General features: G+C 59.9%; 226 protein-coding genes, 1 tRNA gene and 1 pseudogene (2 of these 228 running past the window's edge). 111 read left to right on the forward strand and 117 right to left on the reverse strand.

The annotated features are described in order from the left end of the window. The 3 genes from FHT78_RS04225 to FHT78_RS04235 form a co-directional block, all read left to right on the forward strand. A tRNA-Ile gene (locus FHT78_RS04225) sits at nt 1–63 on the forward strand; it begins 13 nt to the left of the window's first position. 417 nt (nt 64–480) lie between these two features. Beyond that, nucleotides 481–1,071, forward strand: coding sequence for an ankyrin repeat domain-containing protein (locus FHT78_RS04230; protein WP_183740957.1), 591 nt, complete (start codon nt 481–483; stop codon nt 1,069–1,071). 66 nt (nt 1,072–1,137) lie between these two features. Next, a complete protein-coding gene (locus FHT78_RS04235) occupies nt 1,138–1,614 on the forward strand; it encodes a YHS domain-containing (seleno)protein (RefSeq protein WP_183741842.1) in 477 nt (158 codons plus the stop codon). A gap of 15 nt (nt 1,615–1,629) precedes the next feature. Here FHT78_RS04235 and FHT78_RS04240 read toward each other — a convergent pair whose 3' ends face one another. The 3 genes from FHT78_RS04240 to FHT78_RS04250 form a co-directional block, all read right to left on the reverse strand. After that, complete coding sequence (locus FHT78_RS04240) at nt 1,630–3,846, reverse strand: adenylate/guanylate cyclase domain-containing protein (RefSeq protein ID WP_183740960.1); 2,217 nt, start codon at nt 3,844–3,846, stop codon at nt 1,630–1,632. A gap of 419 nt (nt 3,847–4,265) precedes the next feature. Next, the gene (locus FHT78_RS04245; RefSeq protein WP_183740963.1) at nt 4,266–5,609 is read right to left on the reverse strand and encodes an O-antigen ligase family protein; all 1,344 of its coding nucleotides are present in this window, start codon (nt 5,607–5,609) and stop codon (nt 4,266–4,268) included. After that, a complete protein-coding gene (locus FHT78_RS04250) occupies nt 5,603–6,340 on the reverse strand; it encodes a glycosyltransferase family 25 protein (protein WP_183740966.1) in 738 nt (245 codons plus the stop codon). The genes FHT78_RS04245 and FHT78_RS04250 overlap by 7 nt, the downstream gene beginning before the upstream one ends. Before the next feature lie 229 nt (nt 6,341–6,569). Here FHT78_RS04250 and FHT78_RS04255 point away from each other — a divergent pair, with 229 nt between their 5' ends. Continuing rightward, nucleotides 6,570–7,313: an SIMPL domain-containing protein gene (locus FHT78_RS04255; protein ID WP_183740969.1), complete on the forward strand. Its 744-nt coding sequence runs from the start codon at nt 6,570–6,572 to the stop codon at nt 7,311–7,313. A gap of 113 nt (nt 7,314–7,426) precedes the next feature. Here the strand turns inward: FHT78_RS04255 and FHT78_RS04260 are convergent, their stop codons facing one another. The 6 genes from FHT78_RS04260 to FHT78_RS04285 all read right to left on the reverse strand — a co-directional run bounded on the left by FHT78_RS04260 (nt 7,427) and on the right by FHT78_RS04285 (nt 11,006). Continuing rightward, complete coding sequence (locus tag FHT78_RS04260; RefSeq protein ID WP_183740971.1) at nt 7,427–7,807, reverse strand: hypothetical protein; 381 nt, start codon at nt 7,805–7,807, stop codon at nt 7,427–7,429. A 148-nt stretch (nt 7,808–7,955) separates the two neighbouring features. Beyond that, a complete protein-coding gene (locus FHT78_RS04265; protein WP_183740974.1) occupies nt 7,956–8,264 on the reverse strand; it encodes a hypothetical protein in 309 nt (102 codons plus the stop codon). A 122-nt stretch (nt 8,265–8,386) separates the two neighbouring features. Next, nucleotides 8,387–8,809: a secondary thiamine-phosphate synthase enzyme YjbQ gene (locus FHT78_RS04270; protein ID WP_183740976.1), complete on the reverse strand. Its 423-nt coding sequence runs from the start codon at nt 8,807–8,809 to the stop codon at nt 8,387–8,389. Between the two features lie 72 nt (nt 8,810–8,881). Further along, nucleotides 8,882–9,235, reverse strand: a complete 354-nt coding sequence (locus tag FHT78_RS04275) for a DUF1428 family protein (protein ID WP_183740979.1) — start codon at nt 9,233–9,235, stop codon at nt 8,882–8,884. A 246-nt stretch (nt 9,236–9,481) separates the two neighbouring features. After that, the gene (locus FHT78_RS04280) at nt 9,482–9,880 is read right to left on the reverse strand and encodes a DUF427 domain-containing protein (protein WP_183740982.1); all 399 of its coding nucleotides are present in this window, start codon (nt 9,878–9,880) and stop codon (nt 9,482–9,484) included. A 190-nt stretch (nt 9,881–10,070) separates the two neighbouring features. Continuing rightward, nucleotides 10,071–11,006 carry a phytanoyl-CoA dioxygenase family protein gene (locus FHT78_RS04285; protein WP_183740985.1) on the reverse strand — a complete coding sequence of 312 codons (936 nt, stop codon included), beginning with the start codon at nt 11,004–11,006 and terminating at the stop codon, nt 10,071–10,073. A gap of 134 nt (nt 11,007–11,140) precedes the next feature. Here FHT78_RS04285 and FHT78_RS04290 point away from each other — a divergent pair, with 134 nt between their 5' ends. Beyond that, nucleotides 11,141–12,004 carry an AraC family transcriptional regulator gene (locus FHT78_RS04290; RefSeq protein ID WP_183740988.1) on the forward strand — a complete coding sequence of 288 codons (864 nt, stop codon included), beginning with the start codon at nt 11,141–11,143 and terminating at the stop codon, nt 12,002–12,004. Here the strand turns inward: FHT78_RS04290 and FHT78_RS04295 are convergent. The 13 genes from FHT78_RS04295 to dnaG all read right to left on the reverse strand — a co-directional run bounded on the left by FHT78_RS04295 (nt 12,001) and on the right by dnaG (nt 26,630). Next, nucleotides 12,001–12,888, reverse strand: coding sequence for a DMT family transporter (locus tag FHT78_RS04295; protein WP_183740991.1), 888 nt, complete (start codon nt 12,886–12,888; stop codon nt 12,001–12,003). The genes FHT78_RS04290 and FHT78_RS04295 overlap by 4 nt on opposite strands. Nucleotides 12,889–12,972: 84 nt before the next feature. Continuing rightward, nucleotides 12,973–13,773, reverse strand: a complete 801-nt coding sequence (locus tag FHT78_RS04300) for an AraC family transcriptional regulator (protein ID WP_183740993.1) — start codon at nt 13,771–13,773, stop codon at nt 12,973–12,975. A 56-nt stretch (nt 13,774–13,829) separates the two neighbouring features. Continuing rightward, the gene (locus FHT78_RS04305; protein ID WP_183740996.1) at nt 13,830–14,627 is read right to left on the reverse strand and encodes an APH(3')-II family aminoglycoside O-phosphotransferase; all 798 of its coding nucleotides are present in this window, start codon (nt 14,625–14,627) and stop codon (nt 13,830–13,832) included. 48 nt (nt 14,628–14,675) lie between these two features. Then, complete coding sequence (locus tag FHT78_RS04310) at nt 14,676–14,837, reverse strand: hypothetical protein (RefSeq protein WP_183740999.1); 162 nt, start codon at nt 14,835–14,837, stop codon at nt 14,676–14,678. A 102-nt stretch (nt 14,838–14,939) separates the two neighbouring features. Continuing rightward, nucleotides 14,940–16,085, reverse strand: a complete 1,146-nt coding sequence (locus FHT78_RS04315) for a DUF930 domain-containing protein (protein WP_183741002.1) — start codon at nt 16,083–16,085, stop codon at nt 14,940–14,942. After that, nucleotides 16,066–16,809, reverse strand: coding sequence for a DUF930 domain-containing protein (locus FHT78_RS04320; protein WP_183741004.1), 744 nt, complete (start codon nt 16,807–16,809; stop codon nt 16,066–16,068). Before FHT78_RS04320 ends, FHT78_RS04315 begins: the two co-directional genes overlap by 20 nt. Nucleotides 16,810–16,916: 107 nt before the next feature. Next, nucleotides 16,917–17,210, reverse strand: a complete 294-nt coding sequence (locus tag FHT78_RS04325) for a GYD domain-containing protein (protein ID WP_183741007.1) — start codon at nt 17,208–17,210, stop codon at nt 16,917–16,919. 236 nt (nt 17,211–17,446) lie between these two features. Continuing rightward, nucleotides 17,447–19,501 carry an RNA polymerase sigma factor RpoD gene (rpoD, locus tag FHT78_RS04330; protein WP_183741010.1) on the reverse strand — a complete coding sequence of 685 codons (2,055 nt, stop codon included), beginning with the start codon at nt 19,499–19,501 and terminating at the stop codon, nt 17,447–17,449. Nucleotides 19,502–19,950: 449 nt separating this feature from the next. Further along, nucleotides 19,951–20,298, reverse strand: a complete 348-nt coding sequence (locus FHT78_RS04335; RefSeq protein ID WP_183741012.1) for a GFA family protein — start codon at nt 20,296–20,298, stop codon at nt 19,951–19,953. Nucleotides 20,299–20,311: 13 nt separating this feature from the next. Then, nucleotides 20,312–21,349, reverse strand: a complete 1,038-nt coding sequence (tdh, locus tag FHT78_RS04340; protein ID WP_113016541.1) for an L-threonine 3-dehydrogenase — start codon at nt 21,347–21,349, stop codon at nt 20,312–20,314. Nucleotides 21,350–21,372: 23 nt separating this feature from the next. Next, complete coding sequence (locus tag FHT78_RS04345; protein WP_183741015.1) at nt 21,373–22,560, reverse strand: glycine C-acetyltransferase; 1,188 nt, start codon at nt 22,558–22,560, stop codon at nt 21,373–21,375. 219 nt (nt 22,561–22,779) lie between these two features. Beyond that, a complete protein-coding gene (gene recQ, locus FHT78_RS04350) occupies nt 22,780–24,642 on the reverse strand; it encodes a DNA helicase RecQ (RefSeq protein ID WP_183741017.1) in 1,863 nt (620 codons plus the stop codon). Next, nucleotides 24,642–26,630 carry a DNA primase gene (gene dnaG, locus FHT78_RS04355; protein ID WP_183741019.1) on the reverse strand — a complete coding sequence of 663 codons (1,989 nt, stop codon included), beginning with the start codon at nt 26,628–26,630 and terminating at the stop codon, nt 24,642–24,644. Before dnaG ends, recQ begins: the two co-directional genes overlap by 1 nt. Before the next feature lie 653 nt (nt 26,631–27,283). On the opposite strand from dnaG, the gene FHT78_RS04360 reads away from it, so the two are divergent. Then, complete coding sequence (locus FHT78_RS04360) at nt 27,284–28,180, forward strand: hypothetical protein (RefSeq protein WP_183741021.1); 897 nt, start codon at nt 27,284–27,286, stop codon at nt 28,178–28,180. Here the strand turns inward: FHT78_RS04360 and FHT78_RS04365 are convergent. After that, nucleotides 28,161–28,613: a GatB/YqeY domain-containing protein gene (locus FHT78_RS04365; RefSeq protein ID WP_183741023.1), complete on the reverse strand. Its 453-nt coding sequence runs from the start codon at nt 28,611–28,613 to the stop codon at nt 28,161–28,163. The genes FHT78_RS04360 and FHT78_RS04365 overlap by 20 nt on opposite strands. Before the next feature lie 270 nt (nt 28,614–28,883). Here FHT78_RS04365 and carA point away from each other — a divergent pair, with 270 nt between their 5' ends. Together carA and FHT78_RS04375 are read left to right on the forward strand one after the other, a co-directional pair. Further along, nucleotides 28,884–30,089 (forward strand): glutamine-hydrolyzing carbamoyl-phosphate synthase small subunit, encoded by a 1,206-nt coding sequence (carA, locus tag FHT78_RS04370; protein WP_183741844.1) that lies wholly within the window; start codon nt 28,884–28,886, stop codon nt 30,087–30,089. 113 nt (nt 30,090–30,202) lie between these two features. Continuing rightward, complete coding sequence (locus FHT78_RS04375) at nt 30,203–30,523, forward strand: antibiotic biosynthesis monooxygenase (RefSeq protein WP_183741025.1); 321 nt, start codon at nt 30,203–30,205, stop codon at nt 30,521–30,523. A gap of 22 nt (nt 30,524–30,545) precedes the next feature. Here the strand turns inward: FHT78_RS04375 and FHT78_RS04380 are convergent, their stop codons facing one another. The 3 genes from FHT78_RS04380 to FHT78_RS04390 form a co-directional block, all read right to left on the reverse strand. Further along, complete coding sequence (locus FHT78_RS04380; protein ID WP_183741027.1) at nt 30,546–31,949, reverse strand: MATE family efflux transporter; 1,404 nt, start codon at nt 31,947–31,949, stop codon at nt 30,546–30,548. 140 nt (nt 31,950–32,089) lie between these two features. Further along, entirely contained in the window at nt 32,090–33,337 is a 1,248-nt protein-coding gene (locus FHT78_RS04385) for a TCR/Tet family MFS transporter (RefSeq protein WP_183741028.1), read from the reverse strand. 134 nt (nt 33,338–33,471) lie between these two features. After that, on the reverse strand, nt 33,472–34,377 hold the full coding sequence (locus FHT78_RS04390) for a LysR family transcriptional regulator (protein ID WP_183741030.1): 906 nt from the start codon (nt 34,375–34,377) through the stop codon (nt 33,472–33,474). A 109-nt stretch (nt 34,378–34,486) separates the two neighbouring features. On the opposite strand from FHT78_RS04390, the gene FHT78_RS04395 reads away from it, so the two are divergent. Further along, complete coding sequence (locus FHT78_RS04395) at nt 34,487–35,479, forward strand: aldo/keto reductase (protein ID WP_183741031.1); 993 nt, start codon at nt 34,487–34,489, stop codon at nt 35,477–35,479. Nucleotides 35,480–35,531: 52 nt separating this feature from the next. On the opposite strand, the gene FHT78_RS04400 is transcribed toward FHT78_RS04395, so the two are convergent. Together FHT78_RS04400 and FHT78_RS04405 are read right to left on the reverse strand one after the other, a co-directional pair. Further along, the gene (locus FHT78_RS04400) at nt 35,532–36,473 is read right to left on the reverse strand and encodes a neutral zinc metallopeptidase (protein ID WP_183741033.1); all 942 of its coding nucleotides are present in this window, start codon (nt 36,471–36,473) and stop codon (nt 35,532–35,534) included. Nucleotides 36,474–36,557: 84 nt separating this feature from the next. Then, complete coding sequence (locus FHT78_RS04405; protein ID WP_183741035.1) at nt 36,558–37,046, reverse strand: DUF2306 domain-containing protein; 489 nt, start codon at nt 37,044–37,046, stop codon at nt 36,558–36,560. Between the two features lie 85 nt (nt 37,047–37,131). On the opposite strand from FHT78_RS04405, the gene FHT78_RS04410 reads away from it, so the two are divergent. From FHT78_RS04410 to FHT78_RS04425, 4 genes are all read left to right on the forward strand, one after another. Continuing rightward, nucleotides 37,132–37,902: a LytTR family DNA-binding domain-containing protein gene (locus FHT78_RS04410; RefSeq protein WP_183741037.1), complete on the forward strand. Its 771-nt coding sequence runs from the start codon at nt 37,132–37,134 to the stop codon at nt 37,900–37,902. A gap of 77 nt (nt 37,903–37,979) precedes the next feature. Then, on the forward strand, nt 37,980–39,008 hold the full coding sequence (locus FHT78_RS04415) for a zinc-dependent alcohol dehydrogenase family protein (protein WP_183741039.1): 1,029 nt from the start codon (nt 37,980–37,982) through the stop codon (nt 39,006–39,008). Nucleotides 39,009–39,181: 173 nt separating this feature from the next. Then, complete coding sequence (carB, locus tag FHT78_RS04420) at nt 39,182–42,667, forward strand: carbamoyl-phosphate synthase large subunit (protein WP_183741040.1); 3,486 nt, start codon at nt 39,182–39,184, stop codon at nt 42,665–42,667. Between the two features lie 120 nt (nt 42,668–42,787). Continuing rightward, complete coding sequence (locus tag FHT78_RS04425) at nt 42,788–43,978, forward strand: DUF2235 domain-containing protein (protein ID WP_183741042.1); 1,191 nt, start codon at nt 42,788–42,790, stop codon at nt 43,976–43,978. A gap of 22 nt (nt 43,979–44,000) precedes the next feature. Here the strand turns inward: FHT78_RS04425 and FHT78_RS04430 are convergent, their stop codons facing one another. Both FHT78_RS04430 and FHT78_RS04435 read right to left on the reverse strand, forming a co-directional pair. Continuing rightward, nucleotides 44,001–45,446, reverse strand: coding sequence for a UdgX family uracil-DNA binding protein (locus FHT78_RS04430; protein ID WP_183741043.1), 1,446 nt, complete (start codon nt 45,444–45,446; stop codon nt 44,001–44,003). Further along, the gene (locus FHT78_RS04435; protein WP_183741045.1) at nt 45,446–46,678 is read right to left on the reverse strand and encodes a putative DNA modification/repair radical SAM protein; all 1,233 of its coding nucleotides are present in this window, start codon (nt 46,676–46,678) and stop codon (nt 45,446–45,448) included. Before FHT78_RS04435 ends, FHT78_RS04430 begins: the two co-directional genes overlap by 1 nt. Nucleotides 46,679–46,928: 250 nt before the next feature. Between FHT78_RS04435 and greA (FHT78_RS04440) the strand changes: the two genes are divergently transcribed. The 3 genes from greA (FHT78_RS04440) to FHT78_RS04450 are packed head-to-tail and all read left to right on the forward strand — an operon-like array spanning nt 46,929 to nt 49,333. Further along, complete coding sequence (gene greA / locus FHT78_RS04440) at nt 46,929–47,405, forward strand: transcription elongation factor GreA (protein ID WP_183731439.1); 477 nt, start codon at nt 46,929–46,931, stop codon at nt 47,403–47,405. Between the two features lie 31 nt (nt 47,406–47,436). After that, nucleotides 47,437–48,486, forward strand: a complete 1,050-nt coding sequence (locus FHT78_RS04445) for a glycosyltransferase family 4 protein (RefSeq protein ID WP_183741047.1) — start codon at nt 47,437–47,439, stop codon at nt 48,484–48,486. Nucleotides 48,487–48,538: 52 nt separating this feature from the next. Beyond that, the gene (locus FHT78_RS04450) at nt 48,539–49,333 is read left to right on the forward strand and encodes a hypothetical protein (protein ID WP_183741049.1); all 795 of its coding nucleotides are present in this window, start codon (nt 48,539–48,541) and stop codon (nt 49,331–49,333) included. 58 nt (nt 49,334–49,391) lie between these two features. On the opposite strand, the gene FHT78_RS04455 is transcribed toward FHT78_RS04450, so the two are convergent. Continuing rightward, nucleotides 49,392–49,859, reverse strand: a complete 468-nt coding sequence (locus FHT78_RS04455; RefSeq protein WP_183741051.1) for an Lrp/AsnC family transcriptional regulator — start codon at nt 49,857–49,859, stop codon at nt 49,392–49,394. 230 nt (nt 49,860–50,089) lie between these two features. On the opposite strand from FHT78_RS04455, the gene trxB reads away from it, so the two are divergent. The 6 genes from trxB (at nt 50,090) to FHT78_RS04485 (ending at nt 56,043) form a co-directional block, all read left to right on the forward strand. Continuing rightward, nucleotides 50,090–51,064 (forward strand): thioredoxin-disulfide reductase, encoded by a 975-nt coding sequence (trxB, locus tag FHT78_RS04460; protein WP_183741053.1) that lies wholly within the window; start codon nt 50,090–50,092, stop codon nt 51,062–51,064. 22 nt (nt 51,065–51,086) lie between these two features. Then, nucleotides 51,087–51,983 carry a LysR family transcriptional regulator VtlR gene (locus tag FHT78_RS04465; protein WP_183731448.1) on the forward strand — a complete coding sequence of 299 codons (897 nt, stop codon included), beginning with the start codon at nt 51,087–51,089 and terminating at the stop codon, nt 51,981–51,983. Between the two features lie 576 nt (nt 51,984–52,559). Beyond that, nucleotides 52,560–52,853 (forward strand): metalloregulator ArsR/SmtB family transcription factor, encoded by a 294-nt coding sequence (locus FHT78_RS04470; RefSeq protein ID WP_007824305.1) that lies wholly within the window; start codon nt 52,560–52,562, stop codon nt 52,851–52,853. 2 nt (nt 52,854–52,855) lie between these two features. Further along, nucleotides 52,856–54,022, forward strand: coding sequence for an MFS transporter (locus FHT78_RS04475; RefSeq protein WP_183741055.1), 1,167 nt, complete (start codon nt 52,856–52,858; stop codon nt 54,020–54,022). A gap of 25 nt (nt 54,023–54,047) precedes the next feature. Next, nucleotides 54,048–55,172 (forward strand): alkene reductase, encoded by a 1,125-nt coding sequence (locus FHT78_RS04480; RefSeq protein ID WP_183741057.1) that lies wholly within the window; start codon nt 54,048–54,050, stop codon nt 55,170–55,172. Between the two features lie 73 nt (nt 55,173–55,245). Further along, nucleotides 55,246–56,043 carry an aminoglycoside phosphotransferase family protein gene (locus FHT78_RS04485; protein ID WP_183741059.1) on the forward strand — a complete coding sequence of 266 codons (798 nt, stop codon included), beginning with the start codon at nt 55,246–55,248 and terminating at the stop codon, nt 56,041–56,043. On the opposite strand, the gene FHT78_RS04490 is transcribed toward FHT78_RS04485, so the two are convergent. Further along, nucleotides 56,040–57,059 carry an NAD(P)H-binding protein gene (locus FHT78_RS04490; RefSeq protein WP_183741061.1) on the reverse strand — a complete coding sequence of 340 codons (1,020 nt, stop codon included), beginning with the start codon at nt 57,057–57,059 and terminating at the stop codon, nt 56,040–56,042. The genes FHT78_RS04485 and FHT78_RS04490 overlap by 4 nt on opposite strands. A gap of 89 nt (nt 57,060–57,148) precedes the next feature. Here FHT78_RS04490 and FHT78_RS04495 point away from each other — a divergent pair, with 89 nt between their 5' ends. Then, complete coding sequence (locus FHT78_RS04495; protein ID WP_183741063.1) at nt 57,149–58,057, forward strand: LysR family transcriptional regulator; 909 nt, start codon at nt 57,149–57,151, stop codon at nt 58,055–58,057. Between the two features lie 36 nt (nt 58,058–58,093). Here FHT78_RS04495 and FHT78_RS04500 read toward each other — a convergent pair whose 3' ends face one another. Beyond that, the gene (locus tag FHT78_RS04500) at nt 58,094–58,375 is read right to left on the reverse strand and encodes a DUF2188 domain-containing protein (protein ID WP_183741065.1); all 282 of its coding nucleotides are present in this window, start codon (nt 58,373–58,375) and stop codon (nt 58,094–58,096) included. Between the two features lie 237 nt (nt 58,376–58,612). On the opposite strand from FHT78_RS04500, the gene FHT78_RS04505 reads away from it, so the two are divergent. After that, nucleotides 58,613–59,707 (forward strand): calcium:proton antiporter, encoded by a 1,095-nt coding sequence (locus tag FHT78_RS04505; protein ID WP_183741067.1) that lies wholly within the window; start codon nt 58,613–58,615, stop codon nt 59,705–59,707. 122 nt (nt 59,708–59,829) lie between these two features. On the opposite strand, the gene FHT78_RS04510 is transcribed toward FHT78_RS04505, so the two are convergent. Further along, nucleotides 59,830–61,032: a pyridoxal phosphate-dependent aminotransferase gene (locus FHT78_RS04510; protein ID WP_183741069.1), complete on the reverse strand. Its 1,203-nt coding sequence runs from the start codon at nt 61,030–61,032 to the stop codon at nt 59,830–59,832. Between the two features lie 386 nt (nt 61,033–61,418). On the opposite strand from FHT78_RS04510, the gene FHT78_RS04515 reads away from it, so the two are divergent. The 3 genes from FHT78_RS04515 (at nt 61,419) to FHT78_RS04525 (ending at nt 63,305) form a co-directional block, all read left to right on the forward strand. After that, the gene (locus FHT78_RS04515; protein ID WP_183741071.1) at nt 61,419–61,718 is read left to right on the forward strand and encodes a hypothetical protein; all 300 of its coding nucleotides are present in this window, start codon (nt 61,419–61,421) and stop codon (nt 61,716–61,718) included. After that, nucleotides 61,708–62,040: a sortase gene (locus FHT78_RS04520; RefSeq protein WP_183741073.1), complete on the forward strand. Its 333-nt coding sequence runs from the start codon at nt 61,708–61,710 to the stop codon at nt 62,038–62,040. Before FHT78_RS04515 ends, FHT78_RS04520 begins: the two co-directional genes overlap by 11 nt. 110 nt (nt 62,041–62,150) lie before the next feature. Next, on the forward strand, nt 62,151–63,305 hold the full coding sequence (locus FHT78_RS04525) for a PQQ-dependent sugar dehydrogenase (RefSeq protein ID WP_183741846.1): 1,155 nt from the start codon (nt 62,151–62,153) through the stop codon (nt 63,303–63,305). Here the strand turns inward: FHT78_RS04525 and FHT78_RS04530 are convergent. Both FHT78_RS04530 and FHT78_RS04535 read right to left on the reverse strand, forming a co-directional pair. Next, the gene (locus tag FHT78_RS04530; protein ID WP_183741075.1) at nt 63,302–63,751 is read right to left on the reverse strand and encodes a hypothetical protein; all 450 of its coding nucleotides are present in this window, start codon (nt 63,749–63,751) and stop codon (nt 63,302–63,304) included. The two genes, FHT78_RS04525 and FHT78_RS04530, sit on opposite strands and share 4 nt — an antisense overlap. Then, nucleotides 63,724–64,287, reverse strand: a complete 564-nt coding sequence (locus FHT78_RS04535) for a DUF1176 domain-containing protein (RefSeq protein WP_183741077.1) — start codon at nt 64,285–64,287, stop codon at nt 63,724–63,726. The genes FHT78_RS04530 and FHT78_RS04535 overlap by 28 nt, the downstream gene beginning before the upstream one ends. A 104-nt stretch (nt 64,288–64,391) precedes the next feature. Between FHT78_RS04535 and FHT78_RS04540 the strand changes: the two genes are divergently transcribed. The 3 genes from FHT78_RS04540 (at nt 64,392) to FHT78_RS04550 (ending at nt 66,601) form a co-directional block, all read left to right on the forward strand. Further along, a complete protein-coding gene (locus FHT78_RS04540; protein WP_183741079.1) occupies nt 64,392–65,282 on the forward strand; it encodes a DMT family transporter in 891 nt (296 codons plus the stop codon). A gap of 489 nt (nt 65,283–65,771) precedes the next feature. Continuing rightward, nucleotides 65,772–65,987, forward strand: coding sequence for a cold-shock protein (locus FHT78_RS04545; RefSeq protein WP_007824341.1), 216 nt, complete (start codon nt 65,772–65,774; stop codon nt 65,985–65,987). Nucleotides 65,988–66,130: 143 nt separating this feature from the next. After that, nucleotides 66,131–66,601, forward strand: a complete 471-nt coding sequence (locus FHT78_RS04550) for a BA14K family protein (protein WP_113147160.1) — start codon at nt 66,131–66,133, stop codon at nt 66,599–66,601. A 63-nt stretch (nt 66,602–66,664) separates the two neighbouring features. Here FHT78_RS04550 and FHT78_RS04555 read toward each other — a convergent pair whose 3' ends face one another. Further along, complete coding sequence (locus FHT78_RS04555) at nt 66,665–67,537, reverse strand: oxidoreductase (RefSeq protein WP_183741081.1); 873 nt, start codon at nt 67,535–67,537, stop codon at nt 66,665–66,667. A 71-nt stretch (nt 67,538–67,608) separates the two neighbouring features. On the opposite strand from FHT78_RS04555, the gene FHT78_RS04560 reads away from it, so the two are divergent. Beyond that, on the forward strand, nt 67,609–68,016 hold the full coding sequence (locus tag FHT78_RS04560; RefSeq protein ID WP_348644717.1) for a helix-turn-helix domain-containing protein: 408 nt from the start codon (nt 67,609–67,611) through the stop codon (nt 68,014–68,016). Here the strand turns inward: FHT78_RS04560 and FHT78_RS04565 are convergent. The 4 genes from FHT78_RS04565 to FHT78_RS04580 form a co-directional block, all read right to left on the reverse strand. Further along, nucleotides 68,013–69,389: an ATP-binding protein gene (locus tag FHT78_RS04565; protein WP_183741083.1), complete on the reverse strand. Its 1,377-nt coding sequence runs from the start codon at nt 69,387–69,389 to the stop codon at nt 68,013–68,015. The genes FHT78_RS04560 and FHT78_RS04565 overlap by 4 nt on opposite strands. Nucleotides 69,390–69,413: 24 nt before the next feature. Then, nucleotides 69,414–70,115: a response regulator transcription factor gene (locus FHT78_RS04570; RefSeq protein ID WP_183741085.1), complete on the reverse strand. Its 702-nt coding sequence runs from the start codon at nt 70,113–70,115 to the stop codon at nt 69,414–69,416. Next, the gene (locus FHT78_RS04575; protein WP_183741086.1) at nt 70,116–70,607 is read right to left on the reverse strand and encodes a MarR family transcriptional regulator; all 492 of its coding nucleotides are present in this window, start codon (nt 70,605–70,607) and stop codon (nt 70,116–70,118) included. Between the two features lie 550 nt (nt 70,608–71,157). Further along, nucleotides 71,158–71,775 carry a DUF1236 domain-containing protein gene (locus FHT78_RS04580; RefSeq protein ID WP_183741087.1) on the reverse strand — a complete coding sequence of 206 codons (618 nt, stop codon included), beginning with the start codon at nt 71,773–71,775 and terminating at the stop codon, nt 71,158–71,160. A 279-nt stretch (nt 71,776–72,054) separates the two neighbouring features. Here FHT78_RS04580 and FHT78_RS04585 point away from each other — a divergent pair, with 279 nt between their 5' ends. Both FHT78_RS04585 and FHT78_RS04590 read left to right on the forward strand, forming a co-directional pair. Further along, the gene (locus tag FHT78_RS04585; RefSeq protein ID WP_183741088.1) at nt 72,055–72,699 is read left to right on the forward strand and encodes an MBL fold metallo-hydrolase; all 645 of its coding nucleotides are present in this window, start codon (nt 72,055–72,057) and stop codon (nt 72,697–72,699) included. A gap of 2 nt (nt 72,700–72,701) precedes the next feature. Further along, nucleotides 72,702–73,271 (forward strand): DUF1349 domain-containing protein, encoded by a 570-nt coding sequence (locus tag FHT78_RS04590; RefSeq protein ID WP_183741089.1) that lies wholly within the window; start codon nt 72,702–72,704, stop codon nt 73,269–73,271. A gap of 95 nt (nt 73,272–73,366) precedes the next feature. Here FHT78_RS04590 and FHT78_RS04595 read toward each other — a convergent pair whose 3' ends face one another. From FHT78_RS04595 to FHT78_RS04610, 4 genes are all read right to left on the reverse strand, one after another. After that, nucleotides 73,367–73,708 (reverse strand): tRNA-binding protein, encoded by a 342-nt coding sequence (locus FHT78_RS04595; protein ID WP_183741090.1) that lies wholly within the window; start codon nt 73,706–73,708, stop codon nt 73,367–73,369. Between the two features lie 11 nt (nt 73,709–73,719). Continuing rightward, a complete protein-coding gene (proC, locus tag FHT78_RS04600) occupies nt 73,720–74,547 on the reverse strand; it encodes a pyrroline-5-carboxylate reductase (protein WP_183741091.1) in 828 nt (275 codons plus the stop codon). A 1-nt stretch (nt 74,548) separates the two neighbouring features. Continuing rightward, nucleotides 74,549–75,049: a YbjN domain-containing protein gene (locus FHT78_RS04605; RefSeq protein ID WP_007824374.1), complete on the reverse strand. Its 501-nt coding sequence runs from the start codon at nt 75,047–75,049 to the stop codon at nt 74,549–74,551. Nucleotides 75,050–75,450: 401 nt separating this feature from the next. Then, the gene (locus tag FHT78_RS04610; protein WP_183741092.1) at nt 75,451–75,711 is read right to left on the reverse strand and encodes an accessory factor UbiK family protein; all 261 of its coding nucleotides are present in this window, start codon (nt 75,709–75,711) and stop codon (nt 75,451–75,453) included. Between the two features lie 191 nt (nt 75,712–75,902). Between FHT78_RS04610 and lgt the strand changes: the two genes are divergently transcribed. From lgt to FHT78_RS04640, 6 genes are all read left to right on the forward strand, one after another. Beyond that, nucleotides 75,903–76,754 (forward strand): prolipoprotein diacylglyceryl transferase, encoded by an 852-nt coding sequence (gene lgt / locus FHT78_RS04615; RefSeq protein WP_183741094.1) that lies wholly within the window; start codon nt 75,903–75,905, stop codon nt 76,752–76,754. Between the two features lie 19 nt (nt 76,755–76,773). After that, complete coding sequence (locus FHT78_RS04620; protein WP_183741096.1) at nt 76,774–77,874, forward strand: class I SAM-dependent methyltransferase; 1,101 nt, start codon at nt 76,774–76,776, stop codon at nt 77,872–77,874. A gap of 104 nt (nt 77,875–77,978) precedes the next feature. Continuing rightward, nucleotides 77,979–78,773, forward strand: coding sequence for a peptidoglycan editing factor PgeF (gene pgeF / locus FHT78_RS04625; RefSeq protein ID WP_183741098.1), 795 nt, complete (start codon nt 77,979–77,981; stop codon nt 78,771–78,773). A gap of 5 nt (nt 78,774–78,778) precedes the next feature. Next, nucleotides 78,779–79,930: a Xaa-Pro peptidase family protein gene (locus FHT78_RS04630; protein WP_183741100.1), complete on the forward strand. Its 1,152-nt coding sequence runs from the start codon at nt 78,779–78,781 to the stop codon at nt 79,928–79,930. A gap of 103 nt (nt 79,931–80,033) precedes the next feature. Continuing rightward, on the forward strand, nt 80,034–80,879 hold the full coding sequence (locus tag FHT78_RS04635) for a hypothetical protein (RefSeq protein WP_183741102.1): 846 nt from the start codon (nt 80,034–80,036) through the stop codon (nt 80,877–80,879). Between the two features lie 105 nt (nt 80,880–80,984). Then, nucleotides 80,985–81,917, forward strand: coding sequence for a ribose-phosphate pyrophosphokinase (locus tag FHT78_RS04640; protein WP_183731561.1), 933 nt, complete (start codon nt 80,985–80,987; stop codon nt 81,915–81,917). Between the two features lie 239 nt (nt 81,918–82,156). Here FHT78_RS04640 and FHT78_RS04645 read toward each other — a convergent pair whose 3' ends face one another. Further along, nucleotides 82,157–83,698: a hypothetical protein gene (locus tag FHT78_RS04645; RefSeq protein WP_183741104.1), complete on the reverse strand. Its 1,542-nt coding sequence runs from the start codon at nt 83,696–83,698 to the stop codon at nt 82,157–82,159. 520 nt (nt 83,699–84,218) lie between these two features. Between FHT78_RS04645 and FHT78_RS04650 the strand changes: the two genes are divergently transcribed. After that, nucleotides 84,219–84,830 (forward strand): 50S ribosomal protein L25/general stress protein Ctc, encoded by a 612-nt coding sequence (locus tag FHT78_RS04650; protein WP_183741106.1) that lies wholly within the window; start codon nt 84,219–84,221, stop codon nt 84,828–84,830. A 98-nt stretch (nt 84,831–84,928) separates the two neighbouring features. Here the strand turns inward: FHT78_RS04650 and FHT78_RS29230 are convergent, their stop codons facing one another. Continuing rightward, the gene (locus FHT78_RS29230; protein WP_246715167.1) at nt 84,929–85,144 is read right to left on the reverse strand and encodes a hypothetical protein; all 216 of its coding nucleotides are present in this window, start codon (nt 85,142–85,144) and stop codon (nt 84,929–84,931) included. On the opposite strand from FHT78_RS29230, the gene FHT78_RS04655 reads away from it, so the two are divergent. The 3 genes from FHT78_RS04655 (at nt 85,133) to pth (ending at nt 88,933) form a co-directional block, all read left to right on the forward strand. Then, on the forward strand, nt 85,133–87,373 hold the full coding sequence (locus FHT78_RS04655; RefSeq protein WP_348644718.1) for an EAL domain-containing protein: 2,241 nt from the start codon (nt 85,133–85,135) through the stop codon (nt 87,371–87,373). The genes FHT78_RS29230 and FHT78_RS04655 overlap by 12 nt on opposite strands. A gap of 26 nt (nt 87,374–87,399) precedes the next feature. Then, a complete protein-coding gene (locus FHT78_RS04660; protein ID WP_183741110.1) occupies nt 87,400–88,122 on the forward strand; it encodes a transporter substrate-binding domain-containing protein in 723 nt (240 codons plus the stop codon). A 94-nt stretch (nt 88,123–88,216) separates the two neighbouring features. Continuing rightward, the gene (gene pth / locus FHT78_RS04665; RefSeq protein ID WP_183741111.1) at nt 88,217–88,933 is read left to right on the forward strand and encodes an aminoacyl-tRNA hydrolase; all 717 of its coding nucleotides are present in this window, start codon (nt 88,217–88,219) and stop codon (nt 88,931–88,933) included. A 57-nt stretch (nt 88,934–88,990) separates the two neighbouring features. Here the strand turns inward: pth and clpS are convergent, their stop codons facing one another. Continuing rightward, nucleotides 88,991–89,302 (reverse strand): ATP-dependent Clp protease adapter ClpS, encoded by a 312-nt coding sequence (clpS, locus tag FHT78_RS04670; protein ID WP_183741113.1) that lies wholly within the window; start codon nt 89,300–89,302, stop codon nt 88,991–88,993. Nucleotides 89,303–89,528: 226 nt separating this feature from the next. Here clpS and ychF point away from each other — a divergent pair, with 226 nt between their 5' ends. Continuing rightward, entirely contained in the window at nt 89,529–90,632 is a 1,104-nt protein-coding gene (gene ychF / locus FHT78_RS04675; protein WP_183741115.1) for a redox-regulated ATPase YchF, read from the forward strand. Between the two features lie 78 nt (nt 90,633–90,710). Here the strand turns inward: ychF and FHT78_RS04680 are convergent. Beyond that, a pseudogene (locus tag FHT78_RS04680) lies at nt 90,711–91,782 on the reverse strand (hypothetical protein). A gap of 82 nt (nt 91,783–91,864) precedes the next feature. Here FHT78_RS04680 and FHT78_RS04685 point away from each other — a divergent pair. Both FHT78_RS04685 and FHT78_RS04690 read left to right on the forward strand, forming a co-directional pair. Continuing rightward, on the forward strand, nt 91,865–92,335 hold the full coding sequence (locus tag FHT78_RS04685) for a MaoC family dehydratase (RefSeq protein ID WP_183741117.1): 471 nt from the start codon (nt 91,865–91,867) through the stop codon (nt 92,333–92,335). Next, entirely contained in the window at nt 92,332–92,799 is a 468-nt protein-coding gene (locus tag FHT78_RS04690) for a MaoC family dehydratase (RefSeq protein ID WP_183741119.1), read from the forward strand. The genes FHT78_RS04685 and FHT78_RS04690 overlap by 4 nt, the downstream gene beginning before the upstream one ends. Before the next feature lie 56 nt (nt 92,800–92,855). Here FHT78_RS04690 and FHT78_RS04695 read toward each other — a convergent pair whose 3' ends face one another. From FHT78_RS04695 to petA, 4 genes are all read right to left on the reverse strand, one after another. Next, entirely contained in the window at nt 92,856–93,398 is a 543-nt protein-coding gene (locus tag FHT78_RS04695; RefSeq protein WP_007824424.1) for an adenine phosphoribosyltransferase, read from the reverse strand. Between the two features lie 115 nt (nt 93,399–93,513). Further along, nucleotides 93,514–94,386 carry a cytochrome c1 gene (locus tag FHT78_RS04700; protein WP_183741121.1) on the reverse strand — a complete coding sequence of 291 codons (873 nt, stop codon included), beginning with the start codon at nt 94,384–94,386 and terminating at the stop codon, nt 93,514–93,516. 25 nt (nt 94,387–94,411) lie between these two features. Then, nucleotides 94,412–95,680: a cytochrome b N-terminal domain-containing protein gene (locus tag FHT78_RS04705; RefSeq protein WP_183741123.1), complete on the reverse strand. Its 1,269-nt coding sequence runs from the start codon at nt 95,678–95,680 to the stop codon at nt 94,412–94,414. Nucleotides 95,681–95,694: 14 nt separating this feature from the next. Continuing rightward, nucleotides 95,695–96,270, reverse strand: coding sequence for a ubiquinol-cytochrome c reductase iron-sulfur subunit (gene petA, locus FHT78_RS04710; RefSeq protein ID WP_183741125.1), 576 nt, complete (start codon nt 96,268–96,270; stop codon nt 95,695–95,697). 287 nt (nt 96,271–96,557) lie between these two features. Here petA and FHT78_RS04715 point away from each other — a divergent pair, with 287 nt between their 5' ends. Next, nucleotides 96,558–97,487: an endonuclease/exonuclease/phosphatase family protein gene (locus tag FHT78_RS04715; protein WP_183741127.1), complete on the forward strand. Its 930-nt coding sequence runs from the start codon at nt 96,558–96,560 to the stop codon at nt 97,485–97,487. Here FHT78_RS04715 and FHT78_RS04720 read toward each other — a convergent pair. Continuing rightward, nucleotides 97,458–99,356, reverse strand: coding sequence for an ABC transporter ATP-binding protein (locus FHT78_RS04720; protein ID WP_183741847.1), 1,899 nt, complete (start codon nt 99,354–99,356; stop codon nt 97,458–97,460). The two genes, FHT78_RS04715 and FHT78_RS04720, sit on opposite strands and share 30 nt — an antisense overlap. A gap of 161 nt (nt 99,357–99,517) precedes the next feature. Between FHT78_RS04720 and FHT78_RS04725 the strand changes: the two genes are divergently transcribed. Further along, nucleotides 99,518–99,769, forward strand: coding sequence for a ribbon-helix-helix domain-containing protein (locus tag FHT78_RS04725; RefSeq protein ID WP_183741129.1), 252 nt, complete (start codon nt 99,518–99,520; stop codon nt 99,767–99,769). A gap of 63 nt (nt 99,770–99,832) precedes the next feature. On the opposite strand, the gene FHT78_RS04730 is transcribed toward FHT78_RS04725, so the two are convergent. Further along, the gene (locus FHT78_RS04730; RefSeq protein ID WP_183741131.1) at nt 99,833–101,689 is read right to left on the reverse strand and encodes an ABC transporter ATP-binding protein; all 1,857 of its coding nucleotides are present in this window, start codon (nt 101,687–101,689) and stop codon (nt 99,833–99,835) included. A 384-nt stretch (nt 101,690–102,073) separates the two neighbouring features. On the opposite strand from FHT78_RS04730, the gene FHT78_RS04735 reads away from it, so the two are divergent. Then, nucleotides 102,074–102,535, forward strand: a complete 462-nt coding sequence (locus FHT78_RS04735; protein ID WP_183741133.1) for a tRNA (cytidine(34)-2'-O)-methyltransferase — start codon at nt 102,074–102,076, stop codon at nt 102,533–102,535. 189 nt (nt 102,536–102,724) lie between these two features. Next, the gene (locus tag FHT78_RS04740; protein ID WP_183741135.1) at nt 102,725–104,371 is read left to right on the forward strand and encodes a Na/Pi cotransporter family protein; all 1,647 of its coding nucleotides are present in this window, start codon (nt 102,725–102,727) and stop codon (nt 104,369–104,371) included. A 2-nt stretch (nt 104,372–104,373) separates the two neighbouring features. On the opposite strand, the gene FHT78_RS04745 is transcribed toward FHT78_RS04740, so the two are convergent. Beyond that, nucleotides 104,374–104,634, reverse strand: coding sequence for a hypothetical protein (locus FHT78_RS04745; RefSeq protein WP_183741137.1), 261 nt, complete (start codon nt 104,632–104,634; stop codon nt 104,374–104,376). A gap of 124 nt (nt 104,635–104,758) precedes the next feature. On the opposite strand from FHT78_RS04745, the gene hemF reads away from it, so the two are divergent. The 3 genes from hemF to FHT78_RS04760 all read left to right on the forward strand — a co-directional run bounded on the left by hemF (nt 104,759) and on the right by FHT78_RS04760 (nt 106,377). Further along, nucleotides 104,759–105,670: an oxygen-dependent coproporphyrinogen oxidase gene (gene hemF / locus FHT78_RS04750; protein WP_183741138.1), complete on the forward strand. Its 912-nt coding sequence runs from the start codon at nt 104,759–104,761 to the stop codon at nt 105,668–105,670. A gap of 121 nt (nt 105,671–105,791) precedes the next feature. After that, complete coding sequence (locus tag FHT78_RS04755; protein WP_183741140.1) at nt 105,792–106,067, forward strand: hypothetical protein; 276 nt, start codon at nt 105,792–105,794, stop codon at nt 106,065–106,067. Between the two features lie 124 nt (nt 106,068–106,191). Further along, a complete protein-coding gene (locus tag FHT78_RS04760; RefSeq protein ID WP_183741142.1) occupies nt 106,192–106,377 on the forward strand; it encodes a DUF1059 domain-containing protein in 186 nt (61 codons plus the stop codon). 2 nt (nt 106,378–106,379) lie between these two features. Here FHT78_RS04760 and FHT78_RS04765 read toward each other — a convergent pair whose 3' ends face one another. Genes FHT78_RS04765 through FHT78_RS04775 form a run of 3 tightly spaced genes read right to left on the reverse strand, consistent with a single transcriptional unit; the run spans nt 106,380 to nt 108,903 of the window. Continuing rightward, nucleotides 106,380–107,636, reverse strand: coding sequence for a CCA tRNA nucleotidyltransferase (locus FHT78_RS04765; RefSeq protein WP_183741144.1), 1,257 nt, complete (start codon nt 107,634–107,636; stop codon nt 106,380–106,382). After that, nucleotides 107,633–108,283, reverse strand: coding sequence for a CoA pyrophosphatase (locus tag FHT78_RS04770; RefSeq protein WP_183741146.1), 651 nt, complete (start codon nt 108,281–108,283; stop codon nt 107,633–107,635). Before FHT78_RS04770 ends, FHT78_RS04765 begins: the two co-directional genes overlap by 4 nt. Further along, on the reverse strand, nt 108,280–108,903 hold the full coding sequence (locus tag FHT78_RS04775) for a DUF1285 domain-containing protein (protein WP_183741147.1): 624 nt from the start codon (nt 108,901–108,903) through the stop codon (nt 108,280–108,282). Before FHT78_RS04775 ends, FHT78_RS04770 begins: the two co-directional genes overlap by 4 nt. A 160-nt stretch (nt 108,904–109,063) precedes the next feature. Between FHT78_RS04775 and FHT78_RS04780 the strand changes: the two genes are divergently transcribed. From FHT78_RS04780 to FHT78_RS04800, 5 genes are read left to right on the forward strand one after another with little or no spacing between them, the layout of a single operon-like run. Then, nucleotides 109,064–110,074: a MoxR family ATPase gene (locus tag FHT78_RS04780; protein WP_183741149.1), complete on the forward strand. Its 1,011-nt coding sequence runs from the start codon at nt 109,064–109,066 to the stop codon at nt 110,072–110,074. A 13-nt stretch (nt 110,075–110,087) separates the two neighbouring features. Next, nucleotides 110,088–111,008 carry a DUF58 domain-containing protein gene (locus FHT78_RS04785; RefSeq protein WP_183741151.1) on the forward strand — a complete coding sequence of 307 codons (921 nt, stop codon included), beginning with the start codon at nt 110,088–110,090 and terminating at the stop codon, nt 111,006–111,008. Next, nucleotides 111,005–113,824: a DUF4159 domain-containing protein gene (locus FHT78_RS04790; RefSeq protein WP_183741153.1), complete on the forward strand. Its 2,820-nt coding sequence runs from the start codon at nt 111,005–111,007 to the stop codon at nt 113,822–113,824. The genes FHT78_RS04785 and FHT78_RS04790 overlap by 4 nt, the downstream gene beginning before the upstream one ends. Nucleotides 113,825–113,826: 2 nt before the next feature. Next, a complete protein-coding gene (locus FHT78_RS04795) occupies nt 113,827–115,899 on the forward strand; it encodes a hypothetical protein (RefSeq protein ID WP_183741155.1) in 2,073 nt (690 codons plus the stop codon). Nucleotides 115,900–115,901: 2 nt separating this feature from the next. Continuing rightward, on the forward strand, nt 115,902–116,318 hold the full coding sequence (locus FHT78_RS04800; protein WP_183741157.1) for a GNAT family N-acetyltransferase: 417 nt from the start codon (nt 115,902–115,904) through the stop codon (nt 116,316–116,318). Between the two features lie 101 nt (nt 116,319–116,419). Here the strand turns inward: FHT78_RS04800 and FHT78_RS04805 are convergent, their stop codons facing one another. Further along, nucleotides 116,420–116,971: an N-acetyltransferase gene (locus FHT78_RS04805; RefSeq protein WP_348644706.1), complete on the reverse strand. Its 552-nt coding sequence runs from the start codon at nt 116,969–116,971 to the stop codon at nt 116,420–116,422. A 231-nt stretch (nt 116,972–117,202) separates the two neighbouring features. Between FHT78_RS04805 and FHT78_RS04810 the strand changes: the two genes are divergently transcribed. After that, nucleotides 117,203–118,204, forward strand: a complete 1,002-nt coding sequence (locus FHT78_RS04810; protein ID WP_183741159.1) for a glutathione S-transferase family protein — start codon at nt 117,203–117,205, stop codon at nt 118,202–118,204. On the opposite strand, the gene FHT78_RS04815 is transcribed toward FHT78_RS04810, so the two are convergent. Then, the gene (locus tag FHT78_RS04815) at nt 118,195–118,674 is read right to left on the reverse strand and encodes an NUDIX domain-containing protein (RefSeq protein ID WP_183741161.1); all 480 of its coding nucleotides are present in this window, start codon (nt 118,672–118,674) and stop codon (nt 118,195–118,197) included. The two genes, FHT78_RS04810 and FHT78_RS04815, sit on opposite strands and share 10 nt — an antisense overlap. 68 nt (nt 118,675–118,742) lie before the next feature. On the opposite strand from FHT78_RS04815, the gene FHT78_RS04820 reads away from it, so the two are divergent. From FHT78_RS04820 to FHT78_RS04835, 4 genes are all read left to right on the forward strand, one after another. Continuing rightward, a complete protein-coding gene (locus FHT78_RS04820) occupies nt 118,743–119,651 on the forward strand; it encodes a metallophosphoesterase (RefSeq protein WP_183741163.1) in 909 nt (302 codons plus the stop codon). A 159-nt stretch (nt 119,652–119,810) separates the two neighbouring features. Further along, nucleotides 119,811–120,371 (forward strand): hypothetical protein, encoded by a 561-nt coding sequence (locus tag FHT78_RS04825; protein ID WP_183741165.1) that lies wholly within the window; start codon nt 119,811–119,813, stop codon nt 120,369–120,371. A 208-nt stretch (nt 120,372–120,579) separates the two neighbouring features. Then, nucleotides 120,580–121,092 carry a sigma-70 family RNA polymerase sigma factor gene (locus FHT78_RS04830; RefSeq protein ID WP_183741167.1) on the forward strand — a complete coding sequence of 171 codons (513 nt, stop codon included), beginning with the start codon at nt 120,580–120,582 and terminating at the stop codon, nt 121,090–121,092. 5 nt (nt 121,093–121,097) lie between these two features. Next, nucleotides 121,098–121,934: an anti-sigma factor gene (locus tag FHT78_RS04835; RefSeq protein ID WP_183741169.1), complete on the forward strand. Its 837-nt coding sequence runs from the start codon at nt 121,098–121,100 to the stop codon at nt 121,932–121,934. A gap of 101 nt (nt 121,935–122,035) precedes the next feature. Here the strand turns inward: FHT78_RS04835 and leuA are convergent, their stop codons facing one another. From leuA to FHT78_RS04850, 4 genes are all read right to left on the reverse strand, one after another. Beyond that, entirely contained in the window at nt 122,036–123,760 is a 1,725-nt protein-coding gene (leuA, locus tag FHT78_RS04840) for a 2-isopropylmalate synthase (RefSeq protein ID WP_183741171.1), read from the reverse strand. A 157-nt stretch (nt 123,761–123,917) separates the two neighbouring features. Beyond that, nucleotides 123,918–124,043 (reverse strand): hypothetical protein, encoded by a 126-nt coding sequence (locus FHT78_RS29600; protein ID WP_281412829.1) that lies wholly within the window; start codon nt 124,041–124,043, stop codon nt 123,918–123,920. A gap of 44 nt (nt 124,044–124,087) precedes the next feature. Next, nucleotides 124,088–125,302: a benzoate/H(+) symporter BenE family transporter gene (locus FHT78_RS04845; protein ID WP_183741173.1), complete on the reverse strand. Its 1,215-nt coding sequence runs from the start codon at nt 125,300–125,302 to the stop codon at nt 124,088–124,090. Nucleotides 125,303–125,464: 162 nt separating this feature from the next. Next, on the reverse strand, nt 125,465–126,052 hold the full coding sequence (locus tag FHT78_RS04850) for an ATP-dependent Clp protease proteolytic subunit (RefSeq protein ID WP_112543526.1): 588 nt from the start codon (nt 126,050–126,052) through the stop codon (nt 125,465–125,467). A 155-nt stretch (nt 126,053–126,207) separates the two neighbouring features. Here FHT78_RS04850 and FHT78_RS04855 point away from each other — a divergent pair, with 155 nt between their 5' ends. Both FHT78_RS04855 and FHT78_RS04860 read left to right on the forward strand, forming a co-directional pair. Further along, nucleotides 126,208–126,918, forward strand: coding sequence for a hypothetical protein (locus FHT78_RS04855; RefSeq protein ID WP_183741175.1), 711 nt, complete (start codon nt 126,208–126,210; stop codon nt 126,916–126,918). A 113-nt stretch (nt 126,919–127,031) separates the two neighbouring features. Then, a complete protein-coding gene (locus FHT78_RS04860; protein WP_183741177.1) occupies nt 127,032–127,784 on the forward strand; it encodes a DUF2076 domain-containing protein in 753 nt (250 codons plus the stop codon). Between the two features lie 134 nt (nt 127,785–127,918). Here FHT78_RS04860 and queF read toward each other — a convergent pair whose 3' ends face one another. From queF to lepB, 3 genes are all read right to left on the reverse strand, one after another. Continuing rightward, complete coding sequence (queF, locus tag FHT78_RS04865; protein WP_183741178.1) at nt 127,919–128,383, reverse strand: preQ(1) synthase; 465 nt, start codon at nt 128,381–128,383, stop codon at nt 127,919–127,921. Further along, nucleotides 128,383–129,297 carry a CDF family cation efflux transporter EmfA gene (gene emfA, locus FHT78_RS04870; protein WP_183741180.1) on the reverse strand — a complete coding sequence of 305 codons (915 nt, stop codon included), beginning with the start codon at nt 129,295–129,297 and terminating at the stop codon, nt 128,383–128,385. Before emfA ends, queF begins: the two co-directional genes overlap by 1 nt. Nucleotides 129,298–129,442: 145 nt before the next feature. Further along, the gene (lepB, locus tag FHT78_RS04875) at nt 129,443–130,264 is read right to left on the reverse strand and encodes a signal peptidase I (RefSeq protein WP_183741181.1); all 822 of its coding nucleotides are present in this window, start codon (nt 130,262–130,264) and stop codon (nt 129,443–129,445) included. 173 nt (nt 130,265–130,437) lie between these two features. On the opposite strand from lepB, the gene FHT78_RS04880 reads away from it, so the two are divergent. From FHT78_RS04880 to FHT78_RS04895, 4 genes are all read left to right on the forward strand, one after another. Beyond that, a complete protein-coding gene (locus FHT78_RS04880) occupies nt 130,438–130,932 on the forward strand; it encodes a MarR family transcriptional regulator (RefSeq protein ID WP_183741182.1) in 495 nt (164 codons plus the stop codon). After that, nucleotides 130,929–131,609: a GNAT family N-acetyltransferase gene (locus FHT78_RS04885; RefSeq protein ID WP_183741183.1), complete on the forward strand. Its 681-nt coding sequence runs from the start codon at nt 130,929–130,931 to the stop codon at nt 131,607–131,609. The genes FHT78_RS04880 and FHT78_RS04885 overlap by 4 nt, the downstream gene beginning before the upstream one ends. Nucleotides 131,610–131,713: 104 nt before the next feature. Next, a complete protein-coding gene (locus tag FHT78_RS04890; protein WP_183741184.1) occupies nt 131,714–132,235 on the forward strand; it encodes a hypothetical protein in 522 nt (173 codons plus the stop codon). Nucleotides 132,236–132,335: 100 nt separating this feature from the next. After that, nucleotides 132,336–132,500: a DUF1328 domain-containing protein gene (locus FHT78_RS04895; protein WP_007824505.1), complete on the forward strand. Its 165-nt coding sequence runs from the start codon at nt 132,336–132,338 to the stop codon at nt 132,498–132,500. Nucleotides 132,501–132,575: 75 nt separating this feature from the next. Here the strand turns inward: FHT78_RS04895 and FHT78_RS04900 are convergent, their stop codons facing one another. Further along, on the reverse strand, nt 132,576–134,765 hold the full coding sequence (locus FHT78_RS04900) for an anthranilate synthase (RefSeq protein WP_183741185.1): 2,190 nt from the start codon (nt 134,763–134,765) through the stop codon (nt 132,576–132,578). A 266-nt stretch (nt 134,766–135,031) separates the two neighbouring features. Next, the gene (locus FHT78_RS04905; RefSeq protein ID WP_183741186.1) at nt 135,032–137,266 is read right to left on the reverse strand and encodes a TonB-dependent hemoglobin/transferrin/lactoferrin family receptor; all 2,235 of its coding nucleotides are present in this window, start codon (nt 137,264–137,266) and stop codon (nt 135,032–135,034) included. A 573-nt stretch (nt 137,267–137,839) separates the two neighbouring features. Here FHT78_RS04905 and FHT78_RS29605 point away from each other — a divergent pair. After that, nucleotides 137,840–138,460: an extensin family protein gene (locus FHT78_RS29605; RefSeq protein ID WP_348644707.1), complete on the forward strand. Its 621-nt coding sequence runs from the start codon at nt 137,840–137,842 to the stop codon at nt 138,458–138,460. Nucleotides 138,461–138,544: 84 nt separating this feature from the next. On the opposite strand, the gene FHT78_RS04915 is transcribed toward FHT78_RS29605, so the two are convergent. Continuing rightward, nucleotides 138,545–140,224 carry a formate--tetrahydrofolate ligase gene (locus tag FHT78_RS04915; protein WP_183741188.1) on the reverse strand — a complete coding sequence of 560 codons (1,680 nt, stop codon included), beginning with the start codon at nt 140,222–140,224 and terminating at the stop codon, nt 138,545–138,547. 174 nt (nt 140,225–140,398) lie between these two features. Between FHT78_RS04915 and FHT78_RS04920 the strand changes: the two genes are divergently transcribed. Next, nucleotides 140,399–140,926 (forward strand): TIGR00645 family protein, encoded by a 528-nt coding sequence (locus FHT78_RS04920; protein WP_183741189.1) that lies wholly within the window; start codon nt 140,399–140,401, stop codon nt 140,924–140,926. 75 nt (nt 140,927–141,001) lie between these two features. Here FHT78_RS04920 and FHT78_RS04925 read toward each other — a convergent pair whose 3' ends face one another. Both FHT78_RS04925 and putA read right to left on the reverse strand, forming a co-directional pair. Further along, the gene (locus FHT78_RS04925) at nt 141,002–142,684 is read right to left on the reverse strand and encodes a hypothetical protein (RefSeq protein ID WP_183741191.1); all 1,683 of its coding nucleotides are present in this window, start codon (nt 142,682–142,684) and stop codon (nt 141,002–141,004) included. A 96-nt stretch (nt 142,685–142,780) separates the two neighbouring features. Further along, nucleotides 142,781–145,897, reverse strand: a complete 3,117-nt coding sequence (gene putA / locus FHT78_RS04930) for a bifunctional proline dehydrogenase/L-glutamate gamma-semialdehyde dehydrogenase PutA (protein ID WP_183741193.1) — start codon at nt 145,895–145,897, stop codon at nt 142,781–142,783. Between the two features lie 112 nt (nt 145,898–146,009). Between putA and FHT78_RS04935 the strand changes: the two genes are divergently transcribed. From FHT78_RS04935 to FHT78_RS04945, 3 genes are all read left to right on the forward strand, one after another. Continuing rightward, the gene (locus FHT78_RS04935; protein WP_113428410.1) at nt 146,010–146,471 is read left to right on the forward strand and encodes an Lrp/AsnC ligand binding domain-containing protein; all 462 of its coding nucleotides are present in this window, start codon (nt 146,010–146,012) and stop codon (nt 146,469–146,471) included. 145 nt (nt 146,472–146,616) lie between these two features. Then, the gene (locus FHT78_RS04940; protein ID WP_183741195.1) at nt 146,617–147,342 is read left to right on the forward strand and encodes a LuxR family transcriptional regulator; all 726 of its coding nucleotides are present in this window, start codon (nt 146,617–146,619) and stop codon (nt 147,340–147,342) included. A 46-nt stretch (nt 147,343–147,388) separates the two neighbouring features. Further along, a complete protein-coding gene (locus tag FHT78_RS04945) occupies nt 147,389–147,850 on the forward strand; it encodes a PAS domain-containing protein (RefSeq protein WP_183741196.1) in 462 nt (153 codons plus the stop codon). Nucleotides 147,851–147,912: 62 nt separating this feature from the next. Here FHT78_RS04945 and FHT78_RS04950 read toward each other — a convergent pair whose 3' ends face one another. The 3 genes from FHT78_RS04950 to FHT78_RS04960 all read right to left on the reverse strand — a co-directional run bounded on the left by FHT78_RS04950 (nt 147,913) and on the right by FHT78_RS04960 (nt 150,930). Next, nucleotides 147,913–149,034 carry a DUF2333 family protein gene (locus tag FHT78_RS04950; RefSeq protein ID WP_183741197.1) on the reverse strand — a complete coding sequence of 374 codons (1,122 nt, stop codon included), beginning with the start codon at nt 149,032–149,034 and terminating at the stop codon, nt 147,913–147,915. Nucleotides 149,035–149,186: 152 nt separating this feature from the next. Further along, nucleotides 149,187–150,260 carry a hypothetical protein gene (locus tag FHT78_RS04955; protein WP_183741198.1) on the reverse strand — a complete coding sequence of 358 codons (1,074 nt, stop codon included), beginning with the start codon at nt 150,258–150,260 and terminating at the stop codon, nt 149,187–149,189. A 67-nt stretch (nt 150,261–150,327) separates the two neighbouring features. Further along, on the reverse strand, nt 150,328–150,930 hold the full coding sequence (locus tag FHT78_RS04960; protein ID WP_183741199.1) for a thymidine kinase: 603 nt from the start codon (nt 150,928–150,930) through the stop codon (nt 150,328–150,330). 232 nt (nt 150,931–151,162) lie between these two features. Between FHT78_RS04960 and FHT78_RS04965 the strand changes: the two genes are divergently transcribed. From FHT78_RS04965 to FHT78_RS04985, 5 genes are all read left to right on the forward strand, one after another. Then, a complete protein-coding gene (locus FHT78_RS04965) occupies nt 151,163–152,119 on the forward strand; it encodes a choline ABC transporter substrate-binding protein (protein WP_183741200.1) in 957 nt (318 codons plus the stop codon). A gap of 78 nt (nt 152,120–152,197) precedes the next feature. Then, nucleotides 152,198–153,043, forward strand: a complete 846-nt coding sequence (gene choW / locus FHT78_RS04970; protein ID WP_183741201.1) for a choline ABC transporter permease subunit — start codon at nt 152,198–152,200, stop codon at nt 153,041–153,043. Continuing rightward, nucleotides 153,040–154,086, forward strand: a complete 1,047-nt coding sequence (gene choV / locus FHT78_RS04975; protein WP_183741202.1) for a choline ABC transporter ATP-binding protein — start codon at nt 153,040–153,042, stop codon at nt 154,084–154,086. The genes choW and choV overlap by 4 nt, the downstream gene beginning before the upstream one ends. A 140-nt stretch (nt 154,087–154,226) precedes the next feature. Then, entirely contained in the window at nt 154,227–154,976 is a 750-nt protein-coding gene (locus FHT78_RS04980; RefSeq protein WP_183741849.1) for a pyridoxamine 5'-phosphate oxidase family protein, read from the forward strand. 115 nt (nt 154,977–155,091) lie between these two features. Continuing rightward, nucleotides 155,092–155,409 (forward strand): metalloregulator ArsR/SmtB family transcription factor, encoded by a 318-nt coding sequence (locus FHT78_RS04985; RefSeq protein ID WP_183741204.1) that lies wholly within the window; start codon nt 155,092–155,094, stop codon nt 155,407–155,409. Between the two features lie 68 nt (nt 155,410–155,477). On the opposite strand, the gene FHT78_RS29245 is transcribed toward FHT78_RS04985, so the two are convergent. After that, nucleotides 155,478–155,750 (reverse strand): hypothetical protein, encoded by a 273-nt coding sequence (locus tag FHT78_RS29245; protein ID WP_246715084.1) that lies wholly within the window; start codon nt 155,748–155,750, stop codon nt 155,478–155,480. A 461-nt stretch (nt 155,751–156,211) separates the two neighbouring features. Between FHT78_RS29245 and FHT78_RS04995 the strand changes: the two genes are divergently transcribed. Next, nucleotides 156,212–157,540, forward strand: coding sequence for an aspartate aminotransferase family protein (locus FHT78_RS04995; RefSeq protein ID WP_183741206.1), 1,329 nt, complete (start codon nt 156,212–156,214; stop codon nt 157,538–157,540). Nucleotides 157,541–157,676: 136 nt separating this feature from the next. Next, complete coding sequence (locus FHT78_RS05000; protein WP_183741208.1) at nt 157,677–158,735, forward strand: alpha/beta hydrolase; 1,059 nt, start codon at nt 157,677–157,679, stop codon at nt 158,733–158,735. Nucleotides 158,736–158,806: 71 nt separating this feature from the next. On the opposite strand, the gene FHT78_RS05005 is transcribed toward FHT78_RS05000, so the two are convergent. Then, complete coding sequence (locus FHT78_RS05005; RefSeq protein WP_183741210.1) at nt 158,807–159,718, reverse strand: HD-GYP domain-containing protein; 912 nt, start codon at nt 159,716–159,718, stop codon at nt 158,807–158,809. Between the two features lie 471 nt (nt 159,719–160,189). Between FHT78_RS05005 and FHT78_RS05010 the strand changes: the two genes are divergently transcribed. Together FHT78_RS05010 and ade are read left to right on the forward strand one after the other, a co-directional pair. Further along, nucleotides 160,190–161,293: a branched-chain amino acid ABC transporter substrate-binding protein gene (locus FHT78_RS05010; protein WP_183741212.1), complete on the forward strand. Its 1,104-nt coding sequence runs from the start codon at nt 160,190–160,192 to the stop codon at nt 161,291–161,293. 116 nt (nt 161,294–161,409) lie between these two features. Further along, nucleotides 161,410–163,107, forward strand: a complete 1,698-nt coding sequence (ade, locus tag FHT78_RS05015; protein WP_183741214.1) for an adenine deaminase — start codon at nt 161,410–161,412, stop codon at nt 163,105–163,107. Here the strand turns inward: ade and FHT78_RS05020 are convergent. Further along, nucleotides 163,100–164,749, reverse strand: a complete 1,650-nt coding sequence (locus FHT78_RS05020) for an alpha-glucosidase family protein (protein WP_183741216.1) — start codon at nt 164,747–164,749, stop codon at nt 163,100–163,102. The genes ade and FHT78_RS05020 overlap by 8 nt on opposite strands. Before the next feature lie 276 nt (nt 164,750–165,025). On the opposite strand from FHT78_RS05020, the gene FHT78_RS05025 reads away from it, so the two are divergent. The 6 genes from FHT78_RS05025 (at nt 165,026) to FHT78_RS05050 (ending at nt 171,504) form a co-directional block, all read left to right on the forward strand. Next, nucleotides 165,026–166,606 carry a peptide ABC transporter substrate-binding protein gene (locus tag FHT78_RS05025; RefSeq protein ID WP_183741218.1) on the forward strand — a complete coding sequence of 527 codons (1,581 nt, stop codon included), beginning with the start codon at nt 165,026–165,028 and terminating at the stop codon, nt 166,604–166,606. A gap of 48 nt (nt 166,607–166,654) precedes the next feature. Next, complete coding sequence (locus FHT78_RS05030; protein WP_183741220.1) at nt 166,655–167,578, forward strand: ABC transporter permease subunit; 924 nt, start codon at nt 166,655–166,657, stop codon at nt 167,576–167,578. Next, a complete protein-coding gene (locus FHT78_RS05035) occupies nt 167,575–168,492 on the forward strand; it encodes an ABC transporter permease subunit (protein WP_183741222.1) in 918 nt (305 codons plus the stop codon). Before FHT78_RS05030 ends, FHT78_RS05035 begins: the two co-directional genes overlap by 4 nt. A 1-nt stretch (nt 168,493) precedes the next feature. Then, nucleotides 168,494–169,501, forward strand: a complete 1,008-nt coding sequence (locus tag FHT78_RS05040) for an ABC transporter ATP-binding protein (protein ID WP_183741224.1) — start codon at nt 168,494–168,496, stop codon at nt 169,499–169,501. Beyond that, nucleotides 169,494–170,480: an oligopeptide/dipeptide ABC transporter ATP-binding protein gene (locus FHT78_RS05045; RefSeq protein WP_183741226.1), complete on the forward strand. Its 987-nt coding sequence runs from the start codon at nt 169,494–169,496 to the stop codon at nt 170,478–170,480. The genes FHT78_RS05040 and FHT78_RS05045 overlap by 8 nt, the downstream gene beginning before the upstream one ends. Before the next feature lie 112 nt (nt 170,481–170,592). Then, nucleotides 170,593–171,504, forward strand: coding sequence for a sugar kinase (locus FHT78_RS05050; RefSeq protein ID WP_183741228.1), 912 nt, complete (start codon nt 170,593–170,595; stop codon nt 171,502–171,504). Nucleotides 171,505–171,596: 92 nt separating this feature from the next. On the opposite strand, the gene FHT78_RS05055 is transcribed toward FHT78_RS05050, so the two are convergent. Continuing rightward, the gene (locus FHT78_RS05055) at nt 171,597–171,788 is read right to left on the reverse strand and encodes a DUF2735 domain-containing protein (protein WP_183741230.1); all 192 of its coding nucleotides are present in this window, start codon (nt 171,786–171,788) and stop codon (nt 171,597–171,599) included. A 427-nt stretch (nt 171,789–172,215) separates the two neighbouring features. On the opposite strand from FHT78_RS05055, the gene FHT78_RS05060 reads away from it, so the two are divergent. Next, a complete protein-coding gene (locus tag FHT78_RS05060) occupies nt 172,216–173,256 on the forward strand; it encodes a glutamine synthetase beta-grasp domain-containing protein (RefSeq protein WP_183741232.1) in 1,041 nt (346 codons plus the stop codon). Between the two features lie 245 nt (nt 173,257–173,501). Continuing rightward, nucleotides 173,502–174,680 carry a glycosyltransferase family 1 protein gene (locus FHT78_RS05065; RefSeq protein WP_183741234.1) on the forward strand — a complete coding sequence of 393 codons (1,179 nt, stop codon included), beginning with the start codon at nt 173,502–173,504 and terminating at the stop codon, nt 174,678–174,680. Between the two features lie 3 nt (nt 174,681–174,683). On the opposite strand, the gene FHT78_RS05070 is transcribed toward FHT78_RS05065, so the two are convergent. Beyond that, nucleotides 174,684–175,697 (reverse strand): alpha/beta hydrolase, encoded by a 1,014-nt coding sequence (locus FHT78_RS05070; RefSeq protein WP_183741236.1) that lies wholly within the window; start codon nt 175,695–175,697, stop codon nt 174,684–174,686. A 165-nt stretch (nt 175,698–175,862) separates the two neighbouring features. Here FHT78_RS05070 and FHT78_RS05075 point away from each other — a divergent pair, with 165 nt between their 5' ends. Further along, nucleotides 175,863–176,300, forward strand: a complete 438-nt coding sequence (locus FHT78_RS05075; RefSeq protein ID WP_183741238.1) for a MarR family transcriptional regulator — start codon at nt 175,863–175,865, stop codon at nt 176,298–176,300. 64 nt (nt 176,301–176,364) lie between these two features. Here the strand turns inward: FHT78_RS05075 and der are convergent, their stop codons facing one another. The 3 genes from der to FHT78_RS05090 form a co-directional block, all read right to left on the reverse strand. Further along, nucleotides 176,365–177,789: a ribosome biogenesis GTPase Der gene (gene der / locus FHT78_RS05080; protein WP_183741240.1), complete on the reverse strand. Its 1,425-nt coding sequence runs from the start codon at nt 177,787–177,789 to the stop codon at nt 176,365–176,367. 15 nt (nt 177,790–177,804) lie between these two features. Further along, entirely contained in the window at nt 177,805–178,488 is a 684-nt protein-coding gene (locus FHT78_RS05085) for a tetratricopeptide repeat protein (protein ID WP_183741242.1), read from the reverse strand. Between the two features lie 101 nt (nt 178,489–178,589). Beyond that, nucleotides 178,590–179,186, reverse strand: a complete 597-nt coding sequence (locus tag FHT78_RS05090; RefSeq protein WP_183741244.1) for an NnrU family protein — start codon at nt 179,184–179,186, stop codon at nt 178,590–178,592. Between the two features lie 129 nt (nt 179,187–179,315). Between FHT78_RS05090 and FHT78_RS05095 the strand changes: the two genes are divergently transcribed. Then, nucleotides 179,316–180,305: a polysaccharide deacetylase gene (locus FHT78_RS05095; RefSeq protein WP_183741850.1), complete on the forward strand. Its 990-nt coding sequence runs from the start codon at nt 179,316–179,318 to the stop codon at nt 180,303–180,305. 114 nt (nt 180,306–180,419) lie between these two features. On the opposite strand, the gene sbmA is transcribed toward FHT78_RS05095, so the two are convergent. Then, nucleotides 180,420–181,679, reverse strand: a complete 1,260-nt coding sequence (sbmA, locus tag FHT78_RS05100; RefSeq protein WP_183741246.1) for a peptide antibiotic transporter SbmA — start codon at nt 181,677–181,679, stop codon at nt 180,420–180,422. Nucleotides 181,680–181,801: 122 nt separating this feature from the next. Further along, nucleotides 181,802–182,983 (reverse strand): MFS transporter, encoded by a 1,182-nt coding sequence (locus FHT78_RS05105; RefSeq protein WP_183741248.1) that lies wholly within the window; start codon nt 182,981–182,983, stop codon nt 181,802–181,804. Between the two features lie 162 nt (nt 182,984–183,145). Between FHT78_RS05105 and FHT78_RS05110 the strand changes: the two genes are divergently transcribed. Beyond that, nucleotides 183,146–183,769, forward strand: coding sequence for a PadR family transcriptional regulator (locus FHT78_RS05110; RefSeq protein WP_183741250.1), 624 nt, complete (start codon nt 183,146–183,148; stop codon nt 183,767–183,769). A 35-nt stretch (nt 183,770–183,804) separates the two neighbouring features. Here FHT78_RS05110 and FHT78_RS05115 read toward each other — a convergent pair whose 3' ends face one another. Continuing rightward, entirely contained in the window at nt 183,805–184,401 is a 597-nt protein-coding gene (locus FHT78_RS05115; protein WP_183741851.1) for a TetR/AcrR family transcriptional regulator, read from the reverse strand. Between the two features lie 194 nt (nt 184,402–184,595). On the opposite strand from FHT78_RS05115, the gene FHT78_RS05120 reads away from it, so the two are divergent. Continuing rightward, on the forward strand, nt 184,596–184,994 hold the full coding sequence (locus FHT78_RS05120) for a RidA family protein (protein ID WP_183741252.1): 399 nt from the start codon (nt 184,596–184,598) through the stop codon (nt 184,992–184,994). 38 nt (nt 184,995–185,032) lie between these two features. On the opposite strand, the gene greA (FHT78_RS05125) is transcribed toward FHT78_RS05120, so the two are convergent. The 6 genes from greA (FHT78_RS05125) to glpK form a co-directional block, all read right to left on the reverse strand. Next, on the reverse strand, nt 185,033–185,515 hold the full coding sequence (gene greA, locus FHT78_RS05125; RefSeq protein WP_183741254.1) for a transcription elongation factor GreA: 483 nt from the start codon (nt 185,513–185,515) through the stop codon (nt 185,033–185,035). Between the two features lie 31 nt (nt 185,516–185,546). Then, nucleotides 185,547–186,296 carry a type I methionyl aminopeptidase gene (gene map / locus FHT78_RS05130; protein WP_183741256.1) on the reverse strand — a complete coding sequence of 250 codons (750 nt, stop codon included), beginning with the start codon at nt 186,294–186,296 and terminating at the stop codon, nt 185,547–185,549. A gap of 40 nt (nt 186,297–186,336) precedes the next feature. Continuing rightward, nucleotides 186,337–187,398, reverse strand: coding sequence for an LLM class flavin-dependent oxidoreductase (locus tag FHT78_RS05135; protein ID WP_183741258.1), 1,062 nt, complete (start codon nt 187,396–187,398; stop codon nt 186,337–186,339). Nucleotides 187,399–187,582: 184 nt separating this feature from the next. Then, nucleotides 187,583–188,842 (reverse strand): RNA polymerase sigma factor, encoded by a 1,260-nt coding sequence (locus FHT78_RS05140; RefSeq protein WP_183741260.1) that lies wholly within the window; start codon nt 188,840–188,842, stop codon nt 187,583–187,585. Next, on the reverse strand, nt 188,839–189,213 hold the full coding sequence (locus FHT78_RS05145) for a YciI family protein (RefSeq protein WP_183741262.1): 375 nt from the start codon (nt 189,211–189,213) through the stop codon (nt 188,839–188,841). Before FHT78_RS05145 ends, FHT78_RS05140 begins: the two co-directional genes overlap by 4 nt. A 245-nt stretch (nt 189,214–189,458) precedes the next feature. Continuing rightward, nucleotides 189,459–190,952: a glycerol kinase GlpK gene (glpK, locus tag FHT78_RS05150; RefSeq protein WP_183741264.1), complete on the reverse strand. Its 1,494-nt coding sequence runs from the start codon at nt 190,950–190,952 to the stop codon at nt 189,459–189,461. 174 nt (nt 190,953–191,126) lie between these two features. Between glpK and FHT78_RS05155 the strand changes: the two genes are divergently transcribed. The 4 genes from FHT78_RS05155 to xdhC all read left to right on the forward strand — a co-directional run bounded on the left by FHT78_RS05155 (nt 191,127) and on the right by xdhC (nt 196,769). Next, a complete protein-coding gene (locus tag FHT78_RS05155) occupies nt 191,127–191,903 on the forward strand; it encodes a 3-hydroxybutyrate dehydrogenase (protein ID WP_183741266.1) in 777 nt (258 codons plus the stop codon). A 27-nt stretch (nt 191,904–191,930) separates the two neighbouring features. Then, on the forward strand, nt 191,931–193,397 hold the full coding sequence (gene xdhA, locus FHT78_RS05160; RefSeq protein ID WP_183741268.1) for a xanthine dehydrogenase small subunit: 1,467 nt from the start codon (nt 191,931–191,933) through the stop codon (nt 193,395–193,397). Between the two features lie 181 nt (nt 193,398–193,578). Continuing rightward, nucleotides 193,579–195,915 carry a xanthine dehydrogenase molybdopterin binding subunit gene (gene xdhB / locus FHT78_RS05165; RefSeq protein WP_183741270.1) on the forward strand — a complete coding sequence of 779 codons (2,337 nt, stop codon included), beginning with the start codon at nt 193,579–193,581 and terminating at the stop codon, nt 195,913–195,915. Nucleotides 195,916–195,917: 2 nt separating this feature from the next. Next, nucleotides 195,918–196,769 carry a xanthine dehydrogenase accessory protein XdhC gene (xdhC, locus tag FHT78_RS05170; RefSeq protein WP_183741272.1) on the forward strand — a complete coding sequence of 284 codons (852 nt, stop codon included), beginning with the start codon at nt 195,918–195,920 and terminating at the stop codon, nt 196,767–196,769. Here the strand turns inward: xdhC and FHT78_RS05175 are convergent. Beyond that, complete coding sequence (locus tag FHT78_RS05175; protein WP_183741852.1) at nt 196,745–196,942, reverse strand: hypothetical protein; 198 nt, start codon at nt 196,940–196,942, stop codon at nt 196,745–196,747. The genes xdhC and FHT78_RS05175 overlap by 25 nt on opposite strands. A gap of 100 nt (nt 196,943–197,042) precedes the next feature. Between FHT78_RS05175 and FHT78_RS05180 the strand changes: the two genes are divergently transcribed. Next, complete coding sequence (locus FHT78_RS05180; RefSeq protein WP_183741274.1) at nt 197,043–197,939, forward strand: LysR substrate-binding domain-containing protein; 897 nt, start codon at nt 197,043–197,045, stop codon at nt 197,937–197,939. Nucleotides 197,940–197,973: 34 nt separating this feature from the next. On the opposite strand, the gene FHT78_RS05185 is transcribed toward FHT78_RS05180, so the two are convergent. After that, a complete protein-coding gene (locus FHT78_RS05185; protein WP_183741276.1) occupies nt 197,974–198,306 on the reverse strand; it encodes a hypothetical protein in 333 nt (110 codons plus the stop codon). 329 nt (nt 198,307–198,635) lie between these two features. Then, complete coding sequence (locus FHT78_RS05190) at nt 198,636–198,827, reverse strand: hypothetical protein (RefSeq protein WP_183741278.1); 192 nt, start codon at nt 198,825–198,827, stop codon at nt 198,636–198,638. Between the two features lie 167 nt (nt 198,828–198,994). Here FHT78_RS05190 and FHT78_RS05195 point away from each other — a divergent pair, with 167 nt between their 5' ends. The 3 genes from FHT78_RS05195 to FHT78_RS05205 all read left to right on the forward strand — a co-directional run bounded on the left by FHT78_RS05195 (nt 198,995) and on the right by FHT78_RS05205 (nt 202,777). Then, complete coding sequence (locus FHT78_RS05195; protein ID WP_183741280.1) at nt 198,995–200,233, forward strand: urate hydroxylase PuuD; 1,239 nt, start codon at nt 198,995–198,997, stop codon at nt 200,231–200,233. Next, nucleotides 200,230–201,537 (forward strand): guanine deaminase, encoded by a 1,308-nt coding sequence (gene guaD, locus FHT78_RS05200; RefSeq protein WP_183741282.1) that lies wholly within the window; start codon nt 200,230–200,232, stop codon nt 201,535–201,537. Before FHT78_RS05195 ends, guaD begins: the two co-directional genes overlap by 4 nt. 97 nt (nt 201,538–201,634) lie before the next feature. Next, on the forward strand, nt 201,635–202,777 hold the full coding sequence (locus tag FHT78_RS05205; RefSeq protein WP_183741284.1) for an alpha-hydroxy acid oxidase: 1,143 nt from the start codon (nt 201,635–201,637) through the stop codon (nt 202,775–202,777). Nucleotides 202,778–202,914: 137 nt separating this feature from the next. Here FHT78_RS05205 and FHT78_RS05210 read toward each other — a convergent pair whose 3' ends face one another. The 3 genes from FHT78_RS05210 to FHT78_RS05220 all read right to left on the reverse strand — a co-directional run bounded on the left by FHT78_RS05210 (nt 202,915) and on the right by FHT78_RS05220 (nt 204,336). Next, nucleotides 202,915–203,469, reverse strand: coding sequence for a cytochrome c (locus FHT78_RS05210; protein WP_183741286.1), 555 nt, complete (start codon nt 203,467–203,469; stop codon nt 202,915–202,917). Nucleotides 203,470–203,557: 88 nt separating this feature from the next. Then, the gene (locus FHT78_RS05215; RefSeq protein WP_183741288.1) at nt 203,558–203,890 is read right to left on the reverse strand and encodes a four-helix bundle copper-binding protein; all 333 of its coding nucleotides are present in this window, start codon (nt 203,888–203,890) and stop codon (nt 203,558–203,560) included. A gap of 11 nt (nt 203,891–203,901) precedes the next feature. Then, nucleotides 203,902–204,336 (reverse strand): DUF305 domain-containing protein, encoded by a 435-nt coding sequence (locus tag FHT78_RS05220; RefSeq protein ID WP_183741290.1) that lies wholly within the window; start codon nt 204,334–204,336, stop codon nt 203,902–203,904. 506 nt (nt 204,337–204,842) lie between these two features. Between FHT78_RS05220 and FHT78_RS05225 the strand changes: the two genes are divergently transcribed. Then, nucleotides 204,843–205,361: a cytochrome b/b6 domain-containing protein gene (locus FHT78_RS05225; protein ID WP_183741292.1), complete on the forward strand. Its 519-nt coding sequence runs from the start codon at nt 204,843–204,845 to the stop codon at nt 205,359–205,361. On the opposite strand, the gene FHT78_RS05230 is transcribed toward FHT78_RS05225, so the two are convergent. Beyond that, a complete protein-coding gene (locus FHT78_RS05230) occupies nt 205,329–205,769 on the reverse strand; it encodes a YqaA family protein (protein ID WP_183741854.1) in 441 nt (146 codons plus the stop codon). The genes FHT78_RS05225 and FHT78_RS05230 overlap by 33 nt on opposite strands. 159 nt (nt 205,770–205,928) lie before the next feature. On the opposite strand from FHT78_RS05230, the gene FHT78_RS05235 reads away from it, so the two are divergent. The 7 genes from FHT78_RS05235 (at nt 205,929) to FHT78_RS05265 (ending at nt 211,754) form a co-directional block, all read left to right on the forward strand. Further along, complete coding sequence (locus tag FHT78_RS05235) at nt 205,929–206,327, forward strand: hypothetical protein (protein WP_246715086.1); 399 nt, start codon at nt 205,929–205,931, stop codon at nt 206,325–206,327. A 93-nt stretch (nt 206,328–206,420) separates the two neighbouring features. Further along, nucleotides 206,421–206,648, forward strand: coding sequence for a hypothetical protein (locus FHT78_RS05240; protein ID WP_183741296.1), 228 nt, complete (start codon nt 206,421–206,423; stop codon nt 206,646–206,648). Continuing rightward, nucleotides 206,645–208,111: a TolC family protein gene (locus FHT78_RS05245; protein ID WP_183741298.1), complete on the forward strand. Its 1,467-nt coding sequence runs from the start codon at nt 206,645–206,647 to the stop codon at nt 208,109–208,111. Before FHT78_RS05240 ends, FHT78_RS05245 begins: the two co-directional genes overlap by 4 nt. Before the next feature lie 14 nt (nt 208,112–208,125). After that, complete coding sequence (locus FHT78_RS05250; RefSeq protein ID WP_183741300.1) at nt 208,126–209,472, forward strand: copper oxidase; 1,347 nt, start codon at nt 208,126–208,128, stop codon at nt 209,470–209,472. Between the two features lie 33 nt (nt 209,473–209,505). Beyond that, nucleotides 209,506–209,985: a plastocyanin/azurin family copper-binding protein gene (locus FHT78_RS05255; protein WP_183741301.1), complete on the forward strand. Its 480-nt coding sequence runs from the start codon at nt 209,506–209,508 to the stop codon at nt 209,983–209,985. Between the two features lie 22 nt (nt 209,986–210,007). Then, nucleotides 210,008–210,292, forward strand: a complete 285-nt coding sequence (locus FHT78_RS05260) for a copper-binding protein (RefSeq protein ID WP_183741303.1) — start codon at nt 210,008–210,010, stop codon at nt 210,290–210,292. 73 nt (nt 210,293–210,365) lie between these two features. Further along, entirely contained in the window at nt 210,366–211,754 is a 1,389-nt protein-coding gene (locus FHT78_RS05265) for an adenylate/guanylate cyclase domain-containing protein (protein WP_183741305.1), read from the forward strand. A 37-nt stretch (nt 211,755–211,791) separates the two neighbouring features. On the opposite strand, the gene FHT78_RS05270 is transcribed toward FHT78_RS05265, so the two are convergent. The 17 genes from FHT78_RS05270 to alc all read right to left on the reverse strand — a co-directional run. Beyond that, the gene (locus FHT78_RS05270) at nt 211,792–212,160 is read right to left on the reverse strand and encodes a hypothetical protein (protein WP_183741307.1); all 369 of its coding nucleotides are present in this window, start codon (nt 212,158–212,160) and stop codon (nt 211,792–211,794) included. A 196-nt stretch (nt 212,161–212,356) separates the two neighbouring features. After that, nucleotides 212,357–213,742 carry a DUF882 domain-containing protein gene (locus FHT78_RS05275; RefSeq protein WP_246715088.1) on the reverse strand — a complete coding sequence of 462 codons (1,386 nt, stop codon included), beginning with the start codon at nt 213,740–213,742 and terminating at the stop codon, nt 212,357–212,359. A 96-nt stretch (nt 213,743–213,838) separates the two neighbouring features. Further along, entirely contained in the window at nt 213,839–215,560 is a 1,722-nt protein-coding gene (locus FHT78_RS05280) for an ABC transporter ATP-binding protein/permease (RefSeq protein ID WP_183741308.1), read from the reverse strand. Nucleotides 215,561–215,666: 106 nt separating this feature from the next. After that, the gene (locus FHT78_RS05285; RefSeq protein ID WP_246715090.1) at nt 215,667–216,974 is read right to left on the reverse strand and encodes an MFS transporter; all 1,308 of its coding nucleotides are present in this window, start codon (nt 216,972–216,974) and stop codon (nt 215,667–215,669) included. A gap of 12 nt (nt 216,975–216,986) precedes the next feature. Continuing rightward, nucleotides 216,987–217,415, reverse strand: a complete 429-nt coding sequence (locus FHT78_RS05290) for an EF-hand domain-containing protein (protein ID WP_183741309.1) — start codon at nt 217,413–217,415, stop codon at nt 216,987–216,989. A 96-nt stretch (nt 217,416–217,511) separates the two neighbouring features. Next, nucleotides 217,512–219,734, reverse strand: coding sequence for a copper-translocating P-type ATPase (locus FHT78_RS05295; protein WP_183741311.1), 2,223 nt, complete (start codon nt 219,732–219,734; stop codon nt 217,512–217,514). After that, complete coding sequence (locus FHT78_RS05300) at nt 219,727–220,404, reverse strand: isoprenylcysteine carboxylmethyltransferase family protein (RefSeq protein WP_183741312.1); 678 nt, start codon at nt 220,402–220,404, stop codon at nt 219,727–219,729. Before FHT78_RS05300 ends, FHT78_RS05295 begins: the two co-directional genes overlap by 8 nt. Beyond that, nucleotides 220,397–220,648, reverse strand: a complete 252-nt coding sequence (locus FHT78_RS05305) for a DUF2933 domain-containing protein (RefSeq protein WP_183741314.1) — start codon at nt 220,646–220,648, stop codon at nt 220,397–220,399. The genes FHT78_RS05300 and FHT78_RS05305 overlap by 8 nt, the downstream gene beginning before the upstream one ends. A gap of 55 nt (nt 220,649–220,703) precedes the next feature. After that, a complete protein-coding gene (locus tag FHT78_RS05310) occupies nt 220,704–222,191 on the reverse strand; it encodes a multicopper oxidase domain-containing protein (RefSeq protein WP_183741316.1) in 1,488 nt (495 codons plus the stop codon). Nucleotides 222,192–222,296: 105 nt separating this feature from the next. Continuing rightward, the gene (locus FHT78_RS05315; RefSeq protein WP_183741318.1) at nt 222,297–222,671 is read right to left on the reverse strand and encodes a hypothetical protein; all 375 of its coding nucleotides are present in this window, start codon (nt 222,669–222,671) and stop codon (nt 222,297–222,299) included. Nucleotides 222,672–222,693: 22 nt separating this feature from the next. Beyond that, complete coding sequence (locus tag FHT78_RS05320; protein WP_183741319.1) at nt 222,694–222,999, reverse strand: hypothetical protein; 306 nt, start codon at nt 222,997–222,999, stop codon at nt 222,694–222,696. A gap of 237 nt (nt 223,000–223,236) precedes the next feature. Beyond that, nucleotides 223,237–224,007 (reverse strand): metallophosphoesterase family protein, encoded by a 771-nt coding sequence (locus tag FHT78_RS05325; RefSeq protein WP_183741321.1) that lies wholly within the window; start codon nt 224,005–224,007, stop codon nt 223,237–223,239. 1 nt (nt 224,008) lies between these two features. Continuing rightward, nucleotides 224,009–224,365: a hydroxyisourate hydrolase gene (gene uraH / locus FHT78_RS05330; RefSeq protein ID WP_183741323.1), complete on the reverse strand. Its 357-nt coding sequence runs from the start codon at nt 224,363–224,365 to the stop codon at nt 224,009–224,011. Continuing rightward, nucleotides 224,362–224,862, reverse strand: coding sequence for an ureidoglycolate lyase (locus FHT78_RS05335; protein ID WP_183741325.1), 501 nt, complete (start codon nt 224,860–224,862; stop codon nt 224,362–224,364). The genes uraH and FHT78_RS05335 overlap by 4 nt, the downstream gene beginning before the upstream one ends. A gap of 4 nt (nt 224,863–224,866) precedes the next feature. Further along, nucleotides 224,867–225,193, reverse strand: coding sequence for a HepT-like ribonuclease domain-containing protein (locus FHT78_RS05340; protein ID WP_246715092.1), 327 nt, complete (start codon nt 225,191–225,193; stop codon nt 224,867–224,869). A gap of 32 nt (nt 225,194–225,225) precedes the next feature. Then, nucleotides 225,226–225,516 (reverse strand): nucleotidyltransferase family protein, encoded by a 291-nt coding sequence (locus tag FHT78_RS05345; protein WP_183741329.1) that lies wholly within the window; start codon nt 225,514–225,516, stop codon nt 225,226–225,228. 57 nt (nt 225,517–225,573) lie between these two features. Next, nucleotides 225,574–225,917, reverse strand: the final stretch of a protein-coding gene (gene alc, locus FHT78_RS05350) for an allantoicase (protein ID WP_183741331.1). It continues 679 nt past the right edge of the window; only the last 344 of its 1,023 coding nucleotides appear in the window; the start codon falls outside the window, past its right edge; it ends in the stop codon at nt 225,574–225,576.

The following is a 225,917-nucleotide window of genomic DNA, read 5'->3' on the forward strand; positions in this document are numbered from 1 at the left end:
AATGGTTAGAGCCGGCGGCTCATAACCGCTTGGTTGGGGGTTCGAGTCCCTCCGGGCCCACCATTTTTTATTTTATTTCAATAGCTTACGACTGTAGCCGGTGTAGACGGACGCGAAAATTCAGAATTTTGACACGGGGTTCCGGAATTTTAGAATTGGCGCCAATCGTTCGAAGGGACGTTAAACCGCCTTTGACGAAGTGGGGCCTCAAGCGCCTTTTTCCGCAAAAGGAGCGCCCTCATGATCTTAAAGAAATCGTTGATCAGCTGAATGTAGGTCCAGTGGTTTGGATATTCGTCATATGAACCTCCCAAGGTGGCATACGCGGATCTCTTTTCTTGCGCCTAACACCCCTGGACATCTGCCGTGTTTCCGAGCCTGCCGATAGCACCGCCATTTCATTGCCGCCCCCTCATATTCATGATAGCTTCACTACGCTTTCGCGCTTGTAAGCCAGGGATGGCAAGACGGGGGTGCGCGATGAATGGCTTTTGGATCAGCTTCATCTGTTTCGGCCTTGGGATTTCCGCTGCGTCCGCCGGCCCACTGCACGATGCCGCGCGCGCGGGCGATGTCGAGCGCGTCAAGCAGCTTGCGGATCAGGGCGCAAACCTCGCTGAACTGGATGATACCGGCGAGCCGGCACTGCTGATTGCGGCCCTGTCGGGCAAGGCAGATGTCGTCACTCTTCTTCTTGACCGCGGCGGCGATATCGAAATCCGCAACAAGGGCGGGCTGACGGCTCTGCATGCGGCGGCCTATGGCGGGCATCTCGATATAGTGGAGTTGCTGGTGGCGCGAGGCGCCTCGGTCAACGATCACGAGAACTTCTACAATATGACGCCGCTCCATGCGGCGGCGGAGGAAGGCCATGCCGATGTCATCGCTTTCCTGCTCGCGCAGAAGGCCGATATCGAGCCGAAGGAAAGAAACGGCTACACGCCGGTGACCCAGGCAGGATGGCGATCGCACTGGGACGCCGTCACTCTTTTGTTGAAAGCAGGCGCCGCCTGTCAGGGAGCCGACCTTACGGGTCAGTGGCTCTATGACGAATGCACGAAGCGAAAATGAGCGTGCGCGCCTGAAAACGGGAGCATTGAAATGTCTCACTGGAATGGATTTGTGAAGGCCGCAGCTATGGGCGGCCTTGCCGTCTTGCTGTTGGCAAACGAGGCCACGGCGGAAGACTTCGTCAATACGGGCTATTTCGGGGATGTGGCGATCAAGGGCTATGACCCGGTCGCCTATTTTACGGATGATAAAGCGGTGGAAGGATCGCCGCAATATTCCCATCACTGGCTGGGCGCCACCTGGTATTTCGCCAGTGCCGAGCATCGTGACATGTTCGTCAAGGACCCCGGAAAATATGCCCCGCAATATGGCGGCTACTGCGCCGATGGCGTGTCGTTCGGAACGGTGACCACCAATATCGACCCGAATGCCTGGCGCATCATCGATGGCAAGCTCTATATCAGCTATGATCCGGGTGCGGCCGAAGGGCTGGTGAAGAACCCGACGAAGGTGGTCGATTCCAAAAAGCACTGGTCGGAAGTGCAGAACATCCTGATCTCGGAGAAGGCGCAGAAAGACTGGCAGCATCCCTCAGCCCAATAGCTGGCCAGTCGGTCGTCAGCCCCCGATCGAGAAGAATTTCAGCGCCTGCGGCGTGACATGCACATATGTCGCGCCGGGCTCGTCCGTAGCGCGATTGCGATAGACGTTGCCGCAGACCATCCTGTCGAGGAAATAGCCCGGGAATTTCTCGCAGAGCCAGTCTCCCTTGATCTCGACGGTGCCGGTAATATTCGTGTTGGCGCTGCGATAGGCGGTATTGCCGGCTTTGTCGAAGAACTGGACGAATTGCGTGCCGTTGCGATGCTTGCCGGTCCAGGTCTTGTCGCTGATGAGATCGCGCAACTGCTCGCCGGAGATCTGATCGGCCTTCTCGCCCTGAAATCCAAAGGGCCATTCGGGAATTCCCGCTTTCTGCAGCCTGCTCAAATGCAGGTTCAGATCGTCCTTGCGCCAGTAGTCGTAGAGATAGCTGTAATAGGTCAGATTGCTTTCGGGAAAGAGCGTCAGCAGCTTCGTCTTCTCCTGCAGGCTGCGTTTCTTGTCGCCGTCCTCGATATAGGCTGCGGTCAGGAATTCGCGCGCAGCCTCCGCATTGGGAAGCGCGTCGCGGGCCGCCTCCATCAGCGAAATCGACCGGTCGTCATCGCCGATGATGTAGAAGACGATACCCGCCAGCAATTGGAAGCCGGGAGATGGCGAAGGATCGAAGCGCAGCGCCTTTTCCATTTCGGTGGTCGCCTGGTCATGATTGCCGATATGAGCGAGCACGAGGGCCAGATTGCCATTGGCTTCAGCGTCGCTCGGCTGCGCCTGCACGGCACGGTTTGCCGATATCAGCGCCTCCGTCTGGCGCCCGTCGACCAGTTGCAGGAGGGCAAGGACCGTATGCGCCCGCGCATTGTTCGGATCGATCTTCAATGCCTGCCCTGCCGCGTCATAGGCGATCTTGCGGGCCACTGCCGCCGACCAGAGGATATTGTAGTCGTTGCGCCAGACATCGACGGCGATGCGCGCGATCCCCGCATGCGCATCGGCAAAGTTCGGATCGAGGTCGATCGCCTTCTGATAATAGGACAGCGCCTCGCGGTAGGTCCCCACGTCCCCATAGGTGAGGCCCGCCTGCTCGGCGCGCATGTAATAGTCGTAGGCCTCGAGATTCTCCGTCGGAATCTGCGCCAGTTGCGTGCGCTCGCCCTCGCTGAGCCTGATGGCAAGTGCTGCGATGATCTTGCTGATGACATCATCCTGGACCGCGAAGAGATCGGCATATTCGCGGTCGTAGCGCTCGGCCCAGAGGGAAAGGCCGCTCAGCGCATCGATCAGTTTGACATTGATGCGCAATCGCGAGCCTGCGCGCTGCAGCGTCCCTTCAAGGACGTAGTGAACACCGAGCTCGGCCGCCACATCCTGTATCTTGCCGCCATCATCGCGCACCGCAAAGACGGAATGGCGCGCGATGACGAAGAGGCCGGAGACTTTCGACAGTTCCGTAATCAGATCATCGGTCAGGCCTTCTGCAAGATGATCGTGCTGCACGTCGCCGCTGACATTGATGAATGGCAATACGGCGACGGAAGGTTTATCAGGCAAAGGATAGGCAAAGCGTTGGGTCAACGACGGGTTTTCGAGCAGCGCCCACGGCTGCCACCACAGCGCCGCCCCGGCCAGAATGAGCAGGATGGCAGCCGCAGCCAGTGCCGCGACGCGCCGGCGGCTGAAATACTTTCGCAAATTGCTGAACTTCCTTGCTGCCGCCGGATCGAACACGACGCGGTAGACGCGCACGGGCTCAGCGATGCTTTTGACCCTTTGCTCGCCGAGCGAAACGAAACCGACATCGAGCTTCAATTTCACCTGGTCGTAGGCTGGCCCGGAGATCGCGATCCCGCCGGGCTCGGCGAGCGCCTGCATACGGTCGGCAAGATTAACGCCATCACCGTGGATGTCTGTCCCCTCGACGATAATGTCACCCAGATTGATGCCGATGCGGAAAGCCAGACGAAAATCGGCCGGTATCTCCGCATTGTGCTTCGCCTTCAGCTTCTGCACGTCCACCGCGCAGCGCATGGCCTCGACCACACTGTGAAATTCGACCAGCAGACCGTCGCCCATGGTTTTGACCAGCCGCCCGCTATGCTCGGCTATCAGGGGCTCGACGATTTCCCTCATGTCTGCCTGGAACCGTAGACGCGTTCCCTCTTCATCGACCTGGCTTAACCGGCCATAGCCCACGACATCGGCAATCAGCACGGCTGCAAGGCGGCGCTCCATGTCAGTCTCTTCCCCCGAAAGGACGACAGCAGCATCTTACAGCACCGCTATGGCCGATACCATCGACGACGAAAGGCTGTGAATCTGCGCCTTTGTCATGTCACTGTCATATTCTGCATAGGTGGCATGCCAAAATGCCCATTGTTGCAGCGCCGCGCACAAATTATATGCTCGCCGGCTAACAAAAATAACAAAAGTGAACTTTGCTATGCACTTGATTTTCAAACGCCGCAAAAGCGGCCTCATGCGACGGATCGTCAACAGCTTCGATTCTGCCCAGCAGCGCTATCGTGATGCGCGCGAGGCAAGGAAGACCGCGGTCCACCCCTCGTTTCTGGACGATTTCGGCATCTGACAACGCGAGTGCTCCAGCTTAAGGAGCGCTCGGCAACCCCTTGGGCCGGGTCTCATCGCCCCCCTCAGGCAGCTTTCTGATCCCCAGATACCATGCCGGTATCCTGCCTGATCTCTCCCTTCTTCAACATGATCCCACAGGCAAACGCGACGGCGGAAAACACGAAGAAGAACGATTCGCCGATTGCCAGCCGGTTGTTGGAGTTGGACAGGATCGTTCCAAGGAAGAATAGCGTCACCATGCTATAGGCCAGCAGGACGCTGAGGCTAATCAGCCTGGCTCTCCACGCGGCAAAAACTCGGCTGTACATGCCTGTTGCCAATATGGCGAAAACGATGATGCCGAACAGGCCGTGACGGACGAGCATCTCGAAATAGCCATTATGGAGCAGCGTATAGGGCACGCTGGCATAGGTGGTCGAGTTCCAAAGTGTGAGCCAGTGGTTGCCCGCACCGAAGAGCGGCGCCTGAGCAATTACTTCCGAAGCATTCGCCCAGAGCTGCAGCCGTTCGCTCATCGATTCCGGCGTATCTTTTGATGCGATCGCAGCAACGACAGCATTCCACATGCCATGCGCAGAGATGTCGGTTTCGATCCGCGCGGTGGCCTCGTAGGTGGGGCCAGCAAACCTCCAGATATCATCGCCGCCGACAAAAAGCGCTGCTGCGAGGAGAGCGACGACGACAGCCCCTACCAGCGCGGCCCGGCGTCTGTTTGCGTAAAGCAGCAGCGAGGCCAGCATGAGAGGTCCGACGAGGACGAGGCTCAGCCAGACCCCTTTCGCCTTGGAGCCGTAAATGTTGAAAAGGCAGAGCGCGATGATGAGCGTCGCGACGGCAATGATCCAGCTGCCGGAACGGCGCTCGAGCTTGCCGGTCTCCCAGGCATGCAACAGCCAGTAGAAGGCACCGATCATCAGGAAGCCGCAGCCGATCGCACCATGGATCAGGTTGTTATGGAAGAGCGGCGAAATACGGTCGTCGCCTGCAAGAATCAGCCGGTAGTCGGTGGAGATCAGCAAGGCGGCAAGGGCGATCGAGAAATAGATCGCAAACACCGTTTCGATATGTTTCCGGCTGGAATAAAGTGCGATGCCGACAGCGGGGAAAAACAGCGGAAAGGCGTAGAGCCAGTCGGACGCACCCTTCTCACCGTCGACAATAAGTCCAAAGAGGAAGCGCAGCAGCGCGTAGGCGCCCCAGGCAAGGCAGGCATTGGCGAGCCAGTCTCGCCTCAGCAGCCAAAGATTTGGCTTGAACCAGACAAAGGTCGCCCCGATCAGCAACAGCGCCGCATAGCGATAGCTGTCGCTCTCCAGAATGGGAGCCGAAATCAGCAGCAGCCACAGGATGACGAAGACGGGCTTGAGACGGGAGGGCGTGGCAATCGGCTCTTCGCTCGCTACCATAGAGAATACTGCACCCTTCTAGCATAGTCGGCGGCGCGAAGCAGATGCGTGACGGAGCGGCGTATTCCCTTGAATTTCTGCCGCCTGTAGTCGAGCTTCGTCGCAATCGCCGTTTCGTGGCTGTTCGGCCCTAGCTCTATCAGATTGTTCTTGACCGTAAAGGTATTAACCTCGGTCGACCACCCGCGCTCTAATGCCACATCGAAGGGATAGACCATGACGTTCATGGTCCTCAGAAGCTTCTTGGCGCCGGATCGGGTGACCAGATAGCAGGCGGCCGAACCTTGCGGCCCATGGATGCAGCGGCCGATGGCATCGCCGAATTTCGTCGTCGCCTTCTGCATGAAGCCCTTGGACCGGTGGTTGAGCAACTTGACCAGTTCGGCTTTCGGAATCGCGGCAAGTACAGCCTCTGCACGTTCTATCAGATCGGCCTTTAGTTCAACGTCATCTTCCATGATGATCGCCGCATCGTTGCTGCTGTCGAGAAACTCGGTGAGCGCCTTGACGTGACTGCGATAGCAGCCGTGCTCGCCCGGCAAATAGTTCCTGCCATTGCGAAGAAGAAATTGCCGCTTGTTGATGTCAGCCTTGTCGTGCGGCTGGATCTGCGAGCCATCCACCCCGGATATCCTGACGACGTCGAGCGCCAGTGAATTGGCTTTCCGCGAAAGCCCTTCCCAGCGAGCGATGGAGCGATTCAGGTTGATGACATAGGCACCGATTTTCATAAAAGCGAAACTTCAGCATGAGACAGGAATGCGGTTCTTTATAAGTCGAGGCTTAACCGCGGGCAACATCCGCACGCCCAGATTACCTACCATGCGTTGATTACCCCCTACACCCTTTAGTCGAAAGCAATCATCGTGATAAAGCAATTCTCATATCGATTCCTGCCGCAATAGCTTCACAATCCGCAGACACAAAGCTCTCAGGGACGCAAACAGCCGAGGAATAAACATGGTGCCGAACTACACCAAGACTGCCCTTCTGACAGCCTTTCTGAGCGTACCGCTTGCGGCTTTCGCTCCGCTTCTGGCGCAGGAGAATCGGCCGCGCGAAGCGGTCATCACCGTATCAGGAGAGGGCGAATCGGCATTGGCTCCCGATATGGCCGTCGTCAATCTCGCAGTGGTCAAACAGGCAAAGACCGCCCGCGAAGCGCTCGACGAAAACAACAAGGCGATGAGCGAAGTGCTGGCCGCACTGAAGAAGAGCGGCATTGCCGACCGCGACCTGCAGACCTCGGGCTTTTCGATCCAGCCGCAGTACAACTACCCGCAGCCGGTCGATAACCAGCCGCAGCCGCCGCAGCTGATCGGCTATCAGACCAGCAATTCGGTCACCGTTCGCGTCCGCGACCTGTCCAAACTAGGCGAGATCATGGACCAGTCCGTCACGCTCGGCATCAACCAGGGCGGCGATATCCAGTTCACCAACGACAAGCCGGAAGCAGCCTTGGAGGCAGCCCGCAAGAACGCTGTCGCCAATGCGATCAAGAAGGCGAAGACATTGAGCGAAGCCGCCGGCGTGAAGGTCGGCCGCGTCGTCGAGATCAGCGAGAATGTCGTGCGCCCGATGCCGCAGCCGGTCTACCGCGCCGCAATGATGAAGGAAGCCTCCGATGTCGCCGCCGTTCCCGTTCAGGGCGGCGAGAACAGCTATAATGTCACCGTCAGCGTGACTTTCGCAATCGAGCAGTAAACCTTCGCAGGGCGCTTCGGCGCCCTGCCCCGACGGGAAGGCCGCTCAAAAGAAAACCGCCCTGCTGTCTGCAAGGGCGGTTTTTTATGCGATGGACGATCGTGCGCCTGGTATCAGCGGCGCAGGAGCGGGCAACCGCGAACGTTGCCGAAGGTCATCTCGCTCGGGCCGCGGCGGCTCCAGCCCTGCACGATAACGCGGCGCGGGGTGATATCGACGACGCGCGTGCGGCGCAGGCCGTAATCCTCGGCGATGTTTTCCGCCATGCGCGGATCGCAGCCGCGCACCGGACGCCCGTAGCCCGGTGGGGGTAGAGGCGGACGGCCATAACCCGGCGGCGGTGGTGGCGGACGGCGCCAGTCCGGCGGAGGCGGACCACGGTCCGGTTCGCCGATAATGATATTCACCTGGGCTGCAGCCGGCGCAATGGTGCCGGCCAGCGCAGCAGCGGAAAGAAGGGCGGCAAGCCCCGCCTTCGCCAGAAACTGCATCATGAAAAGATCCTCGTGGTTGGTAGCCGCGGGCAACTGCCGGAGCTGTTCCGGAATCACTTACACACAGTTACGAGAGAACACAGGCGAAAGCGTCGCGGTCAAGGCAAAACGGCCGGAGCGCGAGTTTTCCGGGCTCCGGCTGAACGAATTAGCGATACATGAGCGGGCAGCCGCGCACATTGGCGAAGGTCATGCGGTCCCAGCCACGGCGGTCGCGGCCGGCAACGACGACACGGCGGGGCGTGATCCTGGAAATGCGCACGTCTCGCAGGCCGGAATAGCGGGCCTTGCGAATGGCCTGCATTGGCGAGCAGCCACGAACCGGCGGGCGGTGATAATACTGCGCCTTGACAACGAGATCCGTCTGGGGCGCAGCGAAAGCGGCGGAGCCGGCAAGCGGAATGGAACTCAAAGCGAGCAGTGCGGCAAGCGAAGCCTTGGCAAGGAAATGCGACATTGGGTTTGTCTCCTCGTAATGTTTCCTCGATCTCCCGTCTGGGATTGTCGCAAGACTAAACGCACGAAGCTGAATGCCGTTCGAACCATCCATTCAGTTGGCATTCACAAGGCGTAACGATCTCACGGACTCAAATGCAGCACCACGTCGCGCCGGTGCGGACGGTCACGGTGCTCGAAGAGATAGATGCCTTGCCAGGTGCCAAGTACCAATCGACCGCGACTGATGGGAATGCTGATCGAAACCTGGGTAAGTGCCGCCTTGATATGAGCAGGCATATCGTCCGGTCCCTCTGTCGTATGCACGACCCACTGCATTGATGGATCGGATGATGGCGGCACGAGGCGACGGAAAAAGCTGTTGAGATCCGTCTTCACATCGGGATCCGCATTTTCCTGAATGAGCAGCGAACAGGAGGTATGGCGCACGAAAACTGTCAGCAGCCCCTCCTCCATGCCGGATTGTCGCACGAAGGCTCGGGCTTGATCGGTGAATTCGTAGAGGCCCTGACCACGGGTGGAAAGCGTTACTATTGTCTGGGGCAAGGCGGTCTCCGTCGCGGATTGTCTCTCGCGAGGTGGCGCGCCTTGCCCTTGAAGTCAATGGCGGGTCCAATGCTAAAGCCGCAGCAACTCCTCAAAGCCGCCATAGATCATGCGCTTGCCGTCGAAAGGCATCTGCCACTTGTCGCTGGAAAGGCGCGGATCAGCCATCACCTTGGCATTGATCTCGTCGCGCTGCTGTTTCGATTTGTAGAGGATCCAGGAAAAGACCACCACCTCATCATCCTTGGCCATGACGGCACGCGGAAACGAGGTCAATTCGCCGTAGGGCACTTCATTGCCGAGGCACTCGACATATTCGAGCGCGCCATATTCCTTCCAGATCGACCCGGCATAGGCGGAGAATTCTTTGTAGGCAGCGACATTTCCGCGGGGAACGGCGACGATGAAACCATCAACGTAGGACATTGCACTTCTCCTCTCGTGTTAACGTCCGAAGGACGTTCGACGCTGGCCACATCCGACATTGCCGCGTCAATTAACGCCTGCGACCAATGTGGCAAGGAGATGAGAGCCCCCGGCTGTGCCCGTTTTTGTCCAATCAACCCTGCAATGTCTTCATCATGAGACGATCGGGGAAAAGCCGCGCCACCTCACCCAGTTTCTTTCCCGGCCTGCATAGTGTCAGCATGAAGATGGAAGTCACGTTATCCCTTAAAACTGCCCTGCTTCGGGCGACGACAGCTCTTCGATGGAGTCGACCCTGTCAGGATAAAAGGCCAGATGGTCCTTGATGTTGGCAACGGCAGGATGGGGTTTCTCATAGGTCCAGATCGCATTCTTCGACCGCTCGCCGCCGTCGGGAATGCTGTAGTAGGAGGCATCCCCCTTGTAGGGGCAATGGCTCGTGTGGTCGGCTCGCTCCAGCAGCGACATGTCCACATCCTTGCGTGGAATATACTGCACCGGCGGGTAGGAAGCCTCGCGAAGCGTCAGCGCATCATGCGTATCGGCAATCACGCGGCCGCCGAGCTTGACGACGACACGGGAGGGATTGTGTTCGACGGTGATCGGATGATCCGGCCCGGGAATCTTGATCGGCTTGCCTGACATGGATGTCATCTCCGGATTGAGTTCGCTCCGAAAGAGATAGGGTACGCAGGCGAGCAACCCAAGGGGCGGCCCCTTCTCGTTCCCGGCATATTTGATGAGCCCGCAGATGCGCGCGGATGAGTAACAGCATCGGCACTTTGGAAAGAGCCGCAGAGGCGTTCACCTCCGCGGCTTGTGATCTGCTATCCGCTTACCAGCGATCGAGGCCGAGCAGCTTGCGGCCGAGCGGCGTCAGCTCGGCAGTCTTGGCATTGTGCTTTTCCCATTCGCGCGGATCGCCCGGGAAGGCGTCGCGCTTCGGATGGTCGAGCTCCCGCCATAGGCGGATGCGCTCTTCGCGCTCTTCGGCATTGTCGTATTCGGCCGGGTGCATGGAGATATATTGCGCCATGCGCACACGGTTCTCCGCATGGTTCGGGCGAACCCCATGGGCAAGCAGCGAATTGAAGATCATCAAATCGCCCGGCTCCATGTCAATATTGACGACGGAAAGCCCGGTCATATCGGGATGCATCGGATCACGATCCTCGGGCTGCGTCTTCACCCATTCCTCGAAATGTTCGAAAAGATAGGGCACGCACTGGAAGCCGCCGACATCGCCGTCCTGCTTCTTGAGGCTCAGCACGCCCTGCACGCCGATCGGCAGCGGCCGGATGGACGTATCGACATCCCAGTGGATGAAGCCGTTCGGATTGCCCTTGACCTTCTTCGGCGGGTTGAGATTGGCGCGGTCGATCGTCACCCACAGGTCTTCGCGGTCCCAGATATCGACGAAGACGTCGTAGACGCGCTTCTCCATCCGGTTATCCCAGAGCGCCTGGTGGTTATAGATCTCCAGCATGCCGGTATTGTTAAGCTCCTTCATCTTGTGCTCACGGCGCTGCGGCGCATACCAAGTTGAAGCGTCGTTCGGATCCTTCTCGTCAAAACGCCAGAGCACCTCCACAAGCCGCTCGACATTCGCTGCAGGAACGGCCTGGCGAACGATGACATAGCCCTTCGTCGTCCAGTGCTGCCAGTCCGCTTCCGAGAGCACCCGCAGCGGCAGTCTCTTCTTGATGTCCTTGAGCTGGGTGGTAACCGACGAAGCCGTCGGATGAGCGTCGCGTTTCACTGCCAGTTCCATGAGATCCTCCCGTCATTGATGCATTCCTGTTGTTTCAGGCAATGGAGACAGTGTAGCGGCCCATCGCAGCTCATGTTGTGCCAGCTTGGCAAATTATGATACTATTCTAGCGTCAATTATCTGAAAGGCGCTTGATGAGGCCGTATCTCGAAATCCTGCCACGTCACGCCGACAGCTCCTGGAGCATGCTGAACCGGCGGCTGGATGACGCGATCCCCTTCCAGTGGCACCACCATCCCGAATTCGAGCTGACACTCACGTTGAACTCCATCGGCCAGCGTTTCATCGGCGACCATACCGGAGAGTATGAGGACGGCGACCTCGTCCTCGTCGGCCCAAACCTGCCGCACACCTGGGTATCGCGTGCGAAATATAACGAGGCAAACCCGCATGTCGCCCTCGTGCTCTGGTTCCACCCGGACTGGATACAGAAGATGACATCAGGGGCCGTCGAGCTTCGCCCGGTCGAGGCGATGCTTGCTCGCGCCGATCGCGGCCTTCATTTCTCAAAGGAAGCCGCCGCAGCCGTCCGCAACAATATCGAAGCGATCTTTACAAAGCCGCCCGCCGAACGGCTGCTCTCGCTCTTCGGCATCCTCGGCGCCCTCGCCGGCGACCGGCAGGCATCGGCTTTGGCCAGCACACCCGGCCAGAGCCGGGAATTGCAGGAGAGCCGTGAGCGCATCGACCGTGTCCTCACCCATCTGCATCTGCATTATGCCCGCACGGTCGCACTGGAAGAACTCGCCGATATAGCCGCGCTCAGCGTCTCCGGCCTGCACCGGCTCTTCCGCCGCCATACCGGCACCACCGTATCGGACTATCTGATCCGCATGCGCATCGGTGATGCCTGCGCCCGCCTTTCGGCCACGGCCCAGCCGATCGGCCATATCGCCGATGCCGTCGGCTATGCTTCGCTTGCCAATTTCAACAGGCAATTCAGGACGCAGACCGGAATGACGCCACGGGAATATCGCAACGTCTTCCGCCCCGCTTAAACCTTGGCCGTTCGCCGCAGGCTGGTGAGGCCAAGGCCTATGACCGCCGCCAGAACGCAGGCGATCCCGAAAATCTGGTTGGAACCGACCGCTTCTCCAAGGACCAGGAAGGCAAAAATGACGGCTGTTGCCGGCGCAACAGCCGTAAAGAGAGAGGCCTCCGCACCGCTGACGCGCTCCGCTCCCGCATACCAGAGAATGAAACCGCCGACAGTCGGCACCAACGCGTAATAGACGACCGCAACCAGTGCGGGTTGCGAAGCGATGCCGATATCATGATGCTCAAACAAGGCGGGCACACCCGCAACGACGAAGCCGATGGCCGTCATCAGCGCCGACTGCGTCAATGGCAGGATCGAGGTGCCAAGCCGCTTGTTGAGCAGGATGAACAGCCCCTCGCAAACGACCGCGCCGAAAATCAGCATGTCACCGACAAGAGACCCGCTGCCGGCAGCCGGCGAAAAAGCAATAGAAAAGACGCCGGCCGCCGCCAGTCCGATTGCCAGAAGCAGGAAGCGTTGCGGCCGCTCGCCGAGCACGAGGATGGAGATCGCCGCTGACACGACCGGCAGCGTGCCGATGATGACGCCGGCATTGGCCGCCGATGTCAGCGACAGGCCCGAAATTAACAGCGTCGTATAGCCGACGCTTCCGGCACCAGCCTGCGTGACAAGGATCATCCAGTCCCGCCCGGAAAGCCGCGGCAGCCGCGACCCTGTCAAGTGCATCAGAAAGAGGAAAAAGGGAAAAGCCGCCGCAAAACGCAGGGCCGTCGCCGTAAAAGGCGGCAATCCGGAAGCAATGACCTTGCTGGCGACAACGGTACTGCCGACCGTCGTCATGGCCAATGTGAGATAGATATAACCTTGAAATTCCCTGCTCATCTGCCGCTCCTTTCGAGACAGGGCAAGCAAACAGGCTGAGAGGCCAAGGGTCTTGAACGAAATTGCAAGTGAACAGGCAAGCGATCAGGAATGCCCGCGTGCATAGGTGCCGGGCGTCAGGCCATAACGCGAAACGAAGGCGCGCGTCATATGGCTCTGGTCGGCGAAGCCGCTTTCGGCTGCAGCCTCCGCCAGTGCCGCACCACCAGCAATCAGCCGTCGGGCAAGATGAACGCGGGCCTGAACGAGATAGGCATGAGGCGTGAAACCCGTTGCCCGCGCAAAGGCTCGCAGCACTTGAAACCGGCTGAGACCGCTCTCCCGTGCCAGATCGGAAAGCGAGATCTCGGCGGCCGGATCATCATCGATCATGTTGCGGGCATGAACAATGGAATGCGGTGCCATAGCCTGCCCCTCCCGCATCGCGGTTTCCCGCAGGGCATCGGCAATGACCGACAGAAGCAGCTCTTCGCAGCGCATCCTTTCCTCATCGCCGGTCACAGCGGAAAACAGCACGCGAAATCGATCGGCGAGCAGGCCGTCATGAATGACAGGGCGCGGAATTTCCGAGCGATTGGCCTCGCCTCCTCCAACCTCTCGCGTAAGACCCTCCATCACAGCAGGATCGAAATAGAGAATGCTCCATGAGCGCGCCTCGCCGATCGGCGCCCCGTCATGGACCTCGTTCGGATTGACGGTGATAAGATCGCCGGCCTCCGCCTCTACCAGGCCGCGCCCGCTCAGCGATCTTTGAGCCCCGGAAAAGATGAGACCGATGCCGAACTGCTCATGCGTGTGGCGCGCGAAACGATGGCCTGATGTCGCCACCACAGCTTCCACGCCGGGCACGGACGAGCGCAGCATTCTGAACTGGCTGGCGGCCATGGCAAACTCCTTCGCGATCGACTGTGCCAGCCGACGGCGAACTGAGCAAGGGAGCGCTAAAAGAACTCGTCGAGAAGCCGATAATACTCGATCCTCTTGGGATCGATGATCGACAGGCCGTAAGCATTGAGAAACAGCCGCACGAATTCCTTGCCGAAATTATAGGTGATGCTGTGGCAGGCAAGCGCGATATCCTGGTAGCGATCGGCGACACCAAGGCGGCTGCAATCGATATAACCGGCAAAGCGCCCATTCGCTGCCATGAAGTTCGGCAGGCAAGCGTCGCCATGCGCAACGACGAGATTTTCGCTTTGCGGCCGCAGCCGCTGCAATTCGCCGAAGAGGAAAAAGGCGCTTTTGCCAAGCCGCTCTTCGTCGAAATCCGTCTCATCGACGACGCCGGCCCGCATGCGTATTTCAGCGGCCGCGAGGCGCTTGTCCAATCGATGATCGAAAGGACACACCCCGATATCTAGGTTGTGGAGGGTGCTGAGCGCGGAGGCGAGTATCTCGACGCGCTCCTCCGGTAACAGCGCCGCAGCAGTAACGAGATCGGCGCCCGGCAGTGCCGTCATCAGGAGAAAACTGCGTTCGCCATCGCTTTCATGGGCAATGACTTCGGGGCAATCGAGGCCCCGGCTGCGAAGCCAGACAAGTCTCTCGGCTTCATCGGCAAGCTCGCAAAACGGCCCCTCCTCCTCGACCTTCAGGTACAGCCCGGGTCGCTTCTCGCCTTCCAGGCGGAAAACGCAAGCTGAGGAACGGCCGAGCGCATCGCGCCGCCATTCATAGCCGCCGAGATGGCTTCGGAGGGAAACCGGAAGCCTGCCATCCTCCTGAAGCGGAACGACCATGACAATCCTGTTATGGGAAGAAGCTCTGCCTGAGCCGGTGTGGACACCTTAATGGAAGGTTTCGGCCGGTGCACTTTCCAGAAGAATTTCGAAAGCTTCTTCCAGGGCCGCGACCAGAATATCGGTCAGCTCGTCTGCCTTATTTTCCAGAAACATAAGGCTGACAGCTTCTTCCTGACGCTCGAAGAAGTGCTCGATCTCGTTCGACATATCATGTGTCCCTTCTCTACCGTACCATAACGGCCATGGGGAAACGATAGAGATGGTTCCTTGCGTGTGGCTGTTGCGCGAATGAAACAAGGGTGGCGATAGCTATCGGCGAGAGTTGTAAGTCGGATATTGGCTCTCGGGAAGCGGCCCACCGAACTTAAAGGCAAACGACAGTATCTTCGTTGCGTCGGCGTCCACCTCACATCGGAATTGTACATTGTACCATTTTCCGCTCTTGAAAAAGGCCCCTTTCCTCGTTTCAATAACAGTTTCATTGGTAAGCGAATAAGACGGTAGGTCAGCACCCCCAAATCTTGGATTCTCGTTGATTATCTGCTGATTGAGCTCTGACCTGCATAATTCGTTCATGCGCTTGCCGCGCGGCATGTCGCCCATCGCCCTTTGTGCAATCTGATCGTCCGTCGCATTCTGCGAAAACAACGTTTTTACCTCGGGCAACGGCGCCTTCGATATCTGATCTCTTTGCGGTGCAGGCTTAGGTGCCGAAGGCTTTTCGGGTTCGAAGCTCGTCTTCACCTCTTCGGTCGTCGCAGCGGCGGGCGCGTCGCGTTCCGAATGTGTATCGGCTGCAGCGGTCTGCGGCGGTTCTATTTCTTTTGGAACCGGATTTCCGGCAGGCTGCTCAAGCTGCTGAGGTGTACTGGTAGCATCCGCTGTCTGTTCCTCCGGTGTCTGAGGAGGCGAAGACGGTGGAGGAGCCGATGTATCTCTTTTCTCTCCTTCCGACGCGTTTCCATGCAGGGACTTCATCGGGCCGATATTCTTGTCTCCAAATTCGAAAACGGGGGAACTCCCGCCCGCCCGTTTCTCGGGCGAAGGTGGCGACGGAGGAGGCGGTGGTGGTGGTTCGGCCTTGGCCTGTTCCTGCGGTTTCTTTTCCTCTTTTGGTTTTTCCTCCGGCTTTTTCTCTTCTTTCTTCTCCTCCGGCGGCGGGACGAGCTCGACCTTCACGCTCTCGTCCTCGGCGGGTTGCGCCTGGATCTTCGGAAGGCCGAATATGAGGAGCGCGACGATGGGCACATGCACCAGCACGGACGCGATAACACCCCAGCGAGCGCGGGGCTCCTGGTGTTCCGTCTCGTGGTCGGTATCTGCCGGTTCGACTTGTTCTTCCGTCACAGCAGCGATGTGGCCTCTAAAACCGGCAGCATCAAGCCATAAATCGAAAAAACCTTGTGATGATGGCCTTCGTGACCATAGGACGGGCTCACTGATCGGCCTCGCCATCCTCGGCCACCAGATTGTATTCCTGCCACAGGTCCTTCGGAATGGCATCGCCAATCGCAAAGGCAAAGGCGGTGACAGTCTTCCCCTGAGGATCCACCTCGCAATGGAAACGGATATTGAACCAGTTCCGCTTGCTCCGGAAAGCCCCGCCATCCACCTCGACGCTGTTGCCCCTCACCTTCTCCGGCTTCATGGCGTAGGGCGCGACAAGATCGGGCGCCGATCCCGGGCGGAAACGACTGACCTGTTCCAGCGCTTCGAGGTTGCAGAGCTGCAGATTGCGCTCCCCGCCGGACAGCGTGCCAAGCAGCTGACGTGCCGTGCGACTGCGTGGGCTGGCGAGTGTTTCTGCAGAAAAGAGTTCCGCTGCCTGCCTCAGCGGTGGTGGACCCGATACCATTGGCTTCGGCAGCGCAGGCGGGAGCGGCGGCATCTCTCTGGATGCCGTCTCAGGCGCCAGCGGTACCATCTCCCTGCCCGCCGAGCTTCCGCTGTCTCCATGACTTTGCAGCGGCGAGAGGACCGCAGGCGGCGGAACCGGGATTGCAGCAGCAGCCGGCGGCGTCACGACTTCAACGTCGATGCTCTCTTCCTGTGGCGTCCTAATCGGCTGCACATCGGGCAGAAAAGCCAGCAGGAGCAAGCCGATGACCAGATGCAGCACGAGCGACGCCGGCAATGCCGGATCATACTTTCCTCTCTGTAACAGGCCGGCATGTTCCATCGGCAAGGCAATCCATGCTCTGGGTTCAAGGCGCAGCGACACTGCCAGCACCGCGGAACAACCGCAACGCCGCATCCGGCTCGTCACCAACTATCAGCCATTCTGCTTTATGAGAGCGACCCGATGATTTCGCGATAGTTCACTTCCGAAAATGCCTTCAGGGTTTTCGTGCGCACATTGCCGGCCATGGCGAGCGTCAGCGTGAAACGCGCCATCACGCGATCATCGGGCGCCTCGCAGATGGCCGCCATGTCATATTCGCCCATGGTGAGATAGAATTTGTCGAAGGAACCGCCCATGCTGCCAAGCATGTTCCTTGCTGCATCCAGCCGCTTGGCGGAGTCCTTCACGCTCCGGATGCCCTGATCAGTCCAGTTTATCAGCAGAATGTAGGTGGTCATGCTGCACCTCCCGGCGGAGGCTACGGTCACGCGGCGTATGATACCGCTCGCACGCCGCGACCGCTCTCTTCCCCGCGGCCGAAATTATAAGCCTGTCACTCAATGGGGACAAGCAATGCGCGAACCATCAATCGGGCTAAATATACTCCAATGGGCTAATCCGCTGAGCCCTCCCGGGCAAAGAAAAACCCGGCCAGCAAGCTGACCGGGTTCTGACTTCAATCGTCGTCGACGCCTCAGCTGTCGAGGAACGAGCGCAGCTTTCTGGAGCGGCTCGGATGCTTGAGCTTGCGCAGCGCCTTCGCCTCGATCTGGCGGATACGTTCGCGGGTGACCGAGAACTGCTGGCCGACTTCTTCGAGCGTGTGGTCGGTGTTCATGCCGATGCCGAAGCGCATGCGCAGAACACGCTCTTCGCGCGGCGTCAGCGATGCCAGAACGCGGGTCGTCGTCTCGCGCAGGTTCGCCTGGATGGCGGCGTCGATCGGCAGCAGCGCGTTCTTGTCTTCGATGAAATCGCCGAGATGCGAATCCTCTTCGTCGCCCACGGGGGTTTCGAGTGAAATCGGCTCCTTGGCGATCTTCAGGACCTTGCGGACCTTTTCGAGCGGCATGGCAAGCTTTTCGGCCAGCTCTTCCGGCGTCGGCTCGCGGCCGATTTCATGCAGCATCTGACGCGAGGTACGAACGATCTTGTTGATCGTTTCGATCATGTGCACCGGAATACGGATCGTGCGGGCCTGGTCGGCGATCGAACGGGTGATCGCCTGACGGATCCACCATGTCGCATAGGTCGAGAACTTGTAGCCGCGGCGGTATTCGAACTTATCGACCGCCTTCATCAGGCCGATATTGCCTTCCTGAATGAGGTCGAGGAACTGCAGGCCGCGGTTCGTGTACTTCTTGGCGATGGAAATGACGAGGCGAAGGTTCGCTTCGACCATTTCCTTCTTGGCGATGCGCGCTTCGCGCTCGCCCTTCTGCACCATGTGCACGATGCGGCGGAATTCCGAGATCGAGATGCCGGTTTCCGTTGCGAGATTCTGGATCTCCTGGCGGATGTCGCGGATCGTCGTGTTTTCGCTCTTGGCGAATTCCTTCCAGCCGCGGGCGGCCAGATTGCCGATCGACTTCATCCAGTTCGGGTCGAGCTCGGCGCCCTGATACTGTTCCAGGAACGAGTCGCGCTTGACGCCATAGGATTCGGCCAGACGCAACAGGCGGCCTTCGTTGGAAACGAGGCGCTTGTTGATGTCGTAAAGCTGCTCGACCAGCGCATCGATGCGGTTCTGGTTGAGTGACAGCGACTTGACGGCCTTGATGAGCTCGTCCTTGAGCTCCTTGTAGCGGCGCTCTTGGGCGGAAGACAGCGTGCCGGTGGCGGCAAGGCGCTGCTCGACCTGCTGGTCCTGCAGCTTGCGCAGCTTCTTATAGGTCTCGGCGATGATGTCGAGCGTTTCCATGACCTGCGGGCGAAGCTCGGCTTCCATCGCGGCGAGAGAGAGGTTGGATTCGTCCTCGTCCTCTTCTTCCTCTTCCGGAGGCATGCCTTCGCCGCCGACATCGGTAATGTCGTCGTCACCGGAGCGAGCGCGCCGGGTCTTTTCCTTTTCCTCGGCAGCCTTGCGGTCGGCCTCGATCTTCTCGGGGCTCTGGAATTGCGGGGCAGCCTTGGCTTCCGGACCGGAATAGGTCGTTTCGAGATCGATGATCTCGCGCAGCAGCGTGGTGCCTTCGTTCAGCTCGTCGCGCCAGATGATCAGCGCCTGGAACGTCAGCGGGCTCTCGCAGAGGCCTGCGATCATCGTTTCGCGGCCAGCCTCGATGCGCTTTGCGATGGCAATTTCGCCTTCGCGCGACAGAAGCTCGACGGAACCCATTTCGCGCAGATACATGCGCACAGGGTCGTCGGTACGGTCGGTCGGCTCCTTCTTCTTGGCGGTCGCAAGCGCGGTGCCGCCGGAAGGCGCGAGTTCGCCGCCCTCGCTCTCGTCATTGTCGGAGCTGTCGTCGTCGTCGCCGCCGGAAGCGCCGGCTTCCTCGGCCTCTTCGTCCTCGATGACGTTGATGCCCATATCCGACAGCATCGACATCGTGTCTTCGATCTGTTCGGACGTCACTTCTTCGGAAGGCAGGACCGCATTCAGCTCGTCCATCGTCACATAGCCGCGCTTCTTGGCGGCCTTGATCATCTTCTTGACCGCGTCATCGGAAAGATCGAGAAGAGGGCCGTCGCTTGCGCCGTCGCGTTCGACTTCCGCTTCTTCGTTCTCTTTGACCTTCGTTGCCATTTATATCGTCGCCTTCCTGACGCTATTCATACTCGCTGTAGTGAATGGCCGTCTCGTGGCCCGGCGCGTGCGTGCACACCGGCCTCGAATCACCTATACCCACCTAACGGGATGACATTTAAAGCCTGATTAACCACGATCGCCGGCATCGGACAGCAAAACTTCATTGCTATTGGATTTCCGGCCATGGTTGTGCGATCCGCCTTGACCCAGTTCACCGCTCAAGTCGAATGGTGATTCCCACAAAATTTGTTCTCGTCAAGCTTTTCCAGAAAAAAAGCCACCGAAAACCCGGAAAAAGCCTTATCCACAGGCTTTGAACCGCGCCAGCGATTGCGAAGCTTATCTAGTATGTCACCGGGAAAAGACAAGGGCGGAAAAATTCTGCACTTGACTTTGAGTGATTCCGACGCCGCTAAGTTGCCGCCGCGTCGGGTAGGAAAGCCGGCTTACCGCGACAGCCCGTCAAACGAATTCACCGTCAAGGCCGAAAGATCGAGCGCCGGAATGCAGCGCAGGTTGACGGAGGCCATCTCGACATCGTTCGGCGCCGTCGCTTCGCCGAAGGGCGCGATGCCGCACTTGGCACAGAAGTGATGTTTGATGGCATGGGTGTTGAACGTATAGGTCGACAGGTTTTCTTCCGGCACCGTCAGATGAAGCTTCTCGCGTGGCACGAAGCCGAGCAGGCCGCCGCGCCGGCGGCAGAGCGAACAGTTGCAGTCGACTGCCTCAGTGAATGCGCCTTCCACCGTAAAAGCGATATTGCCGCAGTGGCAGCTTCCTTCGTACTTCATCGCCCTCTCCCCCTCACATCCAGTCCATCACGACCTTGCCGGAATTGCCCGAACGCATCGCCTCGAAACCATCGCGGAATTCGTCGATCTTGATGCGATGCGTAATGACCGGCGAAAGATCGAGGCCGCCCTGCACGAAAGCGATCATCTTGTACCAGGTCTCGAACATCTCGCGGCCATAGATGCCCTTGAGGTTCAGCATCTTGAAGATGACCTTGTTCCAGTCGATCTCGAAACCGGCCGGCGCAATGCCGAGGATGGCGATCTTGCCGCCATTGTTCATCTTGTCGATCATGTCGCGGAAGGCGGGTGCCGCACCCGACATTTCGAGGCCGACATCGAAGCCCTCGGTCATGCCGATCGCCTTCATCACATCGGCAAGGTTTTCCTTGGATGCATCGACGACATAATCGATGCCAAGCTTGCGGGCAAGATCGAGCCGGTTCGGATTGATGTCGGTAATGACGACCTTGCGCGCACCGGAGCGCTTGGCAACGAGCGCGCCCATGATGCCGATCGGTCCTGCACCCGTCACAAGCACGTCTTCGCCGACGAGATCGAAGGAAAGTGCGGTATGGACGGCATTGCCGAACGGATCGAAGATCGCCGCGATTTCATCCGGAATATCATCCGGGATCGGCACCACATTGGCTTCCGGTATGCAGACGAACTCCCCGAAGGAGCCCGGGCGGTTGACGCCGACGCCGAGCGTGTTGCGGCAGAGGTGCCCCCTGCCCGCGCGGCAGTTGCGGCATTTGCCGCAGACGATATGCCCCTCGCCGGAGACACGTTCGCCGACATGATATTTGGTGACGGCCGAGCCGATCTCGGCGATCTCGCCGCAGAATTCATGCCCGACGACCATCGGCACCGGAATGGTCTTCTGCGCCCACTGGTCCCAGTTCCAGATGTGCACATCCGTGCCGCAGATCGCCGATTTCTTCACCCGGATCAGCACGTCGTTCGGGCCGACCTCCGGCACCGGCACGTTCTCCATCCAGAGACCAACTTCCGGCTTCGCCTTGACCAGCGCTTTCATCATGTTGGACATGATCTTTTCTCTCCTCAAGGCTCTCAAATCACGCCGAGTTCGCGGCCCGCTTCGGCAAAGACGGCGATCGCCCGTTCCACGTCCGCTTTCGAATGCGCAGCCGACATCTGCGTGCGGATACGCGCCTGACCCTTCGGCACGACGGGGAAGGAGAAGCCGATAACATAGACGCCCTTCTTCAGCATCAGTGCGGCCATATCCTGCGCAAGCTTCGCATCGCCCAGCATGACCGGGATGATCGCATGTCCCTCGCCTGCCAGCGTGAAGCCGAGCTTGGTCATTTCGGAGCGGAAAAGCGATGCATTGGCCGTCAGCCGCTCACGCAGCGCATCGCCATTGTCGATCAGGTCGAAGACCTTCAGCGAGGCGGCGGCAATGACAGGCGCCAGCGTATTGGAGAAGAGATAGGGGCGCGAACGCTGCCGCAGCCATTCGACGATCTCTGCCTTGCCCGAGGTATAACCGCCGGACGCGCCGCCGAGCGCCTTGCCGAGCGTGCCGGTGATGATATCGATCCGGCCTTCGACGCCGCAATATTCGGGCGAGCCGCGGCCATGCTTGCCGACGAAACCGACGGCATGGCTGTCATCCACCATGACCATTGCGCCATATTTTTCGGCAAGATCGCAGACACCCTGCAGATTGGCGATGATGCCGTCCATGGAGAAGACACCATCCGTCGCGATCATCTTGAAGCGGCTGCCTTCCGCCTTCTTCAGCTCCTCTTCAAGCGCCGCCATGTCATTGTTGGCATAACGGAAACGCTTGGCCTTGGAGAGGCGCACGCCATCGATGATCGACGCATGGTTCAGCGCATCGGAAATGATCGCATCCTCTTCGGATAGCAGCGTCTCGAACAGGCCGCCATTGGCATCGAAGCAGGAGGAATAGAGGATCGTGTCTTCCATGCCGAGGAAGGAGGAGATGCGCGCCTCGAGCTGCTTGTGCTCTTCCTGCGTTCCACAGATAAAACGCACCGAGGCCATGCCATAACCATAACGATCGAGCGCCTTCTTGCCGGCATCCGCCAGCTCTTCGTTGTCGGCCAGGCCGAGATAGTTGTTGGCACAGAAATTCAGCACGCGCTCACCGGAGGCAACGGCGATTTCGCCGGCCTGCTTGGAGGTGATCACACGTTCGGACTTATAGAGGCCGGCATCCTTCAGCGCGGCCAGTTCGCCGCGCAGATGCGAGAGGAAATTCGAGGTCATTATAGGCCCTTCTCTTGATGTTTCCCGTTGAGCGTCGGTTAGCACATCGCCATCGGCTTGTCTTGCTCAACGCTCAACCGTGACAAGCAGAAAGGTCGGCCGGTCAAGCTCCTCGGACCATTCGGGATGCTCGATCAGATCCTGCTCGCTCGGACCCCGCCATCATCCCAGAAATATGGCGTCCTGACGTAGAAAGGCGAAAGCCGGCCGGCACGGGCGTTACTCGTCGTGCGAAAGAATGATATCGAGGAAGGCGTCGCCGTAGCGCTCGAGCTTCGACTGGCCGACGCCGGAAATGCCGAGCAGTTCCTTACGGCTGCGCGGCCGCTCGGTGGCGAAGGCGATCAGTGTTGTGTCGGGGAACACCACATAGGGCGGCACGCCGAGCGACTTGGCAATCGACATACGCTCGGTTCTCAGCGCTTCGAAGAGCGAACCATCCGCCCCCGAAAGCCCGGTCCTGCGCTCCGCGCGCTCGGTTTTCTTTGCTCTTCGCTCCGAGGGAGCGCGGTCCTTGCGGAAAAAGACCTCGCGCTCGCGTTTGAAAACGGCCCGCGCCTCGGGCTCGAGTTTTAGGGCGCCGAAAGCTTCATGATCGACCCGGATCAGCCCCATCGCCATCAGCTGGCGATAGACCGATTGCCAGGTACGAACAGCAATATCCTTGCCTGCGCCGAAAACCGGCAGATCGACATGGCGGAAGCGTTCCGTCTTCTCGTTGACGTTGCCGACAAGCACATCGATGACATGGCCGGCGCCGAAGCGCTCGCCGGTGCGGTAGATCGCAGCCAGCGCCTTGATTGCCGCTTCAGTGCCATCCCAGGTCTCGACCGGCTTCAGGCAGGTATCGCAGCCACCGCATTTGCCGCCATGCGCTTCGCCGAAATGCGCCAGGATCGCCTGCCGCCGACAGGAGGCCGTCTCGCAAATCGCCAGCAGCGCATTCAGCTTGCCGCGCTCGATGCGCTTGATCTCGTCGGCCGCATTGCCCTCATCGATCATCCGCCGGCGCTGGATCACATCGGCCATGCCATAGGCCATCCATACCTCGGACGGCAGGCCGTCACGTCCGGCGCGACCCGTCTCCTGATAATAGGCCTCAACCGAGCCCGGCAGATCGAGATGAGCGACATAACGCACATTCGGCTTGTCGATGCCCATGCCGAAGGCGACGGTCGCAACGAGGCAGAGCTCTTCTTCCTTCAGAAAGGCATCCTGATTGGCATCGCGCAGCGCCCGATCCATGCCGGCATGATAGGGCAGCGCTCGAATGCCCTGCGTGTTCAGCCAGTCGGCAGTCTCCTCCACCTTGGCTCGCGACAGGCAATAGACGATGCCGCTATTGCCTTTGTGGCCGGACAGGAAGCGCAGGAGCTGCTGGCGCGGCTGATCCCGTTCGACGATCTCATAGGAAATATTCGGCCGGTCGAAACTCGTCGTGAAGACCGAGGCATTGTCGAGCATCAGGCGCTCAATAATGTCTTCGCGTGTATGCGGATCGGCGGTGGCCGTCAGCGCGATGCGCGGCACGCCAGGATATTGTTCCGAGAGCTTGCCGAGTTCGCGATATTCCGGCCGGAAATCATGGCCCCATTGCGAAACGCAGTGCGCTTCGTCGATAGCGAATAGCGCAACCCTGGCATTGCCGATCAGCTCCCGGAACCCATCCATCAGGATGCGCTCGGGCGTCACATAAAGCAGATCAAGTTCGCCGGAAGAAACGCCGCGACGGATCGCGACATATTCTTCACGCGAAATGGAGGAGTTCAGCGCCGCGGCCCGAATTCCAAGCTGCTTCATCGCCTCCACCTGATCGCGCATCAGCGCAATCAGGGGCGAAACGACGATGCCGAGACCCGCGCGGCAAAGAGCCGGGATCTGGAAGCAGAGCGACTTGCCGGCGCCGGTCGGAAACAGCACCACGGCATCGCCCCCGGCAACGACATGCTCCACAACTTCCTGCTGCCGGCCGCGAAAAGCGGAATAGCCATAAACGCGCTTCAGCACATCGAGCGGCTGGGTACCCGCAAACAGCGCGTCGGACGCGGAAAAGGACGGTTCGTCGTGTTCGGCCAGCGACATCAGTGGCTCGCAGCGCCCTTGACGCGGCCGGAGAGCACACCGAAGCCATCGATAATGGCTTCCTGGTTTTCGAGCCGCAACGCCTCGTATTGCACTTCCTGCGACGCGCGCATCAGCCGATCGATCTCGGCATCATCACCGGCCTCCGTCGCCTGCGCGATATCGCGCTCCAGCTCGATCTTCTGCCAGCGCAGGTCCTTGGCGCGCTTATGAAAGGCAAGCGCCTGACGATAGCCCTCGCGGGCATCCTCCATCGCCGCCTCCTCGGTGGCCGTCCAGAGCCGGGCGTTGCGCACCTGCTGATCGAGGCTCTTGAGCAACGGACCGAAACCGGCAACATCGAGGCATTCCAGCAGATAGTCGCGCGTCAGATGCGGTCCGGCGACGACTGCCGCCGCACCAAGCATTTCGGACCAGAGCTTCTGCAAGTCGCGATTGTCGTATTCTATGGAAGCGATTTCGTCGTAATCGTCGAGCATCAAGGCGGGATGGTTGACGACGGTCAGGGCCAGCACGCATTCTCTCAGCGCCGTATTGCCCTGGTGACCCCGCACAAGGCCCGAACGGGTCAGGCGATCCGATGCGGCAACGGGGGTTCGAGGCCCTGCGGGAGCGCCGCCCTTCTGGCCGCGGAAATTGCCACTACCGGTGCTGCCGCCGAAATTGCGTCGCTCGCCGCCGCTACGATTCTGGAACTGCGGTTGGAAGAAACTGTTCAACTTGTCGCGCATATCCCGCTGGTAATGGCGCCGCACATTCTCGTCGGCGATGACGGCAACGAGCTGCCTCAGTCGTGCTTCCAGTTCAGCGCGCGCTTCCGGCGTATCGAACTTGCCGGCTCTCACCTCGCGATCCCAGAGCATTTCCGAGAGCGGCTTGGCCTGTGCCATGACCCTGTCGAAAGGTGCCCTGCCCTCGTGTTTCACGAGGTCATCAGGATCCTTGCCATCGGGCAGCAATGCGAAACGCACGCTGCGCCCCGGCTTCAGATGCGGCAGCGCCAGATCAGCGGCGCGGTTGGCGGCACGGATGCCGGCGCCGTCGCCATCGAAGCAGAGTACTGGCTGCGATGTCATCTTCCACAGCAGATCAAGCTGGTTTTCAGTCAGCGCCGTGCCGAGCGGCGCGACGGCGTTTTCGACGCCTGCCTGATGCAGCGCGATGACATCCATATAGCCTTCGACGGCAATGATCGTGCCTTCGCCATTCGCGCCCTGCAGCGAACGGCGCGCACGTGCGAAATTGTAGAGAACATTGCCCTTATGGAAGAGCTCGGTCTCATTGGAATTGAGATATTTCGCCGGCGCATCCGGCGACATGGCGCGGCCGCCGAAGGCGATGACCTTTTCGCGGGAGGAAAGGATCGGGAACATGATGCGGTCGCGGAACCGGTCATAGGAAACCGGCACGTTTTCATGCACCACTAGTCCGCAAGCCTCGATCTGCTCTTTGCTGACACCCTTGCCAGCCAAGAATTCTTTCAGCGCATTGCGGCTGTCGGGCGCAAAACCGAGCCTGAAGGTCTCGATCGTCCGCCCCGTCAGACCGCGATCGCGCAAATAGGCGCGCGCTCTGGCCCCATTTGCCGTCTGCAACTGATCCTGGAAGAACTGCGTCGCCATTTCCATGACGTCGAGCAGCGACGTGCGCTCCTTCTCGCGCTTTTCCATCTGCGGATCGGCAATCGGCATCGGCACGCCGGCCATGTCGGCGATCGTCTGCACGGCTTCGGGGAAGCTCAGGCCTTCGAGCTCGGTCAGGAAGCGGAAATGGTCGCCGGTCACGCCGCAACCGAAGCAATGGTAGCGGCCCTTGCGGTCCTCGCAATGGAAGCTCGGCGACTTCTCGCCGTGGAAGGGGCAGCAGGCCCAATAGTCGCCGCGCGACACGTTGGTCTTGCGCTTGTCCCAGCTCACGCGCCGCGCAATCACGTTCGAAATGGGAACGCGGTCGCGGATATCGTCCAGGAAGGTGGGGGAAAAGCGCATCTCTACCTCTTGCAGCACTTCCATATAAGCAGCTTTGATCCGCTGCGCCACGAAACTTCTGCCGTAAATCCCGCTTTTCACAGGGTGGGAGACACTGTCACAAACATCCGCCGAAGCCACTCAACAATGCGTTATCGGACCCTGACAGAGGGTGCGACATTTTTGACATTTCCCAATTTCCCGCAGGTCGGCGATCCCCGGTCTGCGGAAAGCGGTTTCAAAAAAGAAGATGTAAAAATAACCGGTTAAAAGGATTGCGTCCGCTTTTCCGGACTGCGCGGCTGAACTCAACATTCATAACAAGGAAGGCCGAATCCGGGATTATTATATTTTTGTAATTTGAATAAGCAGAGGGCTGGCCATAAGCTCGATGTCAACAAAGCGATCCCCACGCGAGGCACCATCCCTACCCCCGGCGCCGCCTCGCAAGGGTGCCTTTGCAAATACCCGCCGGCTTGGGTTTCGACCCTGTGTCGCTGACGGAAGCAAAGAGCAAGAAGGCAGGAGCGCCCCCAGCTCCTGCCTTCTTAATTTTTAGGCTATACGCAGCCATTCTATTGAGCTTTACCTTACCAATTAACCCCTAAAACACAAAAGCATTGACACTTCCAATAGGCGTGGCAAATGAATCCACGAAACTCCTGGACAGCGTCATGGCCTATACCGCAGAAAATCTTGCAGCCGACGATAATTTTCTTGCTGCAATTCTTCATTGTGCCAATCAAATGCTCGCGATTTATCGCGATAGCCCGCGTATTGCATCGATATTCGCCGCACAACAGCGTTGGCTGATGGCGCATACCGGTTTCGCTCTCTATTACGGCTATCCTGGCGATGAGAGACGAGGCCTCTATTCCGGCCGCTTCATCAATTTCGTCATCCAGAACAAGATCGCCAGCCGCAACACGGCAGCCGCCTTCGTGCAGGAGATGCTGGCCTACCGGTTTCTGCGTCCCATTCCGGGCGACGACAAACGCACCCGCTTCCTCGAGCCGACGGAAACGGCCGAGCAGCATTTTACCAAATGGCTGATCGCCCACCTGATGATTCTGGATAGCCTCGACGGCTGCCGCCGCGCGGAAAATCTGACGACTGATCCCACATTGATCGCCCGCCTGCAGCCGCTCATCGCCAAGAAGATTATCGAGACCGAAGCCGTGCGCGATCCCGGCGCCACCTTCAACCTCTTCAACTGGGCCAATTCCGGCGGCCTTGTGATGGATTACCTGATTTCGCGCCTGGCCGGCTTTCCACATTTTGCCGACCGCGTCGTCGTCGGTCCGCTGTCGCTGCGCGAGATTCGCGATCAGTTCATGATTTCCAATACGCACCTGAAACGCCTGCTCACACAGGCGGCCGACATGGGAAGCGTGGGATGGACCGAGCCGCCGAGAAAGGGCGATTTCTGGCTTTCCCGCGGTTTCGTACTCGAATATTGGAATTATCAGGCGGCGAAATTCGCCATCATCGATTCAGCCGCCGAAGCCGTGCTTGGGCCTGCGGTCGAAGAACAACCGCAGGCAAGGCGCCTTATTTCAAGAGCTCTTTGACCGTGCCGGAAGCCTTGGCAAAGTCCATCTGGCCGGCATAACGCTCTTTGAGAGCAGCCATGATTTTGCCCATGTCCTTCGGGCCTTCGGCGCCGACTTCCTTGATGATGGCTGCAATATTGGCGCGCACTTCATCATCCGAAAGCTGCTTGGGCAGGAAATCCTGGATGACGGCAATTTCAGCGCGTTCCTTCGCTGCCAGCTCCGGACGGGCATTTTCCTCGTAAATCTTCGCCGACTCATCGCGCTGCTTCACCATCTTGGCGAGGATCTGCAACACCTCCTCATCGCCAGCCTCTTCCTTACCGGCGCCGCGATTGGCGATGTCACGATCCTTGATCGCGGCCTGGATGAGGCGGATGGTGCCGAGACGGTCCATCTTCTTTGCCTTCATGGCCTCTTTGAGCTCAGTGGCGAGTTGATCGCGCAGCATGTCGTTACTCCTTTTAAATGGCGCTTTCATAAACCAGGCTGATGCATGGGATCAAATAAATTGCGAGAATCGCGGCAATATCGGCAGGAAAAGTGCCGCAATCTGCAGTACAAAGATTGACCTAGGCAGAGAGCGTGGCTATCTACCGCCACCTGCACCAAAATTCGTGATCAGGCGTCAAACGCGGCCAAAGCCGCGCGCCTGCACCTGCGAGATCAAATGGCCGGCTCGCGTTGCCAGAACGCCAAGCCCGCCGGAAACGGGATGAAGATGACCGCGACAGCACCCTGGACAACCGAAAAGCCGACCGCCCTGCTCGTTCTTGCCGATGGCACCGTCATCGAAGGCAAGGGTATCGGCGCAACCGGCAAGATCCAGGCGGAGGCCGTCTTCAATACGGCACTAACCGGCTACGAGGAAATCCTCACCGACCCCTCCTATCTCGGCCAGATCGTCACCTTCACCTTCCCGCATATCGGCAATATCGGCACCAACGAAGAAGATATCGAAGATCTGACACCGGCAGCGCGCCACGGCGCAGTCGGCGTCATCTTCAAGGCCGATATCACCGAACCTTCGAACTACCGTGCCGCCAAGCATCTTGACGCCTGGCTGAAGGCCCGCGGCATCATCGGCCTCTGCGGCATCGACACCCGCGCGCTGACGGCCTGGATCCGCGAAAACGGCTCGCCCAACGCCGTCATCGCTCACGAGCCCTCCGGCAATTTCGACGTCGACGCACTGAAGGCGGAGGCCAAGGCCTGGAGCGGCCTCGAAGGTCTCGACCTCGCCAGGATCGCTTCGTCCGGTCAGTCCTCGCAGTGGTCGCAGACCCCCTGGGTCTGGAACGAAGGATACGGCGAGCTCGGCGCTGCCGACACGAAGTATCATGTCGTCTGCCTGGATTACGGCGTCAAGCGCAACATCCTGCGCCTCTTCGCCGGCCTCGACTGCAAGGTCACCGTCATGCCGGCAACGACGAGCGCTGAGGACGTGCTCGCCCTGCAGCCGGATGGCATCTTCCTGTCGAACGGCCCGGGCGACCCGGCCGCCACAGGCGAATATGCCGTGCCGGTCATCAAGGAACTGATCGGCACCGATATCCCCGTCTTCGGCATCTGCCTCGGCCACCAGATGCTCGGCCTCGCGCTCGGCGCCAAGACCGAAAAGATGCATCAGGGCCATCACGGCGCGAACCATCCGGTCAAGGATCACACGACCGGCAAGGTCGAGATCGTCTCCATGAACCACGGCTTCGCGGTTGACACGAAGTCGCTGCCCGAAGGCGTTGAAGAGACTCACGTATCGCTGTTCGACGGCACCAATTGCGGCCTGCGCGTTCTTGGTAAACCGGTCTTCTCTGTCCAGCACCACCCGGAAGCCTCCCCCGGCCCGCAGGACAGCCACTACCTCTTCCGTCGCTTCGTCAACATGGTGCGCGAGAAGAAGGGCGAACCGGCACTCGCCGAACGTTGATCCGGATCAAGGCTCGCCCAGGCGGGCCTTTTTCTTTGCCCGCATGTTGACCTCAACTTAACTTGAGGAATTACAGAACTGCCTGCAACACATCAGATGCAGGAGAAGACTGGATGAGCGGAGCTTTCTACAGGATAGACAAATTCGTCGTGCCGGCTGCGGCGCGTGAGGAATTTCTTGTCAATGTGATGATGACCCACAAGGTGCTTGAGGCACAGGACGGCTTCATCAATCATACGGTGCTGGAACAGATTGCCGGTCCCGGCGAATTCAATTTCGTGACGGTTGCCGAATGGGAAAACGCCGATGTCGTCGAACGCGTACGGGCGGTCGTTGCCGCAGCCCACAAGGCCGCCAATTTCGACCCTCAGGAAATGTTCGCTCGCCTCGGAATTCGCGCCGATATCGCCAGCTATAAGCCCGTTGCGGCCTGACAGCTGAGATATGACGGCCGGCTTAAATCCCGGCCGTCGCGCCCTCTCGGCGAACGAGAATGTAGAAGCGGGCACAGAGCATGGCGGCAGCCGCAGCCAGCCCGACGAGAAAACCATACCAGATTCCAAGCCCGCCGAAGCCGAGCGGGAAGGCAAAGGCCCAGGCGAGGAAGAAGCCGATCGGCCAATAGGCGATCAGCGCCATGACCATCGGCACGCGCGCATCCTTCAGTCCACGCAGCAGTCCGCTTGCGATTGCCTGCAGGCCGTCGACGAACTGGAAGAGACCGGCGATGACGATCAGCGGACCGGCATAGGCCAGCACCTCGGGTGCCTCCGGCAGGCTGACATCAAGGAAGAGCCGCGCCAGGACCTGCGGTATGGCAGCAAAGATGATGCTGCCGATGATGGACGCAGCGGCAGCAATGATGAGCACTGTGATAGCCGCCCTCACCAGCCCGGCATGATCGCCCTGCCCGTGCGCAACGCCGACACGAACGGTTGCCGCCTGGCCGAGACCGAGCGGGATCATGAAGGCCATCGACGCCCATTGCAGGGCGATTCCATGCGCAGCAAGCTCGATCGTGCCGATATGCCCCATCAGCAGCGATGCTGCCGTGAAGAGACTGACTTCAGCGAGGATGGTGATGCTGATCGGCAGGCCGAGGCGGACGACCTCGAAGAAGGCATGCCAGTCCGGCTTCCAGAAGCGCACGAAGATCTCATAGCGCCGCGTCTCCTCCCTGCCCTGCACATAGGAGAGGATGAAGAGGAAGCCCGCCGTCTGCACCGCGACGGACACGATCGCAGCACCTCCAAGGCCCATGACCGGAAAGCCGAAATGGCCGAGCACGAGGATATAGGCGCCAATCGCATTCAGCACCAGCATGGCAATGGTGACCTGGAGAATGACGCCAGCCTTGCCAATGGCGCTGACGAGCCCGCGCATGACGTTGTAAAGCAGACCGGGCAGCACACCGAACTGACCGATGATGATATAACCGTGGGCAAGCTTCGCCACTTCAGGCTTCTGCCCAAAGTACCGCAGGATTGCCTCGGAATTATAAAAGGCCGGCTGCATCAGCAGCCAATAGCAGATGACAACCCAGATCCCCATGCGCAGCGACCGGCGCACGCTCACGACATCGCCGCGGCCGTAGGCTTGAGCCACCATCGGGATGACGGCAATCGCAAAGCCCGAACCGAAAATCAGGATCGTGAACAGGAACTGGGCGGAAAGCACCATGGCAGCAAGATGCTCGGCTCCGAGCTGACCGACGATCATCACATCGGTCATTCCGATGCCGAATTGTGCAAGCTGGGCGCCGATCAACGGCACGCCGAGCATCAGCGTGGCGCGAAAATGCGCAGACCAGCGGTTGTCGTTTGCATGCGCGACGGCGCGCACGTCGATCGGCGTGTCCATGACACTATTCCTGAAATTGAATCGTTAAGGGCCGCAGCGCGGCAAAATATCATGTGGGCTTAGAGCAAAGCGGCACAAAGAACCACCCCAGAACAGGCAGATGCTGAAAAATTCATCACGGCTTCACTGTTTTTGATGGATCACTCCGCCGCGTTGAAAGCTTGTGCCGGCGCTTTCGATGTCGTCACGCGCGTCAGAAATACAACCGCAGCAACGAGGATGAAGAACGCTGCTAGCAGATAAGGCGCGCCGGCAAAGGTGATCGGTGCATCCGGCTTGGTGAAATAGCCGAACATCTGTGTGAAGATCAGCGGACCGATGATCGTCGTGATGCTGCTGATGCTCGTGAGTGCGCCCTGCAGCTCACCCTGTGCGGATGGCGGCACCTTGCCGGCGGCAATGCTGCGCAGCGGCGGATCGGCAACATTCTCCATGACCGTCAGTACGATCACGGTGTAGACGACCCAGCCCTCCCAGGCCAAAGCATAACCTGAAAGCGCCACCATCGAGAAACAGAGGCCGAGCACCGCCGTCTTCCATTCACCGAGAACAGGCACGACACGCGGCAGGACAAGCCCCATGACGAGGGCCGCACCGATGCCGTAGATGCCGAGCGACAGGCCGATCTGTCCTTCGCTCCAGCCGTAGCGGAAGGTCGAGACGAAGGACCAGACCGACGGATAGACGGCATGGGCGAGAAAGAACAGAAACATCACCAGGCAAACCCAGCCGATACCGGGATAATGCCGCATTTGCCGCAAAGCGCCGAGCGGGTTTGCGCGCTTCCATTCGAAAGTGCGACGGTTTTTCTCTTCGAGCGTTTCGGGCAGCAGGAAACAGGCGGCAACAAAATTGATGAAGGAAAGCGCCGCCGCGCCGAAGAACGGCACGCGCGGTCCAAATTCGCCAAGGAAGCCGCCGATGACGGGACCGACCGTGAAACCGACACCGAAGGCGATGCCGATGAGGCCGAAATTCTTGGCGCGGTTCTCTTCATTGCTGATGTCCGCAATGTAAGCCGAGCAGGTAGCGAAGCTGCCGCCGCTGATGCCGGCAAGCACGCGGCCGACGAAGAGCATCCAATAACTGGTGGCGATGGCGCAGATGAAATTGTCGAACGCGAAGGTCAGCACCGAGAGCAGCAGGATCGGACGGCGCCCGAAACGGTCGCTCAAGTTTCCGAGCAGCGGCGCAAACAGGAACTGCATCAGCGAATAGATCAGCATCAGCCAGCCGCCATCGACAGCCGCATCGCTGACCGTGCCGCCCGTCAGTTCCTCCAGGTAAACAGGCAGCACCGGCATGATGATGGCGATGCCGATAATATCCAGAAAGAGAATGATGAAGACCAGGAAAAGGCCGCGGCGAACGAATTTCGGATCAAGCATGACACATCTCTACAGCTGATATTTTCTGGAAATACGAGCTTGTCGCCGAATAAATGACATAGCCGATCGGAATGACCGAAACAATACGTGAACATTTCAATATTCTTGATGGAGAGGCCGCCAAAACTGATGGCTCAGGCGTTCTTTCGTTGCTCCATCCGCACAAAATCGACAAAGGCCCGCAACGGCGCGGGCATATGGCGGCGGCTCTGATAGTAAAGAAACGGGCCGGAAAATTCGCTGTCCCACTCGCTGAGGATCCGCACCAGCCGGCCTTCCGCAATCCCCGGCGCAAGCAGCTCTTCAAAGGTACGGATGACGCCAAGACCGGCAAGCGTGGCTTCGATTTCCATCTCCACCGCATTGGCGATGATGGGGCCGGACGGCGTAATCACGAGCACTTCACCATCTCGTTCGAATTCCCAGGCAAGCGTAGCGCCGCTGATGAAGCGATGCCGGATGCAGCTATGCTCCAGCAGATCTCTCGGATGCTGCGGCACGCCCCGCTTTTCCAGATAGGCGGGAGCAGCCGCCGTCACATAGCGCTGCCGGCGCGGGCCGATCGGCACGGCGATCATGTCGCGCTCCAGCCGCTCGTCATAGCGAATGCCGGCGTCGAAGCCGGCGGCCAGCACGTCGATGAATGTATCTTCGCCAATAATCTCCAGCGTGATCTGCGGATAGAGCGCCAGAAACCGCGCGGCGAGATCCGCCATGAAAAGCTTCAGGACGATACTCGGCACGTTGAGCCTGAGCGTGCCCACCGGACTGTCGCGAAAACTATCGAGCTGACCGAGCGCGGCGGCCACTTCCGAAAGGGCCGGTGAAAGCTTGTCGAGCAATCGCTGGCCCGCCGCCGTCGGCGTGACGGAGCGCGTCGTCCGATTGAGAAGCCTGACCCCGAGCCGCTCTTCGAGGCGCCGCAGGGAATCACTCAGCGACGACGCGGAAACCCCGCGCTTGCGGGCTGCGGAGCGGAAACTGCGTTCTCTTGCAATTGCGGCAAAGGCATCCAGATCACTGAGGGGAAGGTCATCCATTGTGCATTTTCCCGTACGGCCTGTTCGAGACTATCCGGATTATCGCACAAACTTGAGCGCGATAAAACAGCATCCGAAGACGGCATCGCCGCCGCTGAAGGAGAAAAAAATGCAGATTCATCGTTTGGGAAAAACCGGCCCAGAAGTCTCGGCTATCGGCCTCGGCTGCATGGGCATGTCGGGCATGTACGGCCCGTCCGACCGTGCTGAAAGCATTGCGACCATCCATGCCGCGCTCGACGCCGGCGTCAACCTGCTCGACACAGGCGACTTCTACGGCATGGGCCACAATGAAATGCTGATCGGCGAGGCGCTCAAGGGCCGCAAGCGCGAAGACGCGATCATCAGCGTCAAGTTCGGCGCGTTGCGCGATCCCTCCAATGGCTGGAACGGCTACGACGCGCGGCCCATCGCCGTGAAGAACTTCCTTGCCTATACGCTGCAGCGCCTAGGCGTCGACTATATCGACATCTACCGCCCTGCCCGTCTCGATCCAAACGTGCCGATCGAGGACACGGTCGGCGCGATCTCCGATCTCATCAAGGCCGGCTACGTCCGCCATGTCGGCCTCTCCGAGGTCGGCGCCGATACGATCCGCCGGGCTGCGGCCGTCGCACCGATTGCCGACCTGCAGATCGAATATTCACTGATCTCACGCGGCATCGAGGATGAGATCCTGCCGACAACCCGCGAACTCGGCATTTCCATCACAGCCTATGGGGTGCTGTCGCGCGGCCTCATCAGCGGCCACTGGCAGAAAGGCCAGCAGGGCGCAGGCGATTTCCGCGCCGTCAGCCCGCGCTTCCAGGAAGGCAATATCGATGAAAACCTTGCCCTGGTCGAAGAACTCCGGAAAATCGCGACCATCAAGGGCGCCTCGGTTGCGCAGGTCGCGATCGCCTGGGTAGCAGCTCAGGGGACGGATATCGTGCCGTTGGTCGGCGCCCGCCGTCGCGATCGGCTGACGGAAGCGCTCGGCTCCCGCGCAGTGGAGCTCACCGCAGACGATCTCTCCGCGATCGAACGCGCCGTGCCAAAAGGGGCTGCGAAGGGTGCCCGTTATCCAGAAGCCCAACTCAAGCACATGGACAGCGAAAAGTAAGCTAACCGGCATACCGGTACCCTGCCTTCAGGCAAGGTGCCGGATATTTCGATCAGATCGGGTTGGAGAAGGTATCGCAGGCCGAAAGCTGCCCGCTGTCGAAGCCACGCTTGAACCAGCGCATGCGCTGCGCCGACGTGCCGTGGTTGAAACTCTCCGGCACGACATAGCCCTGCGAACGCTTCTGCAGCGTATCGTCGCCGATCTGCTGCGCAGCGTTCAGCGCCTCCTCGAGATCGCCAGCGTCGAGAATACCCTTCTGCTGTGTAAACTTGCCCCAGATGCCGGCAAAGCAATCCGCCTGCAGCTCGACGCGAACCGACATCTTGTTTGCGTCCGCCTCGCTCATGCGCTGGCGAGCCTCATTGAACTTCGGCAAGATGCCGAGCAGGTTCTGCACATGATGGCCGACCTCATGGGCGATCACATACGCTTCGGCGAAATCGCCTGAAGCGCCGAACCGATCGGAAAGCTCCTGGAAGAAGGCCGTGTCGAGATAGACCTTGTGGTCTCCGGGGCAGTAGAAGGGGCCGGTCGCAGCCGACGCAAATCCGCAGGCCGACTGCGTCTGGCCGGAGAAGAGAACGAGGCGCGGCTCCTCGTAATCCTTGCCCTGAGACTGGAAGATGCCGTGCCAGGTATCTTCGGTTTCGGCGAGAACCGTGCGCACGAAGGCAGTCATCTCATCATTGGCGGGAGCCTGCGGGGAGGAGTCACTCTGCGAATAACCGGAGCCGCCAGCGCCATCCATTGAGCCGCCGCCCTCCATCACCTGCAGCAGGTCGACGCCCATCGCCTTGAAGATCAGGTAGATGACGACGAGAAAGATGATCGTGCCGATGCTGAGCCCGCCGCCACGGCGACCAACGCCGCCACCCGACGGAAAATTGAAGCCGCCGCCACGGCCGAATGGATTACGTCCCCCCAAGCCACCGGACGGATCGCTACGACGATCCTCGATATTGTCGGACTGACGCCGGCCTTTCCATTCCATGTTCGATCTCCCCGGCGATGCGCTCATGCATGCTCTCAGGAGTCAGTTATATATCCGCCGCAAAGACGAATTCCAGCCGCTTCCTCACGCAACCCGGCTGCGGCGCGGACGAAACCCGATGGCCGCGCCGATCGCAGCGGTGACCAGCCCGAGCAGCGCCAGGGCAAGCCAGCTATTGCCGGAGAACGTGACCGCATGCATCAGCCGGCCCGGCAGCAATGTCGCAAGGCCTGCAACGACGATGCCGCCGAAATACATGCCCGATACGATCCGCCGATGGGTGCGGATATCATGACGCCGCGCAGCGAGAATTGCTCGCCAGCTTCCGGCGAGCACGAAGACAGAAAGAAGATGGATTGGGCTGAAGCCATAGACGAGATTGATCTCGTGGATGAAGAAGCTCGACAGCGCCGTTACCACCATCAGCGCCATCCAGATCTTGCCGAGCATACGGTGCCGCGGCGCGCCCTTCGGCCATGCAAGCAGATAAGCGCCGAGGATAGCCGCCGGCACGACGGCGGCAACGTGGATTTGAATGGCGACGGGGGCATTAAGCAGAGGTTCCAGGGTCATGAGCGGCTCCGGTTGAATTCGTCCTCTGTTTCCGGCATGACTGCATTCCTCTCAACAAACATGGCGTAGACGGCGGGAAAACTTCGTGGATCACCCATCCTTGCAATCCACGCTTCGCGAATTGCAGGTCTTCTGGCGCGCGCCGCGTTTCTGGGGAACCTTCCTCGCCGTCGTCCTGATCTTCGCGATCACCGGCCCCTATGGCACGATGGAAAGCATGGCAGTCGGCAAGCGCTTCGCCTACTGGCTGATCCTGCACGCCGTCGCCTGGTCGATTGCCATCCTGTTTTCAGTTCTCGCCGATGCGCTGCTGCGCAAAGTGCTGGATCGCATGTTCTGGCGCATGATGATCGGCTCGCTGGTCGCAGCCCTGCCGATCGGCTTTGCCATCGGCTTCATCGACTATGCCTTCAGCGGCAATTCGGCCGCGCTTGGCGGCGGCCTCGCAAGGGCGCTCTTCGCGCTGCCGCTCTGCGCCCTCTTCTGCTTTCTGACCTATCTCGCCATGCATCGCCAGATTGAGCAGGCAACGGCGCAAACACCGCCGGCGACCTCGATCCTCGACCGGCTGAAGCCGCAGAACCGCGGCGCCCTGCTGCGCCTTTCCGTGCAGGATCACTATACCGAGGTCGTCACCAGTCGCGGTCGCGAGCTGGTGCTGCTGCGCTTCTCCGATGCGTTGCGCGAGATCGGAGGAACGCCAGGGCTTCAGGTGCACAGGTCGCATTGGGTGGCCGACGCTCATGTCGAAGCCCTGAAACGCGATAACGGCAAGATCCTGATCCTCACGCGTGATGGCACGCAGATTCCCGTCAGCCGGAGTTTTGTCGAGGAAGCTCGCCGACGCTTCGGCTGAAGAAATTCCGGCAACTGCTTGACGCGACTCCTGCTTTCCCGCTTCCTGATGATGAGGAGACCTGGAGGAGAATGCCGATGAAAGCCGTCCGCCTGGAAGCGACCGGAAAGCTGTTTCTGCGCGAGGTCGAAAAGCCCGTTCCAGGACCGGGTGATCTGCTGGTGCGCGTCGAAGCCTGCGGCATCTGCGGTACCGACCGCCATCTTTTCCTCGGCGAGTTCCCCTCCCATCCACCAGTAACCCTTGGCCACGAATTCACCGGCATCATCGAAGCAGTCGGCTCCGAGATCAGCGGCTTCCACCCTGGTATGCGCGTAACGGGTGATCCCAATATTGCCTGCGGCCGATGTGAGGAATGCCATAATGGCCGGGTCAATCTCTGCCGGAACCTGCAGGCTATCGGCATCCACGGAGACGGCGGTTTTGCCGACTACGTCATCCTGCCACAAAAACAGGCCTTCGCCCTGCCGCCTGGCCTGGATCCGCTACACGGCGCCTTTTGCGAGCCGCTGGCCTGCTGCCTCCACGGCGTCGATCTCGCCAATATCAAGACCGGCGCTTCGGTCATCGTGCTCGGCGGCGGCGTAATCGGCCTGCTCACCGTCCAGCTTGCCCGGCTTGCCGGCGCAACACGTATTCTCCTCGTCACCCGCAATGCCGAGAAACGCGCGCTTGCCGAAACACTCGGTGCCACCGCGACTTTCGATCCGTCACACGCGGATGTCGTCAGCAGCATTACCGGCGATCAAGGTTTGCTGCCCGGCGGCGCCGACGTCGTCTTTGAATGTGCTGGCGTGCTGGAAACGATGATGCAGGCGCCGAAGCTCGCAAGGCGTGGCGGCACTGCCGTCATCCTCGGCGTCATGCCGCAAGGCGCAAAGATAGAAATCGAACCCTTTGACCTGCTATTTCGCGAAGTGAACCTTATCAGCTCTTTCCTCAACCCATTCACACACGGGCGCGCAGCCGATCTCATCGCCTCAGGCGCGATCAAGGTGGAGCAGCTGATTTCGCGTCGGATCACGCTCGAACAGGCACCTGAAGCCATTGCCAATCCGGCGCTTGGCGGCGAGATTCGCACGCTCGTCGCGCCCCGTGGGCAATAGGCTTCCAAAGGCCGGTCCGAATTCCTGTCGATTCCGTGATTTATGGGGTTCCGTTTGCAAAAACATTTGCCTATAAGCCGCTTCTAGCCTGAAAAGACCCTCAATGCGCGACCCGACCCGGTGACCTCCCACCCTGGCCGGCTTTTTGCGCAGCCAGACAATGGATATCGCCCATGCCGAAGCGCCAAGACATCAAATCGATCCTCATCATCGGCGCGGGACCGATCGTCATTGGCCAGGCTTGCGAATTCGACTACTCCGGCACCCAGGCCTGCAAGGCGCTGAAGGAGGAAGGCTACCGCGTCATCCTCGTCAACTCCAACCCGGCCACGATCATGACCGACCCGGGTCTCGCCGATGCAACCTATGTCGAGCCGATCACGCCTGAAGTCGTCGCCAAGATCATCGCCAAGGAACGCCCCGACGCGCTGCTGCCGACCATGGGCGGCCAGACGGCGCTGAACACCGCTCTCTCGCTGAAGCGCATGGGCGTGCTCGATCGCTACAATGTCGAGATGATCGGCGCCAAGCCTGCCGCCATCGACATGGCTGAGGACCGCGCGCTGTTCCGCGAGGCGATGGCCCGCATCGGCCTTGAAACGCCGCGCTCGATGCTGGCAAACGCCACCGACATCAAGGACGCCGACCGCAAGACGCATGAGGCCGAGCGCACCAAGCTGCGCGAAAGCCTCTCCGGCGCCGATCTCGACAAGGCGCTCGACGAACTGGAAAACCAGTGGAACCTCGGCGAGAGCGACCGCAAGCAGCGCTATATGAGCCATGCCATGGCAATCGCCGCCCAGGCAATCGACCATGTCGGCCTGCCCGCCATCATCCGCCCGTCCTTCACGCTCGGCGGCACCGGCGGCGGCATTGCCTATAACCGCTCGGAATTCTTCGAAATCGTCGGCAGCGGCCTCGATGCCTCGCCGACGACGGAAGTACTGGTCGAAGAATCCGTGCTTGGCTGGAAAGAATATGAGATGGAGGTCGTCCGCGACAAGGCGGACAACTGCATCATCATCTGCTCCATCGAAAACATCGATCCGATGGGCGTCCATACCGGCGACTCGATCACTGTCGCCCCGGCGCTGACGCTGACGGACAAGGAATACCAGATCATGCGCAACGCCTCGATTGCGGTGCTGCGCGAGATCGGCGTCGAGACCGGCGGCTCGAACGTGCAGTTTGCCGTCAACCCGAAGGACGGTCGCCTCGTCGTCATCGAAATGAACCCGCGCGTCTCGCGCTCCTCGGCGCTCGCCTCCAAGGCCACCGGCTTCCCGATTGCCAAGATCGCTGCGAAGCTCGCCATCGGCTATACGCTCGACGAACTAGAAAACGACATTACCGGCGGCGCGACCCCTGCCTCGTTCGAACCGTCGATCGACTATGTCGTCACCAAGATCCCGCGTTTCGCCTTCGAGAAATTCCCCGGCGCCTCGCCGGTTCTGACCACAGCCATGAAGTCGGTCGGCGAAGTCATGGCGATCGGCCGTACCTTTGCAGAATCGTTGCAGAAGGCTCTGCGCGGCCTGGAAACCGGTCTGACCGGCCTCGACGAAATCGAGATCCCCGATGCCGAAGAAGGCGAATCCAGCCTGAATGCCATCCGTGCCGCGATCGGCACGCCGACGCCGGATCGCCTGCGCATGGTCGCCCAGGCGCTCCGCATGGGCCTGACCATCGAGGAAGTGCACGAAGGCTGCAAGATCGACCCGTGGTTCATCGCCCAGCTGAAGAACATCGTCGACATGGAAGCCCGCGTCCGTGAACACGGCCTGCCGACCGACGAGACGAACCTTCGCATGCTGAAGGCCATGGGCTTCTCCGATGCCCGCCTCGCCACGCTGACCGGCAAGCGCCCGAAGGAAGTGGCAGAGCTGCGCAACAGCCTGAACGTCCGCCCGGTCTTCAAGCGCATCGATACCTGCGCTGCCGAATTCGCCTCGCCGACCGCCTATATGTACTCGACCTATGAGACGCCTTTCGTCGGCGCCGCCCGCTCCGAAGCGCTGGTCTCCGACCGCAAGAAGGTCGTCATCCTCGGCGGCGGCCCGAACCGTATCGGCCAGGGCATTGAGTTCGACTATTGCTGCTGCCACGCCGCCTTCGCGCTGAAGGATGCCGGCTATGAAGCAATCATGATCAACTGCAACCCGGAAACGGTCTCGACCGATTACGACACGTCCGACCGCCTCTATTTCGAGCCACTGACGGCCGAAGATGTGATCGAAATCCTGCGCGCTGAGCAGGAAAAGGGCGAAGTCGTCGGCGTCATCGTCCAGTTCGGCGGCCAGACCCCGCTGAAGCTCGCCGAAGCGCTCGAAAAGAACGGCATCCCGATCCTCGGCACAGCACCCGACGCAATCGACCTTGCCGAAGACCGCGACCGCTTCCAGAAGCTTCTGATGAAGCTCGACCTCAACCAGCCGAACAACGGTATCGCCTACTCCGTCGAGCAGGCCCGCCTGGTCGCTGCCGAAATCGGCTTCCCGCTGGTCGTTCGCCCGTCCTACGTGCTCGGCGGCCGCGCCATGCAGATCATCCATGCTGAGAGCCAGCTGCAGAACTATCTGCTCGACACGGTTCCGGAACTGGTGCCCGAGGACATCAAGGCGCGCTACCCGAACGACAAGACCGGTCAGATCAACACGCTGCTCGGCAAGAACCCTCTTCTTTTCGACAGCTATCTGACCAATGCCATCGAAGTCGACGTCGATTGCCTCTCCGACGGTACTGACGTCTATGTCGCCGGCATCATGGAGCATATCGAAGAGGCCGGTATCCATTCAGGCGACAGCGCCTGCTCGCTGCCGCCACGCACGCTGTCGCGCGAGATGCTCGATGAGCTGGAGCGTCAGGCCAAAGCCATGGCGAAAGCGCTCAACGTCGGCGGCTTGATGAACGTGCAGTTCGCCATCAAGGATGACACCGTCTACGTTCTCGAAGTCAACCCGCGCGCTTCGCGCACGGTACCCTTCGTCGCCAAGACCATCGGCGCGCCGATCGCCAAGATCGCCGCCCGCGTCATGGCCGGCGAGAAGCTGGATGCGACCTTCGCAGCCTATGGCGAAAAGCCCGATCCGCGTGCCCTCAAGCACATCGCCGTCAAGGAAGCTGTCTTCCCCTTCGCCCGCTTCCCTGGCGTCGATACGCTGCTCGGACCGGAAATGCGCTCCACCGGCGAAGTCATCGGCCTCGACAGCGATTTCTCGCTGGCCTTCGCAAAGTCGCAGCTCGGCGCCGGCGTCGAACTGCCGCGTGAAGGCACGGTCTTCGTATCCGTGCGCGATGCCGACAAGCCACGCGTTCTACCGGCGATCCGAATCCTGGTCGAGCAAGGCTTCAAGGTGCTCGCAACCGGCGGCACGGCCCGCTTCCTCGCCGAAAATGGCATTGAGGCGACCAAGATCAACAAGGTTCTCGAGGGACGTCCGCATATCGAGGACGCCATCCGCAACCGCCAAGTCCAGCTCGTGATCAACACGACTGACGGCAACAAGGCGATCTCGGACTCCAAGTCGCTGCGCCGCGCCACCCTCATGCAGAAGGTGCCCTATTACACCACGATGGCCGGCGCCGAAGCCGCCGCTCAGGCCATCAAGGCGCTTAAGGCCGGCAATCTCGAAGTCAGACCGCTGCAAAGCTACTTCTGATCCTGCGAAGAGGCATCGCCTCTTCGCCTTCGCCTCCTCGGCCCCGCCAAAATTGCGACCTCAAATTGCAGACGTGGATACTTGATGTTAGCCTGCTTCCGGTCGTATCGGGGAAGCAGCATGTCGAAGAACATCGTCATTCTGTTCGACGGCACGTCGAACGAGATAACTGCAGACCGCACCAATATTTTGCGTCTATTCGGAACGCTGAAGCGCTCCGACGACCAGATCGTCTATTATGACCCCGGCGTCGGCACGCTGGGAGCAGCAGATGCCTGGTCGTCCTTTTATCGCCAATCTATCGAGGTCTGGGGCCTTGCGACTGGCTGGGGTCTCGATGAAAACGTCAAAGATGCCTACCGTTTCCTCGTCGAAAATTATGATTCCGGCACGCCCGACGATCATGGAGGTCATCCCGACCGGGACCGCATCTATATTTTCGGCTTCAGCCGCGGCGCCTATACGGCCCGAGTTCTCGCAGGTTTCATCCACGCTTTCGGGCTGTGCAGCAGATATCACCTGAACCTGCTCGATTACGCTTACAGAACCTATAAGGGCATTCCCGAACAGGAGCAGCGCGCCGATGGCGGGGATCCCTCATCAGCCTTCAAGAGCATGCGGCTCTACGAGCGCATGCTGCGCAACGACCGCCCGCCGATCAAGCTGCTTGGTCTCTTCGACACCGTCGCCTCTGTCATCGAAAAGGGCAAAGGACGCATTCAGTTCAAGACCCATCCCTTCACCCGCAAGAATCCGAGCGTCGAATATGTGCGCCATGCCATGGCGATAGACGAGCGAAGAACTATGTTCCAGCCGGAATTGTGGACGCCGGATCAGGACTACCGCGGCAATCCCTTCAAGCCCGCAACCGCAAAACAGGACTTTAAGGAGGTCTGGTTTGCCGGTGTCCACGGCGATATCGGCGGCGGTTACCCGGAGGCTGAAAGCGCCCAGATCAAGATACCGCTCGACTGGATGATCCGCGAAACGGGGTCGGCAGGCCTGCTCTATGTTTCGCGCACGATTAATAACATCGTCCTTGGCAAGAACGACAAGTATTATGTCGAGCTCAACGCGGCCGCACCGCTGCATGACTCGATGAGCGCAGGCTGGAAACTGCTCGAATATATTCCGCGGCGCGTGCCGGAAAATTCCTGGCGCAGGCATGGCGATAGAGGCGGCGTTTATCTTCCGCGCGAAGACAGGCGCTTCATCCCCGATGGCGCAAATCTGCATGAATCCGTGAGGGTGCGCATGGTGACCGGATATAATCCACCGAACCTGCCGAAAGATCCGGTCTTCGTTCACTGACGCATTGAATCGAATTCTGCGCTCAGGCAGCCAGGCCCTTGATCAGATTCATATCTTGCCGGAATCGGGCGAGCTCCCGCGCTTTCCGCTCCTCGTCCGGAATTCGCAGCAGATAGGACGGATGCACCGTCACGAAGAGCATCCGCCCCTCCTCCATCGCAATCGGACGTCCACGCAGATCCTCCAGCTTCTGCTTCTCGCCGGTCAGCGAATAGAGCGCCGTCGCCCCCATCGCTACGATCACTTTCGGTTTGATGAGATCGAGCTCCAGCTTCAGCCACCAGCGGCACTGCTGCACCTCGCCGAGATTGGGTCTCTGGTGGATGCGCCGCTTGCCGCGCGGCTCGTATTTGAAATGCTTGACGGCATTGGTGACATAAAGCCTCGATCGGTCGATGCCGGCTTGTGCGATCGCGTCGTCAAAAACCTTTCCGGCAGGGCCGACGAAGGGTCGACCTGCAAGATCCTCCTGATCGCCCGGCTGCTCGCCGACGAACATGATCTTCGCATCAACAGGGCCTTCGCCGAAGACGGTCTGCGTCGCCCTCGCATGCAGCGGACATTGACTGCAGACGGCTGCGTCCTCTCGCAACGCCTCCAGCGTCCCGGCAGGAGCCATTTCCGGGACCGGCATGCGGGCGGCGGCCTCCTGGATCCTGTTGTGATAGGGAAGCGGCATCGTCGCCCCGCGCTCGGCCATAGCGAGCACTTTCGCTTCGGCATCGGCAATCAGGCCGGGAATGAGATCGGCTTCCGGCAGGTTTTTCCAGTATTTCTTCGGCATCTCCGCGTGCATGGCCTTCACCTTCAATCGTGCCGGATTAAAGATGTTGGCATAGTAAGTACGCCAGAGATCGTCGGTCGCATCGCTGATATCGGGCTTCTCGCAGGGTGCGTTGCTGATAGTCAGCCGCTCGCCGTTCCAGGCAGCCGACCCCTTCGGCGTCGCGATCAGCCAGTCCATGTCGGTGAAGCGGCGCTGGAAGAAGGACGCCTTGCGCGCGACGACGTAATGATCCGGCTCGAACCAGGCAGTGAATTTCCGGCGTCCGCCCGCTGGAGCAGCCACTTCCTTGAAGCGCACGAAAGCCGTCATCTTGTGGGCGTCACGATACACGCTCTTCTGCATCAATCGGGCACGCGAGACTTCCTCATCCGAGGACAGATCCAACAGATGCCGGTTCTCTTGTATTCGCCAAAGCAGGCTATAGAGCAATGAAAACCGCTTCGGGTCGCTATGGCAGATCACCGCCTCGGCCAGCGTCATGAAAGCCGGCGGTACAGTCATCGGCTTGCTGTTGGCTGGCGGATCGGGCGGCAGCGCGTCCCGCTGGAAGGCGAAGCCGGGCTCGTTGCTCTTTTCATGCCAGTCGATTTCGTGAGGCAGAATTCCAGCCGCGGCAAAGGCGCGGGCGGCCTTGCGCCACTCCTCGAAATTACCTCTGCCCTCCAGCACGACCCGGCGCATCACAGCAATGACAATTGTTCAGGTTGCGGTTCGAACATAGCACGCAGGTCCGGCCGATCGACGAGCCGATGCGGCGTCCAGCCCTCTGCGGTAATGAAGGCCTGTACCTTGCGGATCGACACACCAAGACGCGGCAAATCCTCGATCCGCAGGCGCCGCTGCCGCCGCTCGGCCAGAATCGCCTTCACCGTCTTGGTGCCGAGCCCAGGCACGCGTAAGAGCTTTTCGCGATCGGCGCGGTTCACATCGACGGGAAAATCACCGCGATGGCCAAGCGCCCAGGCGAGCTTTGGATCGAGATTGAGATCCAGCATGCCACCCTGCTGCGTCGAAGTGATTTCATCAATGCCGAAACCGTAGAAGCGATAGAGCCAGTCGGCCTGATAGAGCCGGTGCTCGCGCATCAGCGGCGGCTTGATGAGCGGCAGGTTTTTCGAACTGTCGGGGATCGGGCTGAAGGCGGAATAATAGACGCGCTTCAGACCGTAGCTGCTGTAGAGCTGGCCGCTGGTCGACAGGATCGTCGCGTCATTGGCCCCATCCGCACCGACGATCATCTGCGTGCTCTGGCCGGCCGGCACGAAGCGTTTGCGCCGTTTGGTCTGCAGTGTCGGCTCTTCCGCCGCCTCGATCTTCAGCCTGAGATCGCCCATCGAGCGGCGGATACTGGCCGGTTTCTTCTCCGGCGCAAACCGGCTGATGCCGCTATCAGTCGGCAGTTCGATGTTGAGCGACAGCCGATCGGCATAGAGCCCCGCCTCGTCGATCAGGTGTGACGATGCCTCCGGAATGGATTTCAGATGGATATAACCACGGAAACCATGCGTGACGCGTAGTTCCCGCACGATGCGCACCATTTCCTCCATCGTGTGGTCGGACGAGCGGATGATGCCCGAGGAAAGAAACAGGCCCTCGATATAGTTGCGCCGATAGAATTCGAGCGTCAGCCAGACGACTTCTTCCGGCGTGAAACGAGCGCGCTCTACATTGCTCGACGATCTGTTGATGCAATAGGCACAGTCGTAAATGCAGAAGTTGGTGAGTAGAATCTTCAGCAGAGAAATGCATCGTCCATCCGGCGCATAGGCGTGACAAATGCCGGAGCCCTCGGTCGAACCGAGCCCGCCAGAGCCTGCCGAATCCCGTTTGACCGTCCCGCTGGAGGCACAGGATGCATCATATTTGGCGGCGTCGGAGAGGATCGCCAATCGTTCTCTGAGCGACTTCTTCATTATCATGTTCACTAAATGTTCATGTCGGCGAAATCAAGACGAAGAAAAAGGACGACACACAACTCCCCTTCAAAAGCAGGCACTTCTGCTGAAGGTAAAAAGGGTCGGTACGAATTTTATGGAAATTGCGCGTCTCGATCTGCTATAAGCAACGAATTAGGATTGTAACACGGTTCCGAAGTTCCCCTTCGGGACCTGTTTTCTTTTGTGTCTGCGCGAACTGCAGATGCGGGGAGAGAAGGACGAAAACATGGTTGATAAGGTACCGATGACACAGGGTGGTTTCGTCAAGCTGCAGGAAGAACTGCGCTGGCGTCAGCAGGAGGAGCGCCCGCGAATCATCGAGGCAATTGCCGAAGCGCGCGCCCATGGCGACCTTTCGGAAAATGCCGAGTACCACGCCGCCAAGGAAGCGCAAAGCCACAATGAAGGCCGCATCACCGAGCTCGAAGACCTGACGGCGCGTGCCGAAATCATCGACCTCTCCAAAATGTCTGGCGACAAGATCAAGTTCGGCGCCAAGGTGAAGCTGATCGACGAGGACACCGAAGAGGAAAAGACCTACCAGATCGTCGGCGATCAGGAAGCCGACGTAAAGCAGGGCCGCATCTCCATCTCCTCCCCGATCGCCCGCGCGCTAATCGGCAAGGAAGTCGGCGATTCCATCGAGGTCAACGCGCCCGGCGGTTCGAAGGCTTACGAAATCCTCTCGGTTTCCTGGGGCTGATCGCCCGCGCCTTTCTTCGCACGAGCAGCCAGTGCCGGATATCAGTGACGTCGAGATCATCGCGCCCAACCTGAAACGCCGGCTCTCCGGCGTCACGTCGACGATCGTCCAGCTCATCCCCTGCCAGATCCGGCTGGGGATCCGGATCGCGGCCCTCGGCCCTGGCCTGCCGCCGGAACTTCCCCGTTTGAAATGGCCGCAACTATCAGGCCTCTGGCGTCCGCCGGCCGGACGGCGCCATCGCGTCTGGCACGCACGACGCAACAATGAAATGGCGGCTGGCATTCTGATGCGCCACGTGCTGCGCATTCCGCTGAAGCTCGTCTTCACCTCCGCCGCCCAGCGCCGTCACACTTCCTACACTCGCTGGCTGATCCGCCAGATGGACGCCGTCATCGCCACCAGCAGCCGTTCCGGCTCCTTTCTCAAAGTGCCGCATACGGTCATCCAACATGGTGTCGATCTTACGCTCTTCCATCCGCCGAAAGGACCTGACGATACGATCGCCGCGACCGGCCTGCATGGCCGCCATCTCGTCGGCTGCTTCGGCCGCGTGCGCCATCAGAAGGGCACGGACCTTTTCGTCCAGGCGATGATTGCGCTGTTGCCGCAACATCCGGACTGGACAGCGGTCATTTCCGGCCGCGTCACCCCGGAACACGTCGCATTCGCCGACAAGCTGAAGGCCGATATCGCCGCAGCCGGCTTGACCGACCGCATCGTCTTCATCGGAGAGGTGCCTGACATCAAGGTCTGGTATCGCCGCCTGACGCTCTATGTCGCCCCATCCCGCAACGAGGGCTTCGGCCTGACGCCGCTGGAGGCCATGGCTTCGAAGACACCGGTCGTGGCATCCGACGCCGGTGCTTACGCAGAAATGATCGTGCCCGGAGAAAACGGCGTCATCGTGCCACCAGGCGATGGCGATGCGTTGACGGCAGCCATCGCCACCTATCTTGCCGATCCTGCCCTCGCCATCGCGCAGGGCGAAACAGCGCTGGCTCACGTGCGGGAAAATTTCGCGCTGGAAAAGGAAGCGACAGCGATCAATAGGATTTACCAGCAACTTCTCGGCGCGTAAGCCGTTCGTCAGACTATGGCAACGGGCATATCAGGGAGGTAGAGACACCTAGATGTCGACCGCAAAAGATAACGAAAACCTGGTCAACGTGCTCTGCATGAAATGGGGGACGCTTTACGGTGCCGAATACGTCAACAATCTCTACCGCGGCGTCAAACGACACCTGAAGCGGCCGCATCGCTTTGTCTGCTTCACCGACAATACCGCCGGTCTCTACGAGGGTATCGAAACCTTCCCCCTGCCCGAACTCGGCCTGCCCGCCGGCTCCAGGGATCGCCGCTGGCAGAAGCTTGCGCTTTTCCGCCGCGAGCTTGCCGATCTCAAGGGCATCGCCCTCTTCCTCGATCTCGACCTCGTCATCGTCGATGATCTGGAGCCGCTCTTCCAGCACCCCGGCAAGTTCCTCATCATCCGTGACGACGATCTCTTCCGCACAAAGCCGCTGCGCAAACTCAACCCAGCCCGCGATAAGTTCCTGGCGTCGGTCGGCAACAGCTCCGTCTTCCGCTACGAAATCGGCGCCCATGCCTATATTCTCGACACCTATCTCGCCGATCCGGCGGCCGCCATGTCGAAATATGAGATCTCACAGCAGTTCCAAAGCGCACAGCTCGAAGCGCATGGAAACCTGCAATACTGGCCGCGCGAATGGTGCGTGAGCTTCAAGAATGCCTGCGTGCCCCGCCACATCAGGAGCTTCTGGCGCGATCCAAAGCTGCCGCCGGACGCCAAGATCGTCGTCTTTGCCGGCAGCCCGAAAATGAGCGAGGTTTTTGAAGGCGGCGGACAGAAATGGTATCGCCGCATCGGCAATACCGATTGGCTGAGCAAGGCCTGGCGCGGGTAAACCGTCTCAATCCGCATTCGGGACGGAAAACGGCTTCGCACTTTTCCTGGAAATGCTTCTACAGTTCAACGAGCCCGAGCTTCTTCACCTGCCGGATCGTCAGCATGGTGCGAACGGTATCGACGTGTTCGTTGGCAGTCAGCACTTCGATGACGAAGTCCTGGAAACGGGTGAGGTTTTGGGCCACGCAATGCAGCAGAAAATCGCTGTCGCCGGAAACCATCCAGGCCTGACGCACGAGCGGCCACTCGGAGGTGGCGGAGGCAAAGGCCTTCAGATTGGCTTCGGACTGATGCTTGAGGCCGACCATGCAGAATGCGACGAGATCGAGCCCGAGCTTCGGGCTGTTCAGCATCGCGTGATATCCTTCGATAATGCCAGCCTCTTCGAGCTTGCGCACCCGGCGCAGGCAGGGCGGCGCTGAAATTCCCACCCGGTCGGCAAGTTCCACATTGGTCATGCGGCCGTCCGACTGCAGTTCCCGCAATATCTTTATGTCGATAACGTCAAGTTCAGCGCGAACCACGCTTAAGCCTTTCTTTAATTCCTCGCGCGCAGCTTCTATATAAAGCTACGGAATACGCAAGAAAGTTTCATTCCAATGACGGAATCTTGCACAGCGCCTGCATTTGCCTTGTTGGTAATGCAAGGCTGCCCTTGAATAAAAGCATTGGTCGTTCATAAATGGCGCAGGGATCGCGAAACGGCCTCATTCGCCTCTTAGCCGCCGCATCCTGCCAGTCGAAAGGAAATTCTATGTCTGCCCGCCATACCAAGGTGCTCATTATCGGTTCCGGACCTGCCGGCTATACGGCAGCGGTCTATGCCGCGCGCGCCATGCTGAAACCGGTTTTGATCGCCGGTCTGGAACAAGGCGGCCAGCTCATGATCACCACCGATGTCGAGAACTATCCGGGCTTTGCCGATCCTATACAGGGGCCCTGGCTGATGGATCAGATGCTGCAGCAGGCTCAGCATGTCGGCGCCGAAATCGTCAACGACCTCGTGACGGAAGTCGACCTCAACCAGCGCCCCTTCGTTGCCCGCACTGATAGCGGCCAGGTCTGGACTGCCGATACGCTTGTTATCGCGACCGGCGCCAAGGCCAAGTGGCTCGGCATCGAAAGCGAGCAGCATTTCCAGGGTTTCGGCGTGTCCGCCTGCGCCACCTGCGACGGCTTCTTCTATCGCAACAAGGATGTGATCGTGGTCGGCGGCGGCAACAGCGCCGTTGAAGAGGCGCTTTATCTCTCCAATATCGCGAAGTCGGTCACCGTCGTGCACCGCCGCGACAGCTTCCGTGCGGAAAAAATCCTGCAGGAACGTCTCTTCTCCAAGGAAAATGTCAAGATTCTCTGGAATACCGAGGTCGCCGAGATCACGGGCACGCCGGCAAAGCCCCCCATGCCGCCGTCCGTATCCGGTGCTCGTCTGCGCGACACCCGCACCGGCGCCGTCACCGAGGTCACCATTGACGGCGTCTTCGTGGCGATCGGTCACGCGCCGGCAACCGAGCTCTTCAAAGGCAAGCTGAAGCTGAAGGACAATGGCTATCTCTGGACCGCACCGGATTCGACCGCGACCAGCGTTGAGGGGGTCTATGCCGCAGGCGATGTGACTGACGATACGTTCCGCCAGGCGATCACCGCCGCAGGGATGGGATGCATGGCCGCCCTCGAGGCAGAACGTTATCTGACGGGCCACATGCCCGTTGCCGTAGCAGCGGAGTAACAGTGGCATGAGGGGTGGGGGAATGCCATTGGACTGGGACAAGCTGCGTATTTTCCACGCAGCTGCCGAAGCCGGATCGTTTACGCATGCGGCCGACAAGCTGCATCTGTCCCAGTCGGCTATTAGTCGTCAGGTCAGCGCGCTTGAGCAGGATGTGGGCACCAAGCTGTTCCATCGCCATGCGCGTGGCCTAATCCTCACCGAACAGGGCGAGCTCCTTTACCGCACGGCCCATGACGTGCTGCTGAAGCTCGAAACCGTGAAGATGCAACTGACCGAGACGACAGAAACGCCGTCCGGCAAGCTGCGCGTCACCACGACAGTCGGCCTCGGCCAGGGATGGCTGACCGACAAGATCCAGGAATTCCTGCAGCTTTATCCTGACGTCCAGATCCAGCTCATCCTCGACAACGAGGAAGTGGATGTGAACATGCGTCATGCCGATTGCGCCATTCGCCTTCGCCAGCCGCAGCAGTCCGATCTCATCCAGCGCAAGCTCTTCACCGTGCATATGCACGTCTATGCGGCCCCATCCTACATCAACCGTCATGGCGAGCCGCAGAAGATCGAGGATCTCGACAATCATCGCATCATCACCTTCGGCGAACCGGCGCCAAATTATCTGCTTGACGTCAACTGGCTGGAAATCGCCGGCCGCTCGTCGGACAATAAGCGCATTCCGCATCTGCAGATCAACAGCCAGACCTCAATTAAACGCGCCTGCCTGCTCGGCATCGGCATCGCCTGCCTGCCGGATTATATCGTCGGCCGCGACCCAGGTCTTATCCAGCTGGCAATCAACGCAGACGTCCCTTCGTTCGACACCTATTTCTGCTATCCGGATGAGATCAAGAACGCCGCCAAGCTGAAGGCCTTCCGCGATTTTATCGTCAGCAAGGCACGCAACTGGAACTTTTGATTTCCACTTTTATGGAAGGAATTTCAAATCATGCAACCCACGCATGACTGACATGCACAAAAATGGGTTGTTGTTTGCTCATTAAAGCACCATATCGCTCACAGCTGATGCACACGGTGGCTTTTCCTCCCAGTTCCACCGCATTAGCTGTTCCCCTCTGGAGGTTTTTGACCTTCACACTTATAAGGGCCCTGGTTTTCCGGTGGCCCTCTTTTTTTGCCCGATTTTTGCTTTTTGCCTCAATTTTTCTCGGCGGATACCGCAGTGCGGAAAAATTTTGTGCAGCGCATAGCTGACATGCACAAAAGACTATTGAAAGCTGCACAAAGAAGCACCATATCGCTCATAGCCGATGCATTTCGTGGCTTCTCTCCCAGTGCCACAGCGTTGGCTGTTCCCCTCTGGAGGTTTTTGACCTTCACACTTAAAAGGGCCCTGGTTTTCCGGTGGCCCTCTTTTTTTGCTTAAAATTTAAGCGAGCCGGGAAAATCGTCCGCTCACGCCTCCGTGATTTGCATATCGAAAATCGTCGATCCATATATCGAGAAAATCCGATTTATAGTTCGATAAACGACGATGGACAAAGACGAGATTCTCAAGGCTCTGGCCAACCCTGCCCGGATGGACATCCTCAACTGGTTGAAGAACCCGGAAGAACACTTTCCGACGCAGGAGCACCCGTTTGAAATGGGCGTCTGCGCCAGCCAATTCGAACGCTGCGGCCTTTCCCAGTCCACAGTTTCCGCCCATCTTGGTACCCTTCACCGCGCCGGGCTCGTTACCAGCAAGCGGGTCGGCCAGTGGATCTTCTACAAGCGCAATGAAGAAACGATCGCTGCCTTCCTCCAACAGTTAAAGCAGGATCTGTAGCCATGCCCCTAGCCCTGCTCGTTCTCGCCCTGAGTTCCTTCGCGATAGGCACCACCGAATTCGTTATCATGGGCCTTCTGCCCGAAGTCGCCGCCGACCTCTCTGTCACGATCCCCGAGGCCGGCTGGCTGGTAACGGGTTATGCGCTGGCTGTCGCCCTCGGCGCCCCCGTCATGGCCGTCTCCACTGCCAAGCTGAAGCGCCGCTCGGCGCTCGTCATGCTGATGGCCTTCTTCATCGCCGGCAACCTGCTCTGCGCCATCGCACCCAACTACTGGGTGCTGATGATTGCCCGCATCGTCACCGCCCTCTGCCACGGCGCCTTCTTCGGCATCGGCTCGGTCGTCGCCGCCAATCTCGTCGGCGAAGACCGCAAGGCCCGCGCCGTCGCCCTGATGTTTACCGGCCTGACGCTCGCAAACGTGCTCGGCGTGCCCCTCGGCACTGCCATCGGCCAGGCCTTCGGCTGGCGCTCCACCTTCTGGGTCGTTACCGCAATCGGCATCCTCACCATTGCCGGCCTGATCGCCATCTTGCCGAAAGACAAGAAGGAAGAGCAGAGCAGCATCCTGCGTGAAATTGCAGCCTTGCGAAACGTCCGCCTCTGGATGGCGCTCTCGGTCACCATCTTCTTCTCGGCCTCGATGTTCACGCTTTTCACCTATATCGCCCCACTGCTACGCGACATAACGGGTGTCTCGCCGCAAGGCGTGACCTGGACGCTGTTCCTGATCGGTGTCGGCCTCACGGTCGGAAACCTCATCGGCGGCAAACTCGCCGACTGGCGCCTCGGCACAGCTCTTGCCGCCATCTTCGCCGCAATCGCACTGACCTCGGCGATCTTCTTCTATACGAGCCGCTTCGTCGTCCCCGCCGAAATCACCCTCTTCCTGTGGGCCGCCGCCACTTTCGCCGCGGTTCCCGCCCTGCAGGTCGGCGTCGTCGGCTTCGGAAAGGGTGCGCCGAACCTCGTCTCGACCATCAATATCGGCGCCTTCAACACCGGCAATGCGCTGGGCGCCTGGGTCGGTGGCATGGTCATCGATGCCGGGTTCAACCTTGACCGCGTTCCCCTCGCCGCTGCAGCCATGGCTCTCATCGGTCTTGTGGCCACGGCACTCACCTATCTCTCCGGCCGGGAGCAAGCCGCCTCCGCTGCCGCCGAGTGATCCCCCCAAGCAGAAAGGACCTTCCATGGCCAAGCTTTTCCAGCCGACACAGGTCGGTGACATTGCCCTCAAGAACCATATCGTCATGGCGCCCCTCACCCGTAACCGTTCGCCGGGCGCAATCCCGAACGATCTCAACGTCGAATATTATCGCCAACGCGCCACGGCCGGCCTCATCATCACCGAAGCGACCGCCATCACGCATCAGGGCCAGGGTTATGCCGACGTTCCAGGCCTCTACAGCAAGGAAGCCCTTGATGGCTGGAAACGCGTGACGGACGCCGTTCATGCCGAAGGCGGCAAGATCGTCGTGCAAATGTGGCATGTCGGCCGTATTTCCCACACCGCGCTGCAGCCGAACGGCGGCAAGCCGGTCTCATCGACCAACCGGATCGCGAAGGCCAAGACCTACCTCGTCAACGCTGACGGCACCGGCGCCTTTACCGACACTTCCGAGCCCCGCGCACTCGAAGCCTCCGAAATCCCCGGCATTATCGAGGATTACCGCAAGGCTGCCCGTGCTGCGATCGATGCCGGCTTCGACGGTGTCGAAATCCACGCCGCCAACGGCTATCTACTCGACCAGTTCATGCGCGACGGCGTCAACGACCGCACCGATGAATATGGTGGCCCGATCGAAAACCGCACCCGTTTCACCTTCCAGGTCGTCGAAGCCGTGACCAGGGAAATCGGCGCCCGCCGCACCGCAATCCGCATTTCGCCGGTCACCCCCTCGGGCGAATCCTACGATTCCAACCCGCAGGCGCTCTTCACGCATGTTGTCGAAGGCCTCGCCAAGTACGACCTCGCCTATATCCACATCGTCGAAGGTCAGACCGGCGGCGAGCGTGACTATCGCCAGGGCGACAATCCGTCCTTCGATTACAAGGCGCTGCGCACTGCCTATGAGAAGGCCGGCGGCAAGGCTGCCTGGATGGTCAACAACGGCTATAATAGAGACATGGCGATCGAAACCGTCGAAAACGGCACGGCCGATGTTGTTGCCTTCGGCAAGCCCTTCATCTCCAATCCCGATCTCGTCGAACGCCTTGCAAAGAACCTGCCGCTCAACACGCCGGACCAGTCCACCTTCTACGGTGGGGGCGCAAACGGCTACGTCGATTATCCGGCACTCGAAAAGGTCGCCTGATCGTCATCGATAAACGGAAATCCCGCCATCCCGCGGGATTTCCATTTCCGGACATTGCCGCTAGCATACCCCCATGTTCTCGCCCTATCTCGAACGCTGGTCGTTAACATCAGACGGCGAACCTATCATCACCCACTCAAGCCGTCTCCTGCCGGTCACCTGGAAGGGAAAGCCCGCCATGCTGAAGGTTGCGACCGACAGCAGCGAGCGCGAAGGCGCTTTGCTGATGAAGTGGTGGAATGGCGATGGCGCAGCCCAGGTCTATGCGCAAGAAGATGACGCTGTGCTTCTGGAGCGAGCAGTGGACAAATATTCGCTGCTGGAAATGGCGCTGAACGGCCAGGACGATGAGGCAAGCCGCATCATGGTGCAGACGGCGGCGAGGCTGCATGCCCCGCGCCCCGCTCCTCTTCACGATTCCCCAACGCTCGAACGCTGGTTTCGCAGTCTTGAGCCGGCAGCGCGCGCCCATGGCGGCACTTTTGTCGATAGTTGGAAGATCGCGAGCGATTTGCTCGCGGCGCCACAGCAGCTCAGCATCCTCCACGGCGACATACACCACCGCAACATCCTCGACTTCGGCGACCGCGGCTGGCTCGCAATCGATCCGAAGAGGATCTATGGCGAGCGTGGCTATGACTTTGCCAATATCTTCGCCAATGAAGAACTGCCGACGACGACGGATCCCAAACGCCTCCAGCGTCAGCTTCCGATCGTTTCCAAGGAAGCAGATATCGAGCCGTCAAGGCTGTTGAAATGGATCGCGGCCTATTCCGGCCTCTCCGCCGCCTGGTTTCTTGAAGATGGCGACCATGTCTCCGCGGAAAAGCCTCTGACGGTCGCCCGCATCGCGCTCTCAGAACTTGCCTAGCGCGCCTTTTCCGCCTTCGCGAGAGGCACTTTCGTCTCACGCATCTCCGGCAGCGAGCCCTGCGCAATCAAAGTCGTGCGTACGGCTTCGTCGATCGGCGTATGCGGCTCGGTTCCGAGTTCGGTCACCAACCCGTCATTCTTCATGCGCAGCGGCGTTTTCCAGAGATAGCGCATCTCCTTCATCTCCCGCATCAGCGTCATGAAAGGAGCAAGCAACGGCACGATGAACCAGGGGAAACGGCCGATCTTCGCCTTGCCGCCGGCAACACGCCGGACTGCCTCAGCCATCTGCCGGCCATCGCCATCCCAGAAACCGTTCATGTGATAGCACGCGAAAGCCGGCAGCCGCTCGGCCCGCTCGACGAGCTGCACCATGGTCTCGGCGACATCGGGCAAATAGGCCCAATGGTGCCCGATACCCGGCAGCGCCGGATTCCTGATCGTACCAACTGGCTTGCCCGGCGTGGCGAAAGCGGCTGTGAACCAGCTATTGCTGGTGGCGCCTGGTCCGAAGAAATCGCCTGCGCGGACGACGATAACGCCGGTTCCGGTCTCGGAAACAGCCTTCAGACGCTTCTCCATCTCGACACGGATCTTGCCCTTTTTCGTCACCGGATGCTGCGGACTATCTTCCGTCACGACTGGAAAGACATCCGGACCGAAATTATAGACAGTGCCCGGCAGCAGGATGCGTGCACCGGCGGCGCGGGCCGCGGCGATCGTATTGTCCAGCATCGGCAGAACCAGCTTCTCCCAGTCGCGATAGCCGGGAGGATTGACGGCATGAACGATGAGTGCAGCACCTTCCGCCGCCTTGCGAATATCAACCGGATTCATCGCGTCGCCCTGCACCCACTCGAAGCCCTGCCCGCTGGCAGATGCCTTGGCGGCATTGCGGTTGAGCGCCCTGATCGTCCAGCCGCGTGCCTGCAGCTTGCGGACAACCGCGCCGCCGATGCCGCCAGTCGCACCGAGAACGAGCGCCAATTTCTTATCCTGATATTCGCTGCTCATGATCATCTCCTTGTTCGACGAGACGACTATGTCTTGAGCCAAGGGTAAACAAAATTGACGAAGTATGTACAGCTGCTATACATAAATACATGAACGTTGAACCGTGCTGGGATTTCTACCGTTCGTTCCTTACCGTGCTACGGCACGGATCGCTCTCGGCCGCCGCCCGCGAACTCGGCCTGACACAGCCGACGGTCGGCCGCCATATCGATGCCCTGGAAGAGGCTGTCGGCGCCGAGCTTTTCACCCGCTCGTCAAACGGCCTGCTGCCGACCGATATCGCGCTCGATCTCCAGCCCTATGCCGAAACGCTGGCAACGACGGCCGCCGCGCTTCTGCGCACGGCATCCAGCCGGCGCGACAAGGTGGAAGGCACCGTGCGCATCAGCGCCAGCGAAGTGATCGGCATCGAAGTGCTGCCTCCGATCATCGCCGATCTGCAGGAAGCCTACCCACTACTGCAGGTGGAGCTGTCGGCCTCCGACACGCTGGAAGATCTCATGAACCGGGAGGCCGATATTGCCGTGCGCATGGCCGAGCCGCAGCAAGACGCACTGCTGGTACGGCGCATCGGCGATATTCCGCTCGGCTTCCACGCGCATCGCCGCTATCTGGAACGCCACGGCACGCCGCAGACCATGGCGGAGCTTTCCGGTCATCGCATTATCGGCTTCGACCGGCAGACCGCCTATATCCGCATGATGCGCAGGCTGTATCCGGCAGTTGACGAACTCACAGCTTCCTTCCGCACCAGCAATCATCTCGCCCATCTGGCCGGCATCCGTGCCGGCATAGGCATCGGAATCTGCCAGACGGGGCTTGCCCGCCCGGGCTCTGATCTCGTCCATATTCTGGCGGATGAATTCGATATCCCTCTCGGCACATGGGTCGCGATGCACGAGAGCCTCAAGACCTCCCCGCGCTGCCGTGTCACCTTTGACGCTCTGGTCAAAGGTCTGCTGAATTATATCAAGTCATGCAAGGAAACGCGCGCCTGACGACGCGCTGAAAGACTTCAGGAAATCGGCTGGAGATCACGGCTCTGGGGAAACTTCGGGCGAATGGCCCTTGGTAAAGCCGTCCACGACCTCAGTCTCGGGGCGATCGCCACCTTCGGCATATTCCTCGTGCCACTTACCCTGGGCATCCTGCCAGCTGATCTCAGCGGAATCACCGCCGACCTGCTGCTCGGCCGCAACAATGCGGGCCGCTTCAAGCGCTTCGGAATGGCTCGGAAATGCCTCGGAATAGACGTCCCCAAGCTTGTAGGCCCAGCCGCCGTCATGCGGTACGACTTCGTAGACCACCTTGACCATGCGTTGTCTCCTCTTCTTCTCGCCACGCATCCGTAGGCTCCGGATCATGTCCGGTCCAGCGCGGGCCGCTTGAGAAGATTTCCAGGACGCCGCGATCTGGGTTCCGGCTGCCGTATGAAAAGCAGTATTTCATTAATCGTCACAGACTGCAAATTTCATCAGTGGGGAGTCTGCTTGCATAGAAAAATCACCGGCTTAGACTCGCCGAGGGAATCAAAATCGGCGCTGGTGGTAGAGATGGCATTGCATCTTAAGGAAGAGAAATTCTTGATTGTGGCGGTCGTCGTCGCCGTCATCGCCTATTGGCTGGAACATTCAGTCGTGGAAGCGGGCCGGGGCGTAGCGCTTGTCGCAGCCGCCGCTCTGATTGTGACCATCGTATTCGCCTCCATGCGTGTCGCCCATCACGCGGAACTGCTGGCCGTTAAGGTCGGCGATCCCTACGGCACGATGATCCTGACGCTCTCCGCTGTTGCTGTGGAAGTCATTATCCTCGCCATCATGATGAGCGGCGAGGAGACATCGCCGACGCTGGTGCGCGACACGATCTATTCGGCTCTCATGCTCGACATCAACGGCATCCTCGGTCTAGCTGCCCTACTCGGCGGCCTGAAGCATGGCGAGCAGCCCTATAACGACAATTCCGGCAAGACCTATGGCGTGATGATCCTGACCGCCATGGGCATATCAATGATCGTTCCGGAATTCGTGCCCGGCAATAAATGGCACTATTATTCCGGCTTCACCATCATCGCCATGATCGCGCTCTACGGCCTTTTCCTGCGCATGCAGGTCGGCCAGCACAGCTATTTCTTCTCCTACAGCTATCCGCGCTCGGAGAGACAGAAGGAACATCCCGACGAACATGAAGGAGAGGGATCGGTCGCAGCCTCGATCACCATCATCCTCATTGGCGTGGTCATCATCGGTGCGCTCGCCGAGTTCATGTCAGGCTTCATGAGCGAGGGCCTGCGGGATAGCGGAGCACCCGTGGCGGTGACCGCCATCGTGGTGGCCGCCATCTCCGCCGCACCGGAAATCCTGACCGCTCTGAGGGCGGCTTTGCGCAACCGCATGCAGGCAACCGTCAACATTGCCATGGGCGCCTCTCTCTCGACGGTCATCCTCACCGTGCCGGTCATGGAAGCGATCGCGCTCTATACCGGCCAGCCATTCATCATGGCCATGTCGCCGGTCCAGACAGTGATGGTCATGGTCACGCTGATCGCCGCGGCTATCAATCTGAATGACGGCGAGACCAATGCCATCGAAGGCATGACCCATTTCATCCTCTTCGCCACCTTCATCATGCTGACGGCGATCGGACTTTGAACCTGAAATCAGCGACTTAGCGCCAAGAGCGGAATCGCTTTCGAAGCGCGTTGAATCAAAAAGTGAGACAAGAAAGAGCCCGCCATTTCTGGCGGGCTTTTTCGATGGGCCGATGCTGCCGATTACTTGCAGGCTGCGCAGAAGCGCTGGATGCGGCGGCAAGCTTCCTCGAGCAGTTCTTCCGACGTCGCATAGGAGATGCGGAAGTTCGGGCCGAGGCCGAAGGCCGAGCCGTGAACGACGGCAACGCCTTCCGATTCCAGCAGTTCGGAAACGAAATCCTCGTCGGTCTCGATGATCTTGCCGGACGGGGCTGTCTTGCCGATGAGACCGGCGCAGGACGGATAGACGTAGAAGGCGCCTTCCGGCACCGGGCAGACGATGCCCTTGGCCTGGTTCAGCATGGAAACGACGAGGTCACGGCGGCCTTCGAAGATCTTCTTGTTTTCGGGGATGAAGTCCTGCGTGCCGTTCAGTGCTTCGACGGCCGCCCATTGCGCGATCGAGGTCGCACCCGAGGTCTGCTGACCCTGGATCATGTCCATAGCCTTGATCAGTTGGATCGGGCCTGCGGCATAACCAATACGCCAGCCGGTCATCGCATAGGCCTTAGAGACGCCGTTCATCGTCAACGTGCGATCGTAGAGCTTCGGCTCGACCTCGACAGGCGTGACGAATTTGAAGTCGCCATAGGTCAGGTGCTCGTACATGTCGTCCGTCAGCACCCAGACATGCGGATGCTTCATCAGCACGTCCGTCAGCGCCTTCAGCTCTGCATGCGTATAGGCCGCGCCTGTCGGGTTGGACGGCGAGTTGAAAATGAACCATTTGGTCTTCGGCGTGATCGCCTTTTCGAGATCGGCGGGCTGGAGCTTGAAATTATGCTCCTGGGTGGCCGAAACGAAAACCGGTGTGCCACCGCACAGCGCCACCATCTCGGGATAGGACACCCAGTAAGGCGCGGGGATCACGACTTCATCGCCGGGGTTCAGCGTCGCCATGAAGGCGTTGAACAGGATCTGCTTGCCGCCCGTGCCGACAATCGTCTGCTCCCAGGAATATTCCAGACCGTTCTCGCGCTTGAACTTGGCGGCAATCGCCTTACGCAGCTCGGGGATACCGGATACCGGCGTGTATTTCGTCTCGCCGCGATTGATCGCGTCGATAGCGGCTTTCTTGATATTCTCGGGCGTATCGAAATCCGGCTCGCCGGCGCCGAGACCAATCACGTCGCGTCCTTTGGCTTTCAGTTCGCGCGCTTTCTGAGAAACGGCGATGGTGGCTGAAGGCTTCACGCGGGAAAGGGCATCGGCAAGGAAGGCCATGATATCGGTCCTACAAGGTTGAAACGGGCAGAAGGCCGGGACCGGAGTTCTGCGCTAAGCTCTATGTCCAATGTATGACAGCATTTCAAGCGCAAAGGCATGATGGCGGCGATGATTCTTATTGATCAATTGCCGCATCTGCGTCTGGAAATTTTGAACCGAGGTTCGAAGGGACGCCGCAGGCGGCAGCCCCGGGCTCGCAAGAAGTTGAATCATTTTCTGAAGCCGGCCCTGTTTTATTCCTTAAAATCAAGGTTATCGCCCGTTTACCATTTGCCACGAATAAGCCGCAACAAATGCCGCGGCATGCCGTAATTCGGTCGTGAGAGCGCCGAGATCAAACCGCTACTCTGTCACCATCCGACATTGGTTATTGAGGGCATGCCATGTTTCTGGAAGACGAGCGCGCAGCGGGACGCCTGCGCGCAAGCCGGGTTTCTCTGTCGCTGATGGTGGCGGTCATCGCATTTGCAAGCTGCGTCGTGGCGATGTTCTGCCTCTTTTCGCCTGCCGAAGCAGGACCGGCCATGGCTTCCGGTTCCCTCCACGCTTCCTATGCCGACCAGAAGATTAGCGATGGCGTAGCGGTGCTTGTTGCCGCGTTCGTCGCCGCAAACGGACTTGCCATCTGGCTGCGTCGCATCAAGGGCCTCGTCCTCTCGGGAGGCCGGCGCGATGTCCGCTAAGCCGCAACATTCCGGCTGGAGCGAGAAACCCGATACGTTCGAGCCGCTGCCGACCTATATGGAACTGGCCATGGCCGCCGCTTCTGCCCACGAGGCACCGCCTGCACCGCCGAGACCTCGCCTCCCCGGGCTTTCGATCGTCGAAAAACTGGTCGCCGTCGGTATCGTTTGCCTCGCCTTCTACGGCATGGCGCTGATCGGCTGTGGGCTTTTCCTGAAAGCGGAAGCAAAGCGCACCGGCTTCATCACACAGCGGATGATGAGTGCGGAGCTACAGGATGCCGATTTCGACATCCGCTTCCCTCCCCGCATAATCAACTGACCTGCTCTCGTTCAACCCGAGAACACAAAACCGTTATGGAGCGCCGATTACGGTTGAAGCGCTCCATGCCTCGCGCCACCTTTCCCCTCAAACTGACGACGGGGATTATGATGGACGCCATTTCGACTTTCCGTTTCGCCGCGTTGCTTGCAGGGATCGCTGCTTTTGCAGGTCCAGTCCTTGCCCAGACCGGTGACATCGTCAGGACGCAGGAAGTTTCGGTTCGTGTCGAGAAACTAGCCGAAGGGCTGGAGCATCCTTGGGCAGTCGAGGTCCTGCCTGACGGTGGCTATATCGTCACGGAGCGGCCGGGGCGGCTGCGCATCATCCGCGACGGCAAGGTTTCCGATCCGATCGATGGCGTGCCAAAGGTGAGCGCCCGCGGCCAGGGCGGCCTGATGGATGTCGCGCTTGCCCCTGATTTCGCCACCAGCCGAAAGCTCTATCTGACCGCCGCAACCGCCAGCGACCGGGGCTCCGGCACCGAGGCTTTCAGCGCCACGCTGTCCTCGGATGAAAAGACCCTCGAAAACGTCACGCCCATTTTCACCATGCGGGACTTTACCCGCGGCAACATCCAGTACGGCTCTCGCATCGCGATTGCCCCAGACGGCTCGTTGTTCATCAGCATCGGCGACCGCGGTGACCGCAACCGCTCTCAAGATTGGAAAGATGATGCCGGCTCCATCATCCACCTTAATGCCGATGGCAGCATTCCCGCCGACAATCCCTTCAAGAATAGCAGCAAAGCCCTGCCGGAGATCTGGTCCAAGGGTCATCGCAACCCGCAGGGCATCACCTTCGATACTGCCGACGGCAAGCTCTACACCGTCGAACATGGCGCAAAGGGTGGTGACGAGATCAACAATCCCGAACCCGGCAAGAATTACGGCTGGCCTGTTATCACCTATGGCCGCGACTATTCCGGTGCCAAGATCGGCGAAGGAACGGCCAAGGAGGGCCTGGAACAGCCCCTGCACTACTGGGACCCGTCGATCGCTCCGGGCGCTCTCGTCGTTTATCGCGGCAAGATGTTTCCGGAATGGAACGGCGATTTCATCGTCGCCGCCCTGAAGTTCCAGTTGCTGTCGCGCATGCAGCGGGATGCAAGCGGCGCCTTTACCGCTGAGGAGCGTATGTTTGAGGGCGACTACGGCCGCATCCGCGATGTGATCGTGGCTCCCGATGGCGCATTGCTGATGGTCACCGACGAGAATGACGGCGAATTGCTTCGGGTTTCCCGCGCCGAAAACCGGGCCGGCTAAAGCGAGTTCCGCAATTCCTTGCGGATCATGAATTTCAGCCCCGACCATAAATCGTCGATGGCGCAGACTTTGACGTCGACGAGACCTGTCGGCAACAGGATCTCTCTTAATGCATCCTCGGTGAGGCTGGTCGGCAACTTTGAACTCTTTTTCGGCCAAGATATCCAGACCATGCCATCGGGCCTGACCACGCGGATTAGCGCCCCCATCATCTCTTCCAACGCCACACGACGTGTTTCGAAGACGTGGATATAATCGAATTGCCGGTCAGAAGCCGTCGGCAAGACCCGTTCGACCGCAGCAAAACCCTCGAACTCGCCGATCTCGGCCAGCCCATCGGGAACATTCAGGAGCAAGGCCGCCTGTCCTGGTTTAAGCCCCAGCTTCCTTGTGAGCGGCGTGCCGGTATATCCTGCCGTCATTGGCGCTTCCACACGAGCGGCCATGTTGCCGGACCGCCATCAGCCCTGGCATCGCATTCCTCCTTGATGCGCACTTCCTCAAGAACAAGGAAATCCGTGTTATCAGGCTCGGCTATACGCCACACATAATAGCTGCCGCAATCACCCATGCCGCGTCCCTTTGCGAAGGAGGTGAAACGCCTCTCCGTCGCATCGTAGCGGATGTTGAAAGCCGTATCACCCGTCGTTTCCGAGAACTTCAGCGGAAAGACCGTTCGAGAAATATGGTTACCGTAGCCGCCATAGATTGCGAAAGGCATGTTGTAGGCGCCGGCCTGGCCACAAGGTACGATGATTAGCCTCTTCCCGGTCTGACCGGTCACTTCGAGGGCGTCGCCATAGGCAAGCCCCTGCTCTTCGATGTGGCAGTCGCCGTCATCAGGCTCGATATCCGCCCGGACCACATCAGGCAGATCGGCAAAGCGTGTAATCGGCCGGACGGATGATGAAGCCTCGGCCGAAGCGGCCCAAGGCCCTGCCAGAACAGCTGCCGTAACGGTCGCAATCATTTGCTGCTTCATCCATGTCTCCGAACCATTTAAGGAATTCTCATCCTTGTCGAAAAGAGATGCGCCTGCTAACCCGGCAGCATACTCTTAAATGCTTCCCAAACATTGAGGGCGAGATGACGCGCGTTCAGGCGAACCTCCTTCTATTGCTCGCAGCCGCTATCTGGGGCGGCGGCTTCGTCGCACAGTCGACGGCAATGAAGGCGATCGGCCCCTTCTGGTTCATCGGTCTGCGCTTCGCCATCGCCGCACTTGCCACCCTGCCTTTCACGCTCATCGAAGCGCGCAAGGCGAAGGTCGCAACCAGCCGCCGTCATCTTGGCCTCTATTTGATGATCGGCCTTGCGCTCTTCGGCGGCGCCTCCACGCAACAGATCGGCCTGCAGACGACGACCGTCACCAATTCCAGCTTCATCACCGGGCTCTATGTAATCTTTGTGCCGTTGATCGCCGTCTTCTTCCTGCGCCGCTCGCCGCACTGGATCATCTGGCCGGGCGCCATCATGGCCGTGTCAGGCATTTACATGCTGTCGGGCGGCCAGCTTTCGGCTCTGACGGTGGGGGATCTTCTGACGGTCGTATGCGCCATCTTCTGGTCGGTGCAGATCACGCTTGCCGGAACGACGGTCGGCGAAACGGGTCGGCCGCTTGCGCTGTCCAACGCCCAGTTTGCGGTGTCGGCCGTTTGTGCGCTGATCATCGCCGCCATTTCCGAACCAGTCAGCTTGTCAGATATCCGCGCGGCTGCACCCGAGATCCTCTATGTCGGCATCTTCTCCTCGGGCGTCGCCTTCGTGTTGCAGGTGGTCGCCCAGCGCTACACTACGCCGTCGCAGGCAGCGATCTTCCTCTCCGCCGAAGCTCTGTTCGGCGCAACCCTCGCCGCGCTTCTTTTGGGTGAGAGCATGCCGCCGCTCGGCTATATCGGTTGTGCGCTGATGTTTATCGCTATGCTTGTAGTCGAGCTCGTGCCCGAAATGACCCGCCGCCGTTCGGAGATGGCCTGAACACGCGTCCATTTATGGGGCATTTAGTGCCGTCTGAAAATTTTTTTAAGCGAGCGGCAAGACGCGCTATCGTTGCATTTTTGGTAAAATCTGCCCGGAATTTATATTGCAGACGATATAAAACGTTAATCATTTGCTCCCGGCGGCGGATTTTTTGCATTTTTGCGAAAACAGGCCACATTTGCGGGTGTGTTCTTAGGGACACGTTAAAAAACTTTTGCTTGCCAAAATCCTTCAAACGCAGCACTCTTCGCGCGTTCGGGCATTTTGCGAGCATGGGAAGTCCTTAAGAATTTGCGAGCCGGAAACGCTAATATTCCGGTCAGCCGGTCCCAAAAAACAGCAGGCGTTAAGTCCTGTCTGGAACCGGCGGAGGTAGAGGGGACCTTTTTCTCACATTTCAAGATCTGCCTGCCAGCGTCTTCGCGAGAAGGCAATAGCGTAATGCTGCCCGTGTGGATGGCGGGCGGAGACAAAAGGACCTGAGGCATGGCCGAGACTGGCACTGTAAAATTCTTCAATACCGACAAGGGCTTCGGCTTTATCAAGCCGGACAAGGGCGGCGCCGATATCTTCGTTCACATTTCTGCCGTTCAGGCTTCCGGCCTGGCCGGTCTGACGGAAAACCAGAAAGTAAGCTTCGACACAGAGCCGGATCGCCGTGGCAAGGGCCCGAAGGCCGTCAATCTGCAGATTTCAGGCTGAACCCTCGCATAGGCGTGGAATCGAGTTGAAGCCCGGCAGCCATGCCGGGTTTTGTCGTTCAGACTCCATTCAGCATGCCGCCGCTAGTTTCGGAACCATAGAGAAGGGACCGCTTCCGGTTTCCGATACTGGGATTTTACGCGATGAACAGGCTTGCAAAGACCATTCTTCTGACAGCGACCGCCGCTGCCCTGACCCTCGCAGCCATCGGCGAAGCTTCGGCTGGCGACCGTTACTGGCGTCATGGCCACGACCACGGCAACGATGCACTGGTCGGCGGCGCTGTCGGCCTTGCGACCGGCCTGATCGTCGGCTCTGCCATCGCCAATGCCAACAACGGCCCGGTATATGAAGAGCGCCGCTACATCGACCCGCCTGTCTATGAGCCGGAATATGCTCCGCCGCCGGTCTACCGCGCGCGTCCCGTCTACTCCGAACCCGTCTATTCCGAGCCGGTCTATGGCCGCCCGGTTTACGGACGCCCGGTCAGCGCCATGGAACCCTGGAGCGCCCAGTGGCAACGCTATTGCTCCTATCGCTATCGCAGCTTCGATCCGCAGAGCGGCACCTATGTCGGCAATGACGGTCGCGAGCACTTCTGCGTCGCAAGCTGATCGGCCGAAGATGGTTTGACGAAAAGCGCCGCCACAATGCGGCGCTTTTCTTTTGTCCGCACCTCAGCCGGCCTTCTTGTCCCAAGGCATTGGCCTGGCATCGCCGCCCTGTTCGAAATCGGTCGACTGGCTGACGACACGCCAGGTGCGATCGGCCTCCATTCGCGCTGCATCCGCCTTTTCCACGGCTGCGGCCGCATCGCTGCCGAGCAGCAATCTCAGCGGCGGCGTATCGAGCGAAGCAATATGCAGCACCGCGGCCGCCGCCTTGGCCGGATCGCCGGGCTGGCGGCCATTATAGTTGCGCTGATATTCCGCCATGGCGCCGACCGTTTCGGCATATTCCGGACGGCCTTCGTAGATCGCCGTCGACGAGCCTGCAAAGTCCGTGCGGAAACCGCCGGGCTCGATCACCGTCACCTTGATGCCGAGCGGCCCGACCTCCTTGGAAAGCACTTCGGAAAAGCCCTCGACGCCCCATTTCGCTGCCGCGTAGGGCGCGCGCCCGACAGGCCCGATCCTGCCGCCGACGGAAGAGAACTGGATGATATGGCCTGCCCCCTGCCCGCGCATGACCGGGATCGCCGCCTTGGTCATGATGATCGTGCCAAAGAGATTGGTCTCGATCTGCGCCCGGAACTCGGCAAGGCTCGTATCCTCGATCGGCGCGACATTGCCGTAACCTGCATTGTTGACCAGCACGTCGAGCCGGCCGAATGTATCGACCGCGGTCTTCACAGCCGCTTCCGCCGCCGCCCCGTCGGTCACATCGAGCGCCAGGGCGCGAACGCGCGAGCCATACGCATCAACAAGATCGGCAAGCTGGGCGGGATCGCGCGCTGTCGCGACCAGTTTGTCGCCGGCCTCAAGCACGGCATTGGCGAGCGCGCGGCCGAGGCCACGCGAACTTCCAGTAATCAACCAAACCTTTGACATGGGAAACCTCCTTTTCGGTTCTCAATCCATTTAGGATCTATTGTTTCCTTTAGAAAGAAGGTACCTAATGGATCTATACAAACCTGAAGGTAACTGTAATGAAAGACGACATCTTTGATTTCTGTCGTAACATGAGCGATGAGCAGGATGCGCGAGCCCGGCAGATGCTGGAACGTGCCGCTGCAAAATGGCCGCTACGCGTCCTGCACGTGCTTTCGGAAGCGAACGGGCCTCTACGCTTTTCAAGAGTGCTGGAGCGAGTGGAGAATATCAGCCAGAAGGTGCTGACACAGACATTGCGCACGCTCGAAAGCGACGGCCTCGTCATCCGCACGCTCTATCCGCAGGTGCCACCACGCGTGGAATACGAACTGACACCGCTCGGCCGCGAACTGCTGACGCAGGTCGTCTCTCTGTGGCGCTGGATCGTCATCCACCTGAATGAATTCGACGCCGCCAAACCGGCTGCAAAAAGCTAGGCCGGAAGACGCACCGTCGCTCTCAGCCCGCCAAGCGGACTGTCACCAAGCGTGATATTGCCGCCGTGGCTGCGCGCGATATCCCTCACGATGGCAAGCCCGAGACCGGTGCCCGAAGCATCGAGATTGCGTGCGCTATCCAGCCGGAAGAATGGCTTGAACACATCCTCCCGGTACTTCTCCGGAATGCCGGGACCATTGTCATCGAAGACGATCGTCAGCCATTTCGCACCATGCTTGGCCTCGATATGGAGCGCGTCGGCGTAACGCCTTGCATTAGAGGCGAGATTGGTCACAAGTCGCAAGAAGGCATTCGGGCGCACCGAGATATGGTCCTCGCCCTCGATGGAATAGGTCAGCACCTTGCCATGCAGTTCGAAATCGGCCTCGAGTTTTTCGAAGACCTCGCTGAGCTTCAGCTCACCGACATCCTCCTCCACCTCACCCTTGGCAAAGGCCATGTAGGCCTCCAGCATGGTCTGCATATCGTTGACGTCTTCGTTGAGGCCGGCAAGATCGGGATTGTCGCCGACGAGCGCTAACTGCAGCTTGAAGCGGGTCAGGATGGTTCTGAGATCGTGGCTGACGCCTGAGAGCATCGCCGTGCGCTGCTCCATCTGCCGCTCGATGCGCTCTCGCATGAGGATGAAGGCGAGACCGGCACGCCGCACCTCATCAGCCCCACGCGGGTAGAAATTGTCCGCCTTCTGCCCTTTGCCGAAGTTTTCCGCCGCCCGCGCCAGATTGAGGATCGGCCGGATCTGTCCGCGCAGGAACAGGATTGAGATCGCGATCAGCACGAGTGACGCGCCAACCATCCAGAGAATGAAGATATGCGTGTTCGATGCATAGGCCTGACTGCGTTTTGTAATCACGCGCAGGATGCGGTTGTCGAGCTTGATGCGGATCTCGATGAGGTTGGAATTGCCGACCGTATCGATCCAGAACGGCCGGCGGATTTCATCGGTGATCTCGTCGCTCAGAATGCCGTCGAGAATCGAGAAGAATGGCTTTTCGCGCGGCGGCGGCAGATCTCCATCCGGTTCAATCGAAATCTGCAGGTTGAGCTGGTCGCGGGCAATGCGGGTTATATCGCTATAATCGGCATCCTGCGGAAAGGTGTCGATAACCTCGATGATGGCTGCGATGTCACGGGTCACGCCGAGCGACAGCCGCTCCGTCACCATCTGCCAGTGACGCTCCATGAAGACCGCTGCGACGACCGACTGCAGAAGCACCATCGGAATGATGATGATCAGCAGCGAACGCGTATAAAGGCCTGTCGGCAATCGCCGGCGCAGCCAGCGCACGAACCAGCGCCAGCCGGGTGCAGGAGAGCGGTCTTCCCGCCGCAAGCTGTCGAATGTCACCATGTGCGCCGGTCCCGAACCCGTCGTTTAGTCGATACTCAGCCTGTATCCTATACCGCGCACTGTCTGCAGCCAGACCGGATTGGCAGGATCATCTTCGATCTTGCGGCGTAGACGGTTGATCTGGACGTCGATGGTACGTTCGCCGACTTCCGCATCGTCTCCGATCAACTCGTGCCGCGGGATCGTGTCGCCGGCCCGGCGGGCAAAAAGCAGCATGATTTCCTGTTCGCGGTCCGTCAGGCGGATGACTTCGGCCGCCTTCTTCAGCTCCTTGCGCGTCAGCGAGAAAGTATAGGGGCCGAACATGACCTGCTCGATTTTCGGCGTATCGCCGCCGCTATTGCGTCGCAGGATATTGTTGATGCGCAGAACGAGTTCGCGGGGATCGAAAGGCTTGGGAAGATAATCGTCGGCGCCGGCTTCAAGCCCGGCAATACGGCTGTCGGATTCGGCAAGCGCCGTCAGCATGATGATCGGGACGTTCTTCACGGCCCTCAGCCCACGCGTCACCTCGATGCCGGATTCGCCCGGCATCATCACGTCCATGATGATGAGGTCGAAATCGAGCCCCGCCAGCTTGCGCTGTGCCTCCGCCCCGTCAGAGGCAATGGTCACGCGAAAACCGTTTTCCGTCAGATAACGGTTCAGCAACGCGCGGATACGGGTATCGTCGTCGACGACGAGAAGATGCGCCGCGTCATCGGAAATGCCTGTCTTGACCGCCATTCAATCCGCCTTCTGTCTGTCTCGCATTCCTCTGAGGAATGCCTTTACGCCCTCTCGCGCCTCCGGGGTAGCGCCCTCGAATGCCCGTTCAATACGGCGTGATTGCGGCTCGGCGAGCGCCAGTGCCAGCTCCCTGCCCGATTTGGTGGGATAGAGCTTGCGCTGTCGGCGATCCTCCGGGCCTGCCACCTGCCGAATATAGCCTGAATCGATCAGTTGTTTCAGCACTCTTGCAAGGCTCTGCTTGGTGATCTTCAGCGTATCGAGCAGATCGGCGACCGTCATGCCCGGATTTCGGTTGACAAAATGAACGACGCGGTGATGCGCCCGCCCAAAACCACTCTTTTCAAGAATGGCGTCAGGATCGGATACGAAGTCACGGTAAGCGAAGAAGAACAGCTCGATGATCTCGAAATCGATGATCCCGACATCCTCCATCGGCGTGGCCAGCGGTTCAGGTTTTCCTGCTTTCGAGCTGGTCTCTCGTGGCACTCGGCATTTCCTCTCTCTTGGCGCGAGCCTTGCGAAGTCTTCGCAAAATATGTCGGTTTTGGTGACCTATTTTTGCGTCGCCGCTAGCTTCCCCGAAAGTTGCAGGCCCCGTGCGGACTGTTCTTTCCCTGGAAACTAAAGCCCGTCCGGCAAATCTCCAACGCAACGCGCAATTTCCCCTTGTGTCAGTGGATAGAACGTAATGGGGACAACAATCAACAGACATGGCGCAAACGCGCCGGAGGAGGCAAGAATGACTTCAATTCTCGGAAGCTTGTACGGCCGATCGCATGATGCGCGGCAGTGAGATGATGAACGTTTCCGCCCGGCAACGCGGTGATCGCCTTAGACAATAATGGCGCCATTCACGCGCCAACCCGGATTGCTTCCTGAACGGCATCACCTGCCGGACGGTGATTGAACCCGCCAAACGCAGTATCATCGAAATCGTCGAACAAACACTCTTCGCGGAAGAGCGGAGCAGCTTTTCCAGACGCTGCCAGACCGACTTGACGGACAAAGGCGGCTGCATGCCGCCTTTCCTATGAGCTTATTGGTAGACATAGACGATGCGGCGCGTGCCCGGGTCGACCAGCACCGGTCGATCGTTGATTCGGACATAGCGATATTCGTAATCCGGAATCGTCTGGAACGTCACGTCGGCGGGCACTTCGGCACCGACGACCACGTCACCGCTAAGCCGCACGGCCTGCGCCGGCGTTGTGTCGATATAGGTGCGAACTTCCTCTGGCGGCGTAATCGCCTCGACCGAGCCGACCGGACCGATCAGCTCATCACCCGGTGCGGGCATCGGCTCTGCCGGCACGACGCTGGAGGTCGTCTCATAGGTCACCACAGGCACGCCGAGATCGGCGCGATGCTGCTCGACGATGACGGGCGAGCCGCCCTGATTGACCTGCAGATATTCGGCATAGACCCAGCCCCGCACGCCGTTTACGTCGACCCGGCACCAGCGGCTACCTTCGATGCAGCCATCGAGCACGGCAGTCGAGCCGCGGGTGGCAAGACCGACGGAAGGATATTGCGGGCCGGGACCGGAGCGGATGTTCAAGTCGTTGATCGACGTCGCCACCATCTCCGCCTGAGCGAGCCCGGCACTCGCAGCCAGAAGGGCGCCGGCCAGCAGAAGGTTTCTCTTCAAGGTCATTGTAAGGTCTCCTTGTTGCGATGGGCTGACAACGCACGGGTTGCGTGGTTGTTCCGCCGCGGCCGGCGCAGCTGAAGAATGGGATAAGGAAGGCCGAAGCAAGCGTCTGAAATCGCTACAAAAATTCGTTTCGACACAGTGCCGCATCGCTCTCCGGAAGCCGATAAATTCCTGTTGCAGCCTGTCTTTTCCGCGTGAGCCGACCGAAAATTCCGGCTGCCTTCGGCTGCGTTTGCGCCTATAGAGACAGGCAATTGAAAGACGCGAAGCGAGGCATTCATGGGCATGCTCCAGGCCGGCATCATTCCGGTGACACCCTTCCAGCAGAACTGCACCATTCTCTTCGACCCCGATACAAAGGAAGGCGTGGTCGTGGATCCCGGCGGTGACGTGCCTGTTATTGCAAGCGTGATCGAAGAACATGGTCTCAAGATCAAGGAAATCTGGCTCACCCACGGCCACCTCGATCACGCCGGCGGCGCCAAGGAGCTGAAGGAAAAGCTCGGGATCGATATCGTCGGCCCGCATGAGGACGACCTGCCGCTCCTGCAGCGCATCGAAACTCAGGCCGAGAAATATGGCATTAAGGGCCTGCAGAACGTCACGCCTGACCGTTGGCTGAAGGACGGCGACAAGATCTCCTTCGGTTCCCACGAATTCGAGGTCTATCATACGCCGGGCCATGCGCCGGGCCACGTCATCTATTTCAACCGCTCCCAGAAGTTCGCCCATCTCGGCGATGTGCTTTTCAACGGTTCGATCGGCCGCACTGACCTGCCCGGCGGCAACCATCGCCAGCTTCTCGATTCCATCAGGGACAAGGTGCTGCCGCTCGGCGACGATGTCGGCTTCATCTGCGGCCACGGCCCCGGCAGCCGCATCGGTGACGAACGCCGCGAAAATCCCTTCCTACGGGAGATTTGAACATGAAACATATGAGCTGGCTGAACCCGCCGCCCTTCTTTGAAGAGCGCGACGGCGCGCTCCATGTCCGTTCCGGCGAAAAGACCGATTTCTGGCAGGGCACCTATTACGGCTTCCATCGCGACGATGGTCACTTCCTGCATGAAATCCGCAAGGATGACTTCACCGCCGAGGTTACCTTCTCCGGAAATTATGAAGCGCTCTACGATCAGGCCGGGCTGATGATCCGCGCTGATGAGAAGCATTGGGTGAAATGCGGCATCGAATATACCGATGGGGCGAGGCATTTCAGCGCCGTAGTTACCAACGGCAATTCCGACTGGTCGGCCTTCCGCATCGGCCATGACTTCGATGCCATCTCGGTCCGCGCCACTCGCAACGGCGACGCCCTGTTCATTCAGTACAGTACGGACACTATGGACGAATGGCGCATGGCCCGCCTCGCCTGGTTCGATCCAGCTTTCGAAGAGGTGCTGGTCGGCCCCGTCTTCTGCTCACCGCAACGCGCCGGCTTCGAAGCCGTCTTCCACGATTTCACGGTAAGCGACCCGCTCTCACGCGACATTCACTGAGCTTGCCGCAAAGTCAGCTGAAAATGCGCTTCGCGCTTCGGCGAAGACCAGATCATTTATGCAATTGCAAAACGCTTATGACTGGTCTGGCCGGCCTACATCAGCTTCTGGCCGTTCGGCACCGGCCGCTCGACGCCCGCAAGCACGATATCGCCCTTCTCATCGGCAAAACCGAGCGTCAGCACTTCCGAGCGGAACGGCCCGATCTGGCGCGGCGGAAAGTTGACGACGGCGAGCACTTGTCGCCCGACAAGCCGTTCCGGCGAATAATGAACCGTGATCTGCGCCGAAGATTTTTTGACGCCGATCCCGGAGCCGAAATCGATGAGAAGCTTGATCGCCGGCTTTCGCGCCTCCGGAAAAGGATTTGCCTCGATGATCGTGCCAACACGGATATCGACGCGCTCAAAATCGGCAAAGGCAATCTCTTCGGCCATAACAGTCTCTCTCAGCCGGCAAGCTCTTCGGCGCGCTTGCGGGCAGCCGCGAGCGCCTCGTCGAATAGCGGCTGCATGCCATCTTCAGCCATCAGTACGGAAAGTGCAGCAGCGGTTGTGCCGCCCGGCGAGGTGACGTTCTGGCGCAGGCGCGCAGCGTCGTCGGGGGACTGGTGCAGCAACTCACCAGCCCCCGCGACTGTTTCCCGCGCAAGGCGCATGGCAAGGTCCGCCTGCAGGCCGAGTTTACGGCCTGCCTCTGCCATACACTCGACGAGATAGAACACATAAGCAGGCCCGCTGCCTGAGAGCGCCGTTACGGAATCGATATCGGATTCGGCAGGCACCCACTCGACAGGACCGGAGACACGAAGAAGGGCATTGACGCCGTCGCGCTGTTCGGCGCTGACACGCGCATTGGCGAAGGCGCCGGTTACGCCGCGCCCGACCATGGCAGGTGTGTTCGGCATGGCGCGCACCATAGCGGCCTCGCCGAGATGCTTTTCCAGGAAGGCGAGCGTCTTGCCGGCAGCGACCGAAACCACCACCGTCTGAGCACCGACGACGCTTTTAACAGCCGGAAGTACGGCTTCCATCACCTGCGGCTTCACTGCAAGAAACAGGACACCGGCTTTGAGATTGGCAGGAACGGCTGTGACATGCGTGGCGCCGGCATCGGCAATGGTCGATATCATCGCCGGCGACGGACCGGGATCGACAACGATGACGGCAGAACCCGGAACTCCGCTCTTCAGCCAGCCGGAGAGCATGGCGCCCCCCATATTGCCGGCCCCGACGAGAACGACCGGATTGACGGCGGAAAAGGCACTCGCAGGCATGTTAAGCCTCGCCGACTGTTTCAAAAAGCACTGCTTCCATCGCCTTGTTGGCTTCCATGCCGGACCATACGACGAACTGGAAAGCCTGATAATACGCCTCGCAGGTGTCGAGTGCACTCGAAAGCAGCACCTCGACCTGACGGTTGGTGGGCTCGGCACCGCCGGCAAGCAGCAGAGACTGGCGGAAGATGACGACATCTTCCTGCCGCCACAGGTCGAAATGTCCCATCAGCACCTGGCCGTTGATCGCCGAGAGCAGCTTCACCACCTCGTTGACCCTGATTTCAGGAACCTTGATATCGAAGGCGCAGCCGAGATGCAGCGCTTCGAATTCCTCCATCCATGAGAAGGAAACGTGATAGTCGGCCCAGCGGCCCTCGACCGTCATCGCGATCTCGTCTTCGCCGGAGCGCTCGAATGCCCAGTCATTGTTTGACGCCACGTACTCGATCATGTCGACCGGGTTCGACTGGCGTTCGACTTCCAATTCCATAAGGCTCATGCAGCACCTTCTTGACCGGAGTGAATGCGGCCTAACTTCGTGAACGAACACAAAACAAGACACACGCAACACCGGAAACCACCACTGGGGATGATCGCTGAACCGCTGCCAGACTGACGCAGTGAACTTGCCTGGCGCTTACCAATTCGCTTCGAATCATCATTTAAAATCAGTGTATAATGACCCTCGCGGCCTGCCAGCCCCTTTCACGGAAATTTGGCGGGCCAGCTGTGGAAAGCACTTATGGAATCAGATTCAGCGGGGGAGGTAAAAGACTCTGCCCATTGGCTTTTTTGGCAGTGTCCACAGGTGGAAAATCACACCGGATTTTTTATTGGAAGGTGCGGCATGTAACATAAGGGCCACGCCGCACCTTATACAGCATCTTATCTAAGGCGGACTTACTTGCCTTCTGCTGCAAGCCTGGCTTCGAGCGTAGCGACACGGGCGGCGAGCGCCTCGTTCTCGTCACGGGCCTTGATCGCCATTTCGCGCACGGCTTCGAATTCCTCGCGCTTGACGACATCCATGCTGTTCAACCAGCGCTCGGCGTGAGCGTTGAAGGCAGTCTCGATCTCCTTGCGCACGCCCTGCGCAGCACCTGCGGCATCGGTCATCAGCTTGGCGAATTCATCCATGATGCGGTTTGTTCCGGTCGTCATGGCGTATTTCTCCCTTCGCACGACGTGAATGTAGGCCTTATGGCCTCTGAAAATGGAGGTAGGGCTTCGCCGTCGAGGATGCAAGCGCTTTGCACGGGATAAGGCCGTTCGCATGAGGCATAGCGAACAATGCACTTGACCGTCAGAGATCGCGGAGCCATGTTCCGCGCATCTCAACGGGTGAGAAAACCTTGCCGATAGCCGCTGATCTTCTTGCTATAATGCCTTTCCCTAATATCGACCCGATCGCTTTTTCGATCGGCCCGCTGGCGATTCACTGGTACGGGCTGGCTTATGTGGCCGGCATCCTGCTTGGCTGGGCCTATGCCCGCCGCATTGCTGCAAACGATGCGCTCTGGCCGGACAATACCTCGCCCATATCAAGAGCCCAGCTCGACGACTTCGTCGTCTGGGCAGCACTTGGCATCGTTCTCGGCGGTCGCATCGGCTACATCCTTTTCTATGATCTCGGCGCCATCATCGAAAATCCGATCCGAGCCGTGCAGATTTGGAACGGCGGCATGTCCTTCCATGGCGGCCTGACCGGCACGACGATCGCCATGATCCTCTTTGCCCGCCGCAACCGCATCCCCGTCTGGAACCTCTTCGATATCGTTGCGACGGTGGTGCCCTGCGGCCTATTCTTCGGCCGTATCGCTAATTTCATCAACGGCGAACTCTGGGGCCGGTTGACGGATGTGCCCTGGGCAGTCGTCTTCCCGACTGGCGGCCCCTTCGCCCGCCATCCGAGCCAGCTCTACGAAGCCGGCCTCGAAGGCATCGTTCTGCTCCTCGTCCTTGCCGCCCTTGTATATGGCGCCAAGGCGCTGAAAAGCCCCGGCCTCATCACCGGCGTCTTCATCTTCGGCTATGCACTCTCGCGCATCTTCGTGGAATATTTCCGCGAGCCGGATAAGCAATTAGGCTATCTCCTCGGAACGAACTGGCTGACGATGGGAATGGTCCTGTCCTCCCCGATGATCCTACTCGGCCTTTGGGCGATCTTCCGCGCCCGCCGACAGACTGCTGCCGTGCAGCACTAAAGCTACCGGAACTGCTGCCATGACCACCGCTTTGGGCGAAAAGATCAAGTCGATCATCCAGGCAAACGGGCCGATCAGTGTCACTGACTATTTCTCGCTGTGCCTTGCCGATCCCGAACACGGCTATTACCGCACCCGTGAGCCCTTCGGCCGTTCGGGCGATTTCGTCACGGCACCTGAAGTGAGTCAACTCTTCGGCGAAATGATCGGCGTCTTCGTCGTTCACGCCTGGCAGCGCCATTCAACGCCATCCGGCGTTCGCTTGGTCGAGATCGGCCCAGGCCGCGGCACGATGATGTCCGATATGCTGCGGGTGATCTCGCGCATCGCCCCGCCGCTCTTCGATAACATGACGATCCATCTCGTCGAGACCAGCGAACGCCTGCGCGATGTCCAGCTCCAGACGCTCGAAGCCTACGAAGGCAAGGTCAGCTGGCATGACGGCTTTGACGAAGTGCCGCCGGGCTTCACGCTGATCGTCGCCAACGAACTCTTCGATGCGATCCCGATCCGCCAGTTTGTTCGCACGCCGACCGGCTTTCGCGAGCGCTTGGTCGGCCTCGACGCCGATGGCGAACTGACCTTTGCGGCGGGTGTCGCCGGCGTCGATCCGGCGCTGCTGCCTGGGCCTGCACAGAACGTGCCTGTCGGGACGCTGTTCGAGATTTCGCCTGCGCGCCAGGCAGTCATGAGTGCCATCTGCGAAAGGCTGCGGGCTTTTAGCGGCACGGCGCTCGCCATAGACTACGGGCATCTCGTCACCGGCTTCGGCGACACGCTGCAGGCCGTGCGAATGCACGAATTCGATCCGCCACTCGCCCATCCCGGCGAAGCAGACCTCACAAGCCATGTCGATTTCCAGCAGCTGGCGGAGACGGCAGCCTCCACCGGTGTGCATATTAATGGCGCACTGCACCAGGGCGACTTCCTGACCGGCCTCGGCATTCTCGAGCGCGCCGCAGCCCTCGGCCGCGACCGGGAACCACACACACAGCAGATCATCCGGAGCGCCGTCGATCGGCTTGCCGGTGCGGGTGAAGGCCGCATGGGCGAACTCTTCAAGGTGCTCGCCGTCTCCTATCCGGCGATCGACCTGATGCCGTTCCGTCCGGTGGATTGACAGCCAGCGTTGCGCTCGCCAACATCCGCTGCAAAATGACACCGCTTCGCCGGATGAGATCCGGCCAGGATAACATCGATCCCTTTCCCAAAACGGAATATCACATGACAGACGCGGCCTCTCCAGCACCGATCGAAAGCGCGCTGCTGAACGAAGCGGCCGGCGGTACGATCCGCCACGGTTATTTCACTCGCGCAGGCGGCGTCTCCCAAGGCATCTATCGCGGCCTCAATGTCGGCCTCGGCTCGCATGACGAGCGCGACAATGTGCAGGAGAACCGCAGGCGTGTCGCCGCCTGGTTCGATCTGCCGGTCGAACGGCTTGCGACTGTCCATCAGGTCCATTCGCCCGACGTCGTAACCGTCGGACCGGATTATGACGGCGATCGGCCGCAGGCAGATGCCATGGTCACGGCAACACCCGGCATCGCGCTTGGGGTACTTGCAGCCGATTGCGGCCCGATTCTGTTCGCCGACCCTGAAAACCGTGTCATCGGTGCCGCGCATGCCGGTTGGAAGGGCGCGCTGACCGGCGTGCTTGAAAACACCATCGATGCCATGGAGGCTCTTGGTGCTGACAGGGACAATATCGTCGCCTGCCTCGGCCCCTCGATCAGCCAGGCGAGTTATGAGGTCGGCCCGGAATTCGTCGAACGCTTCCTTGCATATGATCCGGCCTATGAGCGTTACTTCATCCCCTCCCCAACGGCGGGTCACGCCATGTTCGACCTGCCGGGACTGACCGTCGAGCGACTGAAAAACGCGGGCGTGCGCGCCGAAAGTCTCGGTCTCTGCACTTATCCCGATAGCGAGCGCTTTTTTTCCTATCGGCGGACCACACATAAAAAGGAGCCGGATTACGGCCGCCAGATTTCGGCGATCAGCATCAGGGAGATGTAAGCAGCATGGCACTTCATTTCGAACGGGCTGAATTCGCAAGCCGGCTTGCCCGCCTGACGGACAAGATGAAGGAAGAAAAGCTCGACGCCCTGCTGCTGTTCGCGCAGGAGAGCATGTACTGGCTGACCGGCTACGACACGTTCGGCTATTGCTTCTTCCAGACGCTGGTCGTCAAGGCTGACGGCACCATGGCGCTGATTACCCGCTCGGCCGACCTGCGTCAGGCCCGGCACACCTCGGTTATCGAGGACATCCATGTCTGGGTCGACCGCGTCAATGCCGACCCGACGATGGACCTCAAGAACCTGCTCGTCGAAATGGACCTGCTCGGCAGCCGTATCGGCGTCGAATATGATACGCATGGAATGACCGGCCGCGTTGCCCGATTGCTCGACTCGCAGCTGACGACTTTCGGTCAGATCATCGACGCCTCCTACCTCGTCAGCAACCTGCGCCTCATCAAGAGCCCGACCGAGATCGCCTATGTCGAGCGCGCCGCCCTGCTGGCAGACGATGCGCTGGACGCCGCGATCCGTCTGACAAAACCTGGCGCCGACGAGGCCGATATTCTTGCAGCCATGCAGGCTGCGATCTTCACAGGTGGCGGCGACTATCCGGCCAATGAATTCATCATCGGTTCGGGTGCCGACGCCCTGCTCTGCCGCTACAAGGCCGGCCGCCGCAAGCTCGACGCCAGCGACCAGCTGACGCTCGAATGGGCCGGTGTTTACGCACATTATCACGCAGCCATGATGCGTACGATCGTCACCGGCGAGCCGACGCACCGCCACCGAGAACTCTACAATGCCTGCCTCGAAACGATCCAGGCGATTGAGACCGTGCTGAAGCCCGGCCATACCTTCGGCGATGTTTTCGACATGCATGCCAGAATCATGGACGAGCGCGGCCTCGCCCGTCATCGCCTGAATGCCTGCGGCTACTCGCTCGGCGCGCGCTTCTCGCCATCCTGGATGGAGCACCAGATGTTCCATGCGGGCAATCCACAGCCGATCGAGCCGAGCATGTCGCTCTTCGTGCACATGATCATCGCCGATTCCGACACAGGCACAGCCATGACCCTCGGGCAGACCTATCTGACGACAGGTGAAGCCCCGCGTGCACTTTCGCGCCATCCGCTGGATTTCATCGGGGTCTAAACCTCTGCAATCACCGGCAAGAATCCGGAATTGACAGACAGGTCCCCCCACCCCCATAAATTCGCACGGGGCTGATGTTGACGTGGGAAGGACGAACCGAGGGATGACGCGAGTTGCGACTGCGCCCACGCTCCTGATATGTCTTGCCTTGCTTTCTGCTTGCAACACGACTGATGCACTGACGCTCACGCCGCCGATGGAAATCGGCGACTCCTCGATGAATCAGCGCTCCTCCACACCGGTGACGCAGAGCGAAGCCGAACGTATGGCTGGAGCGCCGCAACAGACCTTCCCGGCGGCACCTCGTCGGAACGGCTACACGCCAGCCTACAGCCAGCAGACCTATCCAACCCAGCCGAACTACCAACCGCAGGCCTACCGGCCCGGCACCGGCGCTCCGCCGACGACCATGCAGGCCCAGGCCGAAGCGCTATCCCGTGACGGCTCTTCGCCCGCCGCCTCCGGACCGATCGAAGGCCAGTCGCTCGCACCGCCTTCTTCCGCCGCTGAGCAACCGGCGCCGCAGCAGCCGACGCTGACAGCGGCGCTTGATCCCACAGTTTCCTCATCGACCTCGGTACGCGGCAATACCGTGCGCTTCCTGCCCATCATTGGTGCTCCGGTACAGGCCGTCACCCCGCTTTCCCGCCAGCTTGGCGCGGAGGCCCGCGCTCATGGCCTTGCCATCAAGAGCTCCAACGACACCAGCAGTGACTATATTCTGAAGGGCTACCTCTCCGCTTTCAGCGATGAGGGCAAGGTCACCGTGGTCTATGTCTGGGACGTGCTTGATAATGCCGGCGCCCGGTTGCACCGCATTCAGGGACAGGAAAGCGTGCCGACGGCGGCGACCGATCCCTGGGCCGGCGTGCCCGCCTCCGTGATGCAGCAGATTGCTTCAAAGACGATCACCGAATTCACATCCTGGCGGCAAAGCCAGGGCGGTTAGTCACAAGCTTTTTATAAATATAAAAGTATGTGACGCCTTAGCCCTTGCATTCACCGGGAAGCTGGCTAAAAAGCGCGGCTATCAGCGCATAACAGGCGGACCAAGATGAAGGTTTTCGCAGGCAATTCGAACCGGCAACTCGCCGAAGCGATCTGCAACTATCTCAATGTTCCCTTAGGGAAAGCCAGTGTCCGAAGGTTTGCCGATCAGGAAATCTTCGTGGAGATCCAGGAAAATGTGCGCGGTGAGGATGTTTTCCTCGTTCAGCCGACCGCCTTTCCCGCCAACGACCACCTGATGGAACTCCTGATCATGATCGACGCGATGCGTCGCTCGTCAGCCCGCCGCATCACGGCCGTCCTCCCCTATTTCGGTTATGCCCGCCAGGACCGCCGCGCCTCCGGCCGCACGCCGATCTCCGCCAAGCTGGTCGCAAACCTGATCACCGAAGCTGGCGCCGACCGCGTGATGACGCTCGATCTCCACGCCGGACAGATTCAGGGCTTCTTCGATATACCCACAGACAACCTCTTCGCCCTGCCCGTGCTGACCCGCGACATCAAGAGCCACTACGATCTCAGCAACGTCATGGTCGTCTCGCCTGACGTCGGCGGCGTGGTGCGCGCCCGCGCGCTCGCCAAACGGCTGGACTGTCTTCTGGCCATCGTCGACAAGCGTCGCGATCGGCCGGGTGAATCTGAAGTCATGAACATCATCGGCGACGTCACCGGCAAGGACTGCCTGCTGATCGACGACATCGTCGATTCCGGCGGCACGCTCTGCAATGCCGCCGACGCCATGCTTGCCAAGGGCGCCTCCAGCGTCACGGCCTACATCACCCACGGCGTTCTCTCCGGCGGCGCCGTCACCCGCGTTACCTCCTCGAAACTGCGCGAACTCGTCATCACGGATTCGATCCAGCCGACCACGGCCGTCCTTTCGGCCCACAATATCCGCGTCGTCACGACAGCGCCGCTGATCGGCGAAGCCATCAGCCGCACGGCCCAGGAAGAGTCCGTCTCGAGTCTCTTCGACTAAAAGAGCCGGCATTCCGACCGGCTCTTTTGTTTCGGCTTGTATGCTTGTTACTGCCCGGTTTCACTCGGCCCTATCAAGGGCCGATTATTGACGGTCACAGAATCATCTGGACGTTGAACAACGGCCCACAATGAACGGCCGTCTCCCTCTTAAGCAAAGCCGAGTGAACCTTCGGTGCCGGATGAAAAAAGCCGGCACGGGGCCGGCTTCTTTCATTTTCAGATTGCAACCCAAAGGCCTTATTGCGGCTGTGCCGGTTCCTGACCTTGTTCCTGCTCCTGCTCGGGTTCCTGTCCCTGATCCTCGCTCTGATCAGGTTCTTCGGCATCCGGCCCCTTGATCTGCTGGCCGTTGATCGCCACGGAACCGTCGCCGGCAACGCTGATATCCCAGCGCGAGCGGCCATCCGGGTCTGTCTTGGCGAAGCCTTTGGCCATCATCATGCCGAAGGAGACCTGCTGGAGGTTCGGATCGCTCTTGGCAAGTTCCTGAATGGCTGCGATCGACTTGTCGAGATCACGCGCCAGGACCGAAGCCTGAACCGAATAGTCCTTCTGCGTATCGACGCGGCCCTGCAGCTTGCCGGTGACGTCGATATCGTAGACGTCGGAAACCGCGGTAAACTTCGGCAGGTCTACGACGAGGACACCATCATGGAAAAGCTTTTCGGCCGCCTGCTTGCCGCTTTCCTCCGAATTACTGCCGGCCGAGAAATCGATCTTCATGAACTCGTCGCCGAAAGCGGCAAAATCCATGTCGGGAACGGCGATCTGCATATCGATGCTCTTCGGCAGGAAGGCGTGGTAGCTCGCCGGCACGACAGGGGTGTCGAGCGTCACATCTGCAGCGCTCATGCCGAAAGCAAACCGGACGGCGTCGCTCGGCCCGGCGATGGAGAAATTATAGCCGAAGGCCTTGGCGCCACCGCTACCTGCGGCTGTACCGACCATCAGGTTGTTCGCGGTGATCGATTCATCGATCGAGGAAAATAGCGGGAAGGACGCCTTGAGGACTGATTTCAGCTTTTCGCCGTCCTCCTTGCTGAGTTCCTTCTCATCTACATGGTCCAGAATGAAAAAGACGATATCGCGGATTTCCTTCGCCGGCAGGCTGGCGACATTGGCATTGAAGTCTATCGAATCCGCCTTGATGTTGACCGGCGGCATCTGCGGGCTGGTAACCGTCTCCGACAGCTTGGAAAGCGAGCCATTGGCCTTGAAATCGAGACGACCGTTGCCGCTGGCGCTGTCAGTCGAATTGAGCCGATAGTCCATGCCCGCAAATGTCGCTTCGACCTGGTCCATTTCAGACTTTGACGTGACGCGGATGTCAGTGGCCTTGAAATTGCCGGAACGCAGATAGGCGATCGCAGGATCGAAGACACCATCATAGACCATCGAGGCAATCGAATAGGTAAAGTCCGTGGCTTTGTCATCCGGCCCCTTGAAGTTGCCGGAGATATTGAAACTGTTATTGCCTTCAAGGTTCCACAGACCGCTGTCGAGCGGCGTGGCAAAAACCGACCATGGCGTTAAGCCGTTCACCACGACCTTGGTCGGATCCACCTTGCCGAGCAGCTTTGCAAGATCATAAATGATCTCGTAGCGGTTGCCCGCCGGGTTGACGGTTACGAAACCGCTCTTTGCAAAATCGTCAGGCAACACTTTCGTCAGGCTGTCGCGAAGCTTATTCGCTCCATCCTGATTGATCTCGCCTCCTTGCGCTGCCCCGAACAGCGATAGGGCAACAAGGCTCGTTGTCGTGACAAGTTTCAGACGCATTCACACTCTCCTCAGCCGCTTTTAATGCGGCCATAGGAAGATCGGATATCTTCCGGTGTCAACCCGGCACGTTTGGGCAAATGTTATTTTGCGATCACGGCCGGAAGAGTGCGGATACCCTGTCGAGCACTACCGCACACGCCCTGGATCCCGATCTCGCTCCGCATCAGGCCGCAGTGCTGAGCGTGACCGGTTGCCGTTCCATTCGCGCCAGGCGACAGAATAGTAGCCATGAGCCTCGTCGCAGCCCACCGTTGCAGCTAAAATGGAACCTTCTGTTCGATTTCGTGAGGGCGCAGCACCAACGAAGCGCGATCGGCGGATGCGGCCAAGCGCACTCGTCCTCTCGACAGAGCCTGCCATCGCTTGCGTTTGCGTGACACTTATATTATAGGCCACGCGTCCGCGTAGACACCCTTGGAGGCAACGCGGATGAGGACGGGCCTGCCCGCCTCCGGTCCGACGGCACAAGGCTTACAGCCCGCTGCGGGCTCTCCAAATAACCTCGAAAGGACTAGCCATGAGCCACGAAACGTACGAGCTCAAGGCCGAGGCGCGCGAACGGGTTGGTAAGGGGTCCGCCCGTGAACTCCGCCGCAACGGCTTTATTCCCGCTGTCATCTATGGTGACAAGCAGGCCCCGATTTCCATCGCTATCAACACCAATGAGGTGACGAAGCGCATTCATGCCGGTGGCTTCATGACCACCGTTGCGACGATCGACGTCGACGGCAAGAAGTACCAGGTTCTGCCGAAGGACTACCAGCTCGATCCGGTCCGCGACTTCACGATGCACGTCGATTTCCTGCGCGTATCCGGCAACACCCAGGTTACCGTTGAAATCCCGGTTCACTTCGTCAATGAAGAAAAGTCCCCGGGCCTCAAGGTCGGCGGCGTCCTGAACATCGTTCGTCACGAAGTCGAAGTTCACTGCCCGGCAAACGCGATCCCGGAATTCTTCACGGTTGACCTTTCCGGCCACAAGATCGGCGACAGCATCCATATTTCCGAAGTCACTCTGCCGAAGGGCGTGACCCCGGTTATCGCTGACCGCGACTTCACCATCGCAACGATCATCGCTCCGGCTGCCGGCGTCGACGAAACCGCTGCCGAAGGCGAAGCAGAAGCCTGATCGCTTCTACCAATTTGTAAAGCATAAGGCCCGTTTTCCGCGAGGAAAGCGGGCTTTTTCATTGCCGATAAGGCCCATTTCAGCAACATTTAACACATTCATGGAAGCATGCTTCGGCTGGTCGCGAAGTTCCCGCCCTGCTGCGTGACCGCAGAATATTCCGACCCCGTGGAGCAAACGGAACCATGAATAATTCCGTTGAGAACAGATTTTTTGCAATTGTTTGCGGCGCGCTGCTTGTTTTTGTAGCTCCCCTTTTTGTTCTTTTTCTTTTCCTTTCTTCCGAACGCGCCGACAAGGAAATACGCGATCATATTTCCGTTCTTCTTGTGGCCAACGCCCAGGCGCTCGCCAAGCCGCTCTGGGATCTCGATGCTGACAGTGTAACCCAGATCAGCGCGACGGTTGTTTCACAAGGCGCAATCGTCAAGGTTGAAGTGCGCGACCAGTCGGGCCAGCTCGACGTCAGCCAATCCACCATTCCGCGCTCCTTCGATGGCAAGCTGGTTCAGGTTTCCCGCGCCATCATCTACAACACCGTCGATGGGCCGAAAAACCTCGGCAGCATTTCCGTCTTCTATCCGGCTCTCGGCCTGTTTTCCGGCCTGAAGCAAGAAGAGGTCGTCTTCATCTCGATCTTTATTTTCGCGGTGCTGGCCGTTTTCGCGACCGCGCTCATCGGCAACCGCATCTTCGTTATCCAGCCGCTGATGCGCCTGACGGCTGCGATCGAGGCGACACGCCAACTCGGCTCCCGTCACCATGTCGACTGGCAGTCGAACGACGAAATGGGCCGCCTTGCCCAAAGCTTCAACGAAATGCAGACGAAGCTTGAAAACGAGGAAACCGAGCTGAAGTTCGCACATCGCCGCGCCACCGACATCTATAACCTGACGCCCGCGATGCTCTTCTCCCTCGATGAAGAAGACCGCATCACCGCCGTCAGCGACTACTGGCTGTTTGCGACCGGCTATGACCGCGCCGCCGTCATCGGCCGGAATTTCTCCGATCTCGTCACGCCCTTCACCCGCGACAAGTTCATCAAGCGCAAAAGCCAGCGTGAGAACGGCACTGGCGATGTCACCGTCAAGTTCGTCTGTATGGACGGCCGCATCATGGATGTCCTGATAATGGAGTCGGCGCTGACGACCCAGGGACAGGAAGGTCAGTCGCTCTCCGTCATGACCGACGTGACGGAGCTGAAGGCCTCCGAAGACCGCAACCATCGCCAGGCGATCACGGACCATCTGACCGGCCTGTTGAACCGTCAAGGCTTTGAAGCCGTGCTCGACAGCAAGATCGCAGCAGCCGATGCCGCCGATCAGGAACTTGCCTGCCTCTTCGTCGACCTCGACCGCTTCAAGTGGATCAACGACAATATGGGCCACGCCGCAGGCGATGCGGCCCTTATTGAACTCGTGGAGCGGCTGAAGACATTGCTTGCTCCCTCCGATGAAGCTGCCCGTCTCGGCGGCGATGAATTTGCCATCTTGCTGCCCGCCAAGAATGCCGAAAAGCGCGCTCGCGCCATGTGCGACCAGATCGCCTCGATCTTCGAGACCCCTTTCGGCCCGGACATGCATCTCAGCGCCTCTGTCGGCATCGCCATCTATCCTCGCCACGCTGCGACGGCAGCCGAACTGCTGCAGAAATCCGACATGGCCATGTACGCCAAGAAGCGCGACGGCAAGAACGGCGCACAGATCTTCGATAGCAGCATGCTAGACCACGCCCGCCGCCGCGCCGAGATCGAAGCGCATATCGAAGCCGGCCTCGCCGACGACTGGTTCGAGGCCTATCTGCAGCCGATTGTGAACCTGAACGGCCGCGGTATTGCCGGGTTCGAAGCGCTGATGCGCCTCAACCATCCGCAGAAAGGTCTCATGCCGCCGGCCGAGATCATCAGCGTAGCCGAAGAGACTGCCAAGATCGTCCGCGTCGGTAACGTCATCATGGAAAAGGCGATCGCCAATCTGGCGAAGATTTCCCGTCTGCCTGGCATGCAGGACACCTATCTCGCCATCAATTTTTCGCCGCTGCAGTTCGAACCTGCGCTCGCCGCCCGCCTTGCCGCCATTCTCGGCCGCCATGGTATCCTGCCGGATCGTATCGTGGTCGAAATCACGGAGGCTGTGCTGATGCACGACAACCCGCAGATCCGCATGATCGTGACGGAGATGCGCCGTTTCGGCTGCCGCATCGCGCTTGACGATTTCGGCACCGGCTACTCTTCGCTGAGCTATCTCAATCGCTTTCCGGTCGACATCATCAAGATCGACCAGTCCTTCGTCCGCGCCATCAACGATGCTGACGATGACGTACGCCAGAAAAGCCGCATGCTGATCGAAGGCATCACCACACTGTCGCACAAGATGAACTGCACCGTCATCGCCGAAGGCATCGAGACGGAGGAGGAATGCGGCACGCTGCACCAGATGGGGCTCGACTATGGTCAGGGCTATCTGTTCCACCGTCCGCAGAACGCTGCCAAGCTGATCGAGGAACTGAGCGACTCGCTTTCGGATGTGGCGCGCGCTTCATGAACTGACGGGATATGGGAGGTATCGTGATGAAAAAGCTGTTGCTTCTTGCATTTCTTGCCCTGCCCTGCTTTGCCGCTTCTGCCTCGGCCCAGGCGGTAAGTCTGTTGACCGAAGAATATGCCCCGTTCAACTACCGCGATGGAAAGGTCATCAAGGGCGCGACCGTCGAACAGGTCGAGAAGGTGATGGCCGACATCAATCTCGACTATAGGCTCGATGTAATGCCTTGGGCACGCGCGTTCAGTCTCGCACGCACGACGCCGATGACCTGCGTTTTCGCGACCGCTCATAACGCCGCACGTGACGGCTTGTTCAAATGGGTCGAGCCGCTTCTCGTCGACCGCAACATCCTGATTACCCGCAGAGGATCAGGCGTCTCGGCCGCCAATCTTGAAGACGCCAGGAAATACGTCATCGGCACGCAGCGCGACGACTATACGGAAGTGACGCTGAAGGAGAAGGGCTTTACCAAGCTCGACCTCGCCAGCGATTTCAACGCCACGCTGCGCAAGCTGCTTGGCGGGCGCATCGACATGATGCCGATCTCCGAACTTTATTTCGACAAGCTGAAGGCCGACCAGCCGCTGGAAATGGTAACCGTGCTCTCCTCCCAGCCGATGGGTATTGCCTGCGAGAAGAATTTCCCGGACGATCTTCTGGCCCGCATGCAGGCCTCGCTGGACAAGCTGATCGCCAGCGGCGAACAGAAACAGATCTTCCTGAAATATGGTCTGCATCTGCTGAAATGATCGGCCGCCTGCCGTTCACGCCCGCCTTTGCCACTTGACTTTGCCGCCATTTCGCGGTGGTGAACGCCAACAGCTCTTGCAAGGAAGACAGGCCATGCTGATCATCGCGGGTCTCGGCAATCCCGGCGCGAAATATGCCGGCAACCGGCACAATATCGGCTTCATGGCGGTGGATGCCATCTACCGCCGTCACAGCTTTTCGCCCTGGTCGAAAAAGTTCAAGGCCGAGATTTCCGAAGGGGAGCTGGCGGGTGAGAAGGTGCTGCTGATCAAGCCGCAGACTTTCATGAACCTGTCGGGCGAAGCGGTCGGCGAAGCCATGCGCTTCTATAAGCTTCAGCCTTCCGATCTCGTGGTGATCTATGACGAACTCGATCTTCCGGCCGGCAAGGCGCGGCTGAAGACTGGCGGCGGCCATGGCGGCCACAACGGCATCAAATCGCTCGACGCCCATTGCGGCAAGGAATACCGTCGCCTGCGCCTCGGTATCGGTCATCCCGGCGTTAAGGAACTGGTGCATAATCATGTGCTCGGCGATTTCGCCAAGGTCGACAGCGACTGGCTGGAGCCGCTGCTTGACACGCTCGCCGACAATGCCGAGATGCTGGTCCGCAAAGAGGATTCCCAGCTGATGAACAAGATCGCGCTGGCGCTCGGCGGCAAGCCGGAAGAGGAAAAGCCGAAGCCGGAGAAGAAGCCAGTGGCAAAATCCCATATCCATCAGGCCCGCAATCAGAGCCAGCAGAAGCTTCCGGCGATCGGCCCCATGGCCGAGATGCTCAAGAAGATGTTCAGCAACAAGGACGACTGAATGCGATGGCGGCATATCCGCCGGCCGTCTTGAGAATATGCGCTATTCCTCGGGCCTCTATTCTTCAGGCTCGGTCGTGAACATCAGCGGAAAGCCCATCTCCTTGGCAAGGTCGATGGCTTCCTTGGCCTTTGTCTCGGCAATATCCTTGGCACAGACCACGACCACGCAAGAGCCGAGCTTGTGTGCCGTCATCATCACGCGGTAGCCGGCTTCCTCGCTCATGCGGAAGACGACTTTGAGCACCACGATGACGAATTCGCGCGGCGTATAATCATCATTGACGAGAATGACCTTGTAAAGCTTCGGCTTGTCCAGCTTGGGCTTCACCCTGGTCTTGGGTTTTAAGGCGACGTCGTTGTCAACCATCGGAAATCCGCCCGTTGATGACATGGGAAGGGGTTTCGATCTAACTAAGCTTTTTAGATTGCAGAATTTCGACACCTGGTGCCGGGAAAATCCCACGAGGTGAGAATAAGTCTGCCAAGCGCTGACGGCAAGGGAGCGGCGAGAAAAGCGCTCTAAGACTTGACCGCTCCCCTCCTTTATCCCATAGCCACGGCCAAGGATTTCTTGAGAACAGCAGGTTTCAGCCATGGGCTTCAAATGCGGTATCGTCGGTCTGCCGAATGTCGGCAAGTCGACCCTCTTCAATGCGCTCACCAAGACGGCGGCAGCACAGGCGGCGAACTATCCCTTCTGCACGATCGAACCGAACACCGGCGAAGTGGCCGTTCCCGATGAACGCATGAGGAAGCTTGCCAACATCGCGAAGTCCAAGGAGATCATTCCGACCCGCATCAACTTCGTCGATATTGCCGGCCTCGTGCGCGGCGCATCCAAGGGTGAAGGTCTCGGCAACCAGTTCCTCGCCAATATCCGCGAAGTCGATGCCATCGTGCATGTGCTGCGCTGCTTCGAAGACGGCGACATCACCCACGTGGAAGGCCGCATCGATCCCGTTGCCGACGCCGATACGATCGAGACCGAACTGATGCTCGCCGATCTCGAGAGCCTGGAGCGCCGCACGGAACAGACGCGCAAGCGCGCCACCGGCAAGGACAAGGAGTCGATGGCGATGTTGCCGATCATGGAAGCCTCGCTCGCCCTGTTGCGAGAAGGCAAGCCGGTCCGCACCCTCCTTGCAAAGCTCGATGCCGAAGAGACCGGCATTCTGAAGGGCTTGAACCTTCTGACATCGCACCCGGTTCTCTATGTCTGCAACGTCGCCGAAGGCGATGCCGCGACCGGCAACAAATATACCGAGGCCGTCGCCGCGATGGCCAAGGCTCAGGGTGCCGAAACCGTCACCATCTCGGCCGCGATCGAATCCGAAGTCGCCCAGCTTCCGGATGAGGAAGCCAAGGAATTCCTCTCGGCTCTCGGCCTTGACGAAGCAGGCCTCGACCGCCTGATCCGCGCCGGCTACAAACTGCTCCACCTCATCACCTATTTCACCGTCGGCCCGAAGGAAACGCGCGCCTGGACGATCGAACGCGGCACCAAGGCGCCGCAGGCTGCCGGCGTCATCCACTCGGATTTCGAACGCGGCTTCATCCGCGCCAACACCATCGCCTATGACGACTACATCCAGTTCGGCGGCGAAGTCGGCGCCAAGGAAGCCGGCAAGGCACGTGACGAAGGCAAGGAATATGTCGTCCAGGACGGCGACGTCATCCACTTCCGCTTCAATACCTGATGCATAAGCATGTCGCGCAACGCCTGCAGCGTTTTTGCGATAAGGACATGCGTCAAAAAGAAAAACCAAAGCTGCCGCTCAGCCGGGCGGTAGCCTCCCTACCACGCCTGACGGCAAGGCGCGCAGCACGATGCGCCGAAGCGGCATCCAGCCCGTACCGATGACGAGCACGATCACGCCGACGATAATGAGCGTTCCGAAAATATAGGTATCGACGGTCGCATTCCCCTGCCGGAATATCCCATAGATCGCTAGTCCCAGCGTCAGCAGGCCTGATGTCACGAAAGCGCGCCGATCGATGATCAGGCCGATCAGCATCAGCAGTGCGACGATTACGACGACAACGGGCGTCTTGAAGGAATTCGCGTCCATGATATCTAGCCAGCCGCCATCGAGTGAAAGCAAGATCCGGATGCTGTAAAGCAGCGCAGGTGCGGCAACGAGATGAAGCCAGAAGGCGACGTCCGATCGCGTCGTGCGGCGAAGCCTGTCGCTGAGATCGAAGCCAAGCGCGGCGACGAACAGGCCGACGGCGCAGGCAAACAGGATGACCGACACGAGAGTTGGATGGTTGAGGATGAAGGCATCGTCGCCGCTCGCCCATTGCAGCAGGCGGAAGACAAGCGCGAGGATGAGGGCCAGCCCCGAGAAGATGGAAAGTGCAAGCGCAAGCGGCACACGGTAGCGCAGATAGAAAAGCCCCGTGATGACGGGAAATGCGACGATGAACCTATCGATGCCATCGCCTGTCAGCCACAGATCGGCATTGGAGGGATAGATCGACAGCATCATCCGGAAGGTCCCAGAAAAAAACCGCCAGCGTTAGCACGACAGCCGGCAGTGCGAGGCGCTGGCGCTTCACGAGGATTTCTGCGAGCACGAGGATTGCCGGCAGCACTGCATAGAGTGAGGCAAGCCCCCAGAGACCCGGCAGCACGATCAGGATGCCGATGGTGATAAGGACGTCGTGAAAGCCCCGCACGAAGCGCGGCGTCTCTGTATCCGACCATGCCGGCTCCAAAGACCCCGCCGCATGCGCGTCGACGACGACACCGCGTGCTGCCAGGAACGGCACCAGCCGCTCGCCGGCCTCGGCGGTAATAAGCTCCTCGCGCGCCGCCTCATCGAGTATCGACCTTAGTTCAGTCATGCTGGTTCGTTCCCACGGAATCATTTGAGCCCGCAGGGATGCTATTGTAAGCAATGAGGCCTGCCTATGATGAGGAGCCCTAATGCCTGCAGAAAAGCTCGCCTATGAGGATTTTCAGCCCGGCCGGCGTTTTCCGCTCGGTCCGAAAGCAGTGACGGCAGCAGAAATCATCGAATTCGCCTCAGAGTTCGACCCGCAGCCCATGCATCTGGACGAGGCCGCAGGCCGTGCCAGCATCCTTGGCGGCCTTGCCGCCTCCGGCTGGCACACCTCGGCAATGTTCATGCGCATGATGGCCGATAGCTATGTGTTGAATTCTCTCTGTGAAGGTGCACCCGGCGTCGATTTCATGGAGTGGCGCAAGCCGGTGCTGGCAGGCGACACGCTTTCCGGCCATTCGACGGTGCTGGAGGCGCGTGCCCTTCGCTCACGTCCGGGCCTCGGCATCGTCAAGTTTCGCCACGAGGTGGAAAACCAGCGCGGCGAACCGGTCTGCCTGTCGGAAAATTCCGTCATCTTCGGCATGCGTGGCGGCCCGGAGGCCACCGCATGAGAATGACCGAACTCTACGCAGTCGGTGAGAAGAGCGAGATCGGCACCTATGTCTTCACCGAGGAAAAGATCCTCAACTTCGCCCGGAAATACGATCCGCAGCGCTTTCATACCGACAAGGATGCGGCCAGGGACACCATGTTCGGCGGGCTCTGCGCCTCCGGATGGCATACGACAGCCGCCTGGATGCAGTGTTTCCTCAAATACTGGATGGCGGAGATCAGCCGGCTGAAGAGCGAAGGCCTGGAGCCGCCAAACCTCGGCCCCTCACCCGGCTTCCAGAAACTGCAATGGCTGAAACCGGTCTTTGTCGACGAGACGATCAGCTATTCCGTGACCTTTCTCTCTGGCCGCCCGCTTGCGTCGCGACCGAGCTGGCATGTGAACAGCATCCTCTGCGAAGGCGTCAATCAGGACGGTATTCCGGTCATCCGCTTCGAAAGCAGCGTGCTCGAATTCGAGTAATGCGGCAGAAGCAATTCCAGCAGACGCCTGCAACGGCCCTGCTGGAATTGTCATGCTCAATGGCCGGCGAATTCTACGAGCGTGTGCACGTCGACACCGAGGTCTTCGAGCTTCTTGCGGCCGCCGAGATCCGGCAAGTCGATGACGAAGCAGGCGCCGACCACTTCCGCGCCGATCTGGCGGAGAAGCTGGGTCGCGCCCACGGCCGTGCCCCCCGTTGCGATCAGATCGTCAACGAGGATCACCTTCTCTCCCGGCTGGACGGCATCGCGGTGCATCTCCATTTCGTCCACGCCATATTCCAGGCTGTAGGCGATGCGCACCGTGTCATGCGGCAGCTTGCCCTTCTTGCGGATCGGCACGAAGCCCGACGACAGCTGATGCGCGACTGCGCCGCCAAGGATGAAGCCACGCGCTTCCATGCCGGCGATCTTGTCGACTTTCAGACCAGCATAGGGCTGCACTAGCTCATCAACCGCGCGACGGAAGGCACGCGGATTGCCGAGCAGCGTCGTGATGTCGCGAAAGATGATGCCGGGCTTTGGGTAGTCCGGAATGGAGCGGATGCTGGCTGCAAGCTCCGAAAGCGTGTTGTTCATCGAAAATCCGTATCTGCGAGGGGCACAAAACGCCCGCACACTATCAATTGCGCAGGGTCAAACCAAACAAAAAAGGCGGCTGAAAAGCCGCCTTTCCGATGAGATTGGATATCTCTCAGTGGTCGGTGCGCGCATAGACCGAACGCTTGGTCAGATAGATCAGCACAGTGAAGATCAACAGGAAGACCATGACCATGAAGCCGGTACGCTTGCGCTCTTCGAGGTGCGGCTCGGACGCCCACATCAGGAACGACGAGACGTCCTTGGCATACTGATCGACCGTCTGCGGCGAGCCATCGTCATAAGTAACCTGATCGTTGGAGAGCGGCTTCGGCATGGCGAAGGCAGCCGCCGCATGGAAATACGGGTTGTAATGCGCACCAGCCGGAACCTGGAAGCCAGCCGGTGGCTCTTCATAGCCGGTCAGCAGCGAGTAGATATAATCCGGGCCGCTTTCCTGGTACTGGGTGAAGATATCGAAGACGAACTGCGGGAAACCGCGCTCGACTTCGCGTGCCTTGGCGAGCAGCGACATATCCGGGGGAGCTGCGCCGTTGTTGGCAGCAGCGGCAGCTTCCGCGTTCGGATAGGGCGACGGGAAGTGGTCGGACGGAACCGCCTTGCGGGTAAACATCTCACCGCTGGCATCCGGACCGTCCTGAACTTCGTAGTTGGCCGCAAAGGTCTTCACCTGCGCATCCGAATAGCCGAGCTCGCTCAGCATGCGGAAGGGTACGAGGTTCATCGAGTGGCAGGCGGAACAGACTTCCGTGTAGACCTTCAGGCCACGCTGGAGCTGGCCCTTGTCGTAGTGGCCGAACGGACCCGCGAAGGTCCAGTCGATTTCCTTGGGTTCCTTCAGCGGATAATGCGGCGTAGCACTTTCCTCATGGTGAGCGGCCGGAGCCGCTGCCTCCTGAGCAAAAGCCACACCAGCAACACCGGCTGTGACAGCGAGCGACACTATGCTTGCAACAAGCTTTTTCATGTTTCTATTCCTTCCCGTCGCTCGCTCAGGCCTTGACCGCAGCAATCTTGTTGCGCTTTTCGAGCACCGCTTCAGTGATCGAGTTCGGGATGCGGCGCGGTGTCTCCACCAGACCGAGAACCGGCATCGCGACCAGGAAGAAGGCGAAGTAGAGCAGCGTGCAGAACTGCGAGATCATCGTGTAGATGCCTTCCGCAGGCTGCGAGCCGAGCCAGCCGAGGATGATCGCGTTGATCACGAACAGCCAGTAGAACAGCTTGAACCACGGACGATAGACCGCCGAACGGACCTTCGAAGTGTCGAGCCAGGGCAGGAAGAACAGCACGATGATCGCGCCGAACATGACGAGGACACCGCCGAGCTTGGAATCGATCGGGCCGACATTGAAGGTGATCGAACGCAGCATGGCGTAGAACGGCAGGAAGTACCATTCCGGAACGATGTGAGCCGGGGTCTTCAGCGGGTCGGCCGGAATGTAGTTGTCGGCGTGGCCGAGATAGTTCGGCAGGTAGAAGACGAAATAGGCATAGACGATCAGGAAGACCGAGACGCCGAGTGCATCCTTGAGCGTCGCGTAGGGCGTGAAACGAACCGTGTCCGTCTTGGTTTTGACCTCGACGCCCGTCGGGTTCGTCTGACCGGTGACATGCAGAGCCCAGATGTGCAGGACGACGACGCCGGCGATCATGAAGGGCAGCAGGTAGTGCAGCGAGAAGAACCGGTTCAGGGTCGGCTGATCGACGGCGAAGCCGCCGAGCAGGAACTGCTGAACCCATTCGCCGACCAGCGGAAAGGCCGAAAAGAAGCCTGTGATGACGGTCGCACCCCAGAAGGACATCTGCCCCCAGGGCAGAACGTAGCCCATGAAGCCTGTCGCCATCATCAGCAGATAGATGACGACGCCAAGGATCCAGAGGATTTCGCGCGGCGCCTTGTACGAGCCGTAGTAGAGGCCGCGTGCGATGTGTAGATAAACGGCAACGAAGAAGAAGGAGGCGCCGTTAGCGTGTAGGTAGCGCAGCAGCCAGCCGTGATTGACGTCACGCATGATCTTTTCAACCGAGTTGAAGGCGATCGTCGTGTCAGCGGCGTAATGCATGGCAAGCACGACGCCCGTCAGGATCTGCACGATCAGCATGACGCTGAGCATAGCGCCGAAAGTGTAGGCGTAGTTGAGATTCCTCGGAACCGGATAGGCAACAAAACTGTCATAGATCATGCGCGGCAGTGGAAGGCGCGCATCGACCCATTTCTCCAGGCCGGTTGATGGCTCGTAGCTGGAATGGCCACTCATAAATCAGTCTCCCCTCAACCGATCTTGATCTTGGTATCGGACACGAATGAAAAGGTCGGGATCGCCAGGTTCTGCGGCGCCGGACCTTTACGGATGCGGCCGGCCGTATCGTAGACCGAGCCATGGCAGGGACAGAACCAACCATTATATTCGCCGGCCTGACCGAGCGGAACGCAGCCGAGATGGGTGCAGGTGCCGATCATGACGATCCAGTTTTCCTTATCCTTGCCGCCCGAGCGGTCAGCGCCCGTTGCCGGAGCGTCGGCAGGAAGGTTTGCATTACGGGCGATCGGGTCCTTGAGGTCCGACAGCTGGACATCGGCCGCAGCCTTCACCTCTTCCGGCGTACGGTTGCGGATGAAGATCGGCTTGCCGCGCCACTTGACCGTCAGCGACATGCCGGGTTCGAGGCTCGCGACATCCACTTCGATGGAAGCAAGCGCCAGCGTCGATGCATCCGGACGCATCTGGTCGATGAACGGCCAGGCAACCGCAACGGCGCCGACCACACCGGCCATACCGGTGGTGAGATAAAGGAAATCACGGCGAGTGGGCTCTGAGGCCTCGCTTGTCGTTACGTGTTCGCTCACGGCTTAACCATCCTCTGCGCAATTGTCGCGGAACTCCGCCCTGCCCCTCCAGAGGCGGCGAATCTACATGAACATATTTCCGACATAGATTCCCCACCAATCCGGCGCGTTCTATGCTTGATCGCAAATTATGTCCAGCCTTGACAAGGGGACGAGGGCACAATGTCGCGGGAAATTTCAGTGAATTTTTTAAGGCAATCACCGACTTGCAACTTTGCTGCGTTGCAACAAACGAGGGGCCGTGTTAGGCGCTGGTGAGTTTGGCATACGAATTTGGATTTGCGCCGATGAGGCAAACTGTTTTCTGCGTATTGAGCGTCCTCATCACCATTGTCCTGGCCCTTGTCTCACTCCGTTATCTTACCGATTTCTGGCTGCTTTCGCTCGTTTACAGCTTCCAGATTCATCTCGGCATCCTCTGCGCCATGGGCGCTGTCGTTGCCCTGTTCGTCAAGCGGCACTGGTACGGTTTTCTAATGCTGGTGGCAGCAATCCTCCTGACCATCCACGGCGTCATCATGCTGCGTGAATTCGCAGGCAAACCGCCGGCCGACGATACTCCTCGCCTTTTCCGGCTGATGTCCTTCAATATCGAGAATGACAATTTTGAAAACGGCGGACGGATTGCCGACGCCATACTGGCTTCAGGCGCCGATGTGGTCGATATTATGGAGGCCGAGCCGGTCTTTGCGCAGTTACCACGACTTCAGCAGCTCTATCCCTACCGGATCGGCTGCGATGCGAGTGAGAAATGCGATACGCTTGTGCTGTCGAAACGTCCCTTTGTCCGGCAGGAAACCCGCGACATCGGCGAGCTTTGGAAACAGCGGCTCGTTTCGATTTCGATCGACTTCGATGGAACGCCTGTCGATCTCCTGTTCCCCCATCTCTCCAAACCATACTTTGATGATTTTCAGGCCGACGAGCTTGAGGATCTCACGGCTTTTATGAAGCCTCATACAGGTGCACTGGTGGTTGCCGGAGATTTCAATTCCTCGATCCTGGCACCGACTATCCAGCATTTTTTGCGCGGGACGGGACTAACGACAGATTTCCCGGAACCCACCACCTGGCCAGTCAGCGCCGGCTCCTTCGGCATCAGCATCGACCATATCTTCGCAAGACCACCGCTGCTCATCCGCGCAACGAGCCGGCTGGAAGACAGCTTCGGCTCGAACCACTACGGCCTAGTCAGCGATTTCGTTCGCGAATACTGAGCGCGTATTGTCATCACCGGAAGCAAGGAAGCCGCCGGACTGGCGTGCCCAGAGATCGGCATAAAGCCCGCCCTGCTTCAGAAGCGCATCATGCGTGCCTTCTTCGATGATCTTGCCGCGGTCGATCACGACAAGCCTGTCGAGCGCGGCGATCGTCGAAAGCCGGTGGGCAATCGCAAGCACCGTCTTGCCTTCCATCACGCGGTTCAAATTTGACTGGATCGCCTCTTCCACTTCTGAATCAAGCGCCGACGTCGCCTCGTCGAGAACGAGGATCGGTGCATCCTTCAGCAACACACGCGCAATAGCGATACGCTGGCGCTGACCGCCAGAGAGCTTGACTCCGCGCTCGCCGACATGCGCGTCAAAACCCTTGCGACCCTGCTGGTCTCGCAGTCGCTCGATGAAATCGAGCGCCTCGGCGCGGCTGGCCGCCTCGATAAGGCGCTCCTCGCCAGCATCTGGCCTGCCGAAGAGGATATTATCACGCACGGAGCGATGCAGCAGCGACGTATCCTGGCTGACCATGCCGATCTGCATGCGTAATGATTCCTGGGTGACGGCGGCGATATTCTGCCCGTCGATCAAAATGCGCCCGCCTTCGAGATCGTAGAGACGCAGGAGAATATTCACGAGCGTCGACTTGCCGGCACCGGAGCGGCCGATGATACCGACCTTTTCGCCAGGATGGATCGTCAGCGAGAAATTGTCGATGACCGCATTCTCCTTGCCGTAGTGGAAGGAAACATTCTCGAAACGGATACCCGGCTGCTTGATGACGAGTGCCTTCGCATCAGGGCGGTTGACGAGATGCAGCGGTTGGGAAATCAGCTCGGCCGCATTCTGAATGGTGCCGAGATTGCGCATGATGCCGTTAAACTGGGTCATCAATCGGCCGAGAAGGAAGTTCAGCCTGAGAACCAGCGTCAGCGAAAAGGCGACTCCACCCGAGCTGATCAATCCGCGCAGCCACAAATCGACGCTGAGGCCGGCCATGGCGACGATCATCAGACCTGACAGCAGCGCCATGGACGCGCGCACACCAGTTATAAAGCGTGTGAACTGCAGCACCGTTTCCTGATAGGCATTGAAGCCGTCAAGCATGTAGCGGTCGCTCTCCTCGTCGCGTGCGAAGAGCTTCAGCGTCTGGATATTGCTGTAGGCATCGACGATGCGGCCATTGAGCAGCGAGGCTGCTTCCGCGGTTTCACGCGAGTGATAGCGGATGCGCGGCACGAAGTAGCGGGCTAGCACGCTGAAAGCAACCAGCCAAAAGAGAACCACCGCCGCCAGCGAGAAATCGAGCCGTCCGACGAGAACGAGCGTGGTGACGGCATAAATGCCGACGAACCAGACGCTTTCCATCAGCGATGTCACGAGATCGCCTGTCGCCTGCCCCGCAGACCAGACCTTGGTAACGATGCGGCCGGAAAAATCGCTCTGGAAGAAGGTAAGCGACTGGCGCGACACATGCAGATAGGACTGCCAGCGCGCCAGATTGTAGAAACCCGGCGTGATCACCTGCTGGTCGATCAGCGCAATCAGGAAGGCGACGACGAAACGGACAATGCCGATCAGGGCCAGCATGCCGAAAATCTCGCCACCATGAGCGGCCAGAAGTGTGCTCCAGCCGGCTCCGGGCTTGATCGTACTGAGAATATCGACGAGCCGTCCCACGAACCAGAAGAGGGCTGCTTCGATTGCCGCTGACATGCCGCCGAGCACTAGCATGGCGACAAACGGCCACTTTGCCTGACCGATATAGAACCAGATGAATGCAAGTGTATTACGCGGCGGCTGAAGATTGTCGCGGGCGCGGAAGGGATCTATCCAGGTTTCGAACAGGCGAAGGATCGGAGTGAGCAGCATCACCGCGATATAGGCCCGTTCGCAATAGCGGCAAAGAGGATTGGGGCGGGCACAACCTTATATTTTGGTAATCATCGGTAATATCGGCGTCATCTCCATTGATACGGGTGGAAGCGGCCACGATCTCATGCCATGATCGCGCCTTACCGGAGACTGCGGATATGGAAACGAAAACGCTCATTGCGCATCTTCCGCTTCCCCTTGCGGAAAAGCTCGACGCCCTGGCGGACGCGCTGGATGTGCCGCGCGACAGCATCGTGACGGAAGCGATAGCAAACTGGATCGAGCGCGAGGAGCGGCAGCGCATCTTCACGCTGCAATCGCTTGCTTCGAGCTCGATCATGGTCGTGGAACACCATCGCGTCATCGACTGGGCCGACAGCCTGTGTGCCGACCGGGTCCGTTCGCTATAAGCGAGCAACTGCAATTCTTCAGTCAGACAAAAGCCCTTCCCGCAGCAGCGGGAAGGGCTGTTTTTACTGGGCTGCGACCTCGGCGTCTTCTTCGTGATCGGCGAGGAAGCCTCCCGACTGGCGGGTCCAGAGGTCGGCATAAATGCCGCCGCGGCTTACCAGTTCGCCATGGGTGCCGCTTTCGATTATACGGCCCTTGTCCATTACGATCAGCCGGTCCATCTCGGTCAACGTCGACAGGCGGTGAGCGATAGCGATAACAGTCTTGCCTTCCATCAGTGCGAAGAGGTTTTCCTGGATCGCCGCTTCCACTTCGGAATCGAGCGCCGAGGTCGCCTCATCGAGCACCAGGATCGGCGCATCCTTCAGGAAGACACGAGCGATCGCGATACGCTGGCGCTGGCCGCCGGAGAGCTTCACGCCGCGCTCGCCGACCTGCGCATCGAGTCCCTTGCGGCCGTGCATGTCGACAAGCCCTTCGATAAACTCCCAGGCATTCGCCCGTCTTGCCGCCTCGATGACGTCCTCATCGGTCGCATCGGGACGCCCATAGGCGATATTGTCGCGGATGGAGCGATGCAACAGCGACGTATCCTGCGTCACGACACCGATCAGCGAGCGAAGGCTATCCTGCGAAACCTCGGAAATATCCTGGCCGTCGATGGTGATGCGCCCGGCCTCCAGATCGTAGAAACGCAGGAGAAGGTTCATCAGCGTCGTCTTGCCGGCGCCGGAGCGACCGACCAGGCCAACTTTCTCACCGGCCGTGATATCGAGCGACAGATTGTCGATGATGCCCTTGCCCTTGCCATAGTGGAAGCCGATGCGTTCGTAGTGGATCGCACCCTTCTTCGCCGTCAGCGCAGGCGCGCCCGGCTTGTCGACAATATCGTGCTGCTTCGACATCATCTCCATGCCGTCATAGACGGTGCCGATGTTCTCGAAGAGCGCCGAGACTTCCCACATGATCCACTGCGACATGCCGTTGACGCGCATCGCAAGGCCGATAGCGATTGAAATCGCACCGACCGAGATCGTGCCGTTCAGCCAGAGCCAAATGGATAGGCTCGAAATGATGAACAGTGAGACGCAGTTGTTCAGGTAGACGCTCATATGGAAGAGCGTAACCTTGCGCATTTGCCTGTGCACCGTGTCCAGGAAGCCCTCCATGCTCTCCTTGGCATAGACCTCTTCACGGCCTGCATGGGAGAACAGCTTCACGGTGGCAATGTTTGTGTAGCTATCTACTACGCGGCCTGTCATCAGCGAGCGCGCATCCGCCTGCTGTGCCGCAATCTTGCGAAGCCGCGGCACGAAATAGGCGACGATGCCTATATAGATGCCTAGCCAGGCGAGGATCGGCAGCATCAGCCGCCAGTCGGCAGCGGCGATGATGACGATCATCGACAGAAAGTAGGTCACGACATAGACGAAGACGTCGAGGATCTTCATGACCGTTTCGCGCACGGCAAGCGAGGTCTGCATGACCTTTGTGGCAACGCGTCCGGCAAACTCGTTGGCAAAGAAGGTCATGCTGTGGCGCAGCAGGAAGCGGTGCATCTGCCAGCGCGCGATCATCGGATAATTACCGAGCATCATCTGGTGCATGATGAGCGAATCGAGACCGGCAATGACCGGCAGTCCGATCAGCACCAGCGCACCCATCCAGATCAGCTTGTGGCCCTCATTTTGCAGGAAGGTCGCCTTATCGGCATTCGTCAACCAGTCGACGATATCGCCAAGGAACTGGAAGAGCGCCACTTCACCGACTGCGATCAGTCCCGTGAGGAAGGCCATGAGCGCAAGCCATCCCGCCGCCGGCTTACTATAGTGCCAGCAGAACGCGAAAAGACCCTTCGGGGGAGCGATCGGCTCCTCGCTCGGATAGGGATTAAGTCGCCGCTCGAACCAGTCAAACATGAAATCGCTCCAGAACGTCCGCGTTCCGGCCCCGGCTTTGCGCTCTTGCGGCGCACGAAAGCACATATGGGAACCGGAGGCTCAAGGGGCGAGGCCATAAGGGCCGCGCAATTATTCAAAATGGGCAATTAGGGGAAAGAAAGCGCCTTATATGCGCCAGATCGCCAAGCGTGGCATCACGGGCGGGAGACGCATCAGCACAAATGTATCCATGTCGGCGCTCCCTGTTGGCGATTGAAGATATGCACCGATAACGCGAAAATGCTTAAATTTCCAGCCCCGACAACCCGGAAAGCGACCATCGAACGGTCGAAAAGTGGTCTGTTGCCTCAAAATCACAGTTCGGATAGGCCAAGTACGTATCATCTCGACGGACAATGTCCCATGGCAGACCTCAGACTGGCCCTCTATCAACCCGATATTCCAGGCAATACCGGAACGATCCTGCGCCTTGCCGCCTGCCTGGGCTTTGCGGTCGACATCATCGAGCCCGCCGGTTTCGACATTTCCGATCGAAATCTGAAGCGCGCGGGCATGGATTATCTGGCCAACGCCGACCTCACCCGACATATCAGTTGGGAACGCTTCGAGGAATGGCGTGCAACCACTGGCCGCCGCCTGATACTCGCCACGACAAAAGCATCGCAGCGCTACACGGATTTCGCCTTCCGACCCGACGATGTCCTGCTCTTCGGCCGCGAAAGCGCCGGCGTACCCGATCATGTGCATGACCGCGCCGACGGACGCATCGTGATCCCGATGGTGGAAGGCCAGCGTTCGATCAACCTTGCCGTCTCCGCCGCGATGGTCACGGGCGAGGCAATGCGGCAGACCCTCTGGTCGTAAATCGGCATCAATGCCGATCCTTGGCGGCATCTACGTCGCAACCGACGCTATGAATCAACGTAAAAGCGCCTATATTACTTAGCCAGGCAATCAACGAATCTGCTGATGCAGTGAGATTCCAATCATTTACTCGACTGCGGAAATGTAGCTCCGAGCAGACTTTCTCAAGAAGAAGAAAAAGACGACGCCATGGAATCCACGATCGTGATGATCAACCTGTTCGGCGCGATTGCGCTGCTGCTCTTCGGCCTTGCGCAGGTAAAGGACGGCGTCACGCGTGCCTTCGGCGCACGCCTGAGGACCGGGCTTGCGACAGGCACGGCGAACGGATCGCGCTCGATCCTCTCAGGTTTCCTGGCAACCGTCGCCCTGCAGAGTTCGACTGCGACCACCCTGATGACGGCCTCGTTTGTGGAACGCGACCTCATCAAGCCGCGCATGGCCCAGATCGTGCTGCTCGGCGCCAATGTCGGGACCGCCGTCACCGCCTGGATAGTCGCTACCGGCATCGAGTGGCTTTCGCCGCTTCTCATCCTTGGCGGCATCGTGCTCTATCGCGGAAAGTCCAGCGCTCGCCACGGCGGCGGCGCGGCGATGATCGGCATCGGCCTGATGCTGCTCTCCCTGCATCTGCTCGGCAATGCGACGGAGCCCATGCGCACGTCGCCGGCACTGGCTGCCTTCGTCGGTCTGCTCGGCGATGCCTGGCCGGTCGCTCTGGGTCTTTCTGCAGCGCTCGCCTTCATCTCGTCGTCGAGTCTTGCGGTCGTCGTTCTGATCCTGTCGCTGGCTTCGACGGGCATCCTATCACCGGAACTGATCATCGTTCTCGTTCTCGGCGCCAATCTCGGCGGCGCGATTCCGCCGGTTGTCGCCACCCTCTCCGGCCCTGCCTCGGTGAGACGCGTCACGCTCGGCAATCTCATTGTCCGCACCGCGGGCTGCCTGATTGCGCTGCCGCTTGCCGCCTATGCGGCGCCCCTGCTCCAAACGCTGCCCTTCGGCCCCGCTAAGCTGCCAGTCGATACGCATCTGATCTTCAACATCCTTCTTGCCGCCGTGGCCTGGCCTTTTTCGCGGATGTTGGCCGCTTTTACCGCCCGCCTCGTTCCCGATGACCTGCAGCTGGATCAGGGTCCCAAGTTTCTCGATATGCAGGAGCTGTCGACGCCCGTCGTGGCCCTTGCCAGCGCAACGCGCGAAGTGCTCGGCGTCGGCGATCTGATCGAGCGCATGCTCCTGCGCGCTTCCGATGCCTTCGAACATAATGACATGTCCAAGCTCGCCGAAATCCCTGCGCTCGAAAAACGCGTCGATCTGCTGCAGCAGGAGGTGAAGGTCTATCTCTCCAAGCTCGGCCGCAGCGGCCTCAGCGACGACAATGCCCGCCGCTCTATCGTTATCATCGACTACGCGATCAATCTCGAGCACATGGGTGACATCATCGAGAAAGGCTTGCTGGAGCAGGTCGGCAAGAAGGTCTCGCTCGGCCTGAAATTTTCCGAAGACGGCTACAGGGAATTGCGCAAACTGTTTGATCTGACGATCGACAATCTGCGCGTCGCCCAGACGATCTTCGTCACCCGCGACTTCAATCTCGCCCGGCAGATGATGGAGGTGAAGGTGGAGGTCCGCCGAATGGAAAAACAATCGGCCGAGAGGCATCTGGAGCGCCTGCGCGACGGGCGTGCCGACAGCCTTCAGACGAGTTCGCTGCATCTCGATATGTTGCGCGATCTGAAGCGTATCAATGCGCACATCGTCTCAGTGGCGCATCCGATCCTCGACGAAAGCGGCCTTCTGATCGAAAGCCGCCTGCGTGGTGCAGCCGAATAGGTTCAATCGGCGGATGGCAAGCGACGCATGGTGAACTCGATCTCGTCGCCTTCCAGCTGGCGCCAGCTTTCCACTTCGGTCCAATAGGCAGCTTTCGGATATTCGTCGAACCATTCGCGCGCCTTGGCGCGGGCTTCCAAAAGCCCCATCCGGTACGTTTCGCGGACAAAGTGGTCTCGCTCGCGGGCGGACGTCTCTGCCCGATGCTTTGCAATTCTGCGCTTCAAGCCTTCTAAGGGCGGAGGCCCCGGAATTTTCGCCATAAACCTACCTCTAAATGAAAAGTAGTATCGAAATCCGCCCTTTGCGAGTCGAATCTTGCAGGAGCCTTCGACTGCTGGCTAGCTTCTGCTAAAGCGGGATTGTAATCAACAAAGAGCGAATCGCATGGAAAGACCGGAACTGCCGATCGGCCTGCCCGAAGACATAGGGGACAAGAAGGCTGCTGCCCGTACATGGTTTGAGGGGTTGCGGGACACGATCTGTGCGTCCTTCGAAGCGCTGGAAGATGAACTCGAAGGTCCCCTCTCCGATCAGGAGCCTGGCCGCTTCGTCGCCAAGGACTGGTCGCGCGAAAACGGAGCGGGCGGCGGTGGCCGTATGTCGATCATGGAAGGCCGCGTCTTCGAGAAAGTCGGCGTCCACACGTCCACCGTCCATGGCGAATTCGCGCCCGACTTCCGGTCGCAGATACCCGGCGCCAGCGAGGATCCGCGCTTCTGGGCATCGGGGATTTCGCTGATCGCCCATCCGGTTAATCCCAATGTGCCGGCCGTTCACATGAACACCCGTATGGTCGTCACCACCAGCCGCTGGTTCGGCGGTGGTGCCGACCTGACGCCGATGCTTGCTCGCCGCCGTACGCAGGAGGATGAGGACACGCAACTCTTCCACAAGGCCATGGAAATCACTTGCCGCAACCATGCAGTCGCCGATTACGATGCCTACAAGAAATGGTGCGACGATTATTTCTTCCTCAAGCACCGCAACGAGGCGCGAGGTGTTGGTGGGATTTTTTACGACTGGCTGCATTCCGCAGAGAAAGCCGGCGGCTGGAATGCCGATTTCGCCTTTACCCGCGATGTCGGTCGCGCCTTTGCGATGGTTTACCCGAGGATCGTCCGCTCAAACTTCAACAAGGAGTGGACGGAGGCCGACCGTGACGAACAATTGATCCGCCGTGGTCGCTATGTCGAGTTTAATCTGCTCTACGACCGGGGAACGATCTTCGGCCTGAAAACCGGCGGCAACGTCGAATCAATTCTATCATCCTTGCCACCCGTCGTGCGCTGGCCCTAAACTGCGGGTGCCTGCTGATAAATTTGAAATACTATTCCGGTAAAATTGCGTTGAAGGGCCTTCATCAGAACTGAGTACGTCCTAAATAGTCACTGTGCGTTACAATCGGAGGAGGATTGTCATGACGGTACAAAGTGGCTTGCCTGCGTCTGCAGGCATTCAGGAAACGCCCCGTGCAATCGACACGCCCGAGTTCCTGAAGCGCATCGCCGAAAATTTGAGAGCAAGAAGCGGCTCTGATCTGCCGCTCTCCTGCTTTATCGAGCAGGTGAAATTGCAGCTCGCAGGCGGCAAGACTCCGGAAGAGCTTCAAGAGCAGGCAACTGGGGCTGCCAACAGCAACAGGCCCGCGCAGCTTTCGGACACCTATATGGCCTGGGCAATGCCCCACCAATAAACAGAACCTGTCGGCCGACGTCCGAGTCGGCCGAAGCTTTCTCCCCCGGAACCTTCTCCGTTGCCGCACATTCCTCAAGCGCGCGAAAGCGCGATGGTTTGCATTTCAGAGACAGGAGAAGACCATGCGACTTTTCGAATGCGGTACACTCGTCCCCGGATGCGATTGGCATACCAGGGCCGATAATGACGCTGAAGTCGTTCGCCGCGCCGTCGAACATATGAAAAGTGCCCACGGCGAAACGATCATTCGCGAAAACATGGTGGACAATATCAAGGCCCGCATCCGCGACGAAGCGAACGCGGCCTGATCTCAGCCTCTAATCTCCGAAAGCCGGGCGAGCAAAGCCGCCCGGTCAGAGACAAAATTCTCTTCTATCCACTGGTTTTCCAAGGTCGATAGGATTTCACCGACCTTCGGACCGGGCTGTAGACCCGTGGCCATCACATCCGCGCCATTCAAGGGAAATTGCGGCTTCTTCCAGATGCGAGCATGATCCAGAAGCTTTGAAAGCCGCGCCGAACGGCTCATCTCATCGAAACTGCCATTCTCTGCCTTGCCCCGAGCAACGCCGAGCGCCAGTTTCAGCCGCACGATGATGCCGTCCACGCCGTTTCTGTAGAGCAGCTTCTCGAAGGCGGCAGCGGAAATCTCATCATTGACTGGAGCGGCTTTTGCCCAAGCCCTGAAATAGGCGGCTTCTGCATTCGAAAATTTCAGCCGCGCTGCCAATTCCTCCAGCCGCACCGGATCGGGTGGGATAATCGAGGCAAGCCGAAGCAAGGGATCAGGTGCCCAGCCAAGCGCCTTCTCGGTCGAAACGAGCGCCGGAATGGCGTCGATGCCCCATTTTTCCGTTTCCGGCAGGATTTCCGAGAGAACGGCAACCTGCCGCATCCAGAGAAGCGCCCGGCCTGGATCTTCCGCCGACAGGAGCTTTCTGAGCTCCGACCAGACACGTTCGGCCGACAGCGTTTTCAGCTTCGAACGCGCAGCGGATGACGCTCTCAGCCCTTCCGCATCGGGCCGTCCGGAACCGTACCAGGCGAAGAAACGAAAGAAGCGCAGAATGCGCAGATAATCCTCGGCGATCCGCGTCGCGGCATTGCCGATGAAGCGGATATTGCGCTTCTCGATATCATCGAGCCCGCCGACGAGATCGATCACCTCGCCCGCAGCATTTGCGTAAAGCGCATTGATGGTCAGGTCGCGCCGTTCCGCATCCGATTGCCAATCCGCGCTGAAGGCCACCTTGGCGCGACGCCCGTCCGTTTCCACATCGGTACGCAACGTCGTCACTTCGAAGGGGCGGCCATCGATGACGAGCGTCACCGTTCCGTGATCAATGCCGGTCGGCACCGCCTTGATGCCGGCAGCAGCGGCCCGCTCCAGGACGGCTTCCGGCAGCAGCGTGGTTGCGATATCGATATCGGCGACCGCAAGCTCCATCAGGCTGTTGCGCACCGCGCCACCGACCACACGCCCTTCCCCGCCATCGGCGTTGAGCAGCGCAAAGACCCGGCCGAGTGCCGGATCCTGAAACCATGCCTGGTCGGCCACAGAGGTCATGCATAGAGCCTTTCATAGAGCGTGCGGACAATGCCCGCGGTGATGCCCCAGATCATCCTCGTTTCATAGGGCATGCGGTAGAAATGCCGGTCGATACCATCAACCACGCGCTTGTCCCTGTTGTGATTGGCCGGATTCATCAGGAAGGAAAGCGGCACCTCGAAAACGTCGTCCACTTCGATCGGATTGAGGCGCAGGGAAAAACCGCGTCGCACAACGCCGAGTACAGGCGTGATGCGGAACCCGGTGGATGACAGATAGTTCGGCAGCCGGCCGACTGTTTCGACAAAGCCACCGCCAAGGCCGATCTCCTCTTCGGTTTCGCGGATCGCCGCCATCTCGGGCGAGGCATCCTCGGGATCGATTGAACCACCGGGAAAGGCGATCTGGCCGGAATGCTTGCGAAGCGTCGACGTCCGCTTGGTGAAAATCACCTTCGCATCATCGCCATCATCAACCACGGGCACCAGCACGGCCGCATCACGGAGCTTCAAGCTCTCGGCCAGCGCAACGATATCGGGATTGAGCACATGGTCGCCGTGGTCGCGCCAGGCATGGTCGATGGGTGCTCCGACCTGGTTGAGCGCGCGGCGCCGGAACTCGGCAGCCGAAAACAGGGGGTAGGTCTTGCTGATCGCTTCGCTCATCGGGAGGCCGCTTCCAGTTCGTCGGCCGGCATGATCGGAAAAATCTCGCCGCCAGAGCGAACGACGAACATCTCCCGGCCGGCGACCTCCAACACCTCACCGAACTCGATCATTTCATACATCACGGCGCGGGACACGAGGGCTTCAAGCCGGCCCCGCACATGCAAATAGGGCTTTAGTTCGCTGTCCTTCCCATGACCCGGAAAGCGCAGAGGATGATCCTTGCCGGCCTCTATGACATCGCCGACATTGGTGCGGAAGGTCAGAATCTGCTGGCCATCCCGCTCGCTCACATTCATCTCGACAGCGATAAAGGGGGCGTCAATGACTTTGATGCCGACCTTTTCCACAGGAGTTACGAGATAGGTTTTCCCATCTTCGTCCTTCCTCAAAACCGTCGAAAAGAGCTCGACCAGGGGCAGCCGGCCGATCGGCGTACCCATGTAGAACCACGTGCCATCCGCCCGAATTTCCATGTCGATATCGCCGCAAAAGGGCGGATTCCATTTCTCGACGGGCGGTAAGCCGCGCTTTTTACCGGATTTCGCTTCGGAAGCGCGCGAAATCAGCGCGGCAAGCCCCGCCGCATCCGCCGTATGCCTCATTTCCTCGGCTGCCATTCTTCCGTCCCGGTTTGCTCTTAACAAAATAAAGTCACGAGATAGTCATTTGGAACAAACTTGTCAGCCCGCAACATCTTCATAACTGTATCGGGTATGAGGCACGCCTATTAAAGTCAGACGATTCGCAGCCGAACGATTTCAGCCGTTGGAGATGCCCGTGGGTATGATCAAGACCGAAGCCAGCCTCGATGAACAGGCGATTGTCGCCGCCGCAGAAAGAGCGCTATCCGATATCGCCGCCATCCGCACGGAAGTTTCCAAGGTCATCTTCGGTCAGGAAAGCGTGGTTGAAAACACGCTTCTCGCCGTCCTCTCCGGTGGTCACGCCCTCCTCGTCGGCGTTCCCGGCCTTGCCAAGACGAGGCTCGTGACGACGCTTGGCGAAGTCCTCGGACTTGCTGCAAACCGCATCCAGTTCACCCCCGACCTGATGCCATCCGATATCCTTGGCTCTGAAGTGATGGACCAGGACGACAGTGGCCGCCGCTCCTTCCGTTTCGTCAAGGGCCCGGTCTTCGCCCAGCTTCTGATGGCTGACGAAATCAACCGCGCCTCGCCGCGCACCCAGTCTGCTCTGCTGCAGGCGATGCAGGAATATCATATCACCATTGCCGGCCAGCGTTATGACCTGCCCTCGCCCTTCCACGTTCTGGCAACGCAGAACCCGCTGGAACAGGAAGGCACCTATCCGCTTCCCGAAGCCCAGCTCGACCGTTTCCTTCTGCAGGTCGATGTCAACTATCCCGAACTTGCCGCCGAACGCCAGATCCTGCTGGAGACCACAGGTCTCACGGAAGCCAAGCCGGAACCGGTCATCAATGCGGCACGTCTGTCTGAAATTCAGACGCTTGTACGCCAGATGCCGGTCAGCGATACCGTCGTCGACGCTATTCTCTCGCTGGTGCGCTCCGCTCGTCCGGGCCAGGGTAATACCTCCACCGACAAACATGTCGCCTGGGGTCCCGGCCCGCGCGCCGGCCAGGCGATGATGCTCTGCGCCCGCGCCCGCGCGCTCTACGAAGGCCGTCTGGCACCCTCGCTCGACGATATCTACGCTCTGGCCGAGCCCGTTCTCGAGCACCGCATGGCACTGACCTTCGCAGCCCGTGCCGAAGGCATGTCGGTGCGCGACGTGATTGCCGGACTGGTCAAGCAGGCAAAGGCATAAGGAAGCGCAGCGCGTGGCATCCATCGGACAGATCGTCGACCCGACGTCAGGCAATGATGCCCTTTCCCGCGCAAGGCAGCGGGCCGCCCTCGTGCCGGATTGCCTGGTTGAAGCCAAGCGCATTGCCAACACCGTGATTGCCGGCTGGCATGGCCGCCGCAAGCGCGGCATCGGCGAGAATTTTTGGCAGTTCCGCCCCTATAGCGAAGGGGAAAGCCTGTCGCGCATCGACTGGCGCCGCTCCGCCCGCGACGACCATACTTATGTGCGCGACCGCGAGTGGGAAGCCGCGCACACAATCTGGCTTTGGGCCGACATGTCGCCCTCGATGATGTACAAGTCGAGTTATGGCAGCGTGTCCAAGGAAAGTCGGGCGCTGGTCATCATGCTGGCGCTTGCCGAGATTCTCGCCCGCTCCGGCGAGCGCATCGGCTGCCCCGGGGTGATGGAGCCGATCTCAGCCCGCAATGCTGCCGAGAGACTCGCAGCTGCCCTGATGCACACGCCGCTGACCGGCGGCCTGCCGGAGACCGTGATGGTGCGCGGCTGGAGCGATCTCATCCTCATCGGCGATTTTCTCGATGACGCGCCCGCCATCATGGCCCGCCTCGGTCCGCTCGCCCGCCGCGGCCTCCGCGGCCACGTGGTCGAGATTGCCGATCCCGCCGAGGAAATCTTCCCCTATAACGGCCGCACCGAATTCACCGATCCCGAGACCGGCGATAGGCTGACATCAGGCCGGGCAGAAAGCCTACGTGATGCCTATCGCAACGCCTATCTGGCCCGACGTGAAAATCTCGGTCGGTCGCTGCGCCATCTCGGCTGGACCTTCGTTAGCCACCGCACCGATCACCTGGCATCCGAAGCGCTAGTCGCTGTCCACATGTATCTTTCCGGCATGCCGGCAAAGGCAACGCACGGAGGACAGCTTTGAGCGCGCTTCCCTTCGCCTTCGCCTATCCCGCGATCCTTGCTGCGCTTCTTGCCCTTCCCGTCATCTGGTGGCTGTTGCGGCTAACCCCGCCGCGCCCGCAAGCGGAGGTCTTCCCCCCGCTGAAAATTCTCGCAACCGTGTTGAAGCGCGAAGAAACGCCGGCACAAAGCCCCTGGTGGCTCACGCTGTTGCGCATGCTTCTGGCCGCCGCCATCATCTTTGCGATTGCCGATCCGGTCTTCAATCCACGCACCGGCTCGCTTGCATCAGGGGGCCCGCTCGTCCTCTTCGTCGATAATAGCTGGGCTTCGGCACCCGATTGGGAGCGCCGTGTTCAGACGGCCGATGCACTGATCGACGATGCCGAATCCGCCGGTGCTGTCGTCTCTATCGCATTCACCGCCGATCCGACCAATGATGCGACACCCGGCACTGCCTCCGCCGCTCGCGAAAAGCTGCGTGCCGCCGAGCCAAAGCCGCTCGTGCCGGATCGCCAGCGAGCTTTCGAGGCTCTGCGCTCGGCTCTAAACGGCACGCATCCAGGCACTCTCGCCTTCCTCACCGATGGTGCGGCAAGTAGCGAAAACGACGCTACCGTCCGTCAACTCTCCGATCTCCAGCCCGCCGAACTGCGCGTGATCGAAGGCGATACATCTCAGACGATAGCAATTTCCGGCGCCACCAATACGGCCGATGCAATGACGGTCAAGGTGACTCGGCTCAGCCCCGCTGGCGCGGCATCCGTCCCGCTCAACGCACAGGATGCGCAGGGCCGCGTGATCGCCACCGGCAGGGCTGACTTCGCCCCCGGCCAGACCACCGTCAATGCCGGCATTTCGGCCCCCTTCGAGATGCGCAACGATTTTGCCCGCGTCAGCATCAATACCGGCGCCACCGCAGGTGCCGTGCATCTGCTCGACGATGCATTCAAGCGTCGCAGGGTCGTCCTTCTGTCAGGCGAAAGCGGTGATGAATTCCAGCCGCTGCTGTCTCCGCTCTACTACATCCAGAGAGCGCTTGAGCCCTATGCGGACCTCGTGCGGCCGACCGATGCCAATCTTTCCGTCGCGATCCCGAAACTGCTCGCCAATAATCCTTCTGTCATCATCATGGCCGATATCGGCCGCCTTCCGGAGGATACCTACGCACCCTTGCAACGCTGGATATCGAATGGCGGCATGCTGCTGCGCTTTGCCGGCCCGCGTCTGGCCGCGGCACCTGCCGAAGATCCGCTGATCCCTGTCACCCTGCGCCAGGGCGAACGCGCGCTTGGCGGCAGCCTGTCCTGGAGTGAGCCGCAGGCACTTGCCGAATTCCCTGGGTTCAGCCCGTTTGCCGGCATACCGCGTCCGACCGACGTGACGGTCAACCGCCAGGTGCTGGCAGAGCCGACACCCGATCTTGCTGAGCGCACATGGGCAAGCCTCGCCGATGGTACGCCACTCGTGACCATGAACAAGATGAATGCCGGCCAGATCGTGCTCTTCCATGTGAGCGCCGAGGCGACCTGGTCGAACCTGCCGATTTCCGGCACCTTCGTCGAAATGCTGCGCCACCTCATCCAGATCTCGCGCTCCGGCGGGGTAACCTCGGAATCATCAGGCAGTGCGCGTGTTGCCGAAACCTTGCCGCCCTTCCGCATGCTGACCGCCAAAGGCATCCTGGTCACCGAGACCGGCAATGCCCGTCCGCTGATCCCGAACGCCAAGGCGGCACCCATTGCCAATTTCGACAACCCACCCGGCCTCTATGGCTCCGAAGACGGCTTCACGGCGCTGAACGTTCTGCCCGACAATGCCGAGCTGAAACCGATCGACATTGATGGCGCCAATGTCGTGCGCGCCGGCCTTGTCGGGGGCGAAAGCTGGTCGGCCAAGCCCTTGCTCTTCTTCATCGCCTTCCTGCTGCTTCTCACCGACAGCCTGATCGTGCTCTTCATGAACGGTGCCTTCTCCCGCCTGCGCCCGCGCGCTCGAGCTGCGGCGACGATCGCCGTGGCGCTTGCGGCCGGCCTGATGCTGCGACCGGATCTCCTGCATGCCAACGACGGCCAGCCGGGCGACGACATCATCATGCAGCGGCTGGACAATACTCATCTCGCCTATGTCGTGACCGGCGAGCAGGAGGTAGACAATATTTCTGAAGAGGGGCTCAATGGCCTTACGAGATTCCTGACCTACCGTACCACGCTGGAGCCGTCCCCGCCCGTTGGCATTGATCTGAATAAGGACGAGCTATCCTTCTACCCGATCATCTACTGGCCGATTTCGGCGGACGCACCGATGCCGTCCAACGCCGCCATCAGCCGTATCGACGCCTACATGCGCAACGGCGGAACGGTGCTTTTCGATACACGCGACCAGTTCGATTCTCTCGAAGGCGGCACCGATACGACCGCCAACGGTGAGCGCCTGCAGCAGATCCTCGCCAACCTGGATATTCCGCCGCTGGAACCCGTTCCGCACGACCACGTGCTGACCAAGTCCTTCTATCTGCTGTCCAGCTTCCCCGGCCGCTACGCCGGCAGCCCGCTCTGGATCGAAGCTCGCCAGGGCGCCCAGAATCAGAACAATGCCAACAGGCCGGCCGCTGCCGCAGACGGCGTCTCGCCGATCCTGATTACCGCCAACGATTTTGCCGGCGCGTGGGCCGTTGACGACAATGACACGCCGCTGCTGCCGACTGTGCCGCCGGATGAGACGCAGCGCGAATATGCCTTCCGCGCCGGCGTCAACATCATGATGTACATGCTGACCGGCAATTACAAGACAGATCAGGTTCACGTACCCGACCTGCTCGAACGGCTGGGGCAGTGATAATGACGCTCGATTATTCGCCCTTCCTGCCTTGGTCCCTTTTGGCGATACTGACCGGCGTCGTCCTCCTGATCGCCCTATTCGCGATCTGGCGCGGCATACGCGGCGCGTGGATCCGCACGCTTGCGGCGTTGGCGCTACTGGCGGCACTTGCCAATCCGGTACTGCTGCAGGAAGACCGCGACCAGCTTTCGACCATCGTCCCCGTTATCGTCGACCGCAGCCAGAGCCAGCAGACGGCCGACCGCATGACGATGACGGATGATGCGCTGGCGTCCTTGAAAACCCAACTCGCCCGCTTTCCGCAAATCGAGCCTCGTTTCGTGGACGTGAACGAGGACCGCAATTCCGATGTGCCGTCCACACGTCTCTTCGATGCGCTCTCGGCGTCGATCGCCGATGTGCCGCCTTCGCGCGTCGGCGGCGCGATCATGCTGACGGATGGCGAGGTGCATGATGTGCCGGGCGTCAATCAGGCGCTAGGGTTCGACGCGCCGATCCACGGCCTCATCACCGGCAAGCCGAACGAGGTCGACCGCCGCATCGAGGTCATCAAGGCGCCCCGCTTCGGCATCGTCAACGAGGAGCAGCAGCTCGTGCTGCGCGTCTTCGACGACGGCCCGAGCCCCGGCGGCATGGCGAATGTGACGGTGCGCCTCAACGGTGACGAGATAGCCACCCTGCAGGCGACGCCGGGCCAGGATACGCCCTTCTCCTTCAAGGTGACCCGCGGCGGCCCAAATGTCCTGGAATTCTCCGTCGCTGCCATTCCCGGCGAAGTGACGGATGCCAACAACCGCGCCGTGCACATCATCGATGGCATCCGTCAGAACCTGCGCGTTCTCCTGGTCTCGGGTGAACCGCACGCTGGCGAGCGCGCCTGGCGCAACCTTCTGAAGTCCGACGCGTCTGTCGATCTCGTGCATTTCACCATCCTGCGCCCGCCGGAAAAGCAGGACGGCACGCCGATCAACGAACTGTCGCTGATTGCATTCCCAACCCGAGAGCTCTTCGTTGACAAGATCAAGGATTTCGACCTCATCATCTTCGACCGCTATCAGGATCGCGCCAATGTGCTGCCGATGCTCTACTACGACAACATCGCGCAATATGTGGAAAATGGCGGCGCATTGCTGATCGCTGCTGGCCCTGAACATGCAAGCCCGGAGTCGATCGCTATGACCCCGCTTGCCTCCGTACTGCCGGCAGAGCCGACCGGCCGGATGATCGAGCAAGCCTTCTATCCCCGTCTTTCCGAACAGGGCCGTAAACATCCCGTCACTCGCGGCCTCGACGGTTCCGGTGACGAGCCGCCGCATTGGGGTCGCTGGTTCCGCAGCGTCGATGTCGAGCGGCCGCAGGGCCAGACCGTCATGGTCGGCGCCGACAACCATCCGCTGCTGGTGCTCAACCGCGCCGGCCAGGGCCGTGTCGCCATGCTGCTCTCCGATCAGGGCTGGCTCTGGGCGCGTGGCTTCGAGGGCGGCGGCCCGCACGTCTCGCTCTATCGCCGCATCGCCCACTGGCTAATGAAGGAACCGGCACTGGAGGAAGAGGCGCTGACGGCACGCACCTCCGGCCGCACGCTGGAAATCACCCGCCAGACGATTGGCGATGCCCCGGGAGATGCGATCGTCCGCTACCCCTCGGGCAAGACCGAGAACCTGCCGCTGACGCAGACCGAGCCCGGCCTCTACAAGGCCGAAAAGCGCATGGACGAAATCGGCCTTTTCGAAATCCGCAATGGCGACCTGACGACGCTCGCCCATGTCGGCGCCGTCGATGCCCCGGAATTCAAGGCGATGATCTCGACGACGGCGGCTTTGAAACCGATCACCGACAAGAGCCGCGGCCTTGTGACCCGTGTCGTCAACAATGCCGGCGCCATCAGTGTCCCGCCGATCCTTCCGGTGCGGGGCCAGGTGCGTGTGGCCGACAATGATCGCATGGCGATCCGCATGACCAATGAGACCGTTCTGAAGGGTATCAACACCTTGCCGCTCTTTGCAGGCTTCGCAGGTGTTGGAATTCTGCTTCTGGCCTTTGGCGCCATGTGGTGGCGCGAAGGACGATAACGATGCCGGAGTTCGAGCTCACCGCTTCCCCTTCACCGGAAGAGCTCGCCGTCATCACCGATGGCCTGACGGCTTTCAACACCGAGGATGTCGGCCCGTCCGAGCGGCAGGCGCTTGCCGTTCTGATCCGCGATACCGACGGCAAGGTTTCCGGCGGCCTGTCCGGCTACACTGCTTGGGGCTGGCTCTTCGTACAGTTGCTCTACATTCCCGATACGCTGCGCGGCAGCGGCATGGCCGGCAAGATCCTTGCAAAGGCGGAAGAAGAAGCTGCTGCCCGCGGCTGCCGCGGCGCCTGGATCGATACGTTCAACCCGCATGCGCTCGGCGCATACAGACGTCAGGGCTATGAAGTCTTTGGCGAACTGCCGGATTTCCCCGAAGGCCGGACGCGGACCTTCCTCAAGAAGATGCTCTGACAAGAGCAATTCCAGCAAAAGTGCGCAGCGGTTTTGCGTCCGGAATTGCGTAAAGCAAAGAGATAGAGCGTTTCCGTTATTCTAAGGAGAAGGGAAACACTCTATCGCCGCCAGGCGATCGTGCCTTTCAGCCGCGCATGCGTATCTTCGGCGATCGGGACGACGAGCACACGGCTCGGATCGACGGGACCGGGAAAAGTCAGCGCGCCATAGGCGACCTTCTCGAAACCAAGTGGGCCGTAATAGGGCGGATCGCCGACGAGAATGACTGCTTCCGAACCCTTGCGTTTGGCGGCCTCGACGGCGATACGCACCAGTTCCCGGCCAATGCCCCTGCTCTTGTGCGACGGCCGCACTGCAAGCGGCCCCAGAAGATGGCCCTTCACCGTCCCCGCCAGGACCGGCGTCATCCGCACCGAAGCGATCGTCTCGCCGTCATCTGCGCAGATGAAGGAGAGCGACAGGTCATGCGGTCCCTGCTCGCGAATACGAGCGGCCGCGCGTGCGTGCCGGCCGGGGCCGAATGCTTCTTCGTTGATGTGTTCGATTGCAGCGTCGTGAGACGCGTCCTCAGTGAGGTAGACGAGATCGTGCTTGTGCATGAGCATGGGAACAGAGACCGGATAGACGCAGATATATGGGTTCGCGAACACGCCGTCAGGCGTTCGGGAGCATCAGCGTCGTCGCAGGCCTCTGAGAATAGACATCAAGCAGGATTCCAGAATTTGTGAGGAAGGCGGATAGCAGGAAAAATTTCTGTCGTCCATTGCAAAATTCGGTCAAGAATTGGGTGATCAAGACGCAGTGTTCAATCTTTGCCGACCTGCAAAACGCAGCGCACTGCAATATCTATGCTGCAACAACCAATTTCAGAGGTAGAAAACATGGGCATGCTGGTGGACGGCGTCTGGCATGACGTCTGGTACGATACGAAGGAAACGAAGGGTCATTTCAAGCGTCAGCCCTCGCAGTTCCGCAGCTGGATCACGGCCGATGGAGAGGCCGGCCCCAGCGGCAAAGGCGGCTTCAAGGCAGAAGCGGGTCGCTATCACCTCTATGTCTCGCTCGCCTGTCCTTGGGCGCATCGCACGCTGATCTTCCGCAAGCTGAAGAAGCTCGAAGATCTGATTTCCGTTTCCGTCGTCGATCCGCTGATGGTGGAAAACGGCTGGGAGTTCAAGGTCGGTTACGGCTCCACCGGCGACCATCTCTTTGGCTCCAGATTCCTCTGGGAAATCTACGCCAAGGCCGATCCGCACTATTCCGGCCGCGTCACTGTCCCTGTTCTCTGGGACAAGCAAACCGGCACGATCGTCAACAACGAGTCGGCCGAAATCATCCGCATGTTCAACAGCGCCTTCAATCAACTGACGGGCTCAACAGCGGACTATTACCCGGAAGACCTTCGGGCAGATATCGATGCGCTGAACGATGTGGTCTATGACACCGTCAACAACGGCGTCTACAAGTCAGGCTTTGCCACCACGCAAGCAGCTTACGAGGAAAATGTCATCAAGCTCTTCGAAACGCTGGACAGGCTCGATGAGCGCCTCGGCAAGGGCCGTTACCTTTTCGGCGATCGCCAGACCGAAGCCGACTGGCGGCTCTTTACGACGCTCGTACGCTTCGATCCGGTTTATGTCGGCCACTTCAAATGCAATATTCGCCGCGTCGAGGACTACCGCAACCTGCCGGCCTATCTGCGTGACCTCTATCAGACCCCCGGAATTGCCGACACAGTGAACCTGCGGCACATCAAGGAACACTATTACCGAAGCCACAAGACCATCAACCCGACCGGCATCGTGCCCGTTGGTCCGGCGCTCCATCTCGACCGGCCGCATGGTGTGACAAACTTGCAGCCGCGGCCTGAGCTTCACCAGTAATGCGCCGGCTCCGCCTCGCCGCGGAGCTCGGCCAGTCTCCTATGCGTCGCTTCAGTCGTCCCCGCCGGCAGATTGTCGAGTTCGAAAAAGCCGCTCTCGGCAATTTCCCAGTCCGGCAGTCGCGGCGCGGTCTGTTCCACCGTGGCGCGGTAGAAGACCACATGATCGCGCCGGGTGATATTGGTGTTGAAATAGACGTGAAAGAGCTGCGGCTTGCCCACGATCCTGAGGTTGCCTTCCTCCCGCAGCTCCTTGATGAGCGCCTCTTCTGCCGTCTCGTTTCGTTCCAGCCCGCCGCCTGGCATATGCCATCCGCCTGTATAGCCGTGACGAACGAGAAAGAGGCGCCCTTGCTCGTCGAAACAGGCTGCACGCACCCCCATCGTCATGCCGCGCGCGACGGAAAAATACACGTGCAGCAATCGCACCAACACTTTCATGTGAAGGGGCCAGGTTTGTTTGTCTGCCATGGGCTCTTTCATATTCTCATCGCGGGGATGTGTTTGAATTGTAAATAAGCTGGTCTATGTGTCGTTGCATGTTCAAGCTCGCGCATATCTCCGACGTCCATCTCGGACCCCTGCCCCGCCTCTCCGTTCACGAACTTTTCTCAAAACGTATTACGGGCTTTGTGAACTGGCACCGCAACCGGCGCAAGCATCTTTTCGGCAGCACGCTCGATCTCCTGCTGGAGGATATCCGCTCCCACAAGGCAGACCACCTGGCGGTGACCGGCGACCTCGTCAACCTCGCAAGCGGCATCGAAATCCGGAGCGCGGCAGCCTGGCTGCGCGAACTCGGCGATCCCGCTGCTACATCGGTCGTCCCTGGCAACCACGATGCCTATGTGCCGGGCGCCTATGAGAAATCGATGCGCGCCTGGTACGACTATGTGCGCGGCGACCTCGCTCCGCCGCAATGGGAAGAAGACCGGCACATATTCCCTTACCTTCGCATCCGCGACAAGGTCGCGATCGTCGGCTGCTCGACTGCAGTTGCAACTCCGCCATTCGCGGCCTCCGGCTTCTTCGGCGCGCGTCAGGCGCGCGATACGGTCAATATGCTGCGCGCTGCCGGCGAGGCCGGTCTGTTCCGTGTCGTCATGATCCACCATCCGCCGATCCGCGGTGCGACCTCCTTCTACAAACGCATGATCGGCATCCGCCGTTTCGCGGCCGTCGTCTCGACCGGCGGAGCCGAGCTCGTGCTGCACGGCCACACCCATCTCAACTCCCTCTACTGGCTGCGCGGACAGACAGGCCCGGTGCCCGTCGTCGGCATCGCCTCAGCCTCGCAAGGACCGGGCGGCATCAAGCCGCGCGCCGCCTACAATCTCTTTTCCATTTCCGGTTCTCCTGGTGCCTGGGAAGTGAAGGGCCAGCGCTTCAGCATAAACGATATGGGCGACGGCATGATGCCGGAAAGCACTGATATTTTCGGAGTTTGAAGGCGATTGCGGAATCAATTCCGGAAGCCGTTGAATCAAGCTGTGAAGAGCGTTCGCCGGTGTCGCGACAGAGGCAATAAAGGCCGCCGGGGCTCTTGGTATTTTTAAGCGTCGGCGTACAATTCAGCAACCGCAGCGTTTCAAAACGGAGTACGCCCGATGACTGCTTCTCTTCATCGCCTGTGCAGATTTTCGCTTGTTTCCGTCTTTGCTCTCGGCCTCGCTACGTCCGCTTTCGCGGTCGGCGGCGGGAACGATGACACCTCGCCGCCGCAGAAGACCCAAACGACCAAGACCTGCACTAAGGGCAAGGTGTGGGATGCCAAGAAGAAGGAATGCGTCGATCCGAAGAAGCAGAGCTTCAATGATGACGATCTCTACAAATTCGCCCGCGAATTCGCCTATGCCGGTCAGTACGAGAACGCCATCACGGTGCTCAGTCTCGTCAAAAACCAGAACGATCCGCGCATCCTGAACTATCTCGGTTATGCCAACCGCAAGGCTGGCCGCATGGAACTCGGCATGTCCTACTACAAGAAGGCGCTGCAGCAGGATGAGAACTACATCCTCGCCCGCTCCTATATGGGCATGGCGCTTGTCGAGCAGGGAGACATTCAGGGCGCCCGCGTCCAGCTCGTCGAGATTCGCGATCGCGGCGGTGAAAATACCTGGGCCTATCGCGCTCTGCTGCAGAGCCTGAACGGCTACAGGACATATTGAGGCAAGCTCCGCGGGGTATGGTACGGAAATCCCTTGGGATGGGATGGATGAATTGAACCCCGCGCTTGCGAAATACAGGCGACTTGTTCCATAAAGCCGCCTGCATGGCCGGGATGAGTACGGTGGCTTCGCACTCGTCGGGCAAGGCCCGCATGTGAAGCTGGCCCATATTCGATGCTGGCCAATGTGAATGCTTCTTGGAAAGACCATGCGCCAACCCGCAACCACCACCGATATCCGGCGTGATCTCGTCGGTCTCCTGCCCCGCCTCCGCCGCTTTGCCATTACGCTTGCGGGAGAGACGGCTGCGGCCGATGAGCTGGTTCAGTCGGTCTGTCTGCGCGCCATTTCCAAAGGGCATCAGTGGAACGGCGAAGGCCGGCTGGAAAGCTGGATCTATACGCTGGCGCGACAGCAATGGAGTGAAGACAGCCGCAAGCGCAAGCCGCGTCCGGCCGCACGAGGTAATGTGACGGATATCCGTGAGGCCATTCGCGACCGCGCAGCCGTTGTCGATACCGACGCCCTGCACCGCATGCTTGCCGAAATGCCCGAGGGCGTGGCCAGCATTTTCGTGCTGATCGACGTGGAAGGCCACAGCTATCAGCAGGCTGCCGAAATCATGGGCGTTGCAATCGGCAGCATTGCCGGTCAGCTTGCCACCGCACGACTCCATTTCGCCGCATTGTCCGGTCACAATCCGCCCGTCCACAGGTACTGACTGATTTGCTCGATTTCAAAAAACAGCCGCTCGAAGCCCAGCTTGCCGCCCTCCTCGACGGCGAAACCACACCGGAACAGAAGCTGGAGCTGGAAAGCCGGCTGGCAACGGATGAAAACGCTCGCAGACTCTACGACAAGCTCCGACACGGCGTCGATTTCGGCCGCCGCAAGCTGGACGACATGCTGAAAGAACCTGTTCCGCTGGCGCTTGTGCGCTCCATCAAGAGCACGCAGCCGCCGAAGACGCCGATCGCCCAGCGCAACGCCCGCCCGCAGCTGAAGCTCGCGCCGAACGGCCGCCATGCACTTGCAGCAGCCCTCATTCTCTTCGTCGTCGGTGGTGGCATCGGCTATTTCATCGGCAATGCGCCAGATACCGATGACGCCGCACCGGTCGCAGCGGCTCAGATCAACACCAATGACTGGCTGGGTGACGTCACCGCCTTTCAGCGGCTTCTCGTGCGCCAGCCGCGTCACCTCGTCGAAGTACCAGCCTCACAGTCAGAGGAAATCTCCTCTTGGCTGACGACCGCGATCGGTGTGCCATTCCGCGTGCCGAACCTTTCGGCGGAATCCTGGACCTTTCAGGGCGCGCGTGTGATCCTTGGTGACAGCCGCCCTGTCGGCCAGCTCGTCTATTCCAATGCCGACGGCGATATCATCTCGATCTGTTTCCGCAAGGATGCGCAGCCACCGGAAACGGAAGACTTCAAGGAAACGATCCGCGATGAGATCGGCCTCGTAACTTGGCACAATGCCGGCACGTCCTATGTGCTGGCAGGCCCCTCCGCCGAAGCCACGCTCAGCCAACTCGCCATGGAAATCGCCGCCGCCATCTGAACCCGTTAGGTCGTGTGAAAGCTGGGGGCGAGCTCAATGAGCTCGCCGATTGCATCATCAGGCCGCGTCGCCCTGCAGTGATCGCGGCCTGAGCAGAATTGTCAGGCCTTGCCGGCTTTCACGTCGAGCACGCGGTTGGCAGCCGAGACGATCGCTTCGAGCGATGCGGCCACGATATTGGTGTTGATGCCGGCACCAAAGAGCTTGCCACCCGGATAGGACGTCTCGACGTAAGAGATAGCAGCGGCATTGGAGCCGTGCTGCAGCGAATGCTCCGAGTAGTCTTCGACCGACATGGCGATGCCGAGATAATGCGACAGCGCATTGATGAAGCCGTCGATCGGACCGTTGCCGCGGCCTTCGATGCGCTTGATCTCGCCATTGTCGGTAATCTCGGCCGCGATGATCCGCTGTCCCTTGTGCTCTGTATCCGGATAGGTGTGGTGATCGACGAACTTCAGGCGCGCGCCCGGCTGGGTCACGTAACGCTCGATGAAACGATCATGGATACGCTTTGACGGAAGCTCCTTGCCTTCTTCATCGGTAATGCGCTGGATGTCTTCGCGGAATTCGACCTGCAGGTTGCGCGGCAGGTTGAGCCCGTAGTCCTGCTGCAGGATATAGGCGATGCCGCCCTTGCCGGACTGCGAATTGATGCGGATGATCGCCTCGTAAGAGCGGCCGACGTCGCGCGGGTCGATCGGCAGGTACGGCACTTCCCAGACTGGATGGTTGGCAACCTGCGCTGCCTTCATGCCCTTGTTGATCGCATCCTGATGCGAACCGGAGAAGGCTGTGTAGACCAGTTCGCCCACATACGGGTGGCGTTCGGCGATCGCCATCTGGTTCGAATATTCGAACACTTCCTTGATGCGCTCGATATTGGAGCAGTCTATCTGTGGATCGACACCCTGCGTGAACATGTTGAGCGCCATGGTGACGACATCGACATTGCCGGTGCGCTCGCCATTGCCGAACAGCGTGCCCTCGACGCGGTCGGCCCCCGCCAGCAGAGCGAGCTCGGCAGCAGCGATACCGGTGCCGCGGTCATTATGCGGATGCAGCGAGATGATCAGGTTCTCACGGTTGTCGAGATTGCGGCACATCCACTCGATCTGGTCGGCATAGACGTTCGGCGTCGCCATCTCTACCGTCGAGGGCAGGTTGATGATGAGCTTGTTGTCGGGCGTCGGCTTCATCACCTCGATGACGGCGTTGCAGATTTCCAACGCCACATCCAGCTCGGTGCCGGTGAAACTTTCCGGAGAATATTCGAAACGATAGCCGCCTCCGGCCTTGGCCGCCATGTCGCTTATCATCTTGGCGGCATCGACAGCAATCTGCTTGATACCTTGCACATCCTTGGCGAAGACCACGCGGCGCTGCAATTCGCTCGTGGAATTGTAGAAGTGCACGATCGGCCGGTTGGCGCCTTCCAGCGCCTCGAAGGTGCGGGTGATCAGCTCGGGCCGGCATTGAACCAGCACCTGCAGCGATACGTCGTCGGGCACATTGCCCTCTTCGACGCACCAGCGGGCGAAATCGAAGTCGGTCTGCGAGGCGGACGGGAAACCGATCTCGATTTCCTTGAAGCCCATTTCCAGGAGCAAGTGGAACATGCGCGCCTTGCGATCATGGCCCATCGGATCGACGAGCGCCTGGTTGCCGTCGCGCAGGTCGACGGAGCACCAGATCGGCGCCTTGGAAATGGTCTTGGTCGGCCAGGTGCGGTCGGGAATGTTCACCTGCGGATAGGGCCGGTATTTGACGGCGGCGTCGGGCATGCCTTTGGCGCCTGCGGAGGATCGGCGGGTGGTCGTGTCCATTGTCTTGTCTCCTCGTCCCGGCATTTGCCTCGCGTCTTAGCCGATCATATCAGGCTTGGCGACTGCAAATGCGGACCTTTGATCGGTCGTTTGGTCAATTTTGAAAGTGAGTCGCGAGGAGCGATGGCCGGGCGGGCTTTCGGCCGCCGGGCGCTCCTCAAAGGACCCGGCAACCGCGCGTAAGGCCGAGGAGAAGAAGCGAGGTCAGGGCGCGCGTATTGTCACGCAGAGCCGTGCGGCCGCGTGCAATCGTGTCGGAAATCCGTGCGCTTTTGCTCTTCATGTCCGCGCTTATAGCCGCCGCCGGAAAATCCGGCAACCCCTCACCTATTTTTTCCTCGCCTGCACGATACGGGACAGCGCCAGCATCAGCCCGCCAGCGATCAGCCCCCAGAAGGCGCCGGATATGCCGCCGAAGGAAACGCCCGACGCAGTGACGAGGAAGGTGATTGCCGCCGCCTCACGCGATTCCGGTGCCTGGAAAGCCGCCATGGCTGAACTGGAGAAGGCGCCGACAAGTGCCAAACCGGCCACGGCCTCGATCAGGATCGGTGGCGCCAGCGCGACAAAGGCGGTCACCGCTCCGGCAAGCAGGCCGAAAATAACATAGCCGACGCCCGAGATCAGCGCCGCCCAATACCGCCGCGAGGGATCGGCATGCGCGTCCTGCCCGGCACACATCGCTGCCGTGATCGCCGCCAGGTTGACTGCATGGCCACCAAAAGGCGCCGCCAGAAGCGAGAAGACGCCGGTCACGGCAAAGAGCGGCCCCGGCATCGGATCATAGTGATTGACCTTCAGCACCGCGATGCCAGGAATATTCTGCGACGCCATGGTCACGATGAAGAGCGGCAGGGCAATCGATACGAAACCGGCAAGATTGAAAACCGGATGCACGATATCGATGACCGGCACCAGCGACTGCTCGAGCGACGACAGGGCGCCCGCGGGAATATCGACACCGAAGGCCAGTACCAGCGCGAAAGCCACCAGCGCCGCCGGTACCGCCCAAAGGCGCTTGAAGGCGCCGACCACGATCCAAGTCAGAATGATTGGCAGACCGAGCAGCGGATTGAAAGCGACGGCCTTGACCGGCGCAAAACAAAGGCCGAGCAGCACGCCCGACAGCATTGCATTGGCAAGCGGCGCAGGGATGGCGGCAACCGCCCGTCCGAGGGGCTTGAACAGCCCGGCAACAACGATCAATACGCCGCAAAGAATGAACGCGCCGACCGCTGCATTGAAGCCACCATCAATCGTTCCGATGCTCGCAAGGAGCGCAGCCCCAGGGGTCGACCAGGCGATACTGACCGGCAGACGCGTAACGGCACTGAGTACGACAGCGCAAAGCCCCATCGAGATCGACAATGCCATCAGCCCCGAAGCCGCCTGCGCATCCGTCGCACCCACCACCTGAAGCCCATGCAACACGACGGCAAAGGAACTGGTAAACCCGACGAAAGCCGTCAGAAGCCCCATGAACAGGCTCTGTACGGAGAAATCTTTGAGCATGGTGCGACTCCGGCTGCGAAGATTGCGCATGGAGCAGCATAAGCGAAGTACGCGCAAGCCGGATTGCCCCTGGAAATGATCGCTTACGTGGCAATCCCACGAGATTGCATGACAGCATGCCGGCAGACATGGAAACGCCCCGACTGCGGATCGCAAACGGGGCGTCAATTCAAGGCAGAATCAGCAAAAAAATCAGATTTCGCTCTGCGAGGTCACGACGCGAGCGACGAGACCATAGGCAACGGCGTCTTCAGCCGAGAGCCAGTAATCGCGGTCGATATCCTTGGCGATCTTTTCTTCCGACTGGCCGGTTGCCTTCGAGAAGATCTTGATCAGGCGCTCGTTCATCTTGATGATCTCGCGTGCCTGGATCTCGATATCCGAAGCCATGCCGCGGGTGCCGCCGGACGGCTGGTGCAGCAGGAAACGGGTGTTCGGCAGGCAGATGCGGCGTTCCTTCGGAGCCGCGGCATAGATGAGCGCGCCGGCCGAGGCAACCCAGCCCGTACCGATCATCCAGACCTTCGGCTTGATGAACTTGATCATGTCGTGAATGGAATCGCCGGATTCGACATGGCCGCCAGGCGAATTCACATAGATACGGATGTCTTCGTCATTGGCAGCGGCGAGCGCCACGAGCTGGGTGCAGACCTTCTGCGCCAGTTCCTGCGTGATCGGCCCGTAGATGAAGATCGAACGCGACTTGAAAAGGTTCGCCTCCGTTTCCTTGCCGAGCGGCAGTTCCTTCGTCTTGTCGTCCTGTTCTTCTTCGTCGTTCATTCGAACCTCTCTCGTCCAATGCGGTTCCTCGCACATAGTGCGACTCAATGCGTAAAACAATGCGGGAAAAAGAGGAAGCAGGAAGCGGTGAAGATATTCTTATGACAAACGGACGATATCATCGCATCATCTGAAAAGCCCGGGAGAAACATAAAATGGCCTCCTCCTTTCTGCGTGCTGCCATCAGCAACAATGCATTCTGGTGCGATGCCGTCTGCAAGGCGCTGGGCTCGCCAGGCGAGTTTACGGCGACACTCTGGTTTCATCGCCGAGGCACGCCGCCCTTCTATCCCGATGCGGTAACGCTGACGGAGGCTGACGGCGAGCAAACGGAGACGATCGAGACGCTGATCATCAGCGAAAAACGAGACTGGGCGATCAAGGACAGCTATGCGGCCCTCGATCTTGCGCCACTCGGCTTCAAGCTGCTCTTCGAAGCCGAATGGATCGGCATGCGCACGCCGGTCTCGACGCCATCTCCAATCACTTGGCAGCGCATGGAAAGCGCTGCCGATCTTGCGCAATGGGAGGTGGAATGGAGCAAGGCGAACGGTCCGGTAACGCAGAAGATATTTACCGAACCACTGCTGCACGATCCCGAAATCGCCTTTCTGCTCGGCTTCGAACACGGCAAGGCGGTCGGCGGTGGCATCCTCAACCACCACGCCGGCGTCGTCGGCCATTCGAACCTGTTTGCCGAGGCCCGGCACGATGAAACCATCCGCCGCGGCCTGATTGCTCGAGCCGCCGAACTCTATCCGGGAGAGCCGCTTGTCGGCTACGAACGCGGCGACGATCTGGACGAAGCGCTGCACGCGGGCTTCGAACTTCTGGGGCCGCTGCGCGTCTGGCTGAAGGAGGCCTGAGCTTACTGAAATGTAAGGTACCAAGGCTTTGAAATGCCCTAATCGCTTCCTAACTCAGCCTGAGCGGCTCATCCGCCGAATGTTAAAGCCGCAGAATTTAGAGGAGACAGGACATGTCACCGGAAGAACGCCAATTGTTGACCGCCCTCTTCGATCGCGTCCGTACCGCCGCCGCGACGCCGCGCGATCCGGAAGCCGAGACGCTGATATCGGAAGCGACACGTGCGCAGCCCTCCGCCACCTACTATCTGGCGCAGGCCGTCATCGTGCAGGAAAAGGGCCTGGAAGCCGCCGCCGACCACATCAAGGAGCTTGAAGAGCGCGTCCGCCAGCTCGAAGCCGGCGCCGGTGACCACCGCCAGGCTGAACAGGGCGGTTTCCTGAGTTCGATCTTCGGCAGCACCCAGACGCAGCAGCCGGCCCCCGCTCCCGGTCCCTGGGGTGGTGCGCCGAGAGACAGCTACGAACAGCCGCAGCGTGGCTATGACAATAGCCGCCAGATGCCACAGCAGCCGACCGGCCCCTGGAGCCAGCAGGCCTACGCACCCTCCGCCGGCGGCAGTTTCCTGCGCGGTGCTCTCGGCACGGCAGCCGGCGTTGCCGGCGGCATGCTGCTTGCCAATTCGCTCAGTGGCATTTTCGGCAACCACATGTCCTCGCTCGGCTGGGGTTCGCCTTTTAGCGGCGCCAATCCCTTCGGCAATGCCAGTGCGCCCACCGAGGAAACCGTTATCAACAACTACTACGGCGACAACAGTCAGGCGGATGATTCCAGAGCTGACAACAACGACAACATCCAGCAGGCCGATTACGACGGCAACGACGACTTCATGGATGATTCCGGCGACGACACGACGGACGTCTAGGATTTAGCTGTAAGGAAAGAGCGGCAGTTGGTTTCAATTGCCGCACCGTTTCCCGGCCCTTCGCCTAAGCTCAGGGCGTTCGCCGTTGCAATCGATTCACTGGATCGATTGCTCGGGCTGCGCCCGACCACGGCTCACCCACGCCCACGATAGGTGGCGACGCCCTGATCCGGCAGCCATACGCCTTCCGGCGGCTTGCCGGTCTGCCAGAAGACGTCGATCGGAATGCCGCCGCGCGGATACCAGTAGGCGCCGATGCGCAGCCATTTCGGATCGAGAAGCTCAACGATCCGCTTGGCGATATAGATCGAGCAATCCTCGTGAAAGGCGCCGTGATTGCGGAAGGAATGCAGGAAGAGCTTCAGCGACTTCGATTCCACCAAAAATTCGTTCGGAATGTAATCGATGACGATATGGGCGAAATCCGGCTGTCCGGTCATCGGGCAGAGCGAGGTGAATTCCGGCGCGGTGAAGCGCACAACATAGTCCGTACCTGCATGATTGGACGGCACCTTTTCCAGGACCGCCTCTTCCGGGTTCTTGGCGGTTTCCGTCTGCTGGCCCAGCATCGAAAGGCTGGACACGTCTGTCTTAGGCATTACGCCTCCTTGATCACTTTGACGCGGATGCCATGGGCCTTCTCGCCCTCCGGCTCCACGTGAATGGCAATTGTCGAGCCCGAATGCGCTGCGCGAATGGCATCTTCAAGGCGATCGCAAATATCATGCGCTTCCCGCACAGTCATCTTGGCGGGCACGACGAGATGGAAATCGACAAAGGTCACGGACCCGGCGCGCCGCGTCTTCAGGTCATGCACGCCGATAGAGCCTGCCGCATGTGTGGCGATCGCCTGCTTGATCGCCTCTTCCTCCTGCGGTTTGACCGCCTGGTCCATCAGCCCACCGATCGACTGCGAGATCACCTTCCAGCCCTGATAGAGGATGTTGAGCGCAACGAGAATGGCAAGAATGGGGTCGAAGATCGCATAACCGGTCGCCAGCGCCAAAAGCAGGCCGACGAGGACGCCGACGGAAGTGACGACATCCGACATGATGTGCTGCCCGTCCGCCGCCAGTGCCGCTGAGCGATGCCTGCGGCCCGTGCGGATCAAAAGCCGCGCCCAGACCGCGTTGATGATACCAGCGGCAAAATTGATCGAAAGACCGAGCACCGGTGCCTCGAGCATACGCGGATCTGCGAGATGGTTCACGGCCTCCTGTACGATCAGCAGCGCGGCGACGACGATCATCACCCCTTCGGTGACGGCGGACAGATATTCCGCCTTGTGGTGGCCGAAGGGATGATCGTGGTCGGCAGGCTTCTGCGCGTAGCGGATGACGAAAAAGGCGATGAAGGCCGCCACCACATTGACGAAGGATTCTAGCCCATCCGAGAGCAGCGCCACGGAGCCCGTCACCCACCAGGCGACCATCTTCAGCCCTAGAACGCCGAGCGACAAGGGAATGCCCCAGAACGCCAGTTTCCGAACCGTGAGATTGCCCTCGTCGTTCATATCGTCCCCCTGCGGATGCGAATGAATTGCAGCAGTTAAGCCATTGAAACGCAAAACCGCCCACGCGGGAAGCGCGCGGGCGGTCAATGCGGGTGATATGGGCAAGCAGACCCAAAATGTCAAAGGTTTTGACAGGTGAACCCACCTATTCGAAGGTCGTTCCAATCCGTTCCGCATCGGGAGAGACAAGGATCAATACAGCCTGACCCGAAACATCCTTCGCAGGAACGAAGCCGTTTTCGCCCAACTGGTCCGGAAAGCGGCTGTCGACGGAATTGTGCCTGTTGTCTCCCAGCACGAAATAGTGGCCGACCGGGACCTCGAAGGGACCGGCATCGTCCTGCCCTTTAACCGGTCGATCATTCATTGCGATCGCATAATGCCGCCCCTCCGGCATTACTTCATCGAGAATTCTCGATTCATTGCCCATAATATCCATCATGGTGCGATCAGTGGATGAGGTCGCAAAGGCCTTGCCATCGACAAAGATGGTACCACCGCGCAGTTCCACCTTGTCACCCGGCAGGCCGATCAGACGCTTGACATAGAGCTCGGTATTTCCGGACAGCGCAGAGCGATTGTTGAAGACTAGAATGTCACCCCGTTTCGGTTCAGCGCCGGCATAAGGCCTTGCGACGAAAAGCTCTTGCTCCTTGATACTTGGTTCCATCGAGGTTGCCGGCATTGTCCATAGATGCATGCCGCAGAGATTGCGTCTGAAGCCGTCGCCGTCGCAATTCTGCGGCGCCACGACCGCAAGCCCTTTCGCTGCGGCGTCTGCCAGCGACTGCATTTTAGCAGGATCGATGCTCCACAGACCGGCCTTCGCCAGAAACAGCGGATAAGCCGGCCTGAGGAAATTGACGAAATCCTGTTCACGCCCGTCGTCTGCACATGCTTTACCTCCTGCGATAACGGCAACGAATGCCGCCAATACCAGAGCCCTGCCCGCCTTTCTCAACTGCATTCGCGCTCGTCTCCACACGTTGGACCTGAATGCCCGCCCGTGAGTTTGGGCAGATCAAGGGAAAGGCAAGCCCTCGCCCTGCGAGAAGGCCGCATCTAACAGGAATGCATGATTGCCCCAATTGCATAAACGTTTATATAATTTGTTATACAAATTAGATCGAGGAGCCTGTTTTGGTCGAGGATGTCGTAAAATCTATGGGTTTCCTCTGCCTCGGCAGCCGCTTCCGTCGCATCGGCGAGCGCTTGCAGGCTGACACGCAACAAGTAATCGAAGATCTGGGCGTCTCCATCCAAGCCGCGCAATATCCCTTCCTCGGCGCCATCGACAGGCTCGGCCCGCTGACCATCGGGGAATTAGCGCAAGCAGTAGGTATCACCCAACCTGGTGCCACACGCACGGTTTCCCAACTCATCGAAGCCGGCTTGCTCGATATGCAGCCCTCATCGGAAGACCAGCGACGCAGGGTCGTCTCGCTCACGACTGAGGGCCATGAACTCGTCGACTATTCGAAACAACATGTCTGGCCTCGCGTTGCGGCAGCCGTTGCCGATCTCTGCGGAGATCTCGACGGCCCACTGCTTGAACAGCTTGCTGCGATTGAGGATGGGCTCGCCGAGGCATCGCTCATTCGCCGTGCCAGCGTCGCACAGGAGAAAACACCATGAGCCATATTCTCGACCGGCCAATCTGGAATGCGCTCCAGACGACGCATGCCGATCTTGCCGAAGGCAGCGAACACGCGATGCGTTACCCGCCGTCGATCGTTCCCTTCGCCGCCGCTGCCGACCGCACACGTGAAAGCCTGGAAGCGCTCGAAAATCTGCCGGCTGCAGATGAAGTCATGGCGATCGTCGAAGCAGGCCCGGTTACTATTCCGGATGGCCTGACGGTTATCACCGACGGCAGACTGGTGCAGATGGTCGCCGAGCGGCCCTATGAACGCATGTCCGACAGCAGGCTGCAGCGCCTGACCACCGACGATGCGGAGGAGATGCTGGCTTTGGCGACGCTGACCAAACCCGGTCCTTTCACCCTTCGTGCCCAAAGCCTCGGAACCTTCTGGGGCATCAAGATCGACGGCCGTCTCGTCGCCATGGCCGGACAGCGGCTGCGCCTGCCTGGATTTGGTGAGCTCAGCGGCCTTTGCACCCATCCTGATTTTCAGGGGCGAGGCCTCGGCACCTTGCTCTTCCGCTTCGTCGCCGGCGAAATTTCCGCCAGGGGCGACACCGTATTCCTGCATGCCTACCGCACCAATACGCCAGCCATAACGCTCTACAGGGCACTCGGCTTCAAGCTGCGGTCGGAAATGAACCTGCGTGTCGTCAAGCGCCACGCATAGGTTACCAAAATGCCACAGCCTAACGCTTTTGCGATTTGCGCCATGATAGCGTCCCAATTGCGTGGTGTTGACGGCCTTGCAGTCAATTGGGGACCGCGTGAGACATGCATTGGATCAATCGTTACATCGACCAACCGTTGCTCGACGGTGCGGCAAGTTCCTTGCGCGCCTGGCACATCCGGACCGGCCTGTCGCCGGAACGTTTGGAGCCGCTCTGGAATATCGTCGTGACAGGCCTGCTGGTCTTCGCGGCCGGCCATTTCCTCGCTGGCCCAGCACTTCTTCTGTGCTACGGCGGCCTCCTTATGCTCGCCCTCCCCTCAGCCTGGACGCTGTTCACCGGCCGCAACGCGAACGACTATAACGCCGCCGCCTACAAGAGGCTCAGGACCAGGGCTTTCATGAAGCGAGAGGCGGAATGGGCCGTCCGGCTCTCCATCCTGTTCACCGCTGCCTGCCTTCCCTTCCTGACCCGCTCCGGCGATCCGTCCGCAGCCTATTTCATGATCGGCGCCAGCCTCTGGTTCGTGCTGACGGGACCGGCAAGATCCTATCTGGCGGCGGCAGAACCGCCCATGCCGCGTGATGGCGACCCGTCCTTCAAGACGGATCTGCAGTTCGGCTGAGCAAAGTTAAATCAGCGCGCAATTCAATTGTCGCAGCGGCAATGGAACGAACGGCTCACGCTTCCGTTATCCTTGCCAGCAGCAGACAAAGGAGATCGTGATGCTGTACTATGCTCTGGTATTTCTCGTCGTAGCCCTGATTGCAGGCGTCCTTGGATTTGGCGGCATCGCAGGCGCATCCGCCTCGATAGCCCAGGTTCTGTTCTTCATCTTCCTGGTGCTGTTCGTCGTATCCATCGTCGCCCGGCTCATGCGGCGCGTATAGACTGCCAATTCAACGCACATAAAAAACCCGCTTCCGGCGGGTTTTTTATTGATTGTAGCTTTGCAGGATCGGCGTTCAGGCCGCCTTGGTCTTAGCCCTCCGGGCGAGATGCGCCACCACATTCTCGATCATCCGCATGCCGGCATCGCCGCCGAGCGTCATGATCGATTCCGGATGGAACTGTACCGCTGCGATCGGCTCCTTGGCATGCTCGATACCCATGATCGTGCCATCCTCGCTTTCGGCGGTGATGATGAAATCCCGCGGCAGCGTCGAAGGATCGGCAAAGATCGAGTGGTAACGGCCGACCGTGACTTCCTTGGCAAGCCCTGAGAAGACGATGCCCGGCTCCAGCACGCGAATGCGCGACGGCTTGCCATGCATCGGCAGAGCCAAATGACGAAGCTCGCCGCCATAGGCTTCCGCAAGCGCCTGCAGGCCGAGGCAGACGCCGAAGATCGGCAGGTTGCGTGCCCGCGCCTTCTTGATCGTCGCCTTGCAGTCGAAATCCTTCGGGTTGCCGGGGCCAGGCGATAGCACGACGAGATCCGGATTCAGCCGATCGAAGATTTCCTCAGACACCGGCGTGCGCACCGTCGAAACTGTGGCGCCTGTCTGACGGAAATAGTTCGCCAGCGTGTGCACGAAACTGTCTTCATGGTCGATGAGCAGGATGTTGATGCCCTTGCCGACGGAAGCGACGTCGCGCTGGGTCTTGCCGGAATTGCCTGTCTTGGCATCGCGGATTGCGGAAAGCATGGCAGAGGCCTTCAGTTCGGTTTCGGCTTCTTCTTCATCGGGAATTGAGTCGTTCAGCAGCGTCGCACCGGCTCGCACTTCGGCAATGCCATCCTTGATGCGCACGGTGCGCAGCGTCAGGCCGGTATTCATGTCGCCGTTGAAGCCGACCATGCCGATCGCCCCACCATACCACGCGCGCGGGCTTTTCTCATGGGATTCGATGAAACGCATAGCCCAGAGCTTCGGTGCGCCGGTGACGGTAACTGCCCATGCGTGGCTCAAGAAGCCGTCGAAGGCATCCATATCGTCCCGCAAGCGGCCTTCGATATGGTCGACCGTGTGGATAAGACGCGAATACATTTCGATCTGGCGGCGGCCGATGACCTTGACGGAGCCTGGCTCGCAGACGCGGCTCTTATCGTTGCGGTCGACATCCGAGCACATGGTGAGCTCGGATTCGTCCTTCTTGGAATTCAGGAGCTTCAGGATCTGCTCGCTGTCGGCGATCGGATCGTCACCGCGCTTGATCGTGCCCGAGATCGGGCAAGTCTCGATGCGGCGGCCGGATACGCGCACGAACATTTCCGGCGAAGCTCCGACGAGATATTCCTGGTTTCCGAGATTGATGAAGAAGGAATAGGGCGATGGATTGATCGCCTTCAGCCGCTTGGAAATGTCCGAAGGCTTGCTTTCGCAACGCTCCATGAACTTCTGGCCGGGCACCACTTCGAACAGATCGCCCTTTCGAAAGCTCTCCTTCGCCTTGACGACGAGCTCGGCATACTCGCCCGGGCGGTGATCGCTTTTCGGCGGGATGGCATCCGTGCGGATAAACGGCTCAGCAGCAATATCGCCGGCTTTGCCTTCCGTCGTCTTGCCATCCTTGGCGAAGTCGTAACGGTCGACCCACGCCTTTGCGGCATAGTTGTCGACGACGAGAATTTCGTCCGGCAGGTAGAGTACCATGTCCCGCTGGTCGGAAGGGCGCTCAAGCTTCAGATTGATTGCGTCGAACTGAAAGGCGAGATCGTAGCCGAAGGCACCGTAGAAGCCGAGGCTGGCATCTGCCTGTGAGTGGAAGAGATCGGTGATGGCGCGAAGCACGGTGAACACCGTCGGCATCTTCGAGCGTTCTTCCTCGGTGAAGACGCGGTCAGGCATCTTCACCGTCAGGTCGAGCCTGCGCGCGGTCAATGCGCCAAGCTCAAGCTCGCGGACCGTCTTCAAGCGTTCGGCGACGAAACCGAGGATAACCTCGCCGCGCTCGTTATAGGCTTCGATCCAGACATTGCGGCCGAAGGAGGAAACACCGAGCGGCGGATCGACGACAGCCGTATCCCAACGCGTATAGCGGCCCGGATATTCGTAGTTCGACGAGAAGACGGCGCCGCGCCGCTCATCGAGCTTGTCGACATAGGACGAGACAGCATCGGCATAGGGGATGGCCCGCCTCTGCCTTGTGACGGTGATGCCGCCCTTGGTCTCGTAGATTTCCGCACCATCATCCCGCAGGATCGTTACCATAGTTCCACTCCGTTATCGGGCCCGGACGAAAGGCGGCCTTGAAACAAAAAAGCCGCCTCGAAGTTTCGGGCGGCTCGTTCGTCGTCTTTGGACACGATTGGTCGAGGCCGCCTCAGCGAGCCCACCACCAAACTGCAATGTTCAAGGACTTCTTCATGGGCGAAATTGTTAGCCTGAGATGAAGCCAAGCGCAAGGGGCCATTCGCGCACGAAAAAGGGCGACCCGAAAGCCGCCCCTACCCCAGCCTTGAAAGGCTGATTTGCAGTTAGAAAGTCTTGGTGACCGAGATCTTGAAGGTACGTCCCGGCTCCGTGTACCACTCCTTCGGCTGTGACGCCGTGGGCGAACTCAAATTAACGTCACGAACTGCCAGCGCGCTGTAATATTCCTGATCGAAGATATTATAGATACCGCCCTGGACGCGCAGACCCTTGACCTGCTCAGGTGTCCACCATGCCGTCAGATCGACGATACCGTAACCCGGCGCATTAAAGGAATTCGGGGCATTGCCGTTGCTGGGCATCTGTGCCGAGAGCGTGGAGGAAAGATCGAAACCATACTGATCGTTGCTCCATCCGCCACCGACGATTGCCTTGAACGGCGCGACTGAGCGCAGCCGCTCATGCGTGTCATTATTACGGCCGTAGGTGTATGCCAGCGAGGTATGAAGGCTGATACCATTGTCGAAGGTCTTGATCACATTCGCTTCAAGGCCGGAGATCGTGGCAGACGAGACGTTGAGGTAATTAAATTCCGTGAAGTTGGCTACGGGATTGAAATTCTGCTGTGTATCGATGAAGTTCTGGTAGCGAGTATGGAACGCGGCCACTCGCCCCTGCAGACCGCCGGTGTCGAAATTCGCACCGATCTCGACGCCACGGCCGATTTCCGGCTCAAGATTCGGATTACCAAGCTGTGCGTAGCGGCCGTTCGGATTGTAGAAGCGGCTATAGAGTTCGTCTACGGTCGGAGCTCGGAAGCCAACGGCAAACTGAGCGTAAAGCTGGACGTCGGGCGTCAGGTCGTATGTCGCAAGCAGCTTCGGCGACATGGCAGCCTCCGTCCGATCGCGAAGATCGCCGAAGCGCGCGAGGCCGGTGTTGGTTGCGAAACCGCCACCAGTCGACGGATTGTAATTGAACCAGTCAAAACGGAAGCCCGGCGTCAGCGCGAAGCCGGTATTGCCGATCTCGATCTTGTCTTCGAAAGTCAGGGCAAGGTTCTGACTGTCGACATTGGGCACTTCCGCCTGATTGTTCAGCGATGGGCACGTGGTCGGTGTCGGGCAAAGGGCCGAACTATACTGCGTCCACTGCGACACGCCGACGTCAAGACCGATACGAACGGAGTGGTTGAGACCAGAATATTCAAAATCCTTGGTCGCGGTGCCACTGAAGCCCCAGGTTTCGTTTTCGATCTCATTGTTACGGCCGTAGGCAACATTGGCGGCCGTTCGGCCCTGGCTGCCGGCCTCCTTCTTCAAATCAAGCCAATAGAGCGTCGCCCGAGCACTGCTGAAGAAGGCATCGGAAGACTGCGCTTCATAATCATAATCGAGCGAGACACGATCGCGGTCGCGCAATTCGCGGCCGTCGAAATTGTTGATCATGTATGTGCGGCCAAAGCCTTGCTGTTCCCGAAGATCGGTCTTCAGATCGCGCCGGAAACGCTCAGCCGTCAGGCCGATGCGATGGCCGCCTTCGAGGTCCTGGCGCAGCTTGAAGAGCAGATTGTTCTGATCGAAATCAGCCGGATCCGCCTCGGTGCGCAAGCGGCCATAGCTGTCGTTATCGCCCTTGTTGTCGCGCTCGTGGCCCTTGCGATAAGAACCCTGAAAAAGGATCGACGTGTTGCCGACCTTTTTAGCAGCGGCAGCGGAGCCGGAAATGCTGCGATCTTCGCTGTCAGAGGTCGACTTGACGATCGCGCCCCAGTCGCGGTCTTCCGGAATAAGGTCTTCCGGTTCCAGCGTATTGAGAACGAAGGCACCACCCAGCATGCCCGAACCGCCCTTGCTCGAATCCGCGCCGCGCACGATGTCGAGCGAGGACAGCGAGTCGAAATCGAACGTATCGCCGCCGCCATTGGCGTTGCTGGTCGCAAAAGCGCCCTGACGAGAGCTATTGGAAACATACGGGATCGGGATGCCGTCGATTGTCGTCAAGATACGCGGGCCGGAAAGGCCGCGCAGGTTGAAGCCCGCGTCTGCACGCGAATAGTTCACGGTTGCATCGACGCTGCGGCCGATATCGTCGTAATTGGTGACCTGCTTCTGTTCCAGCTCCTTCTTGTCGATCTGCGTCGCAAGCGGGGTGTCGGCAACACTGCCGGGCGCCGCACGATTTCCTTTGACGACGATTTTCTGAAGGACGGTTGCGCCTTCGGCATTCGTGGCGGGCGTAGTCGCCGGAGCGCTCTGAGCGAAAGACTGTGAAACGGGAAGAACAAGTGCGGCTGCTGTGCAGACCATTAGAACCGAGCGCCAATGCCGGACGATCATAACCTACCCTCAAATGAAAATTACCGGGCTGGCTGTCGTGGCGTGTCAGACGCTCGAGGGGCTGGCTAGGCTTGCGAACGACGGCGGAGATTTCCGCCTTCCTTTTGCCGCATAAAAAACATGAGTTTTTTTGTCAATATATTTCTACGACTTATATTGAATAGGTCCGTCAAGTTTTAAGGATCTCAGGAAACGTTGCGCAATTGCAACGAATCCGCCGTTCTTGCGTTTCCCTTCCGCTCGATCAACGGGAAACGACGTGTGAGAGAATTTCGGAAGATGGCGGTCATTCTGGCCGCACTCGCCCTGCTCCCCGGCGCAAGACTGCCCCGAACCGGCCCCGTGCCTCAGGCAAAGCCGGAAGCAGTAACCGAAGCGCCTGCGGCCCCTCAGCCCGAAAAGAAACCGGAAATCGAAGAAGCCCCCGGGCCTCGGCCTGAGGCTGCGCCCAAACAAAAGCCCGAAACGCCGCCGGCTTCAGAGGTTCCGACGCCGCAGCCCAAACCTGGCGAAGCCCCTGCCACCCAGCCCAGCGGAAAGGATGAATTACCCCCTGCTCCGCCGGAAGATCAGGTGCCATCGAAACCGAAGGAACAGACACTTGAGGAACAGCATCTAACCATCGAGCCCGAAAGCGATACCGACCATGCCGAATGTACCAAAGAGCTGCAGAGCCTCGGCGTCGTCTTCCGGGAAACGCCTCGCATCGACGATGGCAACGGATGCGGCATCGACAAACCGATCATCGTCTCCGAGGCCTTGCCAGGCATCAAACTGAAGCCTGAAGCAACACTCCGCTGCCCGGCGGCACTGGCGCTGGCGCGATGGATGAAGGGAAGCGTCATTCCTGCAGCCTCGGTCGCCTTGCCGGAAAGCGGCGGCATCACCGCCATCAATCAGGCCTCCGCCTACATCTGCCGGCTACGGAACAGCGTTGAGGCCGGCAAGATTTCGGAACATGCACGCGGTAATGCCATCGATATCGCAAGTTTCAGCTTCGAGAAGGGCGAGGATATCGCCGTCCGCTCACGCCGCGAAGATTCGACGCTAACTGGGGCATTCCAGCGCACGGTGAGCGCCGCAGGCTGCCTCTATTTCACGACAGTGCTCGATCCCGAGAGCGATGCTGCCCACGAGACTCACTTTCATCTCGATGTCATCGAGAGAAAGGGCGGCTTTCGATATTGCCACTAAATTCGGCCGAAAGATCAAAAGCTTGGTCGCAAAACCGGTATCCAGTTGCGAAAGCCTTGAATCGGACTGTGAAGTGACCGCCGCCTAAAACAACCCTTCGATATAACCCTGGTCATTGAGGTAAATCCGCTCTGCCGAGGGCGATTTCGGCAGACCGGGCATGGTCATGATCTCGCCGGTGATGACCACCACGAAACCGGCGCCGGCCGAGAGGCGCACCTCGCGCACCGATACGATATGCCCTTCGGGCGCGCCGCGCAGGTTGGGGTCGGTGGAGAAGGAATATTGTGTCTTCGCCATGCAGACCGGCAGCTTGCCGTAGCCCTGCTCCTCCCAGGCCGCGAGCTGGTCGCGCACCGCCTTGTCAGCAGTCACCTCCCCGGCGTGGTAGATTTTCGAAGCGACGATCTCGATCTTTTCGATGAGCGGCAGATCATCGCCATAGAGCGGCTCGAACTTCGCCTGTCCGGATTCGGCTAGCTCCACCACCTTATAGGCAAGATCCTCGATGCCTTCAGACCCTTCCGCCCAGTGACGGCAGAGGATGGCTTCCGCGCCGTGACGCGCGACGAAATCTTTGACGGCAGCGATTTCCGCATCTGTATCAGACGTGAAATGGTTGACCGCGACCACAACGGGCACGCCGAACCGGCGCACATTGGCAATGTGTCGGCCGAGATTGGAACAGCCGCGAACCAGCGCCTGAACATTCTCCGTGCCGAGATCGTCCTTCTTCACGCCGCCGTTCATCTTTAGCGCCCGGACGGTCGCGACGATCACCGCAGCACTCGGCTTCAACCCCGCCTTGCGGCACTTGATGTCAAAGAATTTCTCGGCCCCGAGATCTGCCCCGAAGCCCGCTTCCGTCACGACATATTCGCCGAGTTTCAGCGCCGTCTTCGTCGCAATCACCGAATTGCAGCCATGGGCGATATTGGCGAAAGGCCCTCCATGCACGAAGGCCGGATTGTTTTCCAGCGTCTGCACGAGGTTCGGCTGCATGGCATCCTTCAGGAGCACGGCCATGGCACCGTCCGCCTTGAGGTCGCGGGCATAGACCGGCGTCTTGTCGAAGCGGTAACCGATGATGATATCGCCAAGGCGACGCTCCAAATCCTTGAGATCGTTCGCGAGGCAAAGGATCGCCATGACTTCGGACGCGACGGTAATATCGAAGCCGTTCTGCCTCGGGAAACCGTTGGAAACGCCGCCAAGCGAGGAAACCATGCTGCGCAGCGCCCTGTCGTTCATATCCATTACGCGCCGCCACGTAATGCGACGCAGGTCGATGTTCTCTTCGTTGCCCCAGTAGATGTGATTGTCGATCATCGCCGCGAGCAGATTATGCGCCGAGGTAATCGCGTGGAAATCGCCGGTGAAATGCAGGTTGATGTCTTCCATGGGCACGACCTGGGCATATCCGCCGCCTGCCGCCCCGCCCTTCACACCAAAGCAGGGACCGAGCGAAGCCTCGCGCACGCAGACGATCGCCTTCTTGCCGATGCGGTTCAGCCCGTCGCCAAGACCGACGGTGGTCGTCGTCTTGCCCTCGCCCGCCGGCGTCGGGTTGATCGCGGTAACAAGGATCAGCTTGCCGTCCTTCTTGCCCTCCTGGGCGGCGATGAACTCGGCGCTGATCTTCGCCTTGTCGTGACCGTAGGGAACGAGCTGCTCCGGCGGGATGCCGAGCTTGGCGCCGATCTCGAAAATCGGCTTCTTTGTTGCCTCACGCGCAATTTCGATATCGGATTTGATGGCAGCCATGGATCATGTTCCCGTTTTCTCTGCGCGCCCGATTTCTCTATGCGCGATGGACTCGGCGCTCATTTCAATCGGATAGCGAAATATGCCCAAACTGTGAATAGCGCCGCGCCTTGCCCTGCGGCTATTCCATTGTTTATTAGAGGTCAGCGATTCTGAGACTTACGGGAGTACACCGTGAAATCACTCGAACTTTTGGTCGAGCGCATCATCCTTTCCAGCCGTTGGCTGCTGGTGGTCTTCTATATCGGCCTTGTACTCGCCTTGGCCGTCTATGCCGTGTCCTTCGCTTTCAAGTTCCTGAAGGTCGCGGGAAGCGTGTTCGAACTCGGCGAGGCCGAAATGATCCTCGCCATGCTCGGTCTCATCGACGCGGCACTCGTCGCAAGCCTCATCGTCATGGTGATGATCTCCGGCTATGAAAACTTCGTCAGCCGTTTTGACGAAGCGGAAAAGGAAGGCGAGGTCTCCTTCCTCGGCAAGCTCGATTCCGGCAGCCTGAAGATCAAGGTCGCCTCGTCGATCGTCGCCATCTCCTCCATCCATCTGCTGCAGGTCTTCCTCAACGTCAATCAATATGACGACGGCAAGATCATGTGGCTGACCCTCATGCATCTCGCCTTCGTCGTCTCGGCGCTCATGCTCGGTTTCCTCGAGAAGCTGATGAGTGTGACCTCGAAGAACGACCTGAAGGATAAAGGGTAAAGCGGCAAGAGCCGGAAGCACTGGTGCGCAGCAGAAGGGCGTGTTGTTCCAGCCTCTCTTTTTCGAATCTCAACATCAATTTACCGATGCTGGAACGATCGCCGCCTCGGATTTCCTGGGGCATCGGACACTTTCCTTCGCATTCGGTCCGCAGAAATGAGAGCCAGGCTCTTCATCCTCAGGGATCGCACCATCGATAATATCGAGCGCGATCGCCTGCGGATAAAGGATATCCCCTCTCCCATCGGGCGGCGTGATCATCATTGTGTCAAATGCATCAGGGCTAACGCCCATTTCCTTGAAATAGCTGTGAAATTCTTCACGATCAGTGTCTGTAAGCTTGTTCATCGGCCGGCTGAGGCCAAGCGCCGAATTTCCCACAAGCCGCAACTCTCCGCCCATGAAAGCAACCGTGCAGCTCGAAAAACAGTACGCACCACCGGCAAAGACCTCCCCTTCGGTCGGCCCGTCTTTTGCCATGCTTGCCGTGCAGCGCGGATCCGTCATCGGACAATTCGGCAATCTCGTCCTGCCAATTGAGGTATCAAGACCCGCAGCACGGATCATGCGCCCCATCGCAAAAGCGGCATCCCTGTCGCCGCCATAGGACTGAAAGACGACGGGCAGCTTTTTTCCTCCGAGCGTCTTCAAGATCGCGTCCAACTGGGCCGGGGTATCCGGCATAATATAGCCATCCGCAGAAATCCACTGCGTACACTCGTCCCGGCAATCACCATGGTACATGACGAGAAAGTCCATAGGATGGGTTTTAATCTGACCGCCGGCTGCATAAACCGTCGCACTCTTCACCGGGGCCTCCGCCAAAGGTGCCGCCGCTACAGCCACGTCGGCCACAGGATGGCGATAGCAGACTGCGCTCGGCGCGGCGTCATTAGGACAGAGCGGCATACCGGGCCACTCACTAAATGTCAGCACATCAGTAAGAAGACCCATTCGAACTGCTTCTTCGGGCGCGATGACAGCAATGCTTGCGGGCGTGGTCGTCATCATCAAATCGACCAGCTCGCTGCTGACGCCCATTTCTTTCAAATAACCCGTAAGGGCAGCAGTGGCCTTCTTGCCCAACTTGGTGGAGCTGCGCTGCCCGGCTGCTTTTCGTCCAACCTCCTTGCGGGAAACCTCCGTCTTCTTGCCGTTCACGATCTTGTATTCGATCCGGTAAGAGATACGAAGCTTCTGATAGATGGTCGTGATCTGGTGGACGCCGATATAGGCCCATTGCGACGAGACACGCGACGTGCCGCCGGCCAGCACTAGTGGGCAGGCAGAATAGCAGAAAGCACCGTCCGAATAGGTATCCCCGACTGCAGTGCCATCCTTCGCGATTGCCGCGGCGCAACGCCTATCGTCATCGGGGCAATCCTTGAGCTGCGTGCCCCCAACTGCCGTTTCAAGACCGGCCTTGCGGATCTCCCGGCCCATCGCATAGGCGGCATCGACTTCGCCACCTTCCGAGCGGAGGACGACAGGCACTTTCCGGTCACCGATCTTTTTGAGAAATTTCCTCAAACGCGCGGGCGTATCGGGCGTTATACGCCCCTCCGCCGATATCCATTCAGGACAGTCTTCCAGACAGGAGAGACTGCGCACAAGAATGAAATCCATCGAAGGATGTCCCGCCTGTTTCTGCTTGGCAACCTCGGAGGCAGAAGCTCCGATCGGCAAGTTCAAAAGAAACAAAATAAGTAATGATCGGAAGGATAGGCACTTCACCATAAAAGAAATTGCAAAGCGCACGATTAGATTGCCTCAGTTACATCCGATCATACGCTTAGCAATTGGTTTGAACGGCAGCAAGCGGGGTTCCCAAAGACTTGCTGCCGCTTCATTACTTTATTCGCCCATCGCAATCAGGCTGGCATTGCCGCCAGCCGCGGCGGTGTTTACGGAGATCACCTGTTCCAGCGCAAAACGCTGCAGATAGGCCGGGCCGCCAGCCTTGAAGCCGGTGCCCGAGAGCCCCGAGCCGCCGAAAGGTTGAGTGCCGACGACGGCGCCGATCATGTTGCGGTTGACATAGACATTGCCGGTATCGAGCGCGTCGGTGACGGTGCGGATCGTGGATTCGATGCGGCTATGAACGCCGAGCGTCAGGCCGTAGCCAGAAGCCTGGATATCTTGCAGCACTTTCGGCAGTTCCTTTGCCTTCCATTTGACGATGTGCAGCACAGGCCCGAAGACTTCCTTGGTCAGCGCCGCTGGATTGTCGAGCTCGATGATATGCGGCGCAAAGAAGCTGCCTCCATCAGGTGCCCTGCCGGCATACCGTACCTTCTGTGTCTTCTGCATGTCGGTGATATGGGCTTCCAGCATCGCCTTCTGCTTCTCATCGATGATCGGGCCGACATCGGTGGTTTCCAGCGCCGGATCGCCAAGCTGCAGTTCGCGCGCAGCGCCCTCGATCATATGCGTCATATGTTCGGCGATGTCTTCCTGCAGGAAAAGCAGGCGGAGTGCGGAGCAGCGTTGACCGGCCGAACGGAAGGCCGAGAGGACCACATCATCGGCCACCTGCTCGCCGAGCGCCGTCGCATCGACCACCATGGCGTTGAGGCCACCGGTTTCGGCGATCAGCGGCACGATCGCCCCATCCTTGGCGGCGAGCGCACGGTTGATCGCCCAGGCTGTCTTGGTCGACCCGGTGAAAGCCACACCGGCAAGGGCTGCATGTGCCGTGATAGCGGCACCGACATCCGGACCGCCGGGAACGAAAAGCAATGCATCTTCCGGCACGCCGGCTTTGTGGAACAGCTTGACCGCCTCATAGGCAATGAGAGGGGTCTGCGGTGCCGGCTTTGCGAGCACCGCATTGCCGGACACGAGAGCGGCCGAAACCTGCCCGAGGAAGATCGCCAGCGGGAAATTCCAGGGCGAGATGCAGGCAAAGACACCACGGCCGCGCCAGAGGTAACGATTGTCCTCACCTGTCGGCCCCGGCATCTTCGTGACAGTGCCAAACAGCCGGCGTGCCTCATCGGCATAGTAGCGGCAGAAATCCACGGCTTCGCGCACTTCAGCGACGCCATCATCCAGTGTCTTGCCGGCCTCTGCAGCGAGAAGCACTAGCAGCCGGTCACGGTTTTCCTCCATGAGGTCGGCCATGCGCTCCAACGCCGATGCGCGTTCCTCGACGGAGCGGCGCGACCATGTCTTGAAGCCCTTGGCGGCGATCGCAAAAGCCTTGTCGATATCGGCTACGGTGGCATTGCGCACCGAACCGACGGTCTTCGAATGATTGGATGGCGAGACGACAGGAACGTCGGCACCGCTGGCCGCAACGCCGGGGATCAGCGGCGTCGCTGAAATGGCGGAAATACCCTTGCCGATATTGCCCATCAGCCTCTCCAGCGTCGCACGATGGCCGAATTCCAGCCCGGCGCTGTTCTTACGCTTGCCGTAGAGCTGCGGCGGCAGAGGTATCTTGCTGTTACGCGCGCTGGCGCCGACATCGAATTCCAACTTGTCCGCGGGACGCTCCAGCAGCGCCTTGATCGGAACGTTCTTGTCACCCGCCATGGCGACGAAAGAAGAGTTGGCACCATTTTCCAGAAGACGGCGAACGAGATAGGCAAGCAGGTCACGATAGCCGCCGACCGGCGCGTAGATGCGGCAGGCGATCCGATCGTTGGTATCCAGCAGATGATTGTAGAGGCTCTCGCCCATGCCATGCAGGCGCTGAAACTCGAAGCCGGAGCGGTCATTGCCGGCAAGCTCCAGAATAGTTGAAACCGTCAACGCATTGTGAGTGGCAAACTGAGGGAAGATACGCGCCCGCTTGGCAAGCATATGCTGCGCGCAGGCGAGATAGGAAAGGTCCGTCGCCTGCTTGCGTGTCCAGACCGGATAATCATCGAGCCCGCGTTCCTGCGCCCGCTTGACCTCCGTATCCCAATAGGCGCCCTTGACGAGTCGCACCATCATACGACGGCCAAGCTTTGCGCAGAGTTCGTCAATGTAGTCGATTACGGCAACGGCGCGCTTCTGATAGGCCTGGATCGCGAGACCGAAACCATCCCAGCCGGCAAGCGACGGATCGGAAAAGACGGCGGCGATCACATCAAGCGAAAGCTCCAGCCGGTCAGCCTCTTCGGCATCGATGGTGAAATTAAGCTGATGGGCTTTCGCCATCTGCGCGAGCTTCAGGAGATCAGGCACCAGCTCCTTCATCACCCGGTCGCGATGCGTGGCGAGGTAACGCGGATGCAGCGCCGAAAGCTTGACGGAAATGCCCATCCGGTCGGGCAGATCCTTGCCCTTGCCGTTCTTCGCCATCCAATCGCCGATCGCCTCGATCGCCATGGCATAGGATTGCCAATAACGCTTGGCGTCCTCAGCCGTGCGGGCGCCCTCTCCCAGCATGTCGAAAGAATGGCGATAACCCTTCTCCTCGCTCTTGGCCGCACGGTTCAGCGCATCCTTGATCGTCTCACCGAGCACGAAATGATGGCCGAGAAAGCGCATGGCTTGCTTGGTGGCATTGCGCACGGTCGGCAGGCCCATGCGCTTGACGAGGCCTCGCACCACGCCTTCGGGCGTTTCGCCGGGACGGATGATGCGGGCGGAAAGGCCGAGCGCCCAGGCCGATGCCGAGACGAACCAGCTATCGGCCTTGCCCTCATGTTCGCTCCAGCCGCCTTCCTTCAGCTTGTCCTCGATCAGCTTATCCTGCGTCAGCGCGTCGGGCACGCGCAGCAGCGCTTCGGCAAGTACCATCAGCGCCAGGCCTTCCTTGGTGGAAAGCCCATACTCCCTGAGGAAGTCCTCCACGCCGCCGATCGATCCGGAATTGCTGCGGATCGCCTCGATCATCCCGCCGGCGCGCTTGTCAATCGCCGCATCCTGGGAGGCCGAAAAACGTAGGTCTTCGGCAAAACCCTGCAGCAGGCGGTCATCGTCACCGGCGAATGGAGCGTTGAACGGTGCAAAAGGCGTGAAAATCTGTGTCGGCATGAACTGTTCTCCGTGATTTCGGCAACATAGCTGTTCATTCGTGGTGTTTTTCACTAAACTGAGCCCTGCCAACATGATCTTCGCCTACCGACTCCCTGAAAGGCCGCGAAAAATGAAAGAGCTCGATCGTCTCGACCGTAAGATTCTCCGTGCGTTGCAGAAGGAGGGACGGCTCTCCAACATAGAGCTCGCCGAACGCGTCAACCTGTCTCCCACGGCGACCGCAGAGCGCGTCAAGCGGCTCACCCGAGACGGTTACATCACCGGCTACATGGCAATCCTTTCGCCGGAAAAGCTCGGCCGCAGTCTCCTCGTCTTCGTTCAGGTGAAGCTCGATCGTACCACACCTGACGTTTTCGACGCCTTTGCCGCGGCAGTAAAACGCAGCGATGACGTCATGGAATGCCATATGGTCGCAGGCGGCTTCGACTATCTTGTGAAGGCGCGCATGGCGGGGATGGAAGCTTATCGCCAGTTCCTCTCCGAGGTGATTCTTTCCCTCCCCGGCGTACGCGAAACACACACCTATGCGGTCATGGAGGAGGTAAAAGGCACTGCCCTTCTACCCGTATAGATCAAAAAACAACTTAAACGCGTTTTTCATCTGGTTAATTTTTCACAAAATGAATTAATCAGCGCGAGCTAAGTCAATTAGAGCTAGCGTGCAATCGGATTTATGTATTTCATATTCGTAACATGGGGACTTGCGGGGGCATATAATGTCTTACATGACTACCTCTGAAAGGCAGTCATTGTTGTCGAGCGAATTGGCAGGGGCACGTACGCGCGGCCTCTTCGTACAAACGCTCGCAAGGGTGGCCGCCGCATTCGGTTTTGAACATGCCACTCTGCTGAACGCGCCGACAATAGAAGATTTGCTGCTCAAGCCGCTGATCATCGAGAGTTCGCTTCCGGCTTCATACATCAGAGATTTCGACCGCGGGCATATGCTGCGTGTCTCACCCTTTGCCGCACGAATGAGGGAATCGGTCGTACCTCAGGTTTGGCATCTCAGCGACCCTGGTGACGCCCAGTCTTTCCCCGCCGGCGTCAGGAACTTGATGCTGCAGCACGGCATGACTGCCGGCTTTGCCATGCCGATCAACTCCGCCGATGGACAGCGCCTCGCCTTCTTGTTCGTCGGCGAACGCACGTCCCTCGGCCAGGCCGAAATCAATGAGCTTGCGATGGTCGTTCTTCACGCCCTCGACACCTACAACAGCGTAAAGCGCAATGAGGTGAGCGCCCATAGCGCGCTCTCGGCTCGTGAACTCGAGGTCGTGCGGTGGACGGCGCAGGGCAAGACCTCGATCGAGATCGGCCAGATCCTGGCGCTGTCGGATCATACGGTAAATGCCTATATGACCAACGCAATTAAAAAACTCGATTGCGTCAACCGCACCCAGTTGGTAGCAAAAGCCATCCGATTGAAGCTGATCAACTGAGGAATCAGAAGAGAATCAGCGCGTCATCCCGAATTAGGGGGAAACCGTGCCTCTTCGTTTCGAACAGCCAGCCGTCGAACATCGGCTGCAATCCCGCGCCCACATCGGCGTTACCGATGCTGAAGCGGTGACCATGTTCGCCGCCTACCGCCTCTTCGGCTTCTGGCGGATGGATCTTGAGACCGGACATTTCTTCGCCAGCGAAGACGTACACCAGATCTTCGATCTTCCCTACAGTGACGGTCCGGTCAACCTGACCGAACTCATGTCCCGCATCCACGAGGAAGACCGGTTGCTGATCGCCGAGACCTTCGAGCAGGCGAGCCTCTACCGGGTCGGCTTCCATTATGTCTATCGCGTCGACAACAGACACGGCGGTTACAAGATGGTGCGCTCGGTCGGGCAGTTCCGCGACGACGCCAGCGGCGGCGGCATCGTCGGCATCACATATGAGTTTGTCGAAAAGCTGCGTATCGTCGGCTTCGAGGACGGCGGCACTCCGGTTTAACGGGAAGCTTGGTTTCGAAGAGTTAGAGCGTCTTTTGTGCGCCCGAATGGCCGTGCGGCGCTCTAACGGTCCAGCACTGAGCGGATTTCAACGAGGTTCGATCGAACCCTCAATATATAGAAACCCATCGTGGCGAGGTGGCTCGGCATGATCCAGCCGTCCTCTCGTCCGTTGGAAATGATTGCCGGCTGAATACGAAGTGCCGCCTGAAATTGTCGTGTCGTGCCGGCCCAGATCGCCCCGAGGTTTCGCTCCGACACAACCTGAGAGAAATCCGCCTGCGCCGCCGAGAGAATCGCGTAATAGGCATAGAGCTGGCCATAGGCGAACCAGAATCGATCGTCGGCACGCGTGTCGAACCAGCCGCGATTGTGGTTTTCCGAGCGCTCGGCCAGCATGTCGGAGGTACTGCCGAGATCGTTGGCGATGCGGTCGATGAACTGCATCAGGTTGTCGGCACGGCCGTCGAAGACCGCATTGCAGCCGGCGAGATCGGTATTGAACTTGCGCAGGCTGTTGATCGCCGCACGATAATAGGCCGGCGTCGGCGTCTTTGGTCCAAAAGGACTGAGGCCGAAATACCAGCTAGATTCATCAAATTGCAGGTTGCCGCGCGCACTTTGCAGATCGTTGTTGACGCCTGATGTGCCGCGCACGCGCCCCAGCGTATCGACAAGCTCCGCCGATGTCCGGCGAACCGCTTGGTTGATGCCGCGCTGGAAGGAGGCCTTGTTGTCGAAGAAGGGTGTATGGTCCCAATCGATGCCGAAGAAGCCCATCTTGTAGAGCACCATCGACGATATCCAGGCGTTCTGGTTGACGTTGAAATCCGTCAGATCGGCCGCGACATCGACGATCGCCGAACGCTGGCAGGTCTTGGCGGCAGTCCCGTCCGCCGCTCGAATTTCCTGCCCTACTGGTACCTTGCGATCGGAAAGGCGGTACTGATCGACGAAATTGGTATTGAAATTCGACCAGACCTGCGTCTGCCAGACGAAATAACCGTAGAGGACGACGAGAAGTGCGAGAAACGCGATGATCGGCAGCCGGATCATCCAGGTCCGCCGTGCATACCATCCGTGCGCGGCCATGAATGGCCAGAAGGCCCAGGCCGCGAAAAGGCGAACCCAGCGGCTGATCGTCTTGCCGATCAGTCTGAAAAAACCGGTAATCCGGTCGAGCATCGTCGTCTCCTGTCAGGCGGCGAAAACAGGGATATCCTCTCCATCCACATATGCGCTTGATCAGCCAAGTACAACAACAGACAAGGATATTTCCGCCAAACGGTACGCGAACCAGACGTGACAGATCGGATGCGCCTTCCCTCACCACCCTGTCAGGAGCGCAGCGAACGGAAGAATCCGAGCCCGAACGTGGGAGATTTTCGCACCACATCGATCAGTGGCGCGTCCGAGCGCTCCTCGGCATAGATGGGAAATTTCCGCGCAAATTCCTGGTCTGCGCGGCTCTTTCGCTGGACCAGATCCTGAGGCACCAGCATGCCCTTTTCGAAAAGCGCGATTGATGCGGCGATATCAGGGAAAAGCTCCGGTTTGATCCTCACCCTCATGCCCGGACGGTCGGTATCGACTTGCGCCTGATAGATGATGAGGCGCTCCTCGGTATCGACCGAAAGCTTGCGGATGAGCACGTTGCAGCTGGCGATACCGCCGTTCAGCCTGTCAACGAAGGCCTGGAACATGTTGATGAAGCGTTCGCGCCGCTGGCTCTCGTCGCGCATCGTATGTTCTTCGACGGAAATGCGCTCGGCCTCCGCTTTTAGCGCCAGGCGCTCCGCCTCCATCTGCTCCCAGTGCGCCTTGTTTCCATAGACGCCAATGCGCCCCTGCGTGTTCAATGCCTTGGCGTTGAGCTCCTTCATCCGCATCCGTGCAATATCAATCTCGTCGACGAGCCGTCGCCGGTGCTCCACGATGTCGACGAGACTAAGTTCGGCGCTCTTGTGACGCGCGGCAAAGGATCGCCTCTGGCCATCGAGCAGCGCCGCCAGAAGATCGGATTTCGTCAGAAGATCGAGCAGTTGCTCCACAACCGGCGCCTCCCGCACCCGCGCGCTATGCATGCGCCACATGCGCTGTCGGGAAAACCATCCGGCCATCTTTTCGCGCCGGGTCAGCCCGCGAAAACTGTCGAGATCGGCTGAAACCTTGGCCGTCAGCCGGTCGAGGGAAAAAACGAGCTCGGCAAGCAGCACATCGAGCGTGGTACTGTCATGCAAGAATGCCTGAAAACGCGCATTCTGCTCCAGGAAAATCTCGTCGGATGAGCGCGACCCATCGCCATCGAAACCTGTGATGCAGGCAGCACAATAATCAGCCTCGCCAGCCATCGCCTCGGCTAGGTCACGGGCGGCATCGTACTGGCTATCGAAAGGCGGGCTTTTGCGCACCGAGTACTCCCAGGGAATCTCCGTCTTCCAGACTATTCACTTGTTGCTTTAAAGAAAACAGGCGTATTCAGACCGGCTCGGCAACCCATTCGCCGTTCATTGCATCATCCCAATGGCGGCGACACAGCGAAACATATTTCTCGTTCCCGCCGACATCGATCTGCGCGCCCTCATGCAACACCTTGCCTTCGGTATCGAGCCGCACGACCATGGTCGCCTTGCGCCCGCAATGGCAGATGGTGCGCACTTCCCGCATCTCGTCGGCAATCGCCAGCAGTTCCTGCGAAGCCGGGAAGAGCTTGCCCTGGAAATCCGTCCTCAGGCCGTAGACCATCACGGGAATACCAAGCCGGTCGACCACGCGGGCAAGCTGCCAGACATGATCGCGCGTCATGAAATGCGCCTCATCGACGAAGACGCAGGAGATCGCCTGTCCTTCGCTGCTGAGTTCGCGGACCAGCGCGTAGAGATCACTGTCACCCTCGAAAGGAATGGCCTCTGCTTCGAGCCCGATACGTGAACCGATAACGCCCCGGCCCACCCGATCGTCGAAGGCAGCGATCAAGAGAACCGTGCGCATGCCGCGCTCCTGATAGTTATAGGAGGCCTGCAGCAGCATGGTGGACTTGCCGGCATTCATCGTCGAGTAGTTGAAATAGAGCTTTGCCATCGGATTCTCCTTATCTGGCTTCTTGAAAGCTGGAGAACGCAAAGAAAAGCCCCGGCAAATCGATAGTCACAGGAAATCCGGCGATGAAATCGCCAAAAGCCTTGCAATTCAGGCTTTCCCAAAATGCGGCACGTCGCAATCACATAGTCCGGAACGCCGCAAACGCGCCGAGATCGCTTGTAAAACTGGTCTATTGATGGTTGGCTTGGGAACGTAAGACTGGGAGTCTAAAATGAAAACAACAAGCGCATTCAAACTCGTCACCGCAACTGCGATCGCTGCCCTCTCCGTCGCGACGGCTGCTTTCTCCGCAGATCCTGAAAGCTGCTCCACCGTCCATCTCTCGGACATCGGCTGGACGGACGTCACGTCCACCACTGCGACCGCTTCTCTGCTTCTCAAGAAGCTCGGTTATGAGACCGATATCAAGGTTCTCTCCCTGCCGGTCACCTACACCTCGATGAAGAATAAGGACATCGACGTCTTCCTCGGCAACTGGATGCAGTCACAGAAGGCAGATATCCAGCCCTATCTCGACGACAAGTCAGTCGAGTCCTACGGTCCGAACCTCGTCGGCGCCAAGTACACGCTGGCGACCAATGCAAAGGGCGCCGAACTCGGCATCAAGGACTTCAAGGATATCGCTGCTCACAAGGACGATCTCGAGGGCAAGATCTACGGCATCGAGCCCGGCAATGACGGCAACCGCCACGTCATCGACATGATCGACAAGAACACCTTCGGAATGAAGGAGATGGAACTGGTCGAATCCTCCGAGCAGGGCATGCTGGCGCAGGTTGCCCGCGCCGAGAAAGATGGCAAGCCCATCGTCTTCCTCGGTTGGGAACCGCATCCGATGAATACCAACTTCAAGATGACCTATCTGTCGGGTGGCGACGACACCTTCGGACCGAATTTCGGCGGCGCCGAAGTTTATACCAACGTGCGTGCCGGCTATCTCAGCGAGTGCCCGAACGTCGGGACATTGATCAAGAATCTCAAGTTCTCCCTGAAAATGGAGAACGAGATCATGAACAAGATCCTGAATGACGGCGAAGATCCGGAAAAGGCAGCGGGCGAATGGCTGAAGGCCAATCCGTCCACGGTCGAACCCTGGCTTGCCGGCGTCAAGACACGCGACGGCAGCGGCGATGGCCTGGCGGCTGTCAAGTCCGGCCTCGGCCTCTGATGAAATGACCGGGGCGGATCTGCCGCCCCGTTTTCGTTTTCATCCCGATCTTCGTTCTCAAAAAGACAGGCGCGCCTCGTGAATTGGATCACTGACGCTAAAATTCCCATTGGTCCTTGGGCCAAGTCCTTTGTCGATTGGCTGACATCGAACGGCGAATGGTTCTTCAACCAACTCTCCGCGCTGTTGTCGCACGTCATCAATGCCTTGCTTTTCGTGCTGCAGACACCCAATCCGCTGATTGCCATCCTTGCCATCAGCCTCCTCGCCTGGTGGCTGCGCCGGTCGATTACAGTGGCGGTCTTCACCTGTCTTGGACTGCTGCTCATCATGAACCAGGGCTACTGGAAGGAGACGACGGAAACACTGGCGCTCGTGCTCGCTGCGACCTTCGTCAGCATGGTGATCGGCATTCCGCTCGGCATTGCGGCTGCCCGCCGCGCCTGGATCTATGCCGCCATGCGGCCCGTTCTGGACCTCATGCAGACCATTCCTACTTTCGTTTATCTCATTCCAGCGCTTATCCTTTTCGGCCTCGGCATGGTGCCGGGCCTGATCGCAACCGTCATCTTCGCCATCCCGGCCCCCATCCGCCTCACCCGCCTCGGTATCATCTCGACGCCCCCCTCCCTCGTCGAAGCCGCCGTCGCCTTCGGCGCGACGCCGATCCAGGTTCTGCGCAAGGTCGAGCTGCCCTTTGCAACGCCGCAGATCATGGCTGGCCTGACACAGACCATCATGCTCTCCCTCTCGATGGTCGTCATCGCCGCCCTCGTTGGCGCTCCCGGTCTCGGCGTACCGGTCGTGCGTGCCTTGAACACCGTCAACATCGCCAAGGGTTTTGAGGCCGGCTTCTGCATCGTCATCCTGGCAATCATTCTCGACCGCATGTTCCGCACCGCAGGCGAAGGAGACGGCGCATGACCGCGGTCAGTTTCAGAGACGTCAACATCATCTTCGGCGATCGGCCGGAAATTGGGCTCGCCATGGTCGATCAGGGTCGCTCACGCGACGAGATCGGCGCCGAGACCGGCCTTGTTCTGGGTGTCGCCAATGCCTCGCTGACCATCGAGGAAGGCGAGATCCTCGTGCTGATGGGCCTCTCGGGTTCCGGCAAGTCGACGCTCCTGCGTGCTGTCAACGGGCTTGCGCCCGTTGTGCGCGGCGACGTCGCCGTTTCGGCGGCAACGGGACCGGTAAACCCCTACAAATGCAATGCCAAAGCGCTGCGCGACCTGCGCACGCATACGGTCTCCATGGTGTTCCAGCAGTTCGCCCTTCTGCCCTGGCGCACCGTTGCAGAGAATGTCGGCTTCGGCCTCGAGTTAGCGGGTGTGCGGGAGGCAGAGCGCAAGAGCCGGGTCGGCGAACAGCTCGAACTCGTCAACCTGACGAAATGGGCGGACCGTAAGGTCAACGAGCTCTCCGGCGGCATGCAGCAGCGCGTCGGCCTTGCCCGCGCCTTTGCCACCGGCGCTCCGATCCTGCTGATGGACGAGCCGTTCTCCGCGCTCGATCCGCTGATCCGCACGCGACTGCAGGACGAGTTGCTGGAATTCCAGCGGCGGCTGAAGAAAACCATCCTCTTCGTCAGCCACGATCTTGACGAGGCTTTCCGCATCGGCAACCGCATAGCGATCATGGAGGGCGGGCGGATCATCCAGTGCGGAACGCCGCAGGAGATCGTCAAGAACCCAGCCGATCAATATGTCGCCGATTTCGTGCAGAATATGAACCCGATCAACATGCTAATGGCTTCCGACGTCATGCAGCCCGGGCTTGGCGATGCGGCAATCGGCATGTCGGTCAGTGCCACCGCACGCCCAACGACGCCGCTTGTCGACATCCTTGACTCCCTCTCCCGCCAGCCCGGCAGTATCGGCGTGGTCGACAACGGCCAGATCATCGGCACGATCTCGGCGCAGGATGTCGTCACCGGCCTCACGCGGCACAGGCGGAAGGAATAAGCACGTCGCGCAAGGTGTGCGGCGGTTTTGCGGTGGCGGCATGCTTAAAGCAAAGAGGTGAAGCGTGGGGCAGGCGAATCTTGGAGATCGCGACACGCTTTAGACTTGATCCCTTCACTCCGCTTTGCCACAACGCGAGTATGAAAGAACCGTTCTCTACGCTCCGCAAAACCGACGATGAGGCCCGCAAGCTGGCGCGCACCCTCTTGCGGTCCGCCCGCTATGCGGCCCTCGCCGTTCTCGATCCTGAAACCGGCTTTCCCTTTGCAAGCCGGGTTCTGCTCGGCACCGACATAGACGGCGTGCCCGTTATCCTCGTTTCCGCGCTCTCGACCCACACGAAAGCGCTTGCCGCCGACGCCAGGGCTTCGCTCCTGACCGGTGAGCCCGGCAAAGGCGATCCGCTCGCCTATCCCCGCCTGACGACCCAATGCCGTGCGGAACAGGTGGAGCGGGATACGCCCCTCCACGCGCGCATCCGCACCCGTTTTCTCAGCCGTCATGCCAAAGCGGCACTCTATATCGATTTCTCGGATTTCCGTTTCTTCCGCCTCATCCCGCAATCGGCCAGTCTCAATGGCGGATTCGGCCGAGCTTACGTTTTGAACGGGAGCGATCTCGTGATTCACTCCCTGGCAAATGATGACATCGCCGAAAAAGCTGAGGCTGCAGTGCAAGATTTAGTAGTGCGCCATCCGGACCTGCTGTCAGCGCTGACATCGAGGCTGAAGGCCTCTGAAGCGGGTCCCTGGCGCATCTGTGGGGTCGATTCCGCGGGTTTCGATATGATTTCAGGTGACTTATTGATGCGTTGCGAGTTCGACACACCCGCAGAGGACATAGATCACATTTGTTCAAACATATCTAAAATAGCATACCTGATACCTTAAATTTAGGTATATACAATCTTCGAGCCCAATTGCTAGTTTTCGCCGTCAGTCAAAGAACCGTCTGACGGCCTGTGCCTGTACGGATGATGTACGTTTCGCATTAGGAAGAAAAAATATGGAAACCTCTGATTTGGCCGAGCACACCAATGTGGCGGCAGCTTTATTATCGGCCATGGCCAACCCCAAGCGTTTGCTGATCCTCACCAGCCTGGTAAAGGGAGAAGTGCCTGTCGGCATCCTCGCTACCCAGGTCGGCCTGAGCCAGTCGGCCCTCTCCCAGCATCTGTCGAAATTGCGCGCTCAGAAGCTGGTCAAGACCCGTCGTGATGCACAGACGATTTACTATTCCAGCAACTCCGAGCCTGTCATGAAGATCCTCGCAACGCTCGAGGATATCTACGTGACCGAGAACCGGAGTAGGTCTGCAGCCTGATGTTAGTGCTGACATGATGTCAGTCTGAGCAACGCTCCAAGGAGATGTTTCCGCGGACGCTGCTTACGTTATTTCAGCACGTGAAGACTTAGAGGCCGGCAATTCGCAAGAATTGCCGGCTTTGTTGCTTGGACGACCATCAGGCCGTGGTCCGAGCTCTTCTCGCCCCAGGGCAACGGCAGGAACTGCGTGAAGTCGTTGTTGTAGCCGAACTGGCGCTCGGCGGCCTTGCCGTTGAGTTTTGGCGACATCGAATTCCGGGCTGTCGGCAAAGAGAGCGTCACCCCAACGAACGAGAATCTGGCGCTCGTAATCATCAGGCCAGTGGTCGGCAGTGTCACGCACACGCTTCAGCTCCGTGAAAGTGAGCGTCGACTCGGCAGCTTCAGCCCTCGTTGCTTCGAGCGCCGGCGCAAGAGCGGCGGCGCCCATGGCTGCGATAAAGCCCTTCAGGACGGTACGGCGACGAACGCCTTCTTCGAGAATGGTGCCGTAGCTCGGCGCAAATACACGCCGCGGATTGGGACGCGGCCTGGTTTTCTGGCGGTCTGTCATGACTACCTCCGGTAAAAACGGTTGAATTTCAAGGAAATGAATGAAACGCCCTCGGCCATTGCGGCCATCGATTTTCGTAGCAATGCCCGGCAAAGAATTGATGACGTCCGAAGTGTCCGGGAGCTGCAGACAGCTGTGCTTCTTCGGCTTGACGCCTTGCCAAGCGCTGATAATTTGACCGGGCAGTAAATATAAACGGCGCCAAGCCTAAAACGGGAATGGCCTCCCCAACGGCCAGGAGAACAGCATGTCCAACCGCCTGAATGCAACGCCAAACGACCTTCGCGCCTTTTGGATGCCTTTTACCGCGAACCGCCAGTTCAAGAAGGAACCGCGCCTCTTCGTGAGCGCGAAGGATATGTACTACCAAACCCATGACGGCCGTCAGGTTCTGGACGGTACGGCTGGCCTCTGGTGCGTGAATGCCGGACACTGCCGCCCGAAGATCACCGAGGCGATCCGCGAACAGGCCGGCGAACTCGATTATGCTCCGGCCTTCCAGCTCGGCCATCCCAAGGCTTTCGAACTCGCCAACCGCCTGGTCGACATCGCCCCCGAGGGCATGGATCACGTCCTCTACACCAATTCCGGTTCTGAATCGGTGGAAACGGCGCTCAAGGTGGCGCTCGCCTATCACCGCGTGAAGGGCAATGGCTCACGCTTCCGTTTGATCGGTCGCGAGCGTGGCTATCATGGCGTGAATTTCGGCGGCATCTCCGTTGGCGGCATCGTCACCAACCGCAAGATGTTCGGCACGCTGCTGACCGGCGTCGACCACATGCCGCACACCCATCTGCCAGGCAAGAACAACTTCACCCGCGGCGAACCCGAAATTGGCGGCGATATCGCGACCGAACTCGAGCGCATCGTCACCCTGCATGACGCTTCCACGGTCGCCGCCGTCATCGTCGAGCCGGTCGCCGGCTCTACCGGCGTGCTCATTCCCCCGAAGGGCTATCTGCAGAAGCTGCGTGAGATCTGCACCAAGCACGGTATCCTGCTGATCTTCGACGAGGTCATCACCGGCTTCGGCCGCCTCGGCGCTCCCTTCGCCGCCCAATATTACGACGTAAAGCCCGATATCATCACCACCGCCAAGGGCCTGACCAACGGCGTCATCCCGATGGGCGCCGTCTTCGTGACCTCGGAAATCCATGATGCCTTCATGAACGGCCCCGAACATATGATCGAGTTCTTCCACGGCTATACCTATTCCGGCAACCCGATCGCTTCGGCCGCAGCACTTGCAACGCTCGACACCTACAAGGAAGAGGGCCTGCTGACGCGCGCAGCCGAACTCTCCGACTACTGGGCCGATGCGCTGCATTCGTTGAAGGATTGCCCCAACGTCATCGACATCAGAAACACAGGCCTCATCGGCGCCATCGAACTCGACCCAATCGCCGGCGAGCCGACTAAGCGCGCCTTCACGGCCTTCCTCAAGGCTTACGAAAGCGGTCTGCTGATCCGCACAACAGGCGATATCATCGCTCTCTCGCCACCGCTGATCATCGAGAAGAAGCATATCGACGAACTCTTCGGCAAACTGCGTACGATCCTGCAGAACAACATCTGAGTTCAATCCCAAGTGAATTCGAGGGCGAGGCTCCGGCTTCGCCCTTTCTTTTGATATCGGAGACCTCGATCGCGTTATCGGTCTCCAACCTCGGGGATTTCCTCCAGACAGGGCAAATCAACCCAATGGAGATCCCATGCCGAGACTTGCCTTTATCCTCCCCCTGCTTCTCCTGCTTGTATCAGCAGCACATGCGGGAACCGGTTTCCGCGAAACCACCCTGTCCGGCAAAAGCGTCGATCACCCGATGCATGTCAGCATCTGGTATCCGACAGCGTCTGACGCCACACCGGTCCTTCTCGGCGAAACACCGGCCTTCATCGGCCAACCTGTAATCAAGGACGCCGAGCCTACAGCCGGCCCGCATCCGCTGGTCGTCCTCTCCCATGGTTATGGCGGCAGCTGGCGTAACCTCGCCTGGCTTGCCGCCGATCTCGTTGACGCAGGCTATGTCGTCGCCGCGCCCGATCATCCCGGTACGACGACATTCGATATGCGGAAGCCCGACGCTGTAGAACTGTGGAAGCGCCCCGGCGATCTCAGCCGCGTGATCGATGCGCTGCTGGACAATCCTGGTCTGTCGGGCGGCGTAGCATCCGATCGGATTGCCGCCATCGGCCATTCGCTCGGCGGCTGGACGGTCTTCGAATTGGCGGGCGGCCGTTTCGATGCAGCCAAGGTGGCAAAGAATTGCCTGGCTGAATTCAGCCCGATCTATTGCAAAATATTCGAAGCGCTCGGCATCGGGCGCGATGCGGCCTCCAATGCGGCGATGGCCGCCAATCTCGGTGATGCAAGAATTCGTGCGGTCGTGACACTTGATCTCGGCCCCGGTCGCGGACTAACACCAGCAAGCCTTGCGGCAATCCATGTCCCCGTCATGGTGCTAGGTGCTGCTGCGGATGTCGACGCGGATATGGCAACCAAGGCGGACATAGCCGCTACCAACATGGATTCCGGCTACGTAGCCCGCTATCTGCCGTCAGCAACCACCACTTACAGCCTTGTCCCCGGATCGCTGCATTTCAGCTTCATGCAGCCCTGCAAACCTGGCGCCGCCCAGCTTATCGAGAAGGAAGCGCCAGGCGAGAGCATCGTCTGTCGGGACGGTATGGGCGCGGACCGAGAAGTTATTCATCGGCAGGTTGCCAGCATGGTCACCGATTTCCTGGGAAAGGCACTCCCTCGACAATAGCGCAGGTCCTCATCTCCGGAGCTTCGGCGGACCAAATCCCCGCAGACTCTTGTCATGAAAATAGGATTGCCTCAGGAAACGGAGGCGACCGAAAGGCAGAGGGCGAATTTTTTGACGAGCCGGCGGTCGAAATGCCCCTCATTGGCTAGCATCCAGGTCAGCGCCTCCTTCGGGCTCCACGGCGTCTTGTAGGGGCGCGCCGAAGTAACGGCGTCATAGACATCACAAATCGCGGCAAGACGTGCGTGAAGGCTGATATCACCGCGTGACAGTTTGCGTGGATAACCCTTGCCGTCGATCCGTTCGTGATGATTGAGGCAGACGTCGAGAACGATTTCCGACATGCCCTCCTGGCGCGACAGGATCGCATGCCCTTTTTCCGGATGGTCACGGATCAACTGGATCTCGTCTTCGCTCAGGCGCCCTTCCTTGTTGAGCACTTCGAGCGGAATTTCGAGCTTGCCGACGTCGTGCAATAGACCTGCCGTGCCGAGCGTCTGCACCACGTCCTCATCCAGTCCGAGGTGGCGGCTGAAAAGGACCATCAAAGCACTGACCGAAAGGGAATGCAGAAAGGTTACTTCGTCCTTGGACTTCAGCCGGGTAACGCTGATGAACACGGCGGGGTAGTCATCCATCGATTTGGAAACGGAGGAAATTACCGGCTCGACCTCATCAACGGTAATCGCATCTCCACCCTGCAGCCGACCGAAGACATTTTCCAGCACCTCGACGGATTTCTGAATGGTCTCGCGCGCTGCCCTGACGTCGATCTCGATCTTACGCGAGGTGTTCCTGACATCGAGGCCCTTGGTGGTGTTGATCACGACACCTGCGTCCGCACACTCGTTAAGCTTCAGCGTATCGCTCTCGCGCCGCAGTAAGAACCGCCGGCGACATAGAAGAGGATCGTGCCAGATACCCTCGACCATCTCGATAAACATTCCGGTCCGCACCTGCCTGGCTTCAATACGCTTGAGCATCCGGATATCTATTCCCGCTATATGCCTTTATCGACAAATCGGATATTGCACCGCAACAATATACTAGGGAATGGTAGTTATACTGGGATTCTTAGAATCAATTGTTAACCTGCTAAAACAGCAAAACCACAGTTGCAGACCGAGATTGCCCGGACACGGCGCTGGGCCTGCGGAACAGCTTGGACAGGGCAGACCGAAAATTGCGGGAAATGGACTGAAAAATCAAAAAATCGGGCGCAATCTTTCGAGATTTGGCGAAAGCGAGCCCGATCTTGTTATCATCTTGCGGAATCTCACCGAAATTCCTAGAAATCTTGCCATGTGCAGAGCGAGCCAAATATGGCCGCGAGGCTCATTGATCGCGTAGCTTTTCCTCGTCCTTGGCACGCTCCCAAAGGGATCGCTGACGAAGAACGGCCCGCGCGGCAAACAACCGGTGGTCGAAGACGACCCTACCCAAGGAGACAGAACATGGCCTTGAAGACTCTGACAGCGACGCTCGTTGCCTCACTGGCATTTGCGCCGCTTGCACATGCGGATATCACCATCGGCCTCATCGCGCCGCTGACCGGTCCGGTGGCAGCCTATGGCGACCAGGTAAAGAACGGCGCGCAGACCGCCGTCGATGAAATCAACAAGAGCGGCGGCATTCTCGGTGAGAAGGTCGTGCTCGAACTCGCTGACGACGCCGGCGAGCCGAAGCAGGGCGTTTCCGCCGCAAACAAGGTTGTCGGCGAAGGCATCCGCTTCGTCGTCGGCCCGGTCACGTCCGGCGTCGCCATCCCGGTGTCCGACGTTCTGGCCGAAAACGGCGTGCTGATGGTCACGCCGACTGCAACGGCGCCTGACCTTACCAAGCGTGGTCTGACCAACGTTCTGCGCACCTGCGGCCGCGACGACCAGCAGGCCGAAGTCGCCGCCAAATACGTTCTCGAACACTTCAAGGACAAGCGCGTCGCCATCATTAACGACAAGGGCGCTTACGGTAAGGGTCTCGCAGACGCCTTCAAGGCAACGCTGAATGCCGGCGGCGTTACCGAAATCATCAACGACTCCATCACGCCCGGCGACAAGGACTTCTCAGCGCTGACGACCCGCATCAAGGCCGAGAAGGTCGATCTCATCTATTTCGGCGGCTATCACCCGGAAGGCGGCCTGCTTGCCCGTCAGCTGCATGACCTTTCGGTCAACGCCCAGATCATCGGCGGCGACGGTCTCTCCAACACCGAATTCTGGACGATCGGCACGGATGCGGCAGCCGGCACCCTGTTCACCAACGCCTCCGACGCAACGAAGAGCCCGGACTCCAAGGCTGCTGCCGATGCGCTCGCCGCCAAGAAGATCCCCGCTGAAGCCTTCACGCTCAACGCCTATGCTGCCGTTGAAGTGCTGAAGGCCGGCATCGAGAAGGCCGGCAGCGCCGAGGACGCGGAAGCCGTCGCGGCTGCCCTGAAGGGCGGCGAGCAGATCCCGACCGTCATCGGCAAGCTCACCTACGGCGAGACGGGCGATCTCACCTCGCAGAGCTTCTCGCTCTACAAGTGGGAAGGCGGCAAGATCGTCGCCGCCGAGTAATAGAAACGAACGAGACACCGGATCGGGCGCCATTGGCGCCCGGTTTCGTTTGCGGGCATCCAATCCGCAGACAGATGCGCTATAACTCGCGGAATCGATTACATGCGAGGATAGTTATGACCGCCAAGCTCGAACGTCTCATCGATCAGGGTGTGGGTCGCGTACCGGCCGATATTGTTCTGAAAGGCGGACGCTTCTTCGATCTCGTAACGGGCGAACTCGTCCAGTCGGACGTTGCCATCGGCGGCGAGCGTATTGTCGGCACCTGCGGCAGCTACAGCGGCGAGAGCGAAATCGACATTTCCGGCAAGATCGTCGTTCCCGGCTTCATCGATACGCACCTGCACATCGAATCCTCGCTCGTCACGCCACATGAATTCGACCGCTGCGTCCTGCCCTATGGCGTGACGACGGTCATCTGCGACCCCCATGAGATCGCCAATGTGCTTGGAAAGGAGGGCATCGAATTCTTCCTCGCTTCGGCGTTGGAAACGATCATGGATATCCGCGTCCAGCTTTCCTCCTGTGTGCCGGCCACACATCTGGAAACATCGGGCGCCGATCTGCCGGTCGAAAGCCTCCTGCCCTATCGCGACCATCCCAAGGTCATCGGCCTTGCCGAATTCATGAATTTTCCGGGCGTGATCCATAAGGATCCCGTCTGCATGGCGAAGCTCGATGCTTTCCAGGGCGGGCATATCGACGGCCATGCGCCACTGCTCTCAGGCAATGATCTGAACAGTTATCTCTCCACCGGCATCCGCACCGAGCATGAATGCACGAGCGCGACCGAAGCACTGGAGAAAATCCGCAAGGGCATGCATATCCTCGTGCGCGAGGGCTCCGTCTCCAAGGACCTATACGCATTGATGCCCATCATCACCGAGCGCCTCTCGCCCTATCTTGCGCTCTGCACCGATGACCGCAATCCGCTCGATATCGCCGAGCAGGGCCATCTCGACTACATGATCCGCACGGCAATTGCAGAGGGCGTCGAGCCGCTGGCGATCTACCGGGCCGCCTCGATCTCGGCTGCCCGTGCTTTCGGCCTGCGCGACCGCGGGCTTGTGGCCCCCGGCTGGCGAGCCGATCTTGTCGTCATCGACAGTCTGGAAAATTGCCAGGCGGACATGGTTTTTTCCGCCGGCCGTCATGTCACCGATGCGCTCTTTTCCGCCCGCAAGCCCGTTGAGCCCGTTGGTCTCGACAGCGTCAAGGCTCGCCCCGTCAACGCAGCCCATTTCGGCGTGCCTGTTTCGGAGGGAGAAACGCCCGTCATTGGCGTCATGCCCGGCAAGATCATCACTGAGCATCGCCGTTACCGCCTGCCGGCCAGAGGCAATCAGACGACCATCGATCTCGGCAACGACATCATCAAGGTCGCCGTCATCGAGCGTCACGGCAAGAACGGTAATCACGCCAACGGTTTCGTACAGGGATTCGGATTGAAAAAGGGCGCCATCGCCTCGACAGTCGGCCATGACAGCCACAATATCTGCGTCGTCGGCGTCAGCGAGGATGATATGGCGCTTGCGGCCAACCGCCTTGGCGAGATCAAGGGCGGCTTCGTCGTTGTCGAAGACGGCAAGATCACCGGCGAGATCGCGCTGCCCGTCGCCGGCCTGATGAGCCTGGAACCCTACGAGACGGTGCGCGACACGCTGCATCATCTGCGCAAGGCTGCTTATGCGCTGGGCACGACCCTGGAGGAACCCTTCCTGCAGGTCGCCTTCCTGCCCCTGCCCGTGATCCCGCATCTGAAGATCTCGGACAAGGGGATGGTGGACGTCGATCGCTTCGCGCTTATCAGCTGATCCGAGCACAGAAGGCGTCAAGCGCGTCGAGCTGCACTGTCTTGGCACTGGCGGCGGCTTTGAACCCTGGCATGGGCAATGGAGCGCCCAGCACCATGCCGGCAGGAAGCTGAAACTCCGCAGCCTCTCGCGTCAGGTTGAAGACGAAGAGCAGTTTCTCGTCTCCCTTTTCGCGCACGAAGGCGAGCAGGTCCTGATTGCTGCCAACAAATTCCAGGCTGCCGTCGATCAGCACCGGATAGGCCTTCCGGAATTCCAGCGTACGCCGGTAATGATGCAGAACCGAATTGTCATTGTTTTCCTGCGTATCCACGGAAAGCGCCGCCTGTTCATAGGGCACCGGCAGCCAACTCTTCTCGGCGCTGGTGAAACCGGCATGCGCCTTGCCGGCCTCCCATGGCATCGGCGTGCGGCATCCGTCACGGCCCTTGAAGGCCGGCCAGAAGCGGATGCCATAGGGATCGCGCAGGTCCTCGAAGGCAAGCTCCGCCTCCGGCAGCCCCAGCTCCTCGCCCTGATAGAGGCAGATCGAACCGCGAAGCGATGCCAGCACGGAAATCGCCAGCTTGGCGATGACGGGTCGCTCCTCTTCCGTCAGCGCGAAACGGCTGACGTGGCGGTTGACGTCGTGATTGGAGAAGGCCCAGCAGACCCAGCCATCCTTCACCATGCGTTGGAAAGTCTCGACGCAGGTGCGGATATGGGCGGCGGTGAAATCCGGACCAAGCAGATCGAAGGTGTAGCACATGTGTAGCTTGTCACCGCCGGTCGTATAGGCCGCAACAGTCTTCAGCGAGCGTGCGCCGTCACCGACTTCACCGACCGTCGTACGCCCCTCGTATTGATCGAGCAGAGCCCGGAAACGCTTGAGGAATTCGAGGTTCTCCGGTTGTGTCTTGTCGTAAAGATGGTTCTGCATGCCATAGGGATTGGTATCGGGCGCGTCGAGACCGGGCTGATCCGGGTCCGGCTCATGCGGCGGATTGTCCCGGAGCAGCTTGTCGCAAAAATAATAGTTCACCGTGTCGAGACGAAAACCGTCGACGCCGCGGTCGAGCCAGAACTCCACCGTCTTCAGCAGCGCATCCTGAACCGGCTTGCTGTGGAAATTCAGGTCCGGCTGCGAGGTCAGGAAGTTATGCTGGTAATATTGCCGGCGCACGCCGTCCCATTCCCATCCAGGCCCACCGAAGATCGACAGCCAATTGTTTGGCGCCGTCCCATCGGGCTTCGGATCGGCCCAGACATACCAGTCGGCCTTGTCGTTCGTGCGGCTGGAACGGCTTTCCACGAACCATGGATGCCGGTCGGACGTATGGGAAATCACCTGATCGATGATGACCTTTATGCCGAGCCTGTGGGCTTCTGCCATCATCGCGTCGAAGTCCTCGAGCGTGCCGAAAATCGGGTCGACGTCGCAATAGTCGGAGACGTCATAGCCCATATCGGCCATCGGCGACTTGAAGAAGGGAGAGAGCCAGATCGCATCGACGCCGAGGCTGGCGATATAGGGAAGACGCCGGGTTATTCCCTTGAGATCACCAAGCCCGTCCCCGTTCGTATCCTGAAACGAACGCGGGTAGACCTGATAGATCACCGCGCCGCGCCACCAATCCGCATTCCCGCCTGTCAGCAATGCCATAATCCGCCGTCTCCTGCTTCATTTCGAACGCAAGACTAATGGCGGCGAAGCAAAAAACAACAGCCTAATGGCTTTGCTCTTGAGCGAAGATCGGGCAGTCGCGATCCGACAAAAGGGAGACGCTTATAAGCTTGTCCACACCCGAATGCTACCCACCGGTTTAGGGGTTGCAACGCCAAACCTTTGCGTTAAGGTGCCGTTGACCTGCACGTAACAGGTCAAACCGGGAACAAATGACTAAAGAAAAGGCGCAAAGCCTAGAAAGGTGGACCCAGTATGTCCTTTTTCACGAAAAAATTTCTCGCGTCTGCAATGGTTGGCTCATTGCTCGCATTTTCGGCCCATGCGGCCACGCTGAACATCCATAATGGTGGCGATCCCACCTCGCTGGATCCGCAGAAACTCTCCGGCGACTGGGAAAACCGTATTGCCGGCGACATTTTCGAAGGCCTCGTCACCGAAGACGCCAAGGACAATCCGGTTCCGGGCCAAGCCGAAAGCTGGACTATTTCCCCCGATGGCAAAGTCTACACCTTCAAGCTGCGTGACGGCATCAAGTGGTCCGATGGCCAGCCGGTAACGGCCGGCGATTTCGTCTTCGCCTTCCAGCGCCTCGTCGATCCTAAGAACGCCGCCGACTACGCCTATCTGCAGTTCACCGTCAAAAACGCAGAAAAGATCAACAAGGGCGAGATCACCGATCTGAACGAGCTCGGCATCAAGGCGATCGACGACAAGACGCTCGAGATCACCCTTGAGAACCCGACCCCCTATTTCATCAACGCCCTGATGCACTACACGGCCTATCCGCTGCCGAAGCATGTCGTCGAGGCCAAGGGTCAGGACTGGGTCAAGATCGGCAACATCGTCACCAACGGTCCGTACAAGCCGGTCGAGTGGGTCCCCGGTTCGCACGTCACGACCGTCAAGAACGATCAGTACTACGGCGTCAAGGATCTGAAGATCGACGGCGCGAAGTTTTTCGTGCTTGAAGACCAGGAAGCTGCGCTGAAGCGCTATCGCGCCGGTGAATTCGATATCCTCACCGACTTCCCGACCGACCAGTACGAGTGGATGAAGAAGAACCTGCCGGGCCAGGCGCATGTCGCCCCCTTCTCCGGCCTCTACTACTACGTCATCAACTCGACCAAGCCGCCCTTCAACGACAAGCGCGTCCGCCAGGCTCTCTCCATGGCGATCAACCGCGAAGTCATCGGACCACAGATCCTCGGCACCGGCGAACTGCCGGCTTACTCCTGGGTTCCGCCGGGCACGGCAAACTACGGGGAGCCCGCTTATGTTTCCTGGAAGGACCTTCCTTACAAGGACAAGGTCGAAGAAGCCAAGAAGCTGCTGAAGGAAGCCGGCTTCGGCCCGGATCATCCGCTGACCACCGAGCTCAAATACAATACCAACGACAACCACAAGCGCATTGCCGTGGCGATCGCCTCCATGTGGAAGCCGCTCGGCGTCAATGTCGAGCTCGTCAACGCCGAAACCAAGGTCCACTACGATCAGCTGCAGCGTGGTGAAGTACAGATCGGCCGTGCCGGCTGGCTCGCCGACTACAACGATCCGGACAACTTCTTGAACCTACTCGTGACGGGCGTTCAGATGAACTACGGCCGCTGGTCGAATGCCGACTATGACAAGCTGATCAAGGACGGCAACGCTCAGACCGATCTGACGAAGCGCGCCGAAATCTTCAAGAAGGCCGAACAGCTCGCGCTGGATGATTCCGCAGCACTTCCGATCTACTACTACGTCTCCAAGAACGTCGTCTCGCCTAAGATCGAAGGCTTCGTCGACAACGTTCAGGACATCCACCGCACACGCTGGCTGTCCATCAAGGAATAAGGATGAAAGGCTCTTCCCGTAAGTTACGGGAAGAGCCGCTCCACGACCATGATCAAATACGCTCTCCGTCGATTGCTGTCGACGATCCCCGTCCTGTGGATCGCCGTCACAGCCTGCTTTTTCGTTTTGCGCCTTGCCCCCGGCGGCCCCTTCGATGGCGAAAGGCCATTGCCGCCGGTGATCCTGAAAAACCTTGCGATCCACTACAATTTGGATAAGCCGCTCGTTCAGCAGTACCTTATCTATGTCGGCGACCTGCTGAAAGGCGACCTCGGCCCCTCCTTCGCGAGCGAGGATTTCACTGTCGCCCAGCAGATCATGATCGGTCTGCCCTACACCTTCACCATCGGCACGGCTGCCTTCCTGATTGCCATCATTGTTGGCGTGGCCGTCGGCTGTCTTGGGGCGCTCTACCAGAACAAAGCACCGGACTATATTCTGAGTGCCCTCATTCTGGTGGGCGTTGTGCTCCCGAACTTCCTGATTGCGCCGATCATGCAGCTCGTCTTCGGCATCCACCTCGCCTGGTTTCCAGTCGGCGGCTGGGGTGACGGCTCGATCAAATTCCTCGTCCTGCCGATTGTGGTTCTTGCGCTGCCGCATGCCGGCCGCATCTCGCGCATCACCCGCGGCTCGATGATCGAAGTGATGAACCAGAACTTCATCCGTACCGCCAAGGCCAAAGGGATCGGCCCGCGCCTCACGGTCATGCGCCACGCGCTGAAGCCCGCCATGATGCCCGTTGTCTCCTATCTGGGTCCGGCGGCAAGCTACCTTCTCACCGGCTCGCTGGTTGTCGAAAGCATCTTCGGATTGCCCGGCATCGGCCGCTATTTCGTCAACGCAGCGCTGAACCGCGACTACGGCATGGTTCTTGGTACGGTCATCTTCTACATGGTGCTGATCGTGTTTCTGAACCTTCTGGTCGATATCGCCTATGCCTGGCTGGACCCGAAAGTGAGAAACAGATGATCCTCAATCCCGCCAAAAGAGAGCTGCTTGCAGCCGAACTGCTGGAGGCCGAAGGCCTGTCTCCGGAAGGCCGTTCGCTGACCAAGGATGCGCTGCGGCGCCTCTCGCGCAACAAGGCAGCCGTCATCTCCATCGGTGTGCTGCTGCTGCTCATCATCGTAGCCTTCCTTGGCCCCAGCTTCATCCCCTTCAACTATGAAGATCCGGACTGGGCGGCCTTCCGCGCGCCCCCGTCCTTCGAAAGCGGCCATTATTTCGGCACCGACCCGAACGGCCGCGACCTGCTTGCCCGTGTCCTCTATGGCACGCGCGTTTCGCTTGCGGTGGCGCTGACGGCAACCATCGTCTCCGTCGTCATCGGCGTGCTCTATGGTGCGATCTCAGGCTATATCGGCGGCAGGCTGGACTCGATCATGATGCGCTTCGTCGACATCATGTATGCGCTTCCCTACATCCTCTTCGTCATCCTGCTGATGGTGATCTTCGGCCGCAACGTCTATCTGCTCTTTGCAGCAATCGGCGCGCTCGAATGGCTGACCATGGCCCGCATCGTGCGTGGCCAGACCCTGTCGCTCAAGCACCGTGAATTCGTGGAAGCCGCCCGCGCCTCTGGCCAGAAGCCCTTCAAGATCATCACCAAGCACATCATTCCGAACCTCGTCGGCCCCGTCGTGATCTTCGCGGCGCTGACCGTGCCTGAGATCATCGCGACCGAGAGCTTCCTTTCCTATCTCGGCTTCGGTGTACAGGAACCGCTGACCTCGCTCGGCACCCTGATTGCCGAGGGTACCGACGCCATGGAAAGCATGCCCTGGCTGCTGATTTTCCCTGCGAGCTTCCTCGTCGCCCTACTTCTCAGCCTGCTCTTCATAGGCGACGGGCTGCGTGATGCGTTCGACCCGAAGGATCGATAGGATGTCTCAAGAAAAACAAAAAGATACGCTTCTCGAACTGAGGGACTACTCGATCACCTTCGAGACCCCCGAGGGGCAGGTGAAGGCAGTCTCCAACATGAACCTGACGGTTCGCCGGGGCGAGCGCATTGCCATCGTCGGTGAATCCGGTTCCGGCAAGAGCCAGACCTTCCTCGGCATTATGGGCCTGCTTGCCAAGAACGGAAAAACAACCGGCCAGGCCCTGTTGGAAGGCAAGGACGTGCTGGCCCTGAAGCCAGGTGAACTCGACCGCGTCCGTGGCAAGGACATGGCCATGGTCTTCCAGGATCCCATGACGGCGCTCAACCCGTCTCTGAGGATTTCCCGGCAACTGACGGAACAACTCGAGATCCATCGCGGCTTTACCGCCAGGGCCGCATCCGCCGAGGCGCTAGACATGCTGAAACGCGTCGGCATTCCTGATCCGAGCCGGCGCTTCAATCTTTACCCCCATGAGCTTTCGGGCGGCATGCGCCAGCGCATTGTCATTGCCATGGCGCTGCTGACCAAGCCGAAGCTCCTGATCGCCGACGAGCCGACGACAGCGCTCGACGTGACCATCCAGGCGCAGATCCTCGATCTCTTCAATGATCTGACGGCGGAAATGAACACGGCGCTGATCATGATCACCCACGACCTCGGCGTCGTAGCTGGCCTCGCCGACAAGGTCGCTGTCATGTATGCCGGCCGCATCGTCGAGGAAGCGCCGGTCGACGAACTCTTCGAAAACCCGGCTCACCCCTATACCGCAGCGCTGCACGCCTCCATCCCACGCCCGGATCAGGATGTCGACGATCTCGTCGTCATCCCCGGCCGTCCGCCAAACCTGCAGCACCTGCCGAAGGGCTGCAATTTCTCGCCGCGCTGTTCGCAGGTTCAGGACGATTGCATCGACCGGCCGCCGCAGCTCGAACCACTGGGGGCAAATCATTGTGCCGCCTGCTTCCACCCCTTCCCCCGTCGCGAGGAGTTGCTGAGCCATGGCTGAACGCTCGCTTTTGAGGGTCGAGAACCTGACGACCCAGTTCGAGATTCCCTCCAAGTCCTTCTTCAAACCGCCGCTAATGCTGACGGCCGTCAACAATGTCAGCTTCGATCTCGCCGAGGGCCGCACGCTCGGCATCGTCGGCGAATCCGGCTGCGGCAAGTCGACGCTTGGCCGCTCGATCCTGCGACTTCTGAAGTCGCAGAAGGGCCGCATCCTCTGGCAGGGCCGCAACCTGCTCGATCTGACGGATGAGGAAATGCGTGCCGCACGCCGCGACATGCAGATCATCTTCCAGGATCCGATCGCCTCGCTCGATCCGCGCATGACGGTCGGCGACATCATCGCCGAGCCGCTCACTGTCTTTGAGCCGAAGCTGACGAAAGCTCAGCGTCTCGAGCGCGTGCGAGAAATCATGGCAGCCGTCGGTCTAGTGCCTGAGATGATCAACCGCTATCCGCACGAATTCTCCGGCGGCCAGGCGCAGCGCATCGGCATTGCCCGTGCCGTCGTCACCCGGCCGAAGCTCATCATCTGCGACGAGCCGGTCTCGGCCCTCGACGTGTCGATCCAGGGTCAGGTCATCACCCTGCTTCGCAAGCTGCGCAAGGAGTTCGGGCTGACGCTGATCTTCATCAGCCACGACCTCTCGGTCGTGCGCTTGATCTCGGATGACGTGCTGGTGCTCTATCTTGGCAAGGTCGTGGAGGCCGGCGACTGCGCGACGGTGTTCGAACATCCGGCACACCCCTACACGCAGGCGCTCTTCTCTGCGGCTCCGATCCCGGATCCGAAACTCGCGCGGCAGCGCACGCGCATCCGCCTGCAGGGAGACCCGCCCTCGCCGCTCAACCCGCCGAAGGGCTGCGTCTTCTCGCCGCGCTGCTGGAAGGCGACGGACATCTGCCGCACTGAGATGCCGCCGACGGAACTGGTGCGTCCCGGCCAGACGGCTGCCTGCTATCATATGGACAGGCCATGATCTGAATTCGCCATCGCCCCGATATAGGGGCGATGGACTTTCGGCTCTCCTCGACTTGTCTCACTCCGCCTCTTCGCGTATCCGCAAGAGCAGTCAAACCCGGGAGGATGGCTTGAGCGGACGGTTTCTGTCGATCGGCGAATGCATGGTGGAACTCTCGCAGGCGGGTGAAGGCCTCCTGCGGAAAGGTTTCGCCGGCGATACTTTCAACACCGCATGGTATGCTCGCGCCTGCCTGCCCTCCGCCTGGTCGGTCGATTACTTCACCGCGCTCGGCGATGATCCAATGTCCGACGAAATGGTCGCCTTCATGAGCAAGGCCAAAATCGGCACGGATCTCATCCGCCGCATCAAGGGGAAGACGCCCGGCCTCTACATGATCAATCTGAGGAACGGCGAACGATCCTTCAGCTACTGGCGCGACAGCTCCGCCGCCCGAAGTCTCGCCGCCGATCCTGACCGGCTGCGTGAAGCCGTGGAAAGTGCTGACGTTGTCTATTTCTCCGGCATCACGCTTGCCATCCTCTCGCATGACGACGCGGACACGCTGCTAGCCGAAATCCGCCGCGCCAAGGCTGTCGGCAAGTTCGTGGTCTTCGATCCGAATATCCGCCCCCGCCTCTGGTCGAGCTACGACATAATGCACACGACGATCAGCGAAGGCGGCCGTGCCTCCTCGCTTGTCATGCCGAGCTTCGACGACGAGGTTGCGCATTTCGGAGACGCCTCCATCGAAGCAACCATTGAGCGCTATCTTGCGCTCGGCGCCTCACATGTCGTTGTCAAGAACGGTGCGGAAGGTGCAACACTGAGCTTCGCCAATGAGAAAGCTTACGTGCCGGCGGAAAAGGTCAAAAAGGTCGTCGACACGACGAGCGCCGGCGACAGTTTCAACGGCGCATTCCTTGCTCATTATCTGGAGAACCGGGATGCTCCGGCAGCAGCTCGCTTCGGAGCCAAAATCGCTGCCCGCGTCGTCAGCGAGCATGGCGCACTCGTGCCGAAGGAAAAGCTCGGCCTCTGATATCGTAATTGAAGCCTGCGCATGTCGCTTTGTCGCGCGGCCACGCGCAGGCTCGCCCCCGCCTAAGCGGTCAGTCGTCTTCGATCCTCAGATCAGGAATTGGGCTTCTTGTCGTCGCTGCGAACGGCTTCATCGTGATACCAGCAGCTGTCGAGCGCAGCGTCACACACATCAGCGGCCTCCCGCTCCATCATGCGAAAGCGCTCGAAACGGCTCTGCGCCTGAACGGCCTTGATGGGAAACTGATAGATTGTCGCGGATTCACGATGGAAACCGATTGCCATGAGATAGCCTTTCTTTGCTCGGCCTATCAACATTCACGGTCGAAACGATAGCACAATGCACATAGTTTATGCAAATTGCATAAGATATAGGCAAAGTCGCTATTATAGTCGCTCCAGGCGGCATTTCCTGCTTAAGCTTCCGCTGATTTGTTTAAAACTTCATCCATCAGGTTCAACGCCGGAATTTTCATCTGGTTCCAACGCGGAAAATGCTCATCTCAAAGCGGGATAGCTACATACCGGCAGTATTCAGCCGCCTGCCGCTTCCACTTCGAAATGGCGTTGGCAGGATGATTCGTAAATTTTTTATGTCGGCCGCCCGATCTGGCACGCTACGTGCTTTAGAAGAGACATCCCCTGGCGGGAGCGCGCACCCTTGCGTCTACTGCCTCAGGATTTGCTCAAGTTCGCAGCAGAGAGAGTCGCGATGACAAAGTATAAGCTCGAGTACATTTGGCTCGATGGGTACACCCCGGTACCGAACCTGCGTGGCAAGACGCAGATCAAGGAATTCGATAATTTCCCGACGCTCGAACAGCTCCCGCTCTGGGGCTTCGATGGTTCGTCGACGATGCAGGCCGAAGGCCGCAGCTCTGACTGCGTGCTGAAGCCGGTTGCCATCTATCCGGATCCGGCCCGCACCAACGGCGTGCTCGTCATGTGCGAAGTCATGATGCCGGATGGCGTCACGCCGCACCCGAGCAACGCCCGCGCAACCATTCTCGATGACGAGGATGCCTGGTTCGGCTTCGAACAGGAATATTTCTTCTTCGAAAACGGCCGCCCGCTTGGCTTCCCCGAGTCCGGCTACCCGGCTCCGCAGGGCCCGTACTACACCGGCGTCGGCTATTCGAACGTTGGCTCGGTTGCCCGCGAAATCGTCGAAGAGCATCTCGACCTCTGCCTCGCAGCCGGCATCAACCACGAAGGCATCAACGCCGAAGTGGCCAAGGGCCAGTGGGAATTCCAGATTTTCGGCAAGGGCTCCAAGAAAGCCGCCGACCAGATCTGGATGGCGCGCTACCTCCTGCAGCGCCTGACCGAAAAGTACGGCATCGACATCGAGTATCATTGCAAGCCGCTCGGCGACACTGACTGGAACGGTTCGGGCATGCATTGCAACTTCTCGACCAAGTACATGCGCGAAGTTGGCGGCAAGGCCTATTTCGAGGCGCTGATGGCGCAGTTCGAAAAGAACCTGATGGACCACATCAATGTCTACGGCCCCGACAACGACAAGCGCCTGACCGGCAAGCACGAGACGGCTCCGTGGAACAAATTCTCCTACGGCGTTGCCGACCGTGGTGCTTCGATCCGCGTTCCGCACTCGTTCATCAAGAACGATTACAAGGGTTACCTCGAAGATCGCCGCCCGAACTCCCAGGGCGACCCCTACCAGATCGCTTCGCAGGTTCTGAAGACGATCTCGGAAGTTCCGACCTCCGGCTTCGCTTCGGCTGCAGCCTAAGTTTTGCTGCGGCGCCGACCTCCCCGTCGGCGCCGTTCCTTTTTTTGCACAAACGCCTCGCGGCCGTTCATCGCCGACATAATCGCTGGCCTCTCGCGCCATAAAGTCCTGTAATCCCTCACACAGGGCTGTAATATTTTCATCATGCACTTCCGCCAAAATAACAGAGCGGGAATCGCCATTCCGGAAACCCCGCCAGGGGTTGTGCGTTGCCAGAATTAAGCGACGCTGATGGAAATGGAAGCATGCTGCAACGTCCGTCAAATTCGTATAGCGGCGAAAGCTGGGCTAGTGCCGCCGGAGCCGTGCCCGAGCGGCTGGTGATCGTCACCGATGCTTGGCATCCGCAAGTCAATGGCGTTGTCCGCTCGATCGAAAACACCAACCGAGAACTTGCCAAAATGGGCGTCGAAGTGTCGATGGTGACGCCAGAGCGTTTCGCCAGCATTCCCTGCCCGACCTATCCGGAGATCCGCCTGTCGATCGCCTGGTACCGCCGCGTCGCCCGCGAGATCGAAAAGCACAATCCTTCCTACATCCACATCGCGACGGAAGGGCCGCTCGGCCTGTCGGCGCGGCGCTGGTGCATCCGCAAGCGCATACCCTTTTCCACCAGCTACCACACCCGCTTTCCCGAATATGTGTCCGCTCGCCTGCCGATCCCCGAGAGCTGGCTCTACGCCTTCGTGCGCTGGTTTCATAATGGCGGCGCGGGCTGCATGGTGGCCACCCCCAGCCTTGCCCGCGAACTGTCCGCCAAGGGCATTAAGAACTTGATGCCCTGGAGCCGCGGCATTGACGCGACGCAATTCCATCCGATGCCGCTTGAGGAAAAGCCCTTCGGCCTTGCCCGCCCGATCTTCATGACGGTCGGCCGCGTTGCGCTGGAAAAGAACCTGCCGGCCTTCCTGGATCTCGATCTGCCCGGTTCGAAAGTGGTGGTCGGCGACGGCCCCGCACGCGCCGAACTCGAAGAACGCTATCCTGACGTGCATTTCACCGGGGTGAAATTCGGTGAGGAACTCGCAAAGGCCTATGCGCAGGCCGATGTCTTCGTCTTCCCGTCGCTGACGGATACATTCGGCAACACCATTCTGGAAGCGCTTGCCTCGGGCGTCCCGGTCGCAGCCTATCCCGTCACCGGTCCGCTGGATATCATCGGTGAGGACAGCGACGTCGGTGCGCTGAACGGGGATCTGCGGGCGGCCTGTCTTGCGGCACTTTCCCGTTCGCGGGAAAAGGCGCGCGAGCTTGCCATGCAATATTCCTGGGAGGCGGCGACGCTGCAGTTCATCAACAATATCCGCGCCGCCAATGGCCTCATTACCCCCAAATGGAAGAAGGCGTGGCAATACGCCACCAAATCCCTTCCAAGAAGCAAAAAACCCGGCGATCCCGCCGGGCCTCTTCCTTCTGCTGAGTGACCCTTACTTCTGAAGGGCAGCCCGCAGCGTATCGTTGGCGACAGAAATGGCGCTGCGAACAGCCGGTGTTTCGGCAATCGCGTTGAGCAGTACGAAGTCGTGGATCGTGCCGTTGTAGCGGATCGACGTGACCTTTACGCCTGCTTGCGACAGCTTGCGGGCATAGGCTTCTCCCTCGTCGCGCAGCACGTCGTTTTCATCGACGATGACGAGTGCTGGCGGCAGACCATTCAGCTGCTCGAGGGAAGCCTGCAGCGGCGAAGCGGTGGGCTCCTTACGCTTGGCTTCGTCAGGCAGATAAGCATTCCAGAACCACTTCATGGCTTCCTTGGTCAGCCACGGGCCATTGGCAAACTGATTGTAGGAACCGGTGTCGAAATTGGCGTCGGTGACAGGGTAGAAGAGCACCTGCTGGTCGATGGCAGGACCGCCGCGCTCCTTGGCAAGCAGCGTCACGGCGGCAGTCATATTGCCACCGACGCTATCGCCGGCAACGGCGAGCCGGCTGGCATCGACGTGGAATTCCTTGGCATGCTCGGCGACGTATTTCGTGGCCGCGTAAGCCTGCTCGATAGCGATCGGGTAACGGGCTTCCGGCGAGCGGTCATAATCGACGAAGACGACGGCAGCCTTGGCGCCATTGGCGATTTCGCGAACCAGCCGGTCATGTGTGTCGGCATCCCCCAGCACCCAGCCCCCGCCGTGGAAATACATGACGACAGGCAGCGTGCCCTTGGCGCCCTCAGGGCGAACGATGCGCAGCTTGACGCTGCCGGTCGGGCCGGCCTTGATGACCTTATCTTCTTCCTGAGCGGCGAGCTTCTTCACGTCGCCCTTCTGGGCGCCAGAGAGAATGTTGCGGGCATCGGCAGGCGAGAACGTGTAGATCGGCTTGGAGCCGGCCAGACTATCGATGAATTTCTGCGTTGTCGGTTCCAGTACCGGATCGGCAAACGCTCCGGCAGTGGAAGCTGCCAGGATTGCTGCTGCGGAAACTGCGGTCTTGATCGTCGACATTGTCGTGTCCTCTTCGGGTTTGTTGCGTTCGTCCTGAACACGATTTTATATCGCACACGACCAATTATCGTACGATAGAAATTATTGCATGGCTGCCGTGCATTAAAAACGTCTACGATTATTTATTGCACGATATAATATCTCGCGGTTTTGGGAGATCGTGCCATGTCGAACCAACTGAAACTCGACAGTTTCATCTGCTTTGCCGTCTATACCGCAAGCCACGCCTTCAACCGCGTCTACAAACCTCTGCTCGACGAACTCGGCCTCACCTACCCGCAATATCTGGCGATGGTCTGCCTCTGGGAAGAAGACGGCCAGACCGTCGGCGGTCTCGGCGAAAAGCTGTTCCTGGAATCGAGCACACTGACCCCTCTCCTCAAACGCCTGGAAACAGCAGGCTACATCCGCCGCGAACGCAGCAGGCAGGACGAGCGTGTCGTCGTGCTGCACTTGACGGAAGAGGGCAAGCGGCTGAAGAAAAAGGCTGAGACCGTACCGGGCTGTATCATCGACGCAAGCGGCCGCGACGCGGATCAGCTTGTCCGGCTGCAGGCGGAAATTGTCGCGCTGCGCGAAGCTTTGAATAAGAGCGCGTCTTGAGGGCTATCGACGCGTCCGGCAAACCCACTCCGGCCCAAGCGGCAAGGCGACAACAAGAAGCGGGTTAGGTCCGCCTCTTCTTGCCCTCAAACGGATTGTCCGGCGACCGGTAATGGATCCGGATTGGTACGCTCGGCATATCGAAATCCGCACGCAGCCCGTTAATCAGATAGCGCGTATAGGATTCCGGCAGGGCGTCGGAGCGGGTGCAGGACACCATGAAGGCCGGCGGGCGGGCCTTTACCTGCGTCATATATTTGAGCTTGATGCGGCGGCCGGACACAGCCGGTGGCGGATGCTGGACCTGCTGTTGCTCCAGCCAGCGATTGAGCTTGGCGGTGGAGATGCGCTTGTTCCAGACACGGTCCGTATCGATGATCGACTGCATGAGCTTGTCGAGCCCCCAGCCGGTCTGGCCGGAGATCGGCACGGCGCGGATGCCGCGCGCCTGCGGCAGCAGCCGGTCGGTCTTTTCGCGCAGGTCGGCAAGTACCGCCTGACGATCCTCGATCATGTCCCACTTGTTGAAAGCGAGAACGGCCGCGCGGCCTTCGCGCAGCACGAGGTCAACGATATGCAGATCCTGCTTCTCGAAGGGGATCGTCGCATCGAAGACGATAACGACGGTTTCGGCAAAGCGGATCGCACGTAAAGCATCAGCGACGGAAAGCCTTTCCAGCTTCTCGATCACCTTGGCCTTGCGGCGCATGCCGGCCGTATCGAACATTTTGATGGTGCGACCGCGCCAATCCCATTCCACGGAGATGGAATCGCGTGTAATGCCGGCTTCCGGCCCCGTCAGTAGCCGGTCTTCGCCGAGGAAGCGGTTGATCAGCGTCGACTTGCCGGCATTCGGACGACCGACAATTGCCACGCGTAGCGGCTTGGTGTCGTCATAGGCGGGCTCTTCGTCTTCTTCGCCCTCTTCACCGGCCAACTGCGGCAGATCGACGTCAGTGACGGCAACATCGTCCTTCGACGGATAAGCGACATCCTCGCCGAGCGCAGCAACGATGGCGTCGCGCAGATCGAGCATACCCTGCCCATGTTCGGCCGAAATCGGCACGGGTTCGCCGAGCCCCAGCGAATAGGCATCATAGAAACCGCTGTCGGAACCGCGCGCCTCGGACTTGTTGGCTACGAGCACGACCGGCTTGCCGCGACGGCGCAGCATCTCGCCGAGTGCCGTATCGACCGGCGTCAGCCCGGTTTTGGCATCGACGACGAAGAGCGATAGATCGGCCTCGTCGATTGCCGTTTCCGTCTGCTGGCGCATGCGGCCCTGCAGGCTCTCATCCGTCATCTCTTCGAGACCGGCCGTATCGACAATTGTGAAACGCAGGTCGATAAGCCGCGCTTCACCCGGACGGCGGTCGCGGGTCACGCCGGGCGTGTCATCGACAAGCGCAAGCTTCTTCCCGACCAGCCGGTTGAAAAGCGTCGACTTACCGACATTCGGGCGTCCGACGATGGCGACCGTAAAACTCATTATTTTCCCTTAAGCTCAGCCCTGCGCGGCGGGCGCCTTGCCGGATGCGGTGATGAGATCAAGCATCATATGGGCACGATTGGCAACACCGCGCGGGCTGTCCACATCGTCGACGATCGACTGGAACCACTGACGCGCCTGTGCCATGTTGCCGGCCTTGTAGGCGGCAAGCCCAAGCGCCTCGCGTGCCGAATGGCGGAAGGCATTGCCCGGCACGGCCATTTCCTCGACGGCAGCAGAAACCTGCTCATAGGTGCCGTTCTCGATCAGCAGCCAGCCGGCGCGCATCTTTGCGGCATCCTGCACGGCAGCCGGAACGGACTTATCCTTCGCGATGGTCTGGAAGGACGCGATCGCGCCAGCATTGTCGCCCTTCTGCGATTGAACGGTCGCGGCACGCATGCGCGCCAGAACCGGGTAAGCGCCGTGGCCTTCCTTCTCCAGCTTGTCGAGAGCGGCGAGCGCCTCGTCGGTCTTGTTCTCGTCGGCAAGCTTCATCGCCGCCAGGAACTGGTCGCCAGCGCCAGAGGACGCGTTGCTGTCCCAATATTCATAGGCGACCTTGCCGATGGTTCCGAGGACGATAAGAACGGCAACGGCAATGATATAGCGGCCGAACCGGCGCCATGCGCCCTTCATCTGGTCGGAACGCAGTTCCTCATTGACTTCACGAATGAAGCTGTCGTCGTTGAATGCCATTCTCGTCTCCGGCCGCGGATGCCCATGCATAGTGCAAAACGCACATTGTCGGGCCTTCTACTCCATTTTGCGGCCGTTGTAAGGGGGATATCGCAGAATCGTCAGGAAGCGAGCATCGGCAGCGGCGCGACACCGATCAGCCATTCGTGAACGCGCCAGATCATCAGCGCCCAGACGACCACGCCGATGATGACGGCGTAGATGTCATATTTGGCCGAAACGAAAACCTGCGGCGTGATCTCGCCGCGGCGCTCGCGCCGCTTCAGCGAAATGCGCACCACCACGCCCCAGGCAAGGAATGCAGCAAAGAGCAGCACCGAATAGGCCTCGCCATTCGACAGAAGATGGGCCAGCGCCCAGATCTTCACCGACAGTACGATCGGGTGTTTCGTCTTCGTCTTGATATAGCCGGCCGGCAGGAAACCGGAAACCAGACAGATCACTGCTACCAGCATCAGGGTGACGGTCAGATGCGCCATGCCCATCGGCGGATTGTAGAGCAAGCCGATCGGCTCGCTGCGGGCGGCGCCAAAGGCGTAGATGACGAAGATCAGCGTCAGGATGCTGGCAATCGAGTGGAAGGCGATCCAGACGGACTTGCCCACTCTGTCAATCATCGCCTGCCGGAAGCCCGGAACGATGACGCGGATGAGATGCAGGCCGAGGAAGAGAATGAGGCTGAGGACGAGCAGAGCCATGATGATCTGATTTTCCTATTTTGACGGTCGACAATGAATTACCGGCAGACGGCGATAATTGAAAGCAAGACCGCAGCTTCGCCGCAATTCTGTAACAGGAAAACCGCAATGCAAATTGTCGCGGTGCCCATGTTTCGTTCTGTTTTTTCTGCCTCTATCGCCTTATCGCTCATTTCTCCCGCCGTTGCGGGTGCAGCAGACAGGCCGAAACAGCTCGTCATCGTCTCCTTCGACGGCGCCCACGACAATGCGCTCTGGCAGAAGAGCCGCGAGATGGCGGCGAAGAACAGCGCCCATTTCACTTATTTCCTCTCCTGCACTTTCCTGATGAATCAGGAGGCGAAAAAAGCCTACCAAGCCCCTCATCAGAAACGCGGAAAATCCAATGTCGGCTTCGCACAAAGCGACGACGAGATCCGCGAACGTCTCGGCAATATCTGGCACGCTCACCTCGAGGGCCACGATATATCCAGCCATGCCTGCGGCCATTTCGACGGCCGACAGTGGAGTGAGGCGGACTGGTTAGCCGAATACGCGACTTTCAAGGCAACCCTGAAGAGCGCCTGGAAGGGCGTCGGGCTGGAAGAGCCTGCCGGCTGGCAGGATCTTGTCGACCATGGCATCAAGGGTTTTCGCGCACCTTACCTATCCACCGGCGGCGGTGCCGACATGATCGCGGCCGAGAAGAAGGCCGGCTTCACCTATGATGCAAGCCTCGTCACCAGGGGACCGGCCATGCCGGTCGAGGAAAACGGCATCATCCGCTTCGGCCTGCCGCTCATCCCCGAAGGTCCGAGCGAAAAGCCTGTTATCGGCATGGATTACAATCTCTTCGTCCGCCACTCCAAGGGCGAAGAGGATTCCGCCGACAGCGCCGCCTTTGAGGACCGCGCCTATACCGCCTTCAGGGAAGCCTTCGACAAGCAATATGCTGGCAGCCGCATTCCCCTGCAGTTGGGCTTCCACTTCGTGGAAATGAACGGCGGCGCTTATTGGCGCGCGCTCGACAGGCTGGTCAGCGACGTTTGCCGCCGAGCGGATGTTGCCTGCGTCAGCTATTCGGAAGCAATCCCGATGATCGAAGTTCGCGGCAGGCTGCAAGAGACGTCGGGGTTGTAAGAGCCTGATACTTTAAAAACTTGGATATTCAACAACGGCCTGCATCAGTCGCCGTTACCGCGATGGGCATTCAGAAAAGATGGGCCGCCGTTTCGGCGGCCCTTTTTGTTGGTATCAGCCATCGGCGTGAACGACACCGGCCTCGCGCTCCAGATAGCGCTGGTCGATCTCAGGTAGAGGCTCGTCGTCGATCGCTGCTTCGAAAGCTCGAAGACGCTTATGGATGGAGAGCAATTCGATGATCGTCGTCCAGGAATTGACGAGATATTGGAAGGAATTGCTGACCTGGCCGAAAGCGGTCAGAATTTGCTGAAAGATGCCGTAGGTAATTTTATGCGCCACGATCGTGGGAATAAGCATGATCACCAGGAAATTCGCGTCGGCCTGAAGGTAAAAATAGCGCGCAATATTAAAATAGAGATAGTGCCAATACATCCGGAAGTAATTCCTCCGAACATTGCTAAAAAGCTCCCTGACCGTTACTGGCTGAGCACGTTCCTCGTGGTCCTCGCCATAGACAAGCTCCTTACGATATGCCGCTTCAACGCGTTGGTTGCGAAAGTTCAGGCCAGGAAGCTTGATCCCCACTGTCGCCAAGAGAATAGTACCGAAAGCAGACCAGAAGATCGCCAGCCAGAAAAGAGCATGCGGCACTTCCCCTAGCAACGGCAATTCGGAAACATAGCTCGACAAGGCGAAGAGAATGGGAAGAAAGACAATAAGCGTCATGACCGAATTGATAAGAGTGATACCCAGCCCCTCGAGTGTGGATGAGAAGCGCATCGTATCTTCCTGAACGCGCTGGGAAGCGCCTTCGATATGGCGCAGTTTACTCCACCGAGACATATAGAAGTTGTTCATCGCAGCTCGCCAGCGGAAGATGTAATGGCTAGTAAAGAATTCCGTCAGCACTCCAACACCCATGCTGAGGAATGCCACCTGAGCAAAGATGATCTGGAGATTATAAAAATCCCAGACGGAAATGCCTTCCTTCCCAGCCAACGCGTTTTGGAGAAGGTCCCCAAACGGACGCCTGAAATTATTAATGACAACCGAAACCTGGACCCCGAAATAGGTGACGAGGATGATCAGCAGCGTTCCCCAGACGGACCAGACTGTCCAGGGGTGGCCTCGTGAAAGCAGCGTCCAGACGCCTCCGAACAGACCGAGGCACAGAAGAAGATAAGAATAGAACCACAGATTCGATGGCAGCGCAAAATAGCTGAGGTCGTAGGGTTCATCTTGCGGATGCACGAAGCCCAGCGAATTTCCTATTCCTTCTACTGCGAAATACCACCCGAGAATGCAGATCAATGCCCAGATGGCGGCAGACGTAAAAAACAGCTTCGGTCGGGGGAAGAAGGAATGAAACACGGGGGATTTGCTTTCCTGAACTGGAACCTCGAAAGAGTGGCGAACCACTGCTTGCGCGGAAATTAAGGCAGTTCGAAGAAAGCAGCAATGGGCTCAAGCCATTGTTACGCACTTGTAACCACTTAAGGGATTTTCTTCATCACCGGCGTGACCAGAGCCGCGCAGAAAACCAGCACGATTGCGGCGATAATGGTCGGCAGCACGAAATTTCCCGTTATTTGCGCGATCCAGCCGGCAACGATGGGCCCGATGATCTGGCCGACCCCGAAGGCGGCCGTCATCAGCGCCAGGATGCGGCGCGGGCTTTCCGGTGAAAGCCGGCGGCCGATCTGCAATCCATAGGCGGTGATGGCAAGGAACGTGGCGCCGAACAGCGCGCCGCCGATCAATGGTGCCACCGAATGCGGCAGTTCCACCGTTGCAAGCACGCCGATCGCCTCGATGATGAGCGCCGCTACATAGACGCCGCCGATCCCGAGCGAGCGCACGAGGGGCCTCCAGATAAACAGTGCAATCGTCGCCGTCAGCCCCGCAATGAACCAGCAGAGAAATTCGACGGTCGGTCCCGACGCGCTCATGCGGGCGATGGCGACGAGGAAGGTTGCGGTGATGACATAGCCGAAACCGAACAACCCGTAGGACAAGGTGAATAATATCATCGGCCGGCTCCAGACCAGAGGCGGCTCCTTCGCCTGCCCGTTGCGGACCGGCGCCTTCGGCAGCAAGGCCCAGACGAGGACGAGGCTGACGAGGCAGAAGAGCGCGCCGCCGATCCAGTCCGCCCGCCAGCCGCCGGCTGCATCGTCAAAGATATAACCGAGCGCGAACACCGTGACCGAGGAAATCGCGATCCCCGCCCCCGGGCCGCCGAAATGTGCCGCCTGAACGTGGTCATTGCCGGCAGCTGCCCCGTGGCTCAGTACGATCGCGGACGCGAAGACCAGCGTGAAGGCACTCGCGACGCCGGCCAGAAAACGAATGACAGCAAAAAGCATCACCGAATTCACTGCCGCCATAGCGGCCAGCAGAATTGCCGTCGCAAACAGGGAAAGCAGCGCCACCAGCCGCTCGCGCCCCGCCGCCCAGCCGTAAGCAGCCAGAACCGCGCCAACGAGATACCCGACGAAATTGGCAGAAGCGATGAAACCAGCATCGGCTGCCGAAAGCGGCACGCCGACCATCATGCCGGGCAAGATCGGCGTGAAGGAAAAGCGCCCGAAACCCATGGCCGCCGCCATGGCGACGGCACCTGCGAGCGCTGTGGTGATAAGATTGACCGGGCGGTCGTCATTGGGAGCCAACATGCCGCTGTTTATCGCGCTGCACCATGGCCGTCACAAGTGACTAATTCTGATGGGTTCTTCAATTTCACGAACAGATTTTTCGCAGCCGCCCCTTGAATGACATATCTTACGATATATGTTTGCGACATAGTGAGCGATACATCTGGCACAGAGGAGTTCGTCATGAGAGGTTTTCGAGGTGGCTTCGTCGGCGAGGCGATGCGTATGGGAATGGGCCGCCGGTTTTCCGCCGGCGAATTGCAGACGATCCTGCTGGCGCTGCTCAAGGAGCGTCCCAGCCACGGTTATGAACTGATCAAGACGCTGGAGGAGCGCTCCGGGGGCTTTTACGTCCCAAGCCCGGGCGTCATCTATCCGGCGCTGACCTATCTGGAAGAGACCGGACTGGCGGAAGTGGAAAACGACGGGGCAAAGAAGCTCTACAAGATCACCGAGGCTGGCCGTCAGAAGGTGGAAGAAAACCGCGACATGATAGACCAGACGCTTGCCAAGCTGGAGCGCATTGCCGAGGGCATGGCCTTCGTTAACCGCATGTTCGATCCCGACCAGCCCCAAGGCGGTAGCGGTGGGGGCCGCGATGGCCGCGGCCATCGGCGTCGTGATCACGAGGACGATGAATTCGGCCGCGACCACAGCAACGTCCATGCCGCACGCCAGCTGTTGCGTTCCGCCCTGCGCATGCGCCATCCCTGGTCAACAAGCGAGGCTGCCAGGATTTCCGGGATTCTGGAGCGTGCAGCCATGGAGATTCTGCAGGGCGGCAAGACCGACCCGCAGCAGGACTAACGTCGCTTGGGGTGGCGGCCTAAGTCGCCGCCCTATCAGTCCCCGGCCTTCAGGAGACCGCTTGCCAAGGATCGGAATGCTTCGACGACCCTTGCCAGAACGGCATGAGGATCATCCGCTGCAGCGATCCAGAGTGCCGCGCTGAGCGACGCTCCGTTGAGCAGGCGGGCCGCGGCCTCCGCATCGACGGATCTGACTGTCCCTTCATCAATCAGCGCCTGCATGGTCTGGGTCGTCGTGCGAAGGCAGGCATTCTGGCTCGGCCATTGCGAGGGATCACCCAGCACAGCCGGTCCGTCGAGCAGCATGATGCGCTGGATTTCCGGCTCCAGCGCCATTTCGATATAGGCGGTGTATTCCGCGAGAAGGCCAAGCCAGGCCGTCTCCGCCCGGTCGCGCTCGGTGCGCAGCCGCTCCCCCATCTCTGCGTCGATCTGATCGATCACGGCCTGCAGCAAGCCCTTCTTGTCGCCAAAATTATGATAAAGCGCGCCACGCGTCAGACCGACATCGGCGGTCAGGTCATCCATGGATGCCGCCGCATAGCCCTTAACCGCGAAGGCTTTCCGGGCGGCCTGGATGAGCTTCGCCCGCGTCTGCTCCATCATCTGTATCCGGGTTCTTGCGGTCATCATGATCTCCAAAATTCACATACGCATCGTATGCGTATTGACATACGCCGCGTATCTCCTGATATATACACATACGGAGCGTATATCAATTGCGGCTCCGCATGACGGGCGAGACCCGTATCCACGAATGCTTCCCCTCTCACGACGAACGCGTGTTCGGCGATGGGTACCTTTTTGTCTACAGGAGAAAAACAATGACCAAGCGTGACGCGATTTTCCCAGCCGGCCGGCAGGCGCTCTATGAAATCAACCGCTATTCCGCGGCGATCCGTTCCGGCGACCTGCTCTTCGTCTCCGGCCAGGTCGGCAGCCGTGAGGACGGGTCGCCCGAGCCCGATTTCGCAAAGCAGGTGCAGCTTGCCTTCGACAATCTGAAAGCCGTGCTGGCGGCTGCCGGTGCCACATTCGACGACGTCGTCGATGTCACGAGTTTCCATACCGATCCGGAAGCGCAGTGGCAGATCATCTCGGATATCAGAATGAAGGAAATCGGCGAGGCGCCCTATCCGAACTGGACGGCTGTCGGCGTAAACTGGCTGGCAGGCTTCGATTTCGAGATCAAGGTCATCGCCCGCCTGCCGCAGTCGGCCTGAAGCAAAACATGAGCGCCGCGCAAAGCGCATGCGGCGCTCTATGAAATCCTGATCACCTCAAGTTCCTGATCGCCGACAGCGACGATATCTCCAACGGCCTTACCCATGAGGAGCCGAGCGACCGGCGCGACATAGGAAATCGATCCGGCTTTCGGATCGGCCTCGTCCTCTCCGACGATGCGATATGTCTGGACGCGTCCATCGTCGCGGCTGAAGGTAACAGTGCTACCGAAGGCAACGATTTCAGCCGAAGCCGGAGCAGGAACGAGCTGAGCCGTGCGGACGCGTTCGACGAAATAGCGCAGGTCGCGCAGAGGGTTTGCCTGCTGCCGCCGCCGTTCGTTGACGTCTTCGATCGCGCTCGCAGCCTCATAGGCGTTACGCGCTTCCCGCACCTGCAGTTCGAGCGCCTTCAGTCCGGCTTCCGTGACGAGATTTGGATGAGGCGAAATCGCGCGATCCGGCAGCAGTGTTTCGGATGCGGTTTCGGCACTTTCTTCCTTGGTGAAGGCAACAGCCATCTCGACCTCCAACAGTGAAGGGCGTTGCCCCTCAAGCCGCCAATGTCAGAATAATCGGCCCGTTGCGGGTCGCAATGACAGTGTGTTCATACTGCACCGTCGGAGCCTTGGGATCGCCATAGAGCGTCCAGGCGTCATCGCCGCCCTCCGCCCATGTGGCGCCGAGAGAGAGGAACGGCTCGACGGTAAAGACGAGGCCTTCGGTCATCATGCGCCGTTCGGACGGGTCAGGCCAGGTTGAAAGCTCGGCCGGCTCCTCGTGCAGCGAACGGCCGACGCCGTGGCTCGCGAGATTGCTGACGAGCGTATAGCGGTTCTTCTGGGCAAAGGCGCCGACGGCGTTGCCGATCTTGGCCAGCGGCTCGCCGGCCTTCACCTGGTTGAGACCGACCCAGAGCGCCCGCTTGCCGTCCCGGCAGAGCTTCTCGATCCGGGATTTGACTGGCGGCACGGCGAAGGAAGCGCCGGTATCGGCAAAGAAGCCGTCCTTTTCCGCCGAAACGTCGATATTGACGAGATCGCCGGGGCGGATGACGCGCGGGCCGGGAATGCCATGGGCAATTTCCTCGTTGACACTGATGCAGGTGGCGCCGGGAAACTGGTAGCAGAATTCCGGTGCTGAGCGCGCGCCTGCATCTTCCAGGACCTTGCGGCCGATCTGGTCGAGTTCTAGCGTCGTCATGCCGGGCTCCATGGCCGCCGCCATCACCTGCATGGCATTGGCGCAGATGCGTCCGATATCCTTGAGTTTGGTAAGTTCCTCGTCGTTCTCGACAACCATAGACCCGTTCCGGCTTCACCCGAGAGCGACAGGCTCTTCGTCAAGCGGTGGCTTTCGCGCCTTCGGAAGCCTCAGTCAATGCCTTTCTGACGATCGGCGCCACTTTTGTCCCGTAGAGCTCGATGCCGCGCATGACCTGATCATGCGGCATCAGGCCGATTGCCATCTGCAGCAGGAAGCGATCGTTGCGGAAAACCTTGTGGGCGGCAACGATCTTCTCAGCCACGAGTTCCGGATCGCCGAGGAAGAGATTGCCGGTCGGGCCGCGGGAGATGTCGAAATGCGCTCGGCTCGTCGGCCCCCAGCCGCGCTCGCGGCCGATACGGTTCATCACTTCGGCCTGCGGGCCGTAAAACTGATCCGCGGCGACATCCGTCGTATCGGCAATGAAACCGTGCACGTTGATGCTGGTCTTCAGCTTCGCCGCATCCTGCCCTGCCCGGCGGGCAGCTTCCCGATAGAGATCCAACAGTGGCGCAAAGCGGGGATATTCGCCGCCGATGATGGCAAGCGCCACCGGCAAGCCGAGCGCACCGGCGCGCGCCACGGACTGCGGCGTGCCGCCGACCGCGATCCACAAAGGCAGCGGATCCTGCAACGGCCGGGGATAGACGCCGCGCCCGTTGATCGGTGCGCGCAGTTCGCCCTGCCAGTTGATCATCTCGCCATCGCGCAGAGCCAAAAGAAGATCGAGCTTCTCTTCGAAGAGCTGGTCGTAATCTTCGAGATTGTAGCCGAAGAGCGGGAAGGATTCGATGAAGGAGCCGCGCCCCGCCATGATTTCGGCACGGCCGTTGGAGATCAGGTCGAGCGTCGCAAACTGCTGGAACACCCGCACCGGATCGTCGGAGGAGAGAACCGTAACGGCGCTGCTGAGGCGAATGTTCTTCGTCTTCGCCGCAGCGGCGGCGAGTGCTACCACCGGCGCCGAAGCCACATAGTCAGGCCGATGATGTTCGCCAAGCCCGAAGACATCGAGGCCAACCTGATCGGCAAGCTCGATTTCCTCGATCAGATGCTTGATCCGCTCGGCCCCCTCCACTCCCTTGCTGCGGGACGGGTTGGGGTTGACGTCTGCGAATGTATAAAGGCCCAGTTCCATGGTCGGCATCCTGTTTAACTTGCCCCTGAGATAAGGACCGGCAAGCTTCGGAGCAAACGGAAATTCTGGAACGGATCGTTCGATAAAGTTGATGGCCGCGTCAGGCCGGCGACTCCTAGGGATTGATGATCTCGATGCCTATTCATTGAGAATTGCAAGACGCGGTATCCCATGGACACACGGCCTATTTTATCACCGACCGCCCCGCCTCTTCCTGCATCTTGTCGATCTGCCGGCGGATATGGGCCGCTTCCGCAGCCGAATGGGCAAGGGCGATGGCGCGATCGAAGGCGATCCGTGCCTGACCGATGCGGCCGAGTTGCTTCAAGAGATTGCCGTGCAGGCCGTGATAATAGAAGTAACCGTCGAGCTTTTCGCCGAGCGGCTCCATGAGGTCGAGCGCCGCCTGCGGGCCATGAAGTTTGGAAATCACGACAGCGCGGTTCAGCGTCACGACAGGTGAAGGCTGGACGCGTTCGAGCGCACGGTAGAGCAGATCGATTTCCACCCAATCGGTATCCGCGGCGCGTTTTGCACGGGAATGGACGGCCGCAATTGCCGCCTGGAGCTGATAGGGGCCGGGCTTGCGATGACGCAGCGCCTTGTCGAGCAGCGCCAGCGCTTCGTTGATCAAAGGCTGGTTCCAGAGCGAACGGTCCTGATCCTCGAGCAGCACGATCTCATCTTCGGCGCTGAAGCGAGCCTGCCGGCGGGAAATCTGCAAGAGCATCAGGGAAAGCAGCCCCATGAGTTCCGGTTCGGCGGGGAAGATATGCAGCATCAGCCGCGCCAGCCGGATCGCCTCGTCGCTGAAAGCCGCTGCCTCTTGTTCCGGATCCGCCTGGCTGTAGCCCTCGTTGAAGATCAGATAGATCATCGTACTGACGATGATCAGCCGCTCGGCCCTCTCCTGCGGGCTCGGCGTCTCGAACGGCACGCCAGCCTTTGCCACCCGCGCCTTGGCCCGCGTGATGCGCTGCTCCATGGCGCTTTCGGAGACGAGGAAGGCGCGGGCGATCTGCGTCACCGACAGGCCGGAGACGATACGGAGCGCCAGTGCGATCTGCTGGGTGGCCGGCAGGTCCGGATGGCAGCAGATGAACAGCAGCCGCAGGATATCGTCGCGATAATGGGAATCATCCAGCCGATCGGCAATGTCGCTTTCGGCATCCTCCTTATCGGAAATCTGGTCCTCATCCGGCAGGGCCTGGATCTTCGCCCGCTTGCGCACCGCATCGATGCCGCTGTTGCGGCCGACGAAGATCAGCCAGGCGGTCGGATCGCGCGGCGGCCCCTTCTCCGGCCATGTCCGGATCGCCCTCAGGCACGCCTCCTGAAACGCTTCTTCCGCCGTATCGAGATTACGAAAGTAGCGCAACAGCGCGCCGAGCGCCTTCGGCCGGGCCGAGGCAAGCGCGAGGTCGATCCAGGCGATGTCTGTCATGATGCGATCTCTCCCGGCCTGAAGGTGTAGAACGGCCGAATTTCGTAAGAGGTGGAACCCGGATTGACCGCCGAAAGCTGTTTCGAGAAGGCGACCGCCTCATCCAGCGTTTCGAAATCAACCGTATAGAAGCCGAGAAGCGCCTCTTTCGTTTCCGCAAACGGGCCATCGACAACGAAGGCCTCGTCCCTGCCCTTGCGCACGGTCGTTGCCGCCGTCGTCGGCATCAGCCGGCCGGTCGGACCGAGCTTGCCGGCTGCGGCAAGCGGCTCGATCACGGCATGGAGATTTCCCATGACGGCTGCCTCTTCCTCCTGGGTCCAGGTGAAGACGGTTTCCTCATTGGCGTAGCAAAGGATTGCATAAAGCATCGGTAGCTCCTCTTTCCGAATGACGAATGAGTAACCGTTTGACCGACAGGCCGCATCAAAAAATTGTAGATGGGAAAACTGATAGATCCGATGGAAGCATTCGATTAACTCGGCACACCGGCGCGGCCATTACCGCCATCGAGTTGTTCGATTTGGCGGCCCCGAAAGCTATCGGTGCTTTCCATCACGACGACAACCTCTTGACGAGGATACAGGTCACAGCTGCGCCCCGGTAAGCTTAAAGCCTACCCTTCGCTCAGCGTCCGCTTCACCGCATTCTTCCAGCCACGAAGCTTCGCGGCACGTGTCTTTTCGTCCATCGAGGGTTCGAAGCACCGGTCACGCTTCCAGGCCGTCGAAAACTTCTCTTTATCCGGCCACACCCCGGCCCTGCTGCCGGCAAGCCAGGCAGCACCGAGCGCCGTCGTTTCCAGGATGACGGGACGATCGACGGGAGCCTCCAGCAGATCGGCAAGGCGCTGCATCGTCCAGTCCGAAGCGACCATACCGCCGTCGACGCGCAGCACCGTATCCTCAGTTCCGTTCTTCCAGTCCTTCTGCATCGCTTCCAAGAGGTCGCGCGTCTGGTAGCAGACGGCCTCCAGCGCCGCGCGGGAAAGCTCCGCCGGCCCGCTGTTGCGGGTCAGGCCATAGATCGCGCCGCGTGCCTTGGCATCCCAATGCGGGGCGCCGAGACCGGTAAAGGCCGGCACGAGATAGACGTCCTGTGTCGGATCGGCCTTCTCCGCGAGATCATTCGTATCGGACGCCCTGTCGATGATGCCGAGGCCATCGCGCAGCCACTGAACCGCCGCCCCGGCAATGAAGATCGAGCCCTCCAGCGCATAGGTCGTCGCACCATCAAGGCGATAGGCGATGGTCGTCAGCAGCCGGTTCTTCGATCGCACCATATCGCTACCTGTGTTGAGAAGCGCGAAGCAACCGGTGCCATAGGTCGATTTCAGCATGCCCGGCTCGAAGCAGGCCTGGCCGATCGTCGCCGCCTGCTGGTCGCCGGCAACACCGAGGATCGGGATGGCTGCACCAAACAGCTCCGGATCGACGGTGCCGAAATCATCGGCGCAATCCTTCACCTCGGGCAGCATGGCGGCCGGCACACGCAGGATATCGAGCAGATCCTCGTCCCACTCATTGGTCGCGATATTGAACATCAGCGTGCGCGATGCATTGGTCGCATCGGTGACAAAACTCTTGCCACCGGTCAGCCGCCAGATAAGGAAGGTATCGATCGTGCCGAAGCAGAGGTCGCCGCGCGCGGCCCTTGCGCGCGCACCCTTCACATTGGAGAGCATCCAGGAAAGCTTCGTTCCGGAGAAATAGGGATCGAGGATGAGGCCTGTCTTTTTCGTAAAGGTGCGCTCCAGATCCTGTCTCTTGAGATTGTCGCAGTAGCTTGCGGTGCGCCGGTCCTGCCAGACGATGGCATTCTGAATCGGCTTGCCGGTCTCGCGCTCCCAGACGACAGCGGTCTCGCGCTGGTTGGTGATGCCAAGTGCGGCAATGTCCTTTGCCGTAACCTTGGCTTCGCGCAGCGCCATGTGGATGGTGGAAACGACCGAATCCCAGATTTCCTCGGGATCGTGCTCCACCCAGCCGGAGCGCGGATAGAATTGCGTGAATTCCTTCTGGCCCATGCCGGCGATCTTCATGTCGCCGTCGAAGACGATCGCCCGTGTCGAGGTCGTTCCCTGATCGACCGCCAGAACATATCCGCCCATGCGATTCCTCCCGCTGCATGCAGTTGTCGTGGCAAATCAATAGGGCAGGTCCGCCTGGCTTGGAAGGGCGTAAGTGGCAGCGGCGCCCCACTTCCCGATTGCCAGCCCGACGCCTTTGGGCATAACCTCGCCCTACGCTGCAATGCAGCATCTCATAGCCAGGGAGGAAGAAGCATGAGCAGATCAGTCGTCGTCACCGGATCCACCAGCGGCATCGGGCTTGCGATTGCCACTACCTTTGCCGCCAGGGGCGACAACGTCGTCATCAACGGTTTCGGAAAAGAAGACGAAATCAAAGCGATAGTCGAGCACCTTGAATCATCCTCGAAAGCCAAGGCCCTTTATCACGCGGCCGATATGACGAAGCCGTCAGAGATTGCCGATCTGATCGATACTGCCGCCAGGACCTTCGGGACGGTCGATGTGCTCGTCAACAATGCCGGCATCCAGCATGTCGAAAAGATCGAGGATTTTCCGATCGAAAAATGGGACCAGATCATTGCCATCAATCTGTCCAGCTCCTTCCATACGATGCGGGCTGCGATCCCGCTGATGAAGGCGAAAAAGTCCGGCCGCATCATCAATATCGCCTCGGCACACGGCCTGGTCGCGTCGCCCTTCAAATCTGCCTATGTCGCGGCAAAGCATGGTATATTAGGTCTGACGAAAACGGCAGCGCTCGAGCTTGCCGAATTCGGCGTGACGGTGAACGCCATCTGCCCCGGCTATGTGCTGACCCCGCTGGTCGAAAAGCAGATCCCCGACACCGCCAAGGCGCGCGGCATGACGGAGGAGCAGGTCAAGACCGAGGTCATCCTGAAAGCTCAGCCGACGCACGAATTCGTCAAGGCTGAGGAGATCGGCGCGCTGGCGCTCTACCTCGCGAGCGACGAAGCCCGGCAGATTACCGGCACGCATATCTCGATTGACGGAGGCTGGACGGCGGCATAACCATTTTAGAAAACAACCGGGAATACCATGAACGACAGCATCCGCTTCATCCTGAATGGCGAGGACGTTACCTTGGGCAACGTCCGGCCGACGGAGACTCTTCTCGATTTTCTCCGGCTGAAGCGGCGGCTGACGGGCACCAAGGAAGGCTGCGCCGAAGGCGATTGCGGTGCCTGCACGGTGCTGGTCGGCCGGCTGATCGACGGCAAACTCTTCTATGAATCCGTCAACGCCTGCATCCGCTTCATCGGCTCCCTGCACGCGACCCATGTGGTGACGATCGAGCATCTGGCGGCGAAAGACGGCGCACTGCATCCGGTGCAGCAGGCCATGGTCGACTGCCACGGTTCGCAATGCGGCTTCTGCACGCCCGGCTTTGTCATGTCCCTCTACGGCCTCTGGCTCTCCAACGAGAAGCCGGATCGTGCCGAGATCGAACAGGCACTGCAGGGCAATCTCTGTCGCTGCACAGGCTATGAGCCGATCGTCAAGGCTGCCGAACAGGTGAGCCTGCAGCGCCCGAGCACGCTCTTCGATCCACTTCAAAAGACACGCGCCGAAATCATCTCTCGCCTCTGGGCCATGCAGGCATCCGATACGATCTCGATTGCATCAGAAGAAGGCCGCCTCATCGTGCCGCGCTCCGTCGATGCACTTGCGCGGGTGCTGGCGACCGAGCCGACGGCAACCGTGATTGCCGGCTCCACCGATGTCGGCCTCTGGGTCACCAAGCAGATGCAGCACCTGAACCCAGTGGTCTTCATCACTCATCTGACAGAGCTTCAGACGATCACTGCAGGTGAATATGGCATCGCGATCGGCGCTGGCGTCACCTACACCCGAGCGTTTGACACCATCGCCCGGAAGATACCCGCATTTGCCCGCCTTATTACCCGCATCGGCGGTGAGCAGGTGCGCAACATGGGCACGATCGGCGGCAACATCGCCAACGGCTCGCCGATCGGTGATAGCCCGCCGCCGCTGATTGCGCTCGGGGCGCAACTGACGCTGCGCTCGGCCGAAGGCGCCCGCACGATACCGCTCGAGGATTATTTCGTCGCCTATGGCAAACAGGACCGGAAGCCGGGCGAATTCGTCGAAAGCGTCTTCGTGCCCTATCCCGTCGCAGACGCCAAATTCGCCGTCTACAAGATCAGCAAGCGCCGCGACGAGGATATCACCGCCGTGCTCGGCGCCTTCTATCTCCTGCTTGACGAGGCCGAGCGTGTCACTGAGATCCGCATCGCCTTCGGCGGCATGGCGGCGATACCAAAGCGTGCCCGCAGCGTCGAGGCCGAGTTGATCGGCAAAATCTGGAATGAAGCGACAATCGAGGCGGCCCGCCCCGCTTTCGACGCCGATTTCCAACCGCTGACGGACTGGCGCGCGAGCGCTGACTATCGCCAGCTTGCGGCCAAGAACCTGCTGACGCGCTTCTATCTCGAAACGGTCGGTGCGCCTGCCGAACTCAAGCGGTTCGAGGAGGTGGCGTGATGAAGATGGTATATGTCGGCACGAGCCGCCCCCTCATCCGCCCTTCGGGCACCTTCTCCCCGCTAGGGAGAAGGGGGAAACGAGACGGCGCGGCATCCCCTTCTCCCCAGCGGGGAGAAGGTGGCGGCAGCCGGATGAGGGGGCCGCACGGAACGACATCTCCTCGCGAAGGAGCCATCTGATGGACAAGTCCGCCTTCGAGGATCGCAAGCTCATTAACGGCCAAATGCACGTGTCCTTGCGCCATGATTCAGCGCATAAGCATGTCACCGGAAGTGCCGATTATATCGACGATATTCCAGAACCCGCCGATCTCCTGCACGGCGCACTCGGCCTGTCCGACCGCGCCCATGCCGAGATCATCTCGATGGACTTGTCGGAAGTCGCGACTTATCCCGGTGTTGTCTGGGTCTTCACGGGCAAGGACATTCCCGGCGTCAACGACACCAGCTCGAACGGCAGCCATGACGAACCGTTGCTTGCCGAAACAAAGGTCGAATTCCACGGGCAGCCGATCTTTGCCGTGATCGCCGAAACCCGCGAAGTTGCCCGCCGTGCGGCCCGCAAGGCGAAGATCGAATATCGCGATCTGCCGCACTGGAGCGATATCGACGGCGCGATTGCAAATGGCAGCCCGCTCGTCGTCTCCCCGATGACGCTGCAGCGCGGTGAAGCGAAAACCGAAATGGCTAATGCCCCGCGCCGGCTGAAGGGCCAGATGCGCATCGGCGGACAGGAGCATTTCTACCTTGAAGGCCACATCGCCATGGCGATCCCCGGCGAGGACGACGAGGTCTCCGTCTGGTCTTCAACCCAGCATCCGAGTGAAATCCAGCATATCGTCGGCCATGCGCTGAATATTCCTTCGAACGCCGTCACGGTGAATGTGCGCCGCATGGGCGGCGGCTTTGGCGGCAAGGAAACGCAGGGCAATCAATTCGCAGCGCTTGCCGCAGTTGCGGCCAAGAAGCTGAAGCGCGCCATCAAGTTCCGTCCGGATCGCGACGAGGATATGAGCGCCACCGGCAAGCGCCACGACTTCCGCGTCGATTATGAACTCGGCTTCGACGACGAAGGCCGCATCCATGCCGTCGACGCCACTTATTCGGCGCGCTGCGGCTTCTCGTCGGACCTGTCAGGCCCGGTGACCGACCGTGCGCTCTTCCACGCCGATTCCAGCTATTTCTATCCGCATGTGCATTTGACCTCGCAGCCGCTGAAGACGCATACCGTCTCCAACACCGCCTTCCGCGGTTTCGGCGGCCCACAGGGCATGCTCGGCGCCGAACGCTTCATCGAGGAGATCGCCTATGCCGTCGGCAAGGATCCGCTCGATATTCGCAAGCTGAATTTCTACGGCCTGCCGGGGTCAGGGCGCACGACGACGCCCTATCATCAGGAGGTCGAGGACAATATCATCGCCCGCGTCGTCGAGGAGCTTGAAGATAGTGCCGACTATCGCGCCCGGCGCAATTCCATCGTCGCCTTCAACCGCGACAACCGCTATATCCGCAAGGGCATTGCGCTCACACCGGTGAAATTCGGCATCTCCTTCACCATGACCGCCTTCAACCAGGCCGGCGCCTTGGTCCATATCTATCAGGACGGCTCGATCCACCTGAACCATGGCGGCACCGAAATGGGCCAGGGCCTCTATACCAAGGTGGCGCAGGTTCTGGCCGACAGTTTCCAGGTCGATATCGACCGCGTGAAGATCACGGCAACGACGACGGGCAAGGTGCCGAACACTTCGGCCACCGCCGCCTCGTCGGGCTCTGACCTGAACGGCATGGCCGCATACGATGCGGCACGCCAGTTGAAAGAGCGCCTCGTCGCCTTCGCCGCAGAGAAGTGGGATGTTCCGGCCTCCGAAGTCATCTTCCTGCCGAACCGGGTGCGGATCCGCGAGATCGAAATCCCCTTCCCCGATTTCATCAAGCAGGCCTATTTCGCCCGCGTACAGCTTTCCGCCGCCGGCTTCTACAAGACGCCCAAGATCCACTGGGACCGCAAGGCCGGCCGCGGCACGCCCTTCTACTATTTCGCCTATGGCGCCGCCTGCACGGAAGTGTCGATCGATACCCTGACCGGCGAATATCTCATCGACCGCACCGACATCCTCCACGATGTCGGCCGTTCGCTGAACCCGGCAATCGATATCGGCCAGGTCGAAGGCGCTTTCGTCCAGGGCATGGGCTGGCTAACCACCGAGGAACTGTGGTGGGATGACGAGGGTCGCTTGCGCACGCACGCACCCTCCACCTATAAGATCCCGCTCGCCTCCGACCGGCCGAAGATCTTCAACGTGCGCCTCGCCGAATGGTCCGAGAATGCGGAAGCCACGATCGGCCGTTCCAAGGCCGTCGGCGAACCGCCCTTCATGCTGGCCATATCGGTGCTGGAAGCACTCTCCATGGCCATTGCCAGTGTGGCGAACTACCGCGTCTGCCCTCGTCTCGATGCGCCCGCAACGCCTGAACGCGTGCTGATGGCGATCGAGAGGATGAAGAGGGTGTAACCATGACACGGCGCGAAATCCTTCCCGGTTTTGTGTCCGGCAGCGATTTCCGCGCCTTTCTGGCCCTCCAGCCCGAAGCGATCCTGATCGAAATATCAGGCACCCAGGGCTCGACACCGCGCGAGACAGGCACCTTCATGCTGGTTTCGGCGGCAAGCCTCTGGGGCACAATCGGCGGCGGCCAATTCGAATTCATCGCCATCGGCAATGCCCGCGAATTGATCGCCGGCACCGGCGGCAGAGATGTGATGGACATTCCGCTGGGGCCGGAAATCGGCCAGTGCTGCGGCGGCCGCACGCAACTGCGCTTCCGGCCTGTGACAGATGCAGTCAGGGATGAACTGGAGAGAAGGCAGGAGAGTGAAGCCGGACGCCGGCCGGAAGTCTATGTCTTCGGAGCAGGCCATGTCGGCCGTGCGCTCGCCGCGGCACTCGCGCCTTTGCCCCTCTCCGTCACCGTCATCGAGACACGGCAGGGCGAGCTTGCCAATCTCCCGGTTTCGACGAAATGCCGCCTCGTACCGATGCCGGAGGCGTTGGTGAAGGAGATGTCCGCAGGCGCGGCGCTCGTCATCCTCACGCACGATCATGCGCTGGATTTCCTGATCGCCCGCGAAGCGCTCGTTCGCACCGACCTTGCCTATATCGGCATGATCGGCTCGGCTACCAAACGGGCGACATTTGCAAGCTGGCTTTCACGCGAGGCAGGCGGCGAGCGCTCCTGGCTGGAGCGCCTCACCTTGCCGATCGGCGGATCGGCTGTGAAGGACAAGCGCCCCGAAGTGATCGCCGCGATGACCGCAGCCGAAATCCTGACCGCACTGGCGGCTTACCGCGACCGATCATCCTCATAACGCGGATCCCGTCCGTCCAGGAAACCGAGATCTCGCTTGATGCGATCGGGCGTGACCTCAATATCCAGCCGCGGCACCCGGCTGCCGATCCCACGGGCCAGCCGGCGAATAACGGTGGTGATCAATGCCTCTCTTGCGGGAGAATGGTTCGCTTCGATAGCTTGGCAATCCATGATATCACCTTGATGGTTTGATGAGACGATTGCAGTTTGCCGGGAAAAATGCTGCAATTCCAATCGAACAACCGTCTGCATCCATAAAGAGAACTTATCCATGAAACTGTCGAAGCAGTTCCCGCTGAATGCGCTTCGCGTGTTCGAAGCCGTGGCCCGGCTCGGCAGTTTCACCAGGGCCGGCCACGAGCTCGGCATGACGCAGACGGCCGTCAGCTACCAGATCAAGCTTCTGGAGGAGAATATCGGCGCGCCGCTCTTCCTGCGCATGCCGCGTCAGATTGAGCTGACGGAAGCGGGCGAACATCTCGCGCCCAGGGTCTCGGAGGCCTTCGCCATCCTCGTCGAAGCCATGGCTTCGATGCGCAAGACAACAGAAGAAACCCTGACGATTCATTCGACGGCGACTTTTGCCCAGCAATGGCTCTCGCGCTATCTGGGCTCGTTCCAGCTAGAATTTCCTCATATTGCCGTGAGGCTCGTTACCTCGGGCCATATCGTGGACTTCCAGAAAGAGGCCGCCGATGTCGCCATCCGCTGGGGCCGCGGCGATTGGCCAGGCCTCATCAGTCATCGCATCATGAAACTCGACTTCGCCCCCATGCTGAGCCCGAAGCTCGCAGCCGAGATCGGCGGCGTCCACGAGCCGGAAGATCTTTTGAAACTAGCCCTGATCAGCGCCGGCGATCCTTGGTGGGCGCAATGGTTTGCTGCCGCTGGCGTCAAGGACCCCGATCTCTCCCGCTATCCGAAAAGCGAATTCGGCACCCAGATCCTCGATGCCAGCATCGCCATCGCGGGTGGCGGTGTCGCCATGCTCAATCCCGGCCACTTCCAGGACGATGTCGCCGCCGGCAGGCTTTACCAGCCCTTCGAACTGACGGGCAGCGACGGCCGCGATTACTGGCTTGCCTATCCCGAAAACAGGCGGAACGTGCCGAAAATCAGAAATTTCCGGAAATGGCTGCTGGAGAAATTCGATGTGCAGCAGGCCTGATCGTGCCGTGAAAATGGAAGAGAGTGCGTGTGGCTCAGTAACCCATGTCCGGTGCATAAAAACATCGCGGCGTATCCTCGTTCGGGAAGAGGCAGATGTGATAATCGCTGTCGCCCGAATGCATTGCCTTGGTCATCGGCAGCAGAAAGACGTGATAGCGTGTCACAAGCCGGTGATCGCCAGGCTTCAGCGTCACGCGATAGCCATCCGGGGTAATGGCAACGGTCTTGGACGGGATCATCTGGCAATCGCCGTTATGAGCATCTCCGTTGCAACAGTAGGGGTCGTAACTCCATCCTGTGGGTGCGTCGTGGGCTGTCGCGAACGACGCATAAGCAATCATCACACATGTCAGAATGCTGCGCATGGGCATCTTCTCCGTTGATGAATGCGCCGCGGTTTCGTGCGGTTTCCACCTCATTCCGGCGGCTTGTGTTTTAAAACTGTAATCCCATCTTCACATTTCAGGAAATCGTTTGCTCCACATCGGAGCATACGCGGCGGATAAGATGTCGCAGAAATTAGTGGTTTTTTAAGGCATGCGAACGCGACGCCGGCCCCGCAGCGCTGCACACGGCCGGCTCGCCACCTCAAACTGCGATGAACAGATATTCAAATGGAAGAGCAGCGATAGACCCGGAGCCGGGTTGAAACCGGAAACCGGACTGTCGGATGGAGGCGGAGGACTGCCCGCTCTTAGTGCTTCTTCTGCTGCTCGGAGGCCGCGACGCGGTTCAGCATCGCGACCATTTTCGTCTTGATCGAACCATAGGTGCCGAGCTCGAAATTGCAGCTGAAGCAGGTGATGATGTCGCTGTCGATCGGCTGCGGGCGCGGAAACTTCATGCGCGTGTTGCGGCACTTCGGGCAAGGGACTTCGATCTGCATGTTTCAGCGGCTCCTTAATAGCATGGTTGCCGATGCCTTAGCACAAATGCCGCACCCGGCAAGCTCTTCCTGCAATCTCCACTGCGGCAAGAAACCCCACGTGCCCCCTTTCCTCACGCCGGAATTTCTCGCAATCTCACGAGTCGGAAGAAGAACAGGGGAACTGAATGTATGAATATGCAATAGCCTGGGAGTGGCTGGCCTTTGCGGCGCGCTGGTTCCACGTCGTTACCGCGATCGCCTGGATCGGGTCGTCCTTCTATTTCATCGCGCTCGACCTCGGCCTGGTGAAGCGCCCGCATCTGCCCGTTGGTGTTCACGGCGAGGAATGGCAGGTCCACGGCGGCGGCTTCTACCACATCCAGAAATACCTGGTGGCGCCAGCCGAGATGCCGGAACACCTGACCTGGTTCAAGTATGAGAGCTATTTCACCTGGCTCTCGGGCTTCCTGATGCTCTGCATCGTCTATTACGGCGGCGCCGATCTCTTTCTTATCGACCGCCATGTGCTGGATATTTCCAAACCGGTGGCAATCCTGATCTCGCTCGCTTCTCTTGGCTTTGGCTGGATCGTCTACGACCTGCTCTGCAAGTCGCCGCTCGGCAAAAACACCTGGGGCCTGATGGCGGTCCTCTATGTCGTGCTGGTCTTCATGGCCTGGGGCTATACGCAGGTCTTCACCGGCCGCGCCGCCTTCCTGCATCTCGGCGCCTTCACCGCCACGATCATGTCGGCCAATGTCTTCATGATCATCATTCCCAACCAGAAGATCGTCGTCGCCGACCTGATCGCCGGTCGCACGCCGGATGCGAAATATGGCTATATGGCCAAGCAGCGCTCGCTCCATAACAACTACCTGACGCTGCCCGTCATCTTCTTCATGCTGTCGAACCACTATCCGCTGGCCTTCGGCACCGCCTTCAACTGGGTGATTGCGGCACTGGTCTTCCTGATGGGCGTCACGATCCGCCACTGGTTCAACACCACCCATGCTCGGAAAGGCAGGCCGACCTGGACCTGGATCGTCACCGTCGTGCTCTTCATCCTCATCATGTGGCTATCGACGGCACCGAAGATCCTGACCGGCGAGGATCAGAGCGCTTCCGTTGCCCCCGCCTTCCAGCAATTTGCCGGCGATCGACATTTTTCCGCCGTCAAACAGCTGATCGGCACACGCTGTTCCATGTGCCATGCGGCAGAGCCGGTCTATGAGGGTATCGCCCGGCCGCCGAAGGGCGTAATCTTGGAAAATGACGCAGAAATCGCTGCGCACGCCCGGGAAATCTATATACAGGCGGGCCGCAGCCATGCCATGCCGCCGGGGAATGTGACCGACATCACACCGGATGAGCGCAAGCTGCTCGTCGCCTGGTTCGAAAGCGCAGTCGAAGGCAAACAAGAATGACCATGACACTCCTGCGCGGGCGCCTACTCTCCTTCCGCCGCGCTCCGCTCAGCCTCGCCGATAGCGAGAGCTATTTCTACGAGACAGACGGTGGTCTGTTGATCGAGAACGGCATCATCGCAGCTGTCGGCACCTATACCGACGTCAAGGCCAGGGCACCTGCCGAGGTCGCCGAAATCGATCACCGCCCGCATCTGATCATGCCCGGCCTCATCGACATGCATCTGCATTTCCCGCAGATGCAGGTGATCGCTTCCTATGCCGCAAACCTTCTGGAATGGCTGAATACCTACACGTTCCCGGAGGAGTGTCGCTTCGTCGAAAGCGCCCATGCCGAGAAGATTGCCAAGCATTTCTACGACGAGTTGATCCGCCACGGCACGACGACGGCCGTCGCCTATTGCTCGGTTCACAAGACCTCGGCCGATGCCTATTTCGCGGAAGCCATGCGCCGCAACATGCGCATGGTCGGCGGCAAGGTGATGATGGACCGCAATGCGCCGCAAGGCCTGCTCGATACGCCTGAGATGGGCTACGACGAGACCCGGCAGGTGATCGCCGACTGGCACGGTAAGGGCCGCAACCATGTCGCCATCACGCCGCGCTTCGCGATCACTTCCACGCCGGCCCAGATGGAGGCAACGGCAGCCCTCGTCCGCGAATTCCCCGATCTGCACATTCAGACGCATCTGTCGGAAAACCACGACGAGATCAAATTCACCTGCCAACTCTATCCTGAGGCGGCCGACTACACCGATATCTACGCCCGCTATGGCCTGCTTGGGCCGAAAAGCCTCTTCGGCCATGCCATCCACCTTTCAGACCGCGAAGCCGATGCCATGAGCGAGAGCGGCGCAGTCGCCGTCCATTGCCCGACCTCGAACCTCTTCCTCGGTTCCGGCCTCTTCCCGCTGAAGGTGCTCGCCCGCCGCGAAAAGCCGGTGCGTATCGGTGTCGCCACCGATATCGGCGGGGGCTCCAGCTATTCCATGCTGCGGACGATGGACGAAGCCTACAAGATCCAGCAATTGCTCGGTGAGCGCCTGAACCCGCTCGACAGCTATTACCACATGACGCTCGGCAATGCCGAGGCGCTGTCACTCACCGACAGGATCGGCACGCTGGAACCAGGCACCGAGGCAGACCTCGTCGTTCTCAATGCCACCGCAACACCGGCCATGGCCCTGAAAATGGAGGTCGTAAAGACGCTTCCGGAGGAACTGTTTCTGCTGCAGACGATGGGTGACGACCGCGCCGTTGCGGAAACTTATGTGGCGGGCGTCGCGATGAAAGGCGGGCTTTAGCAGGGCAGTGGCCTCACGGCAAACTCCTCTGAAATCAAATACCAAAGGCTGAAGAAGCGTGGTATTCGACCACGTCATCAGATGTGAAAGTTTGCTCATGACCAAGCCGCTGACCATCGCCGATCTCAAGAATATGGCTCAGCGCCGCGTCCCGAAGATGTTCTTCGACTACGCGGATTCCGGCGCCTGGACGGAATCGACCTACGCCGCCAACGAAGCCGATTTCCGCGACATCAAGCTGCGCCAGCGCGTGCTGGTCGATATGAGCAACCGCACGCTCGAAACCACGATGATCGGCCAAAAGGTGTCGATGCCGGTGGCCCTTGCTCCAACAGGCATGACCGGCATGCAGCACGCCGATGGCGAGATGCTGGCGGCGCGCGCGGCGGAAGAATTCGGCGTGCCCTTCACGCTCTCGACCATGAGCATCTGCTCGATCGAAGATGTCGCCTCCGTCACGACGAAGCCCTTCTGGTTTCAGCTCTATGTCATGCGCGACCGAGGCTTCGTGCTCGATCTCATCAACCGCGCCAAGGCCGCCAAATGCTCTGCACTGGTGCTGACCGCCGACCTGCAGATTATCGGCCAGCGCCACAAGGACCTGCGCAACGGCCTCTCGGCACCTCCGAAACTCACGCCGAAGCATATCTGGCAGATGGCGACGCGCCCTTTCTGGTGCATGGAGATGATGAAGACGAAGCGCCGCAGCTTCGGCAACATCGTCGGCCACGCCAAAGGCCTCGCCGATCTTCCCTCGATCACGACTTTCGCGAATGAACAATTCGACCCGCAGCTATCGTGGAGAGATGTCGCTTGGATCAAGGAACAATGGGGCGGCCCGCTGATCATCAAGGGTATCCTCGATGTCGAGGACGCCAGGCACGCCGCCGAAACCGGCGCCGATGCCATCATCGTCTCCAATCACGGCGGCCGCCAGCTCGATGGCGCCCCTTCATCGATCAGCATGCTCCCCAGGATCGTCGATGCTGTCGCCGACCGCATCGAGGTGCATCTCGATGGCGGCATCCGTTCCGGGCAGGACGTGTTGAAAGCCGTAGCGCTCGGTGCCCGCGGCACCTATATCGGCCGGCCGTTCCTTTATGGACTTGGCGCCATGGGCAAGGACGGTGTCGCGCTGGCACTCGAGATCATCCGCAAGGAGATGGACATCACCATGGCATTGTGCGGCAAGCGCGATATCAAGGATGTCGACTCCTCGATCATCGCCGGACGGCAGTGAGGGGCAGAATGCTGCAGAAGACGCGGCAATGCCGACGATCAACGCGAAGTTCAAGGCCCAAGATCGAGGGCCGGCCAAGACGCGCCCGCTGAAACGAGCCCGTTTTGGCCCTCACTTTCAGCGATGTTTGCCGTGGTTTACTCCATCCTGAACCGGGCATGGCAGGTCGTGCAGGTCTGCAGCAAGAGGTGGAAGACATGTTCAGCCGGCATCGCCGAGAGCTCCCGCTCATTGCGGACTTGGGTGCCGAGCGGACCCCCGCCCATGGCCTCTCCAGGCTTCATGCGCATGCTGGCCGGCATCGGTCCGGGGTTTTTCTCCGCGGCTGCGTCCAGCGCGACAGCATAATCGCGCAGGTCATTCGCGATGCGGTCGAACCGGTCGCGCTCCTCGATGATGTTCGGCTTGGCCTTCGATTGCGGGCTGGCCGCCTCGGATGCGAAGTGTCCGGAGAGAACACTTCCCGATCTGTCGCGGATGGTGTCGGCGGCCCATCTGAACTCGGCGGCCTTGTAGCTCCCCGGATCCTTGAACATGCCGGAGATCGTCTTCGCCGCCGCGGCCATGGCTTTCATGTCCGCCTGCCGAAGGGCTAAGACATCCTCGGCCGCCGGCGACGGGATCGCCGTCAGCAGGACCGCTCCGACGACCGGGAGCAGTCCCCATCTCTTCACGTAAACCGTCTGTTTCATGAGCGCTTCGTCTGAATCCGTCGCCTGCCACTTGCGACGGATATCCATTCTCATCTGGGCAGGAAGAGGGCGGCGGATGCGCGCTCGGTCACGCTGCCATCTTGCGGCAGCTCTCTGCACAGCGGCGGCACACGTCGACGCAGCTCTGCATGTCGCCGATCCGTTCGCAGTCGTCGGCGCACTGGGCGCAGATTTCAGCGCATTCCCGGCAGACATGCTTATGGTGCTCCGAGCCGATCAGCATAAAATGCGCAGAGGTCCGGCAGATCTCCGCGCAGGCCATCATCAGCTTGAAGTGCGCAGGCTTCGTGTGCTCACCGCCCAGTTCCAGGCAATGGCCCATGGCCATCGACAGGCATTCGCCGTAGCAGGCCAGGCAGTTGTCGATGCAGGCCTTCATCTCAGTTGACATATGATGCATGGCGCAATCTCCTATTTGACTTCCTTGTCGACCCACTTGGACATCTCCTCGATCTCCTTTTTCTGGGCTTCGATGACCTTCTGGGCCATCTGCTTGGCCTCGTCGTTGTCGCCATACTTGAGTTCGACCTCCGACATGCTGATCGCTCCCATGTGGTGGGCGATCATGCCGCAGACGAAGGAGACGTCAGCGTCCTTCTTCATCATTCCCTGCATCATATTCATGCCCATGGTCTTCATGCCTTCCATCGACGCCTTCTGATAGTCGGTCATTTCGCCCATGTGCATGTCCGCCGAGGACATGTCCGTCTTCGCTATGTCCATGCCCTGGGACTTGCATTTCTCCGGATAGGCCATTGTCGACTGGGCGGAGGCGCCCGACGGGAGGATTACGAAGGAGGCCGCGGCGGCCGCCATGGACAGGGCAAGGTTGGTGAACGTCTTCATGTTTCGATCTCCGAAATCTGGTTGAGGGATGGTCGGTCTCAGTCTTGCGGAGATCGGGGCGGCGGATCGATCGCGCGGATCAGCAGCAGCGCCCGAGGGGCGGACGGTATGTCTTCATGCGGACCCGGCTCGAAACGCGGAGCCGCGAGCACCGCGGGTTCCGGAAGGATCGGACAGCAGTGCACTGTCGAGCAGCACGCAATCTGCTGCGCGCATGCTGCTTCGGCGGAGCGATGATGTTCCGCGGCGACAACACAGTGCCGACTTCGAGGGGCGGCCGGGTCGGCGGTCACAACGAGTGGATTCGCCATCACCAGTAGCGCGACTGCGACGATCTGAGCGTAGCGAAGTATTCGACCAAGTTTCATTCGGCTGGTTTTCCCTTCCGTCATAGAACCGAAGGGCAGTAGAAATGTTCCAAGGACCGATGATCTGGGCCGATCCCAGCCGAGGAGAAAGCGTTAACCGCCTTCGGCTAGTCTGCGTTTTTCACGTGGGAGGGATGGATGAAAGGCGGCTATTCGCTCGCCCAGATAGGACTTCACTGGCTGATCGCCCTCCTGGTGCCGCTGCAGTACCTGACGGGCGGCAGCATCGAAAGAACCCACCATGCCGTCCACATGGGCATGGAGCCGTCGTACTGGGACACAGTTCAGCACCACCTCCACAACTACGCTGGAATGGCGATCGGCCTGCTTATGGGCGTGCGTCTGGTTCTTCGTATCATGCAGCCGCCCCAGACAAGCGCGCCCGGCACGTGGACGGGGTGGGCAGCAACAGTGCTTCATCACGCCTTCTATGCTGCGATCATCGCGCAGGCCTGCATGGGATTCGTCGCCAGCTACTTCTGGTTCGGGATTGCGCCGTATCATGTCGCGGGGTCGAGGATCATCCTGGCGATGGTCGCACTGCACCTCGCCGCGGCTGCCTGGCACACGCTCATCGCCCGTGACGCGACAGTCGATCGCATGGTCTTCCCCCGCAGGAAGCCGTCAGCCCACGAACTGCAAAGTGGCCAGCGTTAGAACGACATAGCGGCCCGTCTTGGCGACGAACACGAGGATGGTGAACGGAAGCAGCGGCTCCCGGAGCACTCCAGCGACAACCGTGAGAGCGTCTCCAAAGACCGGCATCCAGGAAAGCAGCAGCGTCCACTTCCCGTATTTCCTGTACCAGCGGGACGAACGTTCCAGCGCCTCCTCCCCGACCGGAAACCATCGCCGATCCCGGAACCTTTCGAGGCCGCGGCCGAGGAACCAGTTGAGGATGCTTCCAAGCGTGTTTCCGACGCTGGCCACGGCGAGCAGAACCGGGACGGAGAACTTGCCTGTGAGAAGAAGGCCGACGAGCACGGGCTCCGACTGCATCGGCATTATCGTCGCCGCGCCAAGAGCGGCAGTGAAAAGGCCTGCATAGGACGCAAGATCGATCATCATCAAAAAAGAACAGCCCGTATTGACCTTGCCAGTGTTGGAAGCCCTAGCTTTGCACAACGTGATGTTCGCGCCACATAAAGGACTCGAACGTCGACGAGACATAGCTCCTAATTGAAATCGCGCGGCTTCGCATGTAGCTCGTTGGGAATGGACAGAATGTACCGAATCACAGTGAGCAGGCTGCTCGTGATGATGCGGCTGGTGATCATCGTATCACTGGCCGGGTACTCGCTGTCGAACGCCAACGCCGCGATGCACGGATCCTCGTTCCCCGATCTGAAAGCCGTCGTCTCGGACGTGACACCGTCCCATGAAGACCACGACATGGCTGAGGCGGCCGATTACGGCCACTCGCATGGGGATGTATCTGATGACGGCGATGATGCTTCGAAGCTCGTCAAGCAGGAATGCTGCAAGGACTTCTGCGGCGGATTGGGGATAATTTGTGAAGGCCCCGACGTCGGCGGACCCGTCGTGACCTCGATCCGGCAGTTCGCCGACGACCGTACGACCCTCGGCGAACTGCCGGATCTCCACCGTCCCCCGAATATCTGATTAGAGACGCACCCGCTTGACCGGGTCCAGTCGGTCGCCTGCCTTCATCCTGGCGGGCGCCTCCGTAGGCTATCTCTTTCTCGGAAATTCACAATGAAACCCTCGCTTTTCGTGGTGGGGCTGCCGCTTCTTGTCGGCGGCTGCGCATCCACGCTTCCTCCCGACGTGGTGGCGTCCTCCGCCGCGATCGAACAGCCTTCCGCGCGCCCGGTCGGATTCCGGTCGCCGATCTCGGGCTACGTCGCCAGGCAGCCCGTCGATCCCAAGCCGTGGCGTAGACAGAACGATCTGCAGTCTCCCGCGAAAGGAGACGCCTCATGATCGGCCTTAAGAAACTGACAACGGTGCTGGCATTCCCGCTGGTACTGAGCGGCTGCGTCACAGGCACCGAGTACTCCGGCAAGGAGGCAGGCTTCACCACCGTTTCCAACAAGACCGCCATTGCTACGGCGAAGCAGACCGTCTGGATCCAGAACCAGAGCCAGGCCAGGTCGGCGTCGGCGCAGGTCAAAAGCCTGCTCGCTCAAAAGAAGTCCCTCGACGTGGAGACGGCGGTCCAGATCGCCCTCCTGAACAACAAGGGACTCCAGGCCGCCTACGCCGATCTCGGCGATAGCGCGGCGGATGCCTGGCAGTCGACGATGTTCATTAACCCGACCGTCTCCATCGGCACGACGGGCATGGGCACCCCGGAACTGGAGGCGTTCAAGACCATCGAGGGGATGATCACGACCAACATCCTGGCGCTCGCGACCAAAAACAGGGACATCGCGATCGCCGACACCCGCTTCCGCCAGGCGCAGTTGGCCGCGGCCGTGAGAACGCTCCAGGTCGCCGCCGACACGCGGCGTGCCTGGATCGGCGCGGTGGCGGCCTGGGAGAACGTCGGACAGCTCCAGCGCGCCCAGGCGACGGCGGACGCAGCCTCGGAACTCGCTGAAAAGCTGGGCGAGACAGGCGCGATGACCAAGGGTGCCCAGGCCCGCGAGCATGTGTTCGTCGCCGAACTCGCCGGAGAGACGGCGAAGGCCCGACTGGCTGCGCGGCTCGCCAAGGAGGAGCTGACCCGGCTCATGGGCCTTTGGGGCTCAGACCTTGATTACCAGGTTCCAAATAGCCTGCCACCGCTGCCCAAGTCCGTCGTCAAACGGGACACCATCGAGGCCGAGGCTCTGAGGAACCGGATCGACCTTCAGGTCGCGAAACTCGAACTCGAAGCCACCGCCAAGTCCTACGGGCTCACCGAAGCGACCCGCTACGCCACCGACCTCGAAATCCTGACCGGTTTCGAAACGGAACGGGAAATCGAGGACGACGAGAAGAAGACCAGGACGACCGCCCAGGTGGAACTGGAGTTCGCGATCCCGATCTTCGACACCGGCAAGGCGCGGATGCGCAAGGCCGAGGTGGCATACATGCGGGCGGCGAACCTGCTGGCGGAGAAGGCCGTCAACGTCCGGTCGCAAGCCCGGTCCGCCTACGAGGCCTACCGCTCGAACTACGACATCGCGCGGCACTACCGCAATGACGTCGTGCCACTTCGCACCAAGGTCGAGGAGGAATCCCTGCTGACCTACAATGGCATGATCTCGAACACCTTCGAGCTGCTGACCGACACGCGCGACAAGATCAATTCCATCCTGCTCTCCGTCAACGCCAAGCGCGATTTCTGGCTCGCCGAAGCCAATCTCGCCCCTGCGATTTACGGCGGCGGCGCGACTAACGCGTCGGCAGAGACCGAGGTCGCCGCTGCTTCCGAAAGCAGTGGTGGCAGCGGCCATTGAGAAAGGAACCCACCATGTTCAACAGACGACAATTATTCGGTGCGAGCGCCGCCCTGCTGGCGGCGGGTGCCTGGACAAAAACATCGGCGATGGGCCTCCCCGACGCTCCGACAATGGAATCGGCGGAAATGCAGCCGCCGCTCCATCCGACCTCGGGTCCGGACTACCAGCCGGTCGTCACCCTTAACGGCTGGACCCTGCCCCACCGGATGAACAACGGCGTGAAGGAATTCCACCTCGTCGCCGAGCCGGTCGAACGCGAGATGGCCGACGGCATGACCGCATACCTCTGGGGCTATAACGGCCAGTCGCCCGGTCCGACGATCGAGGCGGTCGAAGGGGACCGCGTGCGCATCTTTGTGACCAACAAGCTACCGGAGCACACGACGATCCACTGGCACGGCATGATCCTGCCGTCGGGCATGGATGGCGTCGGCGGATTGACGCAGCCGCACATTCCGGTCGGCAAGACCTATGTCTACGAGTTCGATCTCGTGAAGTCGGGCACCTTCATGTACCACCCGCATTCTGACGAGATGGTGCAGATGGCGATGGGCATGATGGGCTTCTTCGTCGTCCATCCGAAAGATCCGAAGTTCATGCGCGTCGACCGCGACTTCGTCTTCCTGCTCAATGCCTACGATATCGATCCCGGCTCTTACGTGCCGCGGATCATGGAGATGACCGACTTCAACATGTGGTGCTGGAACAGCCGGGTGTTTCCGGACATCAGCCCTCTCGTGGTGTCGAAGAACGACAGGGTGCGGGTGCGGGTGGGCAACCTGACGATGACGAACCATCCGATCCACATGCACGGCTATGACTTCGAGGTGACATGCACGGATGGCGGCTGGGTCCGGCCCGAGGCCCGCTGGCCGGAGGTCAGCATCGACATCCCCGTCGGCGCTATGCGCGCCTACGAGTTCGACGCCAAGTACCTCGGCGACTGGGCGATCCACTGCCACAAGTCGCACCACACGATGAACGCGATGGGGCACGACATTCCGACCTTCATTGGAGCTGACAAGTCGAAGCTCGCCGAGAAGATCAGAAAGCTTCAACCGGAATACATGCCCATGGGCACCAAGGGCATGGCCGACATGGGCGAAATGGAAATGCCCATACCCGAGAACACCGTTCCTATGATGACCGGCTGGGGGCCGCACGGCCCAATCGAGATGGGCGGCATGTTCTCGGTCGTGAAGGTCCGCGAGGGCATCTCGGCGGACGATTACTCCGATCCGGGTTGGTACGAGAACCCGCCCGGGACGCAGGCCTGGGAGTGGACCGGCGAACTGCCGGACGCGACCAAGGCCAGAGACGCGAAGACGCAGATCACGCCGAAGCCGACGAACGGCTGAGGCTCGATATCTAACACTCAAAAGGATCTATGCATGCAGAATTATCTATTGGCACTGGCTCTCGCAGCGCTCGCAACTCCCGCCCTTGCCTCCGGCAACCATGCCGGCGGTCACGACGAAAAGATGGCTGTCGGGGAACCCGGCGATAAGACCAAGGTGACACAGACGGTGCGCGTCACCATGAAGGAAACCGACGACGGCAAGATGTTGTTCACGCCGGCGGTCTTCAACGTCCGCAAGGGGCAGACCATCAAGATCGCGATCAAGAATGCCGGAACTGTCGACCACGAATTCGTGCTCGATCAGGAAGATAAAATCCTGGAGCACAAGAAGGTCATGGAGAAGTTTCCCGAAATGGAACATGCCGACGCCAACTCCATCCGCCTTCCGGCAGGCCAGTCCGGCGAGATCGTCTGGAAGTTCACGACCGACGGCGCATTCAAATTCGCTTGCCTGATCCCCGGCCACTACGAAGCCGGCATGCACGGCGACGTTACCGTCGCTGGGAAATAACCGAAACCAAGGAGACAAAGAGATGAAGATCGCTATGAGACTCGGCCTTGCCGTTCTGCTTTCGGCCAGCGCGGCCTTCGGCGCGTTCGCCCAGGAATTCACCAAGGGTGCAGTCACCAAGGTCGACGCCAAGTCGAAGAAGGTTACCATCAAGCATGAAGACCTGAAGAACCTCGACATGCCCGCGATGACGATGGTCTTCCGCGTCGAGGACCCGGCTCTGCTCGAGAAGCTGAAGGAAGGATCGAACGTCGAGTTCGTCGCCGAACGCGTGGACGGCAAACTCACCGTCACCCAGGTGAAATAATCCTGATGGGTGGCCGGGCTCCAGGGTCCGGCCTACCTGCTCCTGACCAATCCGACACCTCAAAATCGGTTCCATGGATCATAAGACACCCTTTGGAGAGGGAGATGCTGCCCGCGAGATTCGTTCTACTTCGCTACGGTTTGTCGTCCTTCTGATCCTCTTCGCCAATCTGGTCTTCGGCGACAGCCAGTCCAGCTTCGCAACCCACGTGAGCGTAGCCCTCGTCTATCTAGGCATCAGCGTCGCGTCGATCGTGACCGCCACACGTTTCCCAGCACGAGAAAATCTGAAGGCAGGCTTTGTCGCGCTCGATGCGGTGCTGGTGGTCGTCGTTCTCTATGAACACATCCTCGCCAGCCCGATCACCGACAACCACACTCTCACGACATCCAGCCTGGTCGTCGCATTTATTCTCCTCAATCACATCGCACTCAAGCTCGACCACCGTCTGATCGTGCTGTTCTCGAGCATCGTGGTGGCGTGCTGGCTCACGATGCTGGCGATCATGGCCTACCGACACCATGCAAATGCGGCCGGTTCGCTGCTGGGTAATTTCTTCAGCCAGGACCTGGTTCTGACCAGCAGCTTCGGATTCACGGCGCTGGCAGTTTATCTTGTCTCGCTGGACCACGACCGCACGCGCAGGCATGCGCTGAAGATCGAGGAGCGGCGCATGAACCTGTCGAGGTTCTTCTCACCAACCGTCGTTTCAGATCTTCAGGATGCAAGCGCAGTTCTCGATCTTGAACGTCGAGACGCGGCGATCATGTTCGTCGACATCAGGGACTTCACCAGCTATTCCGAAATCGCCGATCCCCGCGAGTTTGCGCGTGTCCTGGCGGAGTATCGTCGGATCGTCGCGGGCACCGTATTTGCCTATCGCGGCACGGTCGACAAGTTCATCGGCGATGGCGTGATGGCGGTATTCGGGCAACCGAAGCCGCAGCCCGACGATGCCTCCCGGGCCTTGGCATGCGCAGTGGAACTGACCGCAGCACTCGACGGCTGGCGCCTTTCCAATTCCAAACGCGGCAGTCCGGCGTTGGCGACAGGTGTAGGCCTTCACTACGGCACGGTCATCGGGGGCGTCCTCGAAAGCGGCTTCCACGACGAGTTCACCGTCATCGGCGACGCAGTGAACGTCGCTCAACGGCTTGAGGCGCTGGCGAAGTTCCTGGCAGTCCCTCTGGTTGTCTCGGTCGATCTGTTGCGCGGGATTCCCGGCGAATTGAACGCCCGCCGCTGGCACCGACAGCAGGCAGTCAAGCTCACGGGACGCCGCGAGCCGATCGACATTGCCTATATTCGAGCGAACTCCACTTCGACGGCGCAAACGCAGGATGTCTATGAAACCGGCAACATACAGAGCGACTTCCAGGTTCTCTTACCAACTATGCCCTGCCTCCGCCCATCGGAGAGGGAACCCTTGCCGTCGACGACACCCGGGCGGGCTGACACTTGACCCGCCTTTGATCAATTGAACTATTTCGCACCGCCACTCAGGAAACCGGAGCGTTGCATAGCGCTGCCCAGAGATCGTGCTTCCAGTCACCGCCGGACGGGATGGAAACATCTACCGGATAGTCAACGGCGCTGATCCTCACCATCGCGGGGGCAGCGCAGCGGACGCTTACTTGATGGCGTCCCCCATCGCGATAGAGAACGGCTCCCCCATGGTCGGCTTCGGAAAGCGTGATAATGGCGTCGAAATCGAAGGCGGAATAGCGGGAAGGTCTTCCCTCAGCGATACTGAGGCTCACGGATCCGCCATCGCCGAACGAGGCGGTGTGAAACACAGCGTGGCCGGAGGCGGAAGATATTGACGCCGGCACGACGCACAGGATCAGAGTGAAAAGAATTCGGCGCATTTCCGCCTCCCCCGGTCAATGCAGCGCAATGATCCTAGTACATCCGCGCGCGCACCGCGATCACCGCAATGCCGGGATCACCTGGGTACATGGGATGAAGAATCCTCGAACAGGCTCCTGCTGGTTGTGCTGGATACAGCGAGGACGAACGCCTTCAACAGTTCGCTCCTGTGGCTTCAGCGTCTGATTTCTCAGTTCAGCACGGTTCAGCTAGTGTCTTCGATGATTTCGCTGCCGTCATGGGTGGGCAGGGATCGATACCTCGCCGCTCGTGATTGAGCGTCGCGGTCGCTCTGAACTTTGCTGTCTCGAATGCCCTTGCATTGTAGCTCACGGCGAAGGTTGTCCTCGGTACGTGATCTGTCGCACTTAGAAGCATCAAGGCACCGCTCTTGGGAGTCGACGGAACTTCCGACAAGGCCGCAATCGCATCCGGCAGCGGAGCAATCGAAGCCGTGACGATCTCGTCTGTCTCATTGGGAATTGCCTCGCGCTGCGCGAACGTCGGCAGCGGGATTTTCTCGTCGGCGGACGCTGTAACGTCCCCCGTACCAGTAGCGGTGTCGGAAATGAGGTCGTTCAGCGCCTGGGACCCCGGCGGCATTTTGGAGGGCACCAGACTTGTCAGCAGAATGCTTTCAGGAGGACGCGCGGAAGGGACTGGCGCTTTGATCAGGGCAAGCGAGCTATCAGGACCTGCCACAAGAGCCGTCGCCTCTTTCGCGGCAGGCGCAGGCAATGCTTCGGTCGCCTGCGACCTGGCATCACCTTGTTCCTTTGCATCCCGATCCCCGAACAGGTTGCTCAACATGCTGCCTCTCGACCGCTTCGCGTCCTGGGCGGCACTGGCAATCTCAACTGACGCGACTGAGCCTCGACGCTTGTATTCGGCTACTGCGAACGCATATCCAGGAAGAGTTCTGCCGTCGCTCGCGATATGAAGTGTCTTGCCGTCAGGGAACAGTCTGGCCAGCTCCTGATAGCTCATTCGGGGCCAAGCTCGAATTCGACCAACATCGACATGGACGAATGGGGAGCCGGAGGTCGGATAATACCCTACGCCCCCGCCCTGCATCTGCATCGCAAGGCCGCGAAGTGTGGCAAGCTTCACCCCAGGGATGAAGAAATCGATTGCCTTGCCCTGTGTATGCTGACTTTCCTTGGCGACGCCCGAAGACCGGGTGCGGAGCATGGCATTGGTACCAGGCGACCGATATCCGGAAACGACGTTGATGTAGTCCGTAGCCCCACTTCGCCTGTACATTTCCCATACGATGTCGAACAGGCGCGGGTCCATGTTGATGGTTTTGTTCTGGCGCCAATCACGCAAGAAACCATTGAGCTGTTTCAGGCCATAGGGATCAAAGACGCCATTTCGCTTGAACGTAATAATCGCCCGTTCGCCTGTATGGCCGAAGTAGAGCTTTAATGAACGCTCTTCGGCAGCAACGCCTGCTGCGGAAAGGCTCCATACAGCGCTGGCACACCCGAGAGCCGCACAAGTTCTTATTGTCATGCGTCTCACAAGATCGAATGTCGTGCCCGGCACCCGATCTGCGTTTCGCCACGTAACACTGAACAAGGTGCGCTCCTCCAGTCCGCAGCGCAAAGTCAATGCTCGCGGCTAAACTCGATAAATCATGGCCTCCTATTGTTAACGAGCATGGTCAAAAAATGGTTAATTCCAGGCCGTGCTCCCGTTTGGCTCCCCACGTGGGCGCGCACACAGATGAAGCGTCCTTGAATAGAACCCGTACTGCGCCTCGTTGCTCGATATGCTGAGGACGGACGTCTTCGACAGTTCGCTGTCGAAGAGCGAGAACAGCATCTTCCGGTCATCCTCATTGAGGTGACACAGGGCTTCGTCGCTGACGACCCATTGGGGTCTGTGAACGAGAAGCCGGGCGAAGGCAAGATGCTGCTGCTCGTCGACCGTCAGATCCTTGTCCCATCGAGCAACGCGGTCGAGGGAAGAGACAAGATGGTCGAGGTTCGTTCGTCTCAGTGCACGAGCGAATTCCTTCTCCTCAAAGGCGGAAGGTTCGGAGGGGTACGCCAGAACCTCCCTCAAGGATCCGGGCGGCACGTATGATCTCTGCGGAAGGAAGATGGTGGTCGTCTTTGCAGGCCGGCGCAGTAGGCCGGTGCCCCACGGCCAGAGCCCGGCGAGCGCACGGAACAACGTGCTCTTTCCTGCACCCGGCCTGCCGATAATAAGGACGCGCTCTCCCGGCTGGAGCGCCACCTTCGATTCCTCAAGGAAAATCGCGCGGTCAGCCATGTCGATGACAATATCCTCGATAACAAGCGTCGGTTCGTTTTCCAGCACGGCGATGCGGTTCTGCGACGGAGCGGCCTGGTCCAGTGCGAGGAGCGCCTGGCGCAGGTCCATAACGCGCTGAAGCGTGGCCAGCCAGTCTGCTATGTTGCCGATATTGTCGACGTACCACCGCAGAGCCTGCTGAACCTGATTGAAGGCTCCGACGACCATCATCAGCTCCCCGAAGGTGAGCTGGCCGCCGAAATATCCTGGCGCGGCGACGACAATCGGGGCCACGGCCGCGAACCATCCGTATCCTGCCGTAACGCCTGTCAGCCGTGTCGTCACGTTGGCGAGCCGCCGCGTGACGCCGATCACGCCCTCGAATTCGCGTTCAAGCCGTTTCCGTTCGCCTTCTTCGCCGCCGGAGAGCGCGATGCCGTCCCTGGATTCGCTCGCCTGCATAAGTCCGAATCGGAATTCCGCCTCACTGGCATAGCGGGTTGCATTGAGACCTGTCAGCGGACGACCAAGGCGCCAGCTCAGCCACGACCCCGACGCCGCATAGATCAGGGCCGCCCAGACCATAAAACCTGGAATGTGGAAGCTGCGTCCGCCGACTTCGAACATGAAGCCGCGGGAGAGCAGCCACAGTACGCCGACGAAGCTCAACAGCAGCAGCGTGGACTGGAAGATGCCGACGGCAAGGGCCACTGTGAGCTCAGTGAGGCGTCTGGCATCCTCTTGAACTCTTTGGTCGGGATTGCTGCCGACCGGGCCTGCGCCTTCAAGAAGCACGGCCCTTCGGGGTAAGAACCACTGAGCCAGCAGATCGCGGGTGAGGCAGTCACGCAAGGCGATCTTCGTCCCCTGATCGAACCATGTCTGCGCGATGTTCAGGGAAATGAGAACCCCGGCGACGACGACAAAGACGACGAGCTGGTGACCGAACGAGGCAAGATCCCTGTTTCTGAGCGCGTCGAAAAAGGGCTCGTTCCAGGCGTTCAGCCGAAGCTGGCCGATTGTGGTCGCACCGACGATGAAAGCCAAACCGAGGGCGAGCAGAAGAAGTTTGTAGCGCCCCGGCGAGCTACGGACAGCGTCGCTGTAAGCCCGGAACTGTCGCGCTGCTCTGGGCATACTGGCGGTGGATGGGAGTAAAGACTGGTCCTGAGACATGGTGCTTAGATCTGGATGGCCTGGATCCGGTTGATGAAGAGGACGTGTGCGGCTTCGGAGGCGCCGGTCACGACCGATCTCCGCTTGCCGACTTCGTTGTGGATGGCACGGCAGTAGAAGAGACTGATGACTGTTGGTCATTCGAGACCAGCAGCCGAGGAATACCAACGCTTGCGACGAGTCCTCCAAGAACGGCCACCGCCGTCAGCGTGAAGGATGCATTCGGCACGAGCGTCAGGTTGAAGAGAACACCTCCGGCTGCCGACCCGGCGGCCTGACCGAGACTGGCGGACGCGGTCTGCCAACCGAGCTCGACGCCCTGCCGTTCTCCGGCACTCATCGAAATCCAGTAGGTGACAACTGGAGAAAGAACGCCGGCGCTGGCCGCGATCACGGCCACCACGACGGTCATGCTGATTTCTGACAATGCGAAGGGAACAGCAGCAACGCCTGCAGCAAGTATCGCCAGCGCCGGCGTCAGGAGCCAGCGCGTAGCCTCCGGCCTGACGAGCGGTGAAAAGACGACCGACTGCGCAACCAGCATCACAAAGCTGCATTCGGTAAACATCAGCCCTAGCCGATAGGTGCTCATACCAAGGCTCTCAATGCCGCGCAGAGACAGGCCCACCTCAAACGCCCCTACAGCCAAGGCGGTCACAAAGGAGACCGCCAGCAGGCGAGGCAGTGCGGCCCGGCCTCCCATCCCTCTCGCATCCTGCCTTCGAACCGAGCCACGCGCCACCTTGCCGGGCACGAATGACAGGATGAGGAAGGCCACCACAACCGCGAAAGCCGAAGTAGCGAAAAATGGTGAACGGGAAACCGCCGCCTCGCCGAGGCCCGGCAAAGCGATGCGGACGCCGGAGACGATGAACCCTCCCATCATCGGCCCGACAAGGAAGCCACTGGCTCCCGCGATGTTCAAAAGCGCGAACCGATGGGCTCGCCATTCCTTCGTCGGAGCACGGTCTCCGACCGCGTAGGCGGCCGGCGCGATCGCGGAGGCGAACGCGCCATTGAGGAACCGACCGAGATAAAGCGTCGGTAGCGTTTCCGCCATGGCGAACAGCGCCAGGGTGGAGGCAAAGCCCGCCAGTCCGGCGACGATCATTGGACGTCGCCCGTACTTATCCGCCAGCCGTCCCCACAACGGAGCGAATAGGAATAGCGCAAGAGTGTAGATTCCCGTGAGCACGCCGGTATGCCGCGACAGGACGGCCGTGTCCGATGAGTCCACAATCCTGGCGATCGTGGACGGGAGGATCGGCAGCAGGAATCCATAGCCGAGGGCGATCGCGAACATCGCCAGCAGCAACGCCGCCATTGATCGCGTCCGCAACGGCCGAAAGGCAAACTCGTCGATCCTCTTGGTCATGGTCAGGGACACCTATTGCCCCCAAAACACCTGCATTTCCTCCGGCGTGACCTTGCCATCCTTGTTGGCGTCCACACTGTCGAAGATCCGCTTGTGGATGGCCGTCACCTCCTCGAAGGACAGCGCGCCATCTCCGTCGGTATCGGCGACCGCGAACATGATCTTCATCATCTGTCCGCGCATCCCCATCGGCGGCATGCCGCCCATCATGCCGGGCTGCATCATGCCACGCCCCATCATCCCGCCCGGCATCATGTCGGGGCCGGGCATGGCCCCCTGGCTCCGTCCGGTCATCCCCTCTGTTCCCGGCTCCGGCGTCGCCTGCGTCGAATTCGCGGGATGATGGAGATCTCCCTCGCTCGTCTGCGCGAGGGCGAGCCCTGAACTGCCGACGGCGATCGCTGCGGCCAGCAGGACCGCGCTCGGAATTCTTGTTCTCATGTCGCTTCTCCTTGGTTTGGTCTCTATTCGTACCTTGCCCCGTAAGCGGGACCGGCGGTTTCGAAGTCGTGTTCGGCGGTGGCGCCGCCGAACAGCCTAGTCGATCGCCGCGTTGCGCAGCCTCAGCGAGTTGCCGATGACGCTGACCGATGACAGCGCCATGGCCGCTGCCGCGATAATCGGCGAAAGCAACAGCCCGAAGGCCGGATAGAGCAAGCCCGCAGCGATCGGCACGCCCGCGGCGTTGTAGATGAAGGCGAAGAACAGGTTCTGGCGGATGTTGCTCATGGTCGCGTGGCTGAGCTTGCGCGCCCTGGCGATCCCCTGCAGGTCGCCCTTCAACAGCGTGACCCCGGCGCTCTCGATCGCGACGTCTGTTCCCGTGCCCATGGCGATGCCGACGTCGGCGGCGGCAAGCGCCGGAGCGTCGTTGACCCCGTCTCCCGCCATGGCGACGACGCGACCTTCGCTTCGAAGCCGCGCCACCACCTTGCCCTTGTCCTCCGGCAGGATCTCCGCCTCGATCTCGTCTATGCCGAGCTTGCGTGCCACTGCCTGGGCCGTCGTCCTGTTGTCGCCGGTCAGCATGACGACGCGAATCTTCTCCTCCTGCAGCGAGCGCAGAGCGGCAGGCGTCGTCTCCTTGACGGGGTCGGCGATGGCGATGAGACCACCCACTTTGCCGTCGATCGCGACATAGACCACCGTCGCTCCCTCGCCGCGCAGCGTCTCGGCGTCGGCCATGAGGGCCGACAGATCGACGCCCGCCTCAGCCATGATCCGGTGGCTGCCGATCACCAGTCTCCTGCCGTCGACGATGCCGGTGACGCCCTTGCCGACGGGGCTGTCGAAATCCCGGACCTCGCCGAGGACGATGCCCTTGCCCTGAGCTGCGGCGACGATGGCGGCGGCAAGTGGATGCTCGCTGGCGCGTTCGAGCGTCGAGGCCATCCGTAGGAGTTCGGTTTCATCCATTCCGGCGACTGTCTTCATTGCCGTAACCTTCGGCCGGCCTTCGGTCAGCGTGCCGGTCTTGTCGACCACCAGCGTGTCGATCTTCTCGAAGCGCTCCAGCGCCTCGGCGTTCTTGATGAGCACGCCCATCCGGGCGCCGCGGCCGACACCCACCATGATAGACATCGGCGTTGCAAGACCGAGGGCGCAGGGACAGGCGATGATCAGCACGGCGACGGCGGCGACGAGGCCGTGGGCGAAGCGCGGTTCCGGCCCCCAGATGCCCCAGACGACGAAGGCGACGATCGCGATGAGGATCACGGCCGGGACGAACCAGCCCGACACCTGATCGGCGAGCCGCTGGATCGGCGCGCGGGAACGTTGCGCGTCGGCGACCATGCGCACGATCTGCGCCAGCATCGTGTCGCGCCCGACCTTGCCTGCCCTCATGACGAAGCCGCCGCTCTGGTTGAGCGTGCCGCCGATCAGCTTGGCACCGACGTCCTTGGTGACCGGCATTGATTCGCCCGTGATCATGGATTCGTCGACGGAACTACGCCCCTCGACCAGCTCGCCGTCGACCGGCACTTTCTCGCCGGGCCGCACGCGCAGTCGGTCCCCCACCACGACGACGTCGAGCCCGACATCCTCGTCCGAGCCGTCGTCCCTGACGCGGCGGGCCGTTTTCGGCGCGAGATCAAGCAGCGCCCGGATGGCGCCGCCGGTCTGCTCTCGCGCCCTGAGCTCAAGGACTTGCCCCAATAGCACGAGGACGGTGATGACGGACGCCGCCTCGAAGTAGATCGCGACGGAGCCATCGACTGCCCGGAAGGTGCCCGGAAAGATGCCGGGTGCAACCGTGGCGACGACGCTGTAGACCCATGCGACGCCCGTGCCCATCGCGATCAACGTGAACATGTTGAGGCTGCGGTTGACGAGAGAGGCCCAACCCCGCTTGAAGAATGGCCACCCCGCCCAGAGAACGACCGGCGTCGCCAGCAGGAGCTGGATCCAGTTCGCAAGCTGCGCGCCGAGCAGCATGTGGAGATTGGTGAGATGGCCGCCCATCTCCAGGGCGAGGACGGGCAGCGTCATCACGAGACCGATCCAGAATCGCCGTTTCATGTCGACAAGCTCGGGGCTCGGCCCCGTCTCGGCAGTCGCCACTTCCGGCTCAAGCGTCATGCCGCAGATCGGACATGTGCCCGGGCTGGGCCGCCTGATTTGCGGATGCATCGGGCAGGTGTAGATCACGCCTTCCCGAGGCCCCGGTCTGATGCCAGCCTGCATGGCGGGCTTCTTCTCTCCGTGATGATGATCGCCAGGAGAGTGCGCATGGCCCTCGTGCGTGTGATGATCAGTCATGGACGGCTCCTCCCTGATGGGTGCCGGCTGTATTCGTTCCGCGGCCGAACTTTGGAACGAACCGGGGAACTACCCTCGCATAGGCGTCCCAAGCGGTTCCGAATTCGGCCCGCGAAGCCTCTTCCTCCCTCTTCGCCAGGCGCACATAGATCCAGACGAGAACCGGGAACATGGCGAGCGTCACCAGGGTCGGCCATTGCAGCAGGAACCCGATCATGATTATCACGAAGGCGTCGTATTGCGGGTGCCGGACACGGGCGTATGGCCCCGTGATCGCCAGGCGGTGCTCGCGCTGCGCGGCGTAGAGCACATGCCAGCTCGAGGCGAGCAGCCAGAAACCGGCGATGATCAGCACGTTGCTTGCGAGATGGAACGGCCCGAAATGCGGGTTGACCCGCCAGCCGAACATCATCTCCGGCAGGTGGCCGGCGTCGTGCGAGAAGAAGTCGACGCCCGGAAACTGCTGCCCGAGCCAGCCGGACAGCAGGTATATGGTCAGCGGGAAGCCGTACATCTCCGTGAAGAGCGCGATGATGAAAGCGGAAAAGGCGCCGAGCGAACGCCAGTCGCGTTTCGCTTCGACCTTCGTGAAGCTCGCGGCAAAAACGATGAACACTACGGAATTGATGATCACCAGGCTCCAGAGCCCGTAGGCCGGGGTCTCAGACATGGTCGACCTCCTCAGTCTTATGTTGGTTCGTGCCGGTCCCATGACCGGCATGGTCGTGACCGCCGTGGCCGTGATGCATGAACAGATGCATCAGCGGGCAGGCCAGGATCAGGAGCCACGGCAGGATGCCGAGGACATGCACGCGGTGCTCGTAGGCGATGAGCGCCAGAGCGATCGCGGCAAAGGCGAAGAAGACGGTCCGGCTATAGCTACTCCAGGCCGATGGAGGATGATTGTCGTTCATGAGGATGCCTCGTTCGATTGAGTTCGGGAAAGGCTTCGCGGTCATTGAAACCGCGTCAGCCGATGCCGTCATATGTCACGTAGGCCATCATGCCCGACGCCATATGGTAGAGGTGGTGGCAGTGCAGCGGCCAGCGGCCGGGATTGTCGGCGTCGAAGGCCAGGACGACGCTTGCCATCGGCGGTACCAACACGGTGTCCCGCACGGCGCCCGCGACCGGCGTCCCGTTGATGCCGATCACCTGGAAATGATGCCCGTGCAGGTGCATCGGATGCGCCATCATCGATGCGTTGGTGATCGCCACCTCGATCCGCTCGTCGCGCTTGACGACGAGACCGTCCGCGCCTTCGATGCCCCAGGTGTACGCAGCCATATCGCCCGTCAGCGAAAGCTCGAAGCGGCGGTCTGCCGCGCGCGCCGCCGCCGGGTTGACCGGACGCAGCCGCTGTTCGAGATCGAGTCCGAGGACTGGCCCTTTCGCATGGCCCTCGACCGCAAGCTTGCGGACGGCTGCGCCCAAAGTGGCAAGGACGATGCCGGTCCGCTCCGATGCTCCCTCCCGAAGGGCAAGGATCGGAAACGCACCACCTTCCCTCGGCAGGCTCAGGCGGATGTCGAGGCGCTGGCCCATGGAGACAGGGAAGGACGCCCCCGCGACCGGTTGCACGCCCCGCCCGTCGACGGCGACCAGCTCTCCCGAAAGACTGCCCGTGTCGATCGTGAAGGCAGACGCCGTGGCGCCGTTGATGATCCGCAGGCGGACGCGGCCGCCCTTCTCGACGGTGACGACCTCGGGGTCATCGAGCGTACGATCGTTGGCGAGATAGGCGTCGTAGTCGATGTCGTTGAGGTCCATGGCCGCTATTCCCGGCATCGCCATGCCGGACATGTCACCGCCGGACATCGTATGCTGCATGCCGGCCATGCCTTGCATCGCGCCGTGGCCCATCGGCACGCCGGCGGACGCGGCGCTCCCATTCCCCTTCAGCTTCGCCAGGAGCTCTTCCGCAGATAAAAATGAGAAGTCGTGCAACAGGACGACGACCTCCTGCTCGTCCCGCTCCAGATCCTCCGCAGTCCGCACGATGAGAGGAGCGGCGAGCAGGTTCTGCTCCTGCAGCGTATGGGCGTGCATCCAGTGCGTGCCGCCCGCGCCGACCGGAAATGTATAGCGGCGGGTCTCCGCCGGCTTCAGAAGAGCGGCCGGATTGTCGGGCACACCGTCGGCCGCCCATGGTGGCGTCAGACCGTGCCAGTGGATCAAGGTCGGTTCGTCGATGGCGCTCGACAGCGCGACGTCGAATTCGGTTCCGGCGTTCAGCGTCAGCCCCGGCCTTCCGTCTGGCTGGGCGAGGCCGAAGACGCGAGCGGACCTGCCCCTGACCTCGATGCTCCTGTAACCGATGGAGAGGATGCGAGGCGCACTCTGCATAGATGAAAATTTGGCGTCTTCAGCAAAGGCGTTGATGGGACGGATGGCGGCCGATGTGCCGAGCGCTGCTGCGCCGACCATCAGGCCGTTGAGAAAGTCACGACGGTTCATCGTGTTGATCCTTGCTTCAGGGTCGGGTTACCGACCATTGGTCTTGAGGATCCGGGAAGAGGCCCCGGAAACGAGCGGATGCCGCGGCAGGCGGCTCCGCAATCATCAGACCGGAAGACGAGGAGGACCGAGCATCGGCGCAAGCGCCAGACCGCTGCCGGTCTGATCGGCCCATGCGAAGTGGAGAGAGGAATCCATGGCTCCCGAAGCTTCCGCCCGATCTACGCCGAGCAAGACAAGACAGAAACCGCACGGGACCGCGCAGCAGCTCTTGTGGCCGGGAGTGTGAAGGCCGCCCTGCGGAGAGGCGTGGACGTCCTGCTGGACGGAGGGGTGTCCGATACCGGCCTGCTCATGAAGCGGGCGGTCATGGCACTGCATCGCCTCCACGCCTGCGGCCGGCATGAAGAGAAGCGCAAGCGCGACCAGGACAGTCAGCATTGCGTTCAACCATGCGAACCTGCGGTGGTCGGCGACCATGTGAGCGGCTCCGTTCCCCTGATCAGCCGAAGCGTCGACTGATGACGTTGAAGATAGCTCCGATCGATGCTACCGCATAGGCACCGAAGACGACGCTTTGGAGAACTCCCAGCGCCAGGCTTCGCAGATCGAAGCCGGTCAGCCCCAGATAGAACTGCAGCCACGGCCGGTGCAGACCCCATTCAGGGGCAATGAAGCCGAGCAGCATGCAAAGCAGGAACGAAATGGTCGCAAAGGCGGCGAGCGTCGTGCCAAGCACCGGAACGGAGACATGCGCCGGAATTGCCGGAGATCCCTCGGAATGGGCATGCAGGGTTAAGTTCGCCATTGAACAATCCTCCGCGAGCTGCACGGGCAGCCACATTGACAAGCAAACATTGAACCTGCCGGTCGCGTGTTTCTTTGATTTGAATCAAGAATGCGGAACATCGCTCGTTCTGCATGAAGAATGGCACTCGGCGCCGTTTGTTGCCGGCTTGGCATCCGGCCGAAATGGCGACGGGCGCGCGGCCCTTCCCATGTCCCTCGGTGGCTGGCTTTAAGGAAGGCTTTTCATCGATAATATTCAAACCGTATCTTTTTCGGGCGGGATGCTCCAGGGCATCCGGCCCGTTGCAAGCGCGGCAGCCCATTCCGGCCGGCCATTGGCTTCTGCGAGCGCCGACATGGCCATGTTGTCGTATCGGACATTGCGGAATTGCGTCGTCCATCCGCCGGCCGATTTTTCCAGCACCGCATAACTCGCCATCGCGTGGCCAGTTTCAACCCTGTGGGGATAAGGCTTGTCGTCGTCATAGGCCGGGGCGCCGACGCTGCCGGGATTAACGATCAGGCGGTCGCCGGAAAGTGCTGCCATGCGCGGAATATGCGTGTGGCCGCAGAGGATCAACGGGCTGTCGACACCTTCCGCCAGCGCTTCGATCTCCGCCTGCGGCCTGAGCACCACGCTTCCATCGGCAACGGCCATATCCAGCCAGTAGAGGTTGTCATCCTCAGGCGTTGCGTGGCAGAGATAGACCTCGTCCCGGTAGATCAGGTCGACCGGCAGCGACCGCATCCACTCTAAATGGGCAGCACCTAGCTGCGCATAGGCGGCGGCGTCCGATATATGCATTTCCTCCAGCGGTCCTTCGATCAGATAGCGGTCGTGATTGCCGCGCACGGTCGGAATAGAGAGCGATAGAAGCCGGTCCGCCACCCTGCCCGCCTCCAGCGGACCGCTGAAACAATCGCCGAGATTGACGATATCTGTAATTCCCTGGGCAGCGATGTCTGCCAGCACGGCGTCCAGTGCGGGGTAGTTTCCATGGATATCGGCGATCGCGGCAAAACGCATGTCAGCTGCCGCGATAGGTGGAATAGCCGTAGGGCGAGATCAGCAGCGGCACGTGATAATGCGCCGACGTATCTGCAATGCCGAAGCGGATTGGCACGAGATCGAGGAAGGCAGGATGCGGCAGCGGCGTGCCGTTTGCCCTCAGATAGTCGCCGGCGTGAAAAAGCAGTTCATAGGTACCGACGCGAAAGCTCTCGCCGGTCAGGATCGGCCCGCCATCGACGCGGCCATCGGCATTGGTCTCGACGGTCTTGATATGGTGGCGAAGCTCACCCTCGATATGAAGGAGGTCGATCCGCAGCCCCTGTGCCGGCTTGCCGAGAGCAGTATCGAGAACATGCGTGGTCAGTCCGGTCATAAGCCTGGCTCTTTGATAATGAAGGGTTCGTCGAAAAAGAATTCTTCCAGATTGCTGCCCGGCCCGTCACGGTCGACAACGAGAAAATCGCTCGGCTCGCCGAGCGCCATCAGCGGATGATGCCAGGTATTGCGCCGATAATTCACCCCCTGGTCACCGCGCGCGAGAAAGGCTTGCGGACGGCCTGGACGTCCGCCTTCATCGTGGGAAACGACGACGAGGAAGGGATGGCCTGATATCGGTGAAAAGCTCTGGCTGCCGAAAGGATGCCGCTCCATCATGCCGACGTCATAGGGAAAAGCGCGCGGCTGGCCACGAAAGAGGTTGATGATGACATGCGCACCCTCACCTACGACGTCAGGCACAGCAAGCGCGTGAAAACGCTCGGTATTGCCGCCGTTGATATAGCGCATGGTTGCGGGATCGGCTTCGATCACCTCGCCGAAGGCTGCGAAAGCGGATTTGGTGAGGGGCTGTATGTCGAGAAATCGGGACACGATCTTATTCGCCTTGCACCCGCCAGTGGCGGACATTTTCAAGCTGGGAAACCAGGGCCGGCAAATCGTTTCTGACCGTCTGCCAGATGACAGACAGTTCGGCCCGGTAGTAATCGTGAACGATCAGGTTTCGCATCCCCTTGATCCGCGACCAGGGAATCTCGGTGTGAACCTGCATGAAACCCGGATCGGTGGCCGAAATCCGTGCGGCTGCTTCCCCGACCAGCACCAGCGACATCGTCACTGCCAATTGTGTGCGAACGTCATGGAGAAACTGCTCCTGGCTCATGCCTTCTGTCAGATCGAAAGCCTGTTGAGCGGCCTCCTGCATCCTATCCACATATTCGAGAAGGCGCTCACGGTTCATATGGCGGCGGCTTCTGATAGAACACGATGCTTGATGCGCTCGGGCAATCCGCCCGCCGTCACGAGGTCCACCTTGATCTTGAGAATATCCTGCAATTCCTCCAGCAACCCGCCGAGATCGAACAGGGTCGTTCCGGGAAGCGCATCCACGAGAATGTCCAGATCGCTGTCGGGCCGATCCTCGCCGCGGGCAACGGAGCCGAAGACCCGCGGGTTCGCCGCGTTGAAGCGCCTGGTCGCTTCACGGATCGCCTGCCTGTTCTTTTCCAGTACTTCCGACGGCCTCATCGCGGCATCACTCCTGATGCCGAGAATATAAGGGACGCGACTGAAAGAGAAAAGAACTCAAGCCTTCACCCCGTAGAGCCGAAGCCGCATTGTGCCGCCATCCGGATGCATGGCGTAGCGCACATGCGTGATCGGCCCGACATCGGCAATCGCGTCACTGCCATATTCGTGGATGTGATCCATCTGCAGCTTGCTGCGCGGCAGGATCGGCTTCCAGTTTTCCGAAGCCGCAATATCGGCCTCAGACAGCGTATCGCCGAGATCGGGCAGATAGGCACCGAAGAGTTCGCATGTGTCCGGGAAATTGCCCTTGTAGAAGGCGGTATCGACGATCACGCGCTTGATCGTGCCGGCATGGCCGAGACGGATGATCGCCCAATCATGACCCGGTCCGCGACGGC

Source organism: Rhizobium sp. BK196, assembly GCF_014193255.1.
In the GTDB taxonomy this organism is placed as follows: domain Bacteria; phylum Pseudomonadota; class Alphaproteobacteria; order Rhizobiales; family Rhizobiaceae; genus Rhizobium.

Bases quoted from the DNA above. Each gene is read 5' to 3' on its own strand.
- FHT78_RS04230 (WP_183740957.1), top strand. From the start codon at position 481: ATGAATGGCTTTTGGATCAGCTTCATCTGTTTCGGCCTTGGGATTTCC.
- FHT78_RS04235 (WP_183741842.1), top strand. From the start codon at position 1,138: ATGGGCGGCCTTGCCGTCTTGCTGTTGGCAAACGAGGCCACGGCGGAA.
- FHT78_RS04240 (WP_183740960.1), bottom strand. From the start codon at position 3,846: ATGGAGCGCCGCCTTGCAGCCGTGCTGATTGCCGATGTCGTGGGCTAT.
- FHT78_RS04245 (WP_183740963.1), bottom strand. From the start codon at position 5,609: ATGGTAGCGAGCGAAGAGCCGATTGCCACGCCCTCCCGTCTCAAGCCC.
- FHT78_RS04250 (WP_183740966.1), bottom strand. From the start codon at position 6,340: ATGAAAATCGGTGCCTATGTCATCAACCTGAATCGCTCCATCGCTCGC.
- FHT78_RS04255 (WP_183740969.1), top strand. From the start codon at position 6,570: ATGGTGCCGAACTACACCAAGACTGCCCTTCTGACAGCCTTTCTGAGC.
- FHT78_RS04260 (WP_183740971.1), bottom strand. From the start codon at position 7,807: ATGATGCAGTTTCTGGCGAAGGCGGGGCTTGCCGCCCTTCTTTCCGCT.
- FHT78_RS04265 (WP_183740974.1), bottom strand. From the start codon at position 8,264: ATGTCGCATTTCCTTGCCAAGGCTTCGCTTGCCGCACTGCTCGCTTTG.
- FHT78_RS04275 (WP_183740979.1), bottom strand. From the start codon at position 9,235: ATGTCCTACGTTGATGGTTTCATCGTCGCCGTTCCCCGCGGAAATGTC.
- FHT78_RS04280 (WP_183740982.1), bottom strand. From the start codon at position 9,880: ATGTCAGGCAAGCCGATCAAGATTCCCGGGCCGGATCATCCGATCACC.
- FHT78_RS04285 (WP_183740985.1), bottom strand. From the start codon at position 11,006: ATGGAACTGGCAGTGAAACGCGACGCTCATCCGACGGCTTCGTCGGTT.
- FHT78_RS04290 (WP_183740988.1), top strand. From the start codon at position 11,141: ATGAGGCCGTATCTCGAAATCCTGCCACGTCACGCCGACAGCTCCTGG.
- FHT78_RS04295 (WP_183740991.1), bottom strand. From the start codon at position 12,888: ATGAGCAGGGAATTTCAAGGTTATATCTATCTCACATTGGCCATGACG.
- FHT78_RS04300 (WP_183740993.1), bottom strand. From the start codon at position 13,773: ATGGCCGCCAGCCAGTTCAGAATGCTGCGCTCGTCCGTGCCCGGCGTG.
- FHT78_RS04305 (WP_183740996.1), bottom strand. From the start codon at position 14,627: ATGGTCGTTCCGCTTCAGGAGGATGGCAGGCTTCCGGTTTCCCTCCGA.
- FHT78_RS04310 (WP_183740999.1), bottom strand. From the start codon at position 14,837: ATGTCGAACGAGATCGAGCACTTCTTCGAGCGTCAGGAAGAAGCTGTC.
- FHT78_RS04315 (WP_183741002.1), bottom strand. From the start codon at position 16,085: ATGGCGAGGCCGATCAGTGAGCCCGTCCTATGGTCACGAAGGCCATCA.
- FHT78_RS04320 (WP_183741004.1), bottom strand. From the start codon at position 16,809: ATGGAACATGCCGGCCTGTTACAGAGAGGAAAGTATGATCCGGCATTG.
- FHT78_RS04325 (WP_183741007.1), bottom strand. From the start codon at position 17,210: ATGACCACCTACATTCTGCTGATAAACTGGACTGATCAGGGCATCCGG.
- rpoD (WP_183741010.1), bottom strand. From the start codon at position 19,501: ATGGCAACGAAGGTCAAAGAGAACGAAGAAGCGGAAGTCGAACGCGAC.
- FHT78_RS04335 (WP_183741012.1), bottom strand. From the start codon at position 20,298: ATGAAGTACGAAGGAAGCTGCCACTGCGGCAATATCGCTTTTACGGTG.
- tdh (WP_113016541.1), bottom strand. From the start codon at position 21,349: ATGTCCAACATGATGAAAGCGCTGGTCAAGGCGAAGCCGGAAGTTGGT.
- FHT78_RS04345 (WP_183741015.1), bottom strand. From the start codon at position 22,560: ATGACCTCGAATTTCCTCTCGCATCTGCGCGGCGAACTGGCCGCGCTG.
- recQ (WP_183741017.1), bottom strand. From the start codon at position 24,642: ATGTCGCTGGCCGAACACGACGAACCGTCCTTTTCCGCGTCCGACGCG.
- dnaG (WP_183741019.1), bottom strand. From the start codon at position 26,630: ATGCGCTTTTCCCCCACCTTCCTGGACGATATCCGCGACCGCGTTCCC.
- FHT78_RS04360 (WP_183741021.1), top strand. From the start codon at position 27,284: ATGGCCTATACCGCAGAAAATCTTGCAGCCGACGATAATTTTCTTGCT.
- FHT78_RS04365 (WP_183741023.1), bottom strand. From the start codon at position 28,613: ATGCTGCGCGATCAACTCGCCACTGAGCTCAAAGAGGCCATGAAGGCA.
- carA (WP_183741844.1), top strand. From the start codon at position 28,884: ATGACCGCGACAGCACCCTGGACAACCGAAAAGCCGACCGCCCTGCTC.
- FHT78_RS04375 (WP_183741025.1), top strand. From the start codon at position 30,203: ATGAGCGGAGCTTTCTACAGGATAGACAAATTCGTCGTGCCGGCTGCG.
- FHT78_RS04380 (WP_183741027.1), bottom strand. From the start codon at position 31,949: ATGGACACGCCGATCGACGTGCGCGCCGTCGCGCATGCAAACGACAAC.
- FHT78_RS04385 (WP_183741028.1), bottom strand. From the start codon at position 33,337: ATGCTTGATCCGAAATTCGTTCGCCGCGGCCTTTTCCTGGTCTTCATC.
- FHT78_RS04390 (WP_183741030.1), bottom strand. From the start codon at position 34,377: ATGGATGACCTTCCCCTCAGTGATCTGGATGCCTTTGCCGCAATTGCA.
- FHT78_RS04395 (WP_183741031.1), top strand. From the start codon at position 34,487: ATGCAGATTCATCGTTTGGGAAAAACCGGCCCAGAAGTCTCGGCTATC.
- FHT78_RS04400 (WP_183741033.1), bottom strand. From the start codon at position 36,473: ATGGAATGGAAAGGCCGGCGTCAGTCCGACAATATCGAGGATCGTCGT.
- FHT78_RS04405 (WP_183741035.1), bottom strand. From the start codon at position 37,046: ATGACCCTGGAACCTCTGCTTAATGCCCCCGTCGCCATTCAAATCCAC.
- FHT78_RS04415 (WP_183741039.1), top strand. From the start codon at position 37,980: ATGAAAGCCGTCCGCCTGGAAGCGACCGGAAAGCTGTTTCTGCGCGAG.
- carB (WP_183741040.1), top strand. From the start codon at position 39,182: ATGCCGAAGCGCCAAGACATCAAATCGATCCTCATCATCGGCGCGGGA.
- FHT78_RS04425 (WP_183741042.1), top strand. From the start codon at position 42,788: ATGTCGAAGAACATCGTCATTCTGTTCGACGGCACGTCGAACGAGATA.
- FHT78_RS04430 (WP_183741043.1), bottom strand. From the start codon at position 45,446: ATGCGCCGGGTCGTGCTGGAGGGCAGAGGTAATTTCGAGGAGTGGCGC.
- FHT78_RS04435 (WP_183741045.1), bottom strand. From the start codon at position 46,678: ATGAAGAAGTCGCTCAGAGAACGATTGGCGATCCTCTCCGACGCCGCC.
- greA (WP_183731439.1), top strand. From the start codon at position 46,929: ATGGTTGATAAGGTACCGATGACACAGGGTGGTTTCGTCAAGCTGCAG.
- FHT78_RS04450 (WP_183741049.1), top strand. From the start codon at position 48,539: ATGTCGACCGCAAAAGATAACGAAAACCTGGTCAACGTGCTCTGCATG.
- trxB (WP_183741053.1), top strand. From the start codon at position 50,090: ATGTCTGCCCGCCATACCAAGGTGCTCATTATCGGTTCCGGACCTGCC.
- FHT78_RS04465 (WP_183731448.1), top strand. From the start codon at position 51,087: ATGCCATTGGACTGGGACAAGCTGCGTATTTTCCACGCAGCTGCCGAA.
- FHT78_RS04470 (WP_007824305.1), top strand. From the start codon at position 52,560: ATGGACAAAGACGAGATTCTCAAGGCTCTGGCCAACCCTGCCCGGATG.
- FHT78_RS04475 (WP_183741055.1), top strand. From the start codon at position 52,856: ATGCCCCTAGCCCTGCTCGTTCTCGCCCTGAGTTCCTTCGCGATAGGC.
- FHT78_RS04480 (WP_183741057.1), top strand. From the start codon at position 54,048: ATGGCCAAGCTTTTCCAGCCGACACAGGTCGGTGACATTGCCCTCAAG.
- FHT78_RS04485 (WP_183741059.1), top strand. From the start codon at position 55,246: ATGTTCTCGCCCTATCTCGAACGCTGGTCGTTAACATCAGACGGCGAA.
- FHT78_RS04490 (WP_183741061.1), bottom strand. From the start codon at position 57,059: ATGAGCAGCGAATATCAGGATAAGAAATTGGCGCTCGTTCTCGGTGCG.
- FHT78_RS04495 (WP_183741063.1), top strand. From the start codon at position 57,149: ATGAACGTTGAACCGTGCTGGGATTTCTACCGTTCGTTCCTTACCGTG.
- FHT78_RS04500 (WP_183741065.1), bottom strand. From the start codon at position 58,375: ATGGTCAAGGTGGTCTACGAAGTCGTACCGCATGACGGCGGCTGGGCC.
- FHT78_RS04505 (WP_183741067.1), top strand. From the start codon at position 58,613: ATGGCATTGCATCTTAAGGAAGAGAAATTCTTGATTGTGGCGGTCGTC.
- FHT78_RS04510 (WP_183741069.1), bottom strand. From the start codon at position 61,032: ATGGCCTTCCTTGCCGATGCCCTTTCCCGCGTGAAGCCTTCAGCCACC.
- FHT78_RS04515 (WP_183741071.1), top strand. From the start codon at position 61,419: ATGTTTCTGGAAGACGAGCGCGCAGCGGGACGCCTGCGCGCAAGCCGG.
- FHT78_RS04520 (WP_183741073.1), top strand. From the start codon at position 61,708: ATGTCCGCTAAGCCGCAACATTCCGGCTGGAGCGAGAAACCCGATACG.
- FHT78_RS04525 (WP_183741846.1), top strand. From the start codon at position 62,151: ATGGACGCCATTTCGACTTTCCGTTTCGCCGCGTTGCTTGCAGGGATC.
- FHT78_RS04530 (WP_183741075.1), bottom strand. From the start codon at position 63,751: ATGGCCGCTCGTGTGGAAGCGCCAATGACGGCAGGATATACCGGCACG.
- FHT78_RS04535 (WP_183741077.1), bottom strand. From the start codon at position 64,287: ATGAAGCAGCAAATGATTGCGACCGTTACGGCAGCTGTTCTGGCAGGG.
- FHT78_RS04540 (WP_183741079.1), top strand. From the start codon at position 64,392: ATGACGCGCGTTCAGGCGAACCTCCTTCTATTGCTCGCAGCCGCTATC.
- FHT78_RS04545 (WP_007824341.1), top strand. From the start codon at position 65,772: ATGGCCGAGACTGGCACTGTAAAATTCTTCAATACCGACAAGGGCTTC.
- FHT78_RS04550 (WP_113147160.1), top strand. From the start codon at position 66,131: ATGAACAGGCTTGCAAAGACCATTCTTCTGACAGCGACCGCCGCTGCC.
- FHT78_RS04555 (WP_183741081.1), bottom strand. From the start codon at position 67,537: ATGTCAAAGGTTTGGTTGATTACTGGAAGTTCGCGTGGCCTCGGCCGC.
- FHT78_RS04565 (WP_183741083.1), bottom strand. From the start codon at position 69,389: ATGGTGACATTCGACAGCTTGCGGCGGGAAGACCGCTCTCCTGCACCC.
- FHT78_RS04570 (WP_183741085.1), bottom strand. From the start codon at position 70,115: ATGGCGGTCAAGACAGGCATTTCCGATGACGCGGCGCATCTTCTCGTC.
- FHT78_RS04580 (WP_183741087.1), bottom strand. From the start codon at position 71,775: ATGACCTTGAAGAGAAACCTTCTGCTGGCCGGCGCCCTTCTGGCTGCG.
- FHT78_RS04585 (WP_183741088.1), top strand. From the start codon at position 72,055: ATGGGCATGCTCCAGGCCGGCATCATTCCGGTGACACCCTTCCAGCAG.
- FHT78_RS04590 (WP_183741089.1), top strand. From the start codon at position 72,702: ATGAAACATATGAGCTGGCTGAACCCGCCGCCCTTCTTTGAAGAGCGC.
- FHT78_RS04595 (WP_183741090.1), bottom strand. From the start codon at position 73,708: ATGGCCGAAGAGATTGCCTTTGCCGATTTTGAGCGCGTCGATATCCGT.
- proC (WP_183741091.1), bottom strand. From the start codon at position 74,547: ATGCCTGCGAGTGCCTTTTCCGCCGTCAATCCGGTCGTTCTCGTCGGG.
- FHT78_RS04605 (WP_007824374.1), bottom strand. From the start codon at position 75,049: ATGAGCCTTATGGAATTGGAAGTCGAACGCCAGTCGAACCCGGTCGAC.
- FHT78_RS04610 (WP_183741092.1), bottom strand. From the start codon at position 75,711: ATGACGACCGGAACAAACCGCATCATGGATGAATTCGCCAAGCTGATG.
- FHT78_RS04620 (WP_183741096.1), top strand. From the start codon at position 76,774: ATGACCACCGCTTTGGGCGAAAAGATCAAGTCGATCATCCAGGCAAAC.
- pgeF (WP_183741098.1), top strand. From the start codon at position 77,979: ATGACAGACGCGGCCTCTCCAGCACCGATCGAAAGCGCGCTGCTGAAC.
- FHT78_RS04630 (WP_183741100.1), top strand. From the start codon at position 78,779: ATGGCACTTCATTTCGAACGGGCTGAATTCGCAAGCCGGCTTGCCCGC.
- FHT78_RS04635 (WP_183741102.1), top strand. From the start codon at position 80,034: ATGACGCGAGTTGCGACTGCGCCCACGCTCCTGATATGTCTTGCCTTG.
- FHT78_RS04640 (WP_183731561.1), top strand. From the start codon at position 80,985: ATGAAGGTTTTCGCAGGCAATTCGAACCGGCAACTCGCCGAAGCGATC.
- FHT78_RS04645 (WP_183741104.1), bottom strand. From the start codon at position 83,698: ATGCGTCTGAAACTTGTCACGACAACGAGCCTTGTTGCCCTATCGCTG.
- FHT78_RS04650 (WP_183741106.1), top strand. From the start codon at position 84,219: ATGAGCCACGAAACGTACGAGCTCAAGGCCGAGGCGCGCGAACGGGTT.
- FHT78_RS29230 (WP_246715167.1), bottom strand. From the start codon at position 85,144: ATGATCGCGTATTTCCTTGTCGGCGCGTTCGGAAGAAAGGAAAAGAAA.
- FHT78_RS04660 (WP_183741110.1), top strand. From the start codon at position 87,400: ATGAAAAAGCTGTTGCTTCTTGCATTTCTTGCCCTGCCCTGCTTTGCC.
- pth (WP_183741111.1), top strand. From the start codon at position 88,217: ATGCTGATCATCGCGGGTCTCGGCAATCCCGGCGCGAAATATGCCGGC.
- clpS (WP_183741113.1), bottom strand. From the start codon at position 89,302: ATGGTTGACAACGACGTCGCCTTAAAACCCAAGACCAGGGTGAAGCCC.
- ychF (WP_183741115.1), top strand. From the start codon at position 89,529: ATGGGCTTCAAATGCGGTATCGTCGGTCTGCCGAATGTCGGCAAGTCG.
- FHT78_RS04685 (WP_183741117.1), top strand. From the start codon at position 91,865: ATGCCTGCAGAAAAGCTCGCCTATGAGGATTTTCAGCCCGGCCGGCGT.
- FHT78_RS04690 (WP_183741119.1), top strand. From the start codon at position 92,332: ATGAGAATGACCGAACTCTACGCAGTCGGTGAGAAGAGCGAGATCGGC.
- FHT78_RS04695 (WP_007824424.1), bottom strand. From the start codon at position 93,398: ATGAACAACACGCTTTCGGAGCTTGCAGCCAGCATCCGCTCCATTCCG.
- FHT78_RS04700 (WP_183741121.1), bottom strand. From the start codon at position 94,386: ATGAAAAAGCTTGTTGCAAGCATAGTGTCGCTCGCTGTCACAGCCGGT.
- FHT78_RS04705 (WP_183741123.1), bottom strand. From the start codon at position 95,680: ATGAGTGGCCATTCCAGCTACGAGCCATCAACCGGCCTGGAGAAATGG.
- FHT78_RS04715 (WP_183741127.1), top strand. From the start codon at position 96,558: ATGAGGCAAACTGTTTTCTGCGTATTGAGCGTCCTCATCACCATTGTC.
- FHT78_RS04720 (WP_183741847.1), bottom strand. From the start codon at position 99,356: ATGCTGCTCACTCCGATCCTTCGCCTGTTCGAAACCTGGATAGATCCC.
- FHT78_RS04725 (WP_183741129.1), top strand. From the start codon at position 99,518: ATGGAAACGAAAACGCTCATTGCGCATCTTCCGCTTCCCCTTGCGGAA.
- FHT78_RS04730 (WP_183741131.1), bottom strand. From the start codon at position 101,689: ATGTTTGACTGGTTCGAGCGGCGACTTAATCCCTATCCGAGCGAGGAG.
- FHT78_RS04735 (WP_183741133.1), top strand. From the start codon at position 102,074: ATGGCAGACCTCAGACTGGCCCTCTATCAACCCGATATTCCAGGCAAT.
- FHT78_RS04740 (WP_183741135.1), top strand. From the start codon at position 102,725: ATGGAATCCACGATCGTGATGATCAACCTGTTCGGCGCGATTGCGCTG.
- FHT78_RS04745 (WP_183741137.1), bottom strand. From the start codon at position 104,634: ATGGCGAAAATTCCGGGGCCTCCGCCCTTAGAAGGCTTGAAGCGCAGA.
- hemF (WP_183741138.1), top strand. From the start codon at position 104,759: ATGGAAAGACCGGAACTGCCGATCGGCCTGCCCGAAGACATAGGGGAC.
- FHT78_RS04755 (WP_183741140.1), top strand. From the start codon at position 105,792: ATGACGGTACAAAGTGGCTTGCCTGCGTCTGCAGGCATTCAGGAAACG.
- FHT78_RS04760 (WP_183741142.1), top strand. From the start codon at position 106,192: ATGCGACTTTTCGAATGCGGTACACTCGTCCCCGGATGCGATTGGCAT.
- FHT78_RS04765 (WP_183741144.1), bottom strand. From the start codon at position 107,636: ATGACCTCTGTGGCCGACCAGGCATGGTTTCAGGATCCGGCACTCGGC.
- FHT78_RS04770 (WP_183741146.1), bottom strand. From the start codon at position 108,283: ATGAGCGAAGCGATCAGCAAGACCTACCCCCTGTTTTCGGCTGCCGAG.
- FHT78_RS04775 (WP_183741147.1), bottom strand. From the start codon at position 108,903: ATGGCAGCCGAGGAAATGAGGCATACGGCGGATGCGGCGGGGCTTGCC.
- FHT78_RS04795 (WP_183741155.1), top strand. From the start codon at position 113,827: ATGACGCTCGATTATTCGCCCTTCCTGCCTTGGTCCCTTTTGGCGATA.
- FHT78_RS04800 (WP_183741157.1), top strand. From the start codon at position 115,902: ATGCCGGAGTTCGAGCTCACCGCTTCCCCTTCACCGGAAGAGCTCGCC.
- FHT78_RS04810 (WP_183741159.1), top strand. From the start codon at position 117,203: ATGGGCATGCTGGTGGACGGCGTCTGGCATGACGTCTGGTACGATACG.
- FHT78_RS04815 (WP_183741161.1), bottom strand. From the start codon at position 118,674: ATGGCAGACAAACAAACCTGGCCCCTTCACATGAAAGTGTTGGTGCGA.
- FHT78_RS04820 (WP_183741163.1), top strand. From the start codon at position 118,743: ATGTTCAAGCTCGCGCATATCTCCGACGTCCATCTCGGACCCCTGCCC.
- FHT78_RS04825 (WP_183741165.1), top strand. From the start codon at position 119,811: ATGACTGCTTCTCTTCATCGCCTGTGCAGATTTTCGCTTGTTTCCGTC.
- FHT78_RS04830 (WP_183741167.1), top strand. From the start codon at position 120,580: ATGCGCCAACCCGCAACCACCACCGATATCCGGCGTGATCTCGTCGGT.
- leuA (WP_183741171.1), bottom strand. From the start codon at position 123,760: ATGGACACGACCACCCGCCGATCCTCCGCAGGCGCCAAAGGCATGCCC.
- FHT78_RS29600 (WP_281412829.1), bottom strand. From the start codon at position 124,043: ATGAAGAGCAAAAGCGCACGGATTTCCGACACGATTGCACGCGGCCGC.
- FHT78_RS04845 (WP_183741173.1), bottom strand. From the start codon at position 125,302: ATGCGCAATCTTCGCAGCCGGAGTCGCACCATGCTCAAAGATTTCTCC.
- FHT78_RS04850 (WP_112543526.1), bottom strand. From the start codon at position 126,052: ATGAACGACGAAGAAGAACAGGACGACAAGACGAAGGAACTGCCGCTC.
- FHT78_RS04855 (WP_183741175.1), top strand. From the start codon at position 126,208: ATGGCCTCCTCCTTTCTGCGTGCTGCCATCAGCAACAATGCATTCTGG.
- FHT78_RS04860 (WP_183741177.1), top strand. From the start codon at position 127,032: ATGTCACCGGAAGAACGCCAATTGTTGACCGCCCTCTTCGATCGCGTC.
- queF (WP_183741178.1), bottom strand. From the start codon at position 128,383: ATGCCTAAGACAGACGTGTCCAGCCTTTCGATGCTGGGCCAGCAGACG.
- emfA (WP_183741180.1), bottom strand. From the start codon at position 129,297: ATGAACGACGAGGGCAATCTCACGGTTCGGAAACTGGCGTTCTGGGGC.
- lepB (WP_183741181.1), bottom strand. From the start codon at position 130,264: ATGCAGTTGAGAAAGGCGGGCAGGGCTCTGGTATTGGCGGCATTCGTT.
- FHT78_RS04885 (WP_183741183.1), top strand. From the start codon at position 130,929: ATGAGCCATATTCTCGACCGGCCAATCTGGAATGCGCTCCAGACGACG.
- FHT78_RS04890 (WP_183741184.1), top strand. From the start codon at position 131,714: ATGCATTGGATCAATCGTTACATCGACCAACCGTTGCTCGACGGTGCG.
- FHT78_RS04895 (WP_007824505.1), top strand. From the start codon at position 132,336: ATGCTGTACTATGCTCTGGTATTTCTCGTCGTAGCCCTGATTGCAGGC.
- FHT78_RS04900 (WP_183741185.1), bottom strand. From the start codon at position 134,765: ATGGTAACGATCCTGCGGGATGATGGTGCGGAAATCTACGAGACCAAG.
- FHT78_RS04905 (WP_183741186.1), bottom strand. From the start codon at position 137,266: ATGATCGTCCGGCATTGGCGCTCGGTTCTAATGGTCTGCACAGCAGCC.
- FHT78_RS04915 (WP_183741188.1), bottom strand. From the start codon at position 140,224: ATGGCTGCCATCAAATCCGATATCGAAATTGCGCGTGAGGCAACAAAG.
- putA (WP_183741193.1), bottom strand. From the start codon at position 145,897: ATGCCGACACAGATTTTCACGCCTTTTGCACCGTTCAACGCTCCATTC.
- FHT78_RS04935 (WP_113428410.1), top strand. From the start codon at position 146,010: ATGAAAGAGCTCGATCGTCTCGACCGTAAGATTCTCCGTGCGTTGCAG.
- FHT78_RS04940 (WP_183741195.1), top strand. From the start codon at position 146,617: ATGTCTTACATGACTACCTCTGAAAGGCAGTCATTGTTGTCGAGCGAA.
- FHT78_RS04950 (WP_183741197.1), bottom strand. From the start codon at position 149,034: ATGCTCGACCGGATTACCGGTTTTTTCAGACTGATCGGCAAGACGATC.
- FHT78_RS04960 (WP_183741199.1), bottom strand. From the start codon at position 150,930: ATGGCAAAGCTCTATTTCAACTACTCGACGATGAATGCCGGCAAGTCC.
- FHT78_RS04965 (WP_183741200.1), top strand. From the start codon at position 151,163: ATGAAAACAACAAGCGCATTCAAACTCGTCACCGCAACTGCGATCGCT.
- choV (WP_183741202.1), top strand. From the start codon at position 153,040: ATGACCGCGGTCAGTTTCAGAGACGTCAACATCATCTTCGGCGATCGG.
- FHT78_RS04980 (WP_183741849.1), top strand. From the start codon at position 154,227: ATGAAAGAACCGTTCTCTACGCTCCGCAAAACCGACGATGAGGCCCGC.
- FHT78_RS04985 (WP_183741204.1), top strand. From the start codon at position 155,092: ATGGAAACCTCTGATTTGGCCGAGCACACCAATGTGGCGGCAGCTTTA.
- FHT78_RS04995 (WP_183741206.1), top strand. From the start codon at position 156,212: ATGTCCAACCGCCTGAATGCAACGCCAAACGACCTTCGCGCCTTTTGG.
- FHT78_RS05000 (WP_183741208.1), top strand. From the start codon at position 157,677: ATGCCGAGACTTGCCTTTATCCTCCCCCTGCTTCTCCTGCTTGTATCA.
- FHT78_RS05005 (WP_183741210.1), bottom strand. From the start codon at position 159,718: ATGCTCAAGCGTATTGAAGCCAGGCAGGTGCGGACCGGAATGTTTATC.
- FHT78_RS05010 (WP_183741212.1), top strand. From the start codon at position 160,190: ATGGCCTTGAAGACTCTGACAGCGACGCTCGTTGCCTCACTGGCATTT.
- ade (WP_183741214.1), top strand. From the start codon at position 161,410: ATGACCGCCAAGCTCGAACGTCTCATCGATCAGGGTGTGGGTCGCGTA.
- FHT78_RS05020 (WP_183741216.1), bottom strand. From the start codon at position 164,749: ATGGCATTGCTGACAGGCGGGAATGCGGATTGGTGGCGCGGCGCGGTG.
- FHT78_RS05025 (WP_183741218.1), top strand. From the start codon at position 165,026: ATGTCCTTTTTCACGAAAAAATTTCTCGCGTCTGCAATGGTTGGCTCA.
- FHT78_RS05030 (WP_183741220.1), top strand. From the start codon at position 166,655: ATGATCAAATACGCTCTCCGTCGATTGCTGTCGACGATCCCCGTCCTG.
- FHT78_RS05035 (WP_183741222.1), top strand. From the start codon at position 167,575: ATGATCCTCAATCCCGCCAAAAGAGAGCTGCTTGCAGCCGAACTGCTG.
- FHT78_RS05040 (WP_183741224.1), top strand. From the start codon at position 168,494: ATGTCTCAAGAAAAACAAAAAGATACGCTTCTCGAACTGAGGGACTAC.
- FHT78_RS05045 (WP_183741226.1), top strand. From the start codon at position 169,494: ATGGCTGAACGCTCGCTTTTGAGGGTCGAGAACCTGACGACCCAGTTC.
- FHT78_RS05055 (WP_183741230.1), bottom strand. From the start codon at position 171,788: ATGGCAATCGGTTTCCATCGTGAATCCGCGACAATCTATCAGTTTCCC.
- FHT78_RS05060 (WP_183741232.1), top strand. From the start codon at position 172,216: ATGACAAAGTATAAGCTCGAGTACATTTGGCTCGATGGGTACACCCCG.
- FHT78_RS05065 (WP_183741234.1), top strand. From the start codon at position 173,502: ATGCTGCAACGTCCGTCAAATTCGTATAGCGGCGAAAGCTGGGCTAGT.
- FHT78_RS05070 (WP_183741236.1), bottom strand. From the start codon at position 175,697: ATGTCGACGATCAAGACCGCAGTTTCCGCAGCAGCAATCCTGGCAGCT.
- FHT78_RS05075 (WP_183741238.1), top strand. From the start codon at position 175,863: ATGTCGAACCAACTGAAACTCGACAGTTTCATCTGCTTTGCCGTCTAT.
- der (WP_183741240.1), bottom strand. From the start codon at position 177,789: ATGAGTTTTACGGTCGCCATCGTCGGACGCCCGAATGTCGGTAAGTCG.
- FHT78_RS05085 (WP_183741242.1), bottom strand. From the start codon at position 178,488: ATGGCATTCAACGACGACAGCTTCATTCGTGAAGTCAATGAGGAACTG.
- FHT78_RS05090 (WP_183741244.1), bottom strand. From the start codon at position 179,186: ATGGCTCTGCTCGTCCTCAGCCTCATTCTCTTCCTCGGCCTGCATCTC.
- FHT78_RS05095 (WP_183741850.1), top strand. From the start codon at position 179,316: ATGTTTCGTTCTGTTTTTTCTGCCTCTATCGCCTTATCGCTCATTTCT.
- FHT78_RS05105 (WP_183741248.1), bottom strand. From the start codon at position 182,983: ATGTTGGCTCCCAATGACGACCGCCCGGTCAATCTTATCACCACAGCG.
- FHT78_RS05110 (WP_183741250.1), top strand. From the start codon at position 183,146: ATGAGAGGTTTTCGAGGTGGCTTCGTCGGCGAGGCGATGCGTATGGGA.
- FHT78_RS05115 (WP_183741851.1), bottom strand. From the start codon at position 184,401: ATGACCGCAAGAACCCGGATACAGATGATGGAGCAGACGCGGGCGAAG.
- FHT78_RS05120 (WP_183741252.1), top strand. From the start codon at position 184,596: ATGACCAAGCGTGACGCGATTTTCCCAGCCGGCCGGCAGGCGCTCTAT.
- greA (WP_183741254.1), bottom strand. From the start codon at position 185,515: ATGGCTGTTGCCTTCACCAAGGAAGAAAGTGCCGAAACCGCATCCGAA.
- map (WP_183741256.1), bottom strand. From the start codon at position 186,296: ATGGTTGTCGAGAACGACGAGGAACTTACCAAACTCAAGGATATCGGA.
- FHT78_RS05135 (WP_183741258.1), bottom strand. From the start codon at position 187,398: ATGGAACTGGGCCTTTATACATTCGCAGACGTCAACCCCAACCCGTCC.
- FHT78_RS05140 (WP_183741260.1), bottom strand. From the start codon at position 188,842: ATGACAGACATCGCCTGGATCGACCTCGCGCTTGCCTCGGCCCGGCCG.
- FHT78_RS05145 (WP_183741262.1), bottom strand. From the start codon at position 189,213: ATGCTTTATGCAATCCTTTGCTACGCCAATGAGGAAACCGTCTTCACC.
- glpK (WP_183741264.1), bottom strand. From the start codon at position 190,952: ATGGGCGGATATGTTCTGGCGGTCGATCAGGGAACGACCTCGACACGG.
- FHT78_RS05155 (WP_183741266.1), top strand. From the start codon at position 191,127: ATGAGCAGATCAGTCGTCGTCACCGGATCCACCAGCGGCATCGGGCTT.
- xdhA (WP_183741268.1), top strand. From the start codon at position 191,931: ATGAACGACAGCATCCGCTTCATCCTGAATGGCGAGGACGTTACCTTG.
- xdhB (WP_183741270.1), top strand. From the start codon at position 193,579: ATGGACAAGTCCGCCTTCGAGGATCGCAAGCTCATTAACGGCCAAATG.
- xdhC (WP_183741272.1), top strand. From the start codon at position 195,918: ATGACACGGCGCGAAATCCTTCCCGGTTTTGTGTCCGGCAGCGATTTC.
- FHT78_RS05175 (WP_183741852.1), bottom strand. From the start codon at position 196,942: ATGGATTGCCAAGCTATCGAAGCGAACCATTCTCCCGCAAGAGAGGCA.
- FHT78_RS05180 (WP_183741274.1), top strand. From the start codon at position 197,043: ATGAAACTGTCGAAGCAGTTCCCGCTGAATGCGCTTCGCGTGTTCGAA.
- FHT78_RS05185 (WP_183741276.1), bottom strand. From the start codon at position 198,306: ATGCGCAGCATTCTGACATGTGTGATGATTGCTTATGCGTCGTTCGCG.
- FHT78_RS05190 (WP_183741278.1), bottom strand. From the start codon at position 198,827: ATGCAGATCGAAGTCCCTTGCCCGAAGTGCCGCAACACGCGCATGAAG.
- FHT78_RS05195 (WP_183741280.1), top strand. From the start codon at position 198,995: ATGTATGAATATGCAATAGCCTGGGAGTGGCTGGCCTTTGCGGCGCGC.
- guaD (WP_183741282.1), top strand. From the start codon at position 200,230: ATGACCATGACACTCCTGCGCGGGCGCCTACTCTCCTTCCGCCGCGCT.
- FHT78_RS05205 (WP_183741284.1), top strand. From the start codon at position 201,635: ATGACCAAGCCGCTGACCATCGCCGATCTCAAGAATATGGCTCAGCGC.
- FHT78_RS05210 (WP_183741286.1), bottom strand. From the start codon at position 203,469: ATGAAACAGACGGTTTACGTGAAGAGATGGGGACTGCTCCCGGTCGTC.
- FHT78_RS05215 (WP_183741288.1), bottom strand. From the start codon at position 203,890: ATGCATCATATGTCAACTGAGATGAAGGCCTGCATCGACAACTGCCTG.
- FHT78_RS05220 (WP_183741290.1), bottom strand. From the start codon at position 204,336: ATGAAGACGTTCACCAACCTTGCCCTGTCCATGGCGGCCGCCGCGGCC.
- FHT78_RS05225 (WP_183741292.1), top strand. From the start codon at position 204,843: ATGAAAGGCGGCTATTCGCTCGCCCAGATAGGACTTCACTGGCTGATC.
- FHT78_RS05230 (WP_183741854.1), bottom strand. From the start codon at position 205,769: ATGATCGATCTTGCGTCCTATGCAGGCCTTTTCACTGCCGCTCTTGGC.
- FHT78_RS05235 (WP_246715086.1), top strand. From the start codon at position 205,929: ATGTACCGAATCACAGTGAGCAGGCTGCTCGTGATGATGCGGCTGGTG.
- FHT78_RS05240 (WP_183741296.1), top strand. From the start codon at position 206,421: ATGAAACCCTCGCTTTTCGTGGTGGGGCTGCCGCTTCTTGTCGGCGGC.
- FHT78_RS05245 (WP_183741298.1), top strand. From the start codon at position 206,645: ATGATCGGCCTTAAGAAACTGACAACGGTGCTGGCATTCCCGCTGGTA.
- FHT78_RS05250 (WP_183741300.1), top strand. From the start codon at position 208,126: ATGTTCAACAGACGACAATTATTCGGTGCGAGCGCCGCCCTGCTGGCG.
- FHT78_RS05255 (WP_183741301.1), top strand. From the start codon at position 209,506: ATGCAGAATTATCTATTGGCACTGGCTCTCGCAGCGCTCGCAACTCCC.
- FHT78_RS05260 (WP_183741303.1), top strand. From the start codon at position 210,008: ATGAAGATCGCTATGAGACTCGGCCTTGCCGTTCTGCTTTCGGCCAGC.
- FHT78_RS05265 (WP_183741305.1), top strand. From the start codon at position 210,366: ATGGATCATAAGACACCCTTTGGAGAGGGAGATGCTGCCCGCGAGATT.
- FHT78_RS05270 (WP_183741307.1), bottom strand. From the start codon at position 212,160: ATGCGCCGAATTCTTTTCACTCTGATCCTGTGCGTCGTGCCGGCGTCA.
- FHT78_RS05280 (WP_183741308.1), bottom strand. From the start codon at position 215,560: ATGCCCAGAGCAGCGCGACAGTTCCGGGCTTACAGCGACGCTGTCCGT.
- FHT78_RS05285 (WP_246715090.1), bottom strand. From the start codon at position 216,974: ATGACCAAGAGGATCGACGAGTTTGCCTTTCGGCCGTTGCGGACGCGA.
- FHT78_RS05290 (WP_183741309.1), bottom strand. From the start codon at position 217,415: ATGAGAACAAGAATTCCGAGCGCGGTCCTGCTGGCCGCAGCGATCGCC.
- FHT78_RS05295 (WP_183741311.1), bottom strand. From the start codon at position 219,734: ATGACTGATCATCACACGCACGAGGGCCATGCGCACTCTCCTGGCGAT.
- FHT78_RS05300 (WP_183741312.1), bottom strand. From the start codon at position 220,404: ATGTCTGAGACCCCGGCCTACGGGCTCTGGAGCCTGGTGATCATCAAT.
- FHT78_RS05305 (WP_183741314.1), bottom strand. From the start codon at position 220,648: ATGAACGACAATCATCCTCCATCGGCCTGGAGTAGCTATAGCCGGACC.
- FHT78_RS05310 (WP_183741316.1), bottom strand. From the start codon at position 222,191: ATGAACCGTCGTGACTTTCTCAACGGCCTGATGGTCGGCGCAGCAGCG.
- FHT78_RS05315 (WP_183741318.1), bottom strand. From the start codon at position 222,671: ATGGTCGCCGACCACCGCAGGTTCGCATGGTTGAACGCAATGCTGACT.
- FHT78_RS05320 (WP_183741319.1), bottom strand. From the start codon at position 222,999: ATGGCGAACTTAACCCTGCATGCCCATTCCGAGGGATCTCCGGCAATT.
- FHT78_RS05325 (WP_183741321.1), bottom strand. From the start codon at position 224,007: ATGCGTTTTGCCGCGATCGCCGATATCCATGGAAACTACCCCGCACTG.
- uraH (WP_183741323.1), bottom strand. From the start codon at position 224,365: ATGACCGGACTGACCACGCATGTTCTCGATACTGCTCTCGGCAAGCCG.
- FHT78_RS05340 (WP_246715092.1), bottom strand. From the start codon at position 225,193: ATGCAGGAGGCCGCTCAACAGGCTTTCGATCTGACAGAAGGCATGAGC.
- FHT78_RS05345 (WP_183741329.1), bottom strand. From the start codon at position 225,516: ATGAGGCCGTCGGAAGTACTGGAAAAGAACAGGCAGGCGATCCGTGAA.